The organism is Cetobacterium sp. 2G large (assembly GCF_014250655.1).
GTDB lineage: Bacteria > Fusobacteriota > Fusobacteriia > Fusobacteriales > Fusobacteriaceae > Cetobacterium_A > Cetobacterium_A somerae.
Genome location: NZ_JACHTH010000007.1, coordinates 346,028 through 576,713 on the forward strand (window position 1 = coordinate 346,028; position 230,686 = coordinate 576,713).

Below are 230,686 nucleotides of genomic sequence, written 5' to 3' on the forward strand. Positions count from 1 at the left end.
CTTATTTTTCAAGTATCAGAACAAAATGTTATTTTTATATATATGCTATTACTATAATATATTTTGAAAAAAAATTATATTAGAAATTTTTTTAATTTTTTTTAAAAAATCTTCCAAAGCGTTTGACTTTCGAATAAAAAACCGTTATAATAGCCTTGGGTTTGTAACAATTGCAAAAGGGGATGAGTTTATGACACTCAGTATCAATACAAAACATTTAAGACTATTTAAGTTATTAGAGTTTACCAAGGGGGAAAATTTAGAATTCTGTGAACTTTTTTTAGATATGAATAGAGCAAACATCTGCTCTTATCTAAAAGAGATACAAAAAATAGTTCCCAATAGAAAAAGCACCACAAAAACAGACGATATGATAAGGATAATTTTAAGTCAAAATAGCTGTTCTTTTTATCTGAAAAAAGAACAAAACATTTCAAAGGAAGATAGAATATTTTTTCTTACACTCCATCTACTTTTAAAAAGTTCTTTAAACCTTCATGCTTTATCTAGTATCCTTGGAGTTTCTAGAAGAACACTAAATGATGATCTTATAGCTGTTAAAAAAAGTATTGAGATTTACTCTTTAGATATTATAAGTATTTCAGGAAAAGGGGTTTTTTTAGAGGGGAATTTTATAGATATAAAACGTGCTCTTTGTACGTATATATATAAATATCTAGTTGAAGAAAACTATCTTCCAGATATTTTTGACCAATCTTTTTCACATATTTTTCACGATTCTGAGATAGATGACATTTTACAAAAACAAATAGAAAAGTTCATATCTATTGCCAATTGCGATTCATTTTTTTACAATAGGGAACTTTTAAAAAGTTTCTATATAAGTTTCAAATTCTTAGACGACGATACTACTTTTGAAAATCAAATAAAAAATAATCTTAATACCTTAGATGATTTTAAAATATATTTTGGAAATATATTTAATGCTAAATCATTAAATAATATTTTTGATTTTTTCCAAACCTCTCTTTTAGGAGAGATCTCTTTTGAAGATATTAGCTTTCTTATAAATATCTTCAAAATCAGTAAAGGTCTTTTTCCAGAAGAAACACCTTTTGTAAAAGATCACTTTATTACTTTTAAAAAAATTTTTAAAAACAGTTTAAACTTGGGTTTAAAAAGAGATGTGTTTGTAGATAGATTTTTATCTAGAACATCCTTTTGCAGTAAGCAAAAACATTATTTGCCTATTTTCGAGATGTCTTTTTTAAATCTAAATTTAGATAGTTTAACAATAGAAAAGTGTATAAAGCTTTTTAAAGAGTTACGAAAGGTTTATTGGAACATATCTTTTACAGATGTAGTGTCACTATATCTTTATGTTAACTCTACAAATAAAAAAGAGGACGAAAAAAAAATAGTTATAGTATACAGTTCAATTCCTAAATATCTTTTAGAGCAATTAAAAGATAAGATAGAAGTTGATAACAATATAACTATAACTAACTTTATAAATGTAAATCTATTTAGTGATTTTATTGAACTTAACGATATTCAATGTGTTGGAGTTTTTGAAGGGGCTCTTAAAAACTCTCTTGGTAATTTAGAAGTTAAATATCTTACACTTCCAATTTAATCAGTTTTTTATATATATTATAGGGATCTCTTCTAGAGTCCCTTTTTTTATATTTATAAGAGGATAACTTTTACTCTCCTCTTTTAACTCTTGAGATTCTTTTTTTAGAGATTTTAAAATCTCTCTATTCTTTTTTACCATATTTTTTATTTTTTCACTATTTTCATAAAAATCTTTTAAAATAATTTCCACTCCAATTAATCCACTATTTAATCTTCTATTTATATTTTCAAAACCAATCCCTCTTCCTCTTAACTCTAAAAGGTAACTTAAGCTGCCCTTTACTCCATAAAAATTTCTAGCTGTTTTTATAGATGAAGTTGCTTCATATAGAATCATTGGTTTTCCATTTCTAGGTTTTATAAAAGGATTGTAGTAGTAATCAAATGACATTCTATTTTTTTCTAACCCTGTTTTTACTTTTTCCAAAGTGTTTTTAGAATAGATTTTTAACTCTTGAGGATAGTTTGTATTTGTTGTATTTAACCCTAAAATATCAAAATATGGAAGTGCTCCATCCTCTAGTATTCCAGAATATGATTTTTTATCAGCAATATACTCGTGTATATCTATAAAAACTTCAGGTTGAATCTTTTCATATACACCTCTTATTATATTTGCTTCAACTGTTTCTAAATCCACATGGTCATCATTTATATCAAACTTTCTACTAGAAGTTCTTGTAAAATTTTTAGCTCCATCAGGATTAACTCTTGGCATTACAACTATATTTATATTTTCTAAAAGATAGTTTAAATCTCCATGGGCTATTCTTTTTACAGTTCCTAAAAGAACATCACACCCCATAGGTTCATCACCATGTTGTTGAGCTATTAATAAAACTGTGGGCTTATCTTTTTTTTCTTTAGAAAACATAATAATTGGAAGATAGTTTCCTTTTACTGTAGGCCCTAGTAAATCTACAACTGTATGAATATTTTGTGTATGGATAGCTCCTAAATAATCTAACATCTCTTTTTGAGTTGTAAACTCATCTCTACCTTTTAAAGTAGCTGGAGTAGAAACCATTGGAGACATCTCTGGAAAAAAGGATTTTACAGAACTAGGTTCTTTGTAGTCTTCTCCAGGAAAGGCTATTACTGATGTAACAGATATTAAAAAAATCCATATAATTTGTAGAGCCACAGTTTTTTTCATAAAAACCTCCATCTTTTAAATGTCTATTTTTATTAATTTACCGTAGTGTGCCATTAAATCCTCTATTAACTTTTCTCTATTTACCTCTTCACTGTTCCTATCTACAATCTCTAAAAGAGTTTTTAAACTTATAACTCTATTTTTCTCATTTTCCATATAGATTTTAATCTCTTTAGCTATATGAAAAACCTCATTTTCAGTTAATCTTTCAGGGAGATAACTTTCATCCTTAGAGTATTTTTCCACTAAAGTAAAAATTGCATCTCTCTCTCCAAACTCTTTTATACTAAAGTTATTTCTTAGTCTATATATAGCTGGTATTAAATACCCCATAAGTTTAGATTTTAGTTCTGTATAATCTAAAGAACTGTTAAGATTTTTTTCCAAAGCTAAAATCAAACCATCTAAATATTTTTCAATACTCTCTTTTAGCTCCTCTATGTTCTCAGTTACTCCACCACTAATAAAGTATTCTGTTATATGTACTAACTCATAACTTAACTCTTTATCCAGATATTTTTCTAAACTATCCCTTGCTATCTCATAATGAGCAGTATTAACTAAAAATTTATAGTTGGCTTTTCTATCTATAATATGTCCCTCTTTGACTCTTTCAAAAGAAACATACAGAAATATCTTCATTAGTTTTATAAAGTCCTCTTTAAACTCCACTGAAAACTTTCTCCCAATATTTAAAATAACTGCCTCTAGCTCTTTTAACATATTTTCATCTACATTTTGAAAAATATAATCTACATCTAAAGGAGTCATACTCATATTAGAATACTCCAAATACTTTAAAGCTTTTAAATGTCTTAACTTTTTTTCATTTCCAACTATAGAAAATCTATTCTTCTGAGCCTCTAACTTTAAACTATATTTTTTTAAACTCTCATTTAAAACATCTATATCCTTTTTTAGAGTAGCTCTTGTTATCTCTAACTTTTCCTCTATATAACTAAGTCTCACATCTTTTACAAAAAGAAAGGTCATAAGTATAAACTCTGCCCTTTCCTCTTGCTCTAATGTATAATAACTTTTATAAACCTCTTTATAAAATCTGCCTAACTCACTGTCACTCAAATGAATTAACAATTTTTTTCTATCCTTTTCTATTTTTTTATCCAATATTTTTTTAAGATAAAAATTTAGATTATCAATTATATATCTTAGATTTCTTTCACTTGTTGCTATTTGAAAAAGAATCTCATCCACTGTTTTTCCAGCATTTACTAGCTTTAAAACTTCTAACTCTTTTCTTTTTAAACTCATTTCATCACCTAAGATATTATAACTTTCTTATCTCACTTTTTCAATAGCTCTTTTAATACCTTCAACTGCTATTTTAACTTTTGATAGTGGACATCCAACATTTAAACGGATTCTATCTTTATCTCCATAAGCTTCTCCAGACATAATCGCCACTTTTCCATCTTCAATAAGTGACTTTTTAAATCTATCCATATCTATGTTACAATCTTTTAAATCTATCCACATAAGATATGTTCCCTCTGGAATATTAGCTCTAATTCCATATAATCCATTTAACTCTTTTTCCACATACTCACAGTTTTTAGTCAAATAACTATTTAACTCATCCACCCAATATCCACAACTATTATATGCAACCATTGTTGATAGTACTCCAAAAATTGTTGGTGATGATAGTGAATCTACCTCTTTTAAATGTGTTACAAACTTTTCTCTAATATCATCTTGTGGAATTATTGCATATGATCCTCCAAGAGCTGGAGTGTTAAAAGTTTTCGATGCTGAACTTACAATTAAGCATCTTTTCGTATCTATTTTTAATACTGGAGTTACCTCTCTTCTAGCTATATCCATATGAATATCATCTGAGATTAAAACTACATCATACTTTTCACACAGTTCTATAAGCTTTTTTAACTCCTCATATTTCCAAACTTTTCCAACTGGGTTTTCAGGATTACAAAGTAAAAATGCCTTAACTCCACTTTTAAATCCATCTTCTATTACAGAAAAATCTGTATGAAACTCTCCATTATCATCCTCTTTTAAAGTTACTTCAAAAAGATTATAAGGTTTTAAGATTTTTGTAAATCCATCATATCTTGGAGTGTGAGTCATCACTTTTCCATCTTTTCCAACTAACTCCTCTAATAGAGTAGAGATACTATAGATTACATTTGGTGAGTACACAACCCAATCGCTATTTATATCTGTAGAGTATCTTGTTTTATACCAATTTTTTATAGCACCTTTATAATCTTCATGATTCCAACGAGAGTATCCAAAAATTCCATGAGCTGTTCTTTCTACTATTGCATCTAAAATCTCTTGAGGACATTTGAAATCTGTATCAGAGATAGAAAACGGAGTTAAATCCTTTGTTCCAGGTCCAAATCTATCCTCTATATAATCCCACTGAGTACAGTAAGTTCCTTTTCTATTTATAATTTCATCAAAATTCATACATCCTCCTAAAATCTTCTAAATAAAAGGGGGGATTGTTTCCCCCCGAATTTTATTACATTAACTTTTGTAACTGTTTCTTTAATACTTGAACTTTTGGTCCAATTATAACTTGTACATTTGTATCATTTAGTTTTACTACATTTACTGCACCTGCTGCTTTAACAGCTTCTACATCTATCTTATTTGCATCTTTAACTACAAGTCTAAGTCTTGTTATACAGTTATCTAAACTTACAATGTTCTCTTTTCCACCTAAAGCTTCTAACATAACTTTAGCTGTATATCCAGCAATATCTCCACTATCAACAGCTTCTTTTGCTTGAGCTGAGTTATCTCTTCCTGGAGTTGGGATATCATATTTTACAATATACCATTTAAATACGAAGTAGTAAATTAGGAACCATACAATTCCCACTGGAATTACGTAGAACCATTTTGTCCAGAATCCTTGGAACACTCCAAATACTAGGAAGTCTATTATGTTTCCATCAGTATTTCCAATAACTACTTTTAAAAGTCCCATTACCATAAATCCAAGTCCAGTCATAATTGCGTGGAACACATAAAGAACTGGTGCTATAAATAGGAATATAAATTCGATTGGCTCAGTTATTCCACCAACTGCTGATGCTACAACTGCTGATATTAGAAGTCCTTTGATCTTTTTTCTATTCTCTAAGTATGCTGATTTATATATTGCTAAAGCTGCTCCTGCAAGTCCAAACATAAATGTTGGCATCTTACCTTGAGATAAGAACTTTGTTGCTTCTGGAGATACAAACTCTGCTCCTTGTGCAAACTGATTATAAAATATATTTAATGCTCCGTGAATTGTTTCTCCAGCTGCAGTTACATAAGTTCCTCCAGCTTCAGTGAATCTTATTGTTGCAACTAAGATATGGTGAAGTCCAAATGGAAGAAGTAATCTCTCTCCAGCTCCAAATAGGAATGGGCCAAATGGTCCAGCTCCATGAATCGCCGCTCCAACTTTATTTATTCCAGCTGCAAAGAAAGGCCATACCATTGGCACTGCAAGTCCTACTACTGACATTATTAAAACTGTTGCAATAGCTACAAATCTTGTTCCTCCAAAGAATGAGAAAGCATCTGGTAACTCAACGTTTTGGAACTTCTCGTGGATAAAGAAAACAATAACTCCACAAATTAATGCTCCTAATGCCCCTGTATCGATACTTTGAATTCCCATTACCATCTTTGTATCTACAACTTTTAAAAGTCCTGTTTCATTTAAGTAAAAGTTTGTTCCAAGTTGCATTGCAATATAACCCATAAGTCCTGCAAAAGCTGCAATCTCTTTATTCTCTCTAGCCATTCCTAGTGGAATTGCTACAGCAAACATAAGTGGTAAAAATGAAAAGGCAACTAAACTTATCTTTATCATAAAGTTAAATATACCTTGTAAGAAACTATTTCCTAAAAATGGAAACATCTCTATTGTTGTTCCACCTGTAAAGGCAGCACCTATTCCAAGTAAAATTCCCATTGCTGCTAGTAAAGCTACTGGCAACATAAATGTTTTTCCTAAGCTCTGGAAAAACTCCCATGCACTTATTCTATTTTTGGTAGTCATTTGACACACTCCCCTTAAAACTTTTTTTATATCACAAATTGTACATATAAAAACACTTTTGTTCAATTCATAATCTTTTTCATATTTTTTTGAAAGAAATTAATAGTTTTGATTTTGAAAATTACTTTTCATTATACCATATTAGAAAAAAATATTTGATTTATTGTATAATTCAATGTACAATTGTACATATTAAAGTGAAATATTTAACAAAAAAGGAGTACTAGATTTATGGAATCAAAAAAATTAAACTGGCGTATGCTAGCCATGATGGGATTCACAATTGTTTGGGGATTTGGTAACGTTGTTAATAACTACGCAAACCAAGGTTTAACAGTTGTAGTTTCTTGGGTATTAATTCTTTCTCTTTACTTTTTACCATATGCACTTATGGTTGGAGAGATGGGATCTGTCTTTGATCACAAAGCTGGAGGAGTTTCAAGTTGGGTTGGTTCAACTTACGGACCTATGATAGCGTATCTTGCTGGTTGGACATATTGGGTTGTTCACATCCCTTATTTAGCACAAAAACCTCAAAGTGCATTAGTTGCTTTAAGTTGGGTTTTCTTCCAAAATGGAGACATGATAAAAACTTTCAATCCTTTACTTTTACAGAGTATTGTTTTAGGAATCTTCCTACTTTTCCTTTGGTTATCATCTAAAGGTATGAACTCTTTAAAAAGAATTGGAGCTCTTGCTGGAACATCTATGTTCTTCATGGGTATTTTATATATTTTATTAACAGTTGCTGCACCATCTCTTATGAGTATAAACCCTGCTACAACTGATTGGTCTCTTTCGACATTTATGCCAAAGTTTGACTTTACATACTTTACTACTATATCTATGTTAGTATTTGCTGTTGGTGGATGCGAGAAAATCTCTCCATACGTTAAAGATGTTGAAAATCCTCACACAAACTTCCCTAAGGGAATGTTAGCACTTGCTGCTATGGTTGGTATGTCAGCTCTACTTGGTTCATTTGCTATGGGAATCATGTTTAACAGTGGAAATATCCCTGCTGACTTAAAAATGAATGGTCAATACTACGCATTTAAACTTTTAGGTGAGTACTATGGTGTTGGAAACGCACTTATGGTTTTATATGCTGTGGCTAATACTCTATCTCAAATATCAGCACTTATGTTCTCTATTGATGCTCCACTTAAAATATTAATTGGAGAAGGAGATAAGAACTTTATACCAGCTGCATTTACAAAATGTAATGAAAATGGAGCACCTATCAATGGATATAAATTAACTGCTGTACTTGTTGGAATCTTAATTATAATTCCAGCACTTGGTATTGGAGATATGAACAATCTTTACAACTGGCTTCTTGATTTAAACTCAATTGTTATGCCACTTAGATACTTATGGGTATTCTTAGCATACATTGGACTTAGAGGATTAATTAAGAACAAAGCTTTAAGTGATAGTTCTGGATTTAAGTTTGTTAAAAATGATAAGATTGCAACAGCTATTGGAATCTGGTGTTTTGCCTTTACAGCATTTGCATGTTTAATGGGTATCTTCCCTAAAAACATTGAAACATTTAGTTCTGAGTGGTTCTTCCAAATTACTCTTAACATTTTAACACCAATTGTTCTAGTTGGACTTGGACTTATCTTCCCTAAAATAGCTAGAAAAACAAATAAATAGATTTAACATAGAAAACACAGAGGTTTTATAGAAACCTTTGTGTTTTTTTATTTTTCTGTATATAAAATAACATTTCTTTTACTTTATTTTAATTTTTGTTTAACACAACTAGTTTATAATGAGTCTGATAAATATTTTTCACAGGGAGGATTTTTTAAAGTGAATACCATTAAATTTTTAGCAATTTTTACAACTTTAAGTGCTTCAATTTTTTCAGCAGATTTTAACTATTTAGGTACTAAACAACCATACAGTGTTAAAGAGATTTCTACTGCTCCTACACCTAATGGGTATAAACCATTCTTTGTAAATCATTTAGGAAGACATGGTTCTAGACATCTATCTTCACCTAAGTATGATGTATCTTTATACGAGTTATTATCTATTGCAGAAAAAGAAAACGCTATTACTCCTGAGGGATTAAAGTTAAAAAACTCTATAGCACAACTTATGGAGATTGAAAAAGGAAACTATGGTCTTTTAACTGAGGTTGGTGTTAAAGAGCAAAAAGAGATTGCTAAAAGATTCTATGAGAACAATAAAGAGATTTTTGGAAAAGATATTATAGCTTCATCAACTTATGTTGAAAGAGCTCAGCAGAGTAGAGATGCTTTTTTAGAAGAACTTGGGCAGTACACTCCAAACATAAATTTTAAAGTTTCAACAAACAATAAAAAAGATATACTTTTAAGATTCTTTGATCTCTCTCCAGAGTATGAGGAGTTTTCTGAAAATGGTTCTTGGAAAAAAGAGTTAGATACATACTCTAAAAGTAAAAACTTTAACAATGAAGTTTTAAATCAACTTTTCTCTAAAGAGTTTATTAAAAAGTTAGAAGATGGTGAGTTCAAATTAAAAGATAGTAAAGGTAAAACAGTTTTAAAAAATCCAACTGATGCTGTTAGAAATCTTTATGATTTATATATCATTCAAGCTAGTATTGGAAAAGACTTAGGTTTTGGAAAATACTTTAGTGAAGAGCAACTAAAGTGGTATGAAGAGGTTGATAATCTAAGTGATTTCTATGAAAAGGGACCTGGAAAAAATGGTGAAGATATTGCTACTAACATAGCTTTACCTCTTTTAGAAAACTTTATAGTTACAAGTGATGAAGCTATAAAAAATCAAAATACTTCAGCTAGTTTAAGATTTGCCCATGCTGAAACTACTATTCCATTTATAACTTTACTAGATATCAATGGTTACTCAGCAAAAGAGGATAGTTTTGAAAAGGTTTATGATAAATGGTTAGGAAGAGATATCTCTGGAATGTCTACAAATATTCAGTGGATATTTTATAAAAATGATAAAAATGACATCTTAGTTAAAATTTTACATAATGAAAAGGATGCTGAGTTACCAATAGCAACTTCTATGAAACCATATTATAAGTGGGATGACGTTAAAAACTTTTACACTAATAAATTAAAATAAGATTTGGGAGGGTATAGATTTGAAAACTTTTAATAGATTATTTACATTGGGTTTACTTGGTGCTGGACTTTTTATAACTGGGTGTGGTAAAGAGGAAACAAAAGAGAAAAAACTTGTTATCGCCTTTGGAATTGATGAGGATTTAGAATCTAAAGTTGTAGCTAAAGATAAATTTTTAAAAGATCTTGAAAATGCCGTTGGGATGAAAGTTGAATGGTTCGAACCATCATCTGATATGGCTTTAACTGAATCTTTAAAAGCTAAAAAAAATAGAACCGATGTAGCTTATACAGGAGCTATGCCATATTTTATGGCTGCTACTAAATCTCAAATTGAACCTTTAGTTTCTTTTGCTAAAGATGGAAAATTAGAAAATTGGGGAAAGTTTTCATATTTTTTAACTAGACCAGATACAAATATAAATGAGTTTAGTGAAAAAGATTTGATAAATCCAAAGAGTCCTTACACTTTTGCTTATACAAAACAATCTTCAGGTTCTACATATTTATGGCCTGTAAATGATCTTATTACAAGTGGAATAATTAAAGATTCTAATGACTTTACTATTAAGTTTAAACCTTACGAAACTGGTTCTACAACAAATACTGTTAGAGCTCTTTTAGATAAAGATGCAGATATTGGAGTTATCTCATCTAACTCATATGTAAAAAATAGAAAGTTTTTTACAGAGGACAACCACAAAATTATATACAAGAGCTCAGTTATTCCAGATAATCTTTGGTTAGTACAAGAAAGTATGCCACAAGATTTAAAAGAAAAGCTACAAAACTTTTTCTTAAACTACAATGATAAATTCTTCATGGAAAATTTTTACGGAAAGAAAAATGGAGAGCAACACATTAAAGTTACAAAAGAAAACTTTAAAATAATTGGACAAGTTATGAAAAATCTTAATCTAACAGAGATAAAAGAGGATTAATTTTAGGGGGTATATATGAATAATATTATAACTATAAAAGATGGAGTTAAAAGCTATAACAATAGCTTTTTAGCTCTTAACAATATAAACTTATCTATAAAAAAAGGGGAGTTTGTAGCTATTATAGGTTCTTCTGGAGCTGGTAAATCTACACTTTTAAGATCTATTAATGCTATGAATCCACTTAGTAGTGGAAGTGTTATCTTTAACGGAGAGGATATTTGTAAAGTTTCTGGTGGAAAACTAAGAAAAGTGAGAAGAGAGATTGGAATGATTTTCCAACATTATAATCTTATTGAAAGGCTATCTGTTGTTCAAAATGTTCTTCATGGAAGACTTGGATATATGTCTGACTTTAAAGGATTCTTTGAACTTTATTCTGAAAATGATAAAACAAAAGCTTTAAGTATTCTTAAAAGACTAGGACTTGAAGAGCACTGTTATAAAAAAGCTTCTGAACTAAGTGGAGGACAAAAGCAAAGAGTTGGAATCTCTAGAGCTCTTGCACAAAACCCAAAACTAATTTTAGCTGACGAACCAATTGCAAGTTTAGATCCAAAATCTTCTGAAATTGTTATGGAAACATTAAAAAATATATGTCTTGAAGATAATATAACTTGTATTGTAAATCTTCATCAAGTTGAGTTTGCTAAAAATTATGCCACTAGAATTATTGGAATGAAAAATGGAGTTATAGTATTTGACAATACTCCTGAAAATTTAACAGAGGAGATTATCAATGAAATATACGGTAAAAATGTTTAATAAAAATGATATCTTTACTTTAGGAATTATCTCTATTATCTATCTTTTTATAGCTTATAGGTTGGATTTTTCTTTTTTATCTTTCTTAGTTGAACTTCCATCTGCAGTTTCATTTATAACTGAGGAGATGCTACCTGTAAATTGGAAAAGTTATAATAACTATATGACACCTCTACTTGATTCATTTTGTGTAGCTATAGTTTCATTAATTTTTTCCTCTGCTATCTCATTTTTTCTAGGTTTTCTATGTTCAGAAAAAACTATGCATTTTAAACCAATTAGAAATTTTGTTAAAAGTTTTGCCACAGTTTTAAGAAATATTCCCAATATAATCTGGGCGCTTATGTTTGTTCCCGCTTTTGGTGTTGGTATAACAACTGGAATTATAGCTTTAACTGTTGGAAACATTGGAGACATGACTCGTTTTTATTATGAAACTATAGATGAAGTTGATTTAGAGCTACTAAGTTCTTTAAAAGCTACTGGAATGTCTCATCTTCAAGTTATAAGATTTGGAGCTATTCCTCAAGCTATTCCTGGATTTATCTCTTGGACTATCTACTCTTTAGAGAGTAACATTCGTTCTTCAGCTGTAATAGGTTTAGTTGGTGCTGGAGGAATCGGTATGTATATAAGTAATAACTTAAGTTTAATGAAATACAACACTGCTGCTATGGGGATTCTTTTAATTGTAGTTTGTGCTATTGTAACTGAAATCATCTCTAATATTTTAAGAAAGAGGATTATTTAAATGAAGAAAAACTATTTTGGAAAAATAAAAATAAAAGATCATAAAAATGATAAATTTTTAAATAAAATTATGTTGGGAATCTCAATTTTATTCCTTCTATCTTTTTTTAAGTTAAACTTAGATTTTGGAAGAGTTGCAAGAGGATTAAATAAATTAGGAAATATTCTTTTGGAGTCTGGAAAACCAGATGCCTCTGTTTTTAAGTTTGTTTTAATTGCTGTTTGGGAATCTTTTGAAATAGCTTTTATGGCTACCTTAGTAGGAGTTGTTTTCTCTGTTCCTCTAGCTTTTTTAACAGCTTCTAATACAGCACCTTGGAAACCACTATCTTTAGCTATAAAGTCATATATATCTTTTATTAGAGCAGTACCCTCTTTAATCTGGGCTGTTATATTTGTTTCATCTGTTGGTCTTGGACCTTTTTCAGGAATTCTAGGACTTTCTGTTCATACAGTGGCTTATCTCACTAAGGCTTACTTTCAATCTATTGAGGATTTAGGAGAGGAAAGTATTTTAGCCATTAAAGCTACTGGTGCATCTTGGTTAAATATTATGAAAGCTGCAATACTTCCAAATATAAAAAGAGTTATTACTGGATGGACTGCACTGAGATTTGAATCTAATATGGCACAATCATCTATTATAGGAGTTGTTGGTGCTGGGGGAATAGGTTACATAATCTCAAAATTTATAAAGTCTTATGATTTTAACGCTGCTGGAACTGCTTTAATTGTTTTAATGATCATATCAGTTTCTGTAGAGCGGTTAGGTTCACTACTAAAAACTTATACAGAGAGAGGTTAAAAATGAAAACTATTTTTTTAGGAACAGGGTCTGCAAATGGACTTCCTGATGTATTTTGTTCATGTGAGTATTGTAACTCTTTAAGAGAACTTAAAGGGAAAAATATTCGTAAAAGGTCAACTTTTTTATTGGGGGATAAAATACTATTAGACTTTTCACCTGATATTAGAACTCAGATTTTAGAAAATAGTATAGATTTTAGTAAAATCAAAGGTGTTCTTCTATCTCATACTCACAATGATCATTTGGATATACAAGAGCTTATAAAAATTAAAAATCCTATGAATATATATGTTAATAGTTCATCTGAAATGTGGCTAAAAGAGCAGATTAAAATAGCAATAAAACCTAAGCACCAAACAAATCTTCAAGAAAAAATAGGTCATCTCAATATAATTCCTATGAACTATTACTCTCCTTTTACTATTGAAGATTTTGAAATTATACCTATTGAAGCTAAACATACAGGTTTAAACAGTGGTGAGCATGGTACAAACTTTATAATAAAACATGAAAATTTTACTAGACTACATGCTTCTGATACTGGTATCTACTCTTTAAAGACATTTGAATTTTTGAAAAACTTTAAATTTGATGATATTGTTATTGAATGTACTTTTTTAGATTTTCAAAAGGATAACTCAGACCATCTTGATATCTTTACACTAAATATGGTTTTGAATAGATTGAAAGATTTTGACTGTATCGATTCTAAAACTCCAATAACTGTTACACACTTTGGTCATGATCCTAAAAAAACTCATGAAGAGATTGAGAAGCTTATGAAATCTTTAGATTTTAATATCTCTGTTGCATATGATGGATTGTGCATTAATAATGCTAATTAAATTAAAAAGCTGAGTTCTAAAATAAACTCAGCTTTTTGCTATATTACTCTTCTTGTTTGCCAGAATCTTTTAGCCCAGTAGCTATCATACTCAGATATTGTAACTCCTGTAGTTCTTCCTGCATGAACAAACTTATTATTTCCTATATATACACCTACGTGTTTTATTCTACTATTCATTTTAAAGAAAATAAGATCTCCTACTTTCCAATTTTCTCTATTTCCAACAACTTGCTCTCCAATTTGAACCTGAGTAAGTGTTGTTCTAGGCAGCTCCACATCAAATTGCTCTTTATAAAGATGTTGCATAAGTGCTGAGCAATCAACTCCCTTTTTTGTTGTTCCTCCATAACGATATCTAGTCCCACGCCAACTTGAATAGAAATCAGTTATTTTAGTACTTTTTATATATTCTTTTTTCTGATTTAAAATCTCCTCATCCACTTCAATTTTTTCTACGACCTTTGGTTTAGTAAAACTTAATGCATGAACCTCTGATGTTATAAAACTAAAGGCAAGTATGAAAAAGGTAAACAATTTTATTAATCTTTTCCCCATAATCATCTCCTGTCTTTTTGTATTGTTATTTTTGTAATTAATATATTATACTCAATTTTTGTCTGTTTTGCAAATTTTTGACTTTTACATAACCTTTATGATAGAATCTAGGAACTTTATATAAGTTAAGGGGAGTGAAATTTTTATGATTAAAAGTGCATTTTTAAATCGGTCAAAAGAGATTATAAAATTAGCTATTCCCGCTGTTGGTGAAATGATACTCTATATGTTAATCTGGGTTTTTGATACACTTATGGTCGGAAAGTATGGCGGACAAATCTCTGTTTCTGCTGTTGGTTTTAGTTCTGAAATTATGTATACTTTTATTAATATCTTAATTGCTATGGGACTGTCTATATCTATAACATCTATCGTAGCTCGTTGTCTTGGAGCTAGAGAACATAAAAAAGCTGAAGATATGGCTGATTTAGGAGTTAAAATTGGTGGAGTTATTGCTATTCTTGTCTTTTTAATATTTTTTATTTTTTCAAAAAATATATTAAGTTTAGCAGGAGCTAAAGGGGATGTTTTAATTTTAGGTTATAAATATATGAGAATCTGTTCTATTGGACTTTTCTTTAATATGGTTACAAACCTTTTAAATGGTGTTTTCCGTGGATGTAAAAATACTAAAACTCCACTTTATGGAGCTGCTATTTTAAACATTGTGAATCTTTCTCTAGATTATACACTTATATTTGGAAAATTTGGCTTTCCTGAACTAGGAGTTGAAGGAGCTGCCATTGCTACTACAATTGGAAACATTTGTGCATTTTTATTTATTTTAAGTCAACTTAAAAAACTACCATTTAAAATATCTTTAAAAGGTAAAGTTAACTTTAATTACTTAAAAGAACTTGTTGATTTAGCTATTCCATCTGGACTACAAGAGGGAGCTTTTAGTATTGTAAGACTTTTAAGTGTTATGATGGTTATGAAACTTGGAAGTTTGGCTTTTTCTGCTAATCAAATCTCTGTAACCATTGAAAGTATCTCTTTTATGCCAGGTTGGGGATTTGCTATTTCAGCAGTTTCTTTAGTTGGGCATAGCATAGGAGAAAAAGACTTAAAAAGTGCCAGAGAATATGCTAATACATCCTTACTTTTAGCCTGTATTGTCATGGGATTTTTCTCTCTAGTCTTTCTATTTTTCTCTGAAAACTTAGTAAGATTATTTATAAAAAGTGATGAGGTTGAGGTTATCGCTCTTGGTGCTGCCTGTCTTATGATTGGATCTATTCAACAGATTCCAACAGCTATTGATATGGTTCTTTCAGGTTCTCTTAAAGGAATGGGAGATACTAAAACTCCATTTAGAATAGTTCTATTTTGCAACTGGTGTATAAGATTACCTTTAATGTATTATTTTATCTATCTAAAAAGAATGCCTGTAACATATTTCTGGTGGATTACATCACTTCAATGGACTGTTGAAGCAGCTATATTTATTAAAATATATCGAGATAAATTTTATAAAAACCCATTAAAGAGTTAGTTATTCTAACTCTTTTTTTATTTTCTTCATAATTTTTTGAACAAAAAGAAGGAATTGAATTATTTTCTATGTATAGTACCTTTTGTTAAATAGTGCACAATATTTTATTCATTAGGAGGAAAAGTTATGAAAAAATTTAATCTCTTACTACTTGCATTAACTTTACAGACATCTAACACCTTTGCCCAAGAGCAGAGTGGCCTCATCTTCTGGTCAGATTATAATTACTTTAAGGACAATACTCGACCTATGAGTCAAATCGATAATTCATATTTCAAGTTGTCAACTGAAGTTATTACACTTCCCCCTGTTGCCCCACCTAAAATTCCAGTTTTACCCCCAACTCCTAGTTCTCCAAAACATGATAATACTCCAGATATTGATAATCCTACATCTGCTGGTTCTGCTACAGCCTCACCTAAAAATGGATACATCTTCTATAACAAACTCTACTATCCAGGAAAAAATTTATCCACAGACAAACTACCTTTAAAAGGAGACCTTACTATTACCACTAATAATGCCGTTGGAATGGGTAGTATTCTTAGTGGTTATACTCTTTATAATAAAAATACTTTAACTGTTAATAATAATCCTGGGAATACAACTACTACAGGAATGCAAGCTTCTGGTGGTGGAACTGTTATAAATGAAGGAAACATAACCATAAATGGACTTTATGGAAATGGAATAAATGTTATAAGTGATGGTTTAGGAATTAATAATGGAAAAATTAATCTTAACTCTTATTATGCTACAGGTCTTGAAGTCTATGGTAAAACAAAAGGAATCAATAACGGAATTATATCTGGAAATGGATATGAGGGTGCCCAAATATTTGGTGAAGGAGAATTTACAAATTCAACCACTGGTATCATAGATATAACTCATGGAAATGTGGGAATTTGTGTAGATGGTAAAGGTCTTGCAATAAACGATGGAGTTATAAAAACTTATAATACTAATTTTGGTATGTTTTCTTCATACGGAACTATAATCAATAATGGAACTATTACCATGAATGATACAGCAAAGAATCCAAATAATGTTGCTTCAAGTGGTATGGGAGTTTCAGAAGGTGGAAAAGCTATAAATAATGGAACTATCAATATAACTGGTAGAAGTTATTCTGGTATGAGTGGAGGAAAGAATACTGTTTTAAAAAATTTCGGTCTTATTAATATTAACCCCCCTGCTCCTAAAGACATATATGTTGACGGTAGTTATGCCTTTCAGCTTTCTCATTTAGCTGTGGGAACAAACGAACCTAGTGGTGTAGTTAATTTAAATAAGAATGGTATTTTATTAAATGGAAAAGGGACCCTTCACAACTGGGGTAAAATTATTAAACCAACTACAAATACTTTACCTCTTATATACGATGGTGGAAATCTTGTAATGGAAAAAGGAGGATCTATTGTAACTAATACCTCTACTCCCACTATTAAAACTGTGTATTTAGGAAAAAGTTATATTGGAAATAATTATAATCTTATTAGTAAGGTTACTTTAGATGATACTCTTACAAAATCTGCTAAAGAGATAAAAAGTAATCTTTATGGATATAAATTAATTCTTCACGGAAATGAAGCTGTTTTTAGTAAACTTAGCTTTTCTCTTCTTACAGATGATCCTTTAGGTAATTATTTACAAGACATCTATTATGATTCTAAAAATACATCTAAAGACAGATTGTTTGATATAATTCTATCTTCTAAAAATGGGAATTCTTTTCAAAATTATTTAAATGAAATTTTTGGTCGAGAATATTTTCCATCTCTTATTTATCAAACAAGAGATGCTATTGAATTTGGAAACAACAATATCTTATCTCACTTAACTGAAACTCCAAAAATTTTATCTAAAGAAAGATATATTTTTGGATACTCTTTTGAAAAAGTTAATAAGAGCGGTTATGACAATATTGCTGGATACAATCAAGAGCTAAATAGTCTTTTCATTGGAAAAAACTATCCTTTATTATCCTCTGTTAGTAGTGGTTGGATTTTCAACTATACTAGATTAAATGATAAATTTAAAGATAACTATGGAAAAAGAGAGGACAATCTATTTCAAGGAACTGGTTACTTAAACTATAACAAAAATAATTTCAATGGACTTGGAGCTTTATTCCTTGGATATTCTAGAGGTGATTTAGATAGAAATATACAATTTGATTACTCTCAATATAATGATACTTTAACATCTATTAAAACTGTAGATTTTAATGAAACTCTAAACTCAAAAATAAAAACTTTCTATGTTGGTGGAATGGGAAAAATCTCAAAACTATTCAATTGGAACTCATTCTATTTAGAACCAATTGGAAAATTTCAATCAATGGGATTATTTCAAAGAGATATTAATGAACACAATGGAACATATAATCTTGAGTTAGATAAATTAAATGGCTTCTTAAATACTTTCTACGTTGGTGGAGAGATGGGAAAAGATTTTGCTGTTAAAAATTATGGAATTAAACTTTCTTTAGTTGGATATCTAAAACAAGATTTAAATGATATTGATAAAAATATGAAATTTAAAGTACAAACTTTGGGAAATGAAACTGGTGCTATTAATATAGACAATAAAAATAGATTTTCTCAAGAAATTGGAATTAATGTTAAAGTTGGGGAACTTCAAACAGGACTTTCTATATATACAAATTATTTATACGAATTTTCTAAAGATAACTCTTGGAAAATTGGAGCTGGAATAAGTTATATTTTATAATAAATTTTAACTATATTTTTAAATTAAGTAGGAATTTATCACGGTGTCACGTATACTTAAGCGGATTTATAAAAAGGAGGTATCAATATGAATAAAAAGATTACATTGTTTCAATTAATTGCAATTAGTATCGCCTTCTATGGAAGTATTAGAAATATTCCTACTGTGGCTAGTGTTGGTTGGTATGGAATTTTTTATATGCTTGCTGCTGCTATTTTTTTCGCTATTCCAATCTCTCTTGTTGCTGCAGAACTTGCTACAGGGTGGCCAGAGGAGGGTGGCCCTCAAGTTTGGGTAAAAGAAGCTCTCGGTGAAAAATGGGCCTTTGTTACTGCTTGGTTATTATGGGTTCAAATGTTCTTTGGTATGGTTATGGTTTCAACTGCATTTGCATCTATGATTCCTTATGTTATTAGTAAACCTGAACTTGCTAATAATAATGTTTTTATTGTAGTTACTGTTATCATTACCTATTGGTTTATAACACTTTTAAACTTTAAAGCACAATTTGGTAAATGGATTAGTACTTGGGGAGCTGTTATTGGAATATATATCCCCGCTATTTTGCTTATTGTTTTAGGTCTTTGGTATTCTTTTAAAATAGGTAATGTTAACCTAGGACCTCTAAACTGGGAAACTGCTATTCCAAATCTTGATTCTTTAGACAAACTTTCATTCTTTGCTGGTGTTATATTTATTTTTGCTGGATTAGAAATTGCTTCTGTTCATGCTAATGATATTGATAATCCTAAAAGAAATTATCCTATAGCTGTTTTTATTACAATATTTCTAATGGTTATATTTAATTTAATTGCATCTTTAACTGAGGCAAATGCTATACCTTCTAATCAAATTGATTTAGCTATCATCACACAACCATTTGAAATATATTTCAATGCACTTGGTATTCCTTGGGCAACAAATGTAATTGCTCTTATGATTGCTTTGGGAGTTTTTGCTCAATTAAATGCATGGGTTTTAGGACCATCAAAAGCAATGATAAAAGTTGCTGATGCTGGTTTATTACCTCCTATTTTTCAAAAAAGAAATAAAGATGATATTCCCGTTACATTTATTTTAATACAAGCAGCTGTAATAACGCTAGTTACACTTCTTTATATAGTCGTTCCCGCTATTAATACAGGATTTATAATTATATTAATGTTAACTACTGTTCTTTATTGTATCGTTTATATATTTATATTAATAGCTGAAGTTATTCTAAGATATAAAAAACCTGATGTTGTTAGATCTGTTCCAGTTCCTGGTGGTAAACCTGGAATGTGGATAACTGTTACTTTAGGTATGATTGGTGTTATTTTAACAATTATTGTTAGTATTATTCCATCTAGTGATATCCCTGAAAATCTTCATAGTGCATCTTTGTTTATACAAATTATTGGAGTTTTACTTCTTTTTATAGCTCCATTAATTATATACAAATTTAAAAAAGAATCTTGGAAAAAACAAACTAAACAAGGAGTTGATGAGTGATTATGAAAAATACTGGAGTAAATTTAAATGCACTTTTTTTAGGTCCTAAATCTGAAAATGAGGATTTCTTTTTAAAAGAACTTGTTAGATTATTTGAAGATCATGCTCAGTGGAGAAAAAATTATCAACCAGGTGATGAAGAGGTTATTAAAACTTCTTTTAAAAATTGTGAAACATTTATTGACACATCAGAAAAATGTGAAGAGGTTTTAAAAGAATTATCTAGACGTTTGAGAGCTGGAGCCACTCCATGGCATTCTCCAAGATATTTAGGACATATGAACTCTGAAACTTTAATGCCTGGATTACTAGGATATTTTGGTGCTATGCTTTATAATTTAAATAATGTTGCCTATGAATCATCACAACCAACTTCCATAATGGAGGATGAAGTTGGTGCTGATTTATGTAAATTATTAGGATTTGACCCTGTTAAAGGTTGGGGACATATTTGTTGTGATGGTTCTATTGCTAACTTTGAAGGAATTTGGTATGCTAGAAATTTAAAATCATTACCTTTAGCAATGAAAGAAGTCGCTCCTGAGCTTGTTCAAGGAAAAGATGATTGGGCTTTAATGAATATGCCTATTGATCAAATTATAGATTTGATTGAAAATCATGAGAACAAATGGGAAATTTTAAAAGCACATTCAGCTAGAGCAGCATCAAAAGAGTTACCTCATTTAGGTAAATGGATTGTTCCTGAAACAAAGCACTATTCATGGTTAAAAGCCGCAGATGTTTTGGGTATTGGTACAGATAATATTGTAGCTATTGAACTTAATAACAATTATCGAATGGATGTTGAAAAATTAAAAGTCACAATAGATAAGCTTGTAGCTGAAAAAACTCCAATTTTAGGTGTTGTAGCAGTAGTTGGTACAACTGAAGAGGGAGCAGTAGATTATATAGATAAAATTGTTGCTCTTAAAGAGGAATACTCTAAAAAAGGAATTAATTTCTATTTCCATGTAGATGCAGCTTATGGTGGTTATGCTAGATCTATATTTTTAGATGAGGATTATAATTTTATTGAAAAATCAATGCTAAAAGAAAAATATAAAGAATACGATGTATTCTACAACGAAAATATAAACTGGCCAAGTGACGATATCTATAACGCTTTTAAAGCTATGAGTCAAGCTGATAGTATAACTATTGACCCACATAAAATGGGATATATTCCTTATGCTGCTGGTGGAATTGTAATAAAAGATAGAAGAATGAGAAACTCTATATCATATTTTGCTAGCTATGTATTTGAAAAAGGAGTCGAAATTCCAGCTTTACTTGGAGCCTTCATAATGGAAGGATCTAAGGCAGGAGCAACTGCTGCTGCTGTATGGGCAGCACATAGAATTCTACCATTAAATATAGCTGGTTATGGAAAATTAATGGGTGCAAGTGTTGAAGGAGCTTTTAATCTTTATGATTACTTAAAGGCTAAGGATTCTATTAAAGTTGGTGATAAAGTTATAAGAGTAGAACCATTAACATCTCCAGATTTTAATATGGTTGACTTTATATTTAATGTTGAGGGAAATAAATCATTAGAATCTTTAAATAAATTAAATCACGATTTATATGATTTATCTTCTGTTATGACTCCTAATTTATATGCTAATGAATTTGTAACATCACACACTGATTTTAATATAAACGATTATGCTAATAGCCCACTAGATGTTTTACAAAGATTAGATATACCTAAAGAAGAATGGTTTAAAGTTAATGATTTAACTCTATTAAGAGCTTGTGTACTATCTCCATTTTTAAATAATCCAGAAACTTTTAAAACTTATATTGAAAAAGTTGAGGAATCAATTATAAAAAAATTAACACTTATAATTAAATAAAACTAAAAATCCCAAGAGTTAAATTCTCTCGGGATTTTTTTCTTATCCTATACCTCCGTATAAAACTCCTAATATCAGAATTATTAAAACTCCAGGCACGAATATATATTTTCCTATTTTTACAATATACTTTCCTACTTTATGCTTTGCTCCTAAGTCAATCTCATACTCTATAGATTTTGAATCTATTCCATAAAAATAGAATCCTAAAATTATAATAGCTCCAAGAGGTATTAAATAGATTGTCATTATATCTGCAAAAGTTCCAAATAGATTCATATCTAAATCTAAAGGTAATCCTATTAAAAATAAAATTCCTCCAACTATCACACTAGCTTTTACTCTAGAGATATTAAACTTCTCCATAGCTGCTTCCACAGGAACCTCTAACTGGTTTATTGCAGAAGAGATAGCTGCAAATATTACACTTAAAAAGAATATTACTCCTAAAATTCTTCCCCCAGCCATATTGTTAAATACAGATGGTAATGTTATAAACAGTAAACTTGGTCCAGCTCCTGGTCCATAACCAAAAGCAAAAGCTGCTGGTATAATTATAAATCCAGCCATCAGTGCTGCTAAAGTATCTAAAATACATGTTTGAACAACACTTACAGATATATTTACATCTTTATCTAAATAGCTACCATAAACTAAAAGTGCTGATCCACTTACTCCCACTGTGAAAAACGCTTGTCCTAAAGCCATAACCCAAGTTATTGGATTTAAAAGTTTATCCCAATCTGGATTTAATAAAAACTTAACTCCCTCCATAGCTCCTGGAAGACTTAAAGATTTTATCATAAGTCCAAAGAATATTATAAACATAAGTGGCATTACAATTTTATTTATCTTTTCAATTCCCTTTATAACTCCAAGTGAAATTACTCCAACACTTAAAACTACAGCTATAAAATGCCAGAATATAGATTCTGTATTTCCAGTAAAACTTCCAAAATATTGCTCATAATTTAAAGTACTCATATCCACCATTAAATATGTCACAAAATATTTTATTATCCATCCAAAAACTATTACATAAAATGTAAATATTCCTGCTACAGAAACTATTGGAACAATAGGTAAAAACTTAGCAAAAGGCACTTTCTTTTTTTCCATAAGTTTTCTAACACCTAAAACTCCCTTTTTCATCATTCTTCCAAATGATATCTCTCCAACTAACCCTATATAAGCAAATAAAGCCATAAATATAAAATATGGTATTAAAAATGCTGCTCCACCATAAGTTCCTAACTTCCAAGAGAAAAGCCAAATATTTCCAAGTCCTATGGCTGCTCCTACACATGATAAAATAAATCCGATTCTGTTACTAAACTTTTCTCTTTTGTCGTTCACTTTACTACACCTCCTAAATTTTGTAAAAAAAAATTCCACAGAAATATATCTGTGGAATAAATGTTTTCTCAATTTAATCTATCAGATACAATCTTTTTTAGTTTTTGACCAAGCTAAAATAAGTTTGTATCCTGCATTCTCAGGTTACAAACTAACTATGGCCACCACCAAAATAAAACTGTTTCTGTTAAAGATGTATTAATTTTTAAGATATCTAATTGTTTTTTCATTTAATACACCTCCCTAAGAATAATTATTTTGAGTTATTGTAGCATTATAAAATAAAAAAAACAAGGATTTTTTTATTTTTGTGATATAACTATATGTAGATATTATTTTTTTAAGTGAGGTAACTATGGAAAAAATTAACTGTAATCAATTTCAATTATTAAACTACTACAAAAAAAATAGAGAGCTTTATCGTAAATTGGGAAAAAGATTAGAACGTTTTTTAAAGCAGTCCTTTGAAAAAGAAAAAATTATCTATCATTCAATTACTAGTAGAGCTAAAACTAGAGAAAGTTTTCAAAAAAAAATAGAGCGTAAAGGCTATTCATGTGTTGAAGAAGCTACTGATCTATGTGGACTTAGAGTTATTACATTCTTAGAAAGTGAAACTAAAATTGTTGAACATTTTTTAAGACATACATTTATAATCGATGAAAGTAATAGCGTTGATAAAAGTGACACTTTAGGAGAGGATAAAGTAGGATATAAATCTATACATTTAGTTGCAACTCTTCCCAAAAGTCTTTTAGAACTTCCTGAATTTGAAAGATTTGAAGGATTAAAATTTGAAATTCAAGTTAGAACAATACTACAGCATGCTTGGGCTGAAGTAGAGCATGATAAAAACTATAAATTTAGTGGACAACTTCCAACAGATATAAAAAGAAGATTTAAACTTTTAGCTGGATTTTTAGAGATTGCAGACAGAGAGTTTGAAAGTATTTCAAAAGAGATAACAGAGTACGAAAAGAAAGTTGTAAATACTATTGAAGGAAATACTTTACATGAGATTGAGATAAACTCTACATCTTTAAGAAAATATCTAAATAAAAAATTCAATATTACATTCTCTCAAGGTATTAGTCCAAAAATTATTGCTCTTTTACATAGTAACAATATAAACACCTTAGAAGATTTCTCTAAAATAGAGGAACTAGAAATTATGAAAAAATACTTTGGAAATGGTAGTAAAAAATTTCCAGCTCGTTATGACCTAATGATTAAAAATCTTTTAGACTATAGAGAAAAACAATTATAGATTCAAAACAGGAATTGCCTTCTTACTTTTGTATATTTTAGAAATGAAATTTACAAAATAAGGAGGTTTTTTTATGGGCATTTTAAATAATGAAAGCTGTTTGAAAATGAAAGAAAAAGAGTACCATAAAACTATTGAACCATTAAAGTTAAAACTTGCTGAGCTTCAAAGAGTTGGTAAAGAGAAAAAGATTCCTATTTTAATTATTTTCGAAGGTCTTGAAGCTTCAGGAAAAGGGGCTATTATAAATGAAATCCTTGTAACTTTAGATCCTAGAGGATATCGTGTTATTAACCATAATCACCCTTTAGCAGAAAACAACCTTCCTTTAAAACAATATTTAGAGGATATTCCTGGACAAGGAGAATTTCATATTTTTGATAAATCTTGGTATGACTTAGCTTTTCAAGAGGAAAATGATATTACTAGAAGATGTAAAGAGATAAATAAAATTGAACGTTCTCTTCTTAGAAGTGGAATGTTAATTATTAAATTTTTTATTCATGTTTCTAAAAAAATTCAGAAAAAAAGATATTTTAAAGCTAAAAAAAATCCAGCTAAATCGTGGAAAGTAACTCCATATGCATGGAAACAAAATTTTAACTATAAATCTATTATTGAAAGTTGGGAAGATATTATCGAACGAACTAATAACTATGATTGTGGTTGGAATATTATCTCTTCAAATAGTTTATATGGAGCAAAATCTGAAATTTTTAGAATAATTGTTGAAAAAATAGAAAGTTATTTAAATCAAAAAGAAGTGCGACCTGCCGATGTACTACTTCCTTATAAAAAGCCATACTCTTTAGATGATGTTGATTTATCTAAAACTATTGATAAAAAAGAGTATAAAAAAGAGTTAGTAAAATTACAAAATAAAATTTCAGACCTTCATCATGAACTATATACTAGACGTATTCCTGTTATAATAGCTTATGAAGGTTGGGATGCTGCTGGAAAGGGTGGAAACATTAAAAGAGTTGTTGAAAAGATGGATCCTCGTGGTTATGACGTTATACCAATTGCAGCCCCTAATGATGTTGAAAAGAGTAAACATTATCTTTGGAGATTTTGGAGATCTTTCCCACGATATGGACATGTAGCTATCTTTGATAGAACATGGTATGGTAGAGTTCTTGTGGAAAGAGTTGAAAAATTCGCCACTAAGTACGAGTGGAAAAGAGCTTATCAAGAGATTACAGATATGGAAACTCAGTGGGTAAATAACGGCTCTATTATTATTAAATTTTGGTTACAGATATCTAAAGAGGAACAATTAAAAAGATTTAAAGAAAGAGAAAATACTCCTTCTAAAAAATGGAAAATAACTGAGGAGGACTGGAGAAATCGTGAAAAGTGGAAGGATTATAAAGAAGCTATTGAAGAGATGATTTCTAGAACTTCTACTACTTCTTGCCCTTGGTATATAGTTCCAGCTAATGACAAATATTACGCTAGAATTTTTGTTTTAAAAAAGATTATAAAAGAGATTGAAAAATGTCTATATGGTGTTTAATTTAATAGAAAATCCCCTTTTGGTTTATAACCAGAAGGGGATTTTTTTATTTATATGAGCAACAGTAATCTGCATAGTCATTAACTACAACTTTAAATGATGAATCTCCCTCTACAGAAAAACTTTCTCCCTCTTTTATCTTAATAAAACCAGAGTCTTGAGCTCTTTTAATTAGCATCTCTCCTCCAAGAACTTCCATTACTTCTGGAGCTGCTGTTCCAAACTCATACTCACCCTTTTGCATAAATCCCAAAGTTTTTCTACTTCCATCTTCAAATATAATTGTTCTACTATCTACCCTTCCATCAAAATATACATTTGCCTTTTTTATAACCTTTACATTTTTAAACTCCACTTTCTCTCCCCCTTACATTTTTCTAGCTTTAGCCACACAACCTCTAATCGCTTCTATAACACTACTTCTCATTCCTCTTTCTTCTAAAATACTTACAGCTTCTATTGTTGTTCCCTCTGGAGAACAAACCATATCTTTTAAAGCTCCTGGATGCATACCTGTTTCTAAAACCATCTTAGCACTTCCTAAAACTGCTTGAGCCGCAAACTTATATGCCATATCTCTTGGCATTCCCTCCATTACTGCTCCATCTGCTAAAGCCTCTATAAACATATAAACATATGCTGGGGAACTTCCACTAACACCTACTACAGCATCCATCATATACTCAGCTACAACTTCAGCTTTTCCTATAGAGTTTAAAAGAGTACAAATATACTCTAACTCCTCTTTAGTAACTTTTTTATTTGCACAAACTGCTGTCATTCCCTCACAAACCATAGCTGGAGTATTTGGCATTGTTCTAACAATTTTAATCTCTTTTCCAAAAGCTACCTCTAAATTTTTTAAAGTTTGCCCTGGAGCTATCGTTACTACAGTTGTAGTTGCTTTTACAAATGGTGATATCTCTTTAATCACTTCACTATAAAACTGTGGTTTTACAGCTAAAAATATCACATCACACTTTTCTACAACCTCTTTATTATCCTCAGTTATATTTATTCCATAGTTTGTTTTTACTTTTTCTAAAGTTGGTAAAAACTTATCTGAAGCAAATACATCCTCTTTTTTTACAATCCCTGAAGAGATTATCCCTTTAATTATCGCTCCAGACATATTTCCTGCCCCTATAAATCCTATTCTCACTACATCCTCCTTTTTAACTAATTAAAATTTTGCTCTGTTCTATCTATTATCTCATCTTGTAAAGCCTTACTTAGATTTCTAAAGTGATCACTATATCCAGCAACACGAACTATTAAATCCTTATATTCATCTGGATTTTGCTGAGCCTTTAAAAGTGTCTCTTTATCTATTACATTAAATTGTATATGATGTCCATCCATATTGAAATATGTTTTTACAACATCTGCCATATGATTTAATCCCTCTTCACCCTTAACTACATTTGGAAGAAATTTTTGATTTAACAGTGTTCCACCAGTTTTTAGATGATCCATTTTTGCTGCTGATTTTAAAACTGCTGTTGGCCCATAGATATCTGCTCCCTTTTCTGGAGAAATTCCCTCTGAAACTGGTTTATGAGCTAATCTTCCATTTGCACTTGCCATCATAACTTCACCAAAATATACATGACATGTTGTTGGTAACATATTTATAGCATATCTTCCACCTTTCATATTAGGTCTATCTGTTACAACTGAGTTATAATATTCAAACACTGATTTCATTATATCATCTGCGTAATCATTGTCGTTTCCATATTTTGGAGTTTTATTTTTTACTAAATTTAGTATTCTTGTACTACCTTCAAAGTTACTATCTAAAGCATTCATTAACTCTTGCATCGTAAAGTTCTTTTCATCGTAAACATTATATTTTATAGCTGCTAGAGAATCAGTTATTGTTCCAATTCCTACTCCTTGAACATATGTTGTGTTATAACGAGCTCCTCCAGCATTATAATCTTTTCCTCTAGAGATACAATCATTTGTTATAACTGATAAAAATGGAACTGGCATATATTTAGCATAGATTGTTTCTATTATATTACTTCCCTCTATTTTAATATCCATAAAATACTTTATCTGTTTTTTATAAGCTTCAAATAGTTCCTCATAACTTTTAAAATCCTCTGCATGACCCAATTTCAATCCTAGCTGCTTCTCACTAATTTTATCATAACCATTATTTAAAGTTAACTCTAAAATTTTTGGTAGATTGAAATATCCTGTTAATATATATGCTTCATTTCCAAAAGCTCCAGTTTCTACACATCCACTTGCTCCACCTCTTCTAGCATCAGCTAAAGTTTTACCAGCGTTTAATAACTCTTGAACTATAGCTTCTGTATTGTAAAAAGCTGGTTGTCCCCATCCTTTACGTGATATTGCACAAGCTTCTTTTAAAAATTTAATAGGTGTTTTTCTACTGATTTGAACATTTGAACTTGGTTGTAAAAGTTTCATCTCATCCATGCATTTTAAAATCAAGTAACTTACATCGTTAACCCCATCTTGCCCATCAGGAGTTATTCCACCTGTATTTATATTGGCAAAATCTGTATATGTACTGCTCTCTTTTAAAGTTATTCCAACTTTTGGAGGTGCTGGCTGATTATTAAACTTAACCCATAAATTCTCTAAAAGTTCTAGTCCTCTCTCCTCATTTAAAACTCCATCTTCACAATCTTTTATATAAAATCCATTTAAATGTTGATCTAATCTTCCTGGACTAAATGCATCCCATGGATTTAACTCTGTAGTCACGCCAATATGAACAAACCAATACATTTGAATAGCTTGCCAATAAGTTTTTGGTTTATGAGCTGGTACAACTTCACAATTTTTTGCAATTTGTAAAAGCTCCTCTTTTCTAACTGGATTCTCTTCAGCTTTTGCCAACTTATGAGCTAACTCTGCATAACGTTTTCCTAAAGCTATAATTGCATCACAACAGATACTCATTGCATTTAGTTCTTGTTTTTTATCTAAAGCTTCCTTATCATTTAAGAAATCCAATTTTTCAATAGTCTTTTGAATCTTTTTCTTATAATCTAAAAATCCATATTTATATATATTTTCAGAACCTACAGTATGTCCAGGACCTCTTTGCTCCATAAACTCTGTAAAAATTCCACTTTCATAGCACTCTTTCCACTCTTTCCCCATAGAGTTTATAATCTTATTTCTAATAGATCTTTTTTCCCAGTATGGAATAATTTCCTCTGCTTGAATTTTCAAATCCTCTTCTGTAACTTTAAAAGATATTAAGTCTCTATCATTCATTACATGCATATCCTCTAAAGTATGGCAACAAAGTTCTGGAAAAGTTGGAGCTGCTTGTGGGCCATCACCTTTTTCTCCTACAATCAATTCACCTTCATTTATACAAATAGATTTGTTTTCCATAAAATGTTTAAAAGCAAGAGCTCTTAACTCTGGAATAGAAACCTCACCTTCATATTTTTTATACGCTTCTGTTATCAATTTAGCTCTTTCAATATAAATATGTGCTGGTGTTTCTACACTTTGCTCTCTTAATTTTTGAATTCTTTCATTCATCCCTCTTTTTTTCATTTTATCTACCCTCCTATTTTAACATCTGAAAATCCATTTTTTCTAAAGATATCTAAATACTTTTCTAGCTCTTCCTGTGAAGGTGTAACAAAATCTTCTCCTAAATAACTTAAATCTAATTTTTCATATTTATTTGTTCCTGCTTTATGATAAGGAAGTAAATTTATTTTTTTTACCTGAACATTCTCTTTTAAAAACTTTACAATATCTTTAATACTTTCCTGGCTACTATTCACTCCACCAATTAAAGGTATTCTTATATATATGTTTTTTCCACACTCACTTAAATATTTTAAATTTGAAAGTATTAACTCATTTCCTTTTCCCATATATTTTTTATGAACCTCATTGTCCATTGTTTTTATATCGTATAAGAATGTATCCACATAATCTATTAAAGCTTCATAATTTTTTTGTGGAGCATAACCACATGTATCAATTGTAATATGATAACCTCTTTTTTTTATCTTTTTTAATAACTCAACTAAATAACCTATATCTTGTGTCATTATCTCTCCACCTGAAAGAGTGACTCCCCCTCCTGATTCCTCATAAAACATTTTATCTTTATCAATCTCTTTTAAAAGCTCCTCTATTGGATATTGCTTTCCCACAATCTCTCTAGCTTCATTAATACAATAATCTAAACATGTTTCACACAATATACAATTTTCTCTTTCTGTTTTAGCTATATTCTCTTCAACTTTTATAACATGCTCTGGACAAATTTTTTCACACTCTTTGCAACCTTTACATCTTTCATAATTAAAAAGTAACTCTGGTGTATATCTTTGACTCTCTGGGTTATGACACCACCAACAGTTTAATAGACACCCTTTAAAAAATATTGTAGTTCTTATTCCATCCCCATCATGAAGAGAGTATTTCTGTATATTTATTACATAGGGTATTGCCATCTTCTTCACTTCCTTTAAAATATTAATAGTAGTTTAAATAGATAGTTTGCTGCAACTCCTGCTATAAGTCCTCCTAAAAGTTGCCATAAAATACATATTTTTATAAAATGATTATGCTTTAATGTATCTAGCATTCCCACATGTGTACTTAAAAATCCACTCCAACAAATTCCCATTCCTGTAAACACTGCAATTGTATTTGCATTAGCTAAACCTTTATCTATAAATCCTTTAGTTAATCCCATGGCACTTCCCACAGCTCCCAATGCTGTAAATGGATAAGCCAATAACTCTGGTTCTCCAAATCCCCATAACATTTTTGCTACAGGTGTAAAGTATGATCCTAATCTTGGTAATAATTGAACTCCCTCATAAGCTGCTCCCACATATGTTCCGTTTTCTCCTTGAGGCCCAAATGTTAAAATCATAACAAATGTACAAATTAAAACTGTTCCTGAAGCACATGCAAGTCCTAATGTCACTCCTGATTTAGCTCCATCCATCATAGATGCTAAAAGTCTCTCAAAAGCACTTCCAGCTCTAATCTTTCTAAGGTCTCCCTCCTCCTTAGTATCTATTTTTTCACTGCTTGATTCATTGTAATATTTTTTAGCATATCTAAGAACCATTCTAACTGAGAATATTCCTCCAATAACAGCTCCTATATTTCCTATTAGTACAGCTTTTATATACTCACTTCCTAAACTTAACATATAAGCCGTTACAATAAGTCCCATTCCAAAAGTTGTTCCTAAGTTTGTATAAGTAACTTTTTCAGCTTTTGTAAAATATTTACTAAATCCTCTATCTTCTGCAAGTCCTAAAATAGCTGGATTGTCTGATATATATGTTGTTACAGCTCCTAAAGCTGCTGCTCCTGGTAATCCAAAAAGTGGCCTCATAAGTGGCGATATTATTTTATTAATTAAAGCGACAATTCCAAACTCTGACATTATTGAAGCTACTGCTCCCGCTAAAATAGCTACAGCCATAATATAAAATGATGTATTCATCAAAACATCATGCCCTGTTTTCATCATAACACTGAAAACCTTATCAATTCCCATAACACTGCCTAGATAAATAAAAAGAGTTACAAATACTGTTAAAACTACAAAAGTTTCTTTTGAAACTGAGGCGACTTCTCTTTCAACGCTCTCTTTTTCAGGTACTTCCTTCAATACATTTTCATCTGTTAACTTTTGTTCTGTCATTTCCATTTTAATACCTCCCTTTTATTTTTTGAACGTATTATTCATATTGTGCCTATTATAATCCTTAATTTTATTTTTTTCAACTAATTTTTTCATTTTTGTGAATTTTTATATACTTATAAAAAGTCAAAACCTGTTTTGAACATAAATTCAAGGCTTACAAAGCCTTTTCTGTTCATATATATGAAATTTTATATTCTGTTTAAAAAAAATTCTAGAATTTTATCGGTTTTTATGATAATTTAAACTATATGATATTTTATAATAAAAGGGGGTTTTAATGAGTAAGTATTCTACTAACATTGGTTCTTTAATAAAAGAACTTCGTAAAAAAAAAGAGATGACTTTAAAAGATTTGAGTAGTGCCAGTAATCTATCTGTTGGATTTTTATCACAATTAGAAAGAGGAATGACTAGTATTGCTATTGATTCTTTAGAGATTATTGCTCACTCTTTAGACGTTGAATTAGAATTTTTCTTTGACTTTAATAAAAAGAGAGTAGAAGGCAATCAAATAGTAAGAAGTTATAATAGAGATGCTATAGCTATTACTGATAAAATTATTCAACATAATTTAAGTTCAGACACAAAATCTTATAATCTATATCCTAGATTAATTGATATTATGCCATTTACAGATAATGGTTCATATAATTTACAACTATATTCACATGAAGGTGAAGAGTTTATCTTTGTTTTAGAGGGGGTTTTAACTTTAAATATTGAAGATGAAGAGTTTACACTTTATCCTGGAGATAGTACTACATTTAACTCTACTAAACCACATAACTGGAAAAATGAAACAAACTGCATAACTAAAATTATATGCGTACATAACCCAAATCCATTTAAAGAGATTTAAAAAATACTACTAAATTAAAAAGAGAGAGGATTATTTCATAACCCTCTCTCTAGCTTTTATAAATTTTTTATTACAATATAAACATCTACTACTTAATTCACCTTCATCTTCAAACTGCTCTGAAAAATCACTATTTGGAACTCGCTTTCCACATATTTTACAAAACTCATTGCGTCCCTCTCTCTGTTCAAAAATCAACTCTATATTTCTAGCTATATTTTTAAAAATCTCTTGAATCCTTTTAAAACTAAAGAAATTTAACATTTTTATCACCTCATAATTATTATAATCATTTTACAAAAAATAAACAACATTCCTTTAATTTTATTAAAGTTTTAAAGGATTTTCATTTTTTTTCAGAACATACAGATGTAAATATCTTTATCGGGAGGATTTTCAATTATGAAAAAAGTTGTTATTCTATTAAAAAATGGCAATGACCTAGATCTTATTTTTAAAAGCTATCTTCATTTAAAAACTCATTTTGGCTTTGACATTGTTCCAATGTATATTCGAGACATTGCCTACAAAATTCCAATTAGTGAAACTGTTTTAAACTCAGGTGGTGCTGCTGAAATTTTAAACGAAATGGAAGATGATTTTGTTGCTCAAGTAAACACAGCCTTAAAAAAATACAAAATTGAAACTGAGCTTATAGTTCAATCTGAAGTTGGAGTAGATGAAGTTAAAACTCTTCTAAAAACTGCTGACTTACTTATGCTAGAGCAAAGCGTATATTTAAACGATCTATTTTTAGAGTTATTAAAAATTGCTTACAGACCTATTATTATTTTAAGAAATAAGCCATTAACTTTTGAAAACATCTCAATTGTTTCCAATGATGGAGTTAAAATTAATAAAAGTGTTTATAACTTTTTAACTCTTTTCCCTAACCTTGACACAGATAGTATTCCAATACTTACATGGAATTGTAATTATGAAAAACACTATCTAGTTGATCTTCTAAAAAATAAAGGTCTCTCTGCAGATGTTATAAACTTTAATTCTAAAGATGATACATTAAAGGATTTTTATTTTGCTTTAGGAAAGTCTAATTTAGTTATTATGGGAAATCTAAGTCGTTCTTTTTTCTTTGAAAAAATAACTAATAGAACTGGACTAAATCTTTTAGAAAATCTAAACACATCTATCTTTATAGGATAGATTATTAAAATAGTCCAATAAAAAAATGGTGTAACTATTTCAGCTACACCATTTTTTATTTATGCCTCCACTTCTCTTTTAACCTTTATAGCTTCAACTATTTCATCATAATATTCACCATTTAATCTATAATATTTTTTATAGATTACATACCCAAATATTGAAAGTAAAATTGGGAAGACTATCATTAAATATTTTATTCCCATTATAGCTGATCCACTTTGAGCTACATTTGGAACATATCCAACTAGTGATAATCCCATTCCAATTAACCAACCACTTACAGCTGATGCAGATTTTACAAGTAGTGTTTGAACTGAGAAAATTACACTTTCATTTCTACTTCCAAATTTAAACTCACCATAATCAACAACATCTGCCAACATAACTGTTGAAATTCCTAAAGTTAATCCCCCACCTAACTTTGCTACTATTCCAGCTAAAGCTATTAAAGTTCCATTTGTTGGTGCTATGTTTCCAAAAAGGAATAGCATTAAAAATCCAACTACAGGAAGTGCACACGCTAAGAAAAACACCTTTTTTCTTCCTAGCTTTCTTGATAAAATTGGAAACATCATTAAAGATCCTATCTCAGCTAAACCAGAAAATCCAGTGAATACTGAAAATAGCGTCTCTACACCAATTACATATTTGAAATAATATATTGCTACCCCACCTGAAATTTGAGCCATTAAGTTATACATTAAAACTGTTCCTATTAACGCTACTAGTTGATCATTTTTCAAAATTAATCTAAAAGCTTCTTTTAAATTTATCTTTTCACTATTTTTCTTAGTTTTTATTTGCTCTTTTACATTTGTTACCATTAGTAAAGTTGTTAAAATAAATACTCCTGCAATTCCAAGTGATAGTAATGAGAATCCCCTTCCCTCATTTCCTTTTCCTAAAAATGCTATTAGTGGCAACCCTAAACTTCCAAGTGATAACCAAGCTAAACTTGCAAATATTCTAGGTACTACTGCTATCTCCTCTCTTTCTTTTTTATCATCAGAAAGAGCTGGTATCATAGACCAAAATGGTATATCCATAACTGTATAAGTCATCCCCCACAAAATATACATAATAGATATATAAATATATAAACTTTTTCCACTAAATGCCTCTGGTTTAGTAAACATTCCAACTACTGTAATAGCATTTAAAAGAGTTCCAATTAAAATCCAAGGTCTAAATTTCCCCCACTTACTTCTAGTATTATCTACAATCATCCCCATAGCTGGGTCGTTTATTGCATCCCACATTCTAGCTACTAAAAATAGTGTTCCTACAAATGCCGGCGCTAAACCTAAAACATCTGTAAAGTAATACATTAAAAATATATAAACTATTGCACAAGCATAATCTTTTCCTAAAGCACCTAAACCGTATGATAATTTTGTTTTTAAACTAACCATTATACTCCTCCCGTGAGTTTTTATTTAATCTCTTTTAATTTAAAAATTTTGCTTTTAAAATCTTGAGTTTCTGAATCTTTTGAAAAATATCTCTCTGGTTGTGGAAATACAATTCCAACACTCATAAGTTCATCTCCATAAGCTTCAAATGCATCATTTACTAAATATTTTTTCTCAGAATCTAAACCTTTTAGTATCACTTTTTTATTATATCCTGGATTTGGTTCAGCTAAAATTGTAAAATGTCCAACTAAAACCTCATCTTTTTCTTTATTTACAACCATCCAAGCTGCTGTATTGCCTTCAAAAGGACTTTCTAATCTATAAAAATCTCCAAATTGTATAAGTTTTCTATTACTTTTATAAAAATTCAAATACTGCTTTACCTCTTCCTCCATTTTAGTATCAAAGTCTAAAAGATTCAATTCATATCCAAAGTTTCCAAAAGTCGCTACATCATTTCTTGTTTTTAAACTAGTCTTTCTCGCTGTTTGATGATTTGGTATATCTGATACATGAGCTCCCATTGATATTAAAGGATAAGCCAACGATGTTCCATGTTGAATATTAAGTCTTACTATTGCATCTGTATCATCACTAGTCCAAACTTGTGGCATATAGTGTAACATTCCTGCATCAAATCTTCCCCCTCCTGATGCACATGATTCAAATAGTATATGTGGAAACTTAGTTGTTAATGTCTCTAAGATTTCATATAATCCAAGTATGTACTTGTGCGGTAAATCTTGATATGTTATCTCTGTCATATTTCTATTCATATCCCATTTTACATAACTTATTGGTGCTTCTGAAAATCTTTCAGATAAAATATTTACTATATAATCTCTAACCTCCTCTTTTGAAAGGTCTAATATATATTGATTTCTTCCCATTGATAATCTTCTATTTTTAACTCCTAAAATCCAATCTGGATGCTCCTCATATAACCTACTATTTTTACTAATCATCTCTGGCTCAAACCAAAGTCCAAATTTAATCCCCTCTTTTACTACTTTTTCTCCTAATCCTTTTACTCCATTTGGCAGTTTTTCTAAATTTGGAAACCAATCTCCTAAAGATGTTTTATCATCATTTCTTTTTCCAAACCAACCGTCATCTAAAACAAAAAGTTCAAATCCTAACTCTTTTGCTTTTCCTGCCATAGCTACAATTTTCTCCTCATTAAAGTCAAAATATGTCGCTTCCCAGTTATTAACTAAAATTGGTCTTTCTTTATCTCTCCACTCCCCTCTTGCAACTCTCTCACGGAAAAGTTTATGGAAAGTTTGGCTTAAATCGTTCATACCTTTATCACTATAAACAATTATTGCTTCTGGAGTTTGAAAGCTATCTCCTCCATTCAATTCCCATTTAAAATCAAATGGATTAATCCCCATTGTAACTCTTGTTGCATCAAAATGGTCAACTTCTACATGTGCTAAAAAGTTTCCTGAATAAACTAAAGCAAATCCTATACTTTCCCCCATATTTTCAGTTGTTTCAGGTCTTTTTAAAATTATAAATGGATTTTGGTGAGCACTGCTCGCTCCTCTTGTACTGTCAATATACTGACATCCAACTTCAAGCTTTCTATTTTTTATAAATCTTTCTCTTGCCCAAGCTCCTGAAAGATGTATCATCTCATAGTTATAATCTGGAAGATCTAGTGCAAAACTCATAGCCCTATGGATATTTACACTCTCTTTTCCACAATTTTCAAATCTTGCATTTCTAGTTATCACATCTCTATTTTTATAAATCGTATATGTTAAAAATAGTTTACAATTTAAAATAGCATCTACTAACTCTATCTCTAAAGTTTCTCCCTCCTCCTCACTTTCCATATAAGTTGAAGGTAATCCTTTTAATTTTTCTTTTCCTTTATATACTCTATAACCTTTATATACAAACTCAGTTACTCTACTACCATCATTGCTCTCTATTTGAAAAGCTGGTTTTCTAAAATCTGTCGTTCCATATGATGGATATTCTTGTTTATAATACTCTAACGAAAATCCAGGATCCTCTTCATGATGAGCTATTATTCCTATACCTACTTCTGGTTGATTGAAAAAATGAGAAAAACTTTCTCTATGTTTTATTTTTTTACCAAAGTATAAATTACCTAACTGTCCATTTTTCATGACATTAAATATATAACTCATATTTAAACTTTGTAAATGAAACTCCTTTTTCTCCTCGTTTATATATATCATCTTTCCTCCTAGTTAGTCTAAATAGCTCTCTTTTATATACTCTTTTAGTCCTTTTATCAAAGTTGTTTTTATAAAAGTAACTTTTTGTTTTTCTCCTTTATCATTTTGAAGTAGTTCCACTGCTGTTTTAGCTAAATTATTTATATCTGGAGCTACTGACATAAGTCCTAAAGGAATTGTATTTCTTAAATTATCAAACCCTATAATTGGAATATTCTCTTTTCCATTTTCTTTTAAAACATTATTTACACAGTAACTCATATTATCATTGGCACAAAATACTCCATCAAACTCTATATTTTTTTCCAATAGATTCATAATTATCTCTGTAGCTTTTTCATCAGAATAGTTACCGTTATAAATCATTGGAGTCATTCCAAATTTTTTCATAGCTTCTATGTATCCTTTTTCTCTTTCTTTTCCAGAAAGTTTACATCTATCTCCTGAAATGTGAATCACTCTTTTTTTACCTAAATTTATAAGATGTTCGGTAGCTTCTTTAGCTCCATTAAAATCTTCTGTATTTATATAATAAACTTCCTTATTTTCACAATTTGGATTTGAAAGATAATCAACTAATACTATTGGTGAGTGTTGTTTTATTATCTTTTGAATATTTTCATCCCCCTCTTTAAATCCTATAAATATTCCTCCAATAATATCTCTATTTACATATAAAGACTCCACTTTAGAAAAGTTATTATCATTTATTACATCAACTAGTAATTGATAATCCAATTTTAATGCCTCTTTTAAAACTCTATTTATAAAATCTAAGTAATAACCAAAAGATAATCCATTATCTAATATTTTACTTTTATCATTATTATCACCATAAATAAAAAGTCCAATTGTTCTGCTCTTTTTTCCAGCTAAAACCTGAGCACTTGTATTTGGAATATATCCCAACTCATCTATAATCTTTAAAATTTTTTCTCTTGTTTCTGAAGGAACATTTGAGTAGTTATTTATAACTCTTGAAACTGTGCTTCTTGAAACTCCAGCTATTTGGGCTACCTTCGTGCTATTTATCTTCACATTTTTTCTCCTTCTTGTTTTATGAACGCGTGTTTATTATATTTATAAAACGATTATATTGTATTTAGAACATTTTTACAAGATTTTTTATTTATATATTATCTCACTTATTTAACTTAGGTAAATTAAGTATTCTTTTTTTTATTTTTATTTAATAGAGGATTCTGTAGTTTTTTTTGTAAATCTATTATAGTTATATTTAATTAATGAGGTGGGGTTACTATGGAAAATGTTTCAAAATTTAATAGGAAAAAAATTATTGAATATTTTAAAATTGCAGCTGAATTAACCATTTTTTTAGTTGCTATATTTTTTATACACAAGGAGCTAAAAAAATATAATCTTCATGATTTAAAATCTTCAATTGAAGCTATACCATTTTGGGCAATAACTTTAATTATTTTTTTTGTTTGTTTAGATTATCTTATTCTAACTTGTTTTGATGTCTTAGCATTTAAAAATGAAAACTACAGTCTTCCTAGAAAAAATATAAGTTTTGTTTCTTTTATTAGTTTTGCTTTTGCTAACTCTATTGGTCTTTCTGGTCTAACTGCATCTGGACTTAGATTAAACCTGTACTCCCTTCTAGGAGTTCCATATAAAACAATTATGAATGTAGTTATCTTTTGCTATACAACCTTCTGGCTAGGTTTACTTTGGATTGGTGGTGTTTTTTTAACACTTCTTCCTATATCTTTAGTGCAGATAAAGTTACCTATAAAACTACCTATGGATACAACAGTTCCCATTGGAATAATACTTTTAATTGGAGCTACTATTTTTACAGGAGTAATTATAAAAAAGCACAAAAATACCAATACAATTTTAATAAATAGAATTTTAATAGCTCTTGCTGATTGGGTTTCTTTAAGTTTTGTATTGTATTTTGCACTACCTCCACATAATAGAATTGATTTCTTTCATTTTTTAGCTATTTTTATCATTGCACAAATCTTAGGTTTTTTAAGCAATGTCCCTGGAGGAATTGGAGTTTTCGATCTGATTTTCCTAACGTTATTAGGAGGAGCTTACTCATCAGACAAAATTATTGGAGCTCTTTTAGTATATAGAATAGCTTATTTTTTTATACCGCTACTTGTAGCTTTTACTATTTTCACAATTTATCATCTTTTTATTAGAAAAGATAACACTAAAATTACAGAGATGGAAAAAATTGTTTTTTCACAATTTCCTAATTTTTTAAGTATAATCATAACTTTATCTGGAATTATACTTATTTTTTCTGGATTTTTTCCGTTCCCCTCTAGCTTAATAACAAAAATTGAAGTTGTATTTCCATTTTTAAATTTAGAAACTTCTCATTTTATTGGAGCAGCTATAGGAACTACTCTGTTATTTTTAGCTTACTATATTGAAAAACGATTTGAACTTGCTTATTTTATATCTCTGTTTTTTTTAGGATGTTCTATTGTTCTATCTATTGTAAAAGAGTTTCATCTATTCTTTACAATTTTTTTAACTCTAAGTTTCATAGGAACAATTCCTACTAAAGATTATTTTTATAGAAAAAATAGTTTTTTCTCTGAAAAACCATCTTTTAAAAAACTTTCTACTATAATACTAGTTATTTTAATTGGAGTGTACCTTGGAATTTTTTCATATAAAGAAACTGAATTTTTTTCAAAAATATCTTGGAGTTTTTCAAATACACTTTTAGGAATTTTCTTTGCATTTGCTATATTAATCATCTTAAATGTTATTAGTGAAAAGAGAAAATCTTCTGTTGAAGAAAAAAATACTGAAACTCTCCCAGAAGAAAACTCTCCAACAGATAAAGATTTAAGAAATTGTATTAGTCTTTCTAGTACAACTGATGCATATCTGTCTCTTTTAGGTGATAAAGAGATAATCTTTGATGATAGTAAAAACTCTTTTATTATGTTTGGAAAAAGTGGTCACTCATTTGTGGCTATGGGAGATCCCGTTGGAGATGAAAAAACTTTTGGAAGCTGTATTTGGAAGTTTTATAATCACTGTAAAGCTAATAAAAAAGAGACTGTTTTCTATGAAATCAATAAAAATTATCTAAATTATTACTTAGATGTTGGACTTAGTTTTTTAAAAATTGGTGAGTTTGCTCAAGTTCATTTAGAAAATTTTACTCTCGATGGAAGTGATGCTAAACCTCTTAGACATGCTTTTAATAGAGTTGAAAAAGAGGGGTATACTTTTGAAGTTATTCCAGTTGAAAAAGTTCCTGAAATTTTAGATGATTTAGAGAGCATCTCTAATGAATGGTTACAAGATAAAAATGCAAAAGAAAAAGGATTTTCTCTTGGAAAATTTACAAAAGAATATCTTTTAAATTTTCCTGTAGGAGTTATAAAAAAAGACAATAAAATTTTAGCTTTTGGAAATATTTTAGAAACAAATAACAAAGAAGAGATCTCTCTTGATTTAATGAGATATAGAAACGAAGCTGTTCATGGAACTATGGATTACTTTTTTATCTGTGTTATAAATTACGGAAAAGAGAATGGATTTAAAAAATTTAATTTAGGAATGGCTCCTTTAGCTGGTATTGAGGATAATACAGCTTCCTTTTGGAATAAAATTGAGCGTGCTATTTTTTCTCATGGAGAGCATTTTTATAACTTTAAAGGACTTCGTAGTTTTAAAGATAAATTTAATCCTCAGTGGGAACCAAGATACATAGCTTATTCAGGACCTTTTAACTTGCCAAATATATTAAAGGATGTTACTCTTTTAATATCTGGTGGTATTCGAGGACTTATTTCTAAAAAATAAAATAATTTAAGGAGGCTTTATGAAAAAAATAATTTTATCTATGCTTTTATTACTTTTGGGGTTAGGCACTACTTCCTTTGCTAACACTCCATCTTATAATGATGTTGAAGGTTATTACGAAACAGTTTCTCTTTCTGAAGTTATGGATATTCTAAATAAAAACAAAGGTACTCTTTTAGATGTCCGAAACAATGATGAAGTTGAAAAAACTGGTTTAGTTAAAGGAGCCAAACATATCCCTCTTCCTGAGCTAGAAAAACGTTTACCTGAGCTTAATAAAGATGAGACATATATAACTTTCTGTGTTAGTGGAAATCGTTCTAAAAAAGCTGCTGAAATTTTAAAGAAAAATGGATTTAAAAATGTTTATAACTCAAAAGAAGGTATGAGTACTTGGCCTTACAAAGATATGGTTGAACCTGTTAAAAAATAAACAAATAAAAATCTGAGCTCTACTTAAGCTCAGATTTTTTTATTTTATCTTATTCCAGTACTCTCCTATCTCCTCTAATGTTTTCCCTTTTGTTTCAGGAATAAGAGGAATAAAAAATAGCGAAAGCACACTTATTATAAAGAAAATAAAAAATGGTAATGATTCACTTCTTAAATCTATTGCTGGGTAGATTTGTGTTAATGTTATATCAAATATATAGTTTATAACATTAAAAAGGGTAACTCCTAAGGATCTAATTGAATTTGGTGTAATCTCAGATATATAAACTGTTAATGCTGTTCCAAAGGCTACTGTATATGTTAGATTATAAATATAAACTGAATATACATCATATACTCCTCGTTCTTTATAAAATAGTGCATATGTCAAATATCCTAATGAAATTGTCATTACTAAAGTTCCATAGAATAATAGCTTTTTTCTCCCATACTTATCAATTAAAAATAAAACAATAACTGATCCTAAAATCTCATAGATTCCCATTGTAACACTTTGAAAATATCCTGACGTACTAACTGATGAAGTTTCTTGAAAAATCTCTGGTGCATAATATATTATTGGATTTATTCCAGAAAATTGTCTAAAAATTGCTGAAATTACAACTAATACGATTACTATTTTTACTCCTTTATTAATTTTTCTGAAATTTATTTTATCCTCTGCTTTTTTACTAACTGAAGTTGCATCTAGCTCCTCCATAACCTTTTCAACTCTCTCATCAGGCAATACTTTTTCCAAACTTTCTCTAGCTTTATCTTTATACCCCTTTAAGTACAACCATCTTGGACTTTCAGGTATTCTTAAAAAAAGTATAAATATAATTAACCCTTGAAAAGTTTCTAAAAAAAATAGAACTCTCCATGAATTATCTAGTATAAATCTATTTGTTAAACCATTTGTTATTAAATATGCTAACCAAAATCCTACAACTAATCCAAAAGGCATAAACAGTTGATTAATCGTTCCATTTCTTCCTCTAGTTTCTATTGGAGATATCTCAATTACATATATAGCTCCAACTAAAAATATGCTTCCTAACCCAAGTCCCATAACCAATCTTCCTAACATGAACATCTCTATATTTAAAGAAAATGTAGTTATAAAACCGCCTATTAGAAATCCCAATAAACTATAAAGTATTGTTTTTTTCCTTCCAATTTTTTCAGAGAAGTATCCTGCTAAAAATCCACCAATTAATCCACCTACTAAAACAATGGTTATCAGTGTTCCAATCATCTGTTTATCTATTTTAAAAGTATTTGCTAAAACTTCAATGCTACTAGAGATAACTGCTGAATCAAAATCAAAAATATAACCAAAAGAAGCAGTCAATACTGCAATATAGACCACATATTTTTCTTTGCTCATTTTATCTTATCCAAATCAATCCATTTTCAAAAGATTTTCCTTGCTTTCTTACCATCTCTATCCAAATCATTGCAAGAGGTTCTAAATATCTAGAAAAATGTATATCTCCTATTAACATTGGATCAAATCCCATTTCAAAAAGCAACTCTTCAACTTTTTTATTAGCTATTTTGTTATTCCCAGCTAATAACATTGTAAGTTTTTTTTCATTTACACAAGGATTAATTAATTTTTCTACTCCTAAAGTATTTAAAGTTTTTACTATATGAGAATCTTTTAAAATCTCTTGTATCACTTCTCCATTAGAAGTGTATCTCCCACGAGTTAAAATATAATCTTCTCCAATTGGATTTGTTAAATCAATAAAGATTTTCCCTTCAGGATTTTTTATATTTGTTACAGCTTTTTCAACTTTATTTCCAGGTACAGCTAGAATTATAATTTCATTATCTTCTGCTATATCTTTTCCATCAACATACTCTATAAAATGTTTTTTTTCAATCTCCTCTTTTAAATCCCTTACTCCTATTTGAACTGGGTGTCCTAATTTATGAAAAACCTCTGCTAAAGCATTTGCTACAACTCCATTTCCTAATATTCCTATGTTCATATACTCCTCCTTTATTCAATATTCTTAATACTTTTTTCGAAATAGTTTTTTTAAATCCTTTTAATTTTTAATAATAAAAGGATTTTCTACCTTTTATTAGAAAATTAGGTTAGGAGGTGTTTTATTATGTTTAAAATTGAAAATCACTATAATTTAAAAGGTATGGTTGCTATTATAACTGGTGCTGGTGCTGGAATTGGTAAAGCTTCTGCTTTAATGTTAGCTAGAGCTGGTGCTAATATTGTATGTGCTGATTTAAATAAAGTTGATGCTGATAATACAGCTATTGAAGCTAGAGGTGAAGGTGTTAAAGCTATTGGAGTAAAATGTGATGTTACATCTATTCAAGGTTTAGAAGAAGTTGTTAAAGCTACTATTAAAGAGTTTGGTAAAATCAATATTTTAGTTAATAATGCTGGTGGTGGCGGAGGTGGAAGAGAAAAATTTTTAGAATTAACTCCTGAATATCTTCAAAAAATCTATAATCTTAATGTTTTTAGTATCTTCAATCTTTCTAGACTTTGTGCTCCTCATATGATTGCAAGTGAATATGGATCAATCGTTAATATTAGTTCAATGTCTAGTATAATGCAAAGTCATAATATGAGTGTTTATGGAAGCTCTAAAGCTGCTGTTAATCAACTTACTAAATATATGGCTGTTGATTTAGGTCCAATTATTAGAGTAAATGCCATTGCACCAGGTGCAATTAAAACTCATGCTTTAGCTACAGTTTTAACTCCTGAGTTAGAAGAAATTATGCTTAAGAAAACACCTATGAAGGTTTTAGGAGAAGCTGACGATATAGCTATGGCCGTATTTTTCTTAGCATCTCCATTATCTAAATGGATAACAGGGCAAATTCTTCCTGTCAATGGTGGAGGAGAGCAAGATTTAGAAGGATAATTTTATTAAGGGGTGGATTTTATGCTTACTTTTGAGCACTATATTATGGATTCTTTTAAACTTTTATTGCACTGGTTAGCTTTCTTTTTTACAGCTTTGTCTATAGGAGTTATCTGCTTTGGATTTTTAAAAAGTGTTAAAATTCTATTTACAAATAAAGAGGGTCTTAGTTTCAATAAAATAATGAGAGAAACTTTTGATAAGTATATTTTAGTAGGTCTTCAATTTCTAATTATTGCAGATATTGTTGATACTATTATTTTGAGAGATTTGCAAAATATTGTACTCGTTCTTCTAATAGTTATTATTAGAACTATTATGAGTTGGGAAATAGAAAAACATAAATAAAAGAAGAAAAAAGCTCTAAGCGGAATAAACGCTTAGAGCTTTTCTTAATCATCACTATATTTTTCATTTAATAAACTTTCATCTAAACCTTTTTCAATTTCTTCTTTTGTTACTCTAATATTAGAAGTTTTATCTAAAAATTTCATTATTAAGTATGAAACTACTATAGAGTATACTCCTACTAATGCTGCTCCAAATAGTTGAATCCATAACTGATGAGAACTAGCTGAAACTTTATTTACCATTCCATTTGCTAAAAGACCTATTAATACAGTTCCCATAAATCCTCCAACGCCATGAACACCCCATACATCTAAAGCATCATCCCATTGCATTTTTCTTGGTATTTTAATTGCATAAAAACATACAATTCCTGCTAATGCTCCAATTAATAGTGCAGATGGTGGTGTTACATAACCTGAAGCTGGTGTTATTGTTGCAAGTCCTGCAACTGCTCCAACTAAAGGATCTAAAAATGAGAACTTTTTCTTTTCTAAGTATGACATTATAGCCCATACAATCATACCACTTGCACCAGCTACTCCTGTATTTGTAAATACAATTGCTGTTGTTCCTGCAGCAGCTAAAGTTCCTCCTGCATTAAAACCAAACCATCCAAACATAAGTATTCCAGCCCCAACTGCTACAAGCCCCATATTAAATGGTCCTTTTCCAGTTATAACTTTTCTTTTTCCAAGAACCCAAAGAGCTCCCAATCCAGAAAAAGCAGCTGAAACGTGAATAACTGTTCCACCAGCAAAATCAACAAATCCCATTTTAGCTAAAAATCCTTCTCCCCATACCCAATGAGCCACAGGGAAATAAACTAATATCATCCAAATAACAAGATACTTTATCCAAGCTCCCATTGTTATTCTGTTAACTATTGAACCTGTCATCAGTGGTAAAGTTATTATTGCGAACATCAATTGATACATGAAAAACATTAAAAATGGAATTGTTAATCCATAAGTTGTATTCACTTGAAAAACTATATCTTTAAAGTTCATATATTGAAATGGATCTCCAATTATTCCACCAATTGTATCTCCAAATACTAAACTAAATCCTCCAAATATCCACATTAAAGTTACAACACCTATTGAGATAAAAATTTGTAACATTAAAGTTAATGAGTGTTTCTTTTCAACTAACCCACCATAAAAAAATGCTAGTCCTGGAGTCATAAAAAATACTAATACTGTTGCTATTACCATAAAAGCTACATTTCCATGTACTACACCTTGAAACATATAGTATACCTCCTATTTTAAAAAGGTCTCTTAAATAAGAGACCTTTTTTAGTTTTTTAAAACATGTCTAGTTCCATCTCTTTTGAGATATCTTTCATTATTCCCATACCTGCAACACTATTTCCTTCAGCATCTAAAGCTGGTCCAAATACTGCAACACCTATTTTTTTACTTGATACTGGTGAAATTATACCTCCACCTACTCCAGATTTTCCTGGAATTCCAATATTATCAAGGTACTCTCCACTTTGATCATACATTCCACAAGTAGCTATTAATCCACTAACTATTTGTGCATACTTTTTAGGAATAACTCTCTCTCCAGTTGATAAAACTCCACCATTTGCAAAGAATCTTGCAATTTTAGCTAAACTCTCTGTAGTTACATATATTGAACATTGTTTAAAGTATACATCTAGAATATCTTCTACATTTCCACTTAAAACTCCTTGTCCTTTCATATAGTAAGCTAAACCTCTATTTGTATCTCCAGTAGCTTTTTCACTTAAATAGATATCTGTCGCTAACTCTAAAGAATCATCTTCACTTATTTTTTTCATGAATTCTAGAATTCTATTAAATTTATCTTCTGGATCTTTTCCTTTTATTAAAGAAGCTGTCATAATAGCTCCTGCATTTATAAAGGGATTTCTTGGTAAGTGATCAGGTTCTGTTTCTAATTTTTTTATTGAGTTAAAAGCATCTCCTGAAGGCTCTTTATGAACATGTTTAAATACTTCTTCCTCTCCATTGTCTAATAGAGCTAAAGCTAAAACAACTGTTTTAGATATACTTTCTATAGCAAATCTAACTTTTGTATCTCCTGCTGATAACATAGTTCCATCTGGAAACGCAATAACTGCACCTAAGTAATCTTTACTTACTTTAGCCAATTCAGGAATATATGTTGCTACAGCACCTTGAGATATTAAACCTTTATTGTTTTCCACTATTTTACTTAATACATCTTGATTCATTTTTTTGCCTCCATGTCTAAGAACTTTTATTTTTGTTCTTTTTCTTCATTAGATTCTGGTTTTGTTTCAATCTCTTTTTTTGGATCTTCATCTTGTTGCATAACATCATCTGGATGCGGAGTAATATGGAACTCTCCTCTAGCTTTAGGATGTCCAAAGAAGTGATGCTCAGGAGCATTTTCTGTGGTAATTCTTGTTGGATCTATTGCTACTGCATTTTTTTTATCTCTAAATTCATAAATTATAAATGGTAGAACTAATACAACTATAAATCCTACTGTTAATATAGTTTCATACTCTCCTGTGTTTCCACCTGGAATATTATCTGGTGGGAAGAATGATATAATAAATGCAAACAGTGATGTTAAGAATCCTACTGCACCGACTATACATTTAAATACAACTCCACCTGGAATTTGATAAGCTGCTTGTGCATCTGTTGTTTTTCTTTTTAAAACTAATGTTAAATAACCTATAAATAATAGGAAATATGTCATTAAGTAGATAACAACTGTTAAAGACATTGATGTCATGAAGGACATGTTGTTTCCTCCTCCACCTAATGTTAAAACAATTGCCCAAATAGTTACGATAACTCCTTGGAACATTACTAAAGGAACTGGAACGTCATGTTTATTAACTTTTTTAAACACTGGAGGTAAAATACCTTTTTGTGCTGCTACATACATAGCTCTTGATGGTCCAACTATCCACGCACTTATCTCTGCTAGAACTCCAAGACCGATAAATGCTGCTATAATTCTAACAATCCAATCTAAGTGACTTCCATAGTGATTAATTAATGTAGCAAAAGTTTGGTTAACTCCTGCACTTAAGTTTATCTCATTTACTGGAATAACTGTAGCTATTGATAATCCTCCTGCAGAACTTATAACAATAGCTATAATAACTAACATAAATACAGCTATTGGATATTGTTTTTTAGGATTAGCCATTTCATTAGCATGGGAAGCTGATGCTTCTACTCCCATATAACTTAAGATAAATGATACTAATATAACTAATGAGTTTACATTAGTGAAGTCTGGGAAGAATGAATTCCAACTAACTTCCATATGTACTGGATTTCCAGCTACAACATACGCTATTGCAAGACCTATTAAAATTATTGCTGGTATTACAATACCAAAGATAAATCCAATTCTTGCTATTTTAGCTGTGTACTTAGTACCACCTAATTGAGAGAATGTTAAAATCCAAAATACGATTAAAATAGAAATTAATTTTAAATGTGGATTTACATTTAAAACTGGCCAATCAAATAGGTATGATAATGAACCATTAATAAAGTAAAGCATTGGGATATACCCAACTGTTATTTCAAAAAACTGATAGAATATTGCCGCAAATCCCCAACGTTCACCTAAAGATTCAGAAACCCAAGTGAAAACTCCTCCTGTTTCCCATCCTGGAATTGTTGCCATTTCAGCCGCACAAAGTGCTACTGGAATAAACCAAAATAGTCCTCCAAACAGTAAAAAGAAAAGTAATGAAAATCCTGAAGTTGCAAAACTCGGATATTCATAAACAGCCATAACCATTGAGGCTGTTATTGTGAAAAATCCAAATAGTGTCAACTGTTTGTTAGTTGTACTAGTGTTAGTAGCCATAAATAACCCTCCTATAAAATATTTTTTATTATTGTCACTCTATTGTTCACTTTTGGTAGAACATTTCCTTCTAAAAAAGTAATATCTTTTTTATTTTTATTTTTTTTAATTTTCTTGAGCTAAAGATCTCAAAGAATCATAGAATTTTTCTATATCTCTTTTTTTAGTGGGAATTCCTATAATGTCATTTTTTTCAATTTCAGTTGTATCATTAGTTTTTATAAATTCACCTTTTCTCTCAATAGATTTTATTTTAAGATCTCCTGGTAATTCTAATTTTCCAATCTCCTCTCCTATTAAATAGGATTCACTTCCTACTTCAAAAACTAATTCTACAACTTCATCATTATCATCATTTTCAATTAATGGTTTATATAATAAATCATATATTGGTTCAACTTTTAATAAGTTACTAACTGTATATGCTAATCCAGCTACAATAACCATACTAGGAAGTAGCGTAAAATCCCATGTCATCTCTAATATTAGAATAATTCCAGTGGCTGGGGATCTAACAACAACAACAAAAGCTGAAGCCATTCCTAAAAATATGAATACACCTAGATTATTAATATCAATCAAATTAAAATACAATAGAATTAAACCAAAAAGCTTTCCTGATAAACCTCCAATAACTAAAAGAGGTAAAAATATTCCTCCAGGAAATCCAGTTGAATAAGATAATGTAGTAAATAAAAGTTTTAAAATTATAAAAAAGATTAAAGCTCCAATTGAAAGATCATTAACCATTCCCTCTCTTATTAAAAAACTTTCTCCACCAGCAGTTAAATCTTTATAAAAAATTCCAATTACAATAACCATTAAAGTATAGAAAAATACTTTTATATACTTTGATATTTTAATTTTCCTATTTAACTTCTGAAAATAAATTAAAAGAAAAGAAAAGCTCTTTCCAACTAAGCTTATAAAAATTGCAAAAGCTATACAAATATAGAAATATTCAAAATAATTTAAATTTTGTGGATAATTCACAACTATATCTAAATAATCATTTTTTACAAAAAATTTAGCTGCCATATATCCAGAAACTATAGAACCTAAAAAAGAAAAAATTGTTAATCTTGAATTAAAATATTTCTGTAACTCTTCAGCTATAAAAATTGCAGAAGCAAGAGGTGCTGTAAAAGCAGATGATAGTCCTGCACCAGCTCCGCTCATTATTAAATATTTTCTTTCAACTCTATCCACTTTAAATACTTGTGATATTGTTTCTCCAATTAAAGCTCCCATCTGTACAGAAGGTCCCTCTCTTCCAAGAGAGTATCCTGCTGAAATTCCAGAAACACCACCTAAGAATTTAAAAACTAAATTTTTTATTGGATTTTTTACTTTTATTCTTCCATATATTTGTGCCCTTGCTTGAGGAATACCACTTCCTGTAATCAACGGACTATCCTCTACCATCTTACTTATTAAAATACCTATAACATATATTCCAATAAAACCTAAAATTAAATAGTATAATGGATTGTTCAAATTAAAAATCATATCCCTTATATAAGCTGATTTTTCTATCATCCATCTATAGGGTATTGTTATAAGACCTGTTACAAATCCCGTTAAAATAGCTAATATATAAACTTTTAAAATCCCCATAAGTAACTCCTTTTATAAATTTTCTTTTGCTTTTTTCTTTACTATATAGTAATAAATTTGTGAAAATGTTGAAACTGTTAAAATCCCAATAGCAATTGATCCTGAAATTATAAATGTTTCTATTCCTTTTTCTACTGCTTTAGATATACTATCTTGTACTATGTAATACATGGTGTAATATATTCCACCACCAGGAACTAAAGGAATCATACATGGATATAAAAATGAAACTGTTGGTACCTTTAATCTTCTCGATAAAATCTCAGAATATATTGTTATCGTTGAAGATGCTGCTGTATAGGCTATAAAATATGTAAATCCCTTTTCACTTAATAAACTATAGACCAACCATCCAATTCCCGCTCCAAAACTTCCATATAAATTTTTCATACCTCTTACATTAAATATTATCCCAAAACCATAGGTTGCAACAATTGATGATATAACCTGAATTATTATTACCCTCATAGCAGCCCTCCTAATGTTTTTATAATGGATAACGTTATTCCTGATCCTATAGCTAAAGCGGTTCCTACCATAAAAGCCTCTACTCCTCTTGCAATTCCTGAAACTAAATCTCCTGTTATTAAATCTCTAATTGAATTTGTAAAAGCTATTCCAGGAACTAATAACATTAACGTTGAAATTATCGTTACTGAGATTTCTGGAATTATTCCAAATAAAAAACATATATATGCTGAGAAGGAACAAACCATTCCTCCAACTAAATTTAAGAAGAATTTATTTATCATTAACTTTGCAGCAAAATATCCTAAAAATGATATTGAAATAGCTCCAATAACTGAAGCTATGCAGCTACCTCTATTTCCACCAAAATAATAAGCAAAAGCTCCAGCTGCAATACAATTCCCCAACAGTACATATAAAAATCCATATGCTTGCTCATCATCAATCTCTTTTACTTTTTCTAAAAATTCTTTAAAAGTATAGCTATCTATATCTCTTACCAGTGAACTAAGTTTAGAAATTTTTTCTACATTTATAGTTCGCATTCTTATTTTTTCTATATTCGTAAAAAATCTTCTTTCTCTTCCTCTTATTGTTGTTAAAATACTAGACAGAACTGCAAATGAATTTGATTCAAGGCCATAGTGATTACATATTTTATCTACCATATCCTCTGCTCTATAGGTTTCTCCACCAGATTCTAGTATCAATTTCCCTACATAACTTGCTAGATATAAAATGTCATTTTCATTGATGACTGTTAAATCCTCCCTAAGATTATCCATATATATCTCTCCCAATTATTATTTATTTAAATATTCAGGTTTCCTATTCATTTTCCTTGTAATTTTGTATCTTTTTAAATTTTTGTACAATTTTTTTTACAAAATAAAAAAGAAATCCTAAAAATAAAATGTATAATGCAGGTGATTTATGATAATTGAATTTATTTTTAAATTAATATCGTTATCAAGGAGGTAAGTATTATGTTTGGAACTTGTGGTAAAACACCTAGAGAGCTTGGTTACAGAATGCCTGGAGAGTGGGAGAAAAGAAGACGTACTTTCATGCAATGGCCTGTTAGAGATGGAAAAAATAGCAGAACTCCACTTTGGCCTGATGGAATTGAAGCAGCTAGAAAAGGATATGCTAATGTAGCAAAAGCTATTGCTGAATTTGAGGAATTAGTTATGATTGCTCCTCCAGAACTTCTGCATGAAGTTAAAGAGATGTGTGGAGAAAAAGTAGAAGTATTATGTCTACCAATAGACGATTCGTGGGTTAGAGATAATGGTCCCACTTTTTTACTAAATGACGATCAAGAAGTTGCAGCAGTTAAATGGAGATTTACTTCTTATGGTGAAAAATATCAAACACACTATAATGATGGAAAAGTTCCTTATCATTTAGGTATATTTTATGATGTTCCTGTATTTACTTCACCACTGGCATTAGAAGGTGGAGGAATTCACTCAGATGGACAAGGAACTATTTTAACAACAGAATCTGCTTTACTTACTGGTTCTAGAAATTCTAGATTCACAAAAGAAGAAGTTACTAATTTATTAGAAGAATATTTAGGTGGAGAACAAGTTATCTGGTTAAAATCAGGTTTATATGGAGATTTAACTGATGGACACGTTGACAACACAGCTTGTTTTGTTAGACCAGGAGTTATTATAATCCAAGCTTGTTACGATGAAAAAGATCCTGACTACGAGATTTTCCAAGAAAATATGAAAATATTAAAAGAATTTAAAGATAGATCAAGTGGACTACCTTTTGAAATTATTGAAATTGAAAAACCTCCTATTAGATATTATGATGGTCAACTTCTAACATTAAGTTATATAAACTATTTACCAGTTACTGGTGCAGTTATTGTTCCTACATTTGGAGGAGATGCTGAAGAAACTGATAAAAAAGCATTAGAAGCTATCCAAAAAGCTTATCCTGATAGAAAAGTAGTTCCTATAGATGGAATGCCTATCATTATAGGTGGTGGATGTGTTCACTGTATAACTCAACAAATGCCTTATGGAAAAAGTTTTTAATTAAAGGAGGAGATTTATTATGAGAAAAGTTAAAGTAGCAGCAGTTCAAATGTCTCTAGGTTGGGATGTTGATGAAAATATAAGAAAAGCTGAAAAACAAGTTAGAGCAGCAGCAGCTGAAGGAGCTCAAATAATCTTACTTTCTGAGTTATTTGAAAGAGTTTATTTCTGTGCTAAAGAAAAAGCTGAATATATGCAATTTGCCACAGAGTTAGAACTTGATACAGCTGTTAATCACTTTAAAAAGGTTGCAAAAGAATTACAAGTTGTTCTTCCAATAAGTTTTTATGAAAGAAAACATGGTGCAAGATACAACTCAATAGCTATTATCGATGCTGATGGAGAAATTTTAGGAATTTATAGAAAAAGTCACATACCTCATGATGTAAGTGGATATCAAGAAAAATTCTATTTTAATATAGGAGATACTGGTTTTAAAGTTTGGGAAACTAAATATGCTAAAATTGGTGTTGCTATATGTTGGGATCAATGGTTCCCAGAATCAGCAAGATGTATGGCTTTAATGGGTGCTGAAATTTTATTCTATCCTACAGCTATTGGATCAGAACCTAGTGACCCCACTATGGATACAAAAGATCATTGGCAAAGAGTTATGCAAGGACATGCTGGTGCTAACTTAACTCCATTAGTTTGTGCTAACAGAACTGGACAAGAACATGTTGATGAAATTGGTGTTAAATTCTATGGGTCATCTTTTATAGCTGATCATACTGGTGCTAAAATATCTGAAATGGATAGAGACTCTGAAGGTTTTGCTATAGCTGAATTAGATTTAGCAGCTATTGATGATTATAGAGCTTTCTGGGGATTATTTAGAGATAGAAGACCAGATTTATATGGAGCAATTTTAACTCTTGATGGAGAAACAAAATTTAAATAGATAAAAAAATAGGGAGGGTGCAAATGCATCCTCCTCTTTTTTATTGTCTTTCCATCTGCTTTTTAGCATAAGTTACATAAAGTATTGCTCCTATTATAAATCCTATTATAATAAATAGTAGGTTTTCATGAGATGATTGGCTTAATAACCATATTGATAATATTATAGCTATTACTGGAATAATTGGTCCTAAAGGAATTTTATATTGTGCTTTTAACTTTCTTTTTCTGAAAACTAATACAGAACCTGCTGTAGATATAAACTCAATTAAACGAGCTATAACTGTAAGACTTGCTAAAAAAATAAAATTTCCATAAAGAGCTAAACTAACAGTTATTGCTGTTGTTAATAAAATTGCAAATCCTGCTGTTCCAAATCTACCTTTTTTATTAAAAACCTCTGGCACATATTTACTATCTGCTAAAGCTTGAATTGATCTTGGTGCAATAAATGATAAAGCTATTGTTATTCCTCCAATTGAAACTAATGTAGCTATTGTTATAAATAAAAATCCAGAACTTCCAAATATTGCTGCTGTTGCCGAAGCTATTGGAACTGAAGTTGTTCCTAATTTAGGTCCTAATAAACCTATACAAACTACCATGACCATCAGATAAAAAATAGAACAAAATATCATAACCCATATTATGGCTTTTGGTAGATTTTTTGTTGGATTTTGCATATCCTCTGCTGCTACTGCTAGTAAATCGAATCCAGTAAATGCGTAAAATATAACTAACGTTGCTACTCCTAAATTTCCAGTTGAAAGACCAAGCTCGATTTTAGGAATTAATGGGAAAAAGTCTGGTCCTTTTATAAAAAATATTCCTACAAGAACAAATAATATTAAAGGTAATAATTTACTTACCGTTATAAGATTATTAAGTATTTTTGAGAATTTAACTCCTAAGTAGTTTAATACTCCTAAAAAAATTCCTATAGCTATAACAAAAAGTTTATTATAATAGGGATCAATAGCTATTGGGTATATTCCACCAAGTGCCGTTAAAAAGCCTTGAATCTCTGCTGACCAACTAACTATACCTATAAACCAAGCAAAAATTCCAATCTCAAATCCTACAAAGTTTCCATATGCCTCTTTTGCATATACAAAGGATGAACCATTTTTATCAAATATACTTGCTGTTTCAGCAAAACATAGTGCTAAAAATAATGCTAAAACAGCATTTATTAAAATTACGATTAAACTGGCTAACCCTACATCAGCGTAAGCTTTATTTGGTAAAAGAAAAATTCCTGACCCAATTATTGAATTTATCCCTAAAAAGAAAATGCTCCAAAACCCAAGTTTATTACTCTTTAAATCATCCATTTGGAAACCTCCTTCTCCTCATAAACTTTTGCTCTATGTAACATAATACTCCTCCTGTATTTAATTATTTTTATGCTACATTATTCTCTTTTTTTTTAATAAATCCTTTAGAAAAAAATTTTTTCTTGTTTTTTCAAAAAAAATAAGGTATATACGTACTACTTAGCAACTAATCTATTTTCAAAAGGAGTGATTTTAATGATAAAAAAATGGTTACCTCTATCGCTTTCTGCTCTTTTACTTTGTGGATCAATTACATCTTTAGCAGCTGAAACTAAAGTGTACCAAGGTTTAGGACATTCTACAAACTTTAGAGTTGGTCCTGGTAAAGATAGCGAAGGACAACAGGTTTATAGTTTTAACTATGTAGATGCTGCAGTGCTTTTCGATGCTGATGGAAAAATTATAAATGCTATAGTTGATGCTTTAGAAGTTAGTTCTCCAAATTATGATGGTGAAAGTATGCCTCACTTTTCAGGGTGGCCTGGAACTGAAGGACATAATTTAGCTGATCACAAAACTAAAAAAGTTATTGGAAAAACTGAAAATACTCCCGCTAATATAGCTAATGAAGTTGATAACTGGAAAACTAAAAGAGAGCGTGGAGCTAGCTATGGAATGAATCCTAAAAATGAATGGGATGAACAAATGGACTTTTTTCAAGATAAATTTAAGGGTAAAACAGTTGACGAATTAGAAATTATTTTCACAAAGCTATATTCAGATGTTAACGGAAGACCTTTAAAAGAAAATAGTAGAAATGATAAAGATAAAGAGAAATATAGTAAACTTACTGAAGCTGAGAAAAAAGAGGTTGCTGACATAACTGCTGGAGCTACAATGAGCCTTAGAGACAGTCATGGTGATATTTTAGGTGCACTAAAAAATGCATATGAAAATCGTGTTGAGGTGGCTATTCCAACTAAATAATACTAAAAATTGCTGAAACTTTTCACAAAGTTTCAGTTTTTATTTTATTGACATTACTTTTTTAGTGTGCTAAATTAAAGGTATCGAGTATTTTTTAAACTTATTGTGTACACTATTTAATCACATTAATTATTTTTTAAGGAGATTTTAACATGAAAAAAATTGTTGTTGTTGGAAGCATTAACATGGATTTAGTTACAATTTGTGAAAGAGCACCTCGTGGTGGTGAAACTCTTTTAGGTAAAAAGTTCATGCAAATCCCTGGTGGAAAAGGAGCTAACCAAGCTGTTGCTATGGGGAAGATGAAATCTCCAGTTTCTATGCTAGGAAAAATAGGAAAAGAGGGTATGGGAAATATTCTTCTAGATTCTATGAAAAAGGATGGAGTGGATGTTTCTAATATAGAATATTGTGATGAAGCTACTGGTATTGCTAAAATCATAGTAGAAGACAACGGACAAAATAGAATTATTGTTGTTCCAGGTGCTAACTACGAAGTAGATAACTCATATATAGATAGACATTTAGATACTATTAAAAATTGTGATATTCTTGTTACTCAACTTGAAATCCCAATGGAAACAGTTAAATATTCATTAAAAAAAGCTAAAGAGTTTGGAAAAACAACTATTTTAAATCCAGCTCCTGCTAATAAATTAGATGAAGAGATTATCTCAAATTCTGATTACATAATTCCTAATGAAACAGAGTTAGAGATTTTATCTGGAATACCTGTTACTAATGAAGAAAGCGTAATAAATGCTGCTAACATCCTTTTAGACAAAGGTGTTAAAGGACTTATCGTTACTTTAGGAAGTAAAGGTTGTATGTTTATAAGTAAAACAGAGAAAAGATCATTCCCAGCTTACAAAGTTAAAGCTATTGATACAACTGCTGCTGGAGATAGTTTCATTGGTGGTTTTGTAAATGGACTTGCTTCTGGTCTAACTTTTGAAGAAGCTATTGATAGAGGAACTAAAGTTGCTGCTATATCTGTTACTAGAATTGGTGCTCAAACGTCGATACCAACTCTTGAAGAAGTATTAAATTTTAAAGGAGAATAGATTATGAAAAAAGGAAAACTTTTAAATAGTGAACTTTCTTATGAGATTGCTAAAATAGGTCATACATCTCATATTACACTTTGTGATGCTGGACTTCCATTTCCAAAAGGTGTAAAAAGAATAGATTTAGCTATTGAAGCTGGATATCCTAGCTTTATAAAAACTTTAGATGCAATTTTAAGTGAAATGATGGTTGAAGAGATTGTTTTAGCTTCTGAAATTAAAACTATTAATCCTAAAGTTTACAACGAAATTTTAGAAACTTTCCAAAAAAATGGAATGAACCCTAAAATTGTTGAGGTTTCTCATACAGAGTTTAAAGAGATTACAAGAGAAAGTGAAGCGATTGTTAGAACTGGAGAATGTACTCCATATGCAAATATTATTTTAAAGTCAGGAGTAGTTTTCTAAATGAATAAAGAGATTGTTTTACAAATGAAAGATATCTGTAAATCTTTCCCAGGTGTAAAAGCCCTAGATGGTGCTTGTTTAAATGCTTATAAAGGAAGAGTTATGGCTTTAATGGGAGAAAATGGTGCTGGAAAATCAACACTTATGAAAATAATGACTGGTATCTATAGTAAAGATTCAGGAACTGTTTTCTACCATGGACATGAAGTTACTTTTAAAGGAACTAAAGATTCTCAAGAAGCTGGTATTGCTATTATTCATCAGGAGTTGAATTTAATTCAACATATGAGTATAACTGAGAATATATTTTTAGGAAGAGAACTTACAAACAGTTTTGGAAAAATAGATTGGACTCTTATGCATAGAGAAGCTAGATCTATTTTAGATCTTCTTAATGTTGAAGACAGTGAAAAAACTTTAATAAAAGATTTAACAATAGGTAAGATGCAAATGGTTGAAATTGCAAAAGCTCTTTCACAAAATGCTAAGCTTATTGTTATGGATGAGCCTACAGATGCATTAACTGATAAGGAAACTGAAAGTCTTTTCAAGGTTATTAAAGAGCTTACATCAGAAGGAAAAAGTATTATTTACATATCTCATAGATTAAAAGAGATTCCTGCTATTTGTGATGATATAACTGTTTTAAGAGATGGTAAGTTTATCTCTGAAGCTGAAGTTAAAGATATTGACGAAAACTATATTATTGAAAAAATGGTTGGAAGAACTTTAAGTGAGCAGTTCCCAAATGTTTCTGTAACTCCTGGAGCTGAGGTTTTAAAAGTTGAAAATCTTTGTGGTAAGTATGTTAAAGATGCCTCTTTCACTTTAAAAAAGGGAGAGATTTTAGGTATTGCTGGTCTTATGGGAGCTGGAAGAAGTGAACTTGTAAAAACTATTTATGGATATTATAAAAAGTCCTCTGGAAAAGTTTTTATAGAGGGACAGGAGGTTTCTATTGATTCTCCTGAATCTGGTGTAAACCATGGAATCGCCTACGTTTCAGAAGATAGAAAAGGAGATGGACTTGTATTAGGATTAAGTGTTAAAGAAAATATGACTCTTTCATCTTTAAAATTCTTCTCAAGTAGATTAGGTTTAAATAAAAATGCTGAAAACAAATCTGTTGATGAATATATTGAAAAATTTGGAGTAAAAACTCCTTCACCTAATCAAATTATTAAAAACTTAAGTGGTGGAAACCAACAAAAAGTAGCTATTGCAAAAGCTCTTTTAACTAATCCTAAAATTTTAATTTTAGATGAACCAACTAGAGGAGTAGACGTTGGAGCTAAAAAAGAGATTTACGATGTTATTAACGAGCTAAAGAAAAAAGGTCTTAGTATTATTATGATATCTTCTGAAATGCCAGAAGTAATGGGACTAAGTGATAGAATTATGGTTATCCATGAACACAAAATAAGTGGAACTCTATCTAAAGATGAGTTCACTCAAGAAAAAATAATGAGATATGCAGTAGGAGTTGAATAAATAATGTTAAAAAAAATATATAACAATAAGCCTCTAATTGGTTTAATTGTTTTCTCTATAATAGTTTCTTTTTTAAACCCAAGGTTTTTATCAGTTAATAATATCTTAAACGTTTTAAGACAAACGTCTATAAATTCAGTTATTGCTATTGGAATGACTTTAGTTATTTTAACAGGTGGAATTGATCTTTCTGTTGGTTCTATTTTAGCTTTAACTGGAGCTTTTGGAGCAAGTTTAATAGCTAATGGTGTAAATCCAGTTTTAGCTATTGTTATTGCTATTGTTATTGGTGGACTTTTTGGAATCTTTAACGGTTTACTTATATCATATGCTAAACTTCAACCGTTTATAGTTACTTTAGTTACTATGACTCTTTTAAGGGGAGCCACTTTAGTTTTCACTGATGGTAAGCCAATCCCTGTAAGAGACGGTGGAGATTTCTTTGATAATATTGGTGGAGGTTACTTCTTTGACATTCCTATTCCAATATATATTATGATTGCTCTTTTCATTGCTGGATATTATATATTAAACAATATTAAATTTGGTAGATATATCTATGCTATTGGTGGAAATGAAGAGGCTACTAAACTTTCAGGAGTAAATACATCTAAATATAAAACTTTAGTTTATGGTGTTTGTGGAGCTCTTTCAGCTTTAGCTGGAGTTATCGTAACTTCTAGACTTGGTTCAGCTCAACCTACTGCTGGATCTGGATATGAACTTGATGCTATTGCTGCAGTTGTTCTAGGTGGAACATCTCTTGCTGGTGGAGTTGGAACTATTGCTGGAACTGCTCTTGGAGCAATTATTATTGGTGTTCTAGGAAATGCTTTAAATCTTTTAAATGTATCATCTTACTATCAGATGATGGTTAAAGCTTTAGTAATTCTTATTGCTGTTTTAATTGATAAAAAATCTTCTAAATAAATTTTATGGGTGGTGTAATAATTATGAAAAACAAATTAAGATTTTTAGGACTTATGGTTCTTGCTTTAGGTATGGGGACAATTGCTGAAGCTGCTAAAGTAGGATTAGTTGTTTCTACACAGGATAATCCTTTCTTTGTTACTTTAAAAGAGGGAGCTGTTTCTAAAGCAAAAGATATGGGACATGAGATTGTTGTTTTAGATTCTCAAAATGATCCTTCTAAAGAGTTAGGAAATGTTGAAGATTTACTTATTAAAGGTATTGATGTTCTTTTAATAAATCCAACTGATTCTGACGCTGTTGTATCAGCTGTTAAAGCTGCTAACCGTAATAAAGTTCCAGTAATAACTTTAGATAGAGCATCTAATGGTGGAAAAGTAGTTACTCACATCGCTTCTGATAACGTTGCTGGTGGAGAATTAGCTGGAAACTTTATAGTTGAAAAATTAAATGGAAAAAATAATAAAGTTGTAGAGTTAGAAGGAATCCCTGGTACAACTGCTGCCCGTGATAGAGGAGAAGGATTTAACAAGGCTGCTCAGAATAAATTAGATATAGTTGCAAAACAAGCTGCTGACTTTGACAGAACTAAAGGACTTAATGTTATGGAAAATATTTTACAAGCACAACCTGAAGTTAATGCTGTTTTTGCTCATAATGATGAGATGGCCCTTGGAGCTCTAAAAGCTATTGAAGCATCTGGAAAAACTGATGTTATAATCGTTGGTTTTGATGCCACTGAAGATGCAGTGAAAGCTGTTAAAGAGGGTAAACTTGCTGCAACTGTTGCTCAAAAACCAGCAGAAATTGGTGCTAAAGGAATTGAAGCAGCTGATAAAATTGTAAAAAAGGAAACAGTTCCACAGTTTATTCCTGTTGAGCTAGAACTTATTACTCAATAATTTTTAAACATTTTTAGAATTAATTTTAACCTTTTTTATAGTAGTGTGACTAAAGTCACACTACTATTTTTTATTAATAAGTATTATAATATGTATATAATACTTGTATACCAAGGAGGAGAGAATATGAATAAAATTCAAACAACTTGCAACTACTGTTCATTAGCATGTAACATGGATTTCTACGTTGAAGACAATAAAATAAAAAAAGTTATTCCTACTGAAAAATACCCTGTAAACAAAGGATTTAGTTGTATCAAAGGTTTAAATCTAGATAAACAACTTACATCAGGTGATTTTCCTAAAAATCCACTATTAAAAACTGAAAATGGAAGAGAGGAAATTTCTTGGGAGAGAGCTTATAGTTTTTTTAGTGATAAACTAAAAGCAATTGTTGAGAAACACGGAAAAGAAAGTGTAGCTTGTATAAGTACTGGTCAACTAGCTTTAGAAGAGATGGCTTTAGTTGGTCATGTTTTTAGAAACTTTGTAGGTGGACAACTTGATGGAAATACTAGACTTTGTATGGCTACATCTGTTGTTGCACATAAACAAAGTTTTGGATTTGATGCTCCTCCTTATACATTAAATGATTTAGAACTTTCTGATACTATTATTTTTACTGGAGCTAATCCTGTTGTTGCTCACCCTATCATTTGGGATAGAGTGCGTAAAAATAAAAATAAGAAAGTTATTGTCATAGATGTTAGATGCAGTGAAACAGCTAAAAATGCTGATTATTTCTTCTGCATAAAACCTAAGAGTGATATTGTTTTATACTATACTATTGCCAACTATTTAATTGAAAATAACTGGATTGATAATAACTATATTGAAAAATATTCAGAAAATTTTGATGCATTTAAAGAGCATGTTTCAAAATTCTCTATTGATGATATTGAGGAAAAAGTTGGAATAACTAAAGATGAATTTTTAACTTTAGCTAAACTTATTCATGAAGGGGATGCTGTATCTTTCTGGTGGACTATGGGAATCAACCAAAGTTATCAAGCTGTTAGAACTGCTCAAAGCATAATTAACTTAGCTGTTATGACTGGAAATATGGGTAGACCTGGAACTGGAGCTAACTCTATTACAGGACAATGTAATGCTATGGGATCTCGTCTTTTCAGTAATACAACTGGATTATATGGTGGTGGAGAGTATACTGATGAAGCTAAGAGAAAGATTGTTGGAGATGCTTTAGGATTAGATCCAGCTATTTTCCCAACAAAACCAACACTTCCTTACAATGTTATTATTGAAAAAATAATTACTGGAGAGATCAAAGCTCTATGGATTCTTTGTACAAACCCTAGACACTCTTGGACTAACAATACTCAATTTGCAGAAGCAATTGAAAAGTTGGACCTTTTTGTTGTACAAGATTTATATCCAAATACTGATAGTTCTGAACTTGCAGACCTTTTCTTACCAGTAGTTTCTGGAATAGAAAAAGAGGGAACACTTATTAATACAGAAAGAAGAATATCTAAATTGAATCCTGTTATTCCTAAACCTGAAGGATCTTTTAGTGATTTTGAAGTTATATATAATGTTGGAAAAGCTTTAGGTATGGGAACACTTTTAGATGGATGGGAAACTCCTGAAGCAGTTTTCAATAAAATGGTTAAAGTTACAAAAGATACTCCTTGTGATATGACTGGAGTTAGCTATAAACTTCTAGAAAATGGATATGGTGTTCAATGGCCATTTAAAGAGGGAGAAACTTTAGTTGATAACGAAAGAAGATTATTTGAAAATGGAGAGTACTATACACCTAATAAAAAAGTTAAATTTGTATTTGAAGATGTAGCAGAAAATCCTGTTCCTACAAATGAAACTTACCCTTACGTTTTAAATACAGGAAGAGGAACTGTTGGACAGTGGCATACTCAAACTAGAACAAAAGAGATTACATATGTTAATGACTCAACTTCAGATAATTCATATATCTATATCTCTAAAACTCTTGGTGAAGAGTTAGGTATTGAATCACAAGATGAAGTTTTAGTTAAATCTATAAATGGTAGAAGTAGTAAGTTCTTAGCTTTGACTACTGATAATTTACCTCATGATGTTTTATACGCACCTATTCATTATATAGAAACAAACAATTTAACACTTTCTATATATGATCCATACTCTAAGGAGCCTTCATACAAATATGCTCCAGTTTCTATTGAAAAAATCTAAAAGTAAAGGAGAGATTAAATTGAAAAGAATAAAAATAGATAGAAGTAAATGTATCGGTTGCTTAACTTGTGTTAGTGCCTGCTTAGTTTCTCACGATTCTGCTGACTCTAGAAATAGAGTTGTTTTAAGTAGTGATTTTAAATTTTCTCCAATCTTTTGTAGAAATTGTGATCTTCCTGAGTGTGTTTATACTTGTATGAGTGGAGCTATGAGAAAAGATTCTGAAACTGGATATGTTACTTATGATAAAAACAAATGTGCTAGTTGTTATATGTGCATAATGGCGTGCCCATATGGGACTTTAAAAGAGGATAAAGCAACTAAAAAAGAGATTATGAAGTGTGATATGTGTAGTCATGATCCTAACGGACCGCAATGTGTTGCTAAATGTCCTATGGCTGCAATTACTCTTGAGGAGGTAAAATAATGAAATATGTTATAATTGGAGCTTCTGCAGCTGGAATTAATGGAGCAGAAAACTTAAGAGCTTTAGATAAAAATGCAGATATTACACTAATCTCTAAAGATACTGACATCTACTCAAGATGTATTCTTCATCACTATATTGGAGGAATGAGAGATTTAGAAGGTATCAATTTTGTAGATAAAGATTTCTTCGAAAAAAACAATATCAACTGGCTTAAAGGAAGAGAGGTTATCTCTTTAAATGAAAATGAAAAAACTATTACCTTAGATAATAATGAAGTTGTTTCATACGATAAGGTTTTAATCGCTTCTGGATCTAGACCATTTTTCCCGCCTATTGAAAATATAAATGGAAAGGAAAATGTTGTAGGATTAAAATCTTTAGATGACTGTAATAAAATTATAGAGATTTCTAAAAAAGCAAAAAATATTGTTGTTATTGGTGCTGGTTTAATTGGTATGGATGCAATTAGTGGACTAATTCATAATAAGAATGTCCATGCTAATCTATCTTTAATTGAAATGTCTGATAGATTACTACCATTACAACTTGATAAAGAAGCATCTATAACTTATGAAAAAAAATTAGTTGAGCATGGCGTTAAGCTATTCTTTGATTCAAAAGTTACAAAACTAAATGTAAATCCGAAAAATCCCAATCTAATTAACTCTTTAAGTTTATTAGATGATGGTAGGGATGTTGAGTTACTAGCTGATTTAGTTATTGTTTGCGCTGGAGTAAAACCAAATGTAGAGTTTTTAGAAAATACATCAATAGAATACAATAAAATCGGTCTTCTTTTTAACGAAAAAGGTGAAACTAATGTTAAAGATGTATATGGAGCTGGAGATGTTAGTGGTAATGGTACTATTTGGTCTGTTGCAGTAAAAGAGGGAATAGCTGCTACTTCAAATATGGCAGGAAAAACTAGAGTTATGGATGACTTTTTCTTTGCCAAGTCAACTATGAACTTCTTTGACATTCCAACTTTATCTTTAGGTTGCTTACATATTTATGAAAAAACAGAGGGAATGATTATTGATTCTCTTAGAGAAAGAGATGGTGTCTACAAAAAAATTGCTCATAAAAATGGAAAAATTCATGGAGCTATTATTCAGGGAGACCTTTCATACACAGGTGTTTTAACACAACTAATCAGACTTAATATTGATATCTCAAAAATTAAAAAATCAATTTTTAAAATTGATTACTCTGATTTCTTCAATATAAATTCTGAACTAGAATTTGAGTATAAAAAATAAAATATAAGGAGATTATAATGATTAAAGAGACAATTGATAGGTTAGAGCGTTTCCCTGTTGGGGCTATTGCTACAACTGTTGGGGCGTGCACTCTTGCCAATGCCTTTTTATTACTAAATTTTACTTACCTTAGAAATATCTTCATGATTATTGGTATTGTAGTATTTATTTTAGCAACTATAAAGATTTTTAGACACAAAGAGGCCTTTCTAGCTGAGTATAGCAATACAATTCCTGCTAGTTTATATGGTACATACTCTATGTTAGCTATGATTATTGGAGCATTTTTGCTTCCATACAGTCCTTTTTTAGGAAAGAATCTTTGGCTTTTCGGTGTATTTTTTCATGCTTTTGCTATTTGCATTTTTACTTATAGAAATGTTATTAAAAACTTTAACATTGAGACTTTTGTTCCAAGTTGGTTTGTAACTTATAACGGAATTATGGTTTCTATTGTTGTAGGTGGAGCTATGGATGAACCTGTTATTTCTAAATGGGTTTTAATTTACGGAGTACTTGTATTTTTTACAATAATTCCATTTATGATTAGAAGATTAATTATAAAACCTTTACCTGATATGGTTTATCATACAAAAGCTATACTATTAGCACCATCAAGTCTTTGTGCTATTGGTTATTTAAATGTAGTTAAAGAGCCTAACATGTATATTGCATTTTTCCTATATGGAATTGTCTTTGTAACACTTATTTCAATACTTCTAAGTATTCCTAAATTCTTTAGCTTTAATTTCCATCCTGGTTTTGCAGGAACTACCTTCCCTATGGCTGTTGGAACTGTAGCTTCTTTTAGAATGAGCGCTTACTTAGCTAGTATAAACCTACCTGAATACGCTAATGTTGTTAGAAATATTGCTGGTATTCAACTTTATGTTACAACAGGAATCATAGTATTTGTTTTCTATAATTTCTTAAAAAAAATTAAGCCTTCAGCTAAATAAAAAAACAAATAGAAAAAGGATTGAACTACTCTTTAGCTCAATCCTTTTATTTTTATATCTCTATAGTTACCCCAAAGTGATCTGATATAATCTCTTTATTCTTTCCATTAAAAATAACCTCACTAGATTTTATTATACTCTCACTATTTGTAAAAATAAAATCTATCCTTTTAGGATTACTGCATTTCCCCTCCCAACCAGCAATAACACCTGGGACAGTTATTCCATCATCTTTTTTAATGGCTTCTAAATATGTATCTTTAACTCCTTTTGTTAATAAATAGTCATATCCCTCTCCTCTAATATTAGCATCATTATTAAAATCTCCCATTAGAAAATATATGTTTCCTCTTTTATTGGCAAAATCTATTAATTCATCTAATTGTTCTTCAAAAGGATTTTCACTATCTTTCCACCATCCCATATGACAGCTATAAAAATCTATTACGATATCTCCAACTAATTTAGATATCATTGTAAATTTTCTTGTTTTCCAAAAATTTGTATCTTTAGTTTTTCCTATAAACTCCCCTAAACTTTCTTTTAACTCCCCTTTAAAAAGAATCCCAGTTCCTTCATGAAAAACATCGTATCCTACATGATGATAATCCCAACGGTAGCTATACTCAACCCCTAATTTTTTTAGCTCCTTACACAAAATATCTATAAAGTTTCCCTCTCTTATATCATCATATAAAATCTTGTCTTCTATCAATTGATTTACCTCTTGTAAAGCAACTACCTCATAATTCTCTTCAAATATTACCTTAGCTAGATATCTCATTTTTTCTAGTTGATTTTTCTCTTGCCAAGAGTGACAGTTTAGTGTTAATAGTTTCATTTAAAATTTATCTCCCTAATATATCAATTATTTTACATTTTAGTATATCTGCTTTTGGTCCATATATTGCCTGAACTCCACAATCTTTTATTATTAATCCTATAGAACCAGTTTTTTTCCACATATTTTTATCTCCTACTACATCTGCATCTTTTACAGTAACTCTAAGTCTTGTCATACATGCATCTACATCAACTATATTTTCACTTCCACCAAGAAGCTCTATTATCCTAACTGGAATCTCCTCTTGATTACCTGTTGTTTTTACTTTTTCATCGCTACTGTCTTCCTCTTCATCAATATAATTTCCTCTTCTTCCAGGAGTTGGTAAATCATATTTTTTTATAATTACATTGAATAACCAGTAGTTTGCAAAGAAAAATCCACCACTTACTATTACAAAGTTTATTAAATCTTTATATAATCCTGCTTTCATCATTAAAGGTATACGAGAAAGTAGTTCTAAGAATCCAAAAGAATGAACTCTTAAAGAGATTATATCTACTAGAGCAAAAGCAAGTCCTGTTAAAATTGCGTAAGCTACATATAAAACTGGTGCCACAAACATAAACATAAATTCAATTGGTTCTGTTACTCCTGTTAAAAATACAGCTAGCATTGAAGATATAAATATTGTTTTATATTGTGTTTTTTTATCGCTATCAACATTATTTAACATAGCTAATCCAATTCCTAAAAGTGAAGCTGTCGATAATACCACTTGACCAGCTTTAAATCTAGCTGGAACAACTGTATCTAAAAGATTTTTATATCCTGTCATATCTCCTGCTGCTTTCAAGTTATTTAAATCAGTTATCCAAGCTAACCAGATTGGATCTTGACCAGCAATTGTACTTCCCACTGCAGTTCCTGTTAAAACTTGATATGTTCCACCTAGTTCTGTATAATTCATAGGAATTGTCAACATATGATGTAATCCAAATGGTAATAACAATCTCTCTAAAGCTCCGTATATAAATGGTGCTATTACTGGTGCTGTATTTCTAGAAGTTGCAATCCACTCACCAAAGCTATTCAGTCCCCACTGAACAAAAGGCCAGATTAAAGATAAAACAGTAGCCATAACAAATGATCCAAATATTACTACAAATGGTACAAATCTTTTTCCATTAAAAAATGCTAAAGATTTTGGTAGTTTATCAAAGGTTTGATACTTATTAAATAGTACCGCTCCTAAAAATCCTGAAAGTATTCCCACGAAAACTCCCATATTTAAAGCTGGAGCTCCCATAACCATTGTAAAATAATTTTTTACTAATAGTTCTTGTCCTGTTAACGATGTAATAACCGCTTCTGGATTATTTAACATCCCTCCATTTATTCCAAATATAGCCCCCGTTATTCTATTTGTTAGTATAAAAGCTATCACTCCTGCAAAAGCTCCACCAGCTTTTTCTTTTGCCCACGAACCACCAATTGCCGCTGCAAAAAGTATATTTAGATTTACAATTACTCCCCATCCCATATCCTCTATAATTCTTCCAATCATAGATAATCCACTTGTTCCAAGAAGTTTACCAATAGAAACCATAAGTCCTGCTGCAGGCATTACTGCTATTACAACAATTAAAGCTTTTCCTAATTTTTGCCAAAAATCAAATGATATTAAACTTTTCTTTTTCATTTTAACGTCTCCCCTATATATATTAAATTTTATATACTACACTTTCAAACGGTCTAACTATAAACTCTTTTAAATCTTTTTCTATAATTTTATAATTTGATAGCACTATATCCTCATTTTTTATATTAAATTCTGATAGGTTTAATTTTTTTTCATTTTCACTTAGGTTTGATAATATAAGGTATCTTTCATTATCTAGTTCTCTTAAATAAGCAAATACATGTTTATCATCTTCTAAAACTAATTTAAACTCTCCATGAGTTAAAGTTTTACTATTTTTCTTTAATGATATCAATTTTTTATAGTGATTATATATTGAGTTTTCATCTTTTATTTGACTTTGAACATTTATATTTTTATAATTACTATTTACTTTTAACCACGGTTTCCCTGTTGTAAATCCAGCATTTAAACTATCATTCCACTGCATAGGAGTTCTAGCATTATCTCTAGATGTATTTGATAAAATTTCTAAAACTGTTTTTTCACACATTCCAGCTTCTAATTTTTCTTTTCCCTCATTCACACTTTTTACATCTTGAAACTCTGAAAGAGAATTAAAAACTGTATTTGTCATTCCAATCTCTTGTCCTTGATAGATGAATGGAGTTCCTTTTTGTAAAAAATATGTTGTTGCAAAAGATTTTGCTGATTCTAACCAGTACTCTCTATCATTTCCCCATGTTGATGTACTTCTTGGAATATCATGATTTTCAATAAAAAGAGCATTCCATCCTTTGTTCTCTAAAGCTACTTGCCATTTATTTAAAACATCTTTATAAGCTTTTGGACAAAACTCTGTATCTCCTTCATAATCCCATAACTTTAGATGTTCAAATTGAAATATCATATTAAATTTTCCATTTTCGCTACCAACCCATTCATCAGAGTTTTCAGCATCTACCCCATTAGCTTCTCCAACAGTTACTATATCATATTTTGCAAAAGTTTCTTCTTTTAATTCTTTTAAATACTTTTGAATTCCATCTATATTCATGTGCATATCAAAAGAATCTACATATTTTTTCCCATCAGGATTTGGCATGTCAGGGAATCCATCAACTTTTTTGATATGGCTTATAGCATCAACTCTAAACCCATCAATTCCTTTATCTAACCACCAGTTCATCATATTATAAATCTCTTTTCTCATCTCTTCATTTTCCCAATTTAAATCAGGTTGTTTTTTAGAAAAAAGATGTAAGTAGTATTCATCTGTTTTTTCACACTTTTCCCAAGCTGATCCTTTGAAAATACTTTCCCAGTTATTTGGTTCTTCGTTATCTTTTCCCTCTCTCCAAATATACCAATCTCTCTTAGGACTATCTTTTGACTCTCTTGCTTCAATAAACCATGGATGCTCATCACTTGTGTGATTTATTACAAGATCTATTATTAATTTCATACCTCTTTTGTGAGTTTCTAATAAAAGATTGTCAAAATCTTCCATAGTTCCAAACTCTTCTAATATATCTCTATAGTCACTTATATCATAACCATTATCATCATTTGGACTTTTAAAAAATGGTGAAACCCAAATAAGATCTATCCCTAAATCTTTTAAATAATCTAATTTTTCTATTATTCCTTTTAAGTCCCCTATTCCATCTCCATTGGAATCTTTAAAACTTCTCGGATAAATCTGATATCCCACTAACTCTTTCCACCACATTTTAATCTCTCCTTAATATATCTTTAGAATTGTAAACTTTTTGCATTTTGTGCAAACGTTTGCTCTTTTTTATGTATTGTAACATCTAATTTAAAATTTGTCTATATATAATACAAAAAAGTTGTAAAAAAGTTACTACAACCTTTTTTACAACTTTTAATTTAATTCTATATCTACTATTTTGTTACAACTTTCTAATTTATCTTGAATGCAATTGGCTAAAAGATCCACTGCTTCCATTCCTAATTTTTCAGGTTTTATATCTAATAGAAAAATTTTATTTTTCCAAACCTTTTTTATATTTGCTTTGTTAAAACTTCCTATATTTACATTTTCTATATTGCTTTTTTCTAAATATTCTAAAAATCCTTTTAAAAGATTGTCGTCTGAAATTATAAAATTCTCACATTTTTGTTCTGAAAATATTTTTTCTGCTAATCTATATCCTTCTCCTCTAGAGAAGTCTTTTCCTAGATATATAGAGTAATCTAATTTCAGCTCTTTACATGCTTTTTCAAATCCAGCAACTCTATTTATTGTAACTGTTAAATTTTTATCTCCACCTACAAAAACTATTTTTTTAGAATTTTCATGAATAATTTTTTTCACCATATCATATGTTGCTTTTAAGTTATTATTATCTACCCATAAAACGCCATCTTTTTCTTCAGGTTCACCAATTATAACAAAAGGAAAATTTGTTTCTTTTAAATATTGAATACTCTTATCATTTTTACGTGTTGACATAAGACATATTCCATCAACTAATCCACTTTCCGCTAGTTTTCTTGTTCCTTCATACTCCTCTTTCTCATTTTTGCAAAAATCATACATGATATAATAATCTCTTTCTTTTCCTTTTAAGCTAATACCTTGCATAACCTCTATAAAAAATGGACTTGTAAAAAGTGTTGTTGTTTCCTTTGGCATTATTACACCTAAAATCCCTGTTTTTCTTTTAACTAATCCTCTTGCCATTATATTTGGTTTATAATTTAACCTTTCAATAACCTCTCTTACTCTTAGTTTTGTAGCTTCACTTATCTTGGGATTATTAGATATTACTCTTGAAACTGTAGATACAGAAACCCCTGCATCCTCTGCAATCTCTTTTATTGTTATCTTCACAGTTTTTCCCTCTCTCTTATTCTTTTATTTTTTACATTATATCTAAATTCTCTATATTTACAAAACATTTTCTATTTTTTCTCTCTAAACGTAACATGTTACGTTTAGAGTAATGTGTGTTTTTAAGTTCTAAAGTATTGATTTAGAACTTTTTTCATTGTATACTTCGATTAACAAAGGATCCTAGAAAAAAATTGGGAGGTAACAAGATGTTAAAATTCTTTCAAAGACTTGGTGGAGCACTTTTTGCACCAGTACTACTTTTTCCTTTTGCAGGACTTACAGTAGCTCTTACAATTATTTTAAAAAATCCAGATTTCGTAGGTTCCTTGGCGAATCCAAATGGATTATTCTACAAACTTGTTTATATTATCGAAGAGGGAGGATGGACAGTATTTAGACAACTTCCACTTATATTTGCAGTTGGACTTCCAATAGGATTAGCTAAAAAAGCTCATCCCCGTGCATGTTTATCTGTGTTGGTTACATATTTAACTTTCAACTATTTTATTAATGCCATTTTAACTTTTTGGGGGCCAAGTTTTGGAGTTGATTTTACTCAAAACATTGGAGGAGTTAGTGGATTAACTACAATTGCTGGAATTAAAACTTTAGATACAAGTATCGTTGGAGCAATTGCAATATCAGGACTTACTATATATATACATAACAGATTCTTTGATACAAAGCTTCCTGACTTTTTAGGAATATTTCAAGGAAGTGCACTTGTTGGAATGATCGCTTTTATTGCTATGATTCCAGCTGCATATGTAACATGTTTGGTATGGCCTAAAGTACAGATGGGTATCTCATCTTTACAAACATTAATGATTTCTTCTGGAACTTTTGGGGTTTGGTTATACACTTTACTTGAAAGAATTCTTATTCCTACTGGACTTCATCACTTTGTTTATGGCCCTTTCATATTTGGACCTGCAGTTGTTGATAATGGAATCCAAGTTTTCTGGGCACAAAATCTTTCTAATTTTGCTAACTCTACTCTACCTTTAAAAGAGCTTTTCCCACAAGGGGGATTTGCACTACATGGTAACAGTAAGATATTTGGAGCTATTGGTATAGCATTAGCTATTTATAAAACTGCTCGACCTGAAAAGAAAAAAATTGTTTCTGGACTTTTGATTCCAGCTGCTCTTACTGCTGTTTTAGTAGGAATTACTGAACCTTTAGAGTTTACATTTCTATTTATTGCACCATTTCTATTTGCTATACACGCTGTTTTAGCTGCTTCTATGGCCGCTGTTATGTATGCTTTTGGAGTTGTTGGAAATATGGGATCTGGACTTATAGAGATAGCAGCTATTAACTGGATACCACTTTTCAAAAATCACACTAGTGTTATGATTGCACAAATCGGTGTGGGAATGGCTTTCATCCCAATATACTACTTTGTTTTTAAATACTGTATTGAAAAGTTTAGATTAAAAACTCCTGGTAGAGAGGATGAAGATGAAGAGGTTAAACTTTATACTAAAGAGGATTTTAAAAATAAAAAAGATGCAAAAAATGGAAATGTTGTTGTTGAAAACGCATATTTTGATCAAGCTTATACTTTCTTACAAGGCCTAGGTGGAGCTCAAAATATTGAAACTGTTAATAACTGTGCTACTCGACTTAGAGTTACTGTTTTTGATGAAACTTTAGTTAAAGGTGATTCTGTATTTAAAGGAGCTGGAGCTCATGGTATCGTTAGAAAAGGTAATGCTCTTCAAATTATTGTAGGATTATCTGTCCCACAAGTTAGGGACTGCTTTGAAGATTTAATGAATAAAGATTTAGAAAATATAGATTCAGAAAAAAATTTAATTAACGCATAGGAGGATTTATTATGAAAAAGTTTTCAATTTTAATTGCTGGTGGAGGAAGTACATTTACCCCTGGAATAATTTTAATGCTATTGGACAATCTTGAAAAATTCCCAATTAGACAGATTAAAATGTATGATAACGATGCTGAAAGACAAGCTAAAATAGGAGATGCTTGTGCTATTCTTTTAAAAGAAAGAGCTCCTGAAATAGAGTTTAGCTATAGCACAAAACCTGAAGAAGCTTTCACTGATATAGATTTTGTTATGGCTCATATTAGAGTTGGAAAATATCCAATGAGAGAATTAGATGAGAAAATACCATTAAAACATGGAGTAGTTGGACAAGAAACTTGTGGTCCTGGAGGAGTTGCTTATGGTATGAGATCAATTGGAGGAGTTATTGAGTTAATTGATTATATGGAAAAATACTCTCCTAATGCTTGGATGTTAAACTATTCTAACCCTGCTGCTATTGTTGCTGAGGCTACTAGAAGATTAAAACCAAACTCTAAAGTTTTAAATATCTGTGATATGCCTATTGGAATTGAAGTTAGAATGGCTGAAATTTTAGGTTTAAATTCTAGAAAAGATATGGATATTATGTATTATGGACTAAATCACTTTGGTTGGTGGAAATCTATAAAAGATAAAGCTGGAAATGATTTAATGCCTGCCTTAAAAGAACATGTAGCTAAATATGGATATGTGGAGAAAAAAGGTGATAGCCAACATACAGACGCTAGTTGGTGTGATACGTTTGCTAAAGCAAAAGATGTATTTGCTGTAGATCCAACAACTTTACCTAATACATATTTAAAATATTATCTATTCCCAGATTATGTTGTTGAGCACTCAAACAAAGAGTATACAAGAGCTAATGAAGTTATGGATGGAAGAGAGAAATTTGTTTTTGGTGAATGTGATAAGATTGTAAAAAATAAAACTTCAAATAATACTGAACTACATATAGATGAGCATGCTTCTTACATAGTTGACCTTGCTAGAGCTATTGCTTTTAACACAAAAGAGAAGATGCTTTTAATCGTTGAAAATAATGGAGCTATAGTTAATTTTGATCCTACTGCTATGGTTGAAATCCCTTGTATTGTTGGAAATGCAGGACCTGAGCCATTAGTTGTTGGAGCAATTCCACAATTCCAAAAAGGGCTTATGGAACAACAAGTTTCTGTTGAGAAACTAACTGTTGAAGCTTGGATAGAAGGGTCTTATCAAAAGTTATGGCAAGCTCTTACTATGTCTAAAACAGTTCCAAGCGCATCTGTTGCAAAAGCTATTTTAGATGATTTAATTGAAGCTAATAAAGGATACTGGCCTATATTAAAATAATAGATTAATTTTAACTAAAAAATAAAGAAAAATGGTAGAAAAAATAATTTTCTACCATTTTTTATTTGTATTACTTTTAAAATTCGTCCCATCCCTCTACAGATGAACTCATGTTATAACTAGTAACTGTTCCCTCGAAGAAGTTAGCTTTTACGTTTCCTTCTCCCTCTGTATCAGCAAACTTTTCTAAATGTCTATAAGGATTCTTTTCATATCCTTCATAAATTGGATTTAATCCTATAGCTTTTAATCTCTCATTAGCTAACCACTTTGTATATCTCTCTGTTGTATCCTCTGTTATACCTAGTATTCCATTTCCTATTATATGATTTGTCCAGCTAATCTCTTGCTGCACAGCTTTTTTAAACATATCATATATTAATTCATCATTAAAGAAATCTTTATTTTCATTTTTAATCTCTCTTATTAACTGTTGGAATATAACTACATGTGATAGCTCATCCCTATTGATAAGTTTTATTATATCAGAAGTTCCCATCATTCTATTTCTACTTGCTAAAAGATAGAAGAAGTTAAATCCATTGTAGAAATATATAGCCTCTAAAAGATAGTCAGCTATTATAACTCTTGCAAAGTTTTCATCACTAGGATTTTCTAAGAAACTTTGATATATTTTTGCTATGTAACTATTTCTTTCAAATAGAACTTTATCCTCTCTCCATTTATCATATATTGAGTTTCTAATCTCCTTTGGTAGAATAGATTCAATTATATATTGATATGATTGAGAGTGAATAGCTTCTTGGAAAGTCTGTATTGATAGAATCAAATTTATCTCTGGAGCAGTTATATAATCTGAAACATTTGGAATATTATTTGTTTGAATACTATCTAAAAATATTAGAAATGAAAGTATTCCATCATAAGCCTCTTTCTCTTCATCAGTTAAATTTTTATAATCGTTTTTATCTTGAGTTAAATCTATTTTTTCTGGAATCCAAAAGTTTCCCATCATTGTTCTATAAAGATGATTTGCCCATTGATATTTAACATTATTCAAATTAAATATATTTGTACTATCTCCCTTTATCACTTTTCTTTCTGATAAAGAATCATCTCCTAGAGGATTAAAAAGTTTTTTTCTATCCACTGCAGCTTTCACACTCCTCTTTTTCATTTATTATATTTGTATTTTTTTGAATTGTTCTTATATAATAAACTGATTTACATCCCTCTTTCCATGCTGTCATAAAAGTATCGTATATATCTTTAGCTTTAATATCTTTATTTAAATCAAAAATAAGCTCCATAGAAACTCCCTGAGTTATCCATTTTCCTATTCTACTCATTATTTTTACATATGTTTGAGGATTTACATTTTTAAACTCTGGATAGAACCAAGCTCTATCTTTTAGATGTTTAACAACTCTTGGAACAGCACCCTTTTGATTCTTCTCTATATAGAATCTAGAGAACGTAGGGTTTACAGATGCTGTTGATCCCATAAGTAAAGATGTTGATGTATTTGGTGCAACTGCTGTTAACTCACCGTTTCTTAATCCATACATCTTAACTAAATTAAATACCTCTTCCCACTCTTTTCCAAACTTTGAATTTTCCATATACCAATCTTTATTTTTTTGGAAAAATATTCCTTCATCCCATAAAGAACCTTTAAACATTGGATAAGTTCCTCTCTCTTTTGCTAAAAGAGCTGAAGATTTTATACTATACATAGCTATCTCTTGGAAAAGTTCATCTATCTCTTCTAATGACTCATCATATATCATAAACTCTCTTGCTAAATAGTCTGCAAGTCCCATAGCTCCAACACCAATTGTTCTATAAGCTAAGTTATGCTTATCTGACTCTTTTATAGGAGTTCTTGTTAAATCAATTGTATTATCAAGGATTCTAACAGATATATCTACAATATTTTCTAACTCAGTTCTTTCTAACTCAGCTAAATTCATAGAAACTAAGTTACAAGTGTGAACTTCACCTAATTTTGTTGTTCTAACTCCATTTTCTCCAACAGTATCCTCTTTAAAGTTTACACTTGGTGAGAAGTTAGAAAAACTTTCCATACATAGATTTCCATTTCCTATCATTCCCACATGACTATTGTGATTCATTAGATTTGCTCTATCTTTAAAGAATATATATGGCATTCCTGTTTCTATTTGAACTTTCATAATCTCTTTAAATAACTCTCTAGCCTTTATAACTTTTCTTAACTGTAAGTTTTCATCTTTTTCTATAGTTAAGTATAACTCTTCAAATTTCTCTCCATAAACTTCACATAGTTCAACACCATATTTTTTTCTAATTTCATAAGGGTCAACTAAAGTCCACGGCAAATCCTCTTCCACTCTTCTCATAAAAAGATCTGAAAGAACAACTTGAGGATAGATATCATATGCTTTTCCTCTTTGATCTCCATTTTCTGTTTGAAGTTCTAAAAATGTTTCAATATCTAGGTGCCATGAATCTAAAGCTACTGTTACCGCTCCAGCTCTTCTTCCCTGTTGATTTACAGCTACTGCTGTATCATTTATAATTTTTACCCAAGGTACAACTCCACCACTAGCGTTATAATATCCATTTACCATAGAGTTCTTCGCTCTTATTCTAGAGATATTTAATCCTACTCCACCACCATTTTTACTAATTTTTGCAACTGTATCAACGTTATAGAAAATAGATTCTATATTATCATCCATAGCTGTTATAAAGCATGATGATAGATTTCCATTTGGTACTCTTAAATTAGCTAAAATTGGAGTAGCTAAAGATATTTTCTTTAGTGACAGTGCTTCATAAAATCTTTTTGCTATAGCTACCTTATCTTTCTCATTTATAGCTAAAAGCATCGCTATACACATAAATACCTCTTGAGGTAACTCATAAATCTTTCCATCATACTTCAACAAATATCTATTTACAAACATATTTGCTCCAGCGTAATCATACATCATATCTCTAGAGATATCCATAGCTGTCTCTAACTCTTTAACCTCTTCAGTAGTATAATCTAAAAGTCTATTATCATAAATTCCAATCTCTACTAAAGTTTTTATACTTTTATAAAACTCACCATAAGAGAATCCTCTTTTGTGGAAAACCTCTCTTTCTGTTTCCATCATTAAAAGTCTTCCTGCAACATATGTCCAGTCACTTTCTTCAAAACTTGTCATAGAAACAGCTTGATTTATTAGAGATTCCTGAATTTTTTTTGTTGTTATATTCTCTGCATATATTGATTCTATATGACTTTCTAACTCAACCATATTAACTTCTAAGTTATCACAAGCTCTTAAAAGTTTCTCTCTTATTTTTGTTATATCTAAATTTTCTCTTATTCCAGCCCTATTTATAACCTGTCTCATTTATAAAACCTCTAAGAAGCTTTCCATAGAATAGTATTTTCCATCTTTTTCAACAACAGGTGCACTCATAATTCTAGCCTTACTTGCTACGATCATAAGTGTTTTTAAATCCTGAGTATACTCATATTCAAGACCTTTATCATCTAAAATTTTCTTTAAAGTCTCACATTTACTACAATCTTCTTTTCCAAATACCTTTATCATCCTATGCCTCCTAAACACAACATCTTGTGCAGTTCTACTTTTATTTTCACTATATCTAGTATTATTACATAATTTACAGATTTTTTCAATGATTTTTTTATATAAAAATAGTGTAGTTTTTATTTTGTAATTTTCTTTAAATAGTTCCATAAAAAGTATACTACAATCCCTGGAGTTAATAAAATTAAAACTGCTAAAACTCCACTTATAACTACTGGGACTCCAAATCCAAAACTAAAAGTAAAAATTATTCCATTTATTAATTCTAATATGTTATATCCTGTTTCTGAAGTTTTTAAAAGATACAAAACTATTAATATATTTACCAAAATTGACATAAAAATCCTCATAATCCACCTCTTTTTTAACTATTTTAATATTATAACCTCTTTTGTAATACAATATTTTCAAAGGCTTTATTTCCTATTATATCACTTCACATTACATTTTTTAACAACCTATATACTAATCAGGTAATTTTTAAAGATACCTCTTAAATTTAAAATTAGGAAGTCATTTTTATAGACTTTTGTTCTTAAAAATATGACTCTTAGTTTTAGTACTTATTTTACATAACTATTTGAATTATAGTATTTATTTTAACTATCAATATATATAGTTTTATCTTTTTGGAGTTTAGTAAAAATTTCTAATATATTCGTAATATTGACATAATTTGGTAACAAAAATCATCTAAAATAATATTATATTAAAAAAGTATATTTTGGAGGAAAATAATGAATAAAATTTTAATTAGTATTACCATTTTGGGTACTTTAGCTACAATATCTAATCAAGCACTAGGAAGTATAAATCATTCTTCTGGCCATAGCCATAATACAACTTTTAACCAAGCAACTCTTACTAAGGAGTTTCAAAAACCACTACTTATACCCCCACTTTTAAAAGGAGAAATTAAAAATGGAGTTAGAACTTTTGATTTAAATGTGACAAAAGGTCAGTGGGAATTTATCGATGGAAACTTTACTGAAACTTACGGATATAATGGTCCTATTTTAGGTCCTGTATTGTCTTTAAAAAAAGGTGAAAAAACAAAAATAAATATAAAAAATAATTTATCTGAAGAAACAACTGTCCACTGGCACGGTGGAATCCTTTCTCAAGATGTTGATGGAGTTCATAATGCAGATATCCAACCAAATACACAAAAGAGTGTTGAATTTATTTTAAATCAACCTGCAGCTACACTATGGTTTCATCCTCATCCTATGCATAAAACTGCCTCTCAGGTTTATAAGGGACTTGCTGGTCTTATATATTTAGAGGACGAACAATCTGAAAGTTTAAAAATACCTAAAACTTATGGAATTGATGATTTCCCAATTGTTATACAGGATAAAAAACTTACTAAAGATGGAGAACTTACTTACTCAACTACCCATATGGAAAAAATTCATGGAAAAAGTGGAGGTTATTTAATGATAAATGGAATAATCTCTCCATATATTGAAATTCCAAATGGTTTAATGAGACTAAGAGTTGTAAATGGAAGTAATGCCACTAATTATGATATAGATTTAAACGATCAAGAGTTTTATCAAATTTCAAGTGATGGGGGCTTATTAAGCAAACCTGTCTCTATGAAAAAATTAACTTTAGCTCCAGGTGAAAGAGGGGAAATTTTAGTTGATTCAAAGAAATTAAACAATAAATCATACCTTTATATCAACGGAAAAGAAGCTTTAGAACTAAGAAAAAATAAAAAATCTGGACTTACACAAATTCCTGAAACTTTGGCAGAAATTCCTGAAATTACAAAAAATTTAGCTGACTTAAAAACAAGAACATTTACTTTAAAAACGACTTCTAAAGGTAATACAATAAATAATACTCCTTACAATATGGAAAAACTTAATTTTGATGTACAAAAAGGGATTCAAGAGATTTGGGAAATAAAAAATGGCTCAAAAATGATGGATATGCCCCATCCTTTCCATGTCCATGGAGCACAATTTAGAGTGATTGAAAGAAACGGAAAAATTCCTCCTTTAAACGAACAAGGATGGAAAGATACTGTAAATTTAAATGCTGGTGATACTGTAAAAATATTGATAACATATACAACTGATGGAATAACAGTTTATCATTGCCATATTCTCGAGCATGAAGAGGATGGAATGATGGGACAATTTAAAATTAATAATTAAATTTCTCTAAAAAAGAGAGTACACATGCGATATAGTCAAACTAAATCCAACTTACTCTCTTTAATGCTTAATATTGAAATTATAAATCACTTAATTCAAGTGTATTTAAAAATAAAAAATGCACATGCGATATAGTCAAACTAAATCCAACTCTATTTTTATTAGTATCAATTAATTAAGCAATAGACTATATTTTAATCCAAAAGCTTAAAAAAAACAATATACTTTTTTTGAGAAAAAAAGTACGAAATAAAGAGTATTTCGAAACAAAAATTCACTAAAAGTTTAAATTTTATAGATTTTAAAACTTTTTTATAAAATCCACAGTCTAAATATTATAAATAAGTGTTAAAAAGTAGTAAATAATTTAATCCCCCCAGATAAGAACCTCTTCCCCCAGAGGTTCTTATTATTTTTTAGAATAATATAATTGATAAATTTAACTAAAGAAGGTATTATATTAAAGTAAATTAATCAAAAGGAGGAAATATGAGAAAATTAATAATGCACTACGATATGGACGCTTTTTATGCTTCTATTGAGATTAGAGATAATCCCAAATATAAGGATAAGCCCATTGTTGTTGCTGGTGGCGTTGTCACAACTGCTAGTTATCCTGCTCGTAAGTTTGGCATCCATTCTGCAATGAATACCTTAGATGCTAAAAGATTATGCCCTAAACTCATTGTCCTCCCTGTAAATAAAGATAAATATGCTTATGAATCTAAAATTATTCATGAGCTCGTTTTAAAAATTACTCACAAAGTAGAATTTATAGCTCTCGATGAAGGATTTATTGATATAACTGATATTATTTCAAGGTTTCAATCAAAAGAAAGCTTTGCTACCACTTTTAGAAAAAGAATTCATGAAATTACAGGACTTACTTGTTCTGTAGGAATTGGTCCTAATAAATTAACGGCTAAAATTGCTTCTGATATAAACAAACCTGGTGGACAATATATTTTTAATAATGAAGATGAGTTCATTGAATTTATAAAAGAAAAAAATATTCGTAAACTTCCTGGTGTTGGAAAGCAATTTGAAAAAATTTTAAATAAAAATAATATTCATTTTGTTAAAGATATCTACCCATTTTCTTTAAAAGAACTTATTGCAAAATATGGAAGTTCTCGTGGAGGAATGCTCTACACATATAGCCGTGGAATTGATCATCGTGAAGTAGAATTCAATCGAGCTATTCACTCTATTGGAAACGAAAATACATTTAGAATCCCACTTGATTCAGAGGAGGAAATTAGTCGAGAAATCGATGCTCTTTTCCAATGGTCATATAATCGGCTTCAAAGAAAAAAACTTCTCACTAAAACTGTATCTTTAAAAGTACGGTTTAAAAATAGAGAAACTATAACTAGATCTAAAACTCGATTTATTCCTAGTGATGATAAAGAAATTTTAAAAGGAATGCTCGATGAAATTTTAAGTTCTTTAGATTTAGTAAATAATATCAAACTTCTCGGTGTTTCTTTTTCTAACTTAGAAAACCATTCTAGCAGACAACTTGTTTTTGAAAAACTTTATTAATTTTCTTTCAGAAAAAAAGAAGTTTCTTTAAATCTCAGTATATTATGTTAATTCAAAATATCAAAGGAGGCCAAAAATTATGAAAAAAGTTGTTTTAGCAAGTGTTTTCTTTAGTTTATTCTTCATTGGATGCTCTAGTTCTGAACCTCAGCCTGAGCCTGTTGTTGAAGAAGTTGTAGTTGTAGAGCCTGTTGTAGTTGGAAAAGAAGTTATTGTAGCTCCTGTTTTAGACAAACAAAGTTATTAGTAAAAGTAAATAAACTATGAAAAAAGGCCACTCTAAAAGTGACCTTTTTTTATAAATCTATAAAACTACTTTCTTGATTCTCTTTTTTCAATCTCTCTAAAAACTTTCTATGATTTATATCCTCATTATTTATATGCTTTATATATTTCTTTGCTGACTCTTCAATTTCTTCATCAGATAATCTAGGTATATCAAAAAGAGCAAAATACGGTAAATAAATCATTTGTACTGCATTTGCTGTAGCTTCTAACGGTCTCAATAACTCAGTTATTGTAAAATTATTGTAACTACCACCCATGTACGAATATTCCGGAGCTCCCACAGAAAGAGCTACTAAAAATTCTTTTCCTTTTAAGGCATCTCCCTTTGGCCCATAAGCCCATCCAAATTGGAGTACGCTATCAAAATACTCTCTCATTAAGGCTGGCATACTATACCAATAAAAAGGAAATTGAAACACTACCCTCTCAGATTTTTCTAGAAAATCTTTCTCTTTTTCCACATTAATTTTTTTATCTTCTCCATAGATTTCATCTAAAAATCTAACTATTACATTGTTCTCTTTTTTTAAAGTTTCTATCCAAACTTTATTAACTCTAGATTCCTTAATATTTGGATGTGTCGCTATTACAAGTATTTCCATCACTAATTCACCTTTATTTTTCCAGAAATTATATCAGCTTTTAAATTTTCAACAAAATTTATATTCTCACTTCCAATAATCTGTCTTGTATATTTAAAATCAGTAGTTCCTACACCATTTTCTTTTAATCCAAAGTTATATACTTGACCTTTAAACTCTCCATTTACAGTGTCTTCTATCACTTTATAAATTGCATTATTTACATTTTTTAACATCGATGTTAAAACTTGCCCTTTTACTATGTCATCTTGATCACAGTCTACCCCAATACCATAAATTCCTTTTTCTTTTACTCCCTCTAAAATCCCTATTCCAGTATTTCCTGAAGCATGATATATAACATCGACTCCTTGATTTGCTAAAGAATAAGCATGTTCCTTTCCTTTTAAAGGATCACTAAAAGGAGCATCTCCACCTACATATGTTGTTATCACAGAAATGTTTGGATTTACATATTTAGCTCCTTGCTCATATCCTGATTTAAATCTATTTATTAATGGTATATCCAGCGCTCCTATAAAACCTACTTTTCCTGTTTTACTCATCTTAGCTGCAATAGCTCCAACTAAAAATGACCCCTCACTTTCATCAAAAACTAATGATGCAATGTTCTCACCCTCTTTAGCTCTTGTATCAACTATTGCATACTTTGTATTTGGAAACTTAGAACTAATATCTTCCATAGCATCTTGAGCAGTATAAGATGTTGCAATTATTAAATCAAACCCATTCTGAGAATACTCCTCTAGAAAATAAGCATCTTCCATCCAAGAGTTTGGTTCTACATATTTTACCTCAACATTAAAATCTTTTTGTGCTTTTAAAAGCCCTGCATAAGCCGAATCATTAAAAGATTTATCACCTAATCCTCCCATAGCTAAAATCAATCCAACTTTTAATGGTGCTGCTAAAATTGTTACAGATAAAAGTAAAAACATAATGATACTATTAATCTTTTTCATTAAAAACCTCCCCAATTTTATATTTTTTATTATATATCAAAACTAAAAAAAGAGCTACCTTTGATAGCTCTTTATCTATTAAAAATATATTAGAAATCGTATGTTACACTAACTCCACCTTGTGGTTGTAGTTTCCAATCTTTTTCTGTATCTCCCCAAACTTGGTTTGAATATTTAACTTGTGCAAAAACAGAGAATGATAAATCATCTGTATAATTATAAGTTAGTTCTAATTGAGGTAAAGCAAATACTGCATAACTATTCTTGTTATTTCCACTATCTACTGCTGGTCCTAACCACTCATACATTTGATTTCCCACTATGAACGGATCCCATACAGCACTTCTATTAGATGAAATGTATGGATCAAATCCTCCAGTAAAGTTAAATGCTAATGATGTTTGATTATTAAATTTATATAACTCTTTTGAGTAACCTAACCAAGCTAAAACCATAAAGTAATTTGCTGAATTATAGCTATTCTCTCCGCTATAGTCTGATATTTCAAAACTTCCATTATACCACTCTTTAAATGCATATGCATTAAATGTAAATGTAAAGTCAGCTGGTAATTGCCAATTTGTTAATAAACTTAAAATTCCTGTATTAACGTGTCCTGCTGGTCCTTTTGTACTCCATCCATAAATATACATTGGTGATATTGCAAATTGTGTTGCTTGAACATACTGTCCTTTTGGAATGTATTCAGAAAAATCAAATGCTGTTTGAGCAAATACATAAGTTTGATTTGTTCCATTAAACTCAGCTTCATTTTCTACCATTAAAGATGAAGTCCATTTAATTTTTGAGTTTTCTATCATTCCATGATCATAACTTAATGTTGCTTTCGGTCCACTAAAGTTATTATCCTGTTGATTCTCTCCACCATTGTAATCATACATATTCCAAACTCTATCCCACTGTAAACTTATGTTCCAATCTTTTGCGAAATTATAACTTAAAACAGCTGATGGATGTGAAGATTCAGTTTTATATTTTCCTGCATTTCCATAAAAAGTTTGAGTAAATCCTAAACTACCATTAGGTGTGAACTCCTCTGCATAAGATGCTCCTGCAATAAGTAGTGATCCTATAAGTGTTTTTAAAAATAATTTTTTCATAATTTACCTCCCATAATAAACCATGTTTTTTTCCATTTTCAGCTTAAGTATACAAAGAATTAATTCTTTTTCCTTTTAAAAAATTTATTTGTTTTTCTTTTTAAAAGGAATTACTCTTTTTTTTCGAATAAAAATTATAATTATTCCTTATAGGAGGTTAAATTTTATGATAAAAAAAATTTCTATTTTATTTTCTTTTTTAATGCTTTTACTTCAAGGGTGTAGTGCCTTAGATAGTCGAGTTGTTGCCGTTGATTCATACTCAACTATGCAAGCTTATGGAGGTACATATTATCTTTCTACAAACACTCCTGGGTTACAACTTCAACAACAATCATTTGAAGTTATTTTACAAAATATGTTACAAAATAAAGGATATACTCGAACCTTTAATCAAAAAAACGCTTTATATAATATAGTTTACAACTATAAAATTAAAGGCCCTTACACTTCAATCGAATCATATCCAGCTCCTGTAAATCCATGGTGGAATGGTCCTTATGGAGGTATATATAATGGATTCTATGGAGATATGTGGATGAATTCTATAAGTGCTTCTACATATTTTGTTAAAAGATTAGAGCTTTCAGCTTTCACTAAAAATAATAGTGCAGTTTGGCAAGTTGTTGGAAGCTTAAAAAGTGACAATAGTGATCCTAGAAGTAGTTTTCCTTATTTAGTATCTGCTATTTCAAACTATGTTAATGCTAATTCAAATCAAGTTGTTTATCTTAATGTTGAAGAGAATTCTCAAACAGGTCAATATACTGCAACTCCTTCTATGTGGTAAAATACAAAAAGAGCTCTATCATTAAACATGATAGAGCTTATTTTTTATTTTTTCTCTTCAATTATTGCTTCTATTCTATCGACACATCTTCCGCAAGCTGAACCTGCACCTGTTGTATCTATTACTTCTACTAATGTAGTAGCTCCATTTTCTATTGCAGCTAAAACTTTTCCTAAAGTAACTCCTTTGCAATAACAAATCATTGTATTTTCAGACATCTTTAACCTCCAATGCTTTTTTTAAATTATACTACATTTGTATAGTATTTGCAATATTTTTATTTAGTCTAATTTTTGCAAATAAAGCTAAAATAAGTTATACTTTAATATAGCAAATTATATTTAGGAGATATTTAAAATGAACGAAATCAATTTAGGATTAAAAATAAAAAAATTTAGAACTGACCAAAAATTAAGTTTAAAAGAATTAGCAGAAATGATAAACTCTACATCTGCTCTTTTAAGTCAAATTGAAAAAGGGATTACAAATCCATCTATCAATACATTAAAAGGTCTATCTAAAGCCCTAAATATACCACTTTATAAATTTTTTTTAGAAGAAACTTTAAAAAAAGTACATATAGTTAGGGCTCAAGAAAGAAAAGTTATTAAACCCTCTAAAAGTGAAGGTGTTTCTTATGAAATTTTAAGTCCTGAACCTCAGACACAAGTTGAATTTATGATTTTAAATTTAGAACCATATTCATCCTCTAAAGAAAAAGAAATTGGCCACGAAGGTCAAGAGGTCGCATTTGTACTAGAAGGTGAAGTTAAACTGCACTTAGATAACGAATCATATGTTCTTTTCCAAGGAGATAGTATTAAAATTGAAAAATTTGTTAAACATAGTTGGGAAAATTTCACTTCAAAACATACAAAAATAATTTTTGCTGTTACAATTTAAATAAAAAATAGGAGAGCTAAGCTCTCCTATTTTTATCCTAAAAATATTCCTTTTATTCCGTTTGATACTAGTTTTACACCTGCAGACATTATAAATATTTGCATTACTCTTGATAGTACAAATAAAACAACCTCTCCTAAAACTTTATCTAACCAATCTGAAATACTAAATAAAAACTTCATTATTAAAAAAGTAACTGCAACAGCTCCTACAGATATTATTAGACCTGCTTCTTTATGAATAATCATCACAGTTGATATTGTTCCAGGCCCCACAAGCATAGGAAAAGTTAGTGGTGTTATTGCATACCGTATAGCATCTTTTTCAGACATTACATTTCCCGAACTCTCTTTAGATGCTCCCAAACCTAATAGGTTTCTAAAAGCAACTACAACTAGTATCATTCCTCCTGCCACTCTTAATTCATTCATCCCTATTTTATACAGATAATTCATGAAAAAATCTCCAGCAACTATAAAACCTGTTACAATTCCAAAACCAGAAATAACAATAGCATTATACATCTTTTTTCTTATTTCAGGATTTTGATCCTTTGTTAATGTCATAAATAATGGCACATTTCCAAATGGATTTAAAATTCCAATAATCGTAAGAACATATGTCATTATATCTATAACAAACTCTTTTCCCATACTTTACTAATCTCCTCTTTAATTTATTTACACACTATAATATATAAATAAATTAACAAAGTAAAGTTTTTTATATATTATTTCTATAATTACTGTTAAATGTTCTTTTTTCCTCTTCTCTAAACTCATTTTGATTATCCCAGTTTATTAAAGCTATATCTTTTGTAAATTTAGGATAAGTATTACAATAGTCTATTGCTTCTTGAGTTAGTGTAAATCCATGCTTTATGAAATAGTCACTTGCATCTCTTTTTACTATTTTAGTTACATAAGTAGCTAATTTACCTGAAATATCTTCAATAGTGCTTGTTTCAATAGTTTGCATATACTTATGCATTTTTACAAAGAAATCTCCCTCTCCATAATATAACCTAAATTTATACCAAAATGCTAATCTTACAAAAAGACCCATCTCTGAGATACTTTGATTGCTAGTTTGAAGCTCTATCATCCCATCATATACGTTACTTCTTATACTATCTGTGTATTCAACTCTTGCTTCATTAGCATACCAGTTATTACTTACTTCTCCAAATAATCCCATGTGATAATTATTTACATCCATCTCATGTCCAACTTCATGACCCACAACCCATGCTGATGCAAAATCTCTCAAATTTGGTTTCAATATATCATGGCTTCCACCACTATAAGCTGTATATCCTCCTACAAAAGATCCTCCTGCATGAGGATTATTTTCACTTACTCCTATCCACATTACTCTTTTGTATGGAATGGAATTATTAAAATGAGAGTTCAAATTATCTATATAATAAAGAAAATCTAAAAACTCATCTGTAATCTCTATTCTTTGATTTAATGTTCCTTCTGCAATATTGCTTTTTAGCCAATCAAACTTTACTGCTCCTATAAAGTTTCTTCCCTCTACATAAGCTAAGTTTGAATTTAATTTTACGCCATCTCTATTTTCTATTAATGTTGTGTTATCCGGAGTTTTATAAAACTCTTCCTCTTTTGTAATTCCATATCTATAAATTAGTGCATTTTTTTCATTTAAAGAGTATAACTCTATTTCCTCTTTTCTACTTCCTGTTAAAACTAATTGTCCTGTTAACTCACCTAAGTTAATTATATTTAACCCCTTCTTTAATAAGAACGAATGCTCTGCTTGAGGTTTGTTTTCTCTTAAAATTATATGTGCATTTAAATCTTTACTACATATAAATGCATAATCTCTATCTGGAAGTATATAATACGGTGTCAATGAAATATCTCCAGTTCCGTTTGTTTTTAACGGTCCAAAATAATAGTTAGTATCTTGAGGTATGCTTTTTATTTTATAAGTTTCAAAAGGTAACTCATTTTTATTTTTCAAAATAGATTCTGCTATATAAAGTTTAGCCAATAATCCCTTATTTGTAGATACTTTTTCTTTAAATTTTTCTATAGTAGATAATTTTACTCCTCTACTTAAAGATTTGTATAAAACTTTATCTTCAAATAAATTTCCTATATTTTCAATTAATTTATTATAGATAGTAAACTTTACATCATTAAGAACTACTACACTAGCTTGAGTTCTTTCAAATTTAATACAAATCTCTTTTACTAATGTTGGGTTAAATGAGATTATATTTTCTCCCCTTACTGGACTATCTGTTTCATGAATATGTAATAACTTCCAACTTCCATTTTCCTCATTTCTAAAGTATAATGTCGCTTTGTAAACCACTCCATTAGAGCCGTTAGCGTGTCTTGAAATAAATGTAAAGTTTTCTATAACCTTTTTCTCTTCAAAAGTAAAGAATATTTCACCTAATCCCTGTGAATGGTAGTAAGTATTTATATCACCATCAACCATTGAAACAACTGCATCAGGATATCCACAAGTTGATTGAATCCCTACTTTTTCTATTGGATAATTATTCGAAATATCTGTTAAATTATAATATATTTCCTGTTCCACTTGAGCTAAATGAATACAATTTACTTTCCACTTTTCATATTCATCTATGTAAATTTCTACCTTTATCTCCTCTGTAAATACCTCAGCAAATTGGACATTTATCTTTCCATTTTCATTTGAATCTATTGTTTTTTTCTCTATCTCCTCTAACTGACCAAAATTATTTTTGAAATATACTCTTATATCATATATATAATCAGCCTCTTCTCTAAATAAAATCTCTAATTTATTTAGTACTTCATAGCTATTATTTTTTATCTCAAAACATATAGGTTCTATTCTTTTTAAATAGATTTCTTTTGCTTTTTTAACTTTCTCTTTGTAGCTTTCTGTTAAACTACATCTTCTCTCTAAAGATAAAATATCTTCGTATTCAGCATTAGATTTTAAAGTTTCAAAAGTATAATCTTCAAAAATGTTATTAATCTCATCTTCTAGAAGATTATATATAAACAGTTCTAATTCATTAATTATAGCCCATTTATTAACTGAATCCTCTACTCTTATACATATCTCATCAGTTAAATACGGCTTATTTTCTACCATTAGCCACTCATTTTTATAAGAATCTACATTATAAGTTCCAAACTCAATCCATCCATTTTCTTGATTTAAATCTTTTACTAAAACTTTAAATCTATTTATTAATCCAGATGTATTACTTCTAAAGCTAATTAATCTTAATCTATCAATCAAGTACTCTCTATTTAACTTTAAATTTATCTGAGCATATTCACTGTAGTTTCTACTATGAAATCTTGTATCTAAATTTCCATCAAACATATTCGTCAATGGATAAGATGAATCCTCAGTATTTGAAGAAACTTGTAAGTCTTCAAATTTTACTCTTGTATCCACATCCTCATTAAAACAAAATTCAGATAACATATAACTATTATTTTTTATTTTATATACTCTATCTGCTCCATATATTAAAATTTTAGCTTTTTTTGTCAAAATTTTTCTAAAATTCAAAGTTACATTTTCTTCATCTATTAAAGGATTACATCTTATTATTCTCTCTTCACCTAAGGAGTTTTCATATGCTAAACATACCTTTAATATTCTTTGCTCACATACAAATTGAATTTCATCTAAAATTGTATCTTCATTTAAAGATATTTCAAACTCTTCTGGTATTAGCGACTCAATATATAACTCTTTAGCTTTCTTCAAAGTATTTATATAACTTTCAGTTATTAATCCTTCCTCTAAAGTTTCTATATCCTCTAACGTAATACTATCTTTTATTATATTTTGAGTTTCATCAGTGAAAAGATTTGCAATTCTTTCCTCTATTGTATTGTATTTAAATAGATCAATTTCATAAAAAACTACAAAATAATTATGTCCATTTGTTACTCTAATACATATTTCTGACGCTAATACTGGTTTAAATACTGCTTCTCTAAAGTCTCCACTTTGCTCTGTTAACTGTTCAAATACTTTTTTCCACTCTTCATTATTTTTTGTTCTATATAAAATTTCATAAGCTTTTATTCTTCCGTTATGTGACGGTCTAGTTTGAAATTTTACTCTATTTATTACCTTAGGTGCATCTAATTCTAAAATAAAATCGCCATACTCCCCTGTTCCATAACTTCTATAATCAGCACTGTGAAAAGTGGTATTTATATCATTATCTATAGCATATCTAGGTGCATTATTTGAATATTGTCCACATAAACTTTTTGCTAGCATTGTTGTTTTATCAACTCTTACATCTATATCTTCACTTGCATAAAATTCATCTTGTGGAATCTCCACAACTTCTATGTTAAATTCACTACCTTGCTCTATTGCTCCATATAAAGATAGTTCAAAATTCTTTGAATAAATATTTTCAAATTCTAAAACTGTTTCTAATCCAATTGTAGATATCTCTACTGAATTAGATAATTTTTCATATTCATGACTATCTGTATATCTTATTTCACCTTTTAAAACTCTACCTATATCTGTTAATCTTAATGTTTTAATTACACTTTTCTTTTCTATTTCTATCTCAAACTTATGAGGTAACAATCTGTTTATATATAATGTTTTTGCTTCTCTAAATAAATTTATATACTCTTCTGTTATTCCTAAATGAGATTCAATTTCATCAAGCTGTTCTAATGTAACAGATTCTTTTAATTGAGTGCATTCATCATCAATAAATAAATCTCTTAACATATCACTTAACTTATTGTATTTAAAAATATCCATTTCATAAATTATTACAAAGTTATCATTAGATTTTGTAACTCTGATACATACTTCTGATGCTAATACTGGATTAAATTTTACATTTCTCCAATTTCCAGATATACCTTCATTTATAGATTCTCCTATTTCTAGCCACTCTTCTGTAGATCTCTCTTTATATAAAATTTTATAGTTATCAATTCTTCCTAGTGAATTTGGTCTTGTTAAAATGTTTATTCTATCTATAACTTTTGGAGAGGAGTTCTTTATATAAAAATCTCCATATCCTATATCTGTGTACGCATTACTATGAAAGTTTGTTGCTTCATTTCCATCAATAGCTCTATCAGCTTCTAAACCTCCATAGACTCCACATCCTGAACTAGCTAATAAATTATTTTTATCAACTCTTGTATCTATATCACTTTGAGCATAATACTCATCTTGATTCAACTCTATCTCTGTTATTTGAACATTTGTTATCTCTGCTGAAGCAAAGATTGTAAAAGTTATATCTTTAGCATAAAATTTTTCAAACATTACTATTTTGTCTTCACTAATATTCTCTGTTTCTATAGTTTTTTCATTCCCATATCTATCTACATAACTAGCTCTAACACGATATATATTTTCTTCAGTTAGAAAATTAAAACTCTCTACTACTTTAAAATCATTGCCTATATATTCAATAATTTCTCCCATCATTCCTCCTATTAGAATATCTCTAGCAGTAGATAGTTTATCTATATACTCCTGTGTTAAGCTTGTCTTTTTTTGCAACTCAACAATATAATCTATTGTTACTTCTGGCTTTAACTCTGTGTACTCATCATTTAAAAATAGATTTTCAATCTCTACACTTAAATAATTAAACATAAAAATTTCAATTTCTTCTTTTGAAAGTTGCGTATTTCCCTCTCCTGTTAATAAAAATTTCTTTACCATTACAGGGTGTATTTTTAATGTTCCACTAATTGGAATATTTGTTAAAGATATCCAACTTTGCCCCTCTCCTGGACTATAGAATATTTCTAAATTCATAAGCTCTCTTTTTAATTTTATTCTATCAATTATTTTACTATTTTTTAATTCAACTTCTATTCCATTGTCAACTCTAGTTATTTCAAAATCACTTTGAGGTATTCTTGTATCAATATCACTTTGAGCATAATATGGTTTTATATCTGTTAAAACTGGAGTTACATTAATTATTGATGCTTCTGACTCACCAATCTTAACTTTTACCAAGTCTGTTAAAATTGGATCCACTTCCCACTCCTGTATATTTCCCATCTCTCTTAATCTTTTAGCTCTTAATGCTATATCATTTCCTATAAAATCTTTAAATTCTAAATTTAATTCTTCTGGAAATATATTATTTTGACTTTCTATTATTAAATTTTTTATTATAGAGTTTGAGCTTAATTTTAAATTAAAATTATTACTACTAGGAGCATTTCCATTTCTAATGAAAGTTATTTCTGAACTCATTTTTCCCCCTTAAATATTTCCTTCTATACTTCTCTTGTAATTCTCATTTATTATAGATATTTCCTCTTCTATCAACTCTTTATAATTTGAAAAATTAACTTCATTTAAGTCAATAGCTAATTCTGGATATTCATTACACTTAGATAATATCTCACTTGAAATTTCGTATCCATTCTCTACAAAATACTTAGATACATCTCTTTGTAGTATCTCTACTACCCATAAAATAACTTTTTCCAATTGATTCTGTATTCCACTCAAATCAGTTTCTTGAATTTTCTTATATATATTTGGTAAAAATCTATCACTATTAAAAAACAGTCTTAATTTAATCCACAAAGCTTTTTGAATATCCTCAGGAATTATCATTACTCTTGAATATCTAAATTCAAGCTCTTTTGTTAATAAGAATGTTAATAACTCTTGAAGTTCTATATTTGTATTTACTTCCCCAATAAAATCTTTTGCTATTACTCTACAAAAATTTGGATTTGCTAACTCTTCAATTAATTTATTAAACATTAATCTAGACATTCCACCAAAAGTTGTATAGCTTCCATCTTGTGTACTTTTTTGCTCAACAAGATTATTGTTTATCCCTTGAATTAAAACTCTTTTAAATGGTGACACATGATAATATTCATTTCTATTTAATAAAAAATATATATAATTTAAAATAGCATCCAAGTTTTCAACACCTTGTAAAAAATCAAATTCATTATAACTATCTTTTATCTCTTCTCTATTTAATTGGCAAATAAAATTCTTTCCTTCAACTAATCCTAAAATGTTTGTATTCTCTTTTATAAACTCTTTATAGTTAACTTTACCAATAGAATAGTTTTTTATCTCATCTGCATTAAATATTGTCATCTCAATATTTTTAGTTATATCATCAACTAAGAAAACTTCAGTTGTATCCTCTTTTAAATATATTGAATTTAAACCTTTTTTTATCTCTATTTTTTTATCTCTTAATTTTTCAAAACTCTCTACAATATATAAATTAATATTTTCATTTGATATAATCAAATACTCTTTTTTACTTTTAAAAGCTATTTCTGCTGTTTTTATAGGTAAACTACTTTTTATTTTTAAAGTATTAAAGTACTCTTCTCTATTTTGATTAGAAGCTAATAGTTTAACTTTTTTTCTAGTTACTTGATTATTATTAAGCCATAAATATTTTCCAACTTCTAATAAATTTACCATTTCTAAATTATCTTGATATCTATTTTTTAACTCTGTTATATTTTTTAATCTTACTTGAGATTTTACTGCCTGACAATCTAATGATTCGAAAATAGTCTTTAAATCATCTTCTACAACTGTATTTGAATAAAACTTTATATCGTTCATTACTATCCAGTTTCCATAGCTTCTATGAACTCTTATACAAACTTCTGAAACTAATACATCTTGAAAATTAGCGTTTTTCCAACCTTTCTCTTCAGTTATTTCAGATTGATAAATAGAAATCCAATCTGCATCAAAATTACTATTTTTATAAAGAATCTCATATTGATCAACTCTTCCATTATTTGCACTTGGATGTCTTGTTAAAAATTCTATTTTATTTATAACTTTAGATTCTTCAAATTTAAAGTAAACATCCCCATATCCACCATTAGAATATTGATTAGAGTGAAATAATGTATCTTCATTATCATCTAATGTTAAATCAGGACCATTTCCATTCCAAATAGATACACTAGAAGACGCAGTGATACCATTTTTATCAACAAGATCAAATATACTTCCATCTCTTTCCATATTTAAACTCCCTTTTTTTAATTTTTATATAATTAAAGGGGAGTTACCTCCCCTTTATGTTTTATTATGATTTATTTATCTTCTAGCTATTTTATTTAAATAGTTTAATCTTAATGAATTTGCTTTAAATTTGTCGAATATTACTGATGTTAATAAATGCTCTGCTTGATATAATGTTGGATAAGATGATGTTGCTTCTGAACTATGCATATCAATACCGTAATCATCCATAGCTATATCCCACGAAATTAATCCTGCTAAGTTATTATCAACAACCCATTGACACTTTGTCTCAACTGATCTTTCATCTTCAAATGTATAGAAAATTCCTGCATTCTGATTATATAGGTATGGAGCTTGTGCTGCTTCATCATAGTAATATTGGAAGTCTGAACCTTTTAATATTGTTCCTGCATGTGGATTAGCTGGTCCGTTCATATCTAAAGTTCTTACTGATACATTTTCACCTTTTATTAACTTATTTAAGTGATGTAGAGGTAAAACTCCTGCACCTCTTCCTCCATCCATTGTTCCTGGAGCTGAACATCCCTTCGCTCCATTTGTTGAGGCATCTATATTTGTTCTAGCATATAATCCTGGTGTATTTGGGTTTAACCATCCTGAAGTCGGTTTAAATATTCCAGACCATCCTCTTGAGTAAAATGGCGATCCTACAGTTATTTTGCTAACTGGTACTCCATATGTTTTTGTAACAAATTCAATTAAATCTGCTATTGCAAATGCATTTCCATTTGGATTTGTTTCTGATGATGGTTCATTTGAGTTTTGGAATAAATATGATTGATGGTTTGTTATTGGATCAAAAGCTCCATGTACATCATAAGTCATATAACTAATAAAGTCACAAGCTGGATGCCATACTCCTATTCCACTTTTTTGAATATGTTTTTTTCCTGATACTATAGCACATGACAAGAAATAATATTTTCCATCCTCTTGTCCTGCTTTATCTAAAGCCCCTCTTAATGCTTTCATTAAGTTAGTGAACAGTACTTCTTCATCGTCTGTTGCTCTTGGACTTCCTAAATCGTTTGGACTATCAACTAAATCTCCATCTCTTCTATCACAAGGGAATTCCCAGTCAATATCTACTCCAACAAAATTGAACTCTCTTATAAAGTCGATACATCTTTTAACAAAATGATTTATTTTATCTGGCTGAGCTGCGTCTCTAAAGAATGCTGATCTTGACCATCCACCTAATGAAGCTATTGGTTTAACATATGGATATTTTCTTGCCATTTCATTATATTCAGTCATAAATGCATTTGTTCCACCATAAGCTGAGAATGCTGCACCTGGATCAAATATATTTGGTGATACTTTTAAACTTGTTCCAATTGGAGCGTCTGCTGCAGATCTTTTTAAATGTGATATATCATCTTTATCTGTATTAAATTTTCCTGTATAATCAGGAATTACATCTATAAAGGCATATTGCATATGAGATATCTTATTCCACGGAGTTATTTTTGGAGTATATTTTCTTCCTCCCCATTTTCCCCACTCTGGAGTATAAGTTATATGCATCTTTTCCATTGGAGATCCTAAACCTTCAACTTCTGATATATTCATTGGCTCTAAATGAGCATTTGGTTTTGTCCCTGCTGAATCCATTAAATGATTTCCAGGACAACCAATTTGTGACTCTTCACCAGCTGATAATTTTGTCCATGGTGACCAATCTCCATTTAATTTTGGAGCATCTCCTTTAGTTGCCCATCCTGTATGTCTAAAATGGAATCCCTGATAAAATACTATCTTATTTGTAGCTGCACCATACTCAATTTCCGAATTCCATTCTGGATATTTACAATATTTTACTCCTCCATCTGGAGTTGCTATTTCTATTGTACCTGTTGTACTTTTATAATAAACTACAACTTTATCATTTGTCTTTTCATCTCTTACATAAGTAACTCTATAAACAAATTTTAAATCCTTATTTGAAGGATACTTAGAAGTTGGTACAATATTTTTAGCAGACCCTTTATTTCCAGCTGTAAAGTTTGTTGGTAATACTTCTACTAATTCTCCATCTAAATAAACAGCTATTTTACTATCTATAACTCCCCAAGTATTATTAAGTGTTATTTCATAGTTTCCATTTGTTGTTACTGTGTGTGCCCATAAGTTTGAGTATGGTAAATTTGTTGGAAAATCTCCTTCTACTGGAGGTGGAATTACTACATCCTCTTCTACTATAACAGTATTTGATGTAATTTGTTTAAACTTATCAGCCCAATAGTATTTTGCTATAAACTGATATGTTCCCGGTGTAGTTGATGCAAAATTTGCAACTTGAACTCCTGAGTTTGTTGTTATTTTTTCTACTCTTGTATTATTTTTATATAATTCATACTCCACTGAAGTTATTAAATGAGCATTTTCACCTAATGTTAACTCTCCAGTTAAATTTTTGTTTATGTTTTTTAAAATAGCGTTAATTACTGTAGGCTCTAACTCAGGAATAGGTGGTAATACCTCTCCATGGTTACACTCTCCTAATAATTTTAAAATATTTTGTACTAATAACTTAAATGAAAGATACTCTTCTAATTTTGTTACTCTACTAAGGTTTAATACAAAATTATTCATTTTTTCAATCATTGGATCTAACTCTTCACAAGCTACTCCATCATGTATTGTTGAATATTTGCTATTTATAAAATTAACTTTTTCTATTGTATTATTATATATTTTTTGAAATTCTTGTTCTCTGTCTATAACAGGAAATAAATCATTATTCGTTTTTTTCATTTGCAGTTTTATCCTCCGTTTAGTAAATTTTTATTTAAACATTCTATATGATTTTTCAAGATTTGCTTGATAAGTTGATGTTTCTTTATTAAAGTTTGTGTGTTTTTCTAAAAATGTTGACAATCTTCCAATCTCTCTTGATAGTTTTATCAAATCTCCTTCAAGCTCTTGGAATTTTCTTACTAGAATCTCTGTTTTTGAGAACTCTTTATTTTTTTCTTCTAATTTAGAAAGTGTAATCTCTACCGATATTAATTTTGAAGATAATTCTGAAAAGCTCTCTCTAAAAGCATTATTAAAGTTTTCATTTCTTTTCAGAGCTTCAACATATTCTGTTTTAATTTGTAAATATTTCTCTTGGTAATATTCACATTTTTCTTCATATTCTTTATTTATGGCAGTTAGATTAGCAACTTCTTTTTTTAGCTCTTTATTTTTCTTATTAAAGAACATACTATCTCCTTTCACTATAAAAATATCTTAAAATATTTTCACTTATCATTTTTATTTATTTCTTTTTAAAAATTAAACTATATTGCATTAATTTAAACATTTATGAAAATATAATACATTTTTTATTAAAAATAATCAACAATATTTTTAATTTTTTTTATATATATTTTCTATATGTATATTTTTCTTAGGATATTTCTCTTTAAATAAGCTTTTTTATTTTTTTATTTTTTAGTTTGAATTTTTAATCGAGGTATGTTAATATAAATTCACTTATCATTAATTTTAAATTCTTTTGAAATATTTTTTCTTTTTTACAAAATAATAATTTCAATCTATGAAATTAATACAAATACAATAAAAATAGGAGGTCAATTTATTTTGAATTCAAATAATGAACTAGATTTTCAAGTTAGTGATTTAAAAAGTAAAATCACATCACTTTTTGATAAGTTTAAAACTCTTCAAACAAGTATGAACTTAATAATGGATATTGTTTCATCAAATCCAGAATATAATATAACAAAAAATAAATTAGAACTTTTAGTAAATCTATCACAAAGCTTAAATAGCAGTAATAATATCAACGATTTCTTTGAGATAAAAGCTCTTGCTTATGATGTTGAAAAAATGATTTTCGATTTAGAGCATATTATCGAGGTAAGTGAGCCAGAAGTTCCTGAAATTATTGTTCCTGAAATTAGAACAGCTCTTTTAGAAGATACTAAAACTACATTAGTAGGTTCTTTAAAAGATATTGTTGATCCTGAAATTAGATTAAATAGCGTTGAATATAAACTGTATAAGGAAACAGCTTCTGGAGATAATGAAATTTTACATATCTCTTTACCTGAATCTATGTTTAGAATAGACTTTAACTTTAGAGAACATGGAACTTTCTATTTTATAGCAACTTATTACTATGATGGCGCTAACGAAGTTATACAAAGCAATACTATAAAATCAAATAATATTACAGTTCAATTAGTTGATAAAGAGATTCCAACTGTTTGTTGTGCAGCTTTAACAGCTTTTGAAAACACTCCTAAAGGATTATTAACTAAAATCACAGATAAAGATTCTGCAATAACTGAGGTTATTTATACACTTAAGAATACAAATAATACTTCAATCGAAACAATAATTAATAACAATCCTTTCGATCACGTTCAATTTACAAAAGTTAATGAAGGTAACTACTTCTTCAACTGCAATTGTAAATATAACATCGGTTCTAGAACTGGAGAGATTTTATTAAATTCTAATATTATAAGCATTAAAGGAAATACAACTGAACCAGAGCCTGGACCTAATCCAGATCCAACTCCAGACCCTAATCCTACACCTAGTAAAAAATGGCCTAGAGGTATTTTTGCACCATTTGTAGATGCGGCTAGAGATGATGTTAATTCTAAATTCGCATTAGCTGACAAATCTAAAATAACTGGTGTTCAGTTCTATAACTTAGGATTTATCACCGCTGATTCTAACAAAAATCCAGCTTGGGCAGGAAATATAAATCTACCTGGTAACAAAGGAACTAATGCTGGACTTATGCAAGATATTGAAAGATTAAGATCTATGGGTGGAGATGTTTGTATATCTTTTGGTGGTCTTAATGGACCTTATTTAAATGAAGTTATAACAGATATTCAAGATTTAAAAAATAAATATAAATCAATTATAAATAACTGGAATTTAAATAGAGTTGATTTTGATATGGAACATAATAGAACTTCTGGTAGCGAAACTTGTGAAGAAAACAAAAGAAATCATAGTGCTATAAAACTTTTACAAGACGAATTAAAATCTGAAGGTAGATATGTTGGATTTTGGTTTACTCTTCCTGTTATGCCTTATGGTTTAAATCAAAATGAGCTTCTTTTATTAGATGACGCTATTAAAAAAGGTGTTGAAATCGAAGGAGTTAATATAATGGCTATGTGTTATGGTGGAGCTTACGCTGGAAATATGGCTGAGCAATCTATTTCAGCTATGACAAATCTACATTCACAACTAAAAAACCTTTATAATAATCACGGAGTTATTAAAACCGATGATGAGCTTTGGTCTATGATTGGAATATGTCCTGAGATTGGAATAAACGATACCGGAGCTTTTAACACATTCTTTTTAGAGGATGTTTCTCCTGTTATCAACTTTTGTAAAACTAAAAATGTTGGAATGATAACTTTTTGGTCTACAAATAGAGATAAAGCAAATAATGGTTCAGAAGTTAATGGTCCTGACTCTACTGGATTAGCACAAGAAGAGCTAGCTTTCACTAAAGCTTTCCAAATTTATAACAGCACAAACGCAGATGTAGCTCCATTAGTTTTCTCAACAGATTCTGGAATATATAACGGTACTCCAGTTTGGCATGAATCAATGAGCTATCCTAATTCAAATACAAGAGTTTACTATAACGGTAAATATTATACTAATGGATGGTATGTTTCTGCATGGGATCAACCACCATCATCAAACGAAGCTTGGAAAGAAGCTACACTATAATTTTATACAAGGAGCGTGTAATGAATACTTTAGAAATACAAAATATAAAATCTCATTTTTCAAATGTTTTAAATCACTATAATAATCTAAAGAAAAGATTTGTTGATGCAAGCAATGAACTTGAATCTTTAAATATACAATTAATTGAATTAAAGAATAAAATTAATAGTTTAAACATGGAATCATCAATCATATATTTCTTCGAAATAAAAGAGTTACTGTCTAATGTTGAAAAAAATATATTCGATTTAGATGTGGATATTGAAACACCTGAGCCACCTGTTGATCCTCCTGTTGAACCTGAGATTATAGTTCCTACTATTGGAAGTATCGAACTAAATATCACAAATAAAAAAGCTTCCGTTTCTACGAAAGCTATCTCTGATTCTCAAAATAGAATAAACCAAGTTACATATTACTTAAAAACTTCTGTTAGAAATACAATCGAACAAAAAACAACAACTAATCCTAATGAAATTATAACTTTCACTACTGTTTTAACTCCAGGAGATTATATTGTTGAAGCTATTTTCTCTTATAGAGGTGCTCAATCATTAGAGCAAATTATAAAATCATCTAATCTAGTTACTGTTAAAGAGGATGTTATTATCCCTCCACCAACTGGTGACAAAATTGCTACATTAAAACTTACTTCAAGCCAATCTTGGAGCAATGGATTTAGTGCTGCTATCGAACTTATTTCACATTCAACTGAAAATTTCGGTGGGAACTGGGAGATAAACTTCGATTCTCCTGCCACTGGACTTTCTCAATGGCAAATTAATGCTTCTAAAACTGGAAGTAGATTCTCTATAACTTCAGGAGCCGATTGGTCTGGTGCACCTCATTTTAATTTAGGACCTAACGGAAACTTTAAAATCGATGGAATTAATGGAACTGGTGCTCCTTTTGATATTAATGTTGCTTCTAACGCTACATTAAATGGACAACCTATAACTTTAATTATAAACGGTGAAACTGTTGAAGGCGGAACTACTCCCCCTGTTGAACCTCCAATAGATCCACCTGTTGATCCTGAGATTCCAACAGTAAATTTCCCTGAAAAACTACCATTAATTGGTGCAACAGATGTAGAAGCAATATATTTAAATGGAGATAATACTCAACTTTTAGGAACAGTATCAATTCCATCTTTAAATATTCACACTGAATACGCTGTTTACGTTAATGGCTTCAAAACTACTACAAAACCTGTAGAATTCACAAGAAGATCTTCTATGGTTAGTGTTTCACTAGCAGTAGCATCTCTTCCATTATTAACTGGAAATAACACTGTACAATTAGTATTTGCTGGAACAAATAATTCAATAGTAACATATTATCAAACGAATATTCTTACAATAAAAAAAGAATCTTCTGGAAATTCAAAGAAAACTTTAGTTGGATACTGGTCTTCTTGGGGTGGAAATATTCAAACATCATATGTTGATCTTGAAGATACTCCTGCTGAATATGATACTATTGTAGTTTCTTTCATCGAATCTCCAGATCACTTAACTCCTGTTTTTAACCCTGAAGCAAGCAATGAAGTTACAAAAGCTCAATTTAAAGAGAAAGTTGCTAGAATGAAAGCTAAAGGACATAACGTTATTATTGCAATTGGTGGACAAAATGGTGTATTCCATATCAAATCAGAATCTGATAAACAAATCTTTAAAAACGGTGTTATAAATATTATTGAAGAGTATGGATTTAATGGTTTTGATATAGATTTAGAAGGACAAAGTGCTCAAAATGGAACTACTTATGTTGTTGATGCTATAAAAGAAATTATTGAGTATTTTAGAGCTAAAGATCCTAACTTTATTTATTCTATGGCTCCAGAAGTAGCATACTTAATTAACACTGGATTTGGAACTCTATACATTGACCTTATAAAAAAGACAAAACATTTAATTACAACAATACATCCACAATATTATAATGCACCTGGAACTGGTGTTTATCCTTTTGACGGAAGTGGAGTTGTTATTGATTGTAAAAATCAAGCTAAATTTATTCCTGAATTTACTGAAGCTCTTATAAAAGGACACGATGGACCTGCATGGGGAGGACAATATGCACAATTATTCCCTATCGGACCTATTCCTCAAGAGATTTTAGCTATTGGATTACCTGCTGGTGTTGGTGCTGCTGGAACTGGTGCAATTAATGATATGAATGTTTATGTTGAAGCTTGGAGAGAAGTACAAAGAAGAGGATATGATGTTAAAGGATTTATGACTTGGAGCATCGACTGGGACAAATATCACAATTGGCAATTTAAAAATGCTGTAGCTCCTCTTATTAAATAGTGATTTTATGAAAAAACTTAGAATTTTATCTATTGACGGTGGTGGAGTAAAGGGAATTATCCCCGCAATTATTTGCGAATACTTAGAAACTGAAATATCGAAAAAGGTTGGGCAAAAAATATACCTTCATGAATATTTTGATTTAATAGTAGGAACGAGTACTGGCGGTATTCTTGGAGCCCTTTATACATCCCCAAATTATCATAGTGCTCAAGAAATTGTAGAGCTTTATAAAAATTGTGGAGATAAAATTTTTAAAAAAAATATAATTAGAAGGGTTTCATCTTTTGGTGGAATCCTTCGTCCTAAATACTCTACAAAAGCACTTGAAGAACTAGCTAACTCTCTTTTTGGAGAGATTAATTTAAGTGATACAGTAAAACCTTTTATGTCAACCTCTTATGATTTAATCAGAGCTAAAGAGATTTTTTTTGATAGCTTAAACGCTAAAAGAAAACCTTTAAAGAATTTTAAATTAAAAGATGTTGTTATAGCAACTTCATCAGCACCTGTATATTTCAATGCTAAAAGATTAATTTCATTAAATGATGATGTTTATAACTGTATTGATGGAGGGATTTTTGCAAACAATCCAGCTCTCATTGCATATGCTGAAGCTAGAAATATTGATTTTAAAAAGTATTTAAAAGAGGATAAACCGTCCTTTCCAGGATCAGATGATATGATTCTTATATCTATTGGAACTGGGAAAAAAGAAGGGTATAAAAATTATGAGCATCTTAAGACTAAAGGTGGAGCTAAATGGGTCGTTCCCATCATCGATATTCTTTTTTCTGCACAATCTAATACAGATGATTTTGTTTTAAGAAAAATTTTTGACTCTTCTAAAAATAAATGGAATTACTACAGATTAAATCCCAGATTATACAGAGGTTCTTTAGAACTAGATAATAAATCCAATAATAATATTGAAAATCTTTCTTACGATGCTTATGAATTTATAAAAAATAATAAAGATAAGTTAGACGATATTGTTTTACAACTTATTTTAAATCATTAAAATCTACTGATAGAAATATCAGTAGATTTTTTATTATTAAAGTTGCAAAAAATAAAAAAAACTCTTTTTACAGAGTTTAAGTTCCAAATGGTGCCTAGAAAAGGATTCGAACCTTCGACCGCCCGGGTATGAACCGGGTGCTCTAGCCAACTGAGCTATCTAGGCAAATAAATGGCAGGTCAAGAGGGACTCGAACCCCCAACCCTCGGTTTTGGAGACCGATGCTCTACCAATTGAGCCATTGACCTGCATGGTCGGAATAGCAAGATTCGAACTTGCGGCCCCCTGCTCCCAAGGCAGGTGCGCTACCGGACTGCGCTATATTCCGAACTATTTTGTTTTCGTAGCTGGTTGCTTGCTACATAATTATAGTATCATAAAATATTATTTATGTCAACAAACTTTTTTATTTTTTTTATTTTTTTATTTTGTGATATAATCACTAGTAGATAATTTTGAACTAATTATACGGAGGTTATATATGAAAAAATTAATTTCTTGGAATGTTAATGGATTTAGAGCTGTTCTTCAAAAAAATTTTTTAGAATACTTTAATTCAATCGATGCTGATATTTTTTGTTTACAAGAAATAAAACTTCAAGAGGGACAAGTTGATTTCAATCCAGAAGGATACAACTGCTATTGGAACTATGCTGAAAAAAAAGGTTATTCAGGAACAGCTATATTTACAAAAGAAATTCCAGTATCTGTATCATATGATATAGGTATAGACCATCATGATAAAGAGGGAAGAGTTATTACCTTAGAATTTAAAGATTACTATCTAGTAAATGTTTATACTCCTAACTCACAAACTGAATTAGCTAGATTAGAATATAGAATGACTTGGGAAGATGATTTTAGAAACTATCTTTTAAATTTAGATTCAAAAAAACCTGTAATTCTTTGTGGAGATTTAAATGTTGCACATACTGAAATTGATTTAAAAAACCCAAAATCAAATAAAACAAATGCAGGATTTACTGTTGAAGAAAGAAATAAATTTAGTGAACTACTTGAAAGTGGATTTGTAGACAGTTTTAGATATTTACATCCAGATGTTATTGAAAAATACTCTTGGTGGTCATACAGATTCAGCGCTCGAAAAAATAATGCTGGTTGGAGAATAGATTACTTTGTAGTTTCTAATAAAATAAAAGATAAAATTGTTGAAGCAAATATTCATAACGATATTTTGGGCTCTGATCATTGCCCTGTAGAACTTATAATAAAAGAGCTCTCTTAATTGAGAGCCCTTTTTTATTTTGAATATTTCTTCATAAAGAAATAGATTGGTATTCCTAAAATAAGCCCACCTAATCCTATTAAAATCTTTTCTATATCTGAGTTATATACTAACCAACAACTAACCACAATAGCAAAAATTGGAATTACTGGACCAAAGGGTACTCTAAATGTTCTCACTAAATCAGGTCTTTTTTTTCTCAATACCGGAATCGCTAAGCAAGTTGGTAAATATTGAACAAATCTTGAGATTACACTAATTGCTGCTAACTTTACAAAACTTCCTGATAAAGCTATCAGTAGAGCTAAAATAACTGTTATTATTATGGCTATAGTTGGAGTTCCATATCGACCATTTTTTGCTATTACTCTTGGTAAGATTCCATCCTCTGCAAGAGCTACTCCACACCTAGGAGTAACAAAAGATGCAGCTATATTTATTCCTCCAATAGATACTAAAGTTCCTGCTGTTATTAATAAAGCACCAGCTTCTCCCATAAAATTTCCCGCCGCCTGAGCTATTGGAGTCAAACTAGTTGATAAATCTTTTCCTAAAACACCTATAGAAACCATTAATATTAAAATATAAAAAATTGAAACTATAAGCATTACAGTTATTGTAGCTATAGGTAAGTCTTTTTCTGGGTTATGCATATCTTCTGCGGCTACAGCAATTGATTCAAATCCAGTAAAAGCATAAAACATTAACAAAGCTGCTGGTGCAAAATTTACCTCTTCTGAAGTTGTCAAAATATTAAAAGGCACAAAATTACTGCCTTTTATAAAAAAGATTCCAACAGCTATAAATATTATTAAAGGAATTAACTTTCCTAAAGTTATTATATTATTTAACAGCTTTGATATTTTAACACCTAAAATATTAACTACTCCTAATCCACATATAATAATGGCTATTATTATATCCTTTGTCATAGTTTCTTTTGCTGGCTCCCACACATCACCTAAAGCTTGAACAAATCCTGCAGCCATTGCAGCCCAAGCTATTATAGCAATGGCCCATTTCATAAATCCCACTTCAAATCCTACAAATTCTCCAAAAGCCTCTTTTGCATAAATGTATGGACCACCATTTCTTTTAAACATTCCACTAGCTTCAGCAAAGCATAAAGCTATACTTAAAACTAATATCATATCAAATAAAATTACAAATATACTTCCTGTTCCTACTAAACTATATGCTTTATTTGGCAGTAAAAATATTCCTGATCCGATTATTGAATTTATTCCTAATAAAACAATACTCCAAAATCCAAGTTTACTTTTCATAATTACTCCTTATTAGAAATACTAATAAAATAATTAAACAATCGCTGCATCAACCCATTTGTTTTACTCAACATTTCAGGATGCCATTGAGTTGCTAGTATATTTTTTTCTCTCATTTCAATACCTTCAATAACTCCATCCTTAGAAAGAGCTGTGATTTTCATTCCAACTGCTACATCTTTTATTGCCATATGATGAAAACTATTTACTAAAATCTTATCTTTTTTTAATATCTCATATAATAATGATTCTTTATTTATTTCAACTGTGTGTGTTTCTAAATTTGGTTTTACTTTTTGATTATGCCTAATGTTACTATCTTTTTTTAAAGATAAATCTTGATATAAAGTTCCGCCAAAATATACATTTAAAATTTGCTCTCCTCTACAAATTCCTAAAATTGGTTTTTCCTCTTCTAACATATTTTCAATTAAAAGAAATTCAAATCGATCTCTTTTAGGAAAAGTTTCTCCCAATTCTTTTATAGGTTCCTCCTCCCATAAAAGTGGATTTACATCGTGTCCTCCTGATAGTATTAAACAATCAATATTCCGAGTATACTCCTTAATAAGTTCTTCGTCATCAGTAATCGGTATTATATATGGTACTCCTCCGGCTCTAATTACAGACTCTACATAATCATTATTCACATATGCTCTCTCATACCCTGGAAAATTCCCACTATTATCAACTATAATGCTTCCTGAAATTCCAATTATTGGTTTTAGTTTCATTTCATCATCTCCTTTTATCTATTTTTCATTTTTACTTTTTTATTTCCTTTTAAATTTAAAAGGAATCTCTCTTTTTTTTAGTAAATCTAATTACAAACTACAACAGGGGGTAATATTTATGTTTCGTGATTCTTATGATAAAAATAAATTCCTTATAACTGTTGAGGGTATGAGTGCTAATATGCTTTCTCTGGGAATTCAAGGATTTGCTCTTACTGCTCTGGCTCTATACTTTAAATGTGAACCATTTTGGATATCTGTTATCGCAACGTTACCTTTAGGTCTACAACTACTTCAAATCTTTTTAGGAACATATTATAAACTTTTTAAAACAAAAAAAAGAGCCTTACTATTTAGTGCCGCTGCAGCTAGAATTCCAATGTGTTTTTTATTTTTTATCGTACTTTTTGATAAAATAGATTATCGACTCCTCGTTGGAATAGTTTTTATTTATTCAGTCTTTTCGGCTTTTGTAAGCGGAATCTGGACAAGCTCAGTTGGAGATATTATTAAAAAAGAAGATCGTGGAACTTTTTTTTCTAGACGTTTTACTTTAATTTCCATGTCAACTGTAGTTTTTTCATATATAGTTTCAAAATCTTTAAACTACACTCCTGGAAAAACAAGCATTTTAGTATTAACTTTTATAATTGCCATTGCTGCTATCACAACACTAGTTCTACTTTACTTTCATGAAATACCAAATTTTAAAGAAAATCAAATAAGTTTTTCTATAAAAAAACCATTAAAAGACAGTAATTTTTTTAATTTTTTAATGTTTATAGCTATGTGGAATTTTTCTATTGAATTTACAAAACCATATTTTTATTATTTTGCTGTTGTTGATTTAAATGCTTCATATAATATTCTAGGTTTATCTAGCTCTTTAACTGCCATATTATCTATTATTGCATTTTTTATTTATGGAAAATTAGTTGAGAGAATTGGATATAAAAAACTTTTATCTTTCGGAATTGCTGTTTCTAGCTATGTTGTTATCTTTTACTTTTTAATGACTAAAGAAACCGTCAATAGCTTAATTATGTTAGATGCTATTGGAACTGCTGTTGGATGGTCAGCTATAAATCTCTCTTTATTTAGTTTACTTTTAGAGTTATCATCACCTGATAGAGATTCTTATACTGCAGCTTACTCCTTGTCTGTAGGAGTTATGGGCCTAACAGGAGCCTTTTTAGGAGGACACTTAGCCAACTTTTTACAAGGTAAGACTATTTTAATTTTTGGTGATTCTTATGCTGGATTAAAGCTTATGTTTTTTATAAGTTTATTTTTAAGATTTTATTGTATGCTTCTTCTTACAAAAGTTAGAGCCTATCAAAAAAATCTTTACTATCCTGGGTTATATCCATCTATTATTTACTTACTTAGAAATAGAAGATAATAAAAAGCTCCCTTCAGATTAAAACCTGTTAGGAGCTTTTTTATTATTTATTACTCTTTAAACAAAACTCTTCAAAATGAGGAAGTGTTAAACACCAATCACAGAAATTTCCCCAATCTTCTTTTAATTTGTGATATCTTCTTTGAAGATATATTGTCTTTAGCTGTAAATACGATGTTGTAACTCTCATTGTTTGCTCTAGTCCCATTGGACAGTTAGAAATTATTTTCATATAAATTTCATATTTTGTATAAATTTTTCCATCTATCTCTACCTCTTTTTGCTCTTTCTCAAAAGAGTTAAAAATTTCAATCCATCTATTTAAGTTTTCAATAACTACATCATCTACATATTCATTACAAGACTTCTTCAAATCCATTTTTGTTAATCTATGCATTTTTGATGTTGATGATACTATATCAGCAAAGTGATATCTTTGAAATTGTGGTGTCCAATAGTTTGGATATGTTATATCAAACTGAACTATTATACCTTTTAGAAAATTATCATGTCCTGTTCCTGTTGGTACATTTCCTAATTTTCCTGCTCTTTTAAAATCTTTTTCATCTAAATTTGGAGTTTCATCCCACTCCTCTATTGATTCGGCTATCATTGGATATCCGCTAGCTATTAAACTTTCTTCTAGTCCATATACTCTATCATTAAATATTTTAAGCACGACATACCTCCATAAAACTTTTTATAAATTATATCATACTTTTTTTTTTAATGCATTTAAAATATCTAAACCCATCTTAAACGTCTTTTATATTTACCCATTCTATTTGATCATTTTTTCTTTTAATCTCTTCTACAGCTTTATCTCTAGCTTCGCTCTCTTTTATTTCTTCATCAACCTTCTTCAACTCCGCTAATAATTTATGAAGTTCTTCAGTTTTTTCAACTTTTAATTTTTCCTCTACTTTTGATATTGCTTGTTTTAATTTCATAAAATCCACCTCCTAATTTCTATTATGTTTCTTCTTAATTTTTTTTAAATTCCTTTAATTTTTAGAAGGTGTTTTCATAATTAATGTAAAATATTCATAAATAAAGTTATTATTCCAGCATTAAAGAAATCTATAAATAATCCTCCTACAATTGGAATAACAAAGAAAGCTTTTGGTGATGGAAAATATTTTGCTGTTAAGGCTTCCATATTTGCTAAAGCCTTTGGTGTTGTTCCAAAACCACATCCACAATGTCCACTTGTCATAACAACTGCATCGTAATCCTTTCCTGTTAATCTAAATGTAATAAAGTATGCAAATACTCCTATTAATATTGTCTGCGCAACTAACATTATCACTAAAGGCAATGCTAATCCCTGTAATTCCCATAGTTTAAAACTCATTAAAGTCATTGAAAGGAATATTGTTAATGTAAATCCACCTATTATATTTATAATATCCAAATGAACCTCATATGCTCCAGTAAAATCTGAAATATTTCTGATTAAAGCTGCTGCAAACATAGCTCCTATATATGATGGAAGAACTATTCCAGCTTTTGATAAATAGTTAGAAATTAAACTTCCTATTCCCATTGCCATTATTATTTGGAAAGAAGCTGTAGAAACATGTTTTGGATCTAATGGTGTTTTCTTCTCTTCATCTGAATCATACATTCCAACTCCATCTCTCTTTTCTAAAAGATTGTGTTTTTTTATCAATCTATTAGCTAGAGGTCCTGATATTAAACTTCCAACTATCAAAGCATACGTTGCAGTAGCCATTGCAACTACTGTTGCTCCCTCTGCTCCATAACTTTCTAATATAGGAGCAAAAGCTCCAGCTGTTCCTGGTCCTCCAGTCGTTGACATCGATCCTGTCGCCAATCCTATTAATGGATTTAAATTTAAAATTTGTGCTAACCCTACTCCTAAAACATTTTGTGATATTGCTAATCCTACTGAAGCTATTAAAAACATAAATACAGGCATCCCTGCCTTCTTTAATAATTTTAAACTCGCAGAATATCCAACTGTTGTAAAAAATGCAATCATAAATATATTTCTTAAAGAGTCCTCGAATATAAAATTAAACATACCTGTTTTATATCCAATAAATGTAATTACAGAAAATGCTGTTCCTCCTGTAACTGATTCAGGAATACAATTTTCCTTTAAAAATTTGAAGTTGTGATTTAAAAATTTTCCTATATACAATACAACAACTGCCATTGCTATAGTCTGAATTGTTGATAACTCAATTGTCATCTTAATACCTCCTGTTAATGTTTATAAAGTGTGCGTGTTTTTCGATTATAGCACCTAATTATTGTTTTTTGAAATAGAATATATAAATAATTTAAATAATTAATTATTTAATTCATTGATATATCGCCAAAAAATGTGAAAAAAATAACTCGAAAAAATTAAAAGTATTGCTTCATTATACTATTTTTTATAAAAAATGCCAAATAAAAAAACCAAAGCTAACTTCTTTGGTTTTTTCTAATTACTATTATTTTAAAATTTCTACAGAATTTTTTATAAGTTTTATAAATTCCTCTCTATTAATTTCATTTAAAACTAACGCATTCTTCTCTTTTCCAAGTTTATCTCTATAGTCTATTATTGTTTCACCATAAGTAAATTCACCTTTTAACTCTGTTCCTAAAAATACGTGTTGCCCTTTAAATATATTTGGATTTAACAAATATGCAATTGTACAAGGATCATGCATAGGAACCTCTGTTTTTTGGTAAAATTCTTTATAGAAATCAAGAGCATTTTTTATTGCTCCATGAGCTACTTCAGCTGCTAATCCTCCAATTTCTCCTATCTCTTGTAATTCTTTTTCAGTTACAAAAGCTTTCATTGTTACATCTAACGGACATAAAATAATTTCAACTCCTGATTTAAAAACAATATCTGCAGCTTCTGCATCAACATAAATATTAAATTCTGCTGAAGGAGTGACATTTCCACCAATTGATGATCCTCCCATTATTACAAATTTTTCTATCTTTGATTTTAATTCTGGATACATCATCAAAAATACAGCTATATTTGTCATTGGTCCAGTTATTACTATAGTTATTTTCTCTTCGTTTTCTCTTAAAGTTTGAGCAATAAATTCAACTGCATTTATGCTTTCAATTACTTTTCCCTTTTCAGGTAAAACTACACATCCTAGTCCAGTTTCACCATGTACTTCTGGAGCTGTAACTATAGTTTTAAATAATGGTTTTTCACAACCTTTTGCAACTTTAATCTCTGGTCTAAAAGCTCCTACTAACTTTCTTGCATTCTCTGTTGTATTATTTATATGAACATTTCCTGCTGAAACTGTAACTCCTTTTATATCTAATTTATCACTAGCAAAAGCTAAAAGTAAAGCTATTGTATCGTCACATCCTGGATCACAATCTATTATTATTGGTAACTTTTTCATCTCATCCTCCGTCAAAATTTTTATAATTATATCATAAAAAAATATTTTTAAGCTAGATTTTTTTTTTATATCATGCTATGATATAGAGTCAGGAATAGCTCTGACAAATATGAAAAAAATGAAGGAGTGAGTCATGAAAATAGGTTTTGATCACAATAAATATCTAGAGGAACAATCGAAATATATCCTAGAAAGAGTTAATAATTTTGACAAATTATATCTTGAGTTTGGTGGTAAACTGTTATTTGACTTACATGCAAAAAGAGTTTTACCGGGGTTTGACGAAAACGCAAAAATCAAATTACTTCAAAAATTAAAAGAAAAAGTTGAAGTTATAATCTGTGTTTATGCTGGAGATATTGAAAGAAACAAAATTAGAGGAGATTTCGGTATCACATATGATATGGATGTATTCAGATTAATTGATGATTTAAGAGAACGTGAACTAGAAGTAAATAGTGTTGTTATTACAAGATATGACGACCAACCATCTACATCTCTTTTTATAACAAAGCTTGAAAGAAGAGGAATTAAAGTTTACAAACATAGAGCTACAAAAGGATATCCTACTGATGTTGATACTATTGTTAGTGAAGAAGGATATGGAAAAAATCCATTTATCGAGACAACTAAGCCAATTGTTGTTGTTACTGCTCCAGGACCTGGAAGTGGAAAATTAGCTACTTGTTTAAGTCAACTTTATCATGAAAATAAAAGAGGAAATGCTGTTGGATATTCAAAATTTGAAACTTTCCCTGTTTGGAACGTACCTTTAAAGCATCCTTTAAATATAGCTTATGAAGCTGCTACTGTGGATTTAAAAGACGTTAACATGATTGACTCATTCCATCTTGAAGCATATGGTGAGACTGCTGTTAACTACAACAGAGATATTGAAGCTTTCCCTGTATTAAAAAGAATTATTGAGAAAATAACAAATAAAGAATCAATCTATAAATCTCCAACTGACATGGGAGTTAATAGAGTAGGTTTTGGAATCACTGATGATGAAGTTGTTAGAGAAGCTTCTAAACAAGAGATTATCAGAAGATATTTTAAAACTGGATGTGAATATAAAAAAGGATATGTTGATAAAGAAACTTTCCAAAGAGCTAAACTTATAATGGAAGAGCTAGATTTAAAAGAGAGTGATAGAAAAGTAGTTACTGCTGCTAGAGAACATTTAGATAAGCAAAAACAAGCTTGTGAAAAGAACGAACTTTTATCATCTGTAGCTATGGAACTTTCAAATGAAATGATTTTTACAGGTAAAAAGTCTAATGTTTTAGATGCTTCATCAGCTGTTTTAATAAACGCTCTAAAAGCTATCGCTGGAATTAACGATAATATCCACTTAATATCTCCAACTATAATTGAAGATATTACAAAATTAAAGAAAAATACATTACAAAGTAAAAATTTAGGATTAGATTGTGAAGAGATGTTAATCGCTCTTACTATTTCAGCTACAACTAACCCTATGGCTCAAGCTGCTCTTGATCAACTTCCTATGTTAAAAGGAGCACAACTTCACTCAACTACTATTTTAGGAAAAGGTGACGAGCAAACATTAAGAAAACTTGGTGTTGATGTAACATCAGACCCAGTATTCCCAACTGAGAATTTATATTATAACGAATAATTATTATATAAATAGCAGAGTTTGTAAACTCTGCTATTTTTTTATCCTATAAATATTGGTTTAACCGCTTTTTCTATTATCTCTACTCCCATACGCTTAGTTATTTTTTCAAAGAAAAATGATTTACTTAAATTTCCCATTACAATAAAATCAAATTCATTCATTTTTTGAAAAAATTCATCTTTAGTATTAAAATGTTGATTAAACATCTCTACTTTTACTTCAATGCCTTTCCGTTTTAATAATTCAAGTAAATGATTTTCTTGGTATTTATAATTCCAACTTAATAATGTAACATTTTTTATTTGAGGAAAATCTCTTATAAAACTATTTACACTTTTATTAATCTTAACTCCATCGTCTGAAATTATTACAATATTTTTAAATGTTGATACATTTTTATTTACAATAATAACAGGCTTATATACAATTTTTAATATATCTAAAAAATCTTCATCTAAATATTCAGTTTCCTCTACCATTAAACAATCTACCTTTTTTAAATATTCCTGAATTATATCTTTATTTATCCCTATTTCAACTACAAGTTCCTCTTCTACTCCCTCTTTTAATAGTAAACTTTTTAAATCTTCAATATATTCATCCTCATATTCTTTTAAAATATCCATTGTCATGCTTGGGCTTAAAAATGTAACTCCTGTAGGAACTCTTAACTCTTTTACATAAAGTGGTAATATTTCAAAATTAAATCTTTTTTTTAATGACTTAAAATTTTCGATAGCTAGTTTTGCATCATTATAATATTTGAATAACACTAACATTTTCTCCATAAAGCCCTCCTTATTCATTACTGAGTATTTATGTTTACTTTAATTTTATAATTTATCCTTTATTTATCTCTATTTTTTAAAGGAAATCATATTTTCTTTATGTATTTAATTACTGAATAATAATTTTTTTAGGTGGTGATTTAATTGTTTAATATTGTTTCTAAATTTTTTATCGTTATTGGTATTCTTTCTGCACTAAGTATTACTATCGATATTTTAAAATATCCACAAAAAGAGATGCCTATTATGAATTTAGTTTGGCCTATTAATGGTTTGTGGGCTGGTCTTTTTGGAGTTTGGGCATATTTTACTATTGGAAAAAATAGAAAAATGGATATGAGTGGTATGGATATGAAAGATATGGACATGAGTAATATGAAAATGGATGACATGGATATGAAAGATATGGATATGAGTGATATGAAAATGGATAACATGAATACGAAAGATCATAAATATTCAAGCTTTTGGCAAGGAGTTGTTGCTGATACTCTTCATTGCGGAGCTGGTTGTTCTTTAGCTGATTTAATTGGGCCATGGTTATTCTTAATGTTTCCGTTCACTTTATTTAATAATTATACTTTTGGTGAATGGACATTAGATTATTTTTTAGCTTTATTAACTGGTGTTACTTTTCAATATGCTGCTATCTCTCCTATGATGAATGAAAAAGGTGTTAAAATTTGGTTAAGAGCTCTTAAAATAGATTTTCTTTCTCTTACTTCATGGCAAATCGGTATGTATGGTTGGATGGCTCTCGTTACATTTGTTTGGCTTGGTCGTCTTTCTCCTACAACTCCTGAGTTTTGGTTTATGATGCAAATTGCTATGTGTTGTGGATTTATAACTGCTTATCCTGTAAATTGGTGGTTAGTAAAAGTTGGAATAAAAATGGGAATGTAAAAAAAATACCTTTAAGATAACTCTTAAAGGTATTTTTTTATTTCATATGATTGATATGGAATTCTTATTCCCTCTTTATCAAATCTTTTTTTAACTTCCTCTTGAATATCAGCATTTAAATCTCTAAAGTTTTCCTTTAAAGTCCAAACTCTTACAATAAATTCTGATGCTATTGGTGTCTCTTTTGCAAATTTAACAAATATGTCTTTATCCTTTAAAACTGCTGGATGGCTATTTACTACATCAAACAGTACTTCTCTTACCTTATCTATATTACACTTTTTATCTGCAAAGAATAAAAAGTCTGCTCTTCTTTGTGGATTAGCTGTAACTGTTGTAACTATTGATGACGATAATTTTCCATTTGGAACTATAATTTTTTTATTATCTACACTATTTAAAATAGTATATAAAAAACTTATTTTTTGAACAGCTCCTTCTGTTCCTGCAGCAATAATAAAATCTCCTTTTTTAAAAGGTTTTGATACTAAAATTTGTATTCCACCTGCTACATCTGATAAACTTCCCTTTAATGCTAATCCTATTCCAACACCCACTGATCCAATCAATGCTATAATAGAAGTAGTTTTTAAACCTAAAATTTCTAATAAATTTAAAAAATAAAAAATTATTACCATTAATCTCGTTGTTGTTAATAAAAAATTTACTAATAATTCATCTAAAGTACTTTTTCTCAATATCTTTTTTAATGAACCTACTAAAAATTCCTTAACTGGATTGTATGTAAAATAAAGTATTAACAGATATATCGCTTTTTTTAAAAGCATTGGAGAATATTTTGCTATATACAGTATAACTTCATCTGACATATTCCCTAAAAAATTTTCCATAAAAATTTCCTCCATTTTATTATTTATTGAAGTATTATACTATATTTTCATTTTTTTTTCCATCTTATACCTTAATTATTTCTTCTATCTAAAAAAAAATACATATGCTATACTCTAATAAAAACATCAAAAGGAGAAGTCTATATGATAGATAAGAGTTTAGTTGAAAATATATTAAATGAAGCACTTTCTACTGGTGGGGATTTTGCAGAAATTTTTGTTGAAAATAAAGTTGGTGATTCTTTCTATTTAGTTGATGGAAAAATTGAACAAGCTATTTCAGGAAAGGACTTTGGAATTGGTATAAGAATTTTCAAAGAATTATTTTCTGTTTATGCTTATACTAATGATATGAGCAAAGAAAATCTTATAAAAGTTGCAAAAAAAGCATCTCAAGCTATAAGAGGAACAAAAGAGGATATTACTATAAATCTTATTAAACAAGATATTGAAAATAAACATAAAATAATTTTAGCTCCTGGAAGTATTTTAAAAGATGATAAAATTTTAGTTATGAAAGATGCTTATAATGCTGCTAAAGAATATGACCAGTGCATAAGTCAAGTTAGAATAAACTATAGCGACTCTACACAAAATATTCTAGTTGCTAATTCTGAAGGTACTTGGGCTGAAGATACAAGAACTCGAAGCAGACTTGGAATTGAAAGTATTGCTTCTGATATGAATGATATGCAAACTGGTTCATATCGGCCTGGAGCTGCTAAAGGATTTGAATTTTTTAAAGAAATTGATATAAAGTCATACGCTAAAGAAGCTTCGAGAATCGCTAAAACCATGCTTGGTTCTAAATATGCTCCAAGTGGAAAAATGCCTGTTATTATTGAAAATGAATTTGGAGGAGTAATATTCCACGAGGCATGTGGACACGGACTTGAAGCTACAAGTGTTGCTAAAGGACTTTCTGTTTTTGCAGGAAAAATTGGCGAGCAAGTTGCTAGTAATATTGTTTCTGCAGTAGATGATGGAACTTTACCAAATGAATGGGGGTCTTCTAATATTGATGATGAAGGTACGCCTACAAGAAGAAATCTTTTAATTGAAAAAGGTATTTTAAAAGGATATATGGTAGATAAGTTAAATGGAAGAAGAATGGGTGTTGAAAGTACTGGAAGTGCTAGAAGAGAGTCTTATAAATATGCTCCTACATCTAGAATGACTAATACATTTATATTAAATGGAACTTCCTCTTTAGAAGATATGCTAGCTAATACTGAAGATGGAATCTATGCTAAATACATGGGTGGAGGTTCAGTTAATCCTAGTACAGGAGACTTTAATTTCTCTATTATGGAAGGGTATTTAATAAAAAATGGTAAAATTACAGAACCCGTTAGAGGTGCAACTTTAATCGGCAATGGACCTGAAGTTCTTCATAAAATAGATATGGTTGGAGATAATTTGGCTCATGGACAAGGAATGTGTGGATCTGTTTCTGGAAGCATCCCTGCTAATGTGGGACAGCCTAGAATTAAAATAAAAGATATTATAATTGGAGGAAGATAATGGACATAAAGTTATTTATAGATAAAGTTTTTGATACTGCTAAAAATATGAAACTAGATGATTTTGAAATTTATTTTACATCTTCTGAAAATGAAACTATTAAAGTTTTTAAAGGTGAAATTGATACTTATAGTAATTCACAAAATATGGGAATCTCTTTTAGAGTTAAAGTTAACGAAAAAATGGGATATTCTTATACGGAATCGATTGAAGAAGAGGATATTTTACCACTTATAGAAAGAGCTATCTCTAATGCTAAAGTTATTGAGAATCTAGACATTATTGAAATATATGGAGAAAAAAGCATTTATGAAAAAATCGATTCTTTTAATCCAGTTCTAAAAGATATTACAGTTGATGCAAAAATCAATTTCTTATTAAAAGCTGAAAAAACAGCTTTAGAGTTAGATTCTAGAGTAAAAAGTGTTAATTACTGTGTTATTGGAAGTGGTTATGGAGAAAACATCATAAAGAACTCTAAGGGATTAGATCTTTATCATAATGGAAACTCTATCTATGCTTATATAGCTGTTGTAGTTCAAGATGGTGATTCTATTAAAAATGATTCAGCATATATTGTAACTAAAGATTTTTCAAATATGGATCCTATTAACCTTGCTACTGAAGCCGTTACTAAAGCTTTAAATAAATTAAATTCAATCTCTATAGATAGCAAACCTTATGATGTTATTATTGAAAACGATGCTTTTGCAGATCTTCTAGGAGCTATGAGTGGAATTTTTTCTGGAGAAGCTGTTCAAAAAGGAATTTCTAAGTTAAAAGGTAAAATAGGAGAAGTTGTTGCTAATTCTATTGTCACAATAACTGATAATCCTCATCTTAAGGATGGTTATGGTAGTGCTCCTTTTGATGCAGAAGGAGTTCCTACTCAATGTAAACACCTTATTGAAGATGGTATTTTAAAAACATATCTTCACAATCTGAAAACTGCTAAAAAAGATAATGTTAAAACAACAGGAAATGCAGCTAAAGGTGGGTATAAAGGAACAATGGGAATTTCAGCATTCAATCTTTATTTAGAAAAAGGTAATCAATCTTTCCAAGAACTTTTAGACAAATTACAAAATGGAGTTTTAATTACAGGTTTTTCTGGTTTACACTCTGGATTAAACTCTATATCGGGAGATTTTTCTCTAGCTACAGAAGGATTTTTAATTGAAAATGGGGCTATTACAAAACCTTTAAATCAAATTACTTCAGCTGGAAATTTTTTTGATCTTTTAAAAAATATAGAATATATTGGGAATGATTTAAAATTTAATCTATCTGGTGTTGGTTCTCCTTCACTTCTAATTAAAAATATAAGTATCTCATCATAATTATAACTCACAGGAGGTAACATATATGAATAAAATTGAAAATATTGATGCTCTAGTTTTAGCTGGAGGAAAAAGCTCAAGAATGAATTTTTTAGACAAAGCCTTACTTAAATATGATAAGAATAAAACTTTTTTAGAAAAAATAACTCAAGAATTAGATGACTTTGAAAATTTAATGGTTTCTATTAATAAAAATCAAAATTTTCTTATACCTAGAGGTACTATTATTACAGATACGATTGAAAATGCTGGACCTATTGAAGGAATTTATCAAGGGCTTATAAATACAAAATCAGATTTCATCTTTGTTACAACTTGTGATATGCCAAATATTACAAAAGAATTTATTAACTTTATATTACAATTTATTTCTCACGATTATGATGCTGTTATCATTAAAGATGGTAAAGGAAAAACATATCCTCTTTTTGGAATATATAATAAATCAGCATTAAGCACAATAGAAAGATCTATCATGGATAAAAATTATAGACTTCAAGAACTTCTTTCTGAATTAAATGTTAAATATATTAATTTATCCAATACAACTTTTGATTGTCAAAAACTTTTGAGAAGTATTGACACCCAAGAAGAATTAAAGTTTAACTCTATTTTTATGGGAAATAAACCTTTTGTTGCTATTTGTGGTGCTAAAAATAGTGGTAAAACTCTTTTAATTGAAGAGCTTTTAAAACATTTTAATGATGCTGGATTCAAAGTAGCTACTATTAAGTTTGATTCTGATTATAATCTTGATGAATTAGATGAAGAGTTAAATAGATATAAAAAATCTGGAGCTAAAGGAAGTTTACTTTTCTCTAAAAATAGTTATATCCTTTTAAAAGATAGAGTTAACAATAATTTTTTTCAATATTTAAATTATTTTAAAGATTTTGATATTATTTTATTAGAGGATTTTAAGCATGAACCTTTTCCTAAAATTGAAATTTTAAAAGAAAGTATATCCTTAACACCTTCTTGTAATCCAACTAATCTATTATTTTATGTGAGTGATTCAAATAAAATATTAGAGGATAAATCTTTAAAATCTATAAATCTGAAAGATACTATTTCAATTTTTAAAGAAATTTTAAAAATTAGTAATCTATAAATCTTTAAATAGAAAAACTGCATCCATTTATAAGGATGCAGTTTTTTTAATTATTTTATTTTTTTAATAATCTTTTTTCTGTATGTGAGTATCCTGCTACATGGTCCTCTGTTTTTTTAACCTCTTTTTTAACTGTGATATGTTGATCTAAATAATCTATTGATTCTTTCATATCTCTAAGTAATAAAGAAATTTGTTCCATACTTTGGTCAGCTCTTGCTAAAACTCTCATTATTGTTACATCTTCTAAATTCTTTGGTAATGGATATGCTGGTAATTGCCATCCATAATATCTTAATCTATCTGATAAATCATACTCTGTCCATGCTCTTTTTGGATCATCTTTTAACATCCAACATACAATTGGAATATTCTCTCCATTATTTAATATTTTAAATATTCCTAGTTTTTCTAATCCTTTTGCTAAGAATATACCTACATCTCTTGATTTTTCATGTACAGCCTTATATCCCTCTTTACCCCATCTTACAAAGTTGTAGTATTGAGCCCATATTTGACTTCCTGGTCTTGAGAAGTTTATTTGGAAAGTTGGTTCAAATGCTCCTAAATATGCTACTTTAAATAGTAACTCCTCTGGTAAATACTCCTTATCTCTCCACATTACCCATCCAAGTCCTGGATATACTAATCCAAATTTATGTCCTGATGTACTTATCGACACTACGTTTTTAAGTCTAAAGTCCCAAACTAATTCTGGGTTTACAAATGGTAAGTATAATCCTCCTGATGCAGCATCTACGTGGATTGGTACTGATAATTTTGCTGTTTTATTATATTCCTCTAACTCTTTATCAAGAGCAACTATATCATCAAATGTTCCTGTATAAGTTATTCCCATTATTGGTACTATACCTATAGTATATTCATCACATGCTGCTACCGCTTCTTTTGGATCAAGATATAATTCATCTAAAGATTTCATAGGAATCTCTCTTAATTCTACATCCCAATAAACACAGAATTTTTCCCAAACTACTTGGAAACCAGAACTTACTACTAAGTTTGGTTTTTTTGCATTTATATCTATACCTAAAGCCTGTGCTCTTTTTCTCCATCTAAATTTCATAGCCATTCCACCTAGCATACATGCTTCTGATGAACCAACTGTAGATGTTCCCATATATTCTTCTGTTTCTGGAGCATTCCATAAATTCGCTATTATATTTACACATCTTTTTTCAACTTCTGTTGTTTGTGGATACTCAGCCTTATCTATTGCGTTTGTTGCAATAGCATCAACCATTATTTGCTTTGCTTCTGGCTCCATATAAGTTTGTACAAATGTTGCTAAATTATATCTTGGATTTCCATCATGCATCATCTCATCTGATACTAATTGATATGCTATATTTGGATTAATTGCTTTTTCATTTATGCTCTCTCTTGGTAATACATGAGCTGATTCATAACTTCCAAATAAAGGTGTTGTTGAATTATCCGGAGTAAACATATACTCCTTTTCTTTTTCTTCTCCAACTTTTCTTCTGTGTAACATAAAAAAACCTCCTTATATCTTAAAATTCCTTAGTTTATCTTATATTTGAAACTCTGAAAAATTATTCGAATTAAGTTGAAGAAATCCTTTAATTTTAATTATAATTTATAAAAAAATATAAAAAAAAAAGCACTTACGTGCTTTTAAAATCTAAATGGTGCCGCTTATCGGAGTCGAACCAATCACCTACTGATTACAAGTCAGTTGCTCTACCAGATGAGCTAAAGCGGCTTATAAATAAAATGGCGTGTCTGAAGAGATTCGAACTCCTGACCCACGCCTTAGAAGGGCGTTGCTCTATCCAGCTGAGCTACAGACACATTTGATAAATATTATATTGGAGCGGGAGACGAGGGTCGAACTCGCGACATTCAGCTTGGAAGGCTGACGCTCTACCAACTGAGCTACTCCCGCTAACGTCTTGAAGGAATCCCTCAAGACATAAAAATTGTATCACAACATTTGTTTTTTGTCAACAAACTTTTTTTATTTTTTATTAATTTTTTATTCTAAATCTATTATCACGAATATCGTAAGTTACGAATCCTATTCTTCTCATTAAAACTTTATCATGACTTACTAATATAACTGCTCCTGGATAATCTAAAAGCATATTAGCTATTGCTGTTCTTGAATAGTCGTCCATATAAGTTGATGGCTCGTCTATTATTAATAAGTCTGTTTCCATTAAAGTATTTGTAAATATCTCTAATCTTTTTTTCTCTCCACCTGATAACATAAATATTCTTTTATCTCTAAACTCTAATTCATTATTATAAAGATTATCAATAGCAGCCTCTATGAACTCTTCAGAAAGACCTGTTTTATCTTTTAAGTAATCTTTTATATACATATTTTCATTTTCAAAAACTGTATCCTGTTCTATAAATGCTATTGTTGCTTTTTCATTTATAAAAACTTCTCCTGAAGTCGGCTTATCTAATCCAGCTATTATTTTTAATAATGTTGATTTTCCAGACCCATTTTCTCCAACAATACAAATTTTTGTATCTCTATCTACTACTAAGTTTGCATCTTTATATAACATCTTATCTGGATACTCTTTCATTACATCTTTTAAAACAACAATTGGTCCTTCAAACTCTTTTTTCCCAGTTATCATTACATCTTCTGGTGCATCAATATAACTATACTTATACTCTGGTGAGAATTTAATTCTTTCTCTTTGTAATCTTTCTAGCTCTTTTCTCATTCTTCTTAAAATTACAGCATGAGCATGTTTATTATTACATCTTTCTAATAACTTTAATTTTTTTTCGATTGCTTCTTGAGTTTCTTCTATTGTTTCTTCAGTTTCTCTATTTTTCTTTTTGTCCTCTGCTATTTTAACTTTTTTCTCTTTTAAATAAGCTGGATAATCACAATCATAAACTCCAACTTTATTATTATCTATATCAAAGATTTTTGTAGCAAAAGTTCTTATAAAATCTATATTATGAGATATTACTAAAAAAGCCTTTGGACTATCATTAATATAATTTGTTAACCATGCTGTCTTTTTCTTATCAAAGAATGAAAGTGGCTCATCTAAAATTATTAAGTCTGAATTACTAAATAAAGTTATAGCCAATCTTATATATTGTCTTTCTCCTCCACTTAACTCTCTAAACTTTTTATCTAACTTATCATTTAGTTCAAAAGTATCTATAAATTCAGATTGAACATGAATGTATGAATACCCTCCTAAACTTTCAAACTCATCAGATAATTTTGAATATTTTTCCATTATTTTCTCATCGTTGTCCATATCACCTGTAAACTCTGCTGAAACTGCATCTAATTCTGCTTGAACAGTCATTACTTTTTCAAAAGGTGAATTTAATAAATCTTGAACTTTACTATCTAAATCAACTCTTCCAAATTGATCAAAACAAGATATTACTGCTTCTTCCTCTCTAATTACAGTTCCTCTATCAGGGTTTTCTGCTCCAGATAAAAGTTTAATTAAAGTAGATTTTCCTGTTCCATTGTTTCCAACAAGAGCTATTTTATCTCCAGAATTTACTTCTAAATCAACATGTTTATATAAATTTTGCGAAAAAAATGATTTTGATACATTTTTAAACTCTACTATAGTCATTTTACTCTCCTATTCTCTATTAAATTTAACGTATTATTATACCATGCTTTATACTTTTTAGCAATATTACCTTGAGAAATAGGAAAAGCTAGAAGAGGTCTCTTCTAGCTTGAGTTTTACATATTTGATTCTATTATGTAACTAAACAAATACTTTTTGTCACTTGGAATTAAATATTCATCATGTGTTGGAGCACCCCATGAATCATCTCCTCCAACTCCCATCTGTATTTTATTTATATTTAAAGCAGTACAGTGAGATTTAGGAAGTTCATAGTGATGGTATGCACTTTCTATTTCGTTAACCGTATAAGGTAAAGCACTAAATTCAAACGTTTCCTCACTTGAAACCTTTATTCCTACTCCCATCTTATTTGTTATTTCTGCCCATCTAGTTCCTATTCTATTTCCACACTCTTGTGGAATAACATATTCACTCATATTTTTATTTACATCTGTTTCAAAAATACCAAGTTTAGCTCCATGAACTCTATCTATATAATTTTCTTCTGGTCCCATTCCATACCATTTTATTTCACTAAACTCTTTTGGAACTTTATAACTCATTCCAAACAATGGCATCTCAGGCAATCCTTTTACTCCATTATACTCCATGCTTATTTTTAATTTTCCATTAACAAATCCTTCATATATAATCTCGCATACTGAACTAGGATTTGTAGGTAATTCGTACTTAGCTCTTATTTCTACAGAGTTTTCTCTTTCTAAAGCTTTTACATCAACCATTTTTGCATACATTGATGCAAGCTTCCACTGAGCATATCTAAATGGCATCTTATTTCCTCTATCATTGTCTGTTGAGGCTCTCCAGAAGTTTGGCATTACAACGCCATCTACAAACTCCTTTCCACCAAATTTTAATGAAATTAGTCCTCCATAGGCTTTTGAAAATATTAATTCCATTTTTTTAGTTTTTATTCCTAAATTAAATCCACCATTTATAAAAGTTGGTTTTCCTTCTAATTTTTCTTTTACTTTTTTTTCAATTTTATATATTTTTTGTCCAAAACAAATTTCATGTCCTTTTAAAGCATAAAATCTATCTTCTTTTAAATTTAAAGACACCTCTATTGTATATTCTCCATGCTCTTTTACTTTAGGAAGATTTAATTTAAATGATTTTTCAGACAATGGTTTTACATTACATTCTAAACTCTCTTCATATATTTTAATTCCATTTTTAAATAATTTTATTTTTGTATCATACTCTGAACAATTTGTGAATAAACTTTCATTTATTATAGTAAAAGATTTTTCCTCTACATTTATTTTATAATCTGAAAATAGTTGTTTAATTTCTTGAACTTTAGGCGATGGTTTTCTATCTCCGTAAACAATTCCATTTACACAAAAATTATAATCAGTTGGCCTATCTCCAAAATCCCCTCCAAAAGCTAAATATTCTTTACCAAAAGAATCTTTTTTCATTAATGATTGATCTATGTAATCCCAAATAAATCCACCTTGATACATTGGATATTTTCTTTCCAGCTCTGTATATTTATGAAGTCCACCATTAGAATTTCCCATAGCATGAGAATATTCACATAGTACAAATGGTTTTTCAGGTGTTTCTTGTAAATACTTTTCAATCTCATAAACTTTTGCATACATTCTGCTTTCCATATCTGAAGTTTTATCATATCTTCTATCCCAAAATATTCCCTCATAATGAATAACTCTTGTATTATCTAAACTTCTTAAAAATTCAGACATTTTAAATAAGTTTTCTCCACCAAAAGATTCATTTCCACAAGACCAAATTACTACAGAAGGATAATTTTTATCTCTTTCAAACATAGATTTAGCTCTGTCTATTATATTTTCTAACCATTCTGGGTTATTATTTGGTATAACTTTCTCTGGACACGGTTGTCCTAAAATTTGCCAAGTTCCATGAGTTTCTAAGTTAACTTCATCAATTACATATAATCCATACTCATCACATAACTCATACCACCTAGTTTGATTTGGATAATGTGAAGTTCTAACAGCATTAAAATTATTAGCTTTTAAAAACTTTATATCCCAAATCATATCCTCTTCAGTTACTGCTCTTCCTTTGTAGCAATTAAACTCATGTCTATTTACACCTTTAAATACAATACGCTCTCCATTTATTTTCATAATTTTATCTGAAATCTCAAATTTTCTAAATCCAAATTTTTGCCAACACTCTTCTATTATATCTCCTGTTTTAGTATCTTTAATTAAAATTTTAACAACATAAAGATTAGGCTTTTCTGCACTCCATAATTTTGGATTTTCTACTTTTTTATTTAACTCTAATTTTAATTCTTTTTCAATTTTTATATTTTTTTCTTCTACTTTAAAGATAACTTCTGTTTTATCTATAAGTTCCATTTCAATATCTACTATTGCTTCTTTATAACTTTGAATTTTTAATATATTTTTTAAAGTTGCCTTTTTAAAATTATTTACTAATTCAGACGTTATAAACATATCTTTTACATGTACATCTGGAATTGAATAAAGATAAACATCTCTAAAAATACCTGAAAGTCTCCAAAAATCTTGGTCTTCTAACCAACTTCCACTACACCATTTATAGACTTTTACTGTTATTTCATTATTCTCATTCTTTAAATATTTTGTCAGTTCAAACTCACTCGGTGTGAAGCTATCTTCACTATATCCTACAAACTCCCCATTGCAATATAATTCTAATGATGATTCAACACCTTGAAATGAAATATATACTGGTCTATTTTTCCAATCTTTTGGTATATCTATATTTCTTTTATAAATTCCAAAAGGGTTAAACTCTTTTGGAACTTCTCCTGGCTCTAAATTTTCTCTTCCATCCCAAGGATACATTGTATTCACATATTGTGGTTCCCCATATCCTTGTAACTCCATATGACCAGGAACTTGAATTTTTGTCCAATTAGGTGTATTACAATATGAAAAGTCCCAAATTCCATTTAAACATTTTTTCCACTCTATATTTAACCCTTCATATTTATGATTTGAATGTGCACTTAATCTATTTATTTTAAAAACTCTTGGATTATGTAAATTATCCATAAACCCCTCCCATATCAATTAAATTACTAATATATAATCATAATTTAAACAATATAGCAATTAACACTCGAAACTTCTCTAAATCTTTATTAACTAATTTAAAAAAGTTTTTTAATTTATTTTATTTCGTAAATCAAACTATTGTGATAAAATATTTATAATATGATATCTAAAGGTGAATTTATGAAATATAATGTACAAATTACTAAAAAAAATATTAAAAATATTATTCTTAAAGTTAAATCTGATGGTACTGTTACTCTTTCTGTTCCCAAAAGAACTCCTAACACTTTTATTGAATCTTTTTTAAAATCTAAAAATGAATGGATTTTAAAAAATCTTGAAAAAGTTACAAAAATTTCAACTAAATCAGTTGACAAATCATATAAAAATGGAGACAATATAGAGTATCTTGGTAAAATTTATATTTTGAAAATTTTTAAAAGTTCTTATAATAATATTGAAATTACAGATGGTTTTTTTAAAGTATTTACCAATAAAGAGATTAATAGCAAAAATATTGAAACTCTTATTTATAATTGGTATAAGAAAAATGCTTTAAAAATTTTTGAAATATCTTTAAATAAATATAGTAACCTTATAGGTGAAAAGTTTTCTAATTTTAAAATTCGAAAAATGAAAAGACGTTGGGGATCTTGTAGGTTTATTACAAAAGTCATTACATTGAATATTGAACTTATTAAAAAACCTATTGAATGTATTGATTATGTGGCATTTCATGAAATAGCACATTTACGATATCCTCATCATCAAAAAGAGTTTTGGAATTTTATATCACTTTATATGCCTGATTGGAAGGTTAGAAAAGAAAGGTTGGATAAAATATGATAAAAAAGTATATTGGAGAAGATGGCTTCAGATATTATGTAAAAAAAACTGAACTATTTTCTACCAAAAGTGTAGTAGCTATCGGTATTGGAGCTGCTCTTTATAGTGTACTTTCAGGGGTTGCTATTCCTGTTGGTCCTAATACATCATTTAGAATAGCTGTTGCTCTTCTTACAATTTTTGGTGCCATCTTTGGTCCATTAGTTGGATTCTTTGTAGGTTTTGTTGGACACGCTTTAAATGATATGATTATGTGGGGAAGTGTTTGGTTTAGTTGGGTTTTCTTATCTGCTGTTATTGGATTGTTTGGTGGATTAATTACCTTAGACAAAAGTTTTTCTTTAGAAACAGGTCATGTTACTAAAGTTCACATATTTAAAATGTATCTTTATGCTATTTTAGGAATGATTTTTGCAGGATTAGCTGCTTATGTTGGAGATGTTTACTTCTATGGTGAACCAGCTCAAAAAGTTTGGATTCAAATTGCTTTAGCAACTTTAACTAATTTTGCTGTTACTGCAACTTTAGGAATTCCTATTATTCTTGGAATTGCTGCTAGAAAAAGAAAATATTCAAATTTAAAAATAGAAGATTAATTAAGTGAAGGAGTATAGATGAGTAACGTAGTAGAATTTAAAGATTTTACTTTTAAATACATCAATCAATTAGAACCGACTTTAAAAAATATTAATTTAGAGATAAAAAAAGGTGAAAAAGTTCTAATTGCTGGGCCGAGTGGTAGTGGTAAATCTACTTTAGGTAGTTGTTTAAATGGTATTGTCCCTTTTTCAAAAGAGGGTGGATTTAAAGGTACTTTAACTGTTAAAAATATTGAACCATATGAAAGCAGTATTTTTGAGATTAGTAACCTTGTTGGAACAGTTTTACAAGACCAAGATGGTCAATTTATAGGTTTAAGTGTTGGGGAAGATGTATCTTTTATTGATGAGAATAACCTTATACCTCAATCTGAAATGATTAAAAATACTAAGAAAGCATTAAAAGAAGTTGGAATGGAGAACTTTATTAATCATAGTCCTCAAGAACTTTCTGGTGGACAAAAACAATCTGTATCCTTAGCTGGAATAATGAGAAGTCCTGCTGAGATATTACTTTTTGATGAACCTTTAGCTAATTTAGATCCATATAGTGGAAAGCATGCTATGAAATTAATTTGTGACATTCAAAAGAAAACTGGAAAAACAATTATTGTTATTGAACATAGAATCGAAGATGTTTTAGAACAAGAGTTTGATAGAGTTATTATTTTAAGTAAGGGTGAAGTTGTAGCTAATGGAACTCCTGAAGAGTTATTTAGAAAAGATATATTTAGACAATATGGATTAAGAGAGCCTCTTTATATTGAAGCTTTAAAATATTCTGGCGTAAACTTAGAAACAGATTCGATCTATCCTATATCTAAAATTGGAACTAATGAAAATATAAAAAAAGTAAAAACTTGGTGTGATTCAATTGAATTAAAAGAAAAACGATTTAAAGATAATATTTTAAGTGTTCAAAATCTTTCATTTGCTTATGATGAAAGTAAATCAATTTTAAAAGATGTTAATTTTTCTGTTAACAGAGGAGAGATTCTTGCTCTTTTAGGAAATAACGGTGCTGGTAAATCAACGCTTTGTAAGGTTATAACAGGTATTGAAAAAGAGTCTTCTGGAGATATTATTTTCCTTGGAAAAAGTATTATTAAAAATAGTATTAAAAGAAGAGGAGAAAAAATTGGGTTTGTTATGCAAAATCCAAATCATATGATTACACAAGAAACTCTTTTAGAAGAAGTGCAATTTGGTTTAAAAATAAGGGAAGTTAAAGATTTTACAGAAAAAGCTGAGAAAGCTTTAGAGATTTGTGGTTTACACGAATTTAGACATTGGCCTGTTACATCTTTAAGTTATGGTCAGAAAAAAAGACTTACCATAGCTGCTATTTTAGCTCTTGAGCCCGAAGTTTTAATTTTAGATGAGCCTACAGCAGGGCAAGATTATAAAAGATATAAAGAGTTTATGAACTTTATTAAAGAGATTGCTAATAAGGGTGTTGGAATTATTCTAATAACTCATGATATGCACTTAGCTCTTGAATATGCTAATAGAGCTATCGTTCTTTGCAATGGAACAATTATAGCAAATAATTCTCCATCTATTATTTTAGGAGAAAAAGAATTAATGGAGAAGTCTAATTTAAAAGAAACTTCTTTATCTCAAATGGCAGAAATTATGGACCTAGATCCTGAGATGCTTATGAACTCTTTCATTAATTTTGAAAACCAAGGAGGGATAAGATAATGTCAAGAGCTGGAACTTTATATATTGATAAAAACTCTCCAATACATAAAATTGATGGAAGTGTAAAATTTTTATTACTACTTGTCTGGACAGCATCGGTATTTTTATTTAATGATTTTAGAGTGTTTTTAACATTTTTTATTGTAGGAATGAGTTTATTACATATTGCTAAAATTCCATTTAAATCAATAAAACCTTTATTTATATTCATTGTTATGTTTACTATTATGAACTCTTTATTTTTAATAGTTATAACTCCTGAATATGGATCAACTTTAACGGGAACTACTACTCCAATTTTAACGATAAAGGGAATAACACTTTCTACTGAAACAATTTGGTTTGCACTTACCTTATCGATGAAGTACTTAGCTATTTTCCCTATAATGATGCTATTTATATTTACAACTCATCCTAGTAAATTTGCAAGTAGCTTAAATAAAATTGGTGTATCTTATAAAGTTGCTTATGCAATTAATATAGCTCTTAGATATATTCCAGATGTAAGAGATGAATTTAAAAATATAATGCATGCTCAAGAAGCTAGAGGCGTTGCTTTTAGAAAAGAAGATGCCAATATTATAACAAGATTAAAAAATTATAATACTATTTTATTCCCACTAGTTCTTTCATCATTAAATAGAGTAGAAGTTGTTTCTAATGCAATGGATTTAAGAGGATTTGGTCATAAAAGCAAAAGAACTTGGTATAGTTCTCAAAAATACTCTCCAGTTGACTTTATTACACTTATATTAATGGGATTAATGCTAGTTGTATCAATTTATTTAAAAATATATGTACTTAAAGGATTTTGGTATCCTTTTAATTAAGACTTGTTAAATCAAGTCTTTTTTTATTTTGACACAAAGTTGACATAAAATAAAAAAGATAGTATAATTATGACATAATATTGACATATTGGAGGGGTTATGAATAATAAAGTTATATCTTGCTTTGCTCTTTCATCTTTTTTATTAGTTAATACATCTGTTTTAGCTTTTAATTTAGATAAAATGGGTGGAGATATTGAAGTTGGATTTAAAGTTAAAGATTATGAAGAGGGTGGAGCTTCTAGAAATTTTAGAGAAGGGAATGTTAGTCTTACTTTAAAACCTAATAAAGACAAAGGACTTGCTTTTAAGTTTGGTTTTGCTGATAGAGTTTTTAATGAAAGTAAAACTTCTAAAAAGAAAGAGCAAACTAGAGAAATGTCAGAGTTCTACATTGAAAATATGTACCTTTGGGGAAAACTTATGTTTAGACCTGAAATTGGTTTAAAATATACAGATTTCCACAATGATGATAAAGGACTAGATTCAGCTAAAGAGTATAGATTCTATCCTAAATTCACATATACATTTAATAAAAATTGGAGTTTATATTCTAGAGGATTTGTGGCGTACACTGAATTAAAAGATCCTTGGAAAAATGGTGATAAATATGGCTACAAACATAGATTAGAAGGTGGAACTAGATATACTTTCAATAGAAAACACGCTTTATCAGTTGCTTTATCAGATGATACAAGTGGAGTTAATAAATTTGATTATGATGTTGATAATACTCAATTAAGATTTAGATATCATTACTCACCAACTAGAAATCTAAAACTTGTACCTTTCTTCTTCTGGGGAATTGATGGTGAAAGAGTTGCTACAAATGGTACAAAAAAAGAGGTTAAAAGAGATATGCTAGGAGTTAATACTCACTATAAAATTACTAAAAATATTGAACTTATAGCTAAAGTTAACTATGAGTGGAGAGATGATAATACAGATAAAGGTGGAGATGGAAACAAAGATCACTGGTTCTATTCTGGAGCAATAAAATATTCATTCTAATTTTAAAACCTCTTTAGTAAAGAGGTTTTTTTATTTTTTACAGTATTATATTAAAAAGGATACTGGAGGTTTAAATGTCTAAAGATTTTTTTAAAATTATTAATGCACATAGATATTTATTTTTTTTTATTTTTATCATCGGATTAATTTTCACTTCTTATTTTTATTTCACTAGTCCAATTACATACTCTGCTAAAGCCTTATTTCGTTATATCGAGCCTGAAGGTGCTACAAAAATTACAAAAGTTGATATAAATGAGACTATAACCTACGAAAGTATAACTCCTGGAAGTGGTGGTTTATATATTCCAAGCTTAATTAACAGTGATTCTTTAAAAGTATCTTTTAATGGAGGAAATGGTATTTATACAGTTGTCAGCAAATCCATTTTAAAAGACTTTCCAATAAATGAAGTTAATAACTTTTTAGATTTTATTGTTATAACAAATATAAATTTTTTAAATGAAAAACTTCTTTATGCTACCTCTAAAGACGAAGAAATTAAATTTAAAGCTTTATTAGAAAATCCTGCTAAATCTTTTCCTTTAATAATAAAAGCTGATTCGATAGAAATTATTGATAAACGATACTTAATCTTATTTTTTGGTTTTATTCTATCTCTTTTTTCTTCTTTAACTGGAGTTATCATAAAAGAACGAGTTGATGAGGTATGATTTTTGTTCTTGGAATCTTTGGAATCTTTCTTTTTTATACTATATTTTTTACTGAGGACCCTTACGAAAAATTTTTACTCATTATGCCAGTATTTCTATTATCTATATATACTGGAACTAGAATAAATGTTGGTGGATATGACTATCATGTTTATAAATATTTTTATGAACTCCCATATTTTCAAAATCCATATGGATATGAGTATTTTTTTATTCTACTTAGAGATTTCTCTAAATTTCTTGGTTTAAATTACAATTTTTTTCTTCTTTTTTTAAGCTTTATATTTAATTTTATTATTTATAAACTTTTTATATCCTACAGTAGATACCCTACACTATCTTTTTTGATATATCTATCAACTTTTTACTACTGGCATAATTTTACTATTATTCGAAATTTTATTGCTATTATTATTTTCTGGATAAGTTTAAAATACATCTTTGAAAAAAAACTTTTTACTTATATTCTTTTAGTTACTTTGGCTTGTTTTTTTCATAAAACAGCAATTATTTTATATCCTCTTTATTTTTTATTAAACTATCGTTTTACAAAAAAATCTTTAAGTTTTCTTTTTATTTTATCTTTCATTATTAATCCTTTATCTTTTATTATTTTTAAACTTAATATATTATTTTTAGGATTAAGTGATCGCTTAAATAGATATAGCCACATTATTGAACATGGAAATTTTTATGAATTTTTAGAATTATTAATTTTTGTCATTATTTTATTATTTTATTTAAAAGATAGCACTCAAAAAGAAAATATACTTTTAAATTTAAATATTTTCGCACTTTTTATTTTTATTTCTTTTTATAGGTTTGCTATTATTTTAAGAGTTTTAGATTATTTTAGATTAGGTATTTTTATTGGAATCCCTTTTATTATATTTAATATATCTAATAAGTATTTAAAATATCTTTCTTTTATTATACTTTGTAGTTATCTTGTATTTAAGTACTATAACACTATTACAGATTACGCTATTTATAACTATCAAACTTGGTTAATTTAAAAAACTCGGAAAATTTTCCGAGTTTTTATTTTAAATAAACTATAAAATTAAAAGTTTCATTTTTTATATAAACTTCATATTTTATATTTAATAATAAAAATATTTTTTTTACTAAAGTTAAGCCCAAACCATTTCCATCTATTCTTGAAAAGTTTTCTCCTCTATTAAAAGGAATAAATATTTTTTCTAAATCCATATTTTTATTTGGTAACATTTTATTTGTTACTTTTAAAATATTATTTTTTAACTCTATATTTACCTCTTTATCATCTTCAGAATACTTTAGACTATTTTGAATTATATTCTCCAATGCAATTTGTAAAAATTCTTTATCTATACATACTTTTGTTTCCTCTATATCTAAATTGACAATTAAATTTTTAGAAAGCTCTATATAATCATAACGTTCTACTATTTTTAGAATCAACTCTTTTAATTCAACTTTTTCATTTTTTATACTTTTTAAAACATCCAATTTTGATAAAATTAATAGCTTTGAAATTAATTCTTTAGTATAATAGCTCTCTCTTAGTATAGTTTTATAAGTTTCTAATGTCTCTAAATCTACATTTTCATTTTTCATTAAAACTTGAACTTTAGATGAAATTATTGTAATTGGAGTTTTTAATTCATGAGATGTATTAGAGACAAATGATTCTAAATCATTGATTGCTATTTCTAATTTTTCACTCATTACCTTTATATTTTCGCTAAGCTCACCTAATTCATCATCTCTTTTTATTTCTAAGTTAGATTTAAAATTCAATTTGGATATCTCTTTTGTATTATTTTGCAATATTTCTATATCTCTTACAAACTTCTTAGAAAATAATTTTCCAAAAACTAAACTTATAAAAATTGCTATAAAAGCACCTAATAAATTAAAATAACCAATCTCTTTTTTATAGTAATTTAAAATGGATAACGAGGTTCTTATAGATACCCATCTATTTTGAATTTTTTCGTTATATAATAAAATTTTAGCTTCTGTCAGCCTTTGATTTTTTATAAAAAACTTTTTACTCTCTAAATTTTCAATTAAAAAACCACTTCCACTCCCACCTCTATTATTTATCCACTTCTTTTCACCTTCAGCCATAATTAAAACTGTTATATCTTTTTTTTCTTTTAAATTTTTTATATAATTTTCTAAATCTAAATTTTTACTATTAGAGATTAAATATTCCACTTCTCTTGCAATTTTAGGAAATTCTTCTTTTCTTTCTGAAATAAAATGACGTTCTAAAAAAAATACACTTATAGTGTAGCTTATACTCATTGCAATTACTATTATTAATGCTGAATACAGAAAAATTTTCTTTGATAAACTATCTCTCTTCAAAGATATACCCCACTCCTCTTACTGTTCCTATTAGCTCCTCATAATCACCTAGTTTTTTTCTTAATCTTTTAACAAGCGTATCTGAGGCTCTCTCATCAAATTCATTATCTATCCCCCAAATCTCCAATAAAATATTATTTCTACTTAAAGGTTTATTTCTATTTTTTATAAAATATTCTAATAACTTTTGCTCTCTTGTTGAAAGATTTACTCTTTCATTTTTTATTTTTAATATTTCATCTTTAAAAGAATACTCCATATCTTTATATAGATACTCTTGTTGAATATTTAATTTTAAATATTTTTTTATTTTAGTCGAAAGAACATTTATACTAAACGGTTTTATAATATAATCATCTGCTCCTATTTCTAATCCATGAATCTCATCTAATTCAGAGTCTCTTGCTGTCATCATTATTATTGGAATCTCTGATTTTTTTCTAATATATTCACAAACTTCCCATCCATTTTTTAATGGTAAGTTAACATCTAAAAGTACTAAGTCTGGTTTAAAACTTTCAAAAAACTCTATTCCTATCTCTCCGTTCAAAGCAATTTTTATCTCTATATTTAGATTAAAAAAATGACTCTCTAAAGAGAGAGCCAATTCTTTTTCATCCTCAATAATTAATAACCTCTTCATAAGCTAACACCTCTTATATTTTATTAAGGTTATTATATCAAATATTTATCTATTTTTAAAAATACTTTTTAAATCCTAATCTTATTATTACAGATTCTTCTACAGATCTTTTTATGCTTTTTGATCCTCCACCTGTTCCACTTCCAGGTCCTGTTCCAGATCCACCTCCGCTACCTGAACCAGAACCACCTCCATTTCCTCCACCAGAGTTTCCTCCACCAGAACCACTTCCAGGTTTTCCTGTTGATTTACTATTACTATTTCCACCAGATGGTTGCCCATTGTTTGAAACATTTTTATATTGGGCTAAATAAACTACATCAGCTGTTATTGAAAAATCAACCATTGGGTTCCAAATAGCTCTTGTTCCAACCATTGCACCTAATTCATTATGGAATGTTGTTTTATTTTTATTTCCACCTGTTTCAACTTCAGGATTTAAAAATCCCCAAACATAGGGCCTTACTTGTAAAGTCTTTGTTGTATATAAATTATGGTCAACTTTAGCTAAATAAGACCATCTAATATTTTCACCAGCGTATTCTTCTTTTGATTTATTTACAACTCCTAGTGATAATTTTGTCTTATTTACTCTATAACTCAATCCTGTTTCTATTTTATTCACATAATTTTCATTTTGAAATGGCAAGTTAAATGCCTGAGTTATTTGATCTCTTTCATCTCCTTTAACCTTTGCATACCCTACTGCTCCTTTTAAATACCATCCAAATTTATCTGTAAAATCATACGTTGCTTTTGGAATAAATCTTAGTGTTGTTGAATGTTGAACTTTTGTATGTTTAAGCTCATCTTGTCTAACCCCTAGTTTATAGTTCAAGAAAAATTTTCCATTTCTATATACAGATCCTCCATAAAGTTCTACCATTGTTTTATTATATCTTTTTTCTGAACTACTATACTCATGTCTATATGATGTTTTTCCATCTATATAAAAATTTGAATTTTCAAAAGGAAAAAATTCAAATCCTAAATATGGTTCTACTCTATTTTTTTCATCCACTGATCTTTCAAAAATCATTGTATCCATTCCAATTTCTAAAAATCCTGTTGAACCACTATTTTTTAATCTCTCCTCTTCATGAAAACTATATGTATCTACTCCTACTAAGTTTTCTTTAGAATAATCTACTCTGCTTTTTTTGTTATTTCTTCCCATTCCCTCTTGTGAAAAACTTAAAACTGATAATGCTACTGTACCTAAAATTACTAATGTACTTCTTTTCATGTTCTCTCCCCTGAATTTTTTATAAAAAAAAGCTGAGATATTAATCTCAGCTTTGTTAATTAATCAATTACTTTCCTGTTGCGTTATTTACTGCTTCTAAGAATCCCTCAGAAGTATATGTAGCTCCTGCTACTGTATCTACTTGAGATGATTGTGCCTCTATAACCTTCTTTGTTAATTGCTCAATTGCTGGATTTGCAATTCCTGGAGTGTCGCTATTCTCTTTTACTTCGATTGCAACAATTTTGTCTCCATCCATTGTTACTGCCACTTTTATATCATCTGCATATCCTAATCCAGTTCCTTCTTTTACTTCAGCTCCAAAAGCTACTGCTGATAAAACTACCAACATTGACATTATAAATTTTTTCATATAATCCACCCTTCTTAATTAATAATCTTATATGAATTATACTGTATACTACTATTTTATGTCAATAAAAAAATACACTTAATACTAATTTTAATCACTTTTTTCTCATTTTTCACTCAATTTTTAAGCTATAATTTCTTCTACCTTCTCTTCAGGAATTTTATCATACTCTTTCATTGCACTTCTAGCATATTTACCAAGTGATAAAAGTGCTATTAGATTTGGTAAAACCATCATTCCATTAAACATATCAGCTAATTCCCATACTAATTCAACTTTCATCATTGATCCTATAACAATCATTATCATAACTATTGCTCTATATACATTAACTGATTTTTTACTTTTAAAGATATATCTAACATTAGCTTCTCCAAAGAAATACCATCCCACAATTGTAGAAAAAGCAAAGAATAATAAACAGATTGCGATAAACGTATCTCCAAATACTCCTAACGTTGCGCTAAATGCTCCTTGAGTTAATACAATTCCTGCTCCTGATGTCAATGAAATTTTTGATGTTAGAATTACAAGTGCTGTTCCTGTTAATACTACGAAAGTATCTATAAATACAGTTATTACTGCCACAATTCCTTGTTCCCCTGGATGTGATACTTTTGCTATTGCATGAGCATGTGGTGTTGACCCCATTCCAGCTTCATTTGAAAATAACCCTCTTGCAACTCCATATCTTACTGCTTGCTTCACTGTCACTCCCATAGCTCCTCCAAGTGCTGCTTGAGGATTAAACGCTGAATAGAAAATCGATGTTATAGCTGGAATTACTTCTTGATAATTTATTACTATTATTACAATACATGCTGCTATATATAATCCAGCCATGATAGGTACTATTTTCTCAGTAACAGAAGCTATTCTTTTTATTCCTCCAAAGAAAACAAATCCTGCTAAAACAGATACAACAATTCCAACAAGAGCTGGTGAGACACCAAAAGCTTTATTAAAAGCTGCTGATATCGAATTTGCTTGAACTGCATTTCCCATTAACCCCAAAGCTGCTATACAAGCTACTGCAAAGAAATATGATAATCCTTTTGCAATTTTTTTATTTTTAATAGAATTTTCAATATAGTATGCTGGCCCCCCTGTTATTTGACCATCTACTCTTCTTTTGAAAACTTGTCCTAATATTGCTTCTACATAAACTGTTGCCATACCAAAGAATGCACTTGCCCACATCCAAAATATTGCTCCAGGTCCTCCTGAGGCTATTGCTGTTGCTGCTCCTGCTAAGTTTCCTGTTCCAACTTGAGCTGCCACCGCTGTAGCTAAAGCTTGGAATGATGACATACCATTTTTATCTGCTGCTTTTCCATTTAAATTTATTGATCCAGTTACATGCTTTATTCCTTCTCCAAATTTTCTAATCTGAATAAAATTTAACTTTAAAGTAAAATATATTCCTGTTCCCATTAACAAAATAATCAAAAAATTTCCCCATAAAAAACTATTAATACTCATTACGAAATCTTGCATTTTAATTTCCTCCTATTTTTTTAAATGCAAAATTGAATAAAAAAAGAAGGTATTTCAAAAAATACCTTCTGGAATTAAAAAAGAATTATACACAAAAAATAGTTTAATACAAAAAAACTTTTATTGCATAATTCCTCTGTCCTTTTACCTGAGAGTTTAGTCCAAATACAAATTATATTTGGGTTTGCTCCTTCGGTGCTCATAGAGTCTCTCCAGAGGCTCGTCCAGTATAGGTCCTCAAGTTTTTCAACTAACCTGAAAGATTCACTTCTTCGGTGGCCAATTTGGCGCTCTCCCTATACCTTCATCCGATTTTCTATTCAATTTTTTTACTGTTATATGAGATTAATTGTAAAATGAAAAGTTTTTTTTGTCAATAGTTTTTTTGAAATTTTTTATTTTATTTTTTCTAAAAGTAAATATGAAGCTCCTAACATTCCTGCATCATTGCCTCTTTCAGCCATTTTTATTTCAAGAATCTCTAAATAATTTTTCATTACTTTTTTTTCTAAACTCTTTTGAAAAATTTCTTTTAAAAAACTACCTTGTTTAGATACTCCACCTCCAACTACAATAAGTGAAGGATTAAATATATAGATTAAAGTTGCTAATCCATCAGTAAAATAGTCAGCCCATTCATCAACAACTTCTTTATATTTTATGTTATTCTTATGAACTTCATTAAAGATTTCTTTTCCATTTAATTTTTTCCCAATTTTTTCTTCTGCTAATCTTAAAAGTGCTGTCATTGATGCATAACTTTGATAACACCCTTTGCTTCCACAGCCACATTGGACTCCATTTTTTACAATCTGTATGTGACCAAATTCTGCTGCAACACTACTTTCTCCTCTTAAAAGCTCACCTTTTAAAACTATACCTCCACCTATTCCTGTTCCTATTGTGAGACATAGAAAGTTTTCTTTTCCCTTTGCTGCTCCCATCCACATTTCACCTAATGCAGCACAATTTACATCATTTTCTAAAACTGCTGGAATTCTATATTTTTTCTCCAATATTTCTACTAAATTTGTTCCTATCCATCCTGGAATTAAGTTTGTTCCACCTACAACTTTTCCTATTCTTCCATCTATTTGTCCTGTAGCAGATACTCCTATTCCTATAGTTTTCTCATTTTTTAGTTCTTCAATTATCTTATAAATTTTTTCTAATAATTGCTCTACACCTTTTGAAGCCTCAGTTAGTAAAGAAGAGGAGAATATAACTTCCCCTCTTAAACTAACTAAGCCATATTTTATCTCTGTTCCTCCAATGTCTATGGCTATTATATTCATTAATTATCTCCTATAAAAAGTTTCTTCCAATCTCTTTTGCTGCTTCTATTTTTTTTGTTGATAATTTTTTCATTGGTAATCTACAATATCCTATTGCATCCACACCTTTTAACTTTAAAATTTCCTTTATTGTTTGATAAAGTCCATTTCCTAAAATTGCTTCGATTATATCATTTAAATAAGTTTGTCTTTCTCTTGCAGTAACTAAATCTCCCGCTTTTGTTGCATCAAAAACTTCTCTAGCTATCTTTCCTGTCACATTATATGTACTTCCTATTGCTCCATCTACACCTAATGCCACTGCTGGTAATAACATCTCATCGAATCCTGCATAGATTAATTTATGAGGGAAAGCTTTTCTAACTCTCTCTAGAAGGTAGAAATCTCCTGCTGTAAATTTAATTCCAATAATTTTATCGTGACAAAGTAACTCTCCAAATTGCTCAACATTCATATTAACTCCAGTTAAAAAAGGAATTGAATAGATTATCATATTGTTGTTAGTTTCATTTACTATTGTCATATAGTAATTTTTAATCTCTTCAAAATCAAATTTATAATAAAATGGTGTTACTGCTGATAATGAATCATATCCTAATTCAGTTGCATATTTCCCTAACTCAACAGCTTCGTATAAATTAATTGATCCTACTTGTGCAATTAATTTTACATCATCTTTAGCCTCATCTTTTACAATTTCAAAAATTCTTTTCTTCATTTCTGTTGAAATCATAAAGTTTTCACCAGTACTTCCACCTACATATAATCCATCCACTTTCATTTCATCAATATTGTATCTTACAATATTTCTTGTTCCTTTTTCATCTAAGTTTCCATTTTCGTCAAAAGAGATTAGTAATGCTGAATAAATACCTTTCATTTTTTCCTCCAAGTTTTTTATTTTAATAAGTTTAAGGCCCACTGATAAATTAGATCCTCTAGTCCGTTAATGTTCTCGTGACCAAAATCTGGATAAATAATATGCTCTTTTTTACTTTTTATATTATTATAAACTGCAAATTGTGTTGATGGTGGGCATACTCTATCCATTAATCCAGTTACCATTGTCACCTCTCCCTTTATATTTTCTACAAAATTTTTTACATCTATATATCCTAGTGTTTCAAAGAACTTGTTTTCATTTTTATGTTGTGGATCATACCATCTAAAAAAATCTCTTAATTCCTGATATGCAAAATCTCCTAAATCTAAATTCCAAACTCTCTTAAAATCTGATAAATATGGATAAATTGCAAATACTTTAAATACCTTATTTTCTAAAGCTGCTGAAACTAAAGAGATTGCTCCACCTTGGGAATAACCTAAAGTTGATATACGTGTTTTATCAATATCTTTCATTTGAAAAATAATATCTAATAACCTCACTGCATCTAAATAAACTTTTCTATAGTAACTTTTTTTAGGTCCCTCTAACAAACCTCGAACTAAATTTCCAGTTCTAAAGTATTCATCGCCACTTTTTCCCATTTGATCTCTACAATCCATAGCAAAATAAGCAATTCCTGATGCTGGGTATACCATTCTTTTAGACCAATCTCCACCATTACCTCCATATCCATGAAATTCTACTAGTGCTGGTACTGGCTTTGATATATTTTTAGGCAATAGCATTTTTACATAAATTTTTTCATTATCAATTCCTTTAAATGTTAAATCATAACAATCACATAATGGTGTTTGAAACTCTGCAGGAGTAATTACTACCCCTGCTTCAGTTTCTCTCAAATCATCTAATGATTCTTGCCAAAATTCAAACATATTTAAAGGAGTTGGATTGGTTCCTCTATATTTTTTTAATTCATCTAATGGCAAATCAATATTAGGCATACTCTATCAAGCTCCTAATATCAAGTTAGGTACAAATAAAACAATCTGTGGAAATATTGTTAATAAAACTAATGTTAATATTATTGGTATTAATAATGGAATTACTCCTCGGGTTATCGTACTGACAGGTATTTTTCCAACTCTTGAAACAACAAATAAAGCCATTCCCATTGGAGGTGTTAAAATTCCTATCATTAAATTTAAAGTACTTAAAACTCCAAAGAATACTGGATCTATTCCAAATTGAACTACCACTGGTATTAACATTGGAAGAACTAAAACTTGTAAAGCTAACGCTTCTATAAATGTTCCTAAGAAAATTAGTAGTAAATTTATCATTACTAAAACCATCAATGGAGATTTTCCAAATGTTAAAAATACTTCAGCTATTTTCATTGAAATCTGTTCTCTTGCTATAACTTGACCAAAGAAAGTAACTCCCATAATCATTAGAACTGTTACACCACTTATTTTTATAGTTTCTATAACATCTTTTACAAAACCTTTCACAGTCAACTCTTTATATACAAAGAATCCTAATCCCATTGAATAACAAGTTGCTATTACCGCCGCTTCTGTTGGTGTAAAATATCCTGAGAAAATTCCACCTATTATTATAAATGGTGTCAATAATGCCCAAAATGACTCTTTAAAAGATATCCATCTTTCTTGCATCGTTGCTTTAGGAGCTCTTTTGTAGCCTCTTTTTTTACAAATAAAATAGTTCATTATCATAAGAGCAAAAGTTAAAATTATTCCAGGAACAAATCCACCTAAAAATAATCTTGCAATAGATTGATCTGCTATAACTCCATATATAATCATTGTTATACTTGGAGGAACTAGTGGTCCAATTATACATGAGGCTGCTGTTAATCCTCCACATAAATCATCATCGTATCCTTCATCTCTCATTGCTTTTATTTCAAGTTGTCCTAACCCTCCTGCATCAGCTAGAGCAGATCCTGACATTCCTGAAAATATTAGGCTTGCAAATATATTTACATGCCCCATACCACCTGTGTAATGTCCCAATAAAGCCTTAGCAAATCTAAATATTCTCTCTGTTATTCCAGAGCTATTCATTAAGACTCCAGTTAAAACAAAGAATGGAACACTTAATAGACTAAAACTATCTAAACTGTCAACTAAAAGTGAACCTACAAAATAAACTACATTCCAATCTGTAAGTGCAAAGAATAATAATGTGGCAAATACTAATGAGAATCCAACAGGAACCCCAACGAATATTAACCCAAACCACGATAAAAATGTTACTAATGTTAACATTCTTTACTCACCACCTTTTCATCACTTTCAGTCTCTACATGTTTAGGAGAAATAATAAATTTTCCCTCTTTATAGTCTTCTCTAAGAACCTGAAAAAATCGTATTAACATCAATGTTGCTATTAAAGGAAGAGCTACATACATCCAACCTGCAGATATTTTTAATGCAATTAATTGGAATATTTTTTTTCTTAAAAATAATTTATAACCTATTTGAATCATTGCAATTAACGATATAAAAACAACAGACTGAATAAATGTATTAGCTATTTTCAGTCCTTTTCCTGAAAATTTATTATATAGAAAATCTATAAATACATGCTGTCTATATTTTACCCCTATACTAACTCCTAACATTCCTACGTATGTAAATAATAAGATAGCTAACTCTTCACTCCAAACTAGAGGAGAATCAAATATTTGTCTAAAAACAATTTGAGCTACAAGTATTGCAAACATCATTATGAAAAGTATAGCTCCTATAATTTCCTCTAAGTTATTCAAAATTCGTTTTATATTCATATCCAACTCCTATACTATCACTCTCTATTTAACTGCTATAATCTCTTCTAATCCTGCTTTACCAACTTTTCCATTATTCTTCATATAAACTTCATAAAATGGTTGCATTGCAGTTCTAAATGGATCTAAATTAGGATTTGTAACTGTAACTCCTTGTTCTTTAAAGAAATCGATTAATCCTGCTTCTTCATCCACAAATAGCTTTGTATGATATTGTGCTGCTAACTCTGATTCTTGTTTTACTAATTCTTGTAAGTTTTTTGGTAATTTTTTCATACTTGAGTTACTAATTAAATATAGTTGATCGTTTAATATATGATTTGTCATTGCTAAATATTTTTGAACTTCGTAGAACTTTTGAGCTCTAATTGCTGATAATGGATTTTCTTGACCATCAACTGAATTTGTTTGCAGTGCTAAATATACTTCTGAAAATGCCATTGGTGTTGGAGATGCTCCTGTATTTTTAGCATATTCTAAGTTTGCGTCAGCTTTAGGAACTCTTAATTTTAATCCCTTCATATCTTCAATCGCATTTATTGGCCTATTTGTTGTTGTTTGTCTCGTACCATTATAAGCTTGAGATAAAATCTCTATGTTTAAGTTATCATTTATTTTCTTTTGTAAATTTTTTCCAAACTCTGTATCAAATGTTGCTTTTTTCATATGATCAAAATCTTGAATTACATATGGTAACGAATAAACTTGAGCTTCTGGAAAAAATATATTAAATCTTCCAATCTCAGCAAATCCCATATCTAAAACTCCTGCTGATAATTGTTCTAACATTGATCTATCGTCTCCAAGTTGAGCTCCTGGATATAATTCTACTACAATTTGACCGTTTGATTTTTCTTTTAAATTATTTGCTAAATATTCCGCTGCTTTGTACTCATTTGAACTTGTGTTTGCTACTAATCCCATTTTTAATTTATAAACCTTTTCGTTTGCCCCAAATGCTACCATCCCAAATACTAACGTTAATCCAGCTACTTTTAACACTCTTTTCATTGAAATTTCCTCCCTTAGAATTTACTTTTGATTTTATATAATAATCTCAAATTTTAATTCAAACTCTCTTTAAAAAGTATATCTATTTTAGTTTGATATTCATGAGATCTTTTTAAACTTGTTTTATATAATGCTTCAAAAATTTTCTTTCCTGCTATGTATCCTTGGTTATAGAAATCTTCTGATACTGTTGCTACAACTTTATCATTTTCAATTAGTCCCCGTATTTTCTCATTAAAACCGTTTGTTACAAACTTATAATTATCTTTCCCTATCTCCCCAAGATATTCGATTACTTCTGGAGCATATCTATTTATATATATTCCTTCTATATCATTTGAAAGGTAATTTAAAATTTGACTTTTATCTTCCAATAATTTTTTTATTTTTATTGGTCCTTGAAACTTTCTATCTAATTCTTTTAATTTTTCTGAAACGCCTTTTAAATATTTTCTTGATGATATCAAATCATCTCCTGCATCTATAACTAATATTTTTTTATCAATTTTAACTATATTTGATAAAACATCTGCTGCTATTCTTCCAGACTTCTCATACTTTGAATCTATATATGTATCTTCTTCAAAAAGCTGTTTTCCTATGGATACAATTTTTAAATCATTTTTTATTGGTTGTAATATTTTAATTATTTTATCTCTATCTAGTGGGATTATTATTAATCCATGAATTCTTTTTTCTAAAGATTTTTTTAAAAGTTCAATTTGACCTTCACTATCATTTATATCAACTTCTAGAACTTTGATTTTTATTCCGTATGCTTTTACTTCTTCTTGAAAATCTTTCAATCCACTTTTCAATTGCTTAGAATATTCTTCATTAATTGATCTTACTATAATAGCTACTATTGTTTTTTTTTCTTTTATAGCCAACGAACTCCCCAAGTAGTTTTTTTCATACCCCATTTCATTTGCCAACTTTAATATTCTTTCTTTTGTTTCTACCTTTATGTTTTTACTCCCGTTTAAAGCTCTTGCTACTGTTGTTCTTGTTATTCCTAATATTTTAGCTAACTCTGCTTGAGTAACCACTTTACACCTACCTTTGTTCTCGTGAACATGTTCGTTAATAAATTAATATAACATTTTTTGGTATTTGTCAAATATTTTTTTAATTATTCTTGTAAAAAAGTGTAAAAGCCTTTATAATATTATGATAAAAGAAAGTTTGAAAGGAGAGTTTATGAAAATTATTAGTAAAACTAAACCAAAAGGTACAGAATATAATGAACTAAAAAATATGAAAAAAGCAAAAAGAATTGTTAAAGCTAAAGAAGATAGAAGAAGAGCTGAAAACAAAAGAGTAAATGCTGAAGCTAGAAAAGAAAGAAGAATTGAAGGTGAATTTTACGATAGAGTAAGAGAAGTTGAAATTTTAGGTTTTAACAAAGGTATGCTTTTAGTTCGTATTGGTGACGATGTTGAAAAAAGAGGTCTTACTTATGGAAGAAGAAGTGTTGATCTTAAAGAAAATCTAAGTTTAATTGGAAACTTTCAATTAAAACTTTTTGGTGAAATGGTTGAGTTAAAACATTTAAAAAACTTTGCTCAAATGAGAGATCAAATATCTTGGGCTATTTCAGAAGATTTATAAAAAAAGTGGGAAATATCCCACTTTTTCATATTTTTTGTACTAAAAATTTGTACACTCCATCATTATCATTTGAATCTGTTAAATATTTTGCATCTTTTTTTAAATCTTCTTCTCCATTTTTCATAACAACTCCATATCCAACCATTTCTAGCATTTCTTTGTCATTGTTTGCATCTCCGAAGGCAACACACGTATCTAAAGTTAGATTCTTTAATTGTAAGATTTTTTCTAAACTTTTTCCCTTATTAACTTTTTTATTTAAAATTTCTAAATATCTCTCTTGTGAATATGTTAAATGCACTATATCTCTTAGTTTCTCTTTAATTTCTTTTTCTATTTTTTCTAAATTACATCGTTCATCTATAAATAATGCTTTTGTCATTAATAAACTTGTAAAATTATTAAAGTTTTTTTCAACTGCATCTATTCCTATATTATTTTTGTAATATTCTGTTTGCCAATTTTTTTTATCTTCAACAAACCAATTTTCATCTTGATATAAATTTAAATGAATATTATTTTTTCTAGAAATTTCTATCAATACTTTAACTATATCTTCTGAAAGTGGTTCTTCTAATAAAATACTCTCATTTTTTGTATCTATAACTTTTGCACCATTATAACAAATTACTATAATTGGTAACTCTAATTTTTTTAAAATTTCTTTTGTTGCACTGTACGATCTTCCTGTAACTATAAAAATCTCTACTCCTTTTTTATATAACTCTCTTAGAATAGATATATTTTGATTGCTAATCTCTTTTTTAGAATTTAGTAAAGTTCCATCTAAATCTAATGCTACCGATTTTATCATTTATCCTATACCTCCCATTTTATATAATATATTATAACAAAAAAAGAGGAGAAATTCTCCTCTTTACTTTAATATTCAATATTTTCTAATATGTGATTTCCATTTGGGTTAAATTTAAAACCTTTTATATTTTTATTTATTCCTATATTATATGTTTTATAAACTATTGGTATTATCGGATTTTCATCTAAAATAATCTCTTGTATCTCTTCATATTTTTCTTTTCTTTTCTCTTTTACTGGTTCTTTTCTTGCTTCATCTAATAATGTATTTACTCTTTGATTATTATAAAAACTTCTATTTCCAACTCCACCTCTAGAATTGTTATGAAGTAACGGATAATATCCATAATCTGCATCTCCTGTACTTGTATACCAAAGTCCTATTAAAGCATTATGCTTTCCTTGAGCTGTTAATTGTAAAAAAGATGATAATTCCAATGTTTGAATTTTTACATCAATTCCAATCTCTTTTAAATTTGCTTGTATTATTTGAGCCATTTGATATTTACTTGTATCTTCATATATCCATAGTTCTATTTCTATCGGAGTTTTATAGTCCTTCATTATTTTTTTTGCTTTTTCTAAATTATATTTTTTTTCTTCTTTATTTGAATATCCAAAAGTATTTGGAGTTATTATAGAATTGGCCACTTTTGATGTATTTTCAAATATAACTTCATTTATAGAATCTTTATCTATTGCATAACTTATTGCTTGTCTTAGTCTTTTATCATTTAATGGAGCTTTCTCAGTGTTAATGGATAAAAAATCTGTTCCATAAGATAATTTGTTTAATATTTCTAAATCTTTTGAATTTTTAAAAGCTTTTACATCTATAGATGATATATCATATGCTATTTGTATTTCATTTGTTTCTAACGCTATATATCTATTAGGTGCTTCTGGAATCGTTAAAAATTCTAATATATCTATCTTCGGACTTCCCTTGAAGTAATTATCATTTTTTTCTAAAATTACTTTTTGTCCAGTTCCCCATTCTAAAAGTTTAAATGCTCCTGTTCCAACTAGTTTTTTATTCTTATCCTCTTTGACTATTGCCATAGATGAATGAGTTAAATTATGTAATAATATGTCCACATTTGTTGTACATATTATTCTTAATTTATATTTATCTATAACTTCTAGTTTTTCAATAGGATCGACCAATACCTTAGTAACAGGTATACTCTTATTTCTTTCTAAACTCTTTTTTACAATTTCAGAGTTTAATTCTTCACCATCTTGAAATAAAATACCTCTTTTTAAGTCCATTTCTATTGTATTATTTTTTATTGAATAATTTTCTATTAATTCACCTTTTACTTCATTTTCATTATCAAGAATAAATAAATTATTGTAAATTTGCTTAGTTATAGCTAAGGTAGAACTATCTGTATGTTTATGTGGATCATATGATCTCCCACTATAACCTAACCCTATTTTCACAATTTTTTTTTCTGGATTTCCCAATACTGTATTTAATAACAAAATAAATATAGTACATATTTTTAAAAAACTTTTCATTTTATCCCCCTTCTATTTATGCTATACTTTTATCAGTATGACATATTTATTTATTTTTTTCAAAATAATATCTCAAATTGTATTACTACACTTTAGGAGGCTCAATGAATATTCTTTTTAAAAACTTTAAAGTTGAAAATGAAAATTTTATATATATTCCTCTTTATATCTTTTTAAAAGATAAGATTGAAAAAAGAGAAATTTCCTATAAACTTCCCTCAATTAGAAAAGTAGCTAATTTTTTAAATATTAGTTCTAATACTGTCGCAAAATCTTATTTAGAATTAGAAAAAATTAACTATGTAAAAACTATTAAAGGAAGTGGTGTTTTTATTAATAAAAATATTTTTTCTGAAAAAAACATCTCTTCTTTAAATTTAGAAAATGATGATAATTTTAGTATAATAAAAACTTTAAAAATTGATTTTATAAATTCTACACCTAATTATAGTTATCTTCCAGTTAACGATATTAAATATGCTATTAACTATATCTTGGATAGAGATCAAGAACTTGCATTAATTAATGAGGGACCTTTTGGAAGTTTTGAACTACGGGAATCCATCAAAAATTCTTTAATTAACCTAGAAATTATGTGTAATACCGAAAATATTCATATACTTTCAGGAGCACAACAAGGAATAGATTTAATTTCTAAAACTTTAGGTTTTTCTAAGGCTCATATAGCCATTGAAAACCCAACTTACTTAGGTGCTTTAAAGTCTTTTAAAAATCAAGATTTTATTATACATCCTATTGATGTCGAAAACGATGGTCTTAATATTTCTCAATTAAAACAATTACTTTTAGAAACTAAAATAAAATTTATTTATCTTATGGCCAATTTTCAAACACCTACTGGTGTTAATATTTCTCAAAAAAAAAGATTACAACTTTTAGAACTTTCAAAGGAATTTGACTTTTATATAATTGAAGATGATTCTGCCTCTGATTTATATTATTCCGATAGGACACCTATACCTTTAAAAGTATTAGATGTAGATGATCGTGTTATTTACATTAAAAGTTTTTCTAAAATATTTATGCCTGGATTTAGATTAGGATTTATTCTCGTTCCTCAAAAACTTTTAACACCTTTTTTAAACAACAAAATACTATCTGATTCTAGTACCTCTACTTTATATCAAAAATCATTTGCTCTTCTTTTAGAAAAAGGATTAATTGAAAAACACATGAGTCTTTGTCGAAAAAATTTCAAATTTATCCAAGATTCTATTGTAGAAGAACTCAAAAAAATTCCCAATATTAGTTTTATAATTCCGTCCGGTGGTTGCTCTATTTGGATAAAATTACCAAAACATATTTCTTCTCTAAGCGTTTATAATAAATTATTAATTAATAATGTTGGAATAGTTCCTGGTAGTAATTATGGTTTTGATAATTTCATAAAATTAAATTTTTCAAGAATTAATGAAAAAGATATAAATTCTGGAATTTCTCTTCTAAAAGAAACTATTGAATTTTTTATAAATTTAGATATATAAAAAACATCAAAGGTAATTTTATTTTATTACCTTTGATGTTTTTTTATTTCTTTATTAAATTTTTATACATTGTTATTGCATAGTGTGTTTTGAAATCATTTGTTATATTTTCTACTTTTTCAAGATTTTCCCAAACCACTTCTAAATCTTCACCTTCATCTAATTGTTTTTCATAAGTTTTTTCTTTTTCTGTTTTTAGCTTTAATATATATACATATAACTCTTCAGAAGTGTATCCTGGAGAAAGAATTAATGGAATTTTAGGAGCATATATAACTTCGAAACTTTCAAACATATATCCTGTTTCTTCTCTAACTTCTCTTGCTAAAGTTTCTATTGGATTTTCGTTGTTTTCAATTATTCCTGCTGGTATTTCTAAAAGTTTACTAGAAACTCCTGGTCTATATTGTTCTACTAATAAAACTTTATCCTCTTTAAAATTCAAAATTAAAGCTGCAATAGCATTAGGTTTATCTAAAAACTCTAATTGAATATCTCTTGTTGGATGCTTCTCTATTTTCACTTTTAAAAATCTTAAATCGTTTATTTTCATATTACTCTCCTATAATTCTAGCAAACTCTTTTGGAGTTGGTGATACAAAACTCATCTCTTTGTTTGTTACAGGATGCTTTATTTTTAATGTATACGCATGTAGTCCTAGTCTTTTTAGAATGTTTGTTTGTGCTCCATACTTTTTATCACCAACTACCGGGTGACCTATATCACTCATATGCACTCTGATTTGATTTTTTCTTCCAGTTTCTAAAGAAGCTTTTAAATATGTATATTTCCCTTTTACTTTTTCAACTTTATAATTTGTAATCGCTAATTTTCCACCAGTTTTATCATCTTTTACTGAATAAGTTACAAAGGCTTTATTGTCTTTTAGGTATGATTTAATTTGTCCTTTTTTCTCTTTAACAACACCTTCAACTATAACTGCATACTCTCTTTCTAAAACAAGAGTATCCCAATTATCTTGAAGTTCTGTTTTAATTTTTTCTGATTTAGCAAAAATCATTACACCTGATGTATCTTTGTCTAATCTATGAACAATAAATATTCTTTCCTTCTTATCCTTTGATTTCATATAATCCATTAAAAGTTTATATGCAGTTCTTTCATTACTTTTTTTATCTGTTGATATTGATAATAATCCTTCTTCTTTTTCTATTACAACTATATCATTATCTTCAAATAAAATTTTTATTCCTTTTGGTGTTTTATCGTTTCTATTTTTATTCCAATTTATTGTAACTTCGTCTCCAGGACTTAAGATTAAATTAAATTGTCTTTCTATTTTTCCATTTACTCCAACTTGTTCTTTTGATAAAAGTGTTTTTATATTATTTTTACTTTGTTTTGATAAATTATCTATTAAAAAATTCATCAATTCACTTTTTTCAGTTACTTTAAATTTCATTATAATTACCTCTTTTTTTATTTCTATTATAACATATGTTTAATTTTATTGCGACAATTTGTCGTGTTTTAATTTTATTGCGACAATTTGTCGTGTTTTAATTTTATTGCGACAATTTGTCGTGTTTTAATTTTATTGCGACAATTTGTCGTGTTTTAATTTTATTGCGACAATTTGTCGTGTTTTAATTTTATTGCGACAATTTGTCGTGTTTTAATTTTATTGCGACAATTTGTCGTGTTTTAATTTTATTGCGACAATTTGTCGTGTTTTAATTTTATTGCGACAATTTGTCGTGTTTTAATTTTATTGCGACAATTTGTCGTGTTTTAATTTTATTGCGACAATTTGTCGTGTTTTAATTTTATTGCGACAATTTGTCGTGTTTTAATTTTTTTATCCATAAAATATGGATAAAAAAATTGATTATTTTCCATTTTTAAATTATACTATAATTATTAAAAAAGGAGGTGAAAAGCGTTACTTCTTTTAGTGGCGTTAATAATGGGGAAAATAATAACTATAAAAAATAACAAAGGTGGAGTTGGAAAATCAACTTTATCAAAAAATATTGCACATGGTCTTGCTATGTTAGACTTTAAAACTGCCCTAATTACTTCAGATGCACAAAATGATAGCTTAATACTTTTAGGTGGGTGGTTTGAAGGTGGTAAAGGTTTTAAATCTTTTGTTCAAAATGGTGAAGAAATAAAAATAAAAATCAGAGAAAATCTAGACTATTTTCCTGTTGAAACAGATATTTTTGGAATAAATTTAAAAAGTAAAATCAGAAATGCTTTTAATTCATTAAAAGATAATTATGATTTTATAATTGTTGATTGTGCTCCTGTTTTTAATGTACTTAATGATATTATTTTAGAAATTACTGATGAAATTATTGTTCCTATTAAACTTGATAAGTTAAGTACTGCTGGTATTACAAGATTAATAGAAAAAGCTGAAGGAAATAAAATAACTCAAATCGTTCCTAATTTATATAGAAATACTAAAATCTCAAGAGAATATTTCCAAAATTTATCTAACTTTTTTAATGATACAGGTGTTACATTAACAAATCCTATTCCAGAAAGTGTTATTGAAGAACAACTTTCAGAAAAAGGTAAAACAATCTGGGAAACTCAATCTAAAAAAGCTGAAGAATTACAAAGTTTATATGGTGAAATTATTGGGGGAATTATTAATGATTAATAAAAAAATTAATGTTTTGGATAGATTAAAACAAGACTCTTTCAAAAAAAAAGAATCTCCAGTTAAACAAAATATTGAATCTAAAGAGTTTGAAATAACTGTTATTGAAAAAGATTTTCTACCTGATAACGAAGTTTTATTTAACTATGAAGATATACAAGATTTAGAAATGAAAAATGATTTATTAAAATATGAATCTCTTTTAAACTTAGCTAAGAGTAATTATCATACTAAAGCTGGGGAAATACTAAATGAAGCAAATGAAAAATATGCAAATCATAAAAATGGAACTTTTTCAATTTGGTTAGAGCATATGAAAATTGGTAAAAAAAGTGCAGAAAGATTAATAAATCGTTTTAAATTTATAAAAAATAATTGTCTTACATCAGAAGATCAATTTTATTTTGAAACTCTTCCTTTATCACTAACTTATGAGATTTCTGCTCCCAATGCAAATAAAGATTTGATTAATGCAGTTTTAAATAAGCAAATAAAAACTAGAAAAGAATATATTATTCTCAAAAATACTTTAAAAAATGAATCTCCTAAAGTTTCTGAATTTGATTCTATTGAAAAATTATTCAATAAACTAAACTCTAATATATTTACTCTTATTGAAAATAAAGTAGAATCTTCAACTTTGGATTCAAATAAAGCAAAAACAGTATACGAGAAAATCGAGCTTCTTAATAAAGAAATTAAAAGCTTACTTATTGAAATTGAAAAACTAAACTAAATAATCAAGAAAGGAATAATTATGAAACTATTTAATTTTGTAGATTTTTTTTATGTTATTGAACATAATAATGAATATTTTGAATTTGAAATTGAAGATGATTTTTTAGATAATATATCTGAAGAGTTAGATATTGATAATTTTGATATTTTAAAAATGTCAGAAATATCTGAAGGTAATTTTGATATTCTTATAAAAACACCTAAAGGTGATGAAAAAGTTTATAAGTATACTCTTTCTTCTGAAAGAATATCTTATATTTTATCTATTACTGAGTAATCGGAATTTTATACAATTATTTAATTTTCCAATAACCCAAGAAGCTCTTAAAAACCTTCTTGGGTTATTTTTGTTTTAAGATAAAATTTACAAAAAAAGCTTAAATTCTTTTATATATAGAATTTAAGCTTTTTTTTATCGATTCATTTAACAGATAATTTTTTATACAGCATTACTGGCTATTATTTTAAAGGTTTTATTTTTATTAAACTTTCTTCATCTTCATTATATTCTAAAATAACATGTAAATTTCCTAATTCTCCCTCAAAAAATTTAGTTATTCCTAGTAATCGAATTATTTTATTAACCTCTTTTATATTTTCACCTTCTAAAATATCTAAAATATCCAATTGAAACATTGACATATTTTTATATATTTTTTTTATTTCAATATTTTTGGCCATATCTGCTGTATTTATTTCTAAATTATCTTTAATTTCTTTTTTGGCCACTTGTATTGTATCTATTTTTGGTTCTATTATCTCAATCTCTTGTATATAATTATTTATCGACGTATGTGTTGTATTTATTTTATTCGATATTTCAATTTCATCTACAATTGAAGTTTCTAAAGGAATTTTATCTTTTTTAGCCTCTTCTGTTGTATATTTATTTAAATTTTTCTCTAAATAATCTTTTACAATTTTATCTTTAGCTGCAGTAAAGGCCATTTTTTGTATTTTACCTTCTACTCCACACATTTTTATATAATCTTTATAAGCTTCTTTTTCTATTTTTTCTTTTTCTTCTAATGTAATTCTTCCTAAGAATTTTTCTATTTCTAATTCATTTTCTAAAGATTTTGGAACTTCTAATTCTAAGTTTTCTAATTTTAAATTTTCATTACTAGCCTTTGGTGTTGTACTTTTTTTCTTCTGTTGTATATAATCCTCAGCCCATCCTTTTGATAATGCTTGTATCATATAACTTCTAATATTACTTACTTTTTGTACTTTTATATATTCAGATACTAATTTAATATGTTCAAATCCATACTGTCTTATTCCATCTTTAATAACTTTTGGCAATGTTTTTAATTCCCTTGCTTTAGATGGTAGTATTTTTAAAATCTCTTCTAATTTTTCATTAGTTGGTATTCTATCTACAGTTTCAGCCTTTACAGCTTCAAAATGTTTATTTCCATCATTTGGTAAATCTACTCCACTATCTGTATGAGTTATAAGTAAATTATCAAAATGATTTTTATCGTCATAAAAATATGATTGCTTTAATTCATTATGCGATTCATTAAAATAAAATTCAAATTCAGATTCTATCCATTTACTATTTTTTATAACTGTATAATCCGCTATTAAATTCATTTTTTTTAATTCTTGACAACTCTTTTCAATAACTTTTATAGTTCTTCCAATTTTTTGAATATTCTCACTCAAAGGAATTCTTTTAATTAAATTTATTGAAAGAACTTTTATATACATTCTATTAAATCTTAATTTATTAATAAGCATGTATAATGCTCTTGTAATTGGATTATCCATACTTAAAAGCAACTGAGAGTCATATACCAAATAACCTTTTCTTATTATATTATCGTAAAAATGCTCTGATATTGATACTTTTATTACTTCTTTTATTCTTCTATCAGTAAATAATTCTTTTTCAGATTCTTGAGCTTGTTTTAAGGATATCATATGAATATTCATAATATTCGTATTAATCTGTTCTTCAATAATACCTTTAATCTTATTAGAATATAATGAATTTTTAAATGTATAACTCGTTTGTGATAATCTTATTAATGCTTTTGAAATTCTTCCATAAAATCCCTTAAACGATTCTTGTGCAATTCCCATACTTGTTAAAATCTCACTTATTGTTGTATAAAAAGTGTTGTGATATCTTTTATCTCTCATTATTTTTAATAATGCTATAAATACTCTCTCTTCAAGTTCTCCTGGAATATAATCTCCTGATGTGGGATTAACTTGAATATATGCTTCTTTTGATCTATTAAAAAAATATCTTATTATTTGATTTTTTTTCTTACTTGTACTTTTAGTAAATAGTGGATATTCAATCATATTTATATCTATTCTAACTAAACTATGACTTTTTTCATTTTCAATTTCAGAAACATCCAAAAATTTTTCAACTATTTCACTTGGACCTGTATCAATAACTTGATTCATAGGAATATCAAATCTTTTTACTTTTTTCATTTTCACCAGTCCTTTAATGCTGTATATTTATTTTTTCATCCTCTTATGTTGTATATTTTACAATAAAAAAAGCTTTTTTTCAACTTTTTTTACCATTAGTGCTGTATTATTTTGTTATTTTAATAAAAAATAAGAGATTTTTTCGTTAGTTACTCTATACAAATGGCCATTTCTTTAAAAAAATTTTAATACAGCATTAACGGCTTTTAAAATACAACATTAATGGCTTTAATATACAATACCTATGGGCATAATAATACAACATTAATGGCTATATATATACAACATCTATGGGTATTAAATTTTATTTTAAAATTCCTATCATTCCTTATTTTATCTACATTAAAAGCATATTTTATTTTTATTTTTATTTTTACAACAATATAAACAACTATAAACAACTAAAACAACTATAAACAATCTTTTATTAAAATATTCTAATAAAATTAATTCTTTATTTCTTTAAATTGAAACGAAACAATTCGAAAGTTATATTTTTTTATATTCTTAATCTATTCTTAATAACATTTTAAATCCTTATTTAAATAAAGATATAATTATAAGTTATTAAATCTTTAAAAAGGTAAAACATCTATTTTTACTTAAATTTAATATTATAAATTATTCATCTATTAAATTTTACCAAAATAATATCTTAATAATATTTAGAATTTTTAACTTTACATTTTTTTATAAATTTTTTTTATATGAAAAATGTAAAAACTACTTTAATTATATATAATAGAATAAAAATAAAAAATTTTTAAAAAAATAAAAAACTTTGTTGACATTATTTAAAAATTATGGTACTATTATTTTTGTCAGCGGCAAACGTTGATGCAAAACTAAATAAGTCGGAATATAGCGCAGTCCGGTAGCGCACCTGCCTTGGGAGCAGGGGGCCGCAAGTTCGAATCTTGCTATTCCGACCATTATGGGGTGTCGCCAAGCGGTAAGGCAACGGACTTTGACTCCGTCATGCGTTGGTTCGAATCCAGCCACCCCAGCCAAAAAAGTTTTGCCCCGTTCGTTCAGTGGTAAGGACAATAGATTTTCACTCTATAAACAGGGGTTCGATTCCCCTACGGGGTACCAATGGTGAGGTTCCCGAGCGGCCAAAGGGATCAGACTGTAAATCTGACGGCTCTGCCTTCGAAGGTTCGAATCCTTCTCTCACCACCATATACGCCGCTTTAGCTCACCTGGTAGAGCAACTGACTTGTAATCAGTAGGTAATTGGTTCGACTCCGATAAGCGGCACCATAATAATATAAAACAAAAACACCTGCGAGGGTGGCGGAATTGGCAGACGCACCAGACTTAGGATCTGGCGTTTCGACGTGAGGGTTCAAGTCCCTCCTCTCGCACCATATACAACACTAAAGGACATTAACAACCGAATAGAGAAAATAGTCAGAAGTTATGAAAATAACAAAATGCCAGAAATGGCAAACCAATAAATGGTGTAAACGTAAGTCTTAGGACTTTAAATATATTTGAATGAAGAGTTTGATCCTGGCTCAGGATGAACGCTGACAGAATGCTTAACACATGCAAGTCGATTCGATTTACCTTCGGGTATTGAGGATGGCGGACGGGTGAGTAACGCGTAAGGAACTTGCCTCTTGGTCTGGGACAACTGTTGGAAACGACAGCTAATACCGGATATTATGAGATTCTCGCATGGGAAACTTATGAAAGCTATATGCGCCAAGAGAGAGCCTTGCGTTCCATTAGCTAGTTGGTGGGGTAACGGCCCACCAAGGCGACGATGGATAGCCGGCCTGAGAGGGTGAACGGCCACAAGGGGACTGAGACACGGCCCTTACTCCTACGGGAGGCAGCAGTGGGGAATATTGGACAATGGGCCACAAGCCTGATCCAGCAATTCTGTGTGCACGATGAAGGTCTTCGGATTGTAAAGTGCTTTCAGTTGGGAAGAAGAAAGTGACGGTACCAACAGAAGAAGCGACGGCTAAATACGTGCCAGCAGCCGCGGTAATACGTATGTCGCAAGCGTTATCCGGATTTATTGGGCGTAAAGCGCGTCTAGGCGGAAAAATAAGTCTGATGTTAAAATGCGGGGCTCAACTCCGTATTGCGTTGGAAACTGTTTTTCTAGAGTACTGGAGAGGTGGGCGGAACTACAAGTGTAGAGGTGAAATTCGTAGATATTTGTAGGAATGCCGATGGAGAAGTCAGCTCACTGGACAGATACTGACGCTAAAGCGCGAAAGCGTGGGGAGCAAACAGGATTAGATACCCTGGTAGTCCACGCCGTAAACGATGATCACTAGGTGTTGGGGGTCGAACCTCAGCGCCCAAGCTAACGCGATAAGTGATCCGCCTGGGGAGTACGCACGCAAGTGTGAAACTCAAAGGAATTGACGGGGACCCGCACAAGCGGTGGAGCATGTGGTTTAATTCGACGCAACGCGAGAAACCTTACCAGCGTTTGACATCCTAAGAAGTTTCCAGAGATGGATTCGTGCCGGCTTGCCGGAACTTAGTGACAGGTGGTGCATGGCTGTCGTCAGCTCGTGTCGTGAGATGTTGGGTTAAGTCCCGCAACGAGCGCAACCCCTATTGTATGTTGCTACCATTAAGTTGAGCACTCATGCGATACTGCCTGCGATGAGCAGGAGGAAGGTGGGGATGACGTCAAGTCATCATGCCCCTTATACGCTGGGCTACACACGTGCTACAATGGGCAGTACAGAGAGTTGCCAACCCGCGAGGGTGAGCTAATCTCTTAAAGCTGTTCTTAGTTCGGATTGTACTCTGCAACTCGAGTACATGAAGTTGGAATCGCTAGTAATCGCAAATCAGCATGTTGCGGTGAATACGTTCTCGGGTCTTGTACACACCGCCCGTCACACCACGAGAGTTGGTTGCACCTGAAGTAGCAGGCCTAACCGTAAGGAGGGATGTTCCTAAGGTGTGATTAGCGATTGGGGTGAAGTCGTAACAAGGTATCCGTACGGGAACGTGCGGATGGATCACCTCCTTTCTAAGGAGACTAACTTTTTCTCTATTCGATTGATACTGTTCTTTGTAAGTATGGGGATATAGCTCAGTTGGGAGAGCGACGCACTTGCACTGCGTAGGTCAGCGGTTCGACTCCGCTTATCTCCACCAAAACATTATCAAACTTGGACATTGGAAACTATATAGTAGATATTGAGAAAATATTCTAAATTAACTAACAATTCATTTTTAAGTCAATCTTAAATTGAGTAGTTAGTCTGTCTAAATAATATGAATTATATTACAAGGTTAAAATATTAAGGGCACACGAAGGATGCCTAGGAAGTAAGAGCCGATGAAGGACGTGGTAAGCTGCGATAAGCTTGGTGGAGTTGCAATCGAACTGTGATGCCAAGATTTCCGAATGGAGAAATCTGCTAAGATGGAGTCTTAGCACGAAAGAGGGAACCGGGTGAACTGAAACATCTAAGTAACCCGAGGAAAAGAAAGTAAAAACGATCCCCTAAGTAGCGGCGAGCGAACGGGGGTGAGCCCAAACCGTAGATGTGCCAAGGATGCAGCCGTTGTATCTACGGGGTAGCGGGAAGATCGTCTGAAGAACTGCAAGGTATTCGACATTATGATACGCCGAACTGGAAGGGTCTGGAAAGGCCTGCCGTAGAGAGTGAAAGCCTCGTACAGGTAAACCGTATCAAATGTATGATCTCTCCCAAGTAGCACGGAACACGAGGAATTCTGTGTGAATCTGCGAGGACCATATCTCGTAAGGCTAAATACTCTTACTTACCGATAGCGCATAGTACCGTGAGGGAAAGGTGAAAAGAACCCCGGGAGGGGAGTGAAATAGAACCTGAAATCGTGTGCTTACAAGCGGTCAGAGCCCTTTGGGGTGATGGCGTGCCTTTTGGAGAATGATCCTGCGAGTTACGTTCAGTGGCAAGGTTAAGTTTAACGGAGCCGAAGGGAAACCGAGTCTGAATAGGGCGACATAGTCGCTGGGCGTAGACGCGAAACCTGGTGATCTAAGCCTGTCCAGGGTGAAGCTGTGGTAAGACACAGTGGAGGCCCGAACTCACCGCCGTTGAAAAGTTGGGAGATGAGGTAGGTTTAGGGGTGAAAAGCCAATCGAACCAGGAGATAGCTCGTTCTCTCCGAAATGCATTTAGGTGCAGCCTTGAGTGTTCAATTATGGGGGTAGAGCACTGAATGACCTAGGGGGCATACTGCTTACCGAAGTCAATCAAACTCCGAATACCATAATTCTAGAGCTCAGGAGTGAGACTATGGGAATTAACTTCCATGGTCAAAAGGGAAACAACCCAGACCACCAGCTAAGGTCCCTAATTATAACTAAGTGGGAAAGGAGGTGGAGATTCACAAACAACCAGGAGGTTGGCTTAGAAGCAGCCATACCTTTAAAGAGTGCGTAATAGCTCACTGGTCGAGAGTCTCTGCGCCGACAATGTAACGGGGCTAAGTTATAAACCGAAGCTGTGGAGTTGCGTAAGCGACTGGTAGGAGAGCGTTCTGTAGGCCGTTGAAGGAGAATCGACAAGAGACTCTGGAGGTATCAGAAGTGAGAATGCAGGAATAAGTAGCGAGAATGGGGGCGAGAATCCCCCACGCCGGAAGACCAAGGGTTCCAGGGTAAAGTTTGTCTCCCCTGGGTAAGCCGGGTCCTAAGCCGAGGCTAGATTGCGTAGGCGAATGGAAAACAGATTAATATTTCTGTGCCACTGATATCAAGTGATGGAGGGACGCAGGAGGTTATGCACGCTGGCGAACGGAAGTGCCAGTTCAAGCATGTAGCGTGGTCTAGTAGGAAAATCCGCTAGACTAAACGTGAGGTGTGATGAGGAGTCGTAAGATGGAAGGTGCAAATACCACACTGCCGAGAAAAGCTTCTAAGCGTTATAAAGATATTAGTGCCCGTACCCCAAACCGACACAGGTGGTCAGGATGAGAAATCTAAGGCGGACAGGCTAACTCTCGTTAAGGAACTCTGCAAAATAGCCCCGTAACTTCGGGAGAAGGGGTGCCTTTTATGGTGAGCGTACACGCGACGCAAAGCTATGAGAGGCCGCAGTGAAGAGTCTCAGGCGACTGTTTAACAAAAACACAGGTCTATGCTAAGCTGTAAGGCGACGTATATGGGCTGACACCTGCCCAGTGCCGGAAGGTTAAGAGGAGGAGTGAGAGCTCCGAATTGAAGCCCCGGTGAACGGCGGCCGTAACTATAACGGTCCTAAGGTAGCGAAATTCCTTGTCGGGTAAGTTCCGACCTGCACGAATGGTGTAACGATCTGAGAGCTGTCTTGACGGGAGGCCTGGTGAAATTGTATTACCGGTGAAGATACCGGTTACCTGCAGTAGGACGGAAAGACCCCATGGAGCTTTACTGTAGCTTGGTATTGGGTTTTGGCATCGTATGTATAGGATAGTTGGGAGACTATGATGCGTGGTCGCTAGATTACGCGGAGTCACTGGTGGAATACCAACCATACTATGTCGGAATTCTAATTTGAGGTTTGTACCCTCGAAGACAGTGCTAGGTGGGCAGTTTGACTGGGGCGGTCGCCTCCGAAAGAGTAACGGAGGCGTTCAAAGGTTCTCTCAGGTTGGATGGAAATCAACCGCAGAGTGCAATGGCATAAGAGAGCTTAACTGCGAGACTGACGGGTCGAGCAGGTGCGAAAGCAGGACATAGTGATCCGGCGATTCCGAATGGAAGGGTCGTCGCTCAACGGATAAAAGCTACCCTGGGGATAACAGGCTGATTCTACCCGAGAGTCCATATCGACGGTAGAGTTTGGCACCTCGATGTCGGCTCATCGCATCCTGGGGCTGGAGAAGGTCCCAAGGGTTGGGCTGTTCGCCCATTAAAGCGGTACGTGAGCTGGGTTCAGAACGTCGTGAGACAGTTCGGTCCCTATCCACTGTAGGCGTTAGAGTATTGAGAAGATCTGTCCTTAGTACGAGAGGACCGGGATGGACAAACCTCTGATGTACCAGTTGTCACGCCAGTGGCACAGCTGGGTAGTCACGTTTGGAACAGATAACCGCTGAAAGCATCTAAGCGGGAAACTGACTTCAAGATAAGTACTCTTTAAGATACCTTCGAGACTAGGAGGTTGATAGGTTGGGGGTGTAAGAGTTGTGAGACTTTTAGCTGACCAATACTAATATATCGAAGTTTTAACCTTAATATACTACTATATAGTTTTGAATGATCCAAGAAGTGACAAAGTCACGACTATGGAAAATTCATAGTTCACACAAATAAATATTGATTGGCAACGATAGCTATGGAGGTACACCCAGTAACATTTCGAACCTGGAAGTTAAGCCCATAAACGCTGAAAGTACTTGGGGGGCAGCCCCCTGGGAGGATAGGAAGTTGCCAATCTTAAAAAAGTGCTTCTTTAGCTCAGTTGGTAGAGCGCACGACTGTTAATCGTGTTGTCGCTGGTTCGAGCCCAGCAAGAAGCGCCATTTTTTTATTTTTTGGAAAATGAAAGAACTACATCAGTAGAAAATATTTGACATGAAGATTTAAATAGTGTATACTGTGTTTGAATGATGTATAAATTGAAAGAAATTCTAGTATTTAATATTTAAAGGTCTTTACATAGGTACCTTATATTAGTTGGATTGAATGGAGATTTATTACATGAAATCAAAATTTTTTATGGAGGTATCAAATGAAAGGTACAGTTAAATGGTTCAACCAAGAGAAAGGATTCGGATTCATCACTGGTGAAGATGGAAAGGATGTATTCGCACACTTCTCTCAAATTCAAAAGGACGGATTCAAAACTCTTAACGAGGGAGAAGAAGTAACTTTTGATGTAACTGAGGGAGCAAAAGGACCTCAAGCTACAAACATCGTAGTAGCAAAGTAATTTTAAGGAGTCAATGACTCCTTTTTTTTTACAAAAAAATAATAGCAATTTAAAAAATATATTTTTCATTTTGCATTCTTTATGATAAAATTATTTCATAAAAATCGAAATAAAGGGGGAAAAATGGAGATATTAAATTCATTAATAAATTTTTTTAATGATATTTTATGGGGTTACGTTCTTATTGTAATGTTATTATTTGTAGGAACATACTTTACACTAAAAACAAAATTTGTTCAAATAAGATATTTTGGACAAATGATAAAAATTTTAGGTGATAGCGTTGGTCATAAAGGTGGAGTTTCATCATTTAAAGCATTTTGTATAAGTACTGCTTCTAGAGTTGGAACTGGAAATTTGGCTGGAGTTGCGATAGCGATAGCTTCAGGAGGTCCAGGTGCTATATTTTGGATGTGGCTAATAGCCATTATAGGTGGAGCATCTAGTTTTGTAGAAAGTACTTTGGCACAAATTTATAAAGTGAAAGATGGAGAAGCTTTTAGAGGTGGACCAGCTTATTATATGGAGAAAGCTCTTAATAAAAGATGGATGGGTGTTGCATTTTCAATATTAATATCAATAACTTTTGGACTAATATTTAACTCAGTTCAATCAAATACAATATCTTTAGCTTTTCATGAAGCTTTTAAATTGGATAGAACAATAATAGGTATTGTATTAGCTATTGGAACAGGAGCTATAATCTTTGGTGGAGTTCAAAGGATAGCGAACTTTAGTGCTGCAGTAGTACCTGTTATGGCGATTCTTTACATACTAGTTTCATTGTATGTAATTGTAAGCAATATAAGTATGGTTCCAGAAATATTTAGAGATATAATTGAAAATGCTTTTGGTATTAGACAGGCAGTTGGTGGAGGAATAGGAGCTGCTATTATGACTGGAGTAAAAAGAGGTTTATTTTCTAATGAAGCAGGTATGGGATCAGCACCAAATGCAGCGGCAGCAGCGGAAACCTCTCACCCTGTAAAGCAAGGATTTGTACAAACTTTAGGAGTATTTACAGATACAATTTTGATTTGTTCATGTACAGCTTTTATGGTTTTAATATCAGGAGCACATAAGACTGAAGGATTAACAGGAATTCAATTAACTCAAAATGCCTTAAGTTCTCAAGTTGGAGGATGGGGAAATATTTTCATCGCATTATGCATATTATTATTTGCTTTTAGCTCAATAATTGGAAATTATTATTATGGAGAAACGAATATAGAATTTTTAACTCCAAATAAAACTTGGTTAAACTTATATAGAGTTGGAGTTATAGGAATGGTAATGTTTGGTTCTATTGGAGAGTTAGCACTTGTTTGGAATATGGCTGATTTATTTATGGGATTAATGGCAGTATTGAATCTTATAGCTATATTCTTACTAGGTAAAGTTGCTTTTGAAGCTTTAGGTGATTATAGCAATCAAAAAGAGAGTGGACTAGATCCTAGTTTCAATAAAAATGATATAGATATGCCATATGGTGAAAGAGTTGAGTGTTGGGATTAAGAAAAGTTGTTGACTTAAATCTTAAAATGCTGTAAAATCTCTTATAGTGAGCCTCCATAGCTCAATTGGATAGAGCATCTGACTTCGGATCAGAGGGTTATGGGTTCGATCCCTGTTGGGGGCGCCACAATAAACCATACACCTAATTTAAGATTAAAATATAAAGAGCTTAGACTTTTAAATCTAGGCTCTTTTTTAATGCAAAACTATATGTACATCCAATGGAGTTTTACTGTTGATATCAATTCTTTCTATCATAAGTTTAAAAATTGATTTTAGATCGTTTATATCATCGTCAGTTCTATTAGCTATAACTTCCTTTAAAGTTTTTAAATTATTATTAAAACTTTCTTTATCTTTGATATTATAAGTTAATGTTTTTAAACGATCTAACTCATCTAGTAATCCAGATATATCCTTTTCAATTTTTTTCAATTTATTTTCAATTTCATCTTCTGATAAAAATCCTTTTGTATATAAAGAAACTAATTTATCTTTTTCACTTCTTAGTTTGTTAAGCATATCTTCTATTATTTTTTCCCTTTCAGAAGTATCAATAGATTTAATTTCATTGAGTTCATTAAGTTCTTGAAGATCTAAAATTTGTTTGATTACATATTTTTCAAGAATATTTTTAGATATAGTTCCTTTGCAAACCTCACACCGATAGCTATATTTTGTTGCTTTTGTTCGCCAATGTTTAAATTTTCTTTGATACATTTTTCCACCACATGTACAGTGTAATATTCCAGAAAAAAGTAGATAACTAGGATTATTTCTAGTTTTTATACATATTTTTAAAAGTTCTTGAACTTCTTCAAATAGTTCTTTTTCTATTATTGACGGATGAATAGCTTTAAATGTATGGAAAACTTTATTAATCTTAACTCTACCAGTATTTATATTATTTTCTCTTCTTCCATAAGGAAGAAGTCCTATATAAAAATGATTTTTAAGAATCCATAAAATACTTGAAATATTCTTATCAATACGTTTTGATATTACAGATAAACTTTTAGTTTCTTTATACATTGTAAATATATTTTTAACTATTAGAGCATTAGGTTCATCTATTATAGTATTTCCTTCGGAATCTCTTTTATAACCAAGGGGAAGATTTCCCCCTTGAAATTTACCATCTTTTGCTCTTTGAAATTTATTTGATTTTACTCTATGAGAAATTTGTTTTCTTTCATATTCTCCCAAACTTGATTGGATTTGAAAAAATAACATTCCAGTTGGTGTAGTTGTATCTAATTCTGGTTGAGAAATAGATACAAATTTAATTCCCGCTTTTTCAAGTTCTAAAATAAAGTTTAACATGGTAATAGTTTTTCTAGAAACTCTAGAAGATTCATATACAACTAATATATCAAAACTTTTTTTATCAATTTCTTTTTGAAGCTTTATAAAACCTTCTCTATCGTCATCAGCACCAGATTGTACATCCTCGAGTATATTGTAAACTTCAAATCCTTTAAACTGACAGAAGTCTTTACATTTCTCTATTTGGAAATGTAAAGATTGTCTATCCTCTTGCATTGTGGTAGAAACTCTAGTATAGATTAGTGCTTTCATTTTTTACTCCTCTTTCTTTTTGTTTTTCTTTCAACTCAAAGATCATTTTAATTATCGCCTCTTTATTTTTCATTTTAAACCTCCAAATAGAGACAGCAAGAGCTATCTAAATTATTTCTAATATTTTTTTTATGCTTTCAATAGCTCTAGAGTCTGGAATTCTAATTCTACCAGTACAAATTAAAGGTAACTGCTCTTTAGTAATCTTATTTTTCATTTTTATCATCTCCTTAGATACTTAGTTTTTATATTCTATAATATATATTTATTTCTATTTTATATATTCGTAGAATGTGATTAATTCAAATCCACTTTTATCAGAAATTCCAATATTAGACTTTTTAAGTTCAGCAATATTTATACTAAACTGCTCATTTATTTTTCTTTTTATTAGTGAAAGAGTAATATTAGAAACTCCCCTATATTTAGGTAGTTTATGTGTTTTTCCACTAGAAATCATTCTTGTAACAATAGAATTAAATTCATCATCTGTGTTTTGTGGAGTTATCTTACCATTAATATTTATAAGTTTTGAAGTTAAGGGTGAGTAATTAAATTCTTGATGAAGAATAAGTCCATTATGGTCATTCTTAGTAATAGGACTAATTATAGAGATATTGGAATTTTCTTTAAAAAAATTATATTCCAATAGATTTTCTGTTTGACCAAATCCGTTAATGGCATACTTTAAACAGAGAGATTTATTTAATAGCTTAACTAAAATTCTATTTTCATAAAGAATCACAAATTCAACATCATCAGTAGTACCATGAATAGCTTCAAGTATAAATTTTATAGATTTTGAATTTAATGGATTGTGAAATTTTCCTAAAGCTAAGGCATGAAAAAATGAAGCATACTCAACAACACCATCAATAATATATTGAGGTGGAGTTTTTTCAAGATACATGACTTTTATAATTCCAGAAGTCAGTTTGGTTATTAAGTCTTTAGCTCTACTATCAAATTTATCATCAATATGAATTTGATTTAAATTAATAGAGTGAAATCGTAAATTAAATAGAGTTTCACCAAACTTTTTAATATGATCAGGATTAATTTCTGTATAGATTCTTTTACCAAAAAAATCTTTGTAATGAGGAACAAGAGCAGCTTGCTTTGATAAGAAAGCAGGATCTTTGAGTGCAGTTGAAAAATTTGATAAAAGATTATCAATAGTGAAATCAGCATTTGAAATAATGTTAGTATATGAATTGCCAATAAATGCACAAGATAGATTAGATATAGTTTGCTCTTTTTTGTTGAGGTTATAGCTACATGATGTTAGAAAACTTTTAAATTCAGATACGATAGGCATTGGAAGTGCTGTACATTCTTCAAAGATACAAACTCCTTTAGAAAAAAGAACATCTTCTTTGTTATCTGAATTTTTTTTAGCATCACCTCTTAATTGAGCAGAGGTGATAGGTTCAGAAAGAATATGTACCTCATTTCCCAATAATGGATAGAGTATACTTTTTCCTTCCGATTGATGACCACAAAGTAATATTGAAATATTAGGTTCAGATATTATTGCCAATTTAGTTAATGTACTCATAGTCACTATGAAAGTAATTGGAGATGTAGCTCCAATTACTTGATGAACTTTTTTTAAACTGTCTTTAATATTCATTTATATCAACTCCAGATTCGATAATATCGTTATAAGAAAGGGAGAAAGATAAATTTACATGATGGTAGAATTGTTTTTTATCTTCTAGCAATTCCATCCAATCTATTTCAATATCTTTATTTATTCCAATAGGAGTTACGTTATAAAGTTCATATTGTTCTTTAGTTTTGTTATAAATTATATTTTCAGGTACAAGACTTTCAAAGATAAAATGTTTAACGATACTTAAGTCAGTAACTATTTGTTGATAAAGATTAGAGTCGGTTAAAATTGGTAATTCAAATATTAGATTATCTTCACAAAATGCAATATTTAATAAAACAAATTTTTCATATAGAAGAGTTTTTTCTATAAAAGCAGAAAGATCTTCAATTTCTTCAACTTCTTCTAAATCATCAAATATATTTGTAATATATTTAGAGGCTTTAGAAAGAGATTCAGTTTGTTTAATTTGAGATAGTAGATTTATCAATTTGATAACTTCTAAATCATAATCATTAAGGTTTTTAATTATTTCCTTTAATTCTTCATAAAGAGATTCAGATTCTAGTTGAGATTTAAATTCTTTTGCTATTTTTCTTAAATTTCTAAGAATACTCCTGTCAGAAGTATTTAGATTATCTTTTAAATTATCAATAATTTCATCTTCGATAGCTGTAAGAATAGTTGAAAGTTTAGAGAAACTATTGTCAGATAAACAAGTTATAATTTTTTGTTTATCTTTTTCTCTTAAAAAGTTAAGCTCAGAAATTTTTGCAAGTATTTCTTCTTTTATTTTTATATGACAAGGAATCCAACCATAAGTTTTTTCTAAAAATAAAATACTATTAATATTTTTTCCAAAATTCACTATTGTATTGTTATAGTTTATAGTAGAATCATTAAACAAATATCCCGTGTATTTAAGGTTTTCTTTTATGTATTTCTTCTTAAAGTTTTTTGATACCAATGTACTTATATTTTCGATTAAAGCAAATGTGTTTTTCATAAACAAAATCCTCCTAATATGTGTTTTATACTTTATGATAAAGCAATTTTTAAATAAAAACAACTTGAAAAAATCTTTAAAAAAGATTAAAGTTTATTAGTATTAATATATTTTCATAAAATTATATTAAAAAATCTGAAAAAAGGATTTTTATAAGAGAAAATAAAAAAGGAGTTAAAAAAATGTACCAGAAAATTTTTATAAAAAAAAATGAAGAAGAGTTAGATGATATTTTGGAAGAGTTAGATGGATTTTTTAAAATTATATTGTATAGTCTTAAAGAAAATGAATTAAAAAGCGAAGTTATTTTAACAGAAGATTCTTTAATTGAAGAAGTTGAGAGAAGAAATAAGAAAGAGGAAATTTATATAATTATAGCTCTATATAATGAACCACAAAACATAAAAAAATCAACTAATTATAAAGATAAAAATGAAATAGAAATTTTAGATGACTTAACTTCTATTTTTGATAAAAGAAAGATAAATAATTGTTTTAATTATAAATTAAAAGACCAAGAAAGACAAGAAATAGTAAAAAGATTGAGTAAGTTTCTTATTCCTAGTGGAAATGAAGAGAATATCTTAGAAGAATTAAAAAAATACATAAAGCAGATAATAGAATTAGATGAAAAATTGTATGAAGGGTATCAAGTAGAAAATTTGAAAGAACTATTCAATGAAAATGAAAAAACTAAATTAAATTTAAGAAAAAATCAGCAAATAAAAGAACAATTAAAAGAAAAATTATTTGATAAGATTGATAAGAAATATAAACTTATAAAAAAAAATGATTATTCATTAATAAAAAAAACTTATTTGAAATTAGGTATATTAAATACAGAAAGATTTGAAGAGGCTGTATTAGATGAAAGCTTTGAAATTTTACACGAAATAAATAGAGAAGAATTTTCAAAATATTTAAAACGATTTTATGGAAGTGGTTTAACAAAAGAAAAAGTTCCAAATTTTGAAAAATATTTAGAAAAAAATAATTTAGAAGAAAAAATTCAAAAAAAATATTTACAAATAAAAGAAAATTTAAATAAAGAAATTAGTAATAAAAAATGGAAAGAAATTGAAGTTATTCTTTTGAAAGATCCAGAAATTTTTTTAATTTTATTAGGGAATAATTTTGATGAAATAAAGTATTATGAAGAAGAATTAATTGATTTTTATAAAAAAATTATAACTTTAGAAAAAATAAAAATTTCTGAAAATAAAATAACCTTAGAAAGAAGATTGTTAATGTTCTTTTCTGAAGAAATAATTAAAGAGTTATTATTAACAGTAAAAAAAATAATATTAGGGATGAGAGAAGAAGAAAAAAAAATTGAACTAAATTACCGTGAAAAGAATGAGCAAAAGAAAAGAAAAGAAAGATATCAAAATAGAAAAATAGAAGAATATGAAGAAATTCAAGATTTTTTAGAAGAAAATAATTTAGAAGTATTAAACAAACGTTTTAAAAAAATCTATAGAGTTTTTGAAGATGAAGAAGAAAATTTAATTGATTTATTGGATTTAACAAAAAAAAATATAGATTCAGAGTTGAAAAAAATTCAAGTAAATCTTTTAAAAAAAATTAAATTGATTATAGATGAAGGTACTTATGATAGAAGAATAAGATTAGAAAAAATATTTGAAAGAATATTTCAACCTTCATTTTTCATAGAAGAAGCAGTTGAAAAATATCTTGAATATGAAGAAATTAGAATAAAATATGAGATGTTTAAAGCTAGATAATTATATATTATAACTTGTATAGAAATAAAATCCCAAGAAATAAAGTTTGGGATTTTTTAATTTTTTGAATGGAGGTTATAATAGTGAGTTTAAAAGAAAAATTAGAAAAACCATTTTCAGATGATGAGTTAGAGTTTAGAGTTGGTGCTACTAATTCGGATAAAACAAATGGGTTAGCATTAGCATACATCCAAGCGAGAGCTATCCAAAATAGACTAGATGAAGTTGTAGGGATTGAAAACTGGAAAGTTTCATACAAGGAAATTAATGGTGGTTTTATAGCTAAACTAGAACTTAAAATTAATAATGAATGGATAGCTAAAGAGGATGGATCTGGAATTACTGACTATGAAGCAATAAAAGGTGGAATATCTTGTGCTTTTAAAAGAGCTGCTTCAGTATGGGGTGTTGGAAGATATCTTTATGAAATTGAAGGTCAATGGCTACCAATAGAGCAAAGAGGTAAAAGTTATATATTCAAAGAAACACCTAAATTAAATAATCAAAATAAAGAAAATCAAATTGAAGAAACCAAAGAAGAAAGAGCTAAAAATATAGAGCTTACATTTGGAAAATATAAAGGAAAAACTTTAGGAGAGATTCTCAGAGAGAATAAAGACTATTTAATATACTTAACTACAAATAGCAAAGATACAAAGATTATCAATGCTTGTAAATATTTATTAAATTTGAAGGAGGTAGCATAATGTTAGGAATGATTGGTGGAGTTTTAGTTGTAGTAGGAACAGCTGTAGGTGCCTTAGATAGTATAATAAATAAAAAGTAAGGAGTTATAATATGGAGTTGCATGAATTTTTAGAAAAATTAGATAATATTAAAAAGCCTCTGGACACCGTTCCAGAGGTTTTATTTTAAGGAGGAGAGTTATGAAAGCATATGAAATTGTTAATGGTATGATAGATACCTTAGATATATTTTTAGAATCAGAGCAAAGTGAAGGAGATAAAGAAAACTATGAGTTTATAATGGAGTTCCTAAAGGAAGAGTTACAAAATAAAAGCAGTAATATTGTAAAGTATATTAGGAATGTTTCTCTAGAAGTTGAGGTATTATCCCAAGAAGAAGATAGATTAGAAAAACTTAGAAAACAAAAAGAAAAAAAAGTTAATAGTTTGAAAAAATATCTTACAGACATACTTTTAAACTTAGATAAAAATAAGATTGAAACTGAACTAGGAAATCTAGGACTTAGAAAAAGTGTTTTAGTAGCAATAGATAATTTAGATCTTATACCTAAAAAATATATCCAAAAGAAGATTGAATTAGTACCAGATAAAAGATTGCTATCAGAGATATTAAAGCAAGGTAAAAATATAAAGGGAGTACATCTAGAAAATAAATATTCACTACAGATTAGGTAAGAGGAGGGAACTTTGTATAACGTAAACACATATAATGGAACGTATCAGTTAGAATTTAGAGGATGTTTTCAAACTTTTGATGAAGCGATGGAAGAGTTTCAAAAAGCAGAGAAAGAGTATATGGAGAGCTTTGAATATGAGGTTGGAACTACGGAATATAATCATGAGCTAGAGAATTTTATATTTAATAGTAGGATAGATAAAAAATAAAATCATAAAAGAGATTATCCTTAGAGATGATCTCTTTTTATTTAGGAGGAAATTATGAAATATTATTTACATAGAGCAGTAGCAATCAAACCTAAAGGGACTAAAAAATTTAAAATGTCAGAGTACACAATTCAAGAGTTTGATTCATTCAAGAAAGCCTTAGAGGTATACAAGAGAGATTTCTTACTTGAAGGAGACACAGAGCAAAGAGGTTTTGCTACAGAAAAGAAAATAGCTATGAGAATAACTATAACTAAGAAAAAAATTAGAGCAAAGTTATATAAACCACCTTTAAGAACATTTCAAGTATTAGCATTAAACCCACCTACAAATAAATATAGATGTTGTAGAGAATATTTAGAGACAGATTCAGAGTATGGGATAGCACAAGATATGTTCTTAATACTTGAAACTAATTATCAGAAAGCTTGTGATGAGTTCCTTTACGAGATGAAGAAGTATGAAGATAAGAGAAACTCATTCTACATAGAGATAGGAGAGGATAAATAATGTTTGATAAGAATTTCTACCCTACACCGTATAAAATAGGATTAAAGATGATATCAGGACTTAATTTAATGGGAATGAATGTATTAGAACCAAGTGCTGGGAAAGGTGATTTACTTAGTGTTATAAATCAAAAATCAGCTAAAATATTTTGTATTGAAAAGAGTCCAGAATTACAAAGTATATTGCGAGAAAAGAAATATCCAATATTAGGAGATGATTTTCTAAAATATAAACCAGATCACATATTTGATTTAATTTTGATGAATCCACCATTTGATAATGGAGTTAAGCACCTACTCAAAGCTTGGGATATATCAGAGGAAGGAACATACATAAGATGTCTTTTAAATGCTGAAACTATAAAGAATCCTTGTACAAAAGAGAGACAACTTTTAATAGACATATTAGAGAGTAATGATGCTGATGTAGAGTACCTAGGAAACTGTTTTAAAGATGCAGAAAGAAAAACTAATGTAGAAGTTGCACTAGTTAAATTACAAAATAAAACTAAAAGTAAAAAGTTTAGTTTTAAATTTGAAGGATTTTCTAAAGAGGATGATATTGATTTCCAAGAACTTAATATGAATCAATTAGCTAAAGTAGATGTATTACAAAATTTAGAGGATAAGTACACAGCAGTAAAAGAGATTGTAGGAGAATATCTAACTCTAAAAAGTAAATTAGAATATTTCTTAGATGGGATTATAGATAAAGTTTATGTAAATAGCTTATTAGAAAAGAACTCTAGTAATAGCAAAAGAGAGTATGAAGAGGTTCTTGAAAAAGTAAGGTCAGCTTTCTGGAAGTTAGTGTTTGATAAGACTAAATTAGAAGAAAAGATGACATCACAAGTTAAAAGAGATTTCTTTGATAACAAGCAAGAGTATAGCAACTTGCCATTTACAGTAGATAACATAAATAAACTATTAGAAATTCTAATACAAAACTCTACACAAATATTTCAGAACTGTATAGAAGAAAGTTTTGACTATCTAACTCAATACTATCCAGATAATAGAGTTCACATAGAGGGATGGAAAACTAACGAGAGATGGAAAGTTGGAAAGAAGTTTATCCTTCCAGATATGATTGATACATTTTATTTAAAATACGATAAAGGAAGCAATAGAGTGCAAAAGCTTAGTTATTTAAAAAGAGATAAGCTAAGAGATCTAGAAAAAGTTATATGTAATTTCATTGGAAAAAATATCGGCAGAGTTTCAACTATAGAATCAAAAGTTGATATGGGAGTTAATTTTGGTGAGTGGAATAATTCAGAGTTCTTTAAATTTAAGATATTCAAGAAAGGAACTATTCACTTTGAATTTATAGATGAAAACATTTGGAATGAATTTAATAGAGTAGCTTGTGAAGGAAAGAAATGGTTAGGTTATTGAGGTAAAATATGGTATATTAAACAAAATTTATTAAATATGGAGGGAACTAATGATAGAACTAAAAAAAATAGATAGAAGTAACTACGAAGAATGTATTAATTTAAAATTAGAGGCTAACCAACTAAAGCATGTTGCTAATAATATTTTGTCTTTAGTTCAATCTGCCTATGAAGAAAATTTTTATCCATTAGGAATTTATAATGAGAAAAAAATGGTAGGGTTTATTTTGTATGATTTTGATACCGAAGTAAAGGGTTGGTCTATGAGTAGATTTATGATAGATAAAAATTATCAAAATCAAGGATTAGGAACAAAGGCATTACAAAAATTTTTAGAATTTTTTAAAGAGAATTATAAAGATGAAAAACTTTATACAAGTGCAAGTTTAGATAATCTGCAAGCAATTAAACTTTATGAAAAATTTGGGTTTATAAAAAAAGATATTTTTGAATATGAAATAAATGGTGAGAAATTTAAAGAAATTAGAATGATTTTAGATATATAAAAATATTTCCGAAGGAGAATTAAATTTCTCCTTCTTTTTATTTATTAAGTACCGCAATTGCTACATAAAAAGGAGAGTGTATGAAGAAGATATTAAAGTTTTTAAAATGCAAAGATATAGAAGAAGTAGTAACAAAAATAAAATCTTACGAGATAAATGAAGAGCTAGAACAGTTCAAAGAGCTTATGATAACTATAGCTAAAGGAAATATAGTTAAAAAGGATTTAACAACAGTAAAGGGCAAAACAGAGTTACTTAATTATTTGAGAACAGATATAGGTTTTAAAAACTTAGAGGAGTTTAAGGTTATATACCTTAGCTCCTCTAATCGTTTAATTGGGGAAGAAACACTATTTAGAGGAACTGTAGACAGAAGTGTAGTCTATCCTCGATTGATAGTAGAGAGAGCCTTAAAATACCCAACTAAGGGCATTATATTCGCTCATAATCACCCAAGCGGTAGTTTAACACCAAGTAAGAAAGATATTGTATTAACGCAAGAGTTAAAAGACCTATTAGATGTACTAGATATAAAGTTGCTAGACCATATCATATTAGGAGATGGAGATCATTTTAGCTTCTATGAAAACGGACTTATTGAATATTAAGAGGAGATGAGATTATGAATAAAGTTATATCAGCAGAAAGTATCACTTGCTTAGGAACTAAAGATATTCAAGTAGACATTACGAGGGATGGATTTGTAGTAAATATTATAGCTTGGGGAGAATGGTATGTAGAAGAAGCTAAAGATATAAAGGAATTGGAAGAACTATTAAATGAATTCAATGTACAGCAATACACAATAAATGAGATAAAGGAGAGAATTAAAAATGCCTAATTACTGTTTTAATAGAATCAGATTGAATGTAACACAAGATGAGTTAGAAAAAATAAAAGAAATAGTTATGTCTAAAGATGAATTTGGAGATGAGTATTTTGATTTCAACAAGGTTATTAAAAGACCTAAGAATATGCTATTAAGAGCTTTTAAAGCTAATACATTAGAAGCTTTCAGTAAATATTACTATGAGAACCCAGATAAACTAGAACAAAAGATATTGGATGAAATAATTAGCAATAAGATTTTAAAAGTTAGAATAGATGGAAAGTTAGTTAATATAGACTGTTATGTAGATGAAAAATATTCATTAGAGGAACTCAAATATTATACTGGTGAGATGTTGATATTGTGGTATGACTGGTGTGTTGATAACTGGGGAACTAAATGGAATTCTCTATTTTCCTCTATCGATAAGGATGAACTAATATTTAGTACTGCATGGAATCCAATATCACTAGAACTATTTGAAGGTTTTATTAATATTTGTAAAGAAGTGATAGGAAAGAAAGCTAGTGATATTTGGTTATATTATGAAGAGTGTGGAATAGGAATCTTTGGAAGATACTTTATTCAAGATGAAGAGCTTTATTATGATGAAGATTATAGAGAAGAGGTAGCTTAAAAATGTATGAAATTATAGTTGAAATAAAAGGTGAAGAGTATAGTTATGGAGAGTTTAACAGCAAAAGAATGGCTGAAAGTTTCCTAGAAGATCTTTATGAAACTAAAGAGATAGCTAGTGATGTAGAAGCATGGATAGAAAAATATAGATAAATCAATGGGTAGACTTCAATACTACCCATTTTTATTTTTTAAAAGTAGAAATAAAAATACAAAAAAAGTTTCTATTTATAGAACTAAATATAGAAAAATCATATGTATTTAAAAAGTTTGAATAACGTTATATAATAAAGGGATTTAGAAAATACGCAAAGGAGGTTGGAATTGAAGAAAAAAATAAGAGTACTAGTTCCAACTTTTATATTGGAAATACTAGAAAAAGATTGTGAGTTCTTTGAATTTACAAAGGAAAAACTATGTAATGAAATATTTTTAAAGTTCTCTTTAAAATTTAGATCACGATACCAAGATGAGATGATATTCGAAGAAAAAGAATATTTACAATTCACTTTAAATAAAGCAAATCAAAGATACTATACTGATTTATTGAAAGAGCTTCCAGAAGCTAATGATTCAGAAATTATTAGAGAAATATTTTCAACATATTCAGTATTAGTTCCATTTTTAAGAGAAATTTACCTTTTCAGAGAAAAAGTTATATTTCTACATTCAGCAATGAAAGAATATAGAGTTTTAAAAATAGATACTTCTAGTGGAATTGTGGAAGGAAGAGTCTCTCAAATCTATAGATGTAAAGAAAGTGGCTATCTAAAATTAAATGTAGATGAGAGTAGTTATTATGTAGGACAAGTGAGAGTTATATCTTAAGAAAGTTCAAGTTAAAAACAGATTGAAATAATGGTATAACTTTTCGAATATTTGCTCTTGAAGAAATTTTAAAAAAAATAAAAAAAATTTCAAATATAAAAAAAATATTATTGTAAGTATAATATAATAATCAACTTAAATTGGTATAGTTAACGAGGGAGGAGAAATGAAAAAAAATTTAATAATAGCAACTACATTAATTTTATTATGTGCCTGTGACTCTAACTCAATCGAAGGTCGTAATATAGAAATAATTTCAAAAAATGGAAAAGAAAAGGTTATAAACTTAAAAAATAATAGTCTTTTATCAAATGGAACTTATAGAATAAAAGAAGGAAGAGATTATGTAGCCAGATTAACAACAAGAAATGGATTGTTAGATGGTGAATATAAAGAGTTTCATTCAAATGGAGTAGTAAAATTAATTAAAAATTATAAAAATGGATTATTAGATGGAGAATTTAAAATTTATGATAAGTTGAGTTATCTAATAGAATATTCTTTATATAAAAATGGAGAGTTAAATGGAGAAAGTAGAGTTTATAAAAAAGAAGAGTCCGTTTATTATTTAAAAAATTTAGGTAATTTTTTAAATGGAAAATTTGAAGGTAAGCAACTAACTTATTATTCTAGTGGTATTATTAAAGAGGAAATTGAAATGAAACAAGGATTAAAACAAGGAGAATTTAAAGAATTTTATCAAAATGGAAGTTTAAAAGCAATTTGTACCTTTGAAAATGATATAGAAAATGGACCTTTTGAAGGTTATTACGAAAATGGAGATTTACAAATAAAAGGAACTTTTTTAAATAAAAAATTGCATGGAGAAATAACAGCATTTGAAAGAAGAAAAGATAATCCATCAAAATATAACAAAATAGTTTCAAATTTAAAAAATGGAGTTCGAAATGGAGAAGAGAGAATATATCACTCAAATGGAAAAATTTCAATAATTCAAAATTATAAAAATGATAAAATACATGGAGAACTTAAAAATTTTGATTATGATACAGGAAAATTAAGATTAATTCAAAATTATAAAGATGGAGAATTACATGGTTTAGAAATAGAATTTGATAAAACAGGAAAAGAAATATCAAGAAAAAATTTTATAAATGGAAAACAGAGTATTATTTCTAATAAACAAAATATAAAAGAAAATTCAATCAAAGAAAAAAAAGAGAGTAATCCACTAAAAAATATTTTCAAAAATATTTTCAATTAATTTTAGATGATGTAAGGAGGTATAAAATGTATGAGTTAAAATTAATAAATGGAGAAGAAATTTATTTTGAAGAAGGAAGACATAAACTGTATACAGGGAAAATAGAGTATGAAGATTGTGATGGGCAAGCTGTTGAAGGAAAAAAAGAAGGAGAATGGTTATTTTATAATGAAGATGGCTCTCTTTCTAAAAAAGAAGTTTATAAAAATAATATTTTATGTGAAGATATCTTAGAATATTATTCCGAAGGAAGATATGGTAAAATTTTAATAGATGAAAAAGGAAATAGAATAAAAAAAGTTGAATATAATAAATTTAATATAAAAGAAAAAGAAGAAGGCTGTAATGAAGAATGGTATAAAAATTTTTATGAAGATGGAAATTTAAAAAGTTATTCTAAAAGTCTTAGAGATGGAAGTTTTTTGTATGAAAAATATTATGAAAATGGTCAAATAGAAGAAAAGAAAAAGTGGAGTGGATTTAACTGCCATACAATTTTATATTATGAAAATGGTCAATTAAAAAAAGAGTTCAAAGAAATAGGACAAGATTATATAGTTGGAGAAGTTAAAAGTTATTTTGAAGATGGGAAAGTTCAAGAGGTTAATAAAAAATTGAGTTTAGACAATCAAGATGAAAAATTTGAAATTTTAAAATATAATCAGAATGGAGACATAATAGAAGAGGGGATAAGAGAAAGAGGAATAGAAACCTATCTTAAAATAAAAACAAAATCGGGTTATAAAAGAAAAAGAGTGGTATTTGATTTCGTTTTAGAAGAAGAATTTAATACAAAAAATATTTTACAAAAAAGAAAAATTAACTTTCAATATAACTCAAATTTATTGGGAGTTGAAAAAGGAAAGATAGATTTGTTATATTATGAAAAATATTTTAACTTATCTACCCTTGAAAAAATGCTAGGCTATAAAAAAAATTTTGATGCAAATTTATTAACAAAAAAAGAAGATTTTTTTAAATATGATATTAGAGAGATATATTATTTAAAAGAGTTTATAGATTTAAAAGATAAATTAGAGAAAGTTTATTTAAGGACAAATTTAAGATCATATTTGGTTGAATTTTTAAAATGTCAAAAAGATTTCCTAGGATACGTGCTTTGTGTAATTTCCCCTCGTAAAAAAGATGAGTTTGTAGAAATTTTTGGAGAATCATTAAACACAATTTTAGAAATATTTGAGAAATATAATTTGTTAAATGAAATGCTTGATAATTTGATTGAAAACAAGAATCAAGAAAGAAAAAATAAGCAACAAAATGTTTTTGATTCAATATCTTCTTTAGGAAGAATAATAGCTGATTCTTATCATGATAAAATAATGGAAAAGCATAGAAGCAATGGTCAGAATCAAATAGAGAAAGAAGTTTGGAAAATATTAAGAGAGAACCAAGATTTATTTTTATATAGAATAGAAAAAACTTATAGATGGGCATTTTATATTTCAAATGATTTAGAAACTTTTGAAACTAAGCAAGTATTTAAATTAGATAATTGGATTTCAATTGGATTGGAATATTTAAAAAATAAACAAAATCCTTTGTGCTTTCTTAGATTATTAAGAGTACTGTTTAATAATCATCCAATAGTGTTAATATTCCTAGAAATATATAAAAAAAGTGGAATAATTAATAAAGAGGAAATAGAATCATATGGATTTAAGATGGAAGATTTTAATGAAATTCAATACTTTGAAATTTCGAGAATAAATACTTTAGATAAAACTGTGGAAGAAGAAAAGAGAGAAACGGATTTTATTTTTAACTTTAAGAATCAAAAACATAATCAAGAATTTTTCGAATCAAAAGAAATTGAAAAGTTGAATAAAATGAGATATATGCTTGATGTTATTTTAGGAGAGCAAAAAAATGATAATTTAAAATTATCCTTTTGGGAAAAAGAAATGTTATCGGTATTAAAAGATGAAAAAGAGTTAAATAATATGTGTTTAACGATAAAAGATGAGGCTCAAAAAACTGAAAACATAGACTATCAAAAAATACAGAAAATTATTACATTTATAAATAACATAAAACAGCATGAATTTTACAATTATATTTTAAGAACATTGCCTAGATTAAAAGATTTACAAAAAACTTATTCTGAAAATGAAAAGTTTATTATGAAGGTAAAAAATTATTTAAGACAAAAAGAAATAGAAAAAATAGAATATGAAGAAAATCGTTCAGAAAGAAAAAAATTAATAGAACAAGCTTTAAAATTATCTGTTGAAAAGCGAAAAAATGGTAAATTTTTAGCTATTTTAATTTTGGGAATTTCTATTTGGTATGGAACTTATGGAGACTTAATTCAAGAATATATTATACCCAAAATAGCCGAATGGAAATTTCTGTTGAAAAATTTAACAGTTATTTATGGTGGAATTTATCTGGTAAGTTATTATTTTTTAGGAATTATATTAAGCTCTATATTGGGAAGATTATATTTTAATAGTATTATCAAAAAATCTTCTTTAGATAATGAAGAAAAAAAATATCTCCGAGAAATAAGGAATTAGAACTATGAATTTAATCAAAATTCTTAATAATAGTTCAACTATTTAGCTACATAGATTACCAAAAATAAAAAGATTCTAATTAAATATTTGTGTAACCTTCCAAGTTGGAATAATATTAAATTATCTAACTTGGAGGGTTTTTATTTTAGGCTATGTCACAACAAACAGTTGATAAATAGCCATTTTTATAGGGGAGTATCAGAACTCCCCTACAAACTGTTATTTGCAGTTATCTATACTCATTTGGAATTTCGATATGAAATGTCTCACACAATAACTTCACATCATGTGCATCATTTTCATCAAACTCGTATCCCAGATGAAACATTACTTGACTATATGGTTCAATACAGGAAACCTCTATTTCCTCAATTCTTCCTTTACCCGAAAAAGTTTCTACCGGAAAACAATCCCCATCATAAAGAATTTCACCTTCGTCCGTATATTCAAAACAATGCAAATCAATAATTCTGTTTTTCAAATCTTCCCATACAGTATGGTTCAATGTTGTATATTCCATCTTAATCTCATAAAAGCCATTAGCTTTCATTATTTCTATAAAGTTCTGATAATCGTTCTTTTCTACAAAAATGTCAATATCATTATGGGCTCTTGACTGATATCCAAGAAGAGCATCTACACCCCAGCCACCATCAAGAAAGACTTTAATCTCCGCATCTATTGCAAATTGAAGAATCTGTTTTACATCTGTTATATTGACCATCTTATCATCTCCACAAATTCTAATTAGGCGACCAGAGGAACTGCTGGTCTGTTTGATAAATCTCTGCATTTAGCAGTTTTCAATGTTGCCAAAACGAAAGTTAAGAAGATGTTCCTTTTCTCCATGTCGCTTTCTTTGGCGTAATTTACAAGGTTATTCCACACAAGATAGTTGTTCAGATACTTGGTAGAAACACCGTTAAAGCCACGCATAAACCTCTTTAGCTGGCTATGGTAGCTATTGATATGTTGGATATTATAAATGCCTTTCTTGGCTTTGCCAGTCTTTAACTGCACAAGGTCAATGCCATTGGCATTTGTAAATCTCACATAGGAGTTCATCTTGTCCGTAACAAGAGTGGAATTGGTCTTAATCCTACCATCATAAATATGATGTAAATCTCTTGTAGAAACTCTACCAGTATTCGTAATCTTGGAGATAGACAAGCCATTCCTATTAACCGCACAAGGAACACATACCTTTTCTTGGGACAAGCCTCTGATATGTGTAGAATGACCACGCTTATGAGCCTTGCGTGGCATAGCAAATGTCTTACTCTTGCTATGATTGCCCTTGTACGAGATGGCGAAAAAAGTTTCGTCAGCCTCAATAATGCCGTCAAGGGTAACATCGTCTGCCATATTCTGAAGTGCATCCAAAATCTTGTGTCTCCAAAGGAATGCGGTGTTTCTGTGAATCCCACAAGCAACAGCAGTCTTACGAATGGATAAGCCATTCATCATACAATCAATGTACTGCTCCCACACGGACAAGTCTTTTCTTGTACCAGACACAATGGAGTTCGTAGCAATCACGAAGGACTTGCCACAATCCTTACATACATATCGCTGTGTGCCATCTTTACGATGACCATTGCGAACCACATGGATACAGCCACAAAGAGGGCATACACGACCATTTGCAAAGCGTTCCTTTGCTACGAAATCTTCAATATTCAAAGACTTTACAAAGGCAGGACTTAAAAGCATTGTTTTAAGGCTTTCCTGCTCTGCGACAGTCAACTTACCGATAATATCTAATGCGTCTTTGATAGTAGGCATATCCAATTACCTCCTTCGGTGGTACTGTTTCTTACTATTATTATACGCTATTTCTCGTCAAAATCAACCATTTGTTGTGACAGAGCCTTATTTTATTGACAAATTATAAATATATCTAAATTTTAAGCTAAAAGAAAGCATGAACTACTTTTAAATAAGCTCGCTAGGGTACCTGAGAGCCTCGTATACGAACGATAGGACTTCGTCCGAGTGTTTGTACGTCAAGTGTGCGAATACGGCCATTTTAAGCAAATTTACTATTTTACACAAATTAAAACTCAATTTATTTTTTATACACTTCTTTGTTATGATTTTCTTCTAAAAAATAATTAAAATTAAAATATCATTTGAATAAAGGTATAAGGGATATTGTATAGACTTATCATTGATTGATAAGTCTATACAATATCATGTTTAACAGCTATATAGAAATATATACTTACTTAAGTATATTAATATTTAACTTTGCTCCCGCAAACTTAAACACTTAATAATATACAATTATCTAAAATTAAAAAAATTATAAAAACTAACCAACAAAAAGTTTGAACCATTATAAAAGAACATATTTAAATCTATTTTTAATTTAAACTACCTATCTATTTAAACTTTCCTAATGAAATCTTATGCAAAGTTATAAAGATAATAAAACTTCTCAATTATTCATAACAATAACTATGATAAGAGAAAATAGGAAATAAATTACTAAAATTAAATAATAATAAAAAATATCATTTTTTTACAACAATCCCTTGTAACTAAAGGGGAAATAGTATAAAAATGCATAAAAATAAATAGTCATATTTTAATATAAAATATATTAGTAATCGTTAAATACTATGTAAAATAGCATATTTTAATGGTAAATATAGCTAATATATAGGTATATACGTATATTTTATATCAAACAGTGAGTGTAGAAGTGAATGAAATGAAACGGATACACTCACTGAAATATCTAGTAGAGTATTTATTGAATATTATTTATTTAATTTAATTTTAAAACTATTCTCTCTTTTAAAATAAAATTAAAAAGGGAGGTATCTATAAATGGATACAATACAATTAGAAGGAATAATTGAAGAAGGAACTGAATTTACTAGAAAAGAGGAGGATAGAATTAGAAGGACTTTAGATGGATTAGAAAGTCCTTTTGGGTTTTCATACTGTGATGTATTGAGAAGTGGAGTTATATATGGAAGGAAGGAAACTAAGATAATAGTAAAACTATCTTTTCCTAGATTTTACTTTCAGAACAATGCACACTTGATTACAACTTATGAAGAATGTGCAGAGGTACAAAAGCATTTTGTTGAACAGCTTCAAGAGGATAAACTTTTAAGTAAAATAAAGGCAATTAGGGTTACAAGAGTAGACATACCATTTACTTACTTAATAGAGGAAGGAAAGAATTTTTATGATTATACTAATGTGTTTAAAGTGCTTGCTCTAGCATTTACTAAAACATATAAGGAAATCGAAGTTAAATCTATTGTTGATACTTTGAAGAAAAGAGAGCAAACTATAACTTATGCAGATACTCCAACGATAAGTGGTTATAATAAGAAAATAATTATTTATAATCAAATGAAAAATTTAGACAGTAAAAATAGGGAACCTATAGATATGGAGAGAACTTTAGAAAAATATCCAGATTTACCTAGAAGAATGAGAATTGAAATGTCTAAAAGAATAAAAAGAAAGGAAATGACACTTAAAGAGTTTGGAGAATATGAATTATTTAAAGAGTACTTAAAAAAGTATAAGGAAGAACTAGAAGAACTTTTGTTTGATAAGGAATTACTAGATAGAGTTTATGAAGAAGGAGTAGAAAATCTTTCAGAAATACTCGAGGAGGAGAAGGAATATCGTGGGAATTCCTTTACTTATAAAAAATTTGTTTCGGAGTATAAAGAAGATATTTATGACTATAAGATATTAAGAGAAGCACTTAAAATTGTTATTGCTAAAGAAAAAACTAGGGAGAGTGCAATAACAGAAATCAGAAAAGAATTAAATATTCAAGAAAAAAAAAAGGGGTCAATAGTAATTGGAGTTCGTGCTATTGTAAAGGATATAGCATGTACAATAGAAAAATCCTTTAAAGGTCAAAGAAAAAATAAAGTTAAAGAAGAAGAATGGGGAGATTATCCATTTTAAATAGAGATATGTTATGATATAGATGTAAATTATACTTTTATAGAATTAGTTTATTACCTATACAAAGTATAGGTAATAAAAATTAATTTGTCAAGATAAAAATTAATACAAAAGTTGTTATTTAATTTTTAATATAAGAATATAGTTGAGAGAATCTCTTGAAAAAACTAAAGTTATGAACTATATTCTAGTAAAAATGTTAAACTAACTAATAAAGGGGAGATAACTATGACTAAGCAAGAGTTTGTAGCTTTATATCAAGAGAAAATGGAAATCACAACAAAGAAGGAAGCTGAGAGATTAGTAAATGGATTCTTTTCAACTATAGAAGAAGTTCTAGTAAATGGTGATGATTTATCAGTATTAGGATTTGGAAAGTTTGAAACTACAACTCAATCAGCAAGAACTTGTAGAAATCCTAAGACAGGAGAAGAAATAAAAGTTCCAGAGAAAAAAGTAGTTAAATTTAGAGTTGGAAAAGGACTGGCAGAAAAGGTAGCAAAATAGTATAATTGAAGGGAGTGATAGAGATATTGCTTCCTTTTGTTTTTATTATAGTTTTATGGTAAAATATAATTGAAAAATACAAAATATTAATTACCATATTAGGGGGAGTGTTCCATGCAAAGTAACTTTAATTTTTTGAGAAAAGATTGGAATATATTGGCTAGAATTGGAGAGATGGCAGAGTACAACCTGAATAATGATCCAAATACAGCTATGATAAAAATAAGACAGCTTGGTGAGTACATAGCAAAGGCAATTATAAAGGCCGAGAGAATGGAAGATGTTGAAAGTGATAATCAATTAGATAGAATTAGATTATTAAAAAATACTGAATTGATATCATCAGAAATAGAAGATATACTTCATCTAATAAGAAGAAAAGGAAACGATGCTGTTCATAAAGGATTTGAAGATAAAAAAGAAGCAGAGGTACTACTTTCATTAGTAGTAAAGCTATCGGCATGGTTTAATGAACTTTATGGAAGTGATATAAAGTTTGATTCTACAAAGGTATTTTTTCAAAATCCTCAAGATATAAATTATAAAGAGGCTTATGAGAAGTTATTAGAAATAGTTGAGAAGGATGAAAAAGAAAAGGTATTTGAAAAATTAGATATAGATAAAATAGTAGTAAAAACGATTGATGAAAGAAATAATTTCAGAAAAAGTATCAAGAATAGTGTAGACTTATCAGAAGCGGAGACTAGAATTTTAATAGACCAACAGTTGATAGATGCAGGGTGGGAAGCAGATACAATAAATTTAAATTATAAAACTAAAAAAAGTTTGCCTGAATCAAAAAAGTTTTTAGCTATAGCTGAGTGGCCTTGTATAAAAGATAATGGAGCAATAGGATATGTAGATTACGCATTGTTTTATGGTAAAAAGTTATATGGGGTACTAGAAGCTAAAAGATATCGTGTAGATATAGGTGGAACTTTAAAAAGAGATAGTCGAATGTATTCAGAAGGTCTAATTTTAAAAGATGGAGCTGAATTATGTGAAGGAGCTCCATTTTTAAATAAATACAAAGCTCCTTTTATGTTTTCAAGTAATGGGAGAGATTTTAATCCGCATTTAATAGACAAATCTGGAATATGGTTTTTGGATGGTAGAAGAGAAAAAAATTCAGTAAAACCATTGAAAGGATTTTATTCTCCAAGAGATTTGAAAGAACTATTAGAAAAAGATGATATGTTAGCTAATCACACATTAAAAGAAACATCTTTAGATTACCTATCATCAAGTACAGGATTGAATCTTAGAACATATCAAATAGATGCAGTTAAAGCTGTTGAAAATGCTTTGATAAATGGACAAAATAAAGTACTTTTAACAATGGCAACAGGAACAGGGAAAACAAGGACAGCGTTAGCTATTCTTTATAGAATATTAAAAGCAGAAAAATATAAGCGTGTTTTATTTGTAGTGGATAGATCAACTTTAGGAGAACAAACAAAAGATACTTTTGATAATGCTAAAATTGAAAGTGAGTTACCTATTTCAAAAATTTATGATATAAAAGGTTTAACTGATAAATTTCCAGAGGATACAACAAGAGTTCATATAGCTACTGTTCAAGGGTTAATGAAAAGAATTTTATACTCAGATAATAAACCAACAGTAGGACAGTATGACTGCATTATAATAGATGAAGCTCATAGAGGATATATTTTAGATAAAATTCAAGATGAAAATGAAGAGAATTTTAGGGATGAATTGGATTATAGAAGTAAGTATAGAAGTGTTGTTGATTATTTTCAAGCTGATAAAATAGCATTAACGGCAACACCAGCTTTACATACATATGAAATATTTGGAGAGCCAGTATATCAATATTCTTATAGACAGGCAGTTTTAGATGGATATTTAGTAGACTTCGAGCCACCTTACATTATAAAAACAAAATTATCATCAGATGGGATTCATTATGAAAAGGGTGCAGATGTCAAAGTTTATGATAATGAAACAAAAAAAGTAAATGTTGTAAAAAACATTGAAGACCAATTAGATTTTGATGTAGATAAATTCAATACAACAGTTATAACAGAAGGATTCAACAGAGCTGTATGCTCGGCTTTAGTAAAATATATAAATCCTTTTGGGCCAGAAAAAACACTTATATTTGCAGCGACAGATGAACATGCAGATATGATTGTTAGGATTTTAAAAGAAGAGTTTGATACTTATGGGCAACCTCAAATGAATAATGATATGATAGAAAAATTAACAGGTTCAGTAAAGGATGTAGGAAGATTAATAAAGAAATTTAAAAATGAACCTTATCCAACGATAGCAGTAACAGTAGATTTATTAACAACAGGAGTAGATGTGCCTGCAATATCCAATTTGGTGTTTTTAAGAAAAGTGAAAAGTAGAATTTTATATGAACAGATGATAGGAAGAGCTACAAGAAGATGTGACGACATTGGAAAGGATTGCTTTAAAATATATGATGCTGTTGATATCTATACAGATCTAGAAGAGCATAGCGACATGAAGCCAGTTGTAACAAGTCCTAACTCAAATATAAAAAAATTATATTCAAGCTTAGAAAATTCTAATGGAGATATAGACGCTACTAATTATTTTAAGGATGAAATAATAGGAAGACTTCAAAGAAAAAAGAAAAGATTAGAAAAAAGAGGTCAAGATTTTATTAAAGCTCTTTTTAATGCCAAAAGAGAAGACGAAATCTCAAGTATAGATGAATACATAAGGTATTTAAATAATCTTCCAAAAGAAAATATACATGAGGAACTGATTAAAGAAAAAGAGTTTTTAATTTATATAGATAGCTTAAAGTTAGGAATAAATAAACAAGTTATATCAGATCACAAAGATGAAGTTCAAGAAGTTTATCAAGAGTTTAAAAATAGAAGGCCAGAGGATTATCTAGAGAGTTTCAAAGAATTTATTATTGAAAATGAAGATAAAATAGATGCCTTAAAACTTTTAAAAATGTCACCAGAAAGATTTACTAGAAAAGAATTGAAAGAGATTGTTGCTTTACTGGATGAAGAAGGATTTAAACAAAAGAACTTAGAAGTGGCTTATAATATAGTAAAAAATGAAGATATTCTAACAAATATGATGACTTTTATAAAATATGCTATAAAAGGTTCACCAATAATAGATAAAAAAGAAAAGATTAGTGATGTTATGTCTAAAATAAAAAAATTAAATCGTTGGACAGCACCACAAAAAATAATTTTAGAAAGAATAGAGAAATATCTAGAAAATAATGAAATTTTAACAGAGGATGATTTAGAAACATCTCAATTTAAACAGTATGGTGGCTATAATAGAATTGATAAGCAGTTAGATGGGATGTTAAATGAAATAATAGGCATATTAAAACAAGATTTAATTTTAAATTAATGGGAGAAAATAAATGACAAATAATGAAATTGTACAAAAATTATGGAATTTATGTAATGTATTAAGAGATGATGGAATAACATATCATGAATATGTTACAGAACTAACATACATATTATTCTTAAAAATGGCTTCAGAGTTAGATACAGAAAAGAAAATAGGTATAGATAATAAATATACTTGGAATGAATTAAAAAAATTAGACGGAATTGAGTTGAAAAAAACATATCAACAAATGTTGATAGATTTAAGTAATAAGAGTGGAAGTTTAGGAATTATCTATAGAAATGCTCAAACAAAAATAGAAGAACCTGCTAACTTAAAAAAGATATTTAGTGAAATAGATAAGATAGATTGGTATTCTGTTGATAAAGAAGATCTAGGAGATTTATATGAAGGGCTTTTAGAAAAGAATGCTTCTGAAAAAAAATCTGGAGCGGGACAATATTTTACTCCCAGAGTTTTAATAGATTCAATAGTTAGAATGACAAAGCCAGAAATTGGAGAAAGAATATTTGACCCAGCTGGTGGAACATTTGGATTTATAATAGAAGCAGATAAATATTTAAAAAGTAAAACAGATAATTATTTTACATTAACAGCAGAGCAATATGAGTTTCAAGAAAAAGAAGCTTTTTCAACGTGTGAGCTAGTTCCAGATACTCATAGACTTGGTGTTATGAATGCTTTATTACATGGAATAGATAGTAATTATTTTATCCAAGGAGATACTTTATCTGAGTTAGGAAAATCTTTAAAAAACTATGATTTAATATTATCTAATCCTCCATTTGGAACTAAAAAAGGTGGAGAAAGAGCAACAAGAGATGATTTAATGCACGAAACATCAAATAAGCAATTAAACTTTATGCAAATAATTTACAATTCATTAAAGAAAAATGGAAAATCAAGAGCAGCAGTAATAATTCCAGACAATGTTTTATTTGAAGGTGGAGTTGGTAAGGATATAAGAATTGATTTGTTGAATAAATGTAATGTTCATACAATATTAAGATTACCTACGGGAATATTTTATGCACAAGGAGTAAAAACAAATGTTTTATTCTTTGATAGAGGAGTTACAGAACATGGTAATACTAAAGAGATATGGTACTATGATTTAAGAACTAATATGCCTAATTTTGGAAAGACAACACCATTAACAAAAGAGCATTTTGAAGAGTTTGAAAGAACATTTAATAATGAAGAAGAGAAAGAGAAAATCCAAAGATGGAATAGATTCTCACTAGATGATATTGTAAAAAAAGATTACTCTTTAGATTTAGGACTTATAAAGGATGAAAGTATTATAGATTCAGAAGATTTACCAAATCCGATTGATAGTGCAGAGGAAGCTATATCAAAATTAGAAGAAGCTATGGATTTATTAAGAGGAGTTATAAAAGAACTTCATATTTGTGGAGTTGAAAGCAATGAGTAAGAAAAAAAAGATGACAATAGAAGACAAACTAAAAGAGGCTCTTATATTAGTCAAAGATCAACCATATGCAATACCAAGTAGTTGGAAGTGGATTAAATTAAAAGGAATCTGTGAAGTTAAAGGTGGAAAAAGAATACCCAAAGGGTATTCTTACTCTGAAAAAAAGACGGCTAATTTTTATTTAAGAGTTACAGATTTTGAAAATAAAACAATAAATTTAAATAATTTAAAATATATAACAGATGAAGTTTCAAAAAAAATTGAAAAATATAAGATTACAAATAAAGATATATATATGTCAATTGCTGGGACAATAGGTAAGGTTGGGTTAATTCCAGAAGAATTAAATAATTCTCATTTAACTGAAAATGCAGTGAAATTAACAAATTTACATTATGTAAAAAAGAAATATCTTTTAAATTATTTAGAAAGTTCTTTTATAAAAAATGAAATATCTAAATCGATAGTTTCTAGTGGTCAACCTAAATTAGCAATTTTTAGAATAGAAAATTTTAAAGTTCCATTACCTCCATTAGAAGAGCAAGAAAGAATAGTAAACAAATTAGACTCTATGCTTGGAAGAATAAACGAAGCTAAGGAATTAATAGCACAAGCAAAAGAAACTTTTGAAAATAGAAGAGCTAGTATTTTAAATTTAGCATTTAGTGGAGAACTAACAAGAAAATGGCGTGAATCTAATTCAATAGAAAGTTCTAAAATTTTATTAGAAAATTTAAATAAAGAAAAAATTATATTATGGGAAGAAGAGTGTGAAAAAGCACTAGAAGAAGGAAAAAAGAAACCGTCAAAGCCTAAATTACTTTCAGTAGAAGAAATGATTATCCCAAAAGAAGAACAACCTTATGAAATACCTGATAATTGGGAGTGGGTTAAGTTAGAAGAAATAATTGAATATACGACTAATTTAGATATCCAAAAAAAATTAGATAAAAATGAGACTATAAATTATGTGGATATTGAATCTATTAATAATAAATTATTTAAAATAAATACAATTAAAGAAAAAAAAGTTTCAGAGTTATCAACTAGAGCAAGAAGAGTCTTAAAAAAAGGATATATGATGTATTCTTTAGTAAGACCATATTTAAATAATTTTGCTTTAATAGAAGAAGAAAAAGAAAATTTTATAGGAAGTACGGGATTCGCAGTTTTCAAAAGTAAAGTTTCACCTATAAAATATATATTTTATTATATGCAAACAAATTATATAAAAGAATATTATCAGAGCTTTTTAAAAGGATTTAATTCTCCAAGTATAACAATTGAAAATTTTAATAGTACATCTGTTCCACTACCTCCATTAGAAGAACAAAAAGAGATAGTGAGAATTTTAGATAATGTTTTAGAAAAAGAAGATAAAATCAACGAAATCCTAGAGTTGGAAGAGATGATTGAACTTTTAGAAAAATCAATTCTAGATAAGGCGTTTAGAGGTGAACTGGGGACAGGAAATCTTGAAGACGTTCCTTCACTTGAAGTATTGAAGAATATCTTAGAGAAATAAAATTTTAAAGGATAAAACTATAGATGAGGTATGATTGATGAGTGATAAATATTCTAAAGTAGAAGCTATAATAAAAGATTTGCAGGGAAAAACAGGAATGAATTTTCAAAATGGAGTAAAACCTATTTTAGAAGAGTATTATAAAATGCAAGGAAAAACTTTTACAATGCCAGATCCATCTTATGGTGGAGATGATAAAAATGATGGTTGGGTTGAAGAGGATGGAATTTTTTATCAAATATATGCTCCTATAGTTATAGTGGAAAAAAAATCTATAATAGGAGATTTGAGAGATAAATTTAAAGAAGACTTAGAGGGAATTGCTAATCACGTTACTAAAAATGGTAAATGGGGAGGAAAATTCAATGAATTTATATTCTTATACAATACCCATGATAAAGGATTACCTCCAGAAACTAAAAGTAATTACAAAGAGATTGCTTTAGAGATTTCTAAAAAATATTCATGTAATTTTAAATCTAAGTTAGTAAACCTTGATCATATAAGAGATTTATTAGAACAGTTACCCACAGAAGTTTTAAGTAAAATACTAAGAAGAATGGGAAATTTTACTATAGAGGCTTTAGAGGACATAACTCCAAAGGCAATAATAGATACCATTGAATTGATTTGTGAAAAGGTTCATTACTTTGAATATTCAACAGAGTTTGACTATAGAATTATAACTCCACAGGAAAAATTGGATAAAAATAATCTAATTGAAAATGCTCCAAAGATAAATTTAATTTTGAAAAAGACAATTTTTATGGAACAAGTTGAAGGTGATTTTATAAATTCCGACTTTGTGTTAAAAGAAAAGTTTGATGTTCTAAAAGCTTATATAATAAGAGAGTACTTAGAGTTAAGAAAAAGATTTTTAGGAGATGAGTTGTATAATAATTTAATAGATAACTTATCAAATCTAGTAAATAGAGCTGGATTTATAAAACCAACAATAGAATTAATTGTTGTTTTTCTTTTTGAGAAGTGCGATATTTTTGAAAAGTAAGAGCTAGAAAACTATACAATTTATGGTATAATTTAAATAAAATAAAGTGAGGAGGTGTAAAAGATGATTTTACCAGATAAGTATATAACACCATCTGAAAGTTTAGTCGGAATAGGAGCTTTTCTTTTAGATGTAATTAGTAAAAAAAGTATAACTACAGATAAATTGTGGTCTGATTTTAATAAGAAATATATTGAAAGTAAAATTATAAAATACCCTCCAACATTTAATAAATTTTTATATACACTTGAAGTTTTGTATTTAATGGGAACTATAAACTATAATGAAAAGGGGGAGATATTCAATGAAAATTTTAAAAATTAGTATATTTAACCCTCAAGAAGATTTAGTTAGAGAAGTAAAGTTTAATAAAGAGGGATTATCTGTTATATTAGGAAAGATAATGGATGCTAAACAAAAAGAGAAGAGTTCTAATAGTATTGGTAAAACTTTATTGTTACTTTTTATTAATTATATTTTAGGAAGTAATTCTACGAGCAAGTTGTTTTCAAAATTTTTAAATGGTTGGACAGTAGAGGGTGAAGTTTTAGTTAATAATGAGGAAGTAACTATAAAAAGAGTTATAGGAACAGATGGAGTTTTCTATAAAGGTCAAAAATATGAACTAGAAAACTTTAAAGAGTTATTAGGTATAAATAGAGCAGAGTTAGAAAAAATATTTCTTTTAAAATATAGAGAAAATATAATTAGTACGAGATTTCCAAATCCATCAATTAAAGATTTTGAAGTCTTTTGTTCTCTTATGAATTTTGATTTTGTAGAAGATTTAGAAAAATATGATAAATTAAGAGATGAAAAAGAAAAAAAATCAAAGTCTATAAAAGAGATGTTAAAGATTTTAGAAATCAGTTTAAAAGATATAAAGAAAGAGCTTTTTAATATCAATAAACAGTTAGAAGAAAAAGAAAAAGAAATGAGTGATTTAAACTTAAAATTAGAGGATTTAGATTTAACATCCATTAATTCAAATATAGTAAAAGGATACGCTCAAAATTCAGATACCTTAAAGAAGCTAGAGTTTAAAAGATATAAGTTTCAAATGGAAAATGATAATTTAAGAAGATATTTAGAAGAATCAAATAAGTTAGATAAAGGCTCTTTAATGATTGAAAACTTATATAAAAAAGCAAAAGTTGATTTAGGAGATAAAGTAGTAAAAAGGTTTGATGATGTAAAAGGATTTTTTGAGACAATTTATCAAAATAGACTTTCAACTATAACTAAGGAAATTAAGAATAACGACAATCAGATAAAGGACTTAGAATCTCAAATAGATAGCTTAAAATCAGCTATAAAAGTAGAGCTTAAAATAATATCAGAGAGCAAGTTATATCAAGAGATTATTAATAATATTTCGAAAATAAATTCAGAAATACAAGATTTGAACTATAAAAGAGGGTCCCTAAGTTCTTTAAGTGATTTACTTTTTAAAATTGAAAAAATGGAAGAAGAGATAGAAATAAAGAAGTTAGAAATTTCAAGGAAGTTTGAGGCATATCAAGAAAAATTAACAACGATTAATAACTTTGTATATGAGTGTGTTAAAGATATCTTTGCTACAAATGTGACAGTATTCTTTGACTTTGCAATATCAAATAATGGTAGAAAAAAAAGTCTATTTGATTTAGATTTAACTTTAGATGGAGATACAGGGGAAGGAAGAAAAGCTGTAAAGAACATATTAATGGATTTTATAATCTTTAAATTTTCTAATAAAAGTGAGTTCTTAATACATGATTCAGCATGTTTCTCTGGAATAGATTCAAGAAATATAATTTCTATAATTTTATTAGGAAAACGTATAGCTGAAGAAGAGAATAAGCAGTACATAGTTTCATTAAACACTTTCCAATACTCTGGAATAGATTCTGATTTTGATGAATTAATAAATTCTCAAAAAGTTATTGAATTAACAGATGAAGGAGTAGAAAATAAATTATTGAGAGTTGAATTTAAGTAAAAGGAATATGAAAAAATATAGGTGAAGTAATTTTTTTAATATAAATGAGAACTTTTTTAAAATATTTTTAAAATTAAAATCAGTAGAGCATAATATGGAAATAGGGAGGTGGAAGAAAGAATGGAAAAAAAAGCTTATTTAGAGGTAGTAAATAAACGTTACACTTATTTAGAACTAATAGACTTGTTGCAAAAGAAAGAGATTGTTAGCTTAAAAAATATTAAACAAAAAATCTCAAATGAAAAACTTGAGGACTCAATAATAGAAAATGAAATTGAAATAAAAGTTTTTAAAAGCTATTATTCTGATAAGTATATTCTTTTGACTGGAGGAAAATACTTAGTGGGAATATACAGACAATTAATAGAAAATAAGGATTATAACTATATATTAGAAGAGCTAGAAGATAAGTATAAAATATTGAATAAAATAAAATTAAAAAACGATTCTATTTTTCAAAAAAGTGTAAGATTAAATATTTTATATAGTAACGAAGAAAAAGAAAATAGAAGAGCTGTTTATAAGAGAATAAAAAATATATATGGGATTTCATTAACAAAATTTTTGAAAAATGAAGAGGGAAAAAATAATGGAATTGATAGTTGAGAAAATATTAAATGAACAAGAAAATTTTTTAGTAACTGGAAATAATGGTGTAGGAAAATCATTTTTAGCCTATTCTATATTAGAAAATTGTGAAAATTTTTATTATATAGGAGTGATTAATCACTCATTTAAACTAAGGTTAGTAAAAACACCCATTAAAGATGAAGAGTATGAGTTTAATATAATTACAGAAGAAAGATTAAAAACAGATAAAGTATACGAAGCAAAAGCTTACGATACCTATGGTAGATATGAATTGGATTCAGTTGCAATAGCTTTAGGAATTAAATTTATGGAATTATTAAGTGAAGAGAAGATAAGAAAAGAAGTTGAAAAAATATTAAGTTGTTTTAACATTAAACTAGTAATGGAAAATAATAACTTAATGTTAGAGATAGAAGGAATTAATTTTTATTTAAATGATGGAAAAGATATTTCTATTGGATACCAAACGATTTTAAGAATAGTAACAGAATTATTTTTATTAAAGCTAAAATATAAAAGAAGGTTTGTAATATTTTTAGATGAAGTAAGCAAAAGTTTAGACTGTTTAAATTCTTTAAAATTATTAAAAGTTTTAGAAGAATTTTTTCCAAGATATAAATTTATTATAACAACACATTCTTATGATCTTATATTAGGAACAAAAGACTCTAAGGTTATAAAAATAAACACAGACAAAGTTATACAATATTTTGAAACAAAAGATTTTAAGACAATAGAGGAAATAAGAGAACAAATTTTTGATGTAGTTAATGAAGAAAAGATAGATGAAGTTGAAAAATTATTATATAATATAGGAAATATAATTGATAATTTGCGTAATAATAAAATAACAAGTAATTATGAGAGGCTTGAAAAAATACTAAAAACAGCAGAACTATATAAAGAAAAATCAAATAAAGTAAAAATTATGTATAATTTTGGAAATAAAATATTAGCTGAAAGGAAAAAATAGGTGGGCATTAAATTAATAGATTTTGATATTAGTAAAATTGATTATACAAATTATGTGTATGGTGAAAATTATAAAGATGTGAAAGAAGCTTTGAAAGTTTTAACAGGTGGATTTTGTATGTACTGTTATGATAAAGTAACTCATAATGCTAATCAAGAACATTATATAGATAAGGCTATTGAGGAAAAATTTGTAAATTATAAATATAATATTGTTTATTCTTGTCCAACTTGTAACTCTTCGAAAAACAGACAAAAATTTAGAGAAGGATATAAAGAATTACACGATAAAGCAAAAAAAGAGTGTTCTTACTGTGAACATAAAAATAATATAAAATCATGCTATGATGAATGTGTAACTATTTATAGAGTAAAAAATGGAGTGTATAATCCTTTAAAACATAAAATTTCAGATTATATTGAATTATCACTTTATGCTAGAAAATTTGTTGTAATAACTAGTGAAGACTCTGAAAATATAACAAAATATATAGAAAATGATAGATCGAGGCATATAACAACTTTTTCTTTAAATAGTAAAATAAAAAAAATAATAGATGCAGTCTGTGATGACATATTAGAATATGGACAAATTCCTCAATTTTTATCAAGAAAATATGATAATTTAATGGCTAAGCAAGTTATTGAATATTTTAAAAAATTAGAGAATAACGAAGGATTAAAAAAAGTTCTAGATGAAATAGAAATTTTGATAGAGCTAAGATATACACATTAATATTATAGAAAATATTAATAAGAAATTTAAGAAGAGTTATTGAATCATTAAATAAAAGAATAAAAAATAAAATATTTAAAAGTTAGATTTTAAATAAAAATAATTAGGTGTGTGGATTAGTAGAGCGTCCATGGGGGCGCCATAAGATATTTAATAGTATAAAAAATAAAGGTCATTAAATCAATTTTGATTTAATGACCTTTTTGTATATTATAAATTTTTACTATTTATAATTTCTAATTGTTTTTTAAATTTTTTTAATATATTTAAAAAAATTTCAATCTCATTCTCTGAAAATAAATCTTTAAATTTATCTTGTATATTTGGAAGAAAAGAATCAATATAATTAATGGCTAAAATTCCATCTTTTAAAAGATATAAACCTTTTTTTCTTGAATCAATTTTTCTTTTTTCAATTAATCCTTTATCCTCTAAATTTGTAATGTATTTAGTAACAAGAGATCTTTCTATTTTAGTTTCCTTAGAGATTTCATACTGGCTAATTCCAGGATTATGATAGATAAGCTTTAAATAAACACTTTCCATTTTTGTTATTTCTAGATTTGATAAAAGATAACTAAATAAAAAATCTATTTCTTTGTTAATTGAAGAAATTAAATAAATCGCTCCCTCATGTGTTTTCATGATATACCCCTTTTAGTAATTTATACATATATAATAAACTATTTAAAATAAAAATGAAAGGGTGAATAGTTCACGGTTATCCATTCTAACTATTATTTTAAGATAAAAAGTTTTAAAATAACAACAGGTGGATTAAAAAATATAAATGGAGGGGAATTATGAAAAAAAATCTGATTTATTTAAGTGCAATTTTTGCTGTAACTACAATGGCTCAAGGAAAAGAATTAGCTAATTATCCTAAAGTGGAAATAGTAGAAGTGGAAGATGTAAATATTATAAAGGAAGAAACCGCTTTTAGACCAAGTGGTTATTTAAGAATAGAGTATAAAGGTTATGGTGAAACTGAAGGACATGGCGATGGTTTGGAAAATAGCTTTTCAGATACATCAGTAGACCCAAGTATAGCTCAAGATGAATGGAATAGAGGAGCTAATAACTATTCTAGATTGCAAACAACTTTTGGTGTTCAAGCAACTGAAAAAATTCTTTTAGAAGGAAGAATAAGAGACTATAATAATTTAGAAAGAGATGATGAATCTAAAGATAATAGTGCTAAAGATGGAACGGAAACAAGAATGAGATTATATTATGCTCATAATAATTGGTTAACTTCTAGAATTGAATATTATAATCAAGAAAATGATGATCAAGAGTTAGAATATCAATTAAGAATGGATTTATATAAAAATAAGGGAGCTTTTGTAGAGAAATTAGTTTTAGCTCCTAAGTACTATCACCTATTCCCAAATTCTAATGGTGGAAACTATGTTAATGCTATTGGAGCAGATTTAGAATATGCAGGAAATTTACCATTAGGAATAAAATGGGATGGTACACTTTATTTGGATTATTACTTCTATAACCAAGATATCATAACAGGAAGTAATGGAAATGATAAAGAGGATAAGGAACTTGTAGTAGAATGGGAATTTTATTTACGTAGACATTTTGAATTATATACAGGAAATAATTATGGAATTAATCTAGATTTTGAAGGAGGATATGACCCATATGTATTTAGACAGTATGATAGATATGGATTTGATAGTAATAAAAATTCATATGTAATGAAAAAATCAAAAAATACGTATGAATTATATGGCCAACTAGCTGTATCAGCGGATTATAGAGTAACAGAAAATTTTGTAACTACTGTAGGAGTTGGAGCAGAATATAGAAACTGGGATAATGTAAATCAAGATTCAGCTTCAGATTGGAGATGGCAACCATTTGCTTATGTAGCGATGAAAACAACATTTTAAAAAGCTTATAATCTTAAAATCTGAATAAGGATTTTAATTTTTATAGAAAGTGCTAATTTGAAAGGAGCTTAACTTTTGTTAGGCTCCTTTTGAATTAATAATATATTTTTTAAACTATAATATATAATAGCAAGAGCTTCTCGACTAAATAAACTGACTTTGCTTTTTAAAGGAGTTTTAGCATATATAGGATTTATTTTATAATTTAATGAATTTGCAAAAAATTTAACTCTATACATATGGAAATCATTGCTTATAACGCCAATATTTTTTATATTATTTGGAATAAGTTTACGAGAAAAAATTAGATTTTCTAAGGTTGTTGTAGATTTATTTTCCTCAATGATATTATTTTTAGGAATAGAATGTGAAAGAAGATAATTTTTCATAGCTTTACTTTCACTAATAATTTCATCTTTTCCTTGACCACCAGAAACAATAAATATAGTATTAGGATATCTTTTGTAATAATCAATAGCTTTATCTAATCGATATTTTAAAACATTTTTAGGTTTATCTCCTCGTAATCCGGCTCCCAAAATAATGATATAATCATTTTTTAATTCTAAATTTTTTGAATTATGTATATCTGTGATAATAGTTCCTAAGCTAATAATAAAAAGAGTAACTCCAATAGTAAAGCAAGTTTCAATAATAGCTTTAAAAATTTTATTACCATTTAGAATAAAAAAGAGATAGATAATAAAAAAGAGATAGACGAAAAGTAAGATATTAATAAAAAAAGATGAGGGGAAAATATATTTATAAATTCCTAGACTTATTACAATAATTAAATTAAACAAAACTTTAAAAATCATTTAAATTCCTCCTAATAATATATATACAAATTCTACCATTATTTTACTATTTTTTACAACATAAGTGGACAAATTTTAAAAGAGTATTGACTTTTAAAAAAATATAAGATAATAGATAAAATAAAGAGGAGAAATAAAAATGATACATACCATCTTTATTATAATAGCAATATTATATTCTTTTAAAGTTCAATCAATTTTATTAATTATTTTATCTTTAATCTTTTTAGGGATTTTTATTTTTTCAGTAAAAAAATTTAAAACTCTAAAAAACACCCTAGATATAGCAATAGCCGGAACTAAAAAATCTTATTTACTAGTTTTTATATTTGCTCTTTTAGGGGCTCTTTCGGCAAGTTGGTTTATCTCAGGAACAATTCCAGCTTTAATATACTATGGGATAAAAATTATAAATCCCAATTATTTTTATGTATTTTCATTTTTAATAACTTCTTTATTTTCTTTTTTAATAGGAAGTTCTTTTGGAACTGTAGGAACTATAGGATTAGTTATGGTATCTTTGGCTAGGGGGGGTGGTTTAGATATTTATATAGTTGCAGGAAGCATAATATCTGGAGCTTATTTTGGTGATAGAGGATCTCCAATGTCATCTAGTGCTAACTTTGTATCTATTTTGACAGAAACCGAGATATATAGCAATGTTAAAGGTATGTTTAAAGCTTCAATCCTTCCATATTTAATAACATTAAGTTTGTATTTTTATTTAGGTAGGAATATTGAATCAAAATTTATAGAAAATAATATTTTAACTTTGTTGAATCAAAATTTTTATTTAGATTTTTTGGTGTTTATTCCGATGATTTACTTAGTAATAATGTGTCTTTTGAAAAAGAATATTAGGCACACAATGTTAGTAAGTATTTTTTTAAGTTTAATTATAGGATGGTTTTTACAAAACTATGAAGATAGAAATTTTATTAAAGTATTAATTTATGGATTTAAGCTTCCAATTGAAAATGAATTATATAATGTAATAAGAGGAGGAGGAATATTTTCAATGGGAACAGCTATGGTTATGGCTTTACTTTCTTGTGGTTTAGTTAATATAGTTGATAAACTAGGAATATTAAAATTGGTATCTGAAAAAATAGGAGTTGTAAAAAGTGAATGGAAAATATATTTATATACAATAGTAGTGGCAATTTTAACAGCTGCTATTAGTTGTAGTCAATCTACTTCTATACTATTGACTTCTCAAATTATGAAAAAGATTTATAAAAAAAATGGATTTACAAAGGAATTATTGGCTTTAGATATAGAAAATAGTAGTGTTGTGTTAAGTTCGTTAATACCATGGAATATAGCAATTACTGTACCAGCTTTGATGTTGGATATTTCTGCAGTAAAAATAATACCTTATTCGCTATATCTATTTATTTTACCAATGATAGTAATGATATTAAAAATAAAAAAACTGAGTCAATGACTCAGTTAAAATTTAAAAATTTGTAAAAAAGCTATTAAAATGGGTATTGTAATCAAACTAAAAATAGTTGATAAAAGAGAACAGCTCGATGTTATTAAAGGCTCTTTATTATACTTTAAAGAATAAGCAATGACAACAGATGCTGTTGGAGTAGCCATCATAATAGTTATAACTCCTAAACTAACACTAGATAATTGAAGAATACCAAAGAAGTTAGCTCCTAAAATAATAATCAACACTAGAAAAGGAATTAAAAGAGTTTTTATAATAGAAAATTGCCAAGCTATAGAATTTTTCAAAGATTCTTTAATAGGTAATTCAGATAATTTTAATCCAGCAGCTAACCATGCTAATGGTGAACATAAACCTGCTAAAAAAGCCAAAGGTTTATATATCCAAAAGGCTGTTTTATCAATTCTTAAAATAGGAAATTTTTGTCCACTTATGCTTACTTGGGGAAGATATTCTTGAAACACCCAAATGAAAAGACCTATGAAAGTTGCTAAAATAACTGGATTTAAAAACATAGATTTAAGATTTTTTTTATCCATTTTAATACTAGACATTTTAATAAAACCATAAGAATAAAGTAAAACTCTGTACGGTATGGAAAAAATTGAAGAATATATAACTCCAAGATCGCCATATAAAGCTTGAGCTATTGGGATTCCAAAAACAGTAATTCCACCAAAAACAGACATAATCTTTAAAGTTAATTGTTTTTCTAAATCTAAATTTTTGTAGAAGATATTACCAATGGCCATTAAAAAAAGATGAATTAAAAAACTCCAGATTAATATGTTTATCCCATTAACAAAAGTTTCTTTGTCAAAATCTTTCATAAAAGCATTAAAAGACAAAGCTGGAATAGAAATTGTTAATATAATTTCTCCTAATGGTATAGAGAAAGAGCTTTTTAGTTTATTGCTCTTTCCTAGATAGAAACCTAAAATCATAATAGAAATCGATGATGACATAACCCCAATAATATTTTTATCGGATAGTACAGAAATAATAGTATTTGTTGTATTCATTAATTACACTCCCAGAAAAATTATTCAATAATAAGATTTTTAACTTCCATATTAAGAAAATTAATTAAATCATTAGGACTAATTTTAATTTGTAGTCCTCTTTGTCCCCCACTTATAAATATAAAATCTTTTTTTAGACAACTTTCATGTATTAATGATAGGTGTCTTTTTTTTATCCCAATAGGAGAGCAACCTCCTCTTATGTAACCTGTTTTTTCTTTTAATTTACTAAGTTCAAGCATATCTACTTTTTTAGACTGAACAATTGAAGCAACTTTTTTTAAATCTACTTCATCACTTCCAGGAATACACACAATGAAAAGTTCATCTTTGTCATTTGTAAGAGCTAGTGTTTTGAAAACCTTAGTTATATCAGCTCCAGTTTTTGAAGCAACACTGACAGCGCCTAAATAATTTTCATCAACATCGTATTCAAAAATATCATATTTAATTTTAGCTTTATCGAGCTCTCTCATTGCATTAGTTTTTTTTATAGCCATATTATAAACTCCTTATAATTTATATCCACATATGTTGTATAAAAAAATAAGAGAGACCTCTTAAATTGGAAAGAATTTATTACATACAGCATATATGGCAATTTTATGAATTAGTTCTAAAAATAGACTGTGGTGTTGTAATCACTTTATTAGATTCATCACTACCGAATTTTTATACATTGAATTATATCACATATATATAACTAAAATAAGTAAAAAATATACAAAAGTTGCTTTTTGTTGTAAAACCATTTATAATATATTATCAAAATTTAAGGAGTGATATATATATGAAAAAAGGGATACTGATGTTATTACTTCTATTATCTTCACTGAGCTATGCAAGTTGGTGGGGAGGATTAAATGGAGGAACAAGGGCTGCTATAGTAACAGGATCTGCCTTAATTCTAGGATCGCAATACAACCAAAGTGAATATAGACATCAACAAGATTTAAGAAGATTAGATACTCAAATACGTAGAGGATATGAAAGGCAAGCTGTAATAGAGAATGCCAATAGAAAATATGGAAATATAGGGGCACCTCAAAATTTCTATGGAAATCCAAGTCCAAATTATCAACAATATAATCAAGGAAGAAGACAAGGAGCTAGAGTCATATATTCTGATCAAAGAAGTCAAATTTTAGAAATGGCTGATGGAACAAGGGTAATATTAAATCAATAAAAATAAGTAAAAGGAGAGTTGAAAAACTCTCCTTTTATTATTAAGAAAACATATTAACAAAGACTGTTATAATTGATGCGTTAACAAAATCTATGAAAAGAGATCCAACTAATGGTAGAGCAAAGAACGCTGTAGGAGAAGGACCGTTTGCAGCTGTAAAAGACTCCATATTAGCCATAGCATTTGGAGTAGCTCCCATTCCGAATCCACAATGTCCCACAGCCATAACCGCAGCATCATAATCTTTTCCCATAACTCTAAATGTTACAAAATATGCATATAAAGCCATAACGACTTTTTGTGCTAAAAGAATTGCTACAAGCGGAATAGCTAGTGCAGCTAACTCCCAAAGTCTCATAGACATCAATGCCATAGCTAAGAAAAGTTGTAATGCAATATTACCAACAACATTAATTGCATTTAATGGGATTTCTATTTTAGCTCCATCAGCAATATTTCTTATAATTGCAGCAACAATCATAGGACCTATATACACAGGAAGAACAATTCCTAAATTTTTAGCTAATGGTGTTATAAATCCACCAATTCCCATGGCCAAAACAATGTAAACAATACCTCTGAATAATAAATCTTCATTTAAAAGTAATTTTGTATCAGAAGGATTTTCATTACCATCAAGAAACATCTCTACTTCTCTAGGAGATTTTAAATTATGTTTTGCCATAAGTCTTTTTCCAACAGGACCACCAATTAGACATCCAGCAACTAATCCAAAAGTTGCTGAGGCGATTGCAACAGACATAGCACCAGTAGCACCAGCAGCTTCAAGAACAGGACCAAAAGCTCCAGAAGTTCCGTGACCTCCAGTAAGAGGAACAGAGCCAGCAGCGATTCCAATTAAAGGATTCAAACTAAATACTTTTGCTAAAGAAACGCCAACAACGTTTTGAATAACAACAAGTATAACTGCTACAAGTAAAAAAGTAAAAACTTGAAGACCACCCTTTTTTAACATTTTTAAACTTGCTAAAAATCCAATTGTGGTAAAAAAAGCTACCATTAGAAGATTTTTTAATGAACCATCAAAATCAAAAACAAAAAGTTGCATATTATAACCAATTAGAGAAACAATAGAAAATATAACTCCTCCAATAACGGGAGCCGGTATAAAGAATTTTTCAAAGAAATATACTTTTCCTTTGATCCATCTTCCAATTAATAACAAACAAACTGCTATTGCTAAAGTTTCTGCCATATTAAATGTGTGTGTGAACATAAATTTTTCCTCCTAAAAAATGATTTTTTTACTTACTTTTATATTAATAATTGTACACAGAGTGTATAAAATATACAAATATAAAAAAAATATACAGCATATTCATGCTGTATATTAATTATTTATTATATGTATAATCGATTCATTTTATATATACAAGTCTAATAAGTGCTCAATAATAGAGTATTTTCATTAATAATATTTTTTGTATTTTGTAATAAAACCTCTTTAGAAAAAATTGGGCCATCGTATACAAAAGTATGATATTCACCATTTTCTCCACAAACATCAGAACCAGTTTTTTCTATTTCTTTTAAAAGTTCATGAGTTAAAGTTTTTCCTAAAAAATCAGCACTCATATTATTTAAATTAACTTTTTTAATGATAGCTTTATATCCTAATTCTATAAATTCCTTAACTAAAGCTTCACGATCTCCTTGCCATAAAGGGAAAATAGCTTCAAGATTGGTATTTTGGCATCTAATTTCTCCCCATTCTCTATGATGAGCAATATCAATATCGCCAAAAATACATGCTTCAGCCCCTAAATTTTTCATATTTTTTAAAGCTATTTCAAAAGTATTTTCATAATTTTCACCATCACACTCAACCAGTAGCAAAGGTATATTAATAGCTAATGAAACTTGTTTCAAAAGATCAGATGAGATATCATGAAACCAAGAATCTCCCTTGTTTTTATTTATTGTTGTCATAAGAGCAATTGGTTCATAACCTAATGAAATTGCTTTATGTAAAGATAACATACTATCTTTTCCCCCGCTGAAAGAAACGACAACTTTTATTCCCATAATAATCCTCCAAAAATATTTTATCCGTTATATAAATATTATAAAAAAATAAATTGATAAAAACAAGATAAATTTATTTTGAAAATATAATATCTTGGTATTTATTATTATGTCTTTTAAAATAAGCTTTTCCGAAAGAACAGATTGGAATGATTTTTAAATTATTTAATTTAGCAAATTCTATAAATTTTTCTGTTAAAGTAGTTGCTAAATTTTGATTACGATATTCTTCCTCAACCCAAGTAGAACTTAATTTAAGAGTCTTTTCAGCAGAGTTAATAGAGTATGTTAATTCTGCAATTTCTATATTTACACCATTAGTTATATAAAACTTTGAATTTTTTTCATCGTGTATAATTTTCATAAAAACCTCCTTAAAGTTATTATAATTTGATTTTACTCAAAAAATGTTGATATCTTTTAAAATAAAAGGAAAAATCTAGAAAAATAGTAGAAAAATAAAAAGAGAAAAGGAGTAAAGATGGATTTAGTAAATGAAAATTTAAATACATGTATAAAGAAGATTGCGATACCTTCTAGTATTGGTTTTTTATTTAATACATTATTCAATATTACTGATACATATTTTACAGGGTTTATAAGTGTTAAAGCCTTAGCTGGTTTGTCATTATCTTTTCCTGTTTTTTTTATTTTGATTTCTTTAGGGTCTGGAATGGGAATGGGATTAAGTGCTTTAATTTCAAATGCTATTGGTGAAAAAGATAAGGATAAAGGAATAGAATTAGCAAAAGATGGAATCTTAATAGGAATCCTAACAGGATTATTTATAAGTGTAATAGGTCTTAAATTTAATAGACAACTTTTTTTACTAATGAGAGCTGGAGAAAAAGAGTTGTTATTAGGAATGGAATATACAAAATGGATATTTATAGGGGCTGTATTCTTTTGTTTAAATTCTATATTTAATGGAATATTAGTAGCTCAAGGTAATACAAAAGTTTATAGAAATTTTTTAATTATAGGATTTTTAGCTAATGTAGTATTGGACCCATTTTTTATATTTGTTTTAAAAACAACAACAGATGGTGTAGCAATAGCTACAGTATTAATACAGTTAGTAGGAAGTGTATATCTGTATTTTAAGGTAAAAAAATCTCCCTTAATTTTAAAACAAAATTATAACATAAAAATTCCAAGCATAAAAAATATTAAAGATATTTTAAATCAAGGATTGCCAGCAAGTTTTAATATGATGACGATAGCTGTAGGAGTTTTTGTGATAAATCATTATATACAAAAAGTAGGTGGGAGCTCAGCTATTGCATCATATGGAATATCAACTCGTATAGAACAATTAATATTATTACCAGCGATTGGTTTAAATAGTGCAGCTTTAAGTATAAGTGGTCAAAGTTTTGGTGCAAAAAAATTTGATAGAATAAAGCAAGTTTTTATTAAGACGATGTTTTATGGTTTTGTAATAATGACTATCGGGATGCTAAGTATAAGTTATTTATTACCTTATTTATTTAGTGTATTTACTAAGGATTTAGAAGTTGTAGAATATGGAGTAAGTTATTTTTCAATAGAGAAATTTACGTTTAATTCATATATTTTAATAAATATATGTGATGCGGTTTTGAGAGGTCTAAAATTTCCTAAATTTTCGATTTTAATTGGAATATATCGGCAATTCTTAATGCCTATATTGTGTTTTCCTATATTAATAAAAATTTTTCAAGGTATTCAAGGTATTTGGATAGGGATTTTAATTATAAATTGGAGCGCAGGTTTTTTATTCTTAGTATATTTTATATTTGTATATAAAAAAATAAAAGAAAAAAGGAAGAGTTGACATGTTAGCGTAGATAAAAATATAAACCTGTAAAAACAAGAGTTGAGGAGGTAAAAAAATGGCATACAAAAAATCATTTTCAGAGGTAGAAAATAAATATTGGGGAGATTATAAAGTAAGAATGTCTAAAGCTCAAGGAGCTGAAGATGTTAAGAAAATATTTTCAATGATAGTAGCTGATATGGTAAAAGAGATTGAGCCTAGTTTAGATCCTATTTATGGAGAGTTTAATGGTGATTTTGAAATAGAAATGATTGGTGATAAAAAATATAGAGTAGCTCCTAAAATAAAAGAGGACCCAGCATACATAGAGCTAATTGAAAATTCAGATTTACCTGCAATATTAGATAAATATGCAGAATTAGCGGTAAACAAAATAGTTCATTTATCTGGAAAAGAACCAGAGGAAAATGGAAAAAAAATAATTCATTAATAAAAAGAGACCTCTTTAATAAAGAGGTCTTTTTTAATCACTAAATTCTATAAAATAATTAAAAAGCTTTTCTTAAACCAAGTTTATAAAACATTCTGTCTTTATCATCAGATTTTTTTCCATCGAATGAGATATTTTTAGCTGATTGCCAGTAAACTTCTCCTACTAATGTCAATGTAGGGTCAAATTTATAGCTAAATGTTGTACCGATTCTAGTTTCGTCTTTATCTCTTGTCTTACCATTGTTGCTTCCACTTAAAGAAGATGATTCTTTTCCTTTTTCTTCATAGTGTAAATCATATCTGATAAATGGATTGATAGCTAACTTATCAGTTGCTCCCCAGTTATATCCACCTCTTAGTTGCCAACGCATATATTCAGCTGAATGTTCAAGATATTTATATTCGTTGTAAAGTGATGCCCAGATAGAATCTTTATTAGGAAGAGTTTGTCTAACTCCAATTAATTGAACTTCTTGGTACCAATCACCATAGTAATAATTAGTATCTAAATCTCCTTTTTTATAACCTGAATCTTTTCTAGATTCTTGTTTTGTTTCAGTAAATAGTGGTCCTGTAAATCCACTTAAATAAAGATTAGTAGTGCTAGTTATTTTATAGTTCATATCTGGAAAAAATCTTAGGCTAAGATTTCTTTTCGTTTGGCTACTTGAAGAGTTATCATTTATAGACCATTGCTCATATCTGAAACCAACTTTAGGATTAAAAGCAAAGTCTCCATTTTTATAACTATAACCACTTGCGAACATTTCGAATCTATCTCTTTGAGTTTTAAATCTAGCATTTGTACCTTCGGCTCTTTCTTTTCCATATTGATCTTGATACATATACTTAAAATCAATTTTCAATTTAGTTCCATCTAGTGGATTAAAGCTTCCACTAATATAAGGCATAAATACATCACTTCTGTTATAGTTATTTGTTCCTTTATCATCATATTGCTCATTTTCAAAACCGATTTCAATTGTTGCTGCAAAAGTTCCTACAGATAAAATACTTGCTAATAATAAAATAATTTTTTTGGACATTTTGTCTCCCCCTTGTTATTTTAATAAATATTGCTTAATGTTTTAACTATTTTTATATGAATTTTTTACAAAATGAATGCATTTTTTTGCAGATTCAATATTGGAATTTTCCAATAAGATATCAATCTTTAAATTATATTTTTTGATACATTTCATTAAAGTATCTATATCAAAGTTTCCTTGTCCAATAGGAACAATTTTAAAAATATTGTTTTCTACTTTAAAATCTTTTAAGTGAATTATTGCAATTTTATCAGCAAAAAGTTCGAAAGATTTTTCTATTATTTCCTTTTGGTTGTGAAAATTAGTTATATTTAAAAAATTAACAGGATCAAATATAACTTTTAAATGAGTAGATACAATAGTTTTTAAAGCTAGCTTCATTTTTTCAGGAGTCGATATAATATCTTTTGAAACTCCTTCTATAGCAACTAAAGTTTGAGTTTTTTCAGCATGTTTAACTATTTTTTTTAGAGTATCTAGAAAAATATCAAAAGCCTCCTGAGTATCGTTTAATGGTGTGTATGTATAGTCTGTAGTTAAGCAACCAGTTTCAGTTCCAACGATACACCCAGGAAAGTTTTTAGAGAAATCCAAATGATATTTAAACTTTTCAATCTCCTGATGTCTTATATTGTCATCAGGATTTCCCATATTTATGTAACATCCTAAAACGGATAGATTAATATCTTTATTTTCTAAATTATTTTTTAAATATTGAGACAACTCACTATTTAAATTTTCTTTTGAAATATTAAAATCAATAAAAGATTTTCCAAGAGCCAATTGTATGCACTGACCATCTAAAGTTTTAATAGTATTTAATAGTTTTGGAAAGTCTGTTAAAGAGTACTTACCCATGTCGTGAGCTCTAATTCCTATTTTAATCATAAGTATTTCTCCTAAGTTGTTTTTTTATAAATTACATTTTTATCGTATACGGAATCACCTTCTATATGTTCTCCGTGGATATATCCCCCATTACTAATGTATTTTGGGATAGAATTAGATTTACCTTTTAAAGTTGCATCTAAAGTTACTAAAGCAAAAGCTTCGGGGGAATCAATTCTTGAGTTTAAATATCTTGCATCTTCTACAAAATAACCATTTTTAAATTTAGTATTAACTATATTATCTCCAATAACTTTTGCCATTTTTAAATAGCTATCATTTTTTGTAATCTCATATAAATCAGTCATTAGTAGTAATGCGTAAGGTGACGAATTTTTAGTTTTGAAATCTAATTTAATGTTTTGACCATTAGTTGTTCCAATATCACCAAGAGAAAAAGTTTTATCACTCATTACTCTAGCAAGATTCCAAAGATCAATATCTTTAGATACTTCATAAGATCTGATAAGGGCGATAGCATATTCTTCAGTGGCAGGCTTTGTTTTTGTTAATTTACTCCCCTTTTTTCCATAATATCCGTCTCTAATTAAAGTATAGTTAGTTAAATCGGTTCCATCATTCCAAACAGGTTTAATTTCGCCAGTCTCATAATCAAAAGATATTTTATAGAAGTTTTTAAGAGTATTTATTGACCAGTTTAAAAGTTCTTTATCACCAGTTTTTTTATAAATTTCAGTTAAAATTAAGGCGTTATCTACTACAATAGCCTTCGCATTTCCTTTAAATAATGCATTTCCTTCTTTTGCAATATCTCCAAACTCTGGTCCAAATTGTCTATAGGCTCGATCACCGTATTTAGAGTTAGTATCAGAATCTGATTTAGGTGGCCATTCTCTTTTCTTAGGTGATGAAAATTGATATACAGGAGCTCCAGTTTTAGGATTTTTTGCAAGTTCATATTGTTTTAAAAGTGTTTTTGCCCAGTTAGTCATATCAGGATTATTTTCAAAACTATTTAAAATAAAAGCTGAATACACTAAATCAGAACCAGCATTGATAAAGGTTAATCCTTTTGTTTCTGGGAGTATGGGTAGATTTTCAGTGATTACAATATCTATTGGGGTATTATTTTTAAAGATATTTGTATCTAATTTTTTATTATAACTTCCGTGTCTTCCCATATCTAAAGTTTCCCAATCTTCAACATGACCATTCCAAAAAGCAGTAACATAATTTTTAGTATTTATTGGATTTACTTCATATAAGAATTCGTAATATGGAAAATGATTTTTTAATTCGTGAACTTGATTTTTATCTTGAGGCCCCTCTAATTTAAGAGTATCTAAGTTGATAAATCTATGACCTCCCCAATAGTAAAGTCCATTTTTATCAGTAAAGTTATCTAAAAAATATTTTGTTGTATTAAGTGCAGTATTTTTATATTGTGAGTCTCCTGTAACCTCAGATAAAATAACTAGAGTTCTTAAAAAATTTTGCTGGTTTGCAAAGTTAGAGATTTTAACTTTTTCTCCGTTGGGATAAATCCATTCGACAGGTTTTTCTGTTATAGTATTGATACCGTCAGCTAAAAGTGGTGTTGGATTAACCTTACTTTGACCATTAGTAATTATATTTTTATAAAAAATTTTAACAGTTTCAAGTCGAGCTTTATCATTTTCAGTGTAATCGACTTTTCCTAGGGCTAAAGTTGTTAGCCCTAAAAAAAGTGAAAGTTTGAAGGTTTTGTTCATATATTCCCCCTAGTTATTCTCTTTTAAAAACTCATTTGTTACATTAATAATTTGATTAGAAGCATCTTCAGGTGAAAGCTGTTTATAACCTAATTTATCTATAATATCTTTTAAAGCTACATGTAACTGCTTATGTTCAAATAGAGGATGTATACCTTTACCAGCAAAATCAATAACTTTATTGTTAGCTTCTAAAATGAATGAATCCAAAAGGTTATTTTCTTTTAAAGTAGTAACAGCAGAAGTATTAGCTGGAATTCCTCTAGACACTCCAAGAATTTTAACAGCTTCAGGATCAGATATTAAAAAATTAAGTAATTCGGCCGTTTCTTTTGGATATTTAGTATTTTTATTAATTGCAAAAGCCATAGACACTTTTGAAAACCCAGATTTGTGGAGTCCGAAATCTTTTGGGTACTCACCAACAACAAGTTCTTGTCCTTCTTCTAAAGAATCTCTCCATTTTAAAGAAGCGCTATCCCATTCATAAGTTCCACCAAATTTTCCAACAATCCAAGATGGATGTTGATCAAGTTGAATATTTCCAGCGGCAGCTCGATCTTCTAAAGAAGGAATGGTTTTAGTATTAACTAAATTTAAGTAAAAATCAGCAGCATTTTTTAGCTCTTGTTGACTATAAGCCACTTTATTATTGACAATAAATGGTTTTCCAGTTTCTTGCTCTAGTTTATAAAGCATAAGAAGAAGAGCACCATAGTAATCAGATTCAAATCCAAAGTAATCAGGACCAAGCTTCTCTTTCATTATCTGAGTAGAAGTAACAATATCTTGGAAACTTTTAGGAAGAGGTAAGCCAACTTTATCGTAAGTTGTTTTATTGTACAGAAAGACTCTTCCGGCAACTCCATAAGGAATAGCATTTAATTTATTATTAATAACACATTGTTCTAAAATATTTTTATCATATTGATTCAAATCAAGGGTAGTAGATAAATCATTTAGGTTATAAAAACCATCTCCATTTTTAGAAAAAATATTTATCCAGTTCCAGTTAATTTGTATAAGATCAGCGGCCATATCACCAGCCATTTGAGTAGTGATTTTTTCTTGCCATCCTTGCCATCCACCATATTCTGATTTAATTTTTATATTAGGGTATTTTTCTTCAAAAAGTTTTAAAGCTTCTATAGTTTTTTTGTGCCTATCATCCCCACCCCACCACGAAACTCTTAATGTTATATTTTGGTTACTTGGAGTTGAAGAGGATATATTTTCTTTATCTTTGTTACATGCTGTGAAAATAGATAATGCAGTTAATGATAGAAAAAAGACTTTTTTATAACTCATAGATATTCTCCCTATAATATATTTTTATTGGTTTTGAGATAAAAATTCATTAGTAATAGATATGATTGATTTAGCTGTTTGTTCAGCATTTGCTTGACCATATCCAAAAGTTTCGATTGCACCTCTTAGATCTGTATTTAATTTTTTATGTTCAAAAAGAGGGTGTATACCTTTTCCAGCAAAATCTTTAACAGCATTATTAGCTTCAAAAGCTAAACCAGTAAGTTGTCCATTACTTTCTAATACCTCAACAGCAGTAGAATTAGAAGGGATTCCTCTAGAAGTTCCAAGAATTTTTACAGCTTCAGGATCTGTTGTTAAAAATTCAACTAAAGTAGCAGCTTCTTTTGGGTATTTTGTATTTTTCTTAATAGCAAAAGCCATAGAAACTTTATTGAATGCAGATTTATTTTCTCCAAATTCTGTTGGAAAGTCAGCTAAAACTAATTTTTGATTTCCTTCAAGAGCATCTTGCCATTTTTGAGCGGAACTATCCCATTCATATGTTCCTGCATATTTACCTTGAATCCAACTTGGATGTTGATCTAAAGGAATGAATCCAGCAGCAGCTCTAACTTTTAATGATGGTAGGGCGTTTTGTTCAACTAGATTATTGTAAAAATTAATAGCCTCAACGAGTTCTGCTTCTGTATAAGCAACTTTATTATTAACGATAAATGGCTTTCCAGTTTCTTGTTCTAATTTATAAAGCATAAGAAGAAGAGCTCCATAAGCATCAGTATCAAAAGCATAATAATCATTTCCTAATTTTTCTCTAATAATCTTAGCTGATGAAATCATTTCATTGAAGTTTTTAGGAATTGAAAGGCCGGCTTTAGCATACGTAGTTTCGTTTATATAAAATACCTTTCCAGTCATTCCAATTGGAATAGCATTTAACTTCCCATTAACAGAACACTGATTAAGTATATCAGAGTTATAATTATCAAGATTAATAGTGTCTGAAAGTTTATTTAAATCATAAAATCCATTTCCATCTTTTGAAAAAAGATCAATCCAGTTCCAGTTAATCTGCATAACATCAGGTGCAGTATTTCCAATTATTTGAGTGGTAACTTTTTCTTGCCACCCGCTCCATCCACCGTACTCTCCTTTAACTTTAATATTAGGATATTTTTCTTCAAAAAGTTTTAGTGCCTCTAATGTTTTTTTATGTCTATCGTCTCCACCCCACCAAGACATTTTTAAATTCACAACTTTAGAATTAGCTAAAGAAATTGTCGGATAGGACATCCCTACAACAACTGAACTTAGTAAAAGTAATTTTTTGAAATCCATAAAATATACCTCCCGTATTATAAAAAATTTTCTCATTGAAACTTGTTTATTAGTATGTTAACATTCTAGGATACAAGTTAAAATGTATTTACAATTAAAACATACCTTAAAAAAATGAAAAAGTCAAATTTTTATTATGTTTTTTTTAAATAAAAAGTTCTAAAATAGAATGAATCAATCGGAGTATTATCATGTTAAAAGAGAAAGTTGAAGGGTGGAGTTTAGAAAAAAAGGATGTGAAAAATTTGATATTATTAGCTAGCCCAATAATATTATCAAATTTTTTACAAAACTTATATAATCTCGCCGATTCATACTATATGGGAAAAGTAGGTGGAGTAGAGTTAGCTACTTCATCTTTTACAAGTCCAATAACCCAGATGATAGTGGGAATAGGCAGTGGGTTTGCAGTAGGTGGAGGAGTAATAATAAGTCAGCTGGTAGGAAAAAAAGATAAGAAAGAAATCCTAAAAACAAATAGTCAACTATTGAGTATAAATATATTGGTATCTTTGTTTATAACAATATTATCATTTATTTTTTGTGAGAAAATATTGAAATTTTCAGGAGCTGATGGAGAGTTGTTGGAAAAAAGTAGTTTGTATATAAAATTTATTTTTTTAACGATTCCAATGACTTTTTTAGTATCAACATATATAACAATAAAAAATTCAAAAGGAAAAAGTATGAGTCCTTTATATTTAATAGCATTTTCAACTATTCTAAATATATTTTTAAATTCTTTATTTATAAATAAATTTAAATTAGGATTATATGGAATTGGATTTGCAACCTTAATAGCAAATGTAATATTAGGAGGGTACTGTACATATGAACTTTATTTAAAGCGAGAGATAAGTTTAGAATTTTTAAAAATTAAAAAAGATATTTTTTATAGAATATTGAAGTTAGGAATTCCATCATCGCTTACAACTATTACCAATTCATTAAGTTTTATAATAATAAATATTTTTGTTGTTAAATACGGAACAGAAGTTTTAGCAGCTTACGGTGTAGGAAACAGAATTAACAATATAATTTATGTATTAATAAATGGAATAGGAACAGCAGTAGCTATTTTAGTGGGACAGAATGTTGGAGCAAAAAATATAAAAAAAGCAAAAAATGTCCTAAGAACTGGAATTGTTTGCGGATTATTTGTAGGAATGGTATCAATGATTGTTGTATTTTTAATTTTAAATCCAGTTATAGATATATTTACTAAAGATATAGAAATAAAAAAACACTCAATAAATTATTTGAAAATTATGTTGATAAGTGTAATTCCTTGGGCTATATTTCAACCGTTAGCAGCAGTATTTCAAGGAACGGGACATACTAAATTTGGAATGTATTGTCATTTTGGAAGGGTTTGGATATTTAGGGTTCCTTTTATACTAATATTTGAAAACTTATTAGTTTTATATGAATTTTCAATATGGTATTCTATGTTGTTTAGTAATCTTTTTGCACTAGTGTTTTCGTTTGTTTTATATAAAAGAGTTGATTGGGAGAAAAAAGTATAAAACCTACCAAATTTAAGGTAGGTTTTATTTGTAATTTAAGATTTTAGGAAATAATCAGGATATTTTTCAATTAAATATCCAATTTTATTTTTAAAATTTGAAAGATGTTTATCAATCATTTCATCGACTTTGTTAATGTCGCCATCTCTAATTATATTAATAATATCTTTGTGTTGATCAAGTGTCGGAATTAAATTTGTTTTTTCAATAGCATCTAAAAACCTAACACGATCATAGTGAGTACTTAATGATTGAACAGCTTCCCAAACTCTTTCTTTTCCAACTTCTTTATAAATGATTCTATGAAAATCGTTATCTAAGAAAAAAAGTTCTGTATGATCCTCTTCAATTTGAGCAATTATATTTTGAAATTTTAAGTTTTTTTCAAGCTCTTTAATAGCTTGGTTTGAGAAATTTGTTGTAGCGAGTTTTAGAACTTCTCTTTCGACGATTTTTCTCATGAAAAAAGCCTCTTCAACTAATTTTAAATCAATTAGAGATACGAATGATCCCTTTTGTGGATAAACATCCATTAGTCTTTCTTCAGATAATTTAACGACAGATTCTCTAATAGGAGTCCTACTAACACCTAAAGTTTCACCGATATCAGATTCGCTTATCCCAGTTCCAGGTTTAATATTTAGAATCATTATATTTGTTTTTAAAACTCTATATATAAAATTTTTAGTATTCTCGCCAAATTGACGATTAACTTTTGATAAATTCAAAGTACACCTCCAACAGTTCTTTATATTCTATTTTTATTATACCAGAAATATTAAAATGTGCAAAATTTTAATATAGCAATATCAATAAAAATAATATTTTGCTAACATTATAAAAACAAAAAATACTATATATATACAAAAAAAACTATTTTGAAATAAAAAAGTCTTGACTTTTTTAAAAATGTTTACTAGGATACTAGTGTAAAATAATTAAAGGAGGTAACAAAATGGATTCTATAAATACAAAGTCTAGAAAGTATATAAGTAACTATTTAAAAAGTTATAAACCATATAAGGGAAAGTGGTGCTATGAAGATGGATGTTTATTACAAGGGGCAATGTTGCTATATAAAACAACGAAAGAAGATGAATATTTAAATTTTGTATATAGTTATCTTGATGATTTTATAGATGAAGATGGAGTTATAAAGGGTTATGAGAAAAATGAGTTTAATATAGACAATATAAATGCAGGAAAAGTTCTATTTGATGTTTATAATTTTACAGGGAATGAAAAATATAGAAAAGCAATTGAAAAATTATATGAACAAATTTTAGAACATCCAAGAGTTCCACAAGGGAATTTTTGGCATAAAAAAAGATATGAAAATCAAGTTTGGCTAGATGGGATGTATATGGTTGAACCCTTTTATATAAGATATGAGACAGAGTTCAATGGAAAAAGAAATTATGGAGATATTTTTAAACATTTTATTAATGTTAGAGAAAATATGTTTGATGAAAAGTTTAAATTGCATTACCATGGATGGGATACAGCTAAAAAATGTAGTTGGATAGTTCCAGAAACAGGGCTTTCTAAAAACTTTTGGTTAAGAGCCATCGGATGGCATTTAATGTCGATAGTTGATACTTTAGAATATATGTCAGAAGAGATTTTTAATGAATATAGAGGGCTTCAAATCTTATTCAAAGAGGCGATAAAAGGGGTAGATGAGTACAGAGATTTGATGAAAAATATGTGGTATCAGATTGTAGATAAAAAAGAGATGAATGGAAACTATCTTGAGACTTCTGGATCTTTAATGGTAGCCTATGCCATGATGAAAGGAGCAAGATTAGGATATATCGGTGAAAGGTACTCAGAAATTGGAAAAAAGGCTTTTGAAGGAATTTATAAAGAATACTTAAGAGAAAAAGAAGATAAAAGTTTATCTTTAGATGGAATTTGTTTAGTTGCAGGATTAGGTGGATTTGGTGGTCAAGAAAGAGATGGAAGCTACGAATATTACTTATCAGAGCCTATTGTTTCTGATGATGTAAAAGGCAGTGGAATATTTTTGATGACATATAGTGAGTATTTATATTTAGAAAAGGATGTGATGAATAGTGAAAAGTAAACAATTTAACGGATATTTATTTATAGCTCCATGGATAATAGGATTTTTAATTTTTACAGCTTATCCTTTTATTTCATCACTTTGGTTAAGTTTTACAAATTACAATTTATTAAGTGCACCAAAATTTGTAGGTCTTTCAAATTATATAAAGTTATTTAATGACCCTTTATTTTTAAAAACATTGTCTAATACCTTAAAATATGTATTTATAACAGTTCCTATAAAGTTAGCTTTTGCATTATTTATAGCAAACATTTTAAATTATAAATTAAAGGGAATAAACTTTTTTAGAACGGCTTATTATATACCATCTATATTAGGAGGAAGTGTTGCAATAGCTGTTTTATGGAGATTTTTATTTTCAGATCAAGGATTAATAAATATAATAATTGGATATTTAGGAGTTAATCCAATTTCATGGTTAGGAGATCCAAAGTATGCATTATTTACAGTAAGTCTTTTAAGAGCTTGGCAGTTTGGATCTGCAATGGTGATATTTTTAGCAGCTTTAAAAAATATACCAGAAGAATTATATGAATCAGCTAGAATAGAGGGAGCTTCACAAACAATGATGTTTTTAAATATAACAATTCCGATGATATCACCAGTTATATTCTTTAACTTTATTATGCAACTTATTCAAGCTTTCCAAGAATTTAATGGACCTTATATTATAACAGGTGGTGGACCACTTAACTCAACAAAATTACTACCACTATTAATATATGATAATGCATTTAATTACTATCAAATGGGGTATGCTTCAGCGATATCATGGGTATTATTTTTAATAATAATGATATTCACACTATTTTCATTTAGAAGTCAAAAATATTGGGTACACTACTCTGATAGTGGGGAGGAATAAAAAATGGAAAATGTAAAAAATATAAATATATCAATAGATGAAATCTCAGATGATATCAGAAAAGAGAATCAATTAAGAGCAAGAAAAAGAAATATAATATCAGGTATTAAAGTTGGATTGAGATATTTAACTTTAGCTATTGTTGGAATAGCTATGCTCTATCCTTTAATTTGGTTACTAGGAGCTTCTTTTAAAACAAATGCTGATATTTTTACAAGCATAGGATTTATACCTAAAGATTTTAAATTTGATTTTAGTGGATATGTAAATGGATGGAAAACGTCAACGGAGTATACATTTACAACATATTTTTTTAACACCTTTAAAATTGTTTTACCAAAAGTTGCTTTAACAATTGTATCAGCAGTTTTAACAGCTTATGGTTTTGCAAGATTTAAATTCCCAGGGAAAAAGATTTTATTTGGAATTTTGATATCAACTCTTTTACTACCAAATGTAGTTTTAAGAATTCCACAATTTTTAATGTATAAAAACTTTGGTTGGTTAGATACATATTTACCTTTATTTATTCCTGCAGCTTTTGCTACAGATACATTCTTTGTATTCATGTTAATACAATTTATAAGAGGGTTACCTAAGGAGATTGAAGAGGCTGCTTGTGTAGATGGATGTAACTCTTTACAAACACTTATTTATATAATGGTTCCTATGCTAAAACCAGCAATAATATCTATTGCACTATTTCAATTTATGTGGACTATGAATGATTTTATGGGGCCGTTAATTTATTTATCAAGTGTTGAAAAATATCCAGTAGCATTGGCATTAAAAATGTCTATGGATGTAAGTAGCAGTGTAAACTGGAATCAAATTTTAGCGATGTCAATAATTGGATTAGCACCTTCATTAATTGTATTTTTCTGTGCTCAAAGACACTTTGTAGATGGAATTTCAGCTGGAGGAGTAAAAGGATAAGAGAGGTAAAATATGGAGATAAATATAGTATTAATAAATTCAAGAAGTTTTACTTTTGAAATAAATAACACAGATAGATTCTATCTTAAAAATAAGTTAGAAGTTAAGATTGGAAAACAAAAATTTGAAATAGAAAAAACAGTTAATAGTGTTTATGATTTAGAACCAGAAACAAATTATACACTGGAAATTTACGATAATGGAGAATTGTTAATAAAAAAAGATTTTATAACAAAAAGTGAAAGTTTTTCATTAAATGTTAAGAGATTTGGAGTGAAGGGGGATGGAGTATCAAATGATACCCTTCCTTTGCAAACAGTAATAATGTCTTGTCCTAAAAATGGAAGAGTGTATATTCCTAAAGGAAAATATTTAGTTACATCGTTATTTTTAAAAAGTGATATAACTATTGAATTAGGAGCAGGAGCTGAAATTTTAGGTGATACTAATCGAGATAATTTTGGAATTCTTCCAGGATTAATAGAAAATGAAAAAGATGAAGAATATTATTTAGGAACTTGGGAAGGAAATCCATTAGATAGTTTTTCTTCAATAATTACAGGAATAAACATAGAAAATGTAAAAATAATTGGAGAAGGAGTTATAAATGGACAAGCCTCTAAAGAAAATTGGTGGAATAATCCAAAGATTAAAAGAGGAGCCTGGAGACCAAGAACAATATTTTTAAATAAGTGTAAGAATATAACTATCGAGGGAGTTACAATAAAAAATTCACCATCATGGACAGTTCATCCATTTTTTTCTGAAAATTTAAAATTTATAAATTTAAAAATTCAAAATCCAGCCGATTCACCAAATACTGATGGAATAGATCCGGAATCATGTAAAAATGTAGAATACATCGGCATAGATTTTTCAGTAGGAGACGATTGCATAGCAATAAAATCTGGAAAATTATATTTAGGAGAAAAATTAAAAACTCCATCAGAAAATTTTCAAATAAGAAATTGCTTGATGAAATATGGTCATGGAGGAGTGGTTATAGGTAGTGAAATGTCTGGAGGAATAAAAAACGTTAATATTGAAAAATGTATTTTTTACAAAACTGATAAAGGTATTAGGGTAAAAACAAGAAGAGGAAGAGGGGAACAAGGAGTTATTGATGGAATTACCGTAAAAGATGTATATATGGATGAAGTTAAAGTTCCATTTGTTTTTAATTCTTTCTATTTTTGTGATCCAGATGGAAAAACAGAGTATGTTTATACAAAAGAAAAACTCCCTGTAGATAAGAGAACACCTCATATAAAAAATTTAGAATTTGAAAATATTGTATGTATAGAGACAGAGGTTTGTGCTGGATTTTTATATGGACTGCCAGAAAAACCTATTGAAAATATAAAATTTAAAAACATAAATATAAGTTTTACAAACAAAGATGTAGAAGCAGATTATCCAGCTATGATGTCTCATATCGAAAAAGAGAGTAAATGTGGATTTTTTATAGCAAATGCAGAAAATGTAAAGTTTGAAAATGTTGTTATATCTGGAAATGTTGGGGAACAAATAAGAATTCAAGGAGAAAAAGAGTAAGATAACTCTTTAAAGGGGTACGGTAAAATGAAAAAATGTATACGAATAAATAAAAAAGATAATGTTGCAGTTGCCCTTTTACCTATAAATAAAGGAGAAATTGTAGAGGTTGAAGATTTAAAAATTAAATTAAAAGAGGATATAAAAAAAGGTCATAAGTTTACTTTAGAGTTGTTGGGAAAAAATAAAGATGTAATAAAATATGGAATGCCAATAGGTCATACTTTGAAAGATGTAGAAGCAGGTCAATGGATACATACACATAATTTGAAAACAAATTTGAATGATTTAGATACATATTCATATGGAGATTTAGAAGGTGTAGATTTAGAAGGAGCTAAAAGAAAAAAAGTAAATGTGTATTTAAGAAAAAATAATAAGATAGGTATTAGAAATGAGTTGTGGATTATTCCAACTGTAGGATGTGTAAATGGGATTGGAGAAAATATAATAGAAGAGTTTAAAAAGAGATTTGATATATCAAAAGTAGATGGATTAAATGTATTTAAACATAATTACGGGTGCTCACAGTTAGGGAAGGATCATATAACAACTAGAACAACACTTCAAAATATAGTGACACATCCAAATGCAGGAGGAGTTTTAGTTTTAGGGCTTGGTTGTGAAAATAATCAAGTGAAAGAGTTCAAAGAAACTTTAGGTGAGTTTGATAAAGAAAGAGTTAGATTTTTGATAGCTCAAGATTCCGAAGATGAAATAGAGGAAGGTGTAGAACTTTTAAAAGAGTTATACGATAAAGTTATTTCTGAATCAAGAGTTGAAAAAGAGTTCGGAGATTTAGTTGTAGGACTTGAATGCGGAGGGTCAGATGGATTTTCTGGAATAACTGCAAATCCACTAGTAGGGGAATTCTCAGACTATATAGTCGAACATGATGGGACAACAATTTTGACAGAAGTTCCAGAAATGTTTGGAGCAGAAACTTTACTTATGAAAAGATGTATTAATAAAGATATATTTAATAAAACAGTAGATATGGTTAATGATTTTAAAAAATACTTTATCTCGTATAATCAGTCTATTTATGAAAATCCATCTCCTGGAAATAAAGAGGGTGGAATATCAACACTAGAAGATAAATCCTTGGGGTGTACTCAAAAATCAGGTATTTCTAAAGTCAAAGATGTATTAAGATATGGAGAGGTAGTCAAATCTAAAGGATTGGTACTTCTTGAGGCACCAGGGAATGACTTGGTTGCTACTACAGCATTAGGAGCAGCTGGAGCTCATATAGTTCTTTTTACAACAGGACGGGGAACTCCGTATGGTGGATTTGTTCCAACAATAAAAATATCAACAAATACTGAACTGGCAAAGAAAAAGCCAAAATGGATTGATTTTGATGCAGGAAAACTATTAGATAGCAATGTTACAATGAAAGAATTGCTAGGTGAATTCGTTGATTATATAATAGAAGTAGTTGAAGGTAGAAAAACAAATAATGAAATAAATAATTTTAAAGAAATCGCTATTTTAAAAAATGGTGTGACTCTTTAAGAGGGAGGATAGATGTTAATACAAGTTAATAATGATGAAAGTATTCAAAATATAATTGATAGTATTCAACATCATCAAGTTGTAATATATTTAAAAAATGGTATATATCGAGAGAAAATATTAATTGATAAACCAAATATAACACTAGTTGGAGAAGAAAAGGGAAAAGTTATTTTAGTTTGGAGTGATGCATCAGGAACTTTAATGAGAGAAGATTCTACTAAAACTTATGGAACAAGTGGAAGTGCAACAGTAACATTAACATCAAATGCTAAAGGATTTAAAGCTGAAAATATAGTTTTTAAAAATGACTTTGATTATCCAAAATCATTTTTAAAGGATAAACAGGCTGTAGCTTTAAAAAATGATGCAGATAAATCTCTATTTATAGGGTGTGAATTTTTGGGATATCAAGATACTTTGTACGCAAATAAAGGAAGACAATATTATAAAGATAGTTATATAGAAGGAAATGTAGATTTTATTTTTGGAGGAGCACAGGCTTATTTTGAAAATTGTAATATTTTTTCAAAGAAAAGAGATGAGGGAGTTGGTTATGTAATGGCCCCATCAACACTTTACAATCAAGAGATAGGATACATCTTTAATAATTGTAAATTTGATAGTGATGGAGAAAGCAATACAATTTTTATAGGTAGACCTTGGCATCCAGGAAAAAGAGCAGGATATAATCCGAGTGCAATAGTTATGAATTCATATTTAGGTTCACACATAAAAGAGGAAGGTTGGGATTCAATGTCAGGATTTTCTCCAGATGACGCTAGATTTTATGAGTATAATAATTATGGTGAAGGAAGTATTGTAAATATAAAAAGAAGAGTTTTATTAAAAGAAGAGATGAAAAATTACTCTAAAGAAAAATTGTTTGAAAATTGGAATATATAAAAATGGATGGACTCAATTGTCCATCCATTTTAGTTTATAAATTATCTTATATATTTAGAGAATTAAAGAGAAACTTCTCCTTTATCATCCCAGCACTCTACACCTGTAGAGTTAGAAAGAACGTTCTTAGTGAAAACAGGATTTCTTTTGGCTTTTCTTTCTTCTAAATAGTGATGAATACATTCAATGGCAGGAACTCTAAGTTTAGTAATAGCATATATATTGAAAAGTGCCATGAATGCCATAAATAAATCAGCCATAGCCCAAACAGATGGAGCATCTTTGATAGAACCCCAGAAAACCATAGCAAGAGCAACAACTTTAAATGGGTTTTCTAACCATTTTTTTTCAGTATAGGCTATATTAACAATTCCGTAGAAGTAATTTCCAATAACTGATGAAAAAGCAAATAAAAATATACAAGCCATCAAGAAAATTCTACCAAAAATTCCAAGTTCATGTATCATAGCAGTTTGAGTTAATTCAATTCCTTTATGAGTAGTAGTTCCTAATACTCCAGAGAAAAGAATGATAAAAGCTGTAGCAGAACAAATAGCTAATGTAGTAACATAAACTCCTAAAGTTTGAACTAATCCCTGTTTGAAAGGGTGATCTGTAGAAGCACTAGCTCCAGCGTTTGGAGTTGATCCCATACCAGCTTCATTTGAAAAAAGACCTCTTTTAATACCTTCCATAACAATAACTCCAAGAGCACCTCCACCAGCAGCAGCTGGATCAAAAGCGTTTGTCATAATTAATGAAAGCACTCCAGGAAGAGCTGCAATGTTCTTTAAAACTATAAAAACAGCAACTACTAAATAAAATACACCCATAATTGGAACAATAATCTCTGAAACTTTTGCAATTCTATGAGCTCCTCCTAAAATGATTATAGCTGTTAATACAGTTAAAATAATAGCTCCATAAAATTGATTTATACCATACGCATGTTGAAAAGCTACTGTAATTGTATTAGCTTGAACAGCATTAAAAATAAAACCATAAGTTATTGTAATAAGAATGGAAAAAGCTACACCAAGATATTTTTTATTCATACCTAATTCCATATAATAAGCTGGTCCACCAACAAAGATTCCATCCTCTTTCTTTTTATAAATTTGAGCTAAAGTATTTTCAACTAAACTCAAACTACCAGCTACTAAAGCTAAAATCCACATCCAAAATATAGATCCCGGTCCACCAACAGATATAGCAAGGGCAACTCCTGCTAAACTACCAGTTCCAACTTTAGAACCAGCACTAATGCAAAATGCTTGGAATGGTGAAACACCTTTTCCATTTCCTTTTTCAAGCATTACTTTAAACATCTCTTTAATCTCAGTTATATTTGCAAACTTTAATTTAAAAGTGAAATATAATCCTGAAATAATAAGAACTGCGATTAAAACATAAGACCATAAAATGTTGTTAAGTGTGTTGATAATATTCATTGTTCCTCCTATATAATATATAATAAATTGTGTGTGTGTTTAGAATATTCTACATTTAAGCTCATTGCATAGGTCTTCTAAAAGACATACTCCAGCTATAGGATTTCCTTTTTGATCAAGAGCAGGTGAGTAAATACCAATTCCCATTTTATGAGGAACAACGGAAACGATTCCTCCACCAACTCCACTTTTTGACGGTAAACCAACTCTTACAGCAAACTCACCAGAGTTATCATACATTCCACATGTAACCATAAGTGTTTTTACAATTCGGCTAACTCTATTAGAAACAACTTGTTCGCCAGTACTAGTTTGTCCTTCATTAGCTAGAAATAAACCTAGTTTTGCAATTGTTTTTGCAGTGACGTCAATAGAGCATTGCTTAAAATAAACTTCTAAAGCTTCCTCTACATTTCCTGTGATAATTCCCTCAGATTTCAAATAATATCCCATAGCTCTATTTTTATTTCCTGTTTCAGATTCACTTAAATAAACCTTTGGGTTTAGTTCAAGAGATGGGTCTTCTGTTATTTTTTTGAAAAATTCAAGAAGTCGATTGAATTTATCCTTTGCATCATCACCTTTAATCATAGAAGATACAACGATAGCTCCAGCATTAATCATAGGATTATATGGTTTTCTTCTACTAGATGTTTCTAATTTTCTAATAGAGTTAAATGGGTCTCCACTAGGGTCCATTCCAACTTTAGAGAATACATATTCCTCTCCATTATCTAAAATAGCTAACATAAGCGCAACTACTTTAGAGATACTTTGTACTGTGAATTTATTATCATAATCTCCAGCAAAGTATTCATTTCCCTCATTATCTAAAATATATATTCCAAGATTTCTGGGGTTTGTTTTTTCTAATTCAGGGATATAACTTGCGACTTTCCCTAATTCAGTTGTCTTTCTGTGTTTTTCAACTAATTCTTTTAGTAATTCTTGCATTTTTTACCTCCTAAAAGTACTGTTACTAAACTTTGTATATAATTATAATACTTTTTATATATGAACAAAGTAAAATATATTGTTTCAATGTGAAATTAATTTCTGATTTTTTAATTATATAAATTTTTTTTTATTGTTTGAAAATGCTTAAAAATAGAGAAGAGTATAAAATTCTATTTTAAATATAAAAAAAAGTTTGTTCAAAAATATGTGAAATTAATATTAAAAAAACAGAAAAAATAAATATAGAAAAAATAAATAGTCAATATTCATAAAATGAATTTATTGAAACAAAAAAATAAAAAAGGGTAGTAAAATACAGTTAATACTACCCAAAATATCTAACTATTTAATAATGAGAAAATTGTAATACTTTGAAAAACAATATCATAAACTAAAGCTAAAGCAGGGATCTTACTCTCTATATGAGGAGCTAAAGAAATTTCAACTCTTTTAGGTTGTATATTTAAATTAGAATTTGCTTTTTTAGAAATAGCAGTACCTAATCCAAATTGAATACTTTGAGCTTCAGGAATTAAAGAGAAAGCTATTTCAGAAAAAATACTTTTAAATTTATTCATATCAGTATTTTGAGGTAGATTTATTTCTAATGAGCTACCTAGAGCATCGTTAGTAATAATCATCTTTTGTATAGCTACTCTAATGTATGCTTCATTTTTTTCACCATGAAATATTCCTCCAATTTCAAGAGGATTTACTGTAGGAATCTCTAACAGAAGTTTTTTACACAAAGCTCCAACTAAAATCATAGCTGAAGGTAAATCACCATATGTATAGATAAATACAATATCTTCACCATTAGTTTTTTCATCTATAATTCCAGAAATAACATCAATTTCTTCTTCAGGATTAGGAGAATAACCTTCCATAGTTCTTTTAGCTAAATCTTTTCCAAAATCTAAAGCAGTTATTGATATATTTTTAGGAAAATTTATAATTGATAGTTTTATACCATTATCTGTATTTTCAAAATTTATTTTAATTTTTTTACCAAAAATCATAAAAACCTCCAAGATTAAATTTAATTTACTATATATTATATAATAAAATTTACTTAATCTCTAGAAAAAAGAGAAATTAATTTTTTAAAAGACATTTATCTAAGCATAAATTAAGTAGTTCTTTTTGACACTGCTCCCAAGTTCCAACAATAAAAACTCCATTAGATTCAACTCTCCAAAAGTGATTAGAAACTCTTTTAAATCTCATTAATACTCCTCCTCAAATTTTCTACATAAATGTATAAGAAAAAAATAAAAAAATTTAAAATTCATCTATTAGAATTATACTTTAATGTAGAAAAAAAATCAAATATTTTTTTACATTTTTGTAGAAAAATAGTATAATAAATTAAAAAATAAGAAGGGAGGATAATGTGAAGACTAAATTTGGTAATTATTTAGAAAAAATGATGATGAAAAATAATTATACATTAGAATATATAGCAAAGCAAACAGATTCTTCTCTATCTGTAGTAGGTCACTATAGAAAAGGAATTAGAATTCCTAAGGATGATTTTGTAGAAAGATTTATTGAAAAATTTATTGAAACAGATAAAGAAGCAGATGAAATTAGATATATAGTTGCTTATGATAGAACTCCAGATTTAATAAAAAGAAAATTAGATGAAAATAATCAAGAGGAAAAAAATAAGCAACAAGCAGAGATAATAACTTTACCAGTCTTAGGTAAAGCAGCAGCAGGATTAGGTCATATAAATTTTGAGGACAACACTAGAACGGAGGTATTATCTTCTATTTCAAATATAGAATTGCCTAAGAATGCTTTTTTAGTAGAAGTTAGTGGAGATTCAATGTTTCCAACTTTATCAGATGGAGATTTAGTCATAATTAATCCCGTTCAAAAGCAGATGAGAATGGTAGAAGGAAAAGTTTGTGTATTTAGTTATCATGATCAAACATATATAAAAAGACTTAAAATTAATAAAAATGAAGTAAGACTCGTATCTGATAATAGTGATAAAAAAAGATATTCAGATATCATTATATCTGACGAAGAATTGGAGTATTTAAAATGCTATGGAGCTGTTATAGAAAGTAGAAGAAAACACTAGGATATTACCTCCTAGTGTTTTAAATTATATTGTTCAATTTTTCTATACAGGGTAGCTATTCCTATTCCTAAAATTTTAGCAATTTGTTTTTTACTTTCTGTTGAATCTCCATATTTAATTAACAAATTACTAATCATTTCAATTTCCATACTTTTAAGAGTTCTTTCTTGAGGTATTTTAGCAGAATTAGTTGTAAGTAATTTTTGTGGAAGATGATTATACGATAAAATACCATTATCTCCCATTAAATTAATCATATATTCAATAGTATTTTCAAGTTCTCTTACGTTACCAGGCCAATTGTATTTTTCAAATATACTTAGAACTTCAGATGAAATATTAGCAAAATTTTTTTTAAATAGAGTAGCATACTTTTCAGCGAAATGTTCTGCAAAAATAAAAATATCTCCAGTTCTTTTTCTTAATGGTGGGACTTCAATAGGAACAACATTAAGTCTATAGTATAAATCTTTTCTAAACTCTCCCATCTCTACTAAGTGTTCTAAATTTTGATTTGTTGCAGCAATAATTCGGACATCTACATCAATAAGTTGATTTGATCCAATTCTGATAATTTTTCTTTCTTGTAAAACTCTAAGCAACTTAATTTGCATATATAAAGGCATATCTCCTATCTCATCTAAAAATAAGGTACCTCCATTAGCTAATTCAAATTTCCCAATTTTTCCTCTAGGATCAGCCCCGGTAAAAGAACCTTTCACATAACCAAAGAATTCACTTTCAAGAAGAGCCTCAGGAATAGCTCCACAATTTATAGCTATAAAAGGTTGATTAACTCTATTGCTATTCATGTGTATAGTTCTAGCAATTATTTCTTTACCTGTTCCACTTTCACCTGTTATTAGAACTGTTGACGGATTTTTTGATATCTTATTGATTCGTTCAAATAATTTTTTCATAGAATCAGAGTAGAAAATAAAATCTTTAACAAGAGTTCCAGTAGTTGAATTTGTAACGTGTAATATTGAATTATGAATAGCTTTTTTTTCTTTAAAAATTAAGACTTTTTCAAAAGGTGAAAAAGTAAAAATCTCTCCAAAAACATCAAGCTTTTTATCATTATAAATAATAGAGTAAGCATTTTTTCCTAAAAAATTATCATTTAAAGGTTGAATAAAAAGGTTTTCTTGAAGAATTTTAGTATTAAAAAGTTTTATAGAAACTTCATTCATATGTGTTAACAAATGGTTATTATCATAAATTAAAATACCTTCTTCTATTTTATTAAGTATGACTTTTAGAAACTCTTTTTTAGATTCAGCATATGAATTTTCTAAAAATAGATAAGCTTGGGATGAAATAAAACCAGAAATTTGTTTTAAAAAATTTAAATACTTTTCTTGTTTATCAATAAAATTTAATTTTTGTTGATTATTAAAACAAATAAGTCCAATAACTCCAGCCACTTCGTTATTAAAAAAAATAGGTGTTGAAACTTCTAACTTTTCTTTGCAGTTTTGAATAGATGGACATCTACTACAGTGAATATCCTCTTTAGGATTTAATATTACATACTCTTTTCCAGTTTCTAAAACTTTTTTATAAATATGTGATTCTTCAGTCATAGATTGTCCGACTTTATTTTTAAGACGACCAGTTCCTCCAACTCTAATAAAATTTTTATCCATAATTTCAACGTCCATTTGGATAATTTGAGAAATAGTTTCAGCAAATTTTTGGATATCTTTTCTTAAATTAATTAATATATTTTCCATAAATCACTTCCTTAAAAAATTAATTATCAAAATGATAATTAACTATAGATTTAACCTTAAATATAGAGATTTTAAATATTATCATAATGATAAATATTATCATAATGATAATATAACATTACGTATATATTTTTTAAAAATATAAAAAATATATACGTAATGTTCAAAAATAAAATCAATGAAAGGAATATAGAAATTATATCATTTATTTTTGGTATAGAAATTGCTTATTATATGAGTGGAGATAAAATTAATAAGGAGTGAGTTATGGAAAATAAAATTAAATATGCTTTCAATGAAATTGAAAAGGGAGACAATTATGAAAGTTGCTTAAATATTTTAACTGAGAATGAAGTAGTAAAAGCAAAGAACTTTCATAGTAGTTTTCCACAATATAAAGAAACCCCTTTAGCTAAATTAGATAATGTAGCTAAAAGTATCGGACTTGCTGGAATATTTGTAAAAGATGAGTCATATAGATTTGGATTAAATGCATTCAAAGTTTTAGGTGGATCATTTGCCATGGCAAAATATCTGGCTTCAAGGTTAGGAGATGATATATCTAACTTAGATTATGAAAAATTAATTTCTAAGGACATAAAGGAAAAGTTAGGAGATGTAACATTTTATACAGCAACAGATGGAAATCATGGAAGAGGTGTTGCTTGGACAGCTAATAAATTAAATCAAAAATCTGTTGTTTATATGCCTTTTGGGTCATCTATAGCAAGACTTGAAAACATTAAAAAAGAGGGAGCGGAAGCTTCAATAACTGATATGAACTATGATGATGCGGTAAGACTTGCAGCAAAAAATGCAAAAGAAACAAATGGAGTTGTAGTTCAAGATACAGCGTGGGAAGGATATGAAGAGATTCCAGCGTGGATTATGCAAGGATATGGAACTATGGCTTTAGAAGCTATCGAACAATTAAAAAGTTATGGAGTAGATAGACCAACACACATATTTGTTCAAGCTGGAGTAGGGTCTTTAGCTGGAGCGGTTCAAGGGGTATTCGCTTCTATCTACGGAAAAGATTGTCCAATAACAGTTATAGCTGAATCAGATTTAGCAGATTGTTTATATAAATCAGCTTTAGCAAAAGATGGAAAACCAAGATTTGTAGGTGGTACTATGCAAACAATAATGGCTGGATTAGCGTGTGGAGAACCAAATACAATAGGATGGGAAATTTTAAGAAATTATAGTACAGCATTTTTATCATGTCCAGATTGGAGTGCAGCAAATGGAATGAGAATATTAGGAAATCCTTTAGATGGAGATGAAAGAGTAAAATCTGGAGAATCAGGGGCTGTAACTATGGGAGTACTTTATGAAATTATGACAAATGATGAGTATAAAGAGTTAAGAGATAAATTAAAACTTAATAAAGATTCAAAAGTATTGTTGTTTAGCACAGAGGGAGATACAGATCCAAAAAAATATAGAGATATAGTTTGGTTTGGTGAATGTACAAAATAATTAAATTTAAAATAAAAGTTTTAGGAGGAAAAAATGTTTTCTAAAGAGAGAGAGAATCAAGTTATAGAGTTATGTCAAGAGTTAATAAAAGCGCCAAGCTATTCAGGAGAAGAGGGAGAAGTAGTTGAAGTAATAAAAAAAGCTTTTGATAGACTTGGGTTTGATGAATATTTTGTAGATGAATATGGAAATATAGTTGGAAAAATCAAAGGGAAAAAACCAGGTAAAAAAATCTTATTTGATGGACATATAGATACAGTACCAGTTCCTGATAAAAGTAAATGGAGTTTTGGACCTTTTGATGGAACTATATCTGATGGAAAAATATATGGAAGAGGAACATCAGATATGAAGGGACAAGTTGGAGCTATGATATCAGCGTGTGCTTATTTTGCTAAAGATTGTAATAAAGATTTTGAAGGAGAAATTTATGTAGCCGGAGTTGTCCATGAGGAGTGTTTTGAAGGAATTGCAGCAAGAAAAATAAGTGCAGCAGTAAAACCAGATTACGTTGTAATTGGAGAGTGCTCAGAACTTAACTTAAAAATAGGTCAAAGAGGAAGAGGAGAAATAGTTGTAGAAACATTTGGAAAGCCAGCACATTCAGCTAATCCAGACAAAGGAATAAATGCAGTCTATAAAATGGCTACAGTAATTCAAGAGATAAATAAATTAGTTCCACCAGTACATCCTGTTTTAGGAAAAGGAATTTTAGAGCTTGTAGATATAAAATCAGCACCATATCCAGGAGCTTC

The 230,686-nt window shown here is 28.9% G+C and carries 193 protein-coding genes, 15 tRNA genes, 3 rRNA genes, 1 pseudogene and 1 riboswitch (1 of these 213 only partly in view); of the genes and pseudogenes, 115 read left to right on the forward strand and 97 right to left on the reverse strand.

Going from position 1 to position 230,686, the window contains the following annotated elements:
- Positions 1–190: 190 nt before the first annotated feature.
- The gene (locus tag H5J23_RS12215) at positions 191–1,597 is read left to right on the forward strand and encodes a hypothetical protein (protein ID WP_185892530.1); all 1,407 of its coding nucleotides are present in this window, start codon (positions 191–193) and stop codon (positions 1,595–1,597) included.
- On the opposite strand, the gene H5J23_RS12220 is transcribed toward H5J23_RS12215, so the two are convergent.
- From H5J23_RS12220 to malX, 4 genes are read right to left on the reverse strand one after another with little or no spacing between them, the layout of a single operon-like run.
- Positions 1,598–2,755, reverse strand: coding sequence for a M14 family zinc carboxypeptidase (locus H5J23_RS12220; protein WP_185892532.1), 1,158 nt, complete (start codon positions 2,753–2,755; stop codon positions 1,598–1,600).
- A gap of 15 nt (positions 2,756–2,770) precedes the next feature.
- The gene (locus tag H5J23_RS12225; protein WP_185892534.1) at positions 2,771–4,027 is read right to left on the reverse strand and encodes a helix-turn-helix domain-containing protein; all 1,257 of its coding nucleotides are present in this window, start codon (positions 4,025–4,027) and stop codon (positions 2,771–2,773) included.
- 27 nt (positions 4,028–4,054) lie between these two features.
- Complete coding sequence (locus tag H5J23_RS12230; RefSeq protein ID WP_185892535.1) at positions 4,055–5,209, reverse strand: MalY/PatB family protein; 1,155 nt, start codon at positions 5,207–5,209, stop codon at positions 4,055–4,057.
- A gap of 55 nt (positions 5,210–5,264) precedes the next feature.
- Positions 5,265–6,803, reverse strand: a complete 1,539-nt coding sequence (gene malX / locus H5J23_RS12235) for a maltose/glucose-specific PTS transporter subunit IIBC (protein ID WP_023051314.1) — start codon at positions 6,801–6,803, stop codon at positions 5,265–5,267.
- Positions 6,804–7,034: 231 nt separating this feature from the next.
- Between malX and H5J23_RS12240 the strand changes: the two genes are divergently transcribed.
- The 7 genes from H5J23_RS12240 to H5J23_RS12270 all read left to right on the forward strand — a co-directional run bounded on the left by H5J23_RS12240 (position 7,035) and on the right by H5J23_RS12270 (position 14,007).
- Positions 7,035–8,465, forward strand: coding sequence for an amino acid permease (locus tag H5J23_RS12240; protein ID WP_185892537.1), 1,431 nt, complete (start codon positions 7,035–7,037; stop codon positions 8,463–8,465).
- A gap of 159 nt (positions 8,466–8,624) precedes the next feature.
- Positions 8,625–9,899 (forward strand): histidine-type phosphatase, encoded by a 1,275-nt coding sequence (locus tag H5J23_RS12245; RefSeq protein ID WP_185892539.1) that lies wholly within the window; start codon positions 8,625–8,627, stop codon positions 9,897–9,899.
- A gap of 19 nt (positions 9,900–9,918) precedes the next feature.
- Positions 9,919–10,839 carry a PhnD/SsuA/transferrin family substrate-binding protein gene (locus tag H5J23_RS12250; protein ID WP_185892541.1) on the forward strand — a complete coding sequence of 307 codons (921 nt, stop codon included), beginning with the start codon at positions 9,919–9,921 and terminating at the stop codon, positions 10,837–10,839.
- A 15-nt stretch (positions 10,840–10,854) separates the two neighbouring features.
- Positions 10,855–11,604 (forward strand): phosphonate ABC transporter ATP-binding protein, encoded by a 750-nt coding sequence (gene phnC / locus H5J23_RS12255; protein ID WP_185892543.1) that lies wholly within the window; start codon positions 10,855–10,857, stop codon positions 11,602–11,604.
- On the forward strand, positions 11,579–12,355 hold the full coding sequence (gene phnE / locus H5J23_RS12260) for a phosphonate ABC transporter, permease protein PhnE (protein ID WP_185892545.1): 777 nt from the start codon (positions 11,579–11,581) through the stop codon (positions 12,353–12,355). Before phnC ends, phnE begins: the two co-directional genes overlap by 26 nt.
- Positions 12,356–13,159: an ABC transporter permease gene (locus H5J23_RS12265; RefSeq protein WP_185892546.1), complete on the forward strand. Its 804-nt coding sequence runs from the start codon at positions 12,356–12,358 to the stop codon at positions 13,157–13,159.
- 2 nt (positions 13,160–13,161) lie between these two features.
- Positions 13,162–14,007 (forward strand): MBL fold metallo-hydrolase, encoded by an 846-nt coding sequence (locus H5J23_RS12270; RefSeq protein ID WP_185892547.1) that lies wholly within the window; start codon positions 13,162–13,164, stop codon positions 14,005–14,007.
- A 38-nt stretch (positions 14,008–14,045) separates the two neighbouring features.
- On the opposite strand, the gene H5J23_RS12275 is transcribed toward H5J23_RS12270, so the two are convergent.
- Entirely contained in the window at positions 14,046–14,564 is a 519-nt protein-coding gene (locus H5J23_RS12275) for an NlpC/P60 family protein (RefSeq protein WP_023051306.1), read from the reverse strand.
- A gap of 145 nt (positions 14,565–14,709) precedes the next feature.
- Between H5J23_RS12275 and H5J23_RS12280 the strand changes: the two genes are divergently transcribed.
- From H5J23_RS12280 to H5J23_RS12295, 4 genes are all read left to right on the forward strand, one after another.
- Positions 14,710–16,059, forward strand: coding sequence for an MATE family efflux transporter (locus tag H5J23_RS12280; protein WP_185892548.1), 1,350 nt, complete (start codon positions 14,710–14,712; stop codon positions 16,057–16,059).
- A 126-nt stretch (positions 16,060–16,185) separates the two neighbouring features.
- A complete protein-coding gene (locus tag H5J23_RS12285; protein WP_185892549.1) occupies positions 16,186–18,792 on the forward strand; it encodes an autotransporter domain-containing protein in 2,607 nt (868 codons plus the stop codon).
- An 87-nt stretch (positions 18,793–18,879) separates the two neighbouring features.
- Positions 18,880–20,286, forward strand: coding sequence for a tyrosine-tyramine antiporter (tyrP, locus tag H5J23_RS12290; RefSeq protein WP_221892832.1), 1,407 nt, complete (start codon positions 18,880–18,882; stop codon positions 20,284–20,286).
- Between the two features lie 2 nt (positions 20,287–20,288).
- Positions 20,289–22,142 carry a pyridoxal-dependent decarboxylase gene (locus tag H5J23_RS12295; protein WP_185892844.1) on the forward strand — a complete coding sequence of 618 codons (1,854 nt, stop codon included), beginning with the start codon at positions 20,289–20,291 and terminating at the stop codon, positions 22,140–22,142.
- A gap of 42 nt (positions 22,143–22,184) precedes the next feature.
- Here H5J23_RS12295 and H5J23_RS12300 read toward each other — a convergent pair whose 3' ends face one another.
- Complete coding sequence (locus H5J23_RS12300) at positions 22,185–23,498, reverse strand: sodium-dependent transporter (protein WP_185892550.1); 1,314 nt, start codon at positions 23,496–23,498, stop codon at positions 22,185–22,187.
- A gap of 355 nt (positions 23,499–23,853) precedes the next feature.
- On the opposite strand from H5J23_RS12300, the gene H5J23_RS12305 reads away from it, so the two are divergent.
- A complete protein-coding gene (locus H5J23_RS12305) occupies positions 23,854–24,765 on the forward strand; it encodes a GTP pyrophosphokinase family protein (RefSeq protein ID WP_185892551.1) in 912 nt (303 codons plus the stop codon).
- Between the two features lie 73 nt (positions 24,766–24,838).
- Positions 24,839–26,284 (forward strand): phosphate--AMP phosphotransferase, encoded by a 1,446-nt coding sequence (locus H5J23_RS12310; protein ID WP_221892834.1) that lies wholly within the window; start codon positions 24,839–24,841, stop codon positions 26,282–26,284.
- A gap of 46 nt (positions 26,285–26,330) precedes the next feature.
- Here H5J23_RS12310 and H5J23_RS12315 read toward each other — a convergent pair whose 3' ends face one another.
- From H5J23_RS12315 to H5J23_RS12335, 5 genes are read right to left on the reverse strand one after another with little or no spacing between them, the layout of a single operon-like run.
- Positions 26,331–26,639 carry a pyrimidine/purine nucleoside phosphorylase gene (locus tag H5J23_RS12315; RefSeq protein WP_023051300.1) on the reverse strand — a complete coding sequence of 103 codons (309 nt, stop codon included), beginning with the start codon at positions 26,637–26,639 and terminating at the stop codon, positions 26,331–26,333.
- Between the two features lie 12 nt (positions 26,640–26,651).
- Complete coding sequence (proC, locus tag H5J23_RS12320) at positions 26,652–27,446, reverse strand: pyrroline-5-carboxylate reductase (RefSeq protein WP_185892552.1); 795 nt, start codon at positions 27,444–27,446, stop codon at positions 26,652–26,654.
- A gap of 17 nt (positions 27,447–27,463) precedes the next feature.
- A complete protein-coding gene (gene hypD, locus H5J23_RS12325) occupies positions 27,464–29,839 on the reverse strand; it encodes a trans-4-hydroxy-L-proline dehydratase (RefSeq protein WP_185892554.1) in 2,376 nt (791 codons plus the stop codon).
- Between the two features lie 5 nt (positions 29,840–29,844).
- Entirely contained in the window at positions 29,845–30,756 is a 912-nt protein-coding gene (locus tag H5J23_RS12330) for a trans-4-hydroxy-L-proline dehydratase activase (RefSeq protein ID WP_023051297.1), read from the reverse strand.
- Positions 30,757–30,770: 14 nt separating this feature from the next.
- On the reverse strand, positions 30,771–31,976 hold the full coding sequence (locus H5J23_RS12335) for a hypothetical protein (protein ID WP_023051296.1): 1,206 nt from the start codon (positions 31,974–31,976) through the stop codon (positions 30,771–30,773).
- Positions 31,977–32,250: 274 nt separating this feature from the next.
- On the opposite strand from H5J23_RS12335, the gene H5J23_RS12340 reads away from it, so the two are divergent.
- Entirely contained in the window at positions 32,251–32,832 is a 582-nt protein-coding gene (locus H5J23_RS12340) for a helix-turn-helix domain-containing protein (RefSeq protein WP_023051295.1), read from the forward strand.
- 30 nt (positions 32,833–32,862) lie between these two features.
- On the opposite strand, the gene H5J23_RS12345 is transcribed toward H5J23_RS12340, so the two are convergent.
- Positions 32,863–33,096, reverse strand: coding sequence for a hypothetical protein (locus H5J23_RS12345; protein ID WP_023051294.1), 234 nt, complete (start codon positions 33,094–33,096; stop codon positions 32,863–32,865).
- Between the two features lie 138 nt (positions 33,097–33,234).
- Between H5J23_RS12345 and H5J23_RS12350 the strand changes: the two genes are divergently transcribed.
- A complete protein-coding gene (locus tag H5J23_RS12350; RefSeq protein ID WP_023051293.1) occupies positions 33,235–33,996 on the forward strand; it encodes a hypothetical protein in 762 nt (253 codons plus the stop codon).
- Positions 33,997–34,055: 59 nt separating this feature from the next.
- On the opposite strand, the gene melB is transcribed toward H5J23_RS12350, so the two are convergent.
- From melB to H5J23_RS12365, 3 genes are read right to left on the reverse strand one after another with little or no spacing between them, the layout of a single operon-like run.
- Positions 34,056–35,411 (reverse strand): melibiose:sodium transporter MelB, encoded by a 1,356-nt coding sequence (gene melB, locus H5J23_RS12355; protein ID WP_023051292.1) that lies wholly within the window; start codon positions 35,409–35,411, stop codon positions 34,056–34,058.
- Positions 35,412–35,431: 20 nt separating this feature from the next.
- The gene (locus H5J23_RS12360; protein ID WP_185892555.1) at positions 35,432–37,627 is read right to left on the reverse strand and encodes an alpha-galactosidase; all 2,196 of its coding nucleotides are present in this window, start codon (positions 37,625–37,627) and stop codon (positions 35,432–35,434) included.
- A gap of 12 nt (positions 37,628–37,639) precedes the next feature.
- The gene (locus tag H5J23_RS12365; protein ID WP_185892557.1) at positions 37,640–38,665 is read right to left on the reverse strand and encodes a LacI family DNA-binding transcriptional regulator; all 1,026 of its coding nucleotides are present in this window, start codon (positions 38,663–38,665) and stop codon (positions 37,640–37,642) included.
- A 222-nt stretch (positions 38,666–38,887) separates the two neighbouring features.
- Here H5J23_RS12365 and mprF point away from each other — a divergent pair, with 222 nt between their 5' ends.
- On the forward strand, positions 38,888–41,434 hold the full coding sequence (mprF, locus tag H5J23_RS12370; RefSeq protein ID WP_185892559.1) for a bifunctional lysylphosphatidylglycerol flippase/synthetase MprF: 2,547 nt from the start codon (positions 38,888–38,890) through the stop codon (positions 41,432–41,434).
- Positions 41,435–41,453: 19 nt separating this feature from the next.
- Positions 41,454–41,867 (forward strand): rhodanese-like domain-containing protein, encoded by a 414-nt coding sequence (locus H5J23_RS12375; RefSeq protein ID WP_023051288.1) that lies wholly within the window; start codon positions 41,454–41,456, stop codon positions 41,865–41,867.
- A gap of 39 nt (positions 41,868–41,906) precedes the next feature.
- Here the strand turns inward: H5J23_RS12375 and H5J23_RS12380 are convergent, their stop codons facing one another.
- Together H5J23_RS12380 and H5J23_RS12385 are read right to left on the reverse strand one after the other, a co-directional pair.
- The gene (locus H5J23_RS12380) at positions 41,907–43,256 is read right to left on the reverse strand and encodes a sugar porter family MFS transporter (protein ID WP_185892560.1); all 1,350 of its coding nucleotides are present in this window, start codon (positions 43,254–43,256) and stop codon (positions 41,907–41,909) included.
- A 1-nt stretch (position 43,257) separates the two neighbouring features.
- Complete coding sequence (locus H5J23_RS12385; RefSeq protein WP_185892562.1) at positions 43,258–43,866, reverse strand: NADPH-dependent F420 reductase; 609 nt, start codon at positions 43,864–43,866, stop codon at positions 43,258–43,260.
- Between the two features lie 126 nt (positions 43,867–43,992).
- Here H5J23_RS12385 and H5J23_RS12390 point away from each other — a divergent pair, with 126 nt between their 5' ends.
- The gene (locus H5J23_RS12390; RefSeq protein WP_185892564.1) at positions 43,993–44,772 is read left to right on the forward strand and encodes a glucose 1-dehydrogenase; all 780 of its coding nucleotides are present in this window, start codon (positions 43,993–43,995) and stop codon (positions 44,770–44,772) included.
- 21 nt (positions 44,773–44,793) lie between these two features.
- A complete protein-coding gene (locus H5J23_RS12395) occupies positions 44,794–45,120 on the forward strand; it encodes a DUF1622 domain-containing protein (RefSeq protein ID WP_023051285.1) in 327 nt (108 codons plus the stop codon).
- Between the two features lie 44 nt (positions 45,121–45,164).
- Here the strand turns inward: H5J23_RS12395 and H5J23_RS12400 are convergent, their stop codons facing one another.
- The 6 genes from H5J23_RS12400 to H5J23_RS12425 form a co-directional block, all read right to left on the reverse strand.
- Entirely contained in the window at positions 45,165–46,373 is a 1,209-nt protein-coding gene (locus tag H5J23_RS12400; protein ID WP_185892566.1) for an ammonium transporter, read from the reverse strand.
- Positions 46,374–46,429: 56 nt separating this feature from the next.
- Positions 46,430–47,350 carry a glutaminase A gene (glsA, locus tag H5J23_RS12405; protein ID WP_023051283.1) on the reverse strand — a complete coding sequence of 307 codons (921 nt, stop codon included), beginning with the start codon at positions 47,348–47,350 and terminating at the stop codon, positions 46,430–46,432.
- A gap of 26 nt (positions 47,351–47,376) precedes the next feature.
- Positions 47,377–48,981 (reverse strand): glutamate:gamma-aminobutyrate antiporter, encoded by a 1,605-nt coding sequence (gene gadC / locus H5J23_RS12410; RefSeq protein WP_185892568.1) that lies wholly within the window; start codon positions 48,979–48,981, stop codon positions 47,377–47,379.
- 105 nt (positions 48,982–49,086) lie between these two features.
- A complete protein-coding gene (locus H5J23_RS12415; protein WP_023051281.1) occupies positions 49,087–50,598 on the reverse strand; it encodes a ClC family H(+)/Cl(-) exchange transporter in 1,512 nt (503 codons plus the stop codon).
- A 12-nt stretch (positions 50,599–50,610) separates the two neighbouring features.
- Positions 50,611–51,066 carry a threonine/serine exporter family protein gene (locus tag H5J23_RS12420; protein WP_023051280.1) on the reverse strand — a complete coding sequence of 152 codons (456 nt, stop codon included), beginning with the start codon at positions 51,064–51,066 and terminating at the stop codon, positions 50,611–50,613.
- Positions 51,063–51,851 (reverse strand): threonine/serine exporter ThrE family protein, encoded by a 789-nt coding sequence (locus tag H5J23_RS12425; protein ID WP_023051279.1) that lies wholly within the window; start codon positions 51,849–51,851, stop codon positions 51,063–51,065. The genes H5J23_RS12420 and H5J23_RS12425 overlap by 4 nt, the downstream gene beginning before the upstream one ends.
- 201 nt (positions 51,852–52,052) lie before the next feature.
- On the opposite strand from H5J23_RS12425, the gene H5J23_RS12430 reads away from it, so the two are divergent.
- On the forward strand, positions 52,053–53,120 hold the full coding sequence (locus tag H5J23_RS12430) for an agmatine/peptidylarginine deiminase (protein WP_023051278.1): 1,068 nt from the start codon (positions 52,053–52,055) through the stop codon (positions 53,118–53,120).
- Positions 53,121–53,136: 16 nt separating this feature from the next.
- Positions 53,137–54,021 carry an N-carbamoylputrescine amidase gene (aguB, locus tag H5J23_RS12435; RefSeq protein ID WP_342663795.1) on the forward strand — a complete coding sequence of 295 codons (885 nt, stop codon included), beginning with the start codon at positions 53,137–53,139 and terminating at the stop codon, positions 54,019–54,021.
- 40 nt (positions 54,022–54,061) lie between these two features.
- Here aguB and H5J23_RS12440 read toward each other — a convergent pair whose 3' ends face one another.
- Positions 54,062–55,354, reverse strand: a complete 1,293-nt coding sequence (locus tag H5J23_RS12440) for an APC family permease (protein WP_185892570.1) — start codon at positions 55,352–55,354, stop codon at positions 54,062–54,064.
- 198 nt (positions 55,355–55,552) lie between these two features.
- On the opposite strand from H5J23_RS12440, the gene H5J23_RS12445 reads away from it, so the two are divergent.
- From H5J23_RS12445 to H5J23_RS12490, 10 genes are all read left to right on the forward strand, one after another.
- Positions 55,553–56,284: an FMN-binding protein gene (locus H5J23_RS12445; RefSeq protein WP_185892572.1), complete on the forward strand. Its 732-nt coding sequence runs from the start codon at positions 55,553–55,555 to the stop codon at positions 56,282–56,284.
- A gap of 152 nt (positions 56,285–56,436) precedes the next feature.
- The gene (gene rbsK, locus H5J23_RS12450) at positions 56,437–57,348 is read left to right on the forward strand and encodes a ribokinase (RefSeq protein ID WP_185892574.1); all 912 of its coding nucleotides are present in this window, start codon (positions 56,437–56,439) and stop codon (positions 57,346–57,348) included.
- A gap of 3 nt (positions 57,349–57,351) precedes the next feature.
- Positions 57,352–57,759 carry a D-ribose pyranase gene (gene rbsD / locus H5J23_RS12455; protein WP_185892576.1) on the forward strand — a complete coding sequence of 136 codons (408 nt, stop codon included), beginning with the start codon at positions 57,352–57,354 and terminating at the stop codon, positions 57,757–57,759.
- Positions 57,760–59,250 carry a ribose ABC transporter ATP-binding protein RbsA gene (gene rbsA / locus H5J23_RS12460; protein WP_185892578.1) on the forward strand — a complete coding sequence of 497 codons (1,491 nt, stop codon included), beginning with the start codon at positions 57,760–57,762 and terminating at the stop codon, positions 59,248–59,250.
- Positions 59,251–59,253: 3 nt separating this feature from the next.
- On the forward strand, positions 59,254–60,180 hold the full coding sequence (gene rbsC, locus H5J23_RS12465) for a ribose ABC transporter permease (RefSeq protein ID WP_023051271.1): 927 nt from the start codon (positions 59,254–59,256) through the stop codon (positions 60,178–60,180).
- Between the two features lie 23 nt (positions 60,181–60,203).
- The gene (gene rbsB, locus H5J23_RS12470) at positions 60,204–61,082 is read left to right on the forward strand and encodes a ribose ABC transporter substrate-binding protein RbsB (protein WP_185892580.1); all 879 of its coding nucleotides are present in this window, start codon (positions 60,204–60,206) and stop codon (positions 61,080–61,082) included.
- A 126-nt stretch (positions 61,083–61,208) separates the two neighbouring features.
- Complete coding sequence (locus tag H5J23_RS12475) at positions 61,209–63,278, forward strand: molybdopterin oxidoreductase family protein (RefSeq protein WP_185892582.1); 2,070 nt, start codon at positions 61,209–61,211, stop codon at positions 63,276–63,278.
- 19 nt (positions 63,279–63,297) lie between these two features.
- Entirely contained in the window at positions 63,298–63,705 is a 408-nt protein-coding gene (locus H5J23_RS12480) for a 4Fe-4S dicluster domain-containing protein (protein WP_185892584.1), read from the forward strand.
- Complete coding sequence (locus H5J23_RS12485) at positions 63,705–64,967, forward strand: NAD(P)/FAD-dependent oxidoreductase (protein ID WP_185892585.1); 1,263 nt, start codon at positions 63,705–63,707, stop codon at positions 64,965–64,967. Before H5J23_RS12480 ends, H5J23_RS12485 begins: the two co-directional genes overlap by 1 nt.
- 17 nt (positions 64,968–64,984) lie before the next feature.
- Positions 64,985–65,926: a TDT family transporter gene (locus tag H5J23_RS12490; protein ID WP_185892586.1), complete on the forward strand. Its 942-nt coding sequence runs from the start codon at positions 64,985–64,987 to the stop codon at positions 65,924–65,926.
- Positions 65,927–65,978: 52 nt separating this feature from the next.
- On the opposite strand, the gene H5J23_RS12495 is transcribed toward H5J23_RS12490, so the two are convergent.
- The 4 genes from H5J23_RS12495 to H5J23_RS12510 all read right to left on the reverse strand — a co-directional run bounded on the left by H5J23_RS12495 (position 65,979) and on the right by H5J23_RS12510 (position 71,212).
- On the reverse strand, positions 65,979–66,767 hold the full coding sequence (locus H5J23_RS12495; protein WP_185892587.1) for an endonuclease/exonuclease/phosphatase family protein: 789 nt from the start codon (positions 66,765–66,767) through the stop codon (positions 65,979–65,981).
- Positions 66,768–66,774: 7 nt separating this feature from the next.
- The gene (locus H5J23_RS12500) at positions 66,775–68,412 is read right to left on the reverse strand and encodes a PTS transporter subunit IIBC (protein WP_185892588.1); all 1,638 of its coding nucleotides are present in this window, start codon (positions 68,410–68,412) and stop codon (positions 66,775–66,777) included.
- A 22-nt stretch (positions 68,413–68,434) separates the two neighbouring features.
- Positions 68,435–70,084: an alpha-glucosidase gene (locus H5J23_RS12505; RefSeq protein ID WP_185892589.1), complete on the reverse strand. Its 1,650-nt coding sequence runs from the start codon at positions 70,082–70,084 to the stop codon at positions 68,435–68,437.
- 156 nt (positions 70,085–70,240) lie between these two features.
- Positions 70,241–71,212, reverse strand: coding sequence for a LacI family DNA-binding transcriptional regulator (locus tag H5J23_RS12510; protein WP_185892590.1), 972 nt, complete (start codon positions 71,210–71,212; stop codon positions 70,241–70,243).
- A 209-nt stretch (positions 71,213–71,421) separates the two neighbouring features.
- Between H5J23_RS12510 and H5J23_RS12515 the strand changes: the two genes are divergently transcribed.
- Positions 71,422–73,047 carry an alpha-glucoside-specific PTS transporter subunit IIBC gene (locus tag H5J23_RS12515; RefSeq protein WP_185892591.1) on the forward strand — a complete coding sequence of 542 codons (1,626 nt, stop codon included), beginning with the start codon at positions 71,422–71,424 and terminating at the stop codon, positions 73,045–73,047.
- An 11-nt stretch (positions 73,048–73,058) separates the two neighbouring features.
- Entirely contained in the window at positions 73,059–74,384 is a 1,326-nt protein-coding gene (locus H5J23_RS12520; protein WP_185892592.1) for a 6-phospho-alpha-glucosidase, read from the forward strand.
- A 76-nt stretch (positions 74,385–74,460) separates the two neighbouring features.
- Here H5J23_RS12520 and H5J23_RS12525 read toward each other — a convergent pair whose 3' ends face one another.
- From H5J23_RS12525 to H5J23_RS12540, 4 genes are all read right to left on the reverse strand, one after another.
- The gene (locus H5J23_RS12525; protein ID WP_040407639.1) at positions 74,461–75,495 is read right to left on the reverse strand and encodes a ribonucleotide-diphosphate reductase subunit beta; all 1,035 of its coding nucleotides are present in this window, start codon (positions 75,493–75,495) and stop codon (positions 74,461–74,463) included.
- The gene (locus tag H5J23_RS12530) at positions 75,488–77,734 is read right to left on the reverse strand and encodes a ribonucleoside-diphosphate reductase subunit alpha (RefSeq protein ID WP_185892593.1); all 2,247 of its coding nucleotides are present in this window, start codon (positions 77,732–77,734) and stop codon (positions 75,488–75,490) included. The genes H5J23_RS12525 and H5J23_RS12530 overlap by 8 nt, the downstream gene beginning before the upstream one ends.
- The gene (locus tag H5J23_RS12535; RefSeq protein WP_040407611.1) at positions 77,735–77,938 is read right to left on the reverse strand and encodes a glutaredoxin domain-containing protein; all 204 of its coding nucleotides are present in this window, start codon (positions 77,936–77,938) and stop codon (positions 77,735–77,737) included.
- Between the two features lie 119 nt (positions 77,939–78,057).
- Positions 78,058–78,276 (reverse strand): hypothetical protein, encoded by a 219-nt coding sequence (locus tag H5J23_RS12540; RefSeq protein ID WP_185892594.1) that lies wholly within the window; start codon positions 78,274–78,276, stop codon positions 78,058–78,060.
- Positions 78,277–78,675: 399 nt separating this feature from the next.
- Here H5J23_RS12540 and H5J23_RS12545 point away from each other — a divergent pair, with 399 nt between their 5' ends.
- From H5J23_RS12545 to H5J23_RS12555, 3 genes are all read left to right on the forward strand, one after another.
- Positions 78,676–80,106, forward strand: coding sequence for a multicopper oxidase family protein (locus H5J23_RS12545; RefSeq protein ID WP_185892595.1), 1,431 nt, complete (start codon positions 78,676–78,678; stop codon positions 80,104–80,106).
- Positions 80,107–80,595: 489 nt separating this feature from the next.
- A complete protein-coding gene (dinB, locus tag H5J23_RS12550) occupies positions 80,596–81,651 on the forward strand; it encodes a DNA polymerase IV (RefSeq protein ID WP_023050230.1) in 1,056 nt (351 codons plus the stop codon).
- A 79-nt stretch (positions 81,652–81,730) separates the two neighbouring features.
- Positions 81,731–81,898 carry a hypothetical protein gene (locus H5J23_RS12555; protein WP_023050229.1) on the forward strand — a complete coding sequence of 56 codons (168 nt, stop codon included), beginning with the start codon at positions 81,731–81,733 and terminating at the stop codon, positions 81,896–81,898.
- 49 nt (positions 81,899–81,947) lie between these two features.
- Here the strand turns inward: H5J23_RS12555 and H5J23_RS12560 are convergent, their stop codons facing one another.
- From H5J23_RS12560 to H5J23_RS12570, 3 genes are all read right to left on the reverse strand, one after another.
- Positions 81,948–82,541, reverse strand: a complete 594-nt coding sequence (locus H5J23_RS12560; RefSeq protein ID WP_185892596.1) for an NAD(P)H-dependent oxidoreductase — start codon at positions 82,539–82,541, stop codon at positions 81,948–81,950.
- Between the two features lie 2 nt (positions 82,542–82,543).
- Complete coding sequence (locus H5J23_RS12565) at positions 82,544–83,503, reverse strand: BMP family protein (protein WP_023050227.1); 960 nt, start codon at positions 83,501–83,503, stop codon at positions 82,544–82,546.
- 89 nt (positions 83,504–83,592) lie between these two features.
- A complete protein-coding gene (locus H5J23_RS12570; RefSeq protein WP_185892597.1) occupies positions 83,593–84,624 on the reverse strand; it encodes a hypothetical protein in 1,032 nt (343 codons plus the stop codon).
- Between the two features lie 166 nt (positions 84,625–84,790).
- Between H5J23_RS12570 and H5J23_RS12575 the strand changes: the two genes are divergently transcribed.
- Positions 84,791–85,414 carry a hypothetical protein gene (locus tag H5J23_RS12575; protein WP_023050225.1) on the forward strand — a complete coding sequence of 208 codons (624 nt, stop codon included), beginning with the start codon at positions 84,791–84,793 and terminating at the stop codon, positions 85,412–85,414.
- Between the two features lie 44 nt (positions 85,415–85,458).
- Here H5J23_RS12575 and H5J23_RS12580 read toward each other — a convergent pair whose 3' ends face one another.
- Entirely contained in the window at positions 85,459–85,632 is a 174-nt protein-coding gene (locus H5J23_RS12580; protein ID WP_023050224.1) for a (2Fe-2S)-binding protein, read from the reverse strand.
- A 139-nt stretch (positions 85,633–85,771) separates the two neighbouring features.
- On the opposite strand from H5J23_RS12580, the gene H5J23_RS12585 reads away from it, so the two are divergent.
- Complete coding sequence (locus H5J23_RS12585; RefSeq protein WP_023050223.1) at positions 85,772–86,317, forward strand: helix-turn-helix domain-containing protein; 546 nt, start codon at positions 85,772–85,774, stop codon at positions 86,315–86,317.
- A 32-nt stretch (positions 86,318–86,349) separates the two neighbouring features.
- Here H5J23_RS12585 and H5J23_RS12590 read toward each other — a convergent pair whose 3' ends face one another.
- The 5 genes from H5J23_RS12590 to H5J23_RS12610 all read right to left on the reverse strand — a co-directional run bounded on the left by H5J23_RS12590 (position 86,350) and on the right by H5J23_RS12610 (position 97,582).
- The gene (locus tag H5J23_RS12590) at positions 86,350–86,970 is read right to left on the reverse strand and encodes a MarC family protein (protein ID WP_023050222.1); all 621 of its coding nucleotides are present in this window, start codon (positions 86,968–86,970) and stop codon (positions 86,350–86,352) included.
- A gap of 70 nt (positions 86,971–87,040) precedes the next feature.
- Positions 87,041–92,575 carry a discoidin domain-containing protein gene (locus H5J23_RS12595; protein WP_185892598.1) on the reverse strand — a complete coding sequence of 1,845 codons (5,535 nt, stop codon included), beginning with the start codon at positions 92,573–92,575 and terminating at the stop codon, positions 87,041–87,043.
- 9 nt (positions 92,576–92,584) lie between these two features.
- Complete coding sequence (locus tag H5J23_RS12600) at positions 92,585–94,348, reverse strand: discoidin domain-containing protein (protein ID WP_185892599.1); 1,764 nt, start codon at positions 94,346–94,348, stop codon at positions 92,585–92,587.
- 75 nt (positions 94,349–94,423) lie between these two features.
- Positions 94,424–97,129 (reverse strand): glycosyl hydrolase family 18 protein, encoded by a 2,706-nt coding sequence (locus tag H5J23_RS12605; RefSeq protein WP_185892600.1) that lies wholly within the window; start codon positions 97,127–97,129, stop codon positions 94,424–94,426.
- 30 nt (positions 97,130–97,159) lie between these two features.
- A complete protein-coding gene (locus H5J23_RS12610) occupies positions 97,160–97,582 on the reverse strand; it encodes a hypothetical protein (protein ID WP_040406804.1) in 423 nt (140 codons plus the stop codon).
- Between the two features lie 381 nt (positions 97,583–97,963).
- Between H5J23_RS12610 and H5J23_RS12615 the strand changes: the two genes are divergently transcribed.
- Genes H5J23_RS12615 through H5J23_RS12625 form a run of 3 tightly spaced genes read left to right on the forward strand, consistent with a single transcriptional unit; the run spans position 97,964 to position 103,432 of the window.
- Complete coding sequence (locus H5J23_RS12615) at positions 97,964–100,096, forward strand: hypothetical protein (RefSeq protein WP_185892602.1); 2,133 nt, start codon at positions 97,964–97,966, stop codon at positions 100,094–100,096.
- Between the two features lie 20 nt (positions 100,097–100,116).
- Complete coding sequence (locus H5J23_RS12620; protein ID WP_185892603.1) at positions 100,117–102,411, forward strand: glycosyl hydrolase family 18 protein; 2,295 nt, start codon at positions 100,117–100,119, stop codon at positions 102,409–102,411.
- 7 nt (positions 102,412–102,418) lie between these two features.
- Positions 102,419–103,432 (forward strand): patatin-like phospholipase family protein, encoded by a 1,014-nt coding sequence (locus H5J23_RS12625; protein WP_023052510.1) that lies wholly within the window; start codon positions 102,419–102,421, stop codon positions 103,430–103,432.
- Positions 103,433–103,520: 88 nt separating this feature from the next.
- On the opposite strand, the gene H5J23_RS12630 is transcribed toward H5J23_RS12625, so the two are convergent.
- The 3 genes from H5J23_RS12630 to H5J23_RS12640 all read right to left on the reverse strand — a co-directional run bounded on the left by H5J23_RS12630 (position 103,521) and on the right by H5J23_RS12640 (position 103,760).
- Positions 103,521–103,597: transfer RNA gene (locus H5J23_RS12630), tRNA-Met, on the reverse strand.
- A gap of 7 nt (positions 103,598–103,604) precedes the next feature.
- Positions 103,605–103,680, reverse strand: a tRNA-Trp gene (locus H5J23_RS12635).
- A gap of 3 nt (positions 103,681–103,683) precedes the next feature.
- A tRNA-Pro gene (locus tag H5J23_RS12640) sits at positions 103,684–103,760 on the reverse strand.
- 153 nt (positions 103,761–103,913) lie between these two features.
- On the opposite strand from H5J23_RS12640, the gene H5J23_RS12645 reads away from it, so the two are divergent.
- On the forward strand, positions 103,914–104,678 hold the full coding sequence (locus H5J23_RS12645) for an exodeoxyribonuclease III (protein ID WP_185892605.1): 765 nt from the start codon (positions 103,914–103,916) through the stop codon (positions 104,676–104,678).
- A gap of 14 nt (positions 104,679–104,692) precedes the next feature.
- Here H5J23_RS12645 and H5J23_RS12650 read toward each other — a convergent pair whose 3' ends face one another.
- Both H5J23_RS12650 and H5J23_RS12655 read right to left on the reverse strand, forming a co-directional pair.
- Positions 104,693–105,964 (reverse strand): APC family permease, encoded by a 1,272-nt coding sequence (locus H5J23_RS12650; RefSeq protein ID WP_023052508.1) that lies wholly within the window; start codon positions 105,962–105,964, stop codon positions 104,693–104,695.
- A 2-nt stretch (positions 105,965–105,966) separates the two neighbouring features.
- Positions 105,967–106,698, reverse strand: a complete 732-nt coding sequence (locus H5J23_RS12655) for a gamma-glutamyl-gamma-aminobutyrate hydrolase family protein (RefSeq protein WP_185892607.1) — start codon at positions 106,696–106,698, stop codon at positions 105,967–105,969.
- Positions 106,699–106,816: 118 nt separating this feature from the next.
- Here H5J23_RS12655 and H5J23_RS12660 point away from each other — a divergent pair, with 118 nt between their 5' ends.
- Positions 106,817–108,100: an MFS transporter gene (locus H5J23_RS12660; RefSeq protein ID WP_023052506.1), complete on the forward strand. Its 1,284-nt coding sequence runs from the start codon at positions 106,817–106,819 to the stop codon at positions 108,098–108,100.
- Between the two features lie 43 nt (positions 108,101–108,143).
- Here H5J23_RS12660 and H5J23_RS12665 read toward each other — a convergent pair whose 3' ends face one another.
- From H5J23_RS12665 to H5J23_RS12680, 4 genes are all read right to left on the reverse strand, one after another.
- Positions 108,144–108,779: a hypothetical protein gene (locus tag H5J23_RS12665; RefSeq protein WP_023052505.1), complete on the reverse strand. Its 636-nt coding sequence runs from the start codon at positions 108,777–108,779 to the stop codon at positions 108,144–108,146.
- A 76-nt stretch (positions 108,780–108,855) separates the two neighbouring features.
- Entirely contained in the window at positions 108,856–109,050 is a 195-nt protein-coding gene (locus H5J23_RS12670) for a hypothetical protein (protein WP_023052504.1), read from the reverse strand.
- 80 nt (positions 109,051–109,130) lie between these two features.
- The gene (gene gltS, locus H5J23_RS12675; RefSeq protein ID WP_023052503.1) at positions 109,131–110,318 is read right to left on the reverse strand and encodes a sodium/glutamate symporter; all 1,188 of its coding nucleotides are present in this window, start codon (positions 110,316–110,318) and stop codon (positions 109,131–109,133) included.
- Positions 110,319–110,565: 247 nt separating this feature from the next.
- Positions 110,566–111,498 (reverse strand): nucleoside hydrolase, encoded by a 933-nt coding sequence (locus tag H5J23_RS12680; RefSeq protein ID WP_040407208.1) that lies wholly within the window; start codon positions 111,496–111,498, stop codon positions 110,566–110,568.
- A 133-nt stretch (positions 111,499–111,631) separates the two neighbouring features.
- Here H5J23_RS12680 and H5J23_RS12685 point away from each other — a divergent pair, with 133 nt between their 5' ends.
- Complete coding sequence (locus H5J23_RS12685) at positions 111,632–113,140, forward strand: DUF1846 domain-containing protein (protein WP_023052501.1); 1,509 nt, start codon at positions 111,632–111,634, stop codon at positions 113,138–113,140.
- Positions 113,141–113,181: 41 nt separating this feature from the next.
- Here H5J23_RS12685 and H5J23_RS12690 read toward each other — a convergent pair whose 3' ends face one another.
- Complete coding sequence (locus H5J23_RS12690; RefSeq protein WP_185892609.1) at positions 113,182–113,931, reverse strand: hypothetical protein; 750 nt, start codon at positions 113,929–113,931, stop codon at positions 113,182–113,184.
- A gap of 144 nt (positions 113,932–114,075) precedes the next feature.
- On the opposite strand from H5J23_RS12690, the gene H5J23_RS12695 reads away from it, so the two are divergent.
- The gene (locus tag H5J23_RS12695; RefSeq protein WP_185892611.1) at positions 114,076–114,834 is read left to right on the forward strand and encodes a DUF4396 domain-containing protein; all 759 of its coding nucleotides are present in this window, start codon (positions 114,076–114,078) and stop codon (positions 114,832–114,834) included.
- Positions 114,835–114,857: 23 nt separating this feature from the next.
- Here H5J23_RS12695 and H5J23_RS12700 read toward each other — a convergent pair whose 3' ends face one another.
- Positions 114,858–115,685, reverse strand: coding sequence for a mechanosensitive ion channel family protein (locus H5J23_RS12700; protein WP_185892613.1), 828 nt, complete (start codon positions 115,683–115,685; stop codon positions 114,858–114,860).
- 144 nt (positions 115,686–115,829) lie between these two features.
- Here H5J23_RS12700 and H5J23_RS12705 point away from each other — a divergent pair, with 144 nt between their 5' ends.
- From H5J23_RS12705 to mobB, 3 genes are read left to right on the forward strand one after another with little or no spacing between them, the layout of a single operon-like run.
- Positions 115,830–117,209, forward strand: coding sequence for a TldD/PmbA family protein (locus tag H5J23_RS12705; protein WP_023052497.1), 1,380 nt, complete (start codon positions 115,830–115,832; stop codon positions 117,207–117,209).
- Entirely contained in the window at positions 117,209–118,549 is a 1,341-nt protein-coding gene (locus H5J23_RS12710) for a TldD/PmbA family protein (RefSeq protein ID WP_185892615.1), read from the forward strand. Before H5J23_RS12705 ends, H5J23_RS12710 begins: the two co-directional genes overlap by 1 nt.
- 25 nt (positions 118,550–118,574) lie before the next feature.
- Positions 118,575–119,660 (forward strand): molybdopterin-guanine dinucleotide biosynthesis protein B, encoded by a 1,086-nt coding sequence (gene mobB, locus H5J23_RS12715; protein WP_185892617.1) that lies wholly within the window; start codon positions 118,575–118,577, stop codon positions 119,658–119,660.
- A gap of 55 nt (positions 119,661–119,715) precedes the next feature.
- Here mobB and H5J23_RS12720 read toward each other — a convergent pair whose 3' ends face one another.
- The 6 genes from H5J23_RS12720 to H5J23_RS12745 all read right to left on the reverse strand — a co-directional run bounded on the left by H5J23_RS12720 (position 119,716) and on the right by H5J23_RS12745 (position 126,345).
- Entirely contained in the window at positions 119,716–121,176 is a 1,461-nt protein-coding gene (locus H5J23_RS12720; protein ID WP_023052494.1) for a glutamate decarboxylase, read from the reverse strand.
- A gap of 155 nt (positions 121,177–121,331) precedes the next feature.
- Positions 121,332–121,407, reverse strand: a tRNA-Thr gene (locus tag H5J23_RS12725).
- A 12-nt stretch (positions 121,408–121,419) separates the two neighbouring features.
- Positions 121,420–121,496: transfer RNA gene (locus H5J23_RS12730), tRNA-Arg, on the reverse strand.
- 18 nt (positions 121,497–121,514) lie between these two features.
- A tRNA-Gly gene (locus H5J23_RS12735) sits at positions 121,515–121,590 on the reverse strand.
- A gap of 82 nt (positions 121,591–121,672) precedes the next feature.
- Entirely contained in the window at positions 121,673–123,277 is a 1,605-nt protein-coding gene (locus H5J23_RS12740) for an ABC-F family ATP-binding cassette domain-containing protein (RefSeq protein WP_185892619.1), read from the reverse strand.
- A gap of 116 nt (positions 123,278–123,393) precedes the next feature.
- Positions 123,394–126,345, reverse strand: coding sequence for a glycoside hydrolase family 2 TIM barrel-domain containing protein (locus H5J23_RS12745; RefSeq protein WP_185892621.1), 2,952 nt, complete (start codon positions 126,343–126,345; stop codon positions 123,394–123,396).
- A 183-nt stretch (positions 126,346–126,528) separates the two neighbouring features.
- Here H5J23_RS12745 and H5J23_RS12750 point away from each other — a divergent pair, with 183 nt between their 5' ends.
- From H5J23_RS12750 to H5J23_RS12780, 7 genes are all read left to right on the forward strand, one after another.
- Entirely contained in the window at positions 126,529–127,194 is a 666-nt protein-coding gene (locus H5J23_RS12750) for a M48 family metallopeptidase (protein WP_040406063.1), read from the forward strand.
- Entirely contained in the window at positions 127,191–127,790 is a 600-nt protein-coding gene (locus H5J23_RS12755) for an ECF-type riboflavin transporter substrate-binding protein (RefSeq protein ID WP_023051663.1), read from the forward strand. The genes H5J23_RS12750 and H5J23_RS12755 overlap by 4 nt, the downstream gene beginning before the upstream one ends.
- 18 nt (positions 127,791–127,808) lie before the next feature.
- Complete coding sequence (locus tag H5J23_RS12760; RefSeq protein WP_185892623.1) at positions 127,809–129,497, forward strand: ABC transporter ATP-binding protein; 1,689 nt, start codon at positions 127,809–127,811, stop codon at positions 129,495–129,497.
- Positions 129,497–130,327 (forward strand): energy-coupling factor transporter transmembrane protein EcfT, encoded by an 831-nt coding sequence (locus H5J23_RS12765; protein WP_023051661.1) that lies wholly within the window; start codon positions 129,497–129,499, stop codon positions 130,325–130,327. The genes H5J23_RS12760 and H5J23_RS12765 overlap by 1 nt, the downstream gene beginning before the upstream one ends.
- 99 nt (positions 130,328–130,426) lie before the next feature.
- The gene (locus H5J23_RS12770; protein WP_023051660.1) at positions 130,427–131,338 is read left to right on the forward strand and encodes a hypothetical protein; all 912 of its coding nucleotides are present in this window, start codon (positions 130,427–130,429) and stop codon (positions 131,336–131,338) included.
- A 74-nt stretch (positions 131,339–131,412) separates the two neighbouring features.
- Positions 131,413–132,012: a hypothetical protein gene (locus H5J23_RS12775; RefSeq protein WP_185892625.1), complete on the forward strand. Its 600-nt coding sequence runs from the start codon at positions 131,413–131,415 to the stop codon at positions 132,010–132,012.
- Positions 132,009–133,028: an EpsG family protein gene (locus tag H5J23_RS12780; RefSeq protein WP_185892627.1), complete on the forward strand. Its 1,020-nt coding sequence runs from the start codon at positions 132,009–132,011 to the stop codon at positions 133,026–133,028. The genes H5J23_RS12775 and H5J23_RS12780 overlap by 4 nt, the downstream gene beginning before the upstream one ends.
- 25 nt (positions 133,029–133,053) lie before the next feature.
- Here the strand turns inward: H5J23_RS12780 and H5J23_RS12785 are convergent, their stop codons facing one another.
- From H5J23_RS12785 to H5J23_RS12840, 11 genes and pseudogenes are all read right to left on the reverse strand, one after another.
- Entirely contained in the window at positions 133,054–134,370 is a 1,317-nt protein-coding gene (locus H5J23_RS12785; protein ID WP_185892629.1) for a HAMP domain-containing sensor histidine kinase, read from the reverse strand.
- A complete protein-coding gene (locus tag H5J23_RS12790) occupies positions 134,357–135,013 on the reverse strand; it encodes a response regulator transcription factor (RefSeq protein WP_185892631.1) in 657 nt (218 codons plus the stop codon). The genes H5J23_RS12785 and H5J23_RS12790 overlap by 14 nt, the downstream gene beginning before the upstream one ends.
- Positions 135,014–135,068: 55 nt before the next feature.
- On the reverse strand, positions 135,069–136,259 hold the full coding sequence (locus tag H5J23_RS12795; protein WP_185892633.1) for a hypothetical protein: 1,191 nt from the start codon (positions 136,257–136,259) through the stop codon (positions 135,069–135,071).
- A gap of 67 nt (positions 136,260–136,326) precedes the next feature.
- On the reverse strand, positions 136,327–136,632 hold the full coding sequence (locus H5J23_RS12800) for an FMN-binding protein (RefSeq protein ID WP_023049628.1): 306 nt from the start codon (positions 136,630–136,632) through the stop codon (positions 136,327–136,329).
- 123 nt (positions 136,633–136,755) lie between these two features.
- Positions 136,756–138,129, reverse strand: coding sequence for a sodium:alanine symporter family protein (locus H5J23_RS12805; RefSeq protein ID WP_023049629.1), 1,374 nt, complete (start codon positions 138,127–138,129; stop codon positions 136,756–136,758).
- 126 nt (positions 138,130–138,255) lie between these two features.
- Positions 138,256–138,355, reverse strand: a riboswitch (glycine riboswitch).
- A 169-nt stretch (positions 138,356–138,524) separates the two neighbouring features.
- Entirely contained in the window at positions 138,525–139,424 is a 900-nt protein-coding gene (locus H5J23_RS12810; RefSeq protein WP_023049630.1) for an ROK family protein, read from the reverse strand.
- Positions 139,425–139,434: 10 nt separating this feature from the next.
- Positions 139,435–140,304: an N-acetylneuraminate lyase gene (locus H5J23_RS12815; RefSeq protein ID WP_040406735.1), complete on the reverse strand. Its 870-nt coding sequence runs from the start codon at positions 140,302–140,304 to the stop codon at positions 139,435–139,437.
- A 17-nt stretch (positions 140,305–140,321) separates the two neighbouring features.
- On the reverse strand, positions 140,322–141,272 hold the full coding sequence (locus H5J23_RS12820; protein WP_185892635.1) for an acetylxylan esterase: 951 nt from the start codon (positions 141,270–141,272) through the stop codon (positions 140,322–140,324).
- 6 nt (positions 141,273–141,278) lie between these two features.
- Positions 141,279–143,083, reverse strand: a pseudogene (locus H5J23_RS12825) (TRAP transporter large permease subunit).
- Between the two features lie 24 nt (positions 143,084–143,107).
- Positions 143,108–144,094 carry a sialic acid TRAP transporter substrate-binding protein SiaP gene (locus H5J23_RS12835; protein ID WP_023049635.1) on the reverse strand — a complete coding sequence of 329 codons (987 nt, stop codon included), beginning with the start codon at positions 144,092–144,094 and terminating at the stop codon, positions 143,108–143,110.
- Positions 144,095–144,147: 53 nt separating this feature from the next.
- Positions 144,148–145,143 carry a substrate-binding domain-containing protein gene (locus H5J23_RS12840; RefSeq protein WP_185892637.1) on the reverse strand — a complete coding sequence of 332 codons (996 nt, stop codon included), beginning with the start codon at positions 145,141–145,143 and terminating at the stop codon, positions 144,148–144,150.
- A 151-nt stretch (positions 145,144–145,294) separates the two neighbouring features.
- Between H5J23_RS12840 and H5J23_RS12845 the strand changes: the two genes are divergently transcribed.
- Positions 145,295–145,705, forward strand: coding sequence for a hypothetical protein (locus H5J23_RS12845; RefSeq protein ID WP_185892639.1), 411 nt, complete (start codon positions 145,295–145,297; stop codon positions 145,703–145,705).
- Positions 145,706–145,730: 25 nt separating this feature from the next.
- Here the strand turns inward: H5J23_RS12845 and H5J23_RS12850 are convergent, their stop codons facing one another.
- Entirely contained in the window at positions 145,731–146,519 is a 789-nt protein-coding gene (locus H5J23_RS12850; protein WP_023049638.1) for a Cof-type HAD-IIB family hydrolase, read from the reverse strand.
- 68 nt (positions 146,520–146,587) lie between these two features.
- Positions 146,588–148,045 carry an ABC transporter substrate-binding protein gene (locus tag H5J23_RS12855; protein ID WP_185892641.1) on the reverse strand — a complete coding sequence of 486 codons (1,458 nt, stop codon included), beginning with the start codon at positions 148,043–148,045 and terminating at the stop codon, positions 146,588–146,590.
- Positions 148,046–148,149: 104 nt separating this feature from the next.
- Here H5J23_RS12855 and H5J23_RS12860 point away from each other — a divergent pair, with 104 nt between their 5' ends.
- On the forward strand, positions 148,150–149,550 hold the full coding sequence (locus H5J23_RS12860; RefSeq protein WP_185892643.1) for a PLP-dependent aminotransferase family protein: 1,401 nt from the start codon (positions 148,150–148,152) through the stop codon (positions 149,548–149,550).
- 43 nt (positions 149,551–149,593) lie between these two features.
- Here H5J23_RS12860 and H5J23_RS12865 read toward each other — a convergent pair whose 3' ends face one another.
- Both H5J23_RS12865 and H5J23_RS12870 read right to left on the reverse strand, forming a co-directional pair.
- The gene (locus H5J23_RS12865; RefSeq protein ID WP_185892645.1) at positions 149,594–150,103 is read right to left on the reverse strand and encodes an NUDIX hydrolase; all 510 of its coding nucleotides are present in this window, start codon (positions 150,101–150,103) and stop codon (positions 149,594–149,596) included.
- A 1-nt stretch (position 150,104) separates the two neighbouring features.
- On the reverse strand, positions 150,105–150,974 hold the full coding sequence (locus H5J23_RS12870) for an RluA family pseudouridine synthase (protein ID WP_023049642.1): 870 nt from the start codon (positions 150,972–150,974) through the stop codon (positions 150,105–150,107).
- Positions 150,975–151,478: 504 nt separating this feature from the next.
- Here H5J23_RS12870 and H5J23_RS12875 point away from each other — a divergent pair.
- Genes H5J23_RS12875 through H5J23_RS12885 form a run of 3 tightly spaced genes read left to right on the forward strand, consistent with a single transcriptional unit; the run spans position 151,479 to position 153,198 of the window.
- Positions 151,479–152,183, forward strand: a complete 705-nt coding sequence (locus H5J23_RS12875) for a ParA family protein (RefSeq protein WP_023049644.1) — start codon at positions 151,479–151,481, stop codon at positions 152,181–152,183.
- Positions 152,176–152,919, forward strand: a complete 744-nt coding sequence (locus H5J23_RS12880) for a hypothetical protein (protein WP_185892647.1) — start codon at positions 152,176–152,178, stop codon at positions 152,917–152,919. The genes H5J23_RS12875 and H5J23_RS12880 overlap by 8 nt, the downstream gene beginning before the upstream one ends.
- Before the next feature lie 21 nt (positions 152,920–152,940).
- Positions 152,941–153,198 (forward strand): hypothetical protein, encoded by a 258-nt coding sequence (locus H5J23_RS12885; RefSeq protein WP_185892649.1) that lies wholly within the window; start codon positions 152,941–152,943, stop codon positions 153,196–153,198.
- A gap of 182 nt (positions 153,199–153,380) precedes the next feature.
- Here the strand turns inward: H5J23_RS12885 and H5J23_RS12890 are convergent, their stop codons facing one another.
- Positions 153,381–155,378: a hypothetical protein gene (locus H5J23_RS12890; protein WP_185892651.1), complete on the reverse strand. Its 1,998-nt coding sequence runs from the start codon at positions 155,376–155,378 to the stop codon at positions 153,381–153,383.
- An 855-nt stretch (positions 155,379–156,233) separates the two neighbouring features.
- On the opposite strand from H5J23_RS12890, the gene H5J23_RS12895 reads away from it, so the two are divergent.
- The 14 genes from H5J23_RS12895 (at position 156,234) to H5J23_RS12960 (ending at position 163,910) form a co-directional block, all read left to right on the forward strand.
- A tRNA-Pro gene (locus H5J23_RS12895) sits at positions 156,234–156,310 on the forward strand.
- Between the two features lie 3 nt (positions 156,311–156,313).
- Positions 156,314–156,388 (forward strand) — tRNA-Gln (locus H5J23_RS12900).
- A gap of 10 nt (positions 156,389–156,398) precedes the next feature.
- Positions 156,399–156,473 (forward strand) — tRNA-Glu (locus H5J23_RS12905).
- 2 nt (positions 156,474–156,475) lie between these two features.
- Positions 156,476–156,560 (forward strand) — tRNA-Tyr (locus tag H5J23_RS12910).
- Between the two features lie 5 nt (positions 156,561–156,565).
- Positions 156,566–156,641: transfer RNA gene (locus H5J23_RS12915), tRNA-Thr, on the forward strand.
- A 24-nt stretch (positions 156,642–156,665) separates the two neighbouring features.
- Positions 156,666–156,748, forward strand: a tRNA-Leu gene (locus tag H5J23_RS12920).
- Between the two features lie 127 nt (positions 156,749–156,875).
- Positions 156,876–158,388, forward strand: a 16S ribosomal RNA gene (locus tag H5J23_RS12925).
- A 52-nt stretch (positions 158,389–158,440) separates the two neighbouring features.
- Positions 158,441–158,516 (forward strand) — tRNA-Ala (locus H5J23_RS12930).
- 136 nt (positions 158,517–158,652) lie between these two features.
- Positions 158,653–161,569 (forward strand): 23S ribosomal RNA (locus tag H5J23_RS12935).
- An 86-nt stretch (positions 161,570–161,655) separates the two neighbouring features.
- A 5S ribosomal RNA gene (rrf, locus tag H5J23_RS12940) occupies positions 161,656–161,772 on the forward strand.
- The 16S, 23S and 5S rRNA genes sit together here with 8 tRNA genes alongside, the layout of an rRNA operon.
- 10 nt (positions 161,773–161,782) lie before the next feature.
- Positions 161,783–161,858: transfer RNA gene (locus H5J23_RS12945), tRNA-Asn, on the forward strand.
- A gap of 209 nt (positions 161,859–162,067) precedes the next feature.
- Entirely contained in the window at positions 162,068–162,268 is a 201-nt protein-coding gene (locus H5J23_RS12950; protein WP_023052292.1) for a cold-shock protein, read from the forward strand.
- A 123-nt stretch (positions 162,269–162,391) separates the two neighbouring features.
- Positions 162,392–163,783 carry a sodium:alanine symporter family protein gene (locus H5J23_RS12955; protein ID WP_185892653.1) on the forward strand — a complete coding sequence of 464 codons (1,392 nt, stop codon included), beginning with the start codon at positions 162,392–162,394 and terminating at the stop codon, positions 163,781–163,783.
- A gap of 50 nt (positions 163,784–163,833) precedes the next feature.
- Positions 163,834–163,910: transfer RNA gene (locus H5J23_RS12960), tRNA-Arg, on the forward strand.
- A 68-nt stretch (positions 163,911–163,978) separates the two neighbouring features.
- Here H5J23_RS12960 and H5J23_RS12965 read toward each other — a convergent pair.
- The 3 genes from H5J23_RS12965 to H5J23_RS12975 form a co-directional block, all read right to left on the reverse strand.
- Positions 163,979–165,361, reverse strand: coding sequence for a recombinase family protein (locus H5J23_RS12965; protein ID WP_185892655.1), 1,383 nt, complete (start codon positions 165,359–165,361; stop codon positions 163,979–163,981).
- A 271-nt stretch (positions 165,362–165,632) separates the two neighbouring features.
- Entirely contained in the window at positions 165,633–166,994 is a 1,362-nt protein-coding gene (locus H5J23_RS12970; RefSeq protein ID WP_185892657.1) for a BREX system Lon protease-like protein BrxL, read from the reverse strand.
- The gene (locus H5J23_RS12975) at positions 166,984–167,982 is read right to left on the reverse strand and encodes a hypothetical protein (protein WP_185892659.1); all 999 of its coding nucleotides are present in this window, start codon (positions 167,980–167,982) and stop codon (positions 166,984–166,986) included. Before H5J23_RS12975 ends, H5J23_RS12970 begins: the two co-directional genes overlap by 11 nt.
- Positions 167,983–168,164: 182 nt before the next feature.
- Between H5J23_RS12975 and H5J23_RS12980 the strand changes: the two genes are divergently transcribed.
- The 14 genes from H5J23_RS12980 to H5J23_RS13045 all read left to right on the forward strand — a co-directional run bounded on the left by H5J23_RS12980 (position 168,165) and on the right by H5J23_RS13045 (position 179,786).
- Positions 168,165–169,727 (forward strand): hypothetical protein, encoded by a 1,563-nt coding sequence (locus H5J23_RS12980; protein WP_185892661.1) that lies wholly within the window; start codon positions 168,165–168,167, stop codon positions 169,725–169,727.
- 83 nt (positions 169,728–169,810) lie between these two features.
- Positions 169,811–170,434: a Rad52/Rad22 family DNA repair protein gene (locus H5J23_RS12985; protein ID WP_370523858.1), complete on the forward strand. Its 624-nt coding sequence runs from the start codon at positions 169,811–169,813 to the stop codon at positions 170,432–170,434.
- Positions 170,435–170,614: 180 nt separating this feature from the next.
- A complete protein-coding gene (locus H5J23_RS12990) occupies positions 170,615–171,109 on the forward strand; it encodes a siphovirus Gp157 family protein (RefSeq protein ID WP_185892663.1) in 495 nt (164 codons plus the stop codon).
- A gap of 12 nt (positions 171,110–171,121) precedes the next feature.
- Complete coding sequence (locus tag H5J23_RS12995) at positions 171,122–171,319, forward strand: hypothetical protein (protein ID WP_185892665.1); 198 nt, start codon at positions 171,122–171,124, stop codon at positions 171,317–171,319.
- A 54-nt stretch (positions 171,320–171,373) separates the two neighbouring features.
- Complete coding sequence (locus H5J23_RS13000) at positions 171,374–171,829, forward strand: hypothetical protein (RefSeq protein ID WP_185892666.1); 456 nt, start codon at positions 171,374–171,376, stop codon at positions 171,827–171,829.
- On the forward strand, positions 171,829–173,226 hold the full coding sequence (locus H5J23_RS13005) for a DUF4942 domain-containing protein (protein ID WP_185892668.1): 1,398 nt from the start codon (positions 171,829–171,831) through the stop codon (positions 173,224–173,226). The genes H5J23_RS13000 and H5J23_RS13005 overlap by 1 nt, the downstream gene beginning before the upstream one ends.
- A gap of 49 nt (positions 173,227–173,275) precedes the next feature.
- Complete coding sequence (locus H5J23_RS13010) at positions 173,276–173,731, forward strand: GNAT family N-acetyltransferase (protein WP_185892670.1); 456 nt, start codon at positions 173,276–173,278, stop codon at positions 173,729–173,731.
- Between the two features lie 80 nt (positions 173,732–173,811).
- Positions 173,812–174,339: a RadC family protein gene (locus tag H5J23_RS13015; RefSeq protein ID WP_185892672.1), complete on the forward strand. Its 528-nt coding sequence runs from the start codon at positions 173,812–173,814 to the stop codon at positions 174,337–174,339.
- 14 nt (positions 174,340–174,353) lie between these two features.
- Positions 174,354–174,572 carry a hypothetical protein gene (locus tag H5J23_RS13020; RefSeq protein ID WP_185892674.1) on the forward strand — a complete coding sequence of 73 codons (219 nt, stop codon included), beginning with the start codon at positions 174,354–174,356 and terminating at the stop codon, positions 174,570–174,572.
- Positions 174,565–175,197, forward strand: a complete 633-nt coding sequence (locus H5J23_RS13025) for a hypothetical protein (RefSeq protein ID WP_185892675.1) — start codon at positions 174,565–174,567, stop codon at positions 175,195–175,197. The genes H5J23_RS13020 and H5J23_RS13025 overlap by 8 nt, the downstream gene beginning before the upstream one ends.
- Before the next feature lie 2 nt (positions 175,198–175,199).
- Positions 175,200–175,349 carry a hypothetical protein gene (locus H5J23_RS13030; RefSeq protein WP_185892677.1) on the forward strand — a complete coding sequence of 50 codons (150 nt, stop codon included), beginning with the start codon at positions 175,200–175,202 and terminating at the stop codon, positions 175,347–175,349.
- A 171-nt stretch (positions 175,350–175,520) separates the two neighbouring features.
- Positions 175,521–176,024, forward strand: coding sequence for a hypothetical protein (locus tag H5J23_RS13035; protein WP_185892678.1), 504 nt, complete (start codon positions 175,521–175,523; stop codon positions 176,022–176,024).
- Positions 176,025–176,190: 166 nt separating this feature from the next.
- On the forward strand, positions 176,191–177,249 hold the full coding sequence (locus tag H5J23_RS13040) for a toxin-antitoxin system YwqK family antitoxin (RefSeq protein WP_185892680.1): 1,059 nt from the start codon (positions 176,191–176,193) through the stop codon (positions 177,247–177,249).
- Positions 177,250–177,275: 26 nt separating this feature from the next.
- Entirely contained in the window at positions 177,276–179,786 is a 2,511-nt protein-coding gene (locus H5J23_RS13045) for a hypothetical protein (protein ID WP_185892682.1), read from the forward strand.
- Between the two features lie 229 nt (positions 179,787–180,015).
- On the opposite strand, the gene lnu(C) is transcribed toward H5J23_RS13045, so the two are convergent.
- On the reverse strand, positions 180,016–180,510 hold the full coding sequence (gene lnu(C) / locus H5J23_RS13050; RefSeq protein WP_002837187.1) for a lincosamide nucleotidyltransferase Lnu(C): 495 nt from the start codon (positions 180,508–180,510) through the stop codon (positions 180,016–180,018).
- Positions 180,511–180,533: 23 nt separating this feature from the next.
- Entirely contained in the window at positions 180,534–181,571 is a 1,038-nt protein-coding gene (locus H5J23_RS13055; protein WP_002837184.1) for an IS1595-like element ISSag10 family transposase, read from the reverse strand.
- Between the two features lie 1,050 nt (positions 181,572–182,621).
- On the opposite strand from H5J23_RS13055, the gene H5J23_RS13060 reads away from it, so the two are divergent.
- The 11 genes from H5J23_RS13060 to H5J23_RS13110 all read left to right on the forward strand — a co-directional run bounded on the left by H5J23_RS13060 (position 182,622) and on the right by H5J23_RS13110 (position 195,874).
- Positions 182,622–183,731 (forward strand): hypothetical protein, encoded by a 1,110-nt coding sequence (locus H5J23_RS13060; protein WP_185892684.1) that lies wholly within the window; start codon positions 182,622–182,624, stop codon positions 183,729–183,731.
- A 228-nt stretch (positions 183,732–183,959) separates the two neighbouring features.
- Entirely contained in the window at positions 183,960–184,238 is a 279-nt protein-coding gene (locus H5J23_RS13065) for an HU family DNA-binding protein (protein ID WP_185892686.1), read from the forward strand.
- A 114-nt stretch (positions 184,239–184,352) separates the two neighbouring features.
- Positions 184,353–187,619 (forward strand): type I restriction-modification system endonuclease, encoded by a 3,267-nt coding sequence (hsdR, locus tag H5J23_RS13070; protein WP_185892688.1) that lies wholly within the window; start codon positions 184,353–184,355, stop codon positions 187,617–187,619.
- Between the two features lie 13 nt (positions 187,620–187,632).
- A complete protein-coding gene (locus H5J23_RS13075; protein WP_185892690.1) occupies positions 187,633–189,060 on the forward strand; it encodes a type I restriction-modification system subunit M in 1,428 nt (475 codons plus the stop codon).
- Complete coding sequence (locus H5J23_RS13080) at positions 189,053–190,585, forward strand: restriction endonuclease subunit S (RefSeq protein WP_185892691.1); 1,533 nt, start codon at positions 189,053–189,055, stop codon at positions 190,583–190,585. Before H5J23_RS13075 ends, H5J23_RS13080 begins: the two co-directional genes overlap by 8 nt.
- A 37-nt stretch (positions 190,586–190,622) precedes the next feature.
- The gene (locus H5J23_RS13085; RefSeq protein ID WP_185892693.1) at positions 190,623–191,594 is read left to right on the forward strand and encodes a hypothetical protein; all 972 of its coding nucleotides are present in this window, start codon (positions 190,623–190,625) and stop codon (positions 191,592–191,594) included.
- 63 nt (positions 191,595–191,657) lie between these two features.
- Entirely contained in the window at positions 191,658–191,918 is a 261-nt protein-coding gene (locus tag H5J23_RS13090; protein WP_185892695.1) for an ABC-three component system middle component 6, read from the forward strand.
- Entirely contained in the window at positions 191,899–193,575 is a 1,677-nt protein-coding gene (locus H5J23_RS13095; RefSeq protein WP_185892697.1) for a DUF2326 domain-containing protein, read from the forward strand. Before H5J23_RS13090 ends, H5J23_RS13095 begins: the two co-directional genes overlap by 20 nt.
- Before the next feature lie 120 nt (positions 193,576–193,695).
- A complete protein-coding gene (locus H5J23_RS13100; RefSeq protein WP_185892699.1) occupies positions 193,696–194,181 on the forward strand; it encodes a hypothetical protein in 486 nt (161 codons plus the stop codon).
- On the forward strand, positions 194,165–195,139 hold the full coding sequence (locus H5J23_RS13105) for a hypothetical protein (protein ID WP_185892701.1): 975 nt from the start codon (positions 194,165–194,167) through the stop codon (positions 195,137–195,139). The genes H5J23_RS13100 and H5J23_RS13105 overlap by 17 nt, the downstream gene beginning before the upstream one ends.
- A complete protein-coding gene (locus H5J23_RS13110; RefSeq protein WP_185892703.1) occupies positions 195,140–195,874 on the forward strand; it encodes a hypothetical protein in 735 nt (244 codons plus the stop codon).
- 210 nt (positions 195,875–196,084) lie between these two features.
- Here the strand turns inward: H5J23_RS13110 and H5J23_RS13115 are convergent, their stop codons facing one another.
- The gene (locus tag H5J23_RS13115) at positions 196,085–196,519 is read right to left on the reverse strand and encodes a MarR family winged helix-turn-helix transcriptional regulator (RefSeq protein ID WP_185892705.1); all 435 of its coding nucleotides are present in this window, start codon (positions 196,517–196,519) and stop codon (positions 196,085–196,087) included.
- Between the two features lie 158 nt (positions 196,520–196,677).
- Here H5J23_RS13115 and H5J23_RS13120 point away from each other — a divergent pair, with 158 nt between their 5' ends.
- A complete protein-coding gene (locus H5J23_RS13120) occupies positions 196,678–197,781 on the forward strand; it encodes a hypothetical protein (RefSeq protein ID WP_185892707.1) in 1,104 nt (367 codons plus the stop codon).
- A 68-nt stretch (positions 197,782–197,849) separates the two neighbouring features.
- Here H5J23_RS13120 and H5J23_RS13125 read toward each other — a convergent pair whose 3' ends face one another.
- Positions 197,850–198,599 (reverse strand): YdcF family protein, encoded by a 750-nt coding sequence (locus H5J23_RS13125; RefSeq protein ID WP_185892709.1) that lies wholly within the window; start codon positions 198,597–198,599, stop codon positions 197,850–197,852.
- Between the two features lie 139 nt (positions 198,600–198,738).
- Here H5J23_RS13125 and H5J23_RS13130 point away from each other — a divergent pair, with 139 nt between their 5' ends.
- Positions 198,739–200,046: a Na+/H+ antiporter NhaC family protein gene (locus H5J23_RS13130; RefSeq protein WP_185892711.1), complete on the forward strand. Its 1,308-nt coding sequence runs from the start codon at positions 198,739–198,741 to the stop codon at positions 200,044–200,046.
- Between the two features lie 5 nt (positions 200,047–200,051).
- Here H5J23_RS13130 and H5J23_RS13135 read toward each other — a convergent pair whose 3' ends face one another.
- Positions 200,052–201,080: an AEC family transporter gene (locus H5J23_RS13135; RefSeq protein WP_185892713.1), complete on the reverse strand. Its 1,029-nt coding sequence runs from the start codon at positions 201,078–201,080 to the stop codon at positions 200,052–200,054.
- Between the two features lie 20 nt (positions 201,081–201,100).
- On the reverse strand, positions 201,101–201,574 hold the full coding sequence (gene ybaK, locus H5J23_RS13140) for a Cys-tRNA(Pro) deacylase (protein ID WP_185892852.1): 474 nt from the start codon (positions 201,572–201,574) through the stop codon (positions 201,101–201,103).
- Positions 201,575–201,870: 296 nt separating this feature from the next.
- Here ybaK and H5J23_RS13145 point away from each other — a divergent pair, with 296 nt between their 5' ends.
- Positions 201,871–202,266, forward strand: a complete 396-nt coding sequence (locus H5J23_RS13145) for a hypothetical protein (RefSeq protein ID WP_023051738.1) — start codon at positions 201,871–201,873, stop codon at positions 202,264–202,266.
- 40 nt (positions 202,267–202,306) lie between these two features.
- Here the strand turns inward: H5J23_RS13145 and gltS (H5J23_RS13150) are convergent, their stop codons facing one another.
- The 3 genes from gltS (H5J23_RS13150) to H5J23_RS13160 form a co-directional block, all read right to left on the reverse strand.
- A complete protein-coding gene (gltS, locus tag H5J23_RS13150; RefSeq protein WP_040406109.1) occupies positions 202,307–203,503 on the reverse strand; it encodes a sodium/glutamate symporter in 1,197 nt (398 codons plus the stop codon).
- Between the two features lie 161 nt (positions 203,504–203,664).
- Positions 203,665–204,312 carry a diphthine--ammonia ligase gene (locus H5J23_RS13155; RefSeq protein ID WP_185892715.1) on the reverse strand — a complete coding sequence of 216 codons (648 nt, stop codon included), beginning with the start codon at positions 204,310–204,312 and terminating at the stop codon, positions 203,665–203,667.
- A gap of 73 nt (positions 204,313–204,385) precedes the next feature.
- Positions 204,386–204,676: a GNAT family N-acetyltransferase gene (locus tag H5J23_RS13160; protein ID WP_023051741.1), complete on the reverse strand. Its 291-nt coding sequence runs from the start codon at positions 204,674–204,676 to the stop codon at positions 204,386–204,388.
- A 117-nt stretch (positions 204,677–204,793) separates the two neighbouring features.
- Here H5J23_RS13160 and H5J23_RS13165 point away from each other — a divergent pair, with 117 nt between their 5' ends.
- The gene (locus H5J23_RS13165) at positions 204,794–206,128 is read left to right on the forward strand and encodes an MATE family efflux transporter (RefSeq protein WP_185892717.1); all 1,335 of its coding nucleotides are present in this window, start codon (positions 204,794–204,796) and stop codon (positions 206,126–206,128) included.
- Between the two features lie 58 nt (positions 206,129–206,186).
- Positions 206,187–206,561, forward strand: a complete 375-nt coding sequence (locus H5J23_RS13170; protein ID WP_023051743.1) for a hypothetical protein — start codon at positions 206,187–206,189, stop codon at positions 206,559–206,561.
- A gap of 58 nt (positions 206,562–206,619) precedes the next feature.
- On the opposite strand, the gene H5J23_RS13175 is transcribed toward H5J23_RS13170, so the two are convergent.
- The 5 genes from H5J23_RS13175 to H5J23_RS13195 are packed head-to-tail and all read right to left on the reverse strand — an operon-like array spanning position 206,620 to position 212,819.
- Complete coding sequence (locus H5J23_RS13175) at positions 206,620–207,609, reverse strand: hypothetical protein (protein WP_023051744.1); 990 nt, start codon at positions 207,607–207,609, stop codon at positions 206,620–206,622.
- A gap of 42 nt (positions 207,610–207,651) precedes the next feature.
- Positions 207,652–208,500 carry a sugar phosphate isomerase/epimerase gene (locus H5J23_RS13180; RefSeq protein ID WP_185892718.1) on the reverse strand — a complete coding sequence of 283 codons (849 nt, stop codon included), beginning with the start codon at positions 208,498–208,500 and terminating at the stop codon, positions 207,652–207,654.
- Positions 208,501–208,511: 11 nt separating this feature from the next.
- Positions 208,512–210,212 (reverse strand): exopolygalacturonate lyase, encoded by a 1,701-nt coding sequence (locus tag H5J23_RS13185; RefSeq protein WP_185892720.1) that lies wholly within the window; start codon positions 210,210–210,212, stop codon positions 208,512–208,514.
- 9 nt (positions 210,213–210,221) lie between these two features.
- The gene (locus H5J23_RS13190; protein ID WP_023051747.1) at positions 210,222–211,520 is read right to left on the reverse strand and encodes an ABC transporter substrate-binding protein; all 1,299 of its coding nucleotides are present in this window, start codon (positions 211,518–211,520) and stop codon (positions 210,222–210,224) included.
- A 24-nt stretch (positions 211,521–211,544) separates the two neighbouring features.
- Complete coding sequence (locus tag H5J23_RS13195) at positions 211,545–212,819, reverse strand: ABC transporter substrate-binding protein (RefSeq protein ID WP_185892722.1); 1,275 nt, start codon at positions 212,817–212,819, stop codon at positions 211,545–211,547.
- A 191-nt stretch (positions 212,820–213,010) separates the two neighbouring features.
- Between H5J23_RS13195 and H5J23_RS13200 the strand changes: the two genes are divergently transcribed.
- A complete protein-coding gene (locus H5J23_RS13200) occupies positions 213,011–214,345 on the forward strand; it encodes an MATE family efflux transporter (protein WP_023051749.1) in 1,335 nt (444 codons plus the stop codon).
- 35 nt (positions 214,346–214,380) lie between these two features.
- On the opposite strand, the gene H5J23_RS13205 is transcribed toward H5J23_RS13200, so the two are convergent.
- On the reverse strand, positions 214,381–215,073 hold the full coding sequence (locus H5J23_RS13205; RefSeq protein WP_023051750.1) for a GntR family transcriptional regulator: 693 nt from the start codon (positions 215,071–215,073) through the stop codon (positions 214,381–214,383).
- Positions 215,074–215,300: 227 nt separating this feature from the next.
- On the opposite strand from H5J23_RS13205, the gene H5J23_RS13210 reads away from it, so the two are divergent.
- The 6 genes from H5J23_RS13210 (at position 215,301) to H5J23_RS13235 (ending at position 222,213) form a co-directional block, all read left to right on the forward strand.
- Positions 215,301–216,431 (forward strand): glycoside hydrolase family 105 protein, encoded by a 1,131-nt coding sequence (locus H5J23_RS13210; RefSeq protein ID WP_023051751.1) that lies wholly within the window; start codon positions 215,301–215,303, stop codon positions 216,429–216,431.
- Positions 216,421–217,299 carry a carbohydrate ABC transporter permease gene (locus H5J23_RS13215; protein WP_185892724.1) on the forward strand — a complete coding sequence of 293 codons (879 nt, stop codon included), beginning with the start codon at positions 216,421–216,423 and terminating at the stop codon, positions 217,297–217,299. The genes H5J23_RS13210 and H5J23_RS13215 overlap by 11 nt, the downstream gene beginning before the upstream one ends.
- Positions 217,300–217,452: 153 nt before the next feature.
- The gene (locus H5J23_RS13220; RefSeq protein ID WP_342663778.1) at positions 217,453–218,235 is read left to right on the forward strand and encodes a carbohydrate ABC transporter permease; all 783 of its coding nucleotides are present in this window, start codon (positions 217,453–217,455) and stop codon (positions 218,233–218,235) included.
- Positions 218,236–218,247: 12 nt separating this feature from the next.
- Positions 218,248–219,789, forward strand: a complete 1,542-nt coding sequence (locus tag H5J23_RS13225) for a glycoside hydrolase family 28 protein (RefSeq protein WP_185892726.1) — start codon at positions 218,248–218,250, stop codon at positions 219,787–219,789.
- A gap of 27 nt (positions 219,790–219,816) precedes the next feature.
- Positions 219,817–221,307, forward strand: coding sequence for a UxaA family hydrolase (locus tag H5J23_RS13230; RefSeq protein ID WP_185892728.1), 1,491 nt, complete (start codon positions 219,817–219,819; stop codon positions 221,305–221,307).
- A 12-nt stretch (positions 221,308–221,319) separates the two neighbouring features.
- Positions 221,320–222,213: a pectinesterase family protein gene (locus H5J23_RS13235; RefSeq protein ID WP_185892730.1), complete on the forward strand. Its 894-nt coding sequence runs from the start codon at positions 221,320–221,322 to the stop codon at positions 222,211–222,213.
- Positions 222,214–222,275: 62 nt separating this feature from the next.
- Here the strand turns inward: H5J23_RS13235 and H5J23_RS13240 are convergent, their stop codons facing one another.
- The 4 genes from H5J23_RS13240 to H5J23_RS14255 form a co-directional block, all read right to left on the reverse strand.
- Entirely contained in the window at positions 222,276–223,664 is a 1,389-nt protein-coding gene (locus tag H5J23_RS13240) for a sodium:alanine symporter family protein (RefSeq protein ID WP_185892732.1), read from the reverse strand.
- A gap of 39 nt (positions 223,665–223,703) precedes the next feature.
- On the reverse strand, positions 223,704–224,618 hold the full coding sequence (glsA, locus tag H5J23_RS13245) for a glutaminase A (RefSeq protein WP_023051758.1): 915 nt from the start codon (positions 224,616–224,618) through the stop codon (positions 223,704–223,706).
- A 341-nt stretch (positions 224,619–224,959) separates the two neighbouring features.
- The gene (locus H5J23_RS13250; RefSeq protein ID WP_185892734.1) at positions 224,960–225,640 is read right to left on the reverse strand and encodes a hypothetical protein; all 681 of its coding nucleotides are present in this window, start codon (positions 225,638–225,640) and stop codon (positions 224,960–224,962) included.
- A gap of 76 nt (positions 225,641–225,716) precedes the next feature.
- Positions 225,717–225,848, reverse strand: a complete 132-nt coding sequence (locus H5J23_RS14255; RefSeq protein WP_023052390.1) for a hypothetical protein — start codon at positions 225,846–225,848, stop codon at positions 225,717–225,719.
- A gap of 166 nt (positions 225,849–226,014) precedes the next feature.
- Here H5J23_RS14255 and H5J23_RS13255 point away from each other — a divergent pair, with 166 nt between their 5' ends.
- Positions 226,015–226,713, forward strand: a complete 699-nt coding sequence (locus H5J23_RS13255) for a LexA family transcriptional regulator (RefSeq protein ID WP_023052389.1) — start codon at positions 226,015–226,017, stop codon at positions 226,711–226,713.
- Positions 226,714–226,724: 11 nt separating this feature from the next.
- Here H5J23_RS13255 and H5J23_RS13260 read toward each other — a convergent pair whose 3' ends face one another.
- Complete coding sequence (locus tag H5J23_RS13260) at positions 226,725–228,449, reverse strand: sigma-54-dependent Fis family transcriptional regulator (RefSeq protein ID WP_185892735.1); 1,725 nt, start codon at positions 228,447–228,449, stop codon at positions 226,725–226,727.
- Between the two features lie 267 nt (positions 228,450–228,716).
- Between H5J23_RS13260 and dpaL the strand changes: the two genes are divergently transcribed.
- Positions 228,717–229,931: a diaminopropionate ammonia-lyase gene (gene dpaL, locus H5J23_RS13265; RefSeq protein ID WP_185892737.1), complete on the forward strand. Its 1,215-nt coding sequence runs from the start codon at positions 228,717–228,719 to the stop codon at positions 229,929–229,931.
- 33 nt (positions 229,932–229,964) lie between these two features.
- A protein-coding gene (locus H5J23_RS13270; protein ID WP_185892739.1) for a YgeY family selenium metabolism-linked hydrolase crosses the window boundary here: on the forward strand, positions 229,965–230,686 show its 5' portion. The gene runs 466 nt beyond the window's last position; 722 of the gene's 1,188 nt are visible here — the first part of the coding sequence; its start codon is at positions 229,965–229,967; the stop codon falls past the right edge of the window.

What these genes read in the sequence shown, in the direction of transcription:
- H5J23_RS12590 (WP_023050222.1), bottom strand. Translation starts at nt 86,970, where the DNA reads ATGGGAAAAGAGTTTGTTATAGATATAATGACATATGTTCTTACGATT.
- H5J23_RS12950 (WP_023052292.1), top strand. Translation starts at nt 162,068, where the DNA reads ATGAAAGGTACAGTTAAATGGTTCAACCAAGAGAAAGGATTCGGATTC.
- H5J23_RS12870 (WP_023049642.1), bottom strand. Translation starts at nt 150,974, where the DNA reads ATGAAATTTAAAGTAACTGAAAAAAGTGAATTGATGAATTTTTTAATA.
- H5J23_RS13195 (WP_185892722.1), bottom strand. Translation starts at nt 212,819, where the DNA reads ATGGATTTCAAAAAATTACTTTTACTAAGTTCAGTTGTTGTAGGGATG.
- H5J23_RS12795 (WP_185892633.1), bottom strand. Translation starts at nt 136,259, where the DNA reads ATGAAAAGAAGTACATTAGTAATTTTAGGTACAGTAGCATTATCAGTT.
- H5J23_RS12350 (WP_023051293.1), top strand. Translation starts at nt 33,235, where the DNA reads ATGAAAAAAGTTGTTATTCTATTAAAAAATGGCAATGACCTAGATCTT.
- H5J23_RS12645 (WP_185892605.1), top strand. Translation starts at nt 103,914, where the DNA reads ATGAAAAAATTAATTTCTTGGAATGTTAATGGATTTAGAGCTGTTCTT.
- H5J23_RS12505 (WP_185892589.1), bottom strand. Translation starts at nt 70,084, where the DNA reads ATGTGGTGGAAAGAGTTAGTGGGATATCAGATTTATCCGAGAAGTTTT.
- H5J23_RS13240 (WP_185892732.1), bottom strand. Translation starts at nt 223,664, where the DNA reads ATGAATATTATCAACACACTTAACAACATTTTATGGTCTTATGTTTTA.
- H5J23_RS12485 (WP_185892585.1), top strand. Translation starts at nt 63,705, where the DNA reads ATGAAATATGTTATAATTGGAGCTTCTGCAGCTGGAATTAATGGAGCA.
- H5J23_RS12285 (WP_185892549.1), top strand. Translation starts at nt 16,186, where the DNA reads ATGAAAAAATTTAATCTCTTACTACTTGCATTAACTTTACAGACATCT.
- H5J23_RS12220 (WP_185892532.1), bottom strand. Translation starts at nt 2,755, where the DNA reads ATGAAAAAAACTGTGGCTCTACAAATTATATGGATTTTTTTAATATCT.
- H5J23_RS13040 (WP_185892680.1), top strand. Translation starts at nt 176,191, where the DNA reads ATGAAAAAAAATTTAATAATAGCAACTACATTAATTTTATTATGTGCC.
- H5J23_RS12680 (WP_040407208.1), bottom strand. Translation starts at nt 111,498, where the DNA reads ATGAAAAAGTTACCAATAATAATAGATTGTGATCCAGGATGTGACGAT.
- H5J23_RS12520 (WP_185892592.1), top strand. Translation starts at nt 73,059, where the DNA reads ATGAAAAAGTTTTCAATTTTAATTGCTGGTGGAGGAAGTACATTTACC.
- H5J23_RS13025 (WP_185892675.1), top strand. Translation starts at nt 174,565, where the DNA reads ATGCCTAATTACTGTTTTAATAGAATCAGATTGAATGTAACACAAGAT.
- H5J23_RS14255 (WP_023052390.1), bottom strand. Translation starts at nt 225,848, where the DNA reads ATGAGATTTAAAAGAGTTTCTAATCACTTTTGGAGAGTTGAATCTAAT.
- H5J23_RS12230 (WP_185892535.1), bottom strand. Translation starts at nt 5,209, where the DNA reads ATGAATTTTGATGAAATTATAAATAGAAAAGGAACTTACTGTACTCAG.
- H5J23_RS13200 (WP_023051749.1), top strand. Translation starts at nt 213,011, where the DNA reads ATGTTAAAAGAGAAAGTTGAAGGGTGGAGTTTAGAAAAAAAGGATGTG.
- H5J23_RS13060 (WP_185892684.1), top strand. Translation starts at nt 182,622, where the DNA reads ATGGATACAATACAATTAGAAGGAATAATTGAAGAAGGAACTGAATTT.
- H5J23_RS13055 (WP_002837184.1), bottom strand. Translation starts at nt 181,571, where the DNA reads ATGCCTACTATCAAAGACGCATTAGATATTATCGGTAAGTTGACTGTC.
- gltS (WP_023052503.1), bottom strand. Translation starts at nt 110,318, where the DNA reads ATGACAATTGAGTTATCAACAATTCAGACTATAGCAATGGCAGTTGTT.
- H5J23_RS12375 (WP_023051288.1), top strand. Translation starts at nt 41,454, where the DNA reads ATGAAAAAAATAATTTTATCTATGCTTTTATTACTTTTGGGGTTAGGC.
- H5J23_RS13020 (WP_185892674.1), top strand. Translation starts at nt 174,354, where the DNA reads ATGAATAAAGTTATATCAGCAGAAAGTATCACTTGCTTAGGAACTAAA.
- H5J23_RS13165 (WP_185892717.1), top strand. Translation starts at nt 204,794, where the DNA reads ATGGATTTAGTAAATGAAAATTTAAATACATGTATAAAGAAGATTGCG.
- H5J23_RS13000 (WP_185892666.1), top strand. Translation starts at nt 171,374, where the DNA reads ATGAAATATTATTTACATAGAGCAGTAGCAATCAAACCTAAAGGGACT.
- gadC (WP_185892568.1), bottom strand. Translation starts at nt 48,981, where the DNA reads ATGGCTACTAACACTAGTACAACTAACAAACAGTTGACACTATTTGGA.
- H5J23_RS13100 (WP_185892699.1), top strand. Translation starts at nt 193,696, where the DNA reads ATGGAAAAAAAAGCTTATTTAGAGGTAGTAAATAAACGTTACACTTAT.
- H5J23_RS12530 (WP_185892593.1), bottom strand. Translation starts at nt 77,734, where the DNA reads ATGAGACAGGTTATAAATAGGGCTGGAATAAGAGAAAATTTAGATATA.
- H5J23_RS12815 (WP_040406735.1), bottom strand. Translation starts at nt 140,304, where the DNA reads ATGAAAGGTATTTATTCAGCATTACTAATCTCTTTTGACGAAAATGGA.
- H5J23_RS12890 (WP_185892651.1), bottom strand. Translation starts at nt 155,378, where the DNA reads ATGAAAAAAGTAAAAAGATTTGATATTCCTATGAATCAAGTTATTGAT.
- H5J23_RS13125 (WP_185892709.1), bottom strand. Translation starts at nt 198,599, where the DNA reads ATGATTTTTAAAGTTTTGTTTAATTTAATTATTGTAATAAGTCTAGGA.
- H5J23_RS13045 (WP_185892682.1), top strand. Translation starts at nt 177,276, where the DNA reads ATGTATGAGTTAAAATTAATAAATGGAGAAGAAATTTATTTTGAAGAA.
- H5J23_RS12865 (WP_185892645.1), bottom strand. Translation starts at nt 150,103, where the DNA reads ATGAAAATAAACGATTTAAGATTTTTAAAAGTGAAAATAGAGAAGCAT.
- H5J23_RS12755 (WP_023051663.1), top strand. Translation starts at nt 127,191, where the DNA reads ATGATAAAAAAGTATATTGGAGAAGATGGCTTCAGATATTATGTAAAA.
- H5J23_RS12770 (WP_023051660.1), top strand. Translation starts at nt 130,427, where the DNA reads ATGAATAATAAAGTTATATCTTGCTTTGCTCTTTCATCTTTTTTATTA.
- H5J23_RS12620 (WP_185892603.1), top strand. Translation starts at nt 100,117, where the DNA reads ATGAATACTTTAGAAATACAAAATATAAAATCTCATTTTTCAAATGTT.
- dpaL (WP_185892737.1), top strand. Translation starts at nt 228,717, where the DNA reads ATGGAAAATAAAATTAAATATGCTTTCAATGAAATTGAAAAGGGAGAC.
- H5J23_RS13120 (WP_185892707.1), top strand. Translation starts at nt 196,678, where the DNA reads ATGAAAAAAAATCTGATTTATTTAAGTGCAATTTTTGCTGTAACTACA.
- H5J23_RS12490 (WP_185892586.1), top strand. Translation starts at nt 64,985, where the DNA reads ATGATTAAAGAGACAATTGATAGGTTAGAGCGTTTCCCTGTTGGGGCT.
- H5J23_RS12720 (WP_023052494.1), bottom strand. Translation starts at nt 121,176, where the DNA reads ATGTTACACAGAAGAAAAGTTGGAGAAGAAAAAGAAAAGGAGTATATG.
- H5J23_RS13080 (WP_185892691.1), top strand. Translation starts at nt 189,053, where the DNA reads ATGAGTAAGAAAAAAAAGATGACAATAGAAGACAAACTAAAAGAGGCT.
- H5J23_RS12340 (WP_023051295.1), top strand. Translation starts at nt 32,251, where the DNA reads ATGAGTAAGTATTCTACTAACATTGGTTCTTTAATAAAAGAACTTCGT.
- H5J23_RS12780 (WP_185892627.1), top strand. Translation starts at nt 132,009, where the DNA reads ATGATTTTTGTTCTTGGAATCTTTGGAATCTTTCTTTTTTATACTATA.
- rbsB (WP_185892580.1), top strand. Translation starts at nt 60,204, where the DNA reads ATGAAAAACAAATTAAGATTTTTAGGACTTATGGTTCTTGCTTTAGGT.
- H5J23_RS12225 (WP_185892534.1), bottom strand. Translation starts at nt 4,027, where the DNA reads ATGAGTTTAAAAAGAAAAGAGTTAGAAGTTTTAAAGCTAGTAAATGCT.
- H5J23_RS12670 (WP_023052504.1), bottom strand. Translation starts at nt 109,050, where the DNA reads ATGAAATTAAAACAAGCAATATCAAAAGTAGAGGAAAAATTAAAAGTT.
- H5J23_RS13145 (WP_023051738.1), top strand. Translation starts at nt 201,871, where the DNA reads ATGAAAAAAGGGATACTGATGTTATTACTTCTATTATCTTCACTGAGC.
- H5J23_RS12240 (WP_185892537.1), top strand. Translation starts at nt 7,035, where the DNA reads ATGGAATCAAAAAAATTAAACTGGCGTATGCTAGCCATGATGGGATTC.
- H5J23_RS13210 (WP_023051751.1), top strand. Translation starts at nt 215,301, where the DNA reads ATGGATTCTATAAATACAAAGTCTAGAAAGTATATAAGTAACTATTTA.
- rbsA (WP_185892578.1), top strand. Translation starts at nt 57,760, where the DNA reads ATGAATAAAGAGATTGTTTTACAAATGAAAGATATCTGTAAATCTTTC.
- H5J23_RS13005 (WP_185892668.1), top strand. Translation starts at nt 171,829, where the DNA reads ATGTTTGATAAGAATTTCTACCCTACACCGTATAAAATAGGATTAAAG.
- H5J23_RS13185 (WP_185892720.1), bottom strand. Translation starts at nt 210,212, where the DNA reads ATGAACAAAACCTTCAAACTTTCACTTTTTTTAGGGCTAACAACTTTA.
- H5J23_RS12855 (WP_185892641.1), bottom strand. Translation starts at nt 148,045, where the DNA reads ATGAAAAGTTTTTTAAAAATATGTACTATATTTATTTTGTTATTAAAT.
- H5J23_RS12875 (WP_023049644.1), top strand. Translation starts at nt 151,479, where the DNA reads ATGGGGAAAATAATAACTATAAAAAATAACAAAGGTGGAGTTGGAAAA.
- H5J23_RS13095 (WP_185892697.1), top strand. Translation starts at nt 191,899, where the DNA reads ATGAAAATTTTAAAAATTAGTATATTTAACCCTCAAGAAGATTTAGTT.
- H5J23_RS13015 (WP_185892672.1), top strand. Translation starts at nt 173,812, where the DNA reads ATGAAGAAGATATTAAAGTTTTTAAAATGCAAAGATATAGAAGAAGTA.
- H5J23_RS12280 (WP_185892548.1), top strand. Translation starts at nt 14,710, where the DNA reads ATGATTAAAAGTGCATTTTTAAATCGGTCAAAAGAGATTATAAAATTA.
- H5J23_RS12980 (WP_185892661.1), top strand. Translation starts at nt 168,165, where the DNA reads ATGTACCAGAAAATTTTTATAAAAAAAAATGAAGAAGAGTTAGATGAT.
- H5J23_RS12810 (WP_023049630.1), bottom strand. Translation starts at nt 139,424, where the DNA reads ATGAATATAATAGCCATAGACATTGGAGGAACAGAGATAAAATATGGC.
- phnC (WP_185892543.1), top strand. Translation starts at nt 10,855, where the DNA reads ATGAATAATATTATAACTATAAAAGATGGAGTTAAAAGCTATAACAAT.
- dinB (WP_023050230.1), top strand. Translation starts at nt 80,596, where the DNA reads ATGAGAAAATTAATAATGCACTACGATATGGACGCTTTTTATGCTTCT.
- H5J23_RS13160 (WP_023051741.1), bottom strand. Translation starts at nt 204,676, where the DNA reads ATGAAAATTATACACGATGAAAAAAATTCAAAGTTTTATATAACTAAT.
- H5J23_RS12440 (WP_185892570.1), bottom strand. Translation starts at nt 55,354, where the DNA reads ATGGATGATTTAAAGAGTAATAAACTTGGGTTTTGGAGCATTTTCTTT.
- H5J23_RS12885 (WP_185892649.1), top strand. Translation starts at nt 152,941, where the DNA reads ATGAAACTATTTAATTTTGTAGATTTTTTTTATGTTATTGAACATAAT.
- hsdR (WP_185892688.1), top strand. Translation starts at nt 184,353, where the DNA reads ATGCAAAGTAACTTTAATTTTTTGAGAAAAGATTGGAATATATTGGCT.
- H5J23_RS12745 (WP_185892621.1), bottom strand. Translation starts at nt 126,345, where the DNA reads ATGGATAATTTACATAATCCAAGAGTTTTTAAAATAAATAGATTAAGT.
- H5J23_RS12385 (WP_185892562.1), bottom strand. Translation starts at nt 43,866, where the DNA reads ATGAACATAGGAATATTAGGAAATGGAGTTGTAGCAAATGCTTTAGCA.
- H5J23_RS12685 (WP_023052501.1), top strand. Translation starts at nt 111,632, where the DNA reads ATGAAAATAGGTTTTGATCACAATAAATATCTAGAGGAACAATCGAAA.
- mprF (WP_185892559.1), top strand. Translation starts at nt 38,888, where the DNA reads ATGGAAAATGTTTCAAAATTTAATAGGAAAAAAATTATTGAATATTTT.
- H5J23_RS12430 (WP_023051278.1), top strand. Translation starts at nt 52,053, where the DNA reads ATGTTTGGAACTTGTGGTAAAACACCTAGAGAGCTTGGTTACAGAATG.
- H5J23_RS12420 (WP_023051280.1), bottom strand. Translation starts at nt 51,066, where the DNA reads ATGAGGGTAATAATAATTCAGGTTATATCATCAATTGTTGCAACCTAT.
- H5J23_RS13130 (WP_185892711.1), top strand. Translation starts at nt 198,739, where the DNA reads ATGATACATACCATCTTTATTATAATAGCAATATTATATTCTTTTAAA.
- H5J23_RS12390 (WP_185892564.1), top strand. Translation starts at nt 43,993, where the DNA reads ATGTTTAAAATTGAAAATCACTATAATTTAAAAGGTATGGTTGCTATT.
- H5J23_RS12610 (WP_040406804.1), bottom strand. Translation starts at nt 97,582, where the DNA reads ATGTTCTTTAATAAGAAAAATAAAGAGCTAAAAAAAGAAGTTGCTAAT.
- H5J23_RS12265 (WP_185892546.1), top strand. Translation starts at nt 12,356, where the DNA reads ATGAAGAAAAACTATTTTGGAAAAATAAAAATAAAAGATCATAAAAAT.
- H5J23_RS12500 (WP_185892588.1), bottom strand. Translation starts at nt 68,412, where the DNA reads ATGAAAAAGAAAAGTTTAATATCATTTGATTTTTGGCAAAAATTAGGA.
- H5J23_RS12750 (WP_040406063.1), top strand. Translation starts at nt 126,529, where the DNA reads ATGAAATATAATGTACAAATTACTAAAAAAAATATTAAAAATATTATT.
- H5J23_RS13115 (WP_185892705.1), bottom strand. Translation starts at nt 196,519, where the DNA reads ATGAAAACACATGAGGGAGCGATTTATTTAATTTCTTCAATTAACAAA.
- rbsD (WP_185892576.1), top strand. Translation starts at nt 57,352, where the DNA reads ATGAAAAAAGGAAAACTTTTAAATAGTGAACTTTCTTATGAGATTGCT.
- H5J23_RS12515 (WP_185892591.1), top strand. Translation starts at nt 71,422, where the DNA reads ATGTTAAAATTCTTTCAAAGACTTGGTGGAGCACTTTTTGCACCAGTA.
- H5J23_RS13090 (WP_185892695.1), top strand. Translation starts at nt 191,658, where the DNA reads ATGATTTTACCAGATAAGTATATAACACCATCTGAAAGTTTAGTCGGA.
- H5J23_RS12850 (WP_023049638.1), bottom strand. Translation starts at nt 146,519, where the DNA reads ATGATAAAATCGGTAGCATTAGATTTAGATGGAACTTTACTAAATTCT.
- H5J23_RS13175 (WP_023051744.1), bottom strand. Translation starts at nt 207,609, where the DNA reads ATGTCCAAAAAAATTATTTTATTATTAGCAAGTATTTTATCTGTAGGA.
- H5J23_RS13030 (WP_185892677.1), top strand. Translation starts at nt 175,200, where the DNA reads ATGTATGAAATTATAGTTGAAATAAAAGGTGAAGAGTATAGTTATGGA.
- H5J23_RS12445 (WP_185892572.1), top strand. Translation starts at nt 55,553, where the DNA reads ATGATAAAAAAATGGTTACCTCTATCGCTTTCTGCTCTTTTACTTTGT.
- H5J23_RS12555 (WP_023050229.1), top strand. Translation starts at nt 81,731, where the DNA reads ATGAAAAAAGTTGTTTTAGCAAGTGTTTTCTTTAGTTTATTCTTCATT.
- H5J23_RS12575 (WP_023050225.1), top strand. Translation starts at nt 84,791, where the DNA reads ATGATAAAAAAAATTTCTATTTTATTTTCTTTTTTAATGCTTTTACTT.
- H5J23_RS12625 (WP_023052510.1), top strand. Translation starts at nt 102,419, where the DNA reads ATGAAAAAACTTAGAATTTTATCTATTGACGGTGGTGGAGTAAAGGGA.
- H5J23_RS12800 (WP_023049628.1), bottom strand. Translation starts at nt 136,632, where the DNA reads ATGAAAAAATTTATAATGTCAATGTTGGTAGTTTTATCAGCAGTAGCT.
- H5J23_RS12570 (WP_185892597.1), bottom strand. Translation starts at nt 84,624, where the DNA reads ATGAAAAAATTATTTTTAAAAACACTTATAGGATCACTACTTATTGCA.
- gltS (WP_040406109.1), bottom strand. Translation starts at nt 203,503, where the DNA reads ATGTTCACACACACATTTAATATGGCAGAAACTTTAGCAATAGCAGTT.
- H5J23_RS12880 (WP_185892647.1), top strand. Translation starts at nt 152,176, where the DNA reads ATGATTAATAAAAAAATTAATGTTTTGGATAGATTAAAACAAGACTCT.
- H5J23_RS12415 (WP_023051281.1), bottom strand. Translation starts at nt 50,598, where the DNA reads ATGGGGATTTTAAAAGTTTATATATTAGCTATTTTAACGGGATTTGTA.
- phnE (WP_185892545.1), top strand. Translation starts at nt 11,579, where the DNA reads ATGAAATATACGGTAAAAATGTTTAATAAAAATGATATCTTTACTTTA.
- H5J23_RS12955 (WP_185892653.1), top strand. Translation starts at nt 162,392, where the DNA reads ATGGAGATATTAAATTCATTAATAAATTTTTTTAATGATATTTTATGG.
- H5J23_RS13260 (WP_185892735.1), bottom strand. Translation starts at nt 228,449, where the DNA reads ATGGAAAATATATTAATTAATTTAAGAAAAGATATCCAAAAATTTGCT.
- H5J23_RS13010 (WP_185892670.1), top strand. Translation starts at nt 173,276, where the DNA reads ATGATAGAACTAAAAAAAATAGATAGAAGTAACTACGAAGAATGTATT.
- H5J23_RS13075 (WP_185892690.1), top strand. Translation starts at nt 187,633, where the DNA reads ATGACAAATAATGAAATTGTACAAAAATTATGGAATTTATGTAATGTA.
- H5J23_RS12975 (WP_185892659.1), bottom strand. Translation starts at nt 167,982, where the DNA reads ATGAAAAACACATTTGCTTTAATCGAAAATATAAGTACATTGGTATCA.
- H5J23_RS13250 (WP_185892734.1), bottom strand. Translation starts at nt 225,640, where the DNA reads ATGATTTTTGGTAAAAAAATTAAAATAAATTTTGAAAATACAGATAAT.
- H5J23_RS12690 (WP_185892609.1), bottom strand. Translation starts at nt 113,931, where the DNA reads ATGGAGAAAATGTTAGTGTTATTCAAATATTATAATGATGCAAAACTA.
- H5J23_RS12560 (WP_185892596.1), bottom strand. Translation starts at nt 82,541, where the DNA reads ATGGAAATACTTGTAATAGCGACACATCCAAATATTAAGGAATCTAGA.
- H5J23_RS12970 (WP_185892657.1), bottom strand. Translation starts at nt 166,994, where the DNA reads ATGAATATTAAAGACAGTTTAAAAAAAGTTCATCAAGTAATTGGAGCT.
- H5J23_RS12335 (WP_023051296.1), bottom strand. Translation starts at nt 31,976, where the DNA reads ATGGAAATGACAGAACAAAAGTTAACAGATGAAAATGTATTGAAGGAA.
- H5J23_RS12305 (WP_185892551.1), top strand. Translation starts at nt 23,854, where the DNA reads ATGGAAAAAATTAACTGTAATCAATTTCAATTATTAAACTACTACAAA.
- H5J23_RS12600 (WP_185892599.1), bottom strand. Translation starts at nt 94,348, where the DNA reads ATGGAAAGAGATGGAAGTATATTTGATCTTGTTGATAAAAATGGTATC.
- H5J23_RS12585 (WP_023050223.1), top strand. Translation starts at nt 85,772, where the DNA reads ATGAACGAAATCAATTTAGGATTAAAAATAAAAAAATTTAGAACTGAC.
- H5J23_RS12860 (WP_185892643.1), top strand. Translation starts at nt 148,150, where the DNA reads ATGAATATTCTTTTTAAAAACTTTAAAGTTGAAAATGAAAATTTTATA.
- H5J23_RS12400 (WP_185892566.1), bottom strand. Translation starts at nt 46,373, where the DNA reads ATGTTTCAAGGTGTAGTACATGGAAATGTAGCTTTTATGGTAATAGCA.
- H5J23_RS12775 (WP_185892625.1), top strand. Translation starts at nt 131,413, where the DNA reads ATGTCTAAAGATTTTTTTAAAATTATTAATGCACATAGATATTTATTT.
- H5J23_RS13135 (WP_185892713.1), bottom strand. Translation starts at nt 201,080, where the DNA reads ATGAATACAACAAATACTATTATTTCTGTACTATCCGATAAAAATATT.
- glsA (WP_023051758.1), bottom strand. Translation starts at nt 224,618, where the DNA reads ATGCAAGAATTACTAAAAGAATTAGTTGAAAAACACAGAAAGACAACT.
- H5J23_RS12605 (WP_185892600.1), bottom strand. Translation starts at nt 97,129, where the DNA reads ATGAAAAAAACGAATAATGATTTATTTCCTGTTATAGACAGAGAACAA.
- H5J23_RS13180 (WP_185892718.1), bottom strand. Translation starts at nt 208,500, where the DNA reads ATGATTAAAATAGGAATTAGAGCTCACGACATGGGTAAGTACTCTTTA.
- H5J23_RS12345 (WP_023051294.1), bottom strand. Translation starts at nt 33,096, where the DNA reads ATGTTAAATTTCTTTAGTTTTAAAAGGATTCAAGAGATTTTTAAAAAT.
- H5J23_RS12295 (WP_185892844.1), top strand. Translation starts at nt 20,289, where the DNA reads ATGAAAAATACTGGAGTAAATTTAAATGCACTTTTTTTAGGTCCTAAA.
- H5J23_RS12275 (WP_023051306.1), bottom strand. Translation starts at nt 14,564, where the DNA reads ATGGGGAAAAGATTAATAAAATTGTTTACCTTTTTCATACTTGCCTTT.
- H5J23_RS12710 (WP_185892615.1), top strand. Translation starts at nt 117,209, where the DNA reads ATGGACATAAAGTTATTTATAGATAAAGTTTTTGATACTGCTAAAAAT.
- H5J23_RS12565 (WP_023050227.1), bottom strand. Translation starts at nt 83,503, where the DNA reads ATGAAAAAGATTAATAGTATCATTATGTTTTTACTTTTATCTGTAACA.
- H5J23_RS12580 (WP_023050224.1), bottom strand. Translation starts at nt 85,632, where the DNA reads ATGTCTGAAAATACAATGATTTGTTATTGCAAAGGAGTTACTTTAGGA.
- H5J23_RS13225 (WP_185892726.1), top strand. Translation starts at nt 218,248, where the DNA reads ATGGAGATAAATATAGTATTAATAAATTCAAGAAGTTTTACTTTTGAA.
- H5J23_RS13220 (WP_342663778.1), top strand. Translation starts at nt 217,453, where the DNA reads ATGCTCTATCCTTTAATTTGGTTACTAGGAGCTTCTTTTAAAACAAAT.
- H5J23_RS12650 (WP_023052508.1), bottom strand. Translation starts at nt 105,964, where the DNA reads ATGAAAAGTAAACTTGGATTTTGGAGTATTGTTTTATTAGGAATAAAT.
- H5J23_RS12835 (WP_023049635.1), bottom strand. Translation starts at nt 144,094, where the DNA reads ATGAAAAGAGTGTTAAAAGTAGCTGGATTAACGTTAGTATTTGGGATG.
- rbsC (WP_023051271.1), top strand. Translation starts at nt 59,254, where the DNA reads ATGTTAAAAAAAATATATAACAATAAGCCTCTAATTGGTTTAATTGTT.
- H5J23_RS12790 (WP_185892631.1), bottom strand. Translation starts at nt 135,013, where the DNA reads ATGAAGAGGTTATTAATTATTGAGGATGAAAAAGAATTGGCTCTCTCT.
- H5J23_RS13085 (WP_185892693.1), top strand. Translation starts at nt 190,623, where the DNA reads ATGAGTGATAAATATTCTAAAGTAGAAGCTATAATAAAAGATTTGCAG.
- H5J23_RS12380 (WP_185892560.1), bottom strand. Translation starts at nt 43,256, where the DNA reads ATGAGCAAAGAAAAATATGTGGTCTATATTGCAGTATTGACTGCTTCT.
- H5J23_RS12660 (WP_023052506.1), top strand. Translation starts at nt 106,817, where the DNA reads ATGTTTCGTGATTCTTATGATAAAAATAAATTCCTTATAACTGTTGAG.
- H5J23_RS12740 (WP_185892619.1), bottom strand. Translation starts at nt 123,277, where the DNA reads ATGACTATAGTAGAGTTTAAAAATGTATCAAAATCATTTTTTTCGCAA.
- H5J23_RS12845 (WP_185892639.1), top strand. Translation starts at nt 145,295, where the DNA reads ATGAAAATTATTAGTAAAACTAAACCAAAAGGTACAGAATATAATGAA.
- H5J23_RS12820 (WP_185892635.1), bottom strand. Translation starts at nt 141,272, where the DNA reads ATGCCTAATATTGATTTGCCATTAGATGAATTAAAAAAATATAGAGGA.
- H5J23_RS12215 (WP_185892530.1), top strand. Translation starts at nt 191, where the DNA reads ATGACACTCAGTATCAATACAAAACATTTAAGACTATTTAAGTTATTA.
- glsA (WP_023051283.1), bottom strand. Translation starts at nt 47,350, where the DNA reads ATGAATCAAGATGTATTAAGTAAAATAGTGGAAAACAATAAAGGTTTA.
- H5J23_RS13190 (WP_023051747.1), bottom strand. Translation starts at nt 211,520, where the DNA reads ATGAGTTATAAAAAAGTCTTTTTTCTATCATTAACTGCATTATCTATT.
- H5J23_RS12700 (WP_185892613.1), bottom strand. Translation starts at nt 115,685, where the DNA reads ATGGAAAATTTTTTAGGGAATATGTCAGATGAAGTTATACTGTATATA.
- H5J23_RS13235 (WP_185892730.1), top strand. Translation starts at nt 221,320, where the DNA reads ATGTTAATACAAGTTAATAATGATGAAAGTATTCAAAATATAATTGAT.
- melB (WP_023051292.1), bottom strand. Translation starts at nt 35,411, where the DNA reads ATGGTTAGTTTAAAAACAAAATTATCATACGGTTTAGGTGCTTTAGGA.
- H5J23_RS12545 (WP_185892595.1), top strand. Translation starts at nt 78,676, where the DNA reads ATGAATAAAATTTTAATTAGTATTACCATTTTGGGTACTTTAGCTACA.
- mobB (WP_185892617.1), top strand. Translation starts at nt 118,575, where the DNA reads ATGAATAAAATTGAAAATATTGATGCTCTAGTTTTAGCTGGAGGAAAA.
- H5J23_RS13105 (WP_185892701.1), top strand. Translation starts at nt 194,165, where the DNA reads ATGGAATTGATAGTTGAGAAAATATTAAATGAACAAGAAAATTTTTTA.
- H5J23_RS12540 (WP_185892594.1), bottom strand. Translation starts at nt 78,276, where the DNA reads ATGTCAATTTTGGTAAATATATTAATAGTTTTGTATCTTTTAAAAACT.
- H5J23_RS12425 (WP_023051279.1), bottom strand. Translation starts at nt 51,851, where the DNA reads ATGGATAATCTTAGGGAGGATTTAACAGTCATCAATGAAAATGACATT.
- H5J23_RS12360 (WP_185892555.1), bottom strand. Translation starts at nt 37,627, where the DNA reads ATGATATATATAAACGAGGAGAAAAAGGAGTTTCATTTACAAAGTTTA.
- H5J23_RS13170 (WP_023051743.1), top strand. Translation starts at nt 206,187, where the DNA reads ATGGCATACAAAAAATCATTTTCAGAGGTAGAAAATAAATATTGGGGA.
- H5J23_RS12595 (WP_185892598.1), bottom strand. Translation starts at nt 92,575, where the DNA reads ATGAGTTCAGAAATAACTTTCATTAGAAATGGAAATGCTCCTAGTAGT.
- H5J23_RS12475 (WP_185892582.1), top strand. Translation starts at nt 61,209, where the DNA reads ATGAATAAAATTCAAACAACTTGCAACTACTGTTCATTAGCATGTAAC.
- malX (WP_023051314.1), bottom strand. Translation starts at nt 6,803, where the DNA reads ATGACTACCAAAAATAGAATAAGTGCATGGGAGTTTTTCCAGAGCTTA.
- H5J23_RS13230 (WP_185892728.1), top strand. Translation starts at nt 219,817, where the DNA reads ATGAAAAAATGTATACGAATAAATAAAAAAGATAATGTTGCAGTTGCC.
- H5J23_RS13155 (WP_185892715.1), bottom strand. Translation starts at nt 204,312, where the DNA reads ATGGGAATAAAAGTTGTCGTTTCTTTCAGCGGGGGAAAAGATAGTATG.
- H5J23_RS12310 (WP_221892834.1), top strand. Translation starts at nt 24,839, where the DNA reads ATGGGCATTTTAAATAATGAAAGCTGTTTGAAAATGAAAGAAAAAGAG.
- H5J23_RS12270 (WP_185892547.1), top strand. Translation starts at nt 13,162, where the DNA reads ATGAAAACTATTTTTTTAGGAACAGGGTCTGCAAATGGACTTCCTGAT.
- H5J23_RS13065 (WP_185892686.1), top strand. Translation starts at nt 183,960, where the DNA reads ATGACTAAGCAAGAGTTTGTAGCTTTATATCAAGAGAAAATGGAAATC.
- H5J23_RS12495 (WP_185892587.1), bottom strand. Translation starts at nt 66,767, where the DNA reads ATGAAACTATTAACACTAAACTGTCACTCTTGGCAAGAGAAAAATCAA.
- H5J23_RS12760 (WP_185892623.1), top strand. Translation starts at nt 127,809, where the DNA reads ATGAGTAACGTAGTAGAATTTAAAGATTTTACTTTTAAATACATCAAT.
- H5J23_RS12395 (WP_023051285.1), top strand. Translation starts at nt 44,794, where the DNA reads ATGCTTACTTTTGAGCACTATATTATGGATTCTTTTAAACTTTTATTG.
- H5J23_RS12990 (WP_185892663.1), top strand. Translation starts at nt 170,615, where the DNA reads ATGAAAGCATATGAAATTGTTAATGGTATGATAGATACCTTAGATATA.
- rbsK (WP_185892574.1), top strand. Translation starts at nt 56,437, where the DNA reads ATGAAAAAAATTGTTGTTGTTGGAAGCATTAACATGGATTTAGTTACA.
- hypD (WP_185892554.1), bottom strand. Translation starts at nt 29,839, where the DNA reads ATGAAAAAAAGAGGGATGAATGAAAGAATTCAAAAATTAAGAGAGCAA.
- H5J23_RS12805 (WP_023049629.1), bottom strand. Translation starts at nt 138,129, where the DNA reads ATGCAAGATTTCGTAATGAGTATTAATAGTTTTTTATGGGGAAATTTT.
- tyrP (WP_221892832.1), top strand. Translation starts at nt 18,880, where the DNA reads ATGAATAAAAAGATTACATTGTTTCAATTAATTGCAATTAGTATCGCC.
- H5J23_RS12765 (WP_023051661.1), top strand. Translation starts at nt 129,497, where the DNA reads ATGTCAAGAGCTGGAACTTTATATATTGATAAAAACTCTCCAATACAT.
- H5J23_RS12535 (WP_040407611.1), bottom strand. Translation starts at nt 77,938, where the DNA reads ATGATAAAGGTATTTGGAAAAGAAGATTGTAGTAAATGTGAGACTTTA.
- H5J23_RS12965 (WP_185892655.1), bottom strand. Translation starts at nt 165,361, where the DNA reads ATGAAAGCACTAATCTATACTAGAGTTTCTACCACAATGCAAGAGGAT.
- H5J23_RS12655 (WP_185892607.1), bottom strand. Translation starts at nt 106,698, where the DNA reads ATGAAACTAAAACCAATAATTGGAATTTCAGGAAGCATTATAGTTGAT.
- H5J23_RS12705 (WP_023052497.1), top strand. Translation starts at nt 115,830, where the DNA reads ATGATAGATAAGAGTTTAGTTGAAAATATATTAAATGAAGCACTTTCT.
- H5J23_RS12330 (WP_023051297.1), bottom strand. Translation starts at nt 30,756, where the DNA reads ATGGCAATACCCTATGTAATAAATATACAGAAATACTCTCTTCATGAT.